General features: G+C 35.4%; 194 protein-coding genes, 12 tRNA genes and 1 rRNA gene (1 of these 207 cut by a window edge). 120 read left to right on the top strand and 87 right to left on the bottom strand.

Annotated features, from left to right (window positions below):
* Together rrf and C7D53_RS16095 are read left to right on the top strand one after the other, a co-directional pair.
* A 5S ribosomal RNA gene (gene rrf / locus C7D53_RS21295) occupies nt 1-69 on the top strand; the annotation flags it as partial.
* 446 nt (nt 70-515) lie between these two features.
* Entirely contained in the window at nt 516-710 is a 195-nt protein-coding gene (locus C7D53_RS16095; protein ID WP_106917426.1) for a hypothetical protein, read from the top strand.
* Between the two features lie 82 nt (nt 711-792).
* Here the strand turns inward: C7D53_RS16095 and C7D53_RS16090 are convergent, their stop codons facing one another.
* On the bottom strand, nt 793-2,421 hold the full coding sequence (locus tag C7D53_RS16090) for an acyl-CoA carboxylase subunit beta (protein ID WP_106917425.1): 1,629 nt from the start codon (nt 2,419-2,421) through the stop codon (nt 793-795).
* Nucleotides 2,422-2,699: 278 nt separating this feature from the next.
* Nucleotides 2,700-3,221 carry a GNAT family N-acetyltransferase gene (locus C7D53_RS16085; RefSeq protein ID WP_106917424.1) on the bottom strand — a complete coding sequence of 174 codons (522 nt, stop codon included), beginning with the start codon at nt 3,219-3,221 and terminating at the stop codon, nt 2,700-2,702.
* 201 nt (nt 3,222-3,422) lie between these two features.
* Between C7D53_RS16085 and C7D53_RS16080 the strand changes: the two genes are divergently transcribed.
* Genes C7D53_RS16080 through C7D53_RS16070 form a run of 3 tightly spaced genes read left to right on the top strand, consistent with a single transcriptional unit; the run spans nt 3,423 to nt 6,180 of the window.
* Nucleotides 3,423-4,298: a DMT family transporter gene (locus tag C7D53_RS16080; protein WP_106917423.1), complete on the top strand. Its 876-nt coding sequence runs from the start codon at nt 3,423-3,425 to the stop codon at nt 4,296-4,298.
* A 15-nt stretch (nt 4,299-4,313) separates the two neighbouring features.
* Nucleotides 4,314-5,396 (top strand): putative type IX sorting system protein PorV2, encoded by a 1,083-nt coding sequence (locus C7D53_RS16075; protein WP_076356084.1) that lies wholly within the window; start codon nt 4,314-4,316, stop codon nt 5,394-5,396.
* 10 nt (nt 5,397-5,406) lie between these two features.
* Nucleotides 5,407-6,180, top strand: coding sequence for a hypothetical protein (locus C7D53_RS16070; protein ID WP_228422386.1), 774 nt, complete (start codon nt 5,407-5,409; stop codon nt 6,178-6,180).
* Between the two features lie 447 nt (nt 6,181-6,627).
* Here the strand turns inward: C7D53_RS16070 and uvrC are convergent, their stop codons facing one another.
* Together uvrC and C7D53_RS16060 are read right to left on the bottom strand one after the other, a co-directional pair.
* Nucleotides 6,628-8,424: an excinuclease ABC subunit UvrC gene (uvrC, locus tag C7D53_RS16065; protein WP_106917421.1), complete on the bottom strand. Its 1,797-nt coding sequence runs from the start codon at nt 8,422-8,424 to the stop codon at nt 6,628-6,630.
* Nucleotides 8,425-8,510: 86 nt separating this feature from the next.
* A complete protein-coding gene (locus tag C7D53_RS16060; protein ID WP_106917420.1) occupies nt 8,511-9,272 on the bottom strand; it encodes a hypothetical protein in 762 nt (253 codons plus the stop codon).
* Nucleotides 9,273-9,402: 130 nt separating this feature from the next.
* On the opposite strand from C7D53_RS16060, the gene hutH reads away from it, so the two are divergent.
* From hutH to C7D53_RS16045, 3 genes are all read left to right on the top strand, one after another.
* Complete coding sequence (hutH, locus tag C7D53_RS16055) at nt 9,403-10,890, top strand: histidine ammonia-lyase (protein ID WP_106917419.1); 1,488 nt, start codon at nt 9,403-9,405, stop codon at nt 10,888-10,890.
* A gap of 72 nt (nt 10,891-10,962) precedes the next feature.
* Nucleotides 10,963-11,412: a GNAT family N-acetyltransferase gene (locus C7D53_RS16050; RefSeq protein WP_106917418.1), complete on the top strand. Its 450-nt coding sequence runs from the start codon at nt 10,963-10,965 to the stop codon at nt 11,410-11,412.
* Between the two features lie 270 nt (nt 11,413-11,682).
* Nucleotides 11,683-13,164 carry a S8 family peptidase gene (locus C7D53_RS16045; RefSeq protein WP_106917417.1) on the top strand — a complete coding sequence of 494 codons (1,482 nt, stop codon included), beginning with the start codon at nt 11,683-11,685 and terminating at the stop codon, nt 13,162-13,164.
* A gap of 85 nt (nt 13,165-13,249) precedes the next feature.
* Here C7D53_RS16045 and ygiD read toward each other — a convergent pair whose 3' ends face one another.
* Both ygiD and C7D53_RS16035 read right to left on the bottom strand, forming a co-directional pair.
* A complete protein-coding gene (gene ygiD / locus C7D53_RS16040) occupies nt 13,250-14,077 on the bottom strand; it encodes a 4,5-DOPA-extradiol-dioxygenase (protein WP_106917416.1) in 828 nt (275 codons plus the stop codon).
* 81 nt (nt 14,078-14,158) lie between these two features.
* Nucleotides 14,159-14,671 carry a YceI family protein gene (locus C7D53_RS16035; protein WP_106917415.1) on the bottom strand — a complete coding sequence of 171 codons (513 nt, stop codon included), beginning with the start codon at nt 14,669-14,671 and terminating at the stop codon, nt 14,159-14,161.
* Between the two features lie 323 nt (nt 14,672-14,994).
* Here C7D53_RS16035 and C7D53_RS16030 point away from each other — a divergent pair, with 323 nt between their 5' ends.
* Together C7D53_RS16030 and C7D53_RS16025 are read left to right on the top strand one after the other, a co-directional pair.
* On the top strand, nt 14,995-17,133 hold the full coding sequence (locus C7D53_RS16030) for a S9 family peptidase (RefSeq protein ID WP_106917414.1): 2,139 nt from the start codon (nt 14,995-14,997) through the stop codon (nt 17,131-17,133).
* 292 nt (nt 17,134-17,425) lie between these two features.
* Nucleotides 17,426-18,451 carry an LLM class flavin-dependent oxidoreductase gene (locus C7D53_RS16025; RefSeq protein WP_106917448.1) on the top strand — a complete coding sequence of 342 codons (1,026 nt, stop codon included), beginning with the start codon at nt 17,426-17,428 and terminating at the stop codon, nt 18,449-18,451.
* An 82-nt stretch (nt 18,452-18,533) separates the two neighbouring features.
* Here C7D53_RS16025 and C7D53_RS16020 read toward each other — a convergent pair whose 3' ends face one another.
* Genes C7D53_RS16020 through C7D53_RS21005 form a run of 3 tightly spaced genes read right to left on the bottom strand, consistent with a single transcriptional unit; the run spans nt 18,534 to nt 22,941 of the window.
* Nucleotides 18,534-21,569: an SbcC/MukB-like Walker B domain-containing protein gene (locus C7D53_RS16020; RefSeq protein WP_106917413.1), complete on the bottom strand. Its 3,036-nt coding sequence runs from the start codon at nt 21,567-21,569 to the stop codon at nt 18,534-18,536.
* Nucleotides 21,570-21,572: 3 nt separating this feature from the next.
* Complete coding sequence (locus C7D53_RS16015; protein ID WP_106917412.1) at nt 21,573-22,778, bottom strand: metallophosphoesterase family protein; 1,206 nt, start codon at nt 22,776-22,778, stop codon at nt 21,573-21,575.
* Nucleotides 22,779-22,788: 10 nt separating this feature from the next.
* On the bottom strand, nt 22,789-22,941 hold the full coding sequence (locus tag C7D53_RS21005; protein ID WP_162926203.1) for a hypothetical protein: 153 nt from the start codon (nt 22,939-22,941) through the stop codon (nt 22,789-22,791).
* 163 nt (nt 22,942-23,104) lie between these two features.
* Here C7D53_RS21005 and C7D53_RS16010 point away from each other — a divergent pair, with 163 nt between their 5' ends.
* The 3 genes from C7D53_RS16010 (at nt 23,105) to C7D53_RS16000 (ending at nt 24,845) form a co-directional block, all read left to right on the top strand.
* The gene (locus tag C7D53_RS16010) at nt 23,105-23,965 is read left to right on the top strand and encodes a hypothetical protein (RefSeq protein ID WP_185126708.1); all 861 of its coding nucleotides are present in this window, start codon (nt 23,105-23,107) and stop codon (nt 23,963-23,965) included.
* Between the two features lie 9 nt (nt 23,966-23,974).
* Nucleotides 23,975-24,220 (top strand): VF530 family protein, encoded by a 246-nt coding sequence (locus C7D53_RS16005; RefSeq protein ID WP_106917411.1) that lies wholly within the window; start codon nt 23,975-23,977, stop codon nt 24,218-24,220.
* Nucleotides 24,221-24,344: 124 nt separating this feature from the next.
* A complete protein-coding gene (locus C7D53_RS16000; RefSeq protein WP_106917410.1) occupies nt 24,345-24,845 on the top strand; it encodes an FKBP-type peptidyl-prolyl cis-trans isomerase in 501 nt (166 codons plus the stop codon).
* Nucleotides 24,846-24,993: 148 nt separating this feature from the next.
* On the opposite strand, the gene C7D53_RS15995 is transcribed toward C7D53_RS16000, so the two are convergent.
* From C7D53_RS15995 to C7D53_RS15985, 3 genes are all read right to left on the bottom strand, one after another.
* Nucleotides 24,994-25,587, bottom strand: coding sequence for a hypothetical protein (locus tag C7D53_RS15995; protein ID WP_162926202.1), 594 nt, complete (start codon nt 25,585-25,587; stop codon nt 24,994-24,996).
* Between the two features lie 4 nt (nt 25,588-25,591).
* The gene (locus tag C7D53_RS15990; protein ID WP_106917408.1) at nt 25,592-25,969 is read right to left on the bottom strand and encodes a YchJ family protein; all 378 of its coding nucleotides are present in this window, start codon (nt 25,967-25,969) and stop codon (nt 25,592-25,594) included.
* A 193-nt stretch (nt 25,970-26,162) separates the two neighbouring features.
* The gene (locus C7D53_RS15985; protein WP_106917407.1) at nt 26,163-28,304 is read right to left on the bottom strand and encodes a M3 family metallopeptidase; all 2,142 of its coding nucleotides are present in this window, start codon (nt 28,302-28,304) and stop codon (nt 26,163-26,165) included.
* Nucleotides 28,305-28,515: 211 nt separating this feature from the next.
* Here C7D53_RS15985 and C7D53_RS15980 point away from each other — a divergent pair, with 211 nt between their 5' ends.
* Complete coding sequence (locus C7D53_RS15980; protein WP_106917406.1) at nt 28,516-29,331, top strand: GIN domain-containing protein; 816 nt, start codon at nt 28,516-28,518, stop codon at nt 29,329-29,331.
* A gap of 1 nt (nt 29,332) precedes the next feature.
* On the opposite strand, the gene C7D53_RS15975 is transcribed toward C7D53_RS15980, so the two are convergent.
* From C7D53_RS15975 to C7D53_RS15955, 5 genes are all read right to left on the bottom strand, one after another.
* Nucleotides 29,333-31,216 (bottom strand): monovalent cation:proton antiporter-2 (CPA2) family protein, encoded by a 1,884-nt coding sequence (locus tag C7D53_RS15975; RefSeq protein ID WP_106917405.1) that lies wholly within the window; start codon nt 31,214-31,216, stop codon nt 29,333-29,335.
* 3 nt (nt 31,217-31,219) lie between these two features.
* Nucleotides 31,220-31,741: an NAD(P)H-dependent oxidoreductase gene (locus C7D53_RS15970; RefSeq protein WP_076356123.1), complete on the bottom strand. Its 522-nt coding sequence runs from the start codon at nt 31,739-31,741 to the stop codon at nt 31,220-31,222.
* A gap of 198 nt (nt 31,742-31,939) precedes the next feature.
* Nucleotides 31,940-32,761, bottom strand: coding sequence for a TPM domain-containing protein (locus C7D53_RS15965; RefSeq protein WP_106917404.1), 822 nt, complete (start codon nt 32,759-32,761; stop codon nt 31,940-31,942).
* Entirely contained in the window at nt 32,742-33,170 is a 429-nt protein-coding gene (locus C7D53_RS15960) for a TPM domain-containing protein (protein WP_185126707.1), read from the bottom strand. The genes C7D53_RS15965 and C7D53_RS15960 overlap by 20 nt, the downstream gene beginning before the upstream one ends.
* Nucleotides 33,170-33,775, bottom strand: a complete 606-nt coding sequence (locus tag C7D53_RS15955) for a LemA family protein (protein WP_076356129.1) — start codon at nt 33,773-33,775, stop codon at nt 33,170-33,172. The genes C7D53_RS15960 and C7D53_RS15955 overlap by 1 nt, the downstream gene beginning before the upstream one ends.
* Before the next feature lie 76 nt (nt 33,776-33,851).
* On the opposite strand from C7D53_RS15955, the gene C7D53_RS15950 reads away from it, so the two are divergent.
* On the top strand, nt 33,852-34,346 hold the full coding sequence (locus C7D53_RS15950; protein ID WP_106917402.1) for a dihydrofolate reductase: 495 nt from the start codon (nt 33,852-33,854) through the stop codon (nt 34,344-34,346).
* A 75-nt stretch (nt 34,347-34,421) separates the two neighbouring features.
* Nucleotides 34,422-34,988: a hypothetical protein gene (locus C7D53_RS15945; protein ID WP_076356133.1), complete on the top strand. Its 567-nt coding sequence runs from the start codon at nt 34,422-34,424 to the stop codon at nt 34,986-34,988.
* 179 nt (nt 34,989-35,167) lie between these two features.
* On the opposite strand, the gene C7D53_RS15940 is transcribed toward C7D53_RS15945, so the two are convergent.
* From C7D53_RS15940 to C7D53_RS15930, 3 genes are all read right to left on the bottom strand, one after another.
* A complete protein-coding gene (locus tag C7D53_RS15940; RefSeq protein WP_106917401.1) occupies nt 35,168-35,800 on the bottom strand; it encodes a trimeric intracellular cation channel family protein in 633 nt (210 codons plus the stop codon).
* A gap of 400 nt (nt 35,801-36,200) precedes the next feature.
* Nucleotides 36,201-36,665 (bottom strand): pantetheine-phosphate adenylyltransferase, encoded by a 465-nt coding sequence (gene coaD / locus C7D53_RS15935; RefSeq protein ID WP_076356137.1) that lies wholly within the window; start codon nt 36,663-36,665, stop codon nt 36,201-36,203.
* Between the two features lie 96 nt (nt 36,666-36,761).
* Nucleotides 36,762-37,751 carry a D-alanine--D-alanine ligase gene (locus C7D53_RS15930; RefSeq protein WP_106917447.1) on the bottom strand — a complete coding sequence of 330 codons (990 nt, stop codon included), beginning with the start codon at nt 37,749-37,751 and terminating at the stop codon, nt 36,762-36,764.
* Between the two features lie 156 nt (nt 37,752-37,907).
* Here C7D53_RS15930 and C7D53_RS15925 point away from each other — a divergent pair, with 156 nt between their 5' ends.
* From C7D53_RS15925 to murI, 5 genes are all read left to right on the top strand, one after another.
* Nucleotides 37,908-39,005, top strand: coding sequence for a PASTA domain-containing protein (locus C7D53_RS15925; protein ID WP_106917400.1), 1,098 nt, complete (start codon nt 37,908-37,910; stop codon nt 39,003-39,005).
* A 73-nt stretch (nt 39,006-39,078) separates the two neighbouring features.
* Entirely contained in the window at nt 39,079-40,152 is a 1,074-nt protein-coding gene (locus C7D53_RS15920) for an RluA family pseudouridine synthase (protein ID WP_185126706.1), read from the top strand.
* A 51-nt stretch (nt 40,153-40,203) separates the two neighbouring features.
* A complete protein-coding gene (locus C7D53_RS15915) occupies nt 40,204-41,154 on the top strand; it encodes a PorP/SprF family type IX secretion system membrane protein (protein ID WP_106917399.1) in 951 nt (316 codons plus the stop codon).
* Between the two features lie 50 nt (nt 41,155-41,204).
* Nucleotides 41,205-42,329 carry a radical SAM family heme chaperone HemW gene (hemW, locus tag C7D53_RS15910; protein ID WP_106917398.1) on the top strand — a complete coding sequence of 375 codons (1,125 nt, stop codon included), beginning with the start codon at nt 41,205-41,207 and terminating at the stop codon, nt 42,327-42,329.
* A 97-nt stretch (nt 42,330-42,426) separates the two neighbouring features.
* Nucleotides 42,427-43,257 carry a glutamate racemase gene (gene murI, locus C7D53_RS15905; RefSeq protein WP_106917445.1) on the top strand — a complete coding sequence of 277 codons (831 nt, stop codon included), beginning with the start codon at nt 42,427-42,429 and terminating at the stop codon, nt 43,255-43,257.
* Between the two features lie 71 nt (nt 43,258-43,328).
* On the opposite strand, the gene C7D53_RS15900 is transcribed toward murI, so the two are convergent.
* Nucleotides 43,329-43,928, bottom strand: a complete 600-nt coding sequence (locus C7D53_RS15900; protein WP_106917397.1) for a nitroreductase family protein — start codon at nt 43,926-43,928, stop codon at nt 43,329-43,331.
* An 83-nt stretch (nt 43,929-44,011) separates the two neighbouring features.
* Here C7D53_RS15900 and C7D53_RS15895 point away from each other — a divergent pair, with 83 nt between their 5' ends.
* A complete protein-coding gene (locus C7D53_RS15895; RefSeq protein WP_106917396.1) occupies nt 44,012-44,359 on the top strand; it encodes a winged helix-turn-helix transcriptional regulator in 348 nt (115 codons plus the stop codon).
* Here the strand turns inward: C7D53_RS15895 and C7D53_RS15890 are convergent.
* From C7D53_RS15890 to C7D53_RS15865, 6 genes are all read right to left on the bottom strand, one after another.
* The gene (locus tag C7D53_RS15890) at nt 44,356-44,928 is read right to left on the bottom strand and encodes an RsmD family RNA methyltransferase (protein ID WP_106917395.1); all 573 of its coding nucleotides are present in this window, start codon (nt 44,926-44,928) and stop codon (nt 44,356-44,358) included. The genes C7D53_RS15895 and C7D53_RS15890 overlap by 4 nt on opposite strands.
* Before the next feature lie 82 nt (nt 44,929-45,010).
* Nucleotides 45,011-45,727 (bottom strand): DUF3822 family protein, encoded by a 717-nt coding sequence (locus C7D53_RS15885; protein WP_076356153.1) that lies wholly within the window; start codon nt 45,725-45,727, stop codon nt 45,011-45,013.
* Between the two features lie 18 nt (nt 45,728-45,745).
* Complete coding sequence (locus C7D53_RS15880) at nt 45,746-46,240, bottom strand: Smr/MutS family protein (RefSeq protein WP_106917394.1); 495 nt, start codon at nt 46,238-46,240, stop codon at nt 45,746-45,748.
* A 106-nt stretch (nt 46,241-46,346) separates the two neighbouring features.
* Complete coding sequence (locus C7D53_RS15875) at nt 46,347-46,844, bottom strand: metallophosphoesterase family protein (protein WP_106917393.1); 498 nt, start codon at nt 46,842-46,844, stop codon at nt 46,347-46,349.
* Nucleotides 46,844-47,293 carry a hypothetical protein gene (locus tag C7D53_RS15870; protein ID WP_106917392.1) on the bottom strand — a complete coding sequence of 150 codons (450 nt, stop codon included), beginning with the start codon at nt 47,291-47,293 and terminating at the stop codon, nt 46,844-46,846. The genes C7D53_RS15875 and C7D53_RS15870 overlap by 1 nt, the downstream gene beginning before the upstream one ends.
* Before the next feature lie 88 nt (nt 47,294-47,381).
* Nucleotides 47,382-47,846, bottom strand: coding sequence for a hypothetical protein (locus C7D53_RS15865; RefSeq protein WP_106917391.1), 465 nt, complete (start codon nt 47,844-47,846; stop codon nt 47,382-47,384).
* Nucleotides 47,847-47,945: 99 nt separating this feature from the next.
* On the opposite strand from C7D53_RS15865, the gene C7D53_RS15860 reads away from it, so the two are divergent.
* On the top strand, nt 47,946-49,490 hold the full coding sequence (locus C7D53_RS15860; protein ID WP_106917390.1) for a serine hydrolase: 1,545 nt from the start codon (nt 47,946-47,948) through the stop codon (nt 49,488-49,490).
* 161 nt (nt 49,491-49,651) lie between these two features.
* Here C7D53_RS15860 and C7D53_RS15855 read toward each other — a convergent pair whose 3' ends face one another.
* Together C7D53_RS15855 and C7D53_RS15850 are read right to left on the bottom strand one after the other, a co-directional pair.
* Nucleotides 49,652-50,542 carry an archaemetzincin gene (locus C7D53_RS15855; RefSeq protein WP_106917389.1) on the bottom strand — a complete coding sequence of 297 codons (891 nt, stop codon included), beginning with the start codon at nt 50,540-50,542 and terminating at the stop codon, nt 49,652-49,654.
* Complete coding sequence (locus C7D53_RS15850; protein WP_106917388.1) at nt 50,523-50,999, bottom strand: SixA phosphatase family protein; 477 nt, start codon at nt 50,997-50,999, stop codon at nt 50,523-50,525. The genes C7D53_RS15855 and C7D53_RS15850 overlap by 20 nt, the downstream gene beginning before the upstream one ends.
* A 115-nt stretch (nt 51,000-51,114) precedes the next feature.
* On the opposite strand from C7D53_RS15850, the gene ruvX reads away from it, so the two are divergent.
* The 8 genes from ruvX to C7D53_RS15810 all read left to right on the top strand — a co-directional run bounded on the left by ruvX (nt 51,115) and on the right by C7D53_RS15810 (nt 57,312).
* A complete protein-coding gene (gene ruvX / locus C7D53_RS15845; RefSeq protein WP_106917387.1) occupies nt 51,115-51,531 on the top strand; it encodes a Holliday junction resolvase RuvX in 417 nt (138 codons plus the stop codon).
* Nucleotides 51,528-52,100, top strand: a complete 573-nt coding sequence (gene def / locus C7D53_RS15840; RefSeq protein WP_106917386.1) for a peptide deformylase — start codon at nt 51,528-51,530, stop codon at nt 52,098-52,100. Before ruvX ends, def begins: the two co-directional genes overlap by 4 nt.
* Before the next feature lie 78 nt (nt 52,101-52,178).
* Entirely contained in the window at nt 52,179-52,736 is a 558-nt protein-coding gene (locus tag C7D53_RS15835; protein ID WP_106917444.1) for a DUF5606 family protein, read from the top strand.
* Between the two features lie 240 nt (nt 52,737-52,976).
* A complete protein-coding gene (gene mazG / locus C7D53_RS15830; RefSeq protein ID WP_106917385.1) occupies nt 52,977-53,744 on the top strand; it encodes a nucleoside triphosphate pyrophosphohydrolase in 768 nt (255 codons plus the stop codon).
* 59 nt (nt 53,745-53,803) lie between these two features.
* The gene (locus C7D53_RS15825) at nt 53,804-54,682 is read left to right on the top strand and encodes an SdiA-regulated/phytase-like domain-containing protein (protein WP_106917384.1); all 879 of its coding nucleotides are present in this window, start codon (nt 53,804-53,806) and stop codon (nt 54,680-54,682) included.
* 32 nt (nt 54,683-54,714) lie between these two features.
* On the top strand, nt 54,715-55,503 hold the full coding sequence (locus C7D53_RS15820; protein ID WP_162926201.1) for a hypothetical protein: 789 nt from the start codon (nt 54,715-54,717) through the stop codon (nt 55,501-55,503).
* Nucleotides 55,504-55,636: 133 nt separating this feature from the next.
* Nucleotides 55,637-56,440 (top strand): hypothetical protein, encoded by an 804-nt coding sequence (locus tag C7D53_RS15815; protein ID WP_106917382.1) that lies wholly within the window; start codon nt 55,637-55,639, stop codon nt 56,438-56,440.
* A gap of 131 nt (nt 56,441-56,571) precedes the next feature.
* Nucleotides 56,572-57,312, top strand: coding sequence for a hypothetical protein (locus C7D53_RS15810; protein ID WP_106917381.1), 741 nt, complete (start codon nt 56,572-56,574; stop codon nt 57,310-57,312).
* 72 nt (nt 57,313-57,384) lie between these two features.
* On the opposite strand, the gene C7D53_RS15805 is transcribed toward C7D53_RS15810, so the two are convergent.
* Together C7D53_RS15805 and C7D53_RS15800 are read right to left on the bottom strand one after the other, a co-directional pair.
* Nucleotides 57,385-58,104: a hypothetical protein gene (locus tag C7D53_RS15805; protein WP_106917380.1), complete on the bottom strand. Its 720-nt coding sequence runs from the start codon at nt 58,102-58,104 to the stop codon at nt 57,385-57,387.
* Between the two features lie 332 nt (nt 58,105-58,436).
* Nucleotides 58,437-62,153, bottom strand: coding sequence for a metallophosphoesterase (locus C7D53_RS15800; protein WP_106917379.1), 3,717 nt, complete (start codon nt 62,151-62,153; stop codon nt 58,437-58,439).
* 26 nt (nt 62,154-62,179) lie between these two features.
* Between C7D53_RS15800 and C7D53_RS15795 the strand changes: the two genes are divergently transcribed.
* Complete coding sequence (locus C7D53_RS15795) at nt 62,180-63,343, top strand: Pycsar system effector family protein (RefSeq protein WP_106917378.1); 1,164 nt, start codon at nt 62,180-62,182, stop codon at nt 63,341-63,343.
* Nucleotides 63,344-63,359: 16 nt separating this feature from the next.
* Nucleotides 63,360-64,283: a bestrophin family protein gene (locus tag C7D53_RS15790; RefSeq protein ID WP_106917377.1), complete on the top strand. Its 924-nt coding sequence runs from the start codon at nt 63,360-63,362 to the stop codon at nt 64,281-64,283.
* Here the strand turns inward: C7D53_RS15790 and C7D53_RS15785 are convergent.
* The 18 genes from C7D53_RS15785 to C7D53_RS15705 all read right to left on the bottom strand — a co-directional run bounded on the left by C7D53_RS15785 (nt 64,268) and on the right by C7D53_RS15705 (nt 82,831).
* A complete protein-coding gene (locus C7D53_RS15785) occupies nt 64,268-66,586 on the bottom strand; it encodes a GAF domain-containing protein (RefSeq protein WP_106917376.1) in 2,319 nt (772 codons plus the stop codon). The two genes, C7D53_RS15790 and C7D53_RS15785, sit on opposite strands and share 16 nt — an antisense overlap.
* Before the next feature lie 243 nt (nt 66,587-66,829).
* Entirely contained in the window at nt 66,830-68,209 is a 1,380-nt protein-coding gene (locus C7D53_RS15780; protein WP_106917375.1) for an NADH-quinone oxidoreductase subunit N, read from the bottom strand.
* 159 nt (nt 68,210-68,368) lie between these two features.
* On the bottom strand, nt 68,369-69,862 hold the full coding sequence (locus C7D53_RS15775; protein WP_106917374.1) for a complex I subunit 4 family protein: 1,494 nt from the start codon (nt 69,860-69,862) through the stop codon (nt 68,369-68,371).
* 2 nt (nt 69,863-69,864) lie between these two features.
* Nucleotides 69,865-71,778 (bottom strand): NADH-quinone oxidoreductase subunit L, encoded by a 1,914-nt coding sequence (gene nuoL, locus C7D53_RS15770; RefSeq protein ID WP_106917373.1) that lies wholly within the window; start codon nt 71,776-71,778, stop codon nt 69,865-69,867.
* Between the two features lie 2 nt (nt 71,779-71,780).
* Complete coding sequence (nuoK, locus tag C7D53_RS15765) at nt 71,781-72,110, bottom strand: NADH-quinone oxidoreductase subunit NuoK (RefSeq protein ID WP_045492868.1); 330 nt, start codon at nt 72,108-72,110, stop codon at nt 71,781-71,783.
* Between the two features lie 4 nt (nt 72,111-72,114).
* Nucleotides 72,115-72,612, bottom strand: a complete 498-nt coding sequence (locus C7D53_RS15760) for an NADH-quinone oxidoreductase subunit J family protein (protein WP_106917372.1) — start codon at nt 72,610-72,612, stop codon at nt 72,115-72,117.
* The gene (locus C7D53_RS15755; RefSeq protein ID WP_040996950.1) at nt 72,612-73,169 is read right to left on the bottom strand and encodes a NuoI/complex I 23 kDa subunit family protein; all 558 of its coding nucleotides are present in this window, start codon (nt 73,167-73,169) and stop codon (nt 72,612-72,614) included. The genes C7D53_RS15760 and C7D53_RS15755 overlap by 1 nt, the downstream gene beginning before the upstream one ends.
* 152 nt (nt 73,170-73,321) lie before the next feature.
* Nucleotides 73,322-74,386 carry an NADH-quinone oxidoreductase subunit NuoH gene (gene nuoH / locus C7D53_RS15750; protein WP_106917371.1) on the bottom strand — a complete coding sequence of 355 codons (1,065 nt, stop codon included), beginning with the start codon at nt 74,384-74,386 and terminating at the stop codon, nt 73,322-73,324.
* An 86-nt stretch (nt 74,387-74,472) separates the two neighbouring features.
* Nucleotides 74,473-75,471 (bottom strand): 2Fe-2S iron-sulfur cluster-binding protein, encoded by a 999-nt coding sequence (locus C7D53_RS15745; protein WP_106917370.1) that lies wholly within the window; start codon nt 75,469-75,471, stop codon nt 74,473-74,475.
* 41 nt (nt 75,472-75,512) lie between these two features.
* Nucleotides 75,513-76,397 (bottom strand): hypothetical protein, encoded by an 885-nt coding sequence (locus tag C7D53_RS15740; protein WP_106917369.1) that lies wholly within the window; start codon nt 76,395-76,397, stop codon nt 75,513-75,515.
* 5 nt (nt 76,398-76,402) lie between these two features.
* Nucleotides 76,403-77,761 carry an NADH-quinone oxidoreductase subunit NuoF gene (nuoF, locus tag C7D53_RS15735; protein WP_089739361.1) on the bottom strand — a complete coding sequence of 453 codons (1,359 nt, stop codon included), beginning with the start codon at nt 77,759-77,761 and terminating at the stop codon, nt 76,403-76,405.
* Nucleotides 77,762-77,857: 96 nt separating this feature from the next.
* Nucleotides 77,858-78,367: an NADH-quinone oxidoreductase subunit NuoE family protein gene (locus tag C7D53_RS15730; RefSeq protein ID WP_047377758.1), complete on the bottom strand. Its 510-nt coding sequence runs from the start codon at nt 78,365-78,367 to the stop codon at nt 77,858-77,860.
* A gap of 103 nt (nt 78,368-78,470) precedes the next feature.
* Nucleotides 78,471-79,694 (bottom strand): NADH dehydrogenase (quinone) subunit D, encoded by a 1,224-nt coding sequence (nuoD, locus tag C7D53_RS15725; RefSeq protein WP_106917368.1) that lies wholly within the window; start codon nt 79,692-79,694, stop codon nt 78,471-78,473.
* Between the two features lie 61 nt (nt 79,695-79,755).
* Nucleotides 79,756-80,250, bottom strand: coding sequence for an NADH-quinone oxidoreductase subunit C (locus tag C7D53_RS15720; RefSeq protein WP_106917367.1), 495 nt, complete (start codon nt 80,248-80,250; stop codon nt 79,756-79,758).
* Between the two features lie 6 nt (nt 80,251-80,256).
* A complete protein-coding gene (locus C7D53_RS15715) occupies nt 80,257-80,817 on the bottom strand; it encodes an NADH-quinone oxidoreductase subunit B (RefSeq protein ID WP_002983540.1) in 561 nt (186 codons plus the stop codon).
* Between the two features lie 118 nt (nt 80,818-80,935).
* Nucleotides 80,936-81,307, bottom strand: a complete 372-nt coding sequence (locus C7D53_RS15710) for an NADH-quinone oxidoreductase subunit A (protein ID WP_076356209.1) — start codon at nt 81,305-81,307, stop codon at nt 80,936-80,938.
* Between the two features lie 122 nt (nt 81,308-81,429).
* The gene (locus tag C7D53_RS21000; RefSeq protein WP_162926200.1) at nt 81,430-81,606 is read right to left on the bottom strand and encodes a hypothetical protein; all 177 of its coding nucleotides are present in this window, start codon (nt 81,604-81,606) and stop codon (nt 81,430-81,432) included.
* 88 nt (nt 81,607-81,694) lie between these two features.
* Nucleotides 81,695-82,831 carry a GNAT family protein gene (locus C7D53_RS15705; protein ID WP_106917366.1) on the bottom strand — a complete coding sequence of 379 codons (1,137 nt, stop codon included), beginning with the start codon at nt 82,829-82,831 and terminating at the stop codon, nt 81,695-81,697.
* 104 nt (nt 82,832-82,935) lie between these two features.
* Between C7D53_RS15705 and C7D53_RS15700 the strand changes: the two genes are divergently transcribed.
* On the top strand, nt 82,936-83,646 hold the full coding sequence (locus C7D53_RS15700) for a zinc metallopeptidase (RefSeq protein ID WP_106917365.1): 711 nt from the start codon (nt 82,936-82,938) through the stop codon (nt 83,644-83,646).
* A gap of 155 nt (nt 83,647-83,801) precedes the next feature.
* On the opposite strand, the gene C7D53_RS15695 is transcribed toward C7D53_RS15700, so the two are convergent.
* The 8 genes from C7D53_RS15695 to rbfA form a co-directional block, all read right to left on the bottom strand.
* Entirely contained in the window at nt 83,802-84,404 is a 603-nt protein-coding gene (locus C7D53_RS15695; RefSeq protein WP_106917364.1) for an IMPACT family protein, read from the bottom strand.
* A 123-nt stretch (nt 84,405-84,527) separates the two neighbouring features.
* A complete protein-coding gene (locus C7D53_RS20995) occupies nt 84,528-84,692 on the bottom strand; it encodes a bacteriocin-like protein (protein ID WP_162926199.1) in 165 nt (54 codons plus the stop codon).
* Between the two features lie 62 nt (nt 84,693-84,754).
* Nucleotides 84,755-85,780: a bifunctional diaminohydroxyphosphoribosylaminopyrimidine deaminase/5-amino-6-(5-phosphoribosylamino)uracil reductase RibD gene (ribD, locus tag C7D53_RS15690; protein WP_106917363.1), complete on the bottom strand. Its 1,026-nt coding sequence runs from the start codon at nt 85,778-85,780 to the stop codon at nt 84,755-84,757.
* A 63-nt stretch (nt 85,781-85,843) separates the two neighbouring features.
* Nucleotides 85,844-87,646: a DUF349 domain-containing protein gene (locus C7D53_RS15685; RefSeq protein WP_106917362.1), complete on the bottom strand. Its 1,803-nt coding sequence runs from the start codon at nt 87,644-87,646 to the stop codon at nt 85,844-85,846.
* A gap of 74 nt (nt 87,647-87,720) precedes the next feature.
* On the bottom strand, nt 87,721-88,458 hold the full coding sequence (locus tag C7D53_RS15680; protein WP_106917361.1) for a shikimate dehydrogenase family protein: 738 nt from the start codon (nt 88,456-88,458) through the stop codon (nt 87,721-87,723).
* 63 nt (nt 88,459-88,521) lie between these two features.
* A complete protein-coding gene (locus C7D53_RS15675) occupies nt 88,522-90,318 on the bottom strand; it encodes an endonuclease (RefSeq protein ID WP_106917360.1) in 1,797 nt (598 codons plus the stop codon).
* Between the two features lie 80 nt (nt 90,319-90,398).
* Nucleotides 90,399-91,604: an ABC transporter permease gene (locus tag C7D53_RS15670; protein ID WP_106917359.1), complete on the bottom strand. Its 1,206-nt coding sequence runs from the start codon at nt 91,602-91,604 to the stop codon at nt 90,399-90,401.
* 3 nt (nt 91,605-91,607) lie between these two features.
* Complete coding sequence (gene rbfA / locus C7D53_RS15665; RefSeq protein WP_106917358.1) at nt 91,608-91,967, bottom strand: 30S ribosome-binding factor RbfA; 360 nt, start codon at nt 91,965-91,967, stop codon at nt 91,608-91,610.
* Between the two features lie 93 nt (nt 91,968-92,060).
* On the opposite strand from rbfA, the gene mce reads away from it, so the two are divergent.
* Nucleotides 92,061-92,459 (top strand): methylmalonyl-CoA epimerase, encoded by a 399-nt coding sequence (gene mce, locus C7D53_RS15660; protein ID WP_106917357.1) that lies wholly within the window; start codon nt 92,061-92,063, stop codon nt 92,457-92,459.
* A 62-nt stretch (nt 92,460-92,521) separates the two neighbouring features.
* A tRNA-Ile gene (locus tag C7D53_RS15655) sits at nt 92,522-92,595 on the top strand.
* A 47-nt stretch (nt 92,596-92,642) separates the two neighbouring features.
* Here the strand turns inward: C7D53_RS15655 and C7D53_RS15650 are convergent.
* Nucleotides 92,643-93,260 (bottom strand): hypothetical protein, encoded by a 618-nt coding sequence (locus tag C7D53_RS15650; protein ID WP_106917356.1) that lies wholly within the window; start codon nt 93,258-93,260, stop codon nt 92,643-92,645.
* A gap of 194 nt (nt 93,261-93,454) precedes the next feature.
* Here C7D53_RS15650 and C7D53_RS15645 point away from each other — a divergent pair, with 194 nt between their 5' ends.
* The 4 genes from C7D53_RS15645 (at nt 93,455) to C7D53_RS15630 (ending at nt 98,856) form a co-directional block, all read left to right on the top strand.
* Nucleotides 93,455-95,206, top strand: a complete 1,752-nt coding sequence (locus C7D53_RS15645; protein ID WP_106917355.1) for an alkaline phosphatase D family protein — start codon at nt 93,455-93,457, stop codon at nt 95,204-95,206.
* A gap of 96 nt (nt 95,207-95,302) precedes the next feature.
* Complete coding sequence (locus C7D53_RS15640) at nt 95,303-95,989, top strand: hypothetical protein (protein ID WP_106917354.1); 687 nt, start codon at nt 95,303-95,305, stop codon at nt 95,987-95,989.
* 227 nt (nt 95,990-96,216) lie between these two features.
* Nucleotides 96,217-97,797, top strand: a complete 1,581-nt coding sequence (locus tag C7D53_RS15635; RefSeq protein ID WP_106917353.1) for a Na+/H+ antiporter — start codon at nt 96,217-96,219, stop codon at nt 97,795-97,797.
* Nucleotides 97,798-97,809: 12 nt separating this feature from the next.
* Complete coding sequence (locus tag C7D53_RS15630) at nt 97,810-98,856, top strand: MBL fold metallo-hydrolase (RefSeq protein WP_106917352.1); 1,047 nt, start codon at nt 97,810-97,812, stop codon at nt 98,854-98,856.
* An 88-nt stretch (nt 98,857-98,944) separates the two neighbouring features.
* Here the strand turns inward: C7D53_RS15630 and C7D53_RS20990 are convergent, their stop codons facing one another.
* Together C7D53_RS20990 and C7D53_RS15620 are read right to left on the bottom strand one after the other, a co-directional pair.
* Nucleotides 98,945-99,805, bottom strand: coding sequence for a DUF4822 domain-containing protein (locus tag C7D53_RS20990; RefSeq protein WP_162926198.1), 861 nt, complete (start codon nt 99,803-99,805; stop codon nt 98,945-98,947).
* 117 nt (nt 99,806-99,922) lie between these two features.
* Nucleotides 99,923-100,792, bottom strand: coding sequence for a hypothetical protein (locus C7D53_RS15620; protein WP_228422384.1), 870 nt, complete (start codon nt 100,790-100,792; stop codon nt 99,923-99,925).
* Nucleotides 100,793-100,972: 180 nt separating this feature from the next.
* On the opposite strand from C7D53_RS15620, the gene C7D53_RS15615 reads away from it, so the two are divergent.
* The 4 genes from C7D53_RS15615 (at nt 100,973) to C7D53_RS15600 (ending at nt 104,339) form a co-directional block, all read left to right on the top strand.
* The gene (locus C7D53_RS15615) at nt 100,973-101,686 is read left to right on the top strand and encodes a DUF434 domain-containing protein (RefSeq protein WP_106917351.1); all 714 of its coding nucleotides are present in this window, start codon (nt 100,973-100,975) and stop codon (nt 101,684-101,686) included.
* Nucleotides 101,687-101,688: 2 nt separating this feature from the next.
* Nucleotides 101,689-102,339, top strand: a complete 651-nt coding sequence (locus C7D53_RS15610; RefSeq protein WP_106917350.1) for a hypothetical protein — start codon at nt 101,689-101,691, stop codon at nt 102,337-102,339.
* A 147-nt stretch (nt 102,340-102,486) separates the two neighbouring features.
* Complete coding sequence (locus C7D53_RS15605) at nt 102,487-103,530, top strand: hypothetical protein (RefSeq protein ID WP_106917349.1); 1,044 nt, start codon at nt 102,487-102,489, stop codon at nt 103,528-103,530.
* 23 nt (nt 103,531-103,553) lie between these two features.
* A complete protein-coding gene (locus C7D53_RS15600) occupies nt 103,554-104,339 on the top strand; it encodes a TatD family hydrolase (RefSeq protein WP_106917348.1) in 786 nt (261 codons plus the stop codon).
* A gap of 109 nt (nt 104,340-104,448) precedes the next feature.
* On the opposite strand, the gene deoD is transcribed toward C7D53_RS15600, so the two are convergent.
* A complete protein-coding gene (gene deoD / locus C7D53_RS15595; protein ID WP_106917347.1) occupies nt 104,449-105,159 on the bottom strand; it encodes a purine-nucleoside phosphorylase in 711 nt (236 codons plus the stop codon).
* Nucleotides 105,160-105,437: 278 nt separating this feature from the next.
* Between deoD and C7D53_RS15590 the strand changes: the two genes are divergently transcribed.
* From C7D53_RS15590 to C7D53_RS15470, 28 genes are all read left to right on the top strand, one after another.
* On the top strand, nt 105,438-105,827 hold the full coding sequence (locus tag C7D53_RS15590) for a VOC family protein (RefSeq protein ID WP_106917346.1): 390 nt from the start codon (nt 105,438-105,440) through the stop codon (nt 105,825-105,827).
* A 375-nt stretch (nt 105,828-106,202) separates the two neighbouring features.
* Nucleotides 106,203-106,850: a hypothetical protein gene (locus C7D53_RS15585; RefSeq protein ID WP_228422382.1), complete on the top strand. Its 648-nt coding sequence runs from the start codon at nt 106,203-106,205 to the stop codon at nt 106,848-106,850.
* Nucleotides 106,814-107,983 carry an AAA family ATPase gene (locus C7D53_RS15580; RefSeq protein ID WP_228422380.1) on the top strand — a complete coding sequence of 390 codons (1,170 nt, stop codon included), beginning with the start codon at nt 106,814-106,816 and terminating at the stop codon, nt 107,981-107,983. Before C7D53_RS15585 ends, C7D53_RS15580 begins: the two co-directional genes overlap by 37 nt.
* Nucleotides 107,956-108,699, top strand: coding sequence for a hypothetical protein (locus tag C7D53_RS15575; RefSeq protein ID WP_106917344.1), 744 nt, complete (start codon nt 107,956-107,958; stop codon nt 108,697-108,699). Before C7D53_RS15580 ends, C7D53_RS15575 begins: the two co-directional genes overlap by 28 nt.
* Nucleotides 108,690-111,068 (top strand): hypothetical protein, encoded by a 2,379-nt coding sequence (locus C7D53_RS15570; protein ID WP_106917343.1) that lies wholly within the window; start codon nt 108,690-108,692, stop codon nt 111,066-111,068. Before C7D53_RS15575 ends, C7D53_RS15570 begins: the two co-directional genes overlap by 10 nt.
* Nucleotides 111,058-112,758 carry a hypothetical protein gene (locus tag C7D53_RS15565; protein WP_106917342.1) on the top strand — a complete coding sequence of 567 codons (1,701 nt, stop codon included), beginning with the start codon at nt 111,058-111,060 and terminating at the stop codon, nt 112,756-112,758. Before C7D53_RS15570 ends, C7D53_RS15565 begins: the two co-directional genes overlap by 11 nt.
* Nucleotides 112,748-113,770, top strand: coding sequence for a tetratricopeptide repeat protein (locus tag C7D53_RS15560; protein WP_228422378.1), 1,023 nt, complete (start codon nt 112,748-112,750; stop codon nt 113,768-113,770). Before C7D53_RS15565 ends, C7D53_RS15560 begins: the two co-directional genes overlap by 11 nt.
* Before the next feature lie 151 nt (nt 113,771-113,921).
* A complete protein-coding gene (locus C7D53_RS15555; protein WP_076356269.1) occupies nt 113,922-114,050 on the top strand; it encodes a penicillin-binding protein in 129 nt (42 codons plus the stop codon).
* Nucleotides 114,051-114,619: 569 nt separating this feature from the next.
* Nucleotides 114,620-114,693 (top strand) — tRNA-Arg (locus C7D53_RS15550).
* 10 nt (nt 114,694-114,703) lie between these two features.
* Nucleotides 114,704-114,775: transfer RNA gene (locus C7D53_RS20985), tRNA-Asp, on the top strand.
* Between the two features lie 67 nt (nt 114,776-114,842).
* Nucleotides 114,843-114,914: transfer RNA gene (locus C7D53_RS20980), tRNA-Pro, on the top strand.
* A 249-nt stretch (nt 114,915-115,163) separates the two neighbouring features.
* A tRNA-Cys gene (locus tag C7D53_RS20975) sits at nt 115,164-115,245 on the top strand.
* A 146-nt stretch (nt 115,246-115,391) separates the two neighbouring features.
* Nucleotides 115,392-115,478 (top strand) — tRNA-Tyr (locus C7D53_RS15545).
* An 82-nt stretch (nt 115,479-115,560) separates the two neighbouring features.
* Nucleotides 115,561-115,632: transfer RNA gene (locus C7D53_RS15540), tRNA-Glu, on the top strand.
* 226 nt (nt 115,633-115,858) lie between these two features.
* Nucleotides 115,859-115,934, top strand: a tRNA-Leu gene (locus tag C7D53_RS15535).
* Between the two features lie 18 nt (nt 115,935-115,952).
* Nucleotides 115,953-116,025, top strand: a tRNA-Phe gene (locus C7D53_RS15530).
* Nucleotides 116,026-116,104: 79 nt separating this feature from the next.
* Nucleotides 116,105-116,590 (top strand): ribonuclease H-like YkuK family protein, encoded by a 486-nt coding sequence (locus C7D53_RS15525; protein ID WP_106917340.1) that lies wholly within the window; start codon nt 116,105-116,107, stop codon nt 116,588-116,590.
* Between the two features lie 71 nt (nt 116,591-116,661).
* Complete coding sequence (locus C7D53_RS15520) at nt 116,662-117,447, top strand: hypothetical protein (RefSeq protein WP_106917339.1); 786 nt, start codon at nt 116,662-116,664, stop codon at nt 117,445-117,447.
* 29 nt (nt 117,448-117,476) lie between these two features.
* Nucleotides 117,477-117,848 (top strand): cyclic-phosphate processing receiver domain-containing protein, encoded by a 372-nt coding sequence (locus C7D53_RS15515; protein WP_106917338.1) that lies wholly within the window; start codon nt 117,477-117,479, stop codon nt 117,846-117,848.
* Entirely contained in the window at nt 117,848-118,411 is a 564-nt protein-coding gene (locus C7D53_RS15510) for a DinB family protein (protein ID WP_106917337.1), read from the top strand. Before C7D53_RS15515 ends, C7D53_RS15510 begins: the two co-directional genes overlap by 1 nt.
* A 4-nt stretch (nt 118,412-118,415) precedes the next feature.
* A complete protein-coding gene (locus tag C7D53_RS15505; protein ID WP_162926197.1) occupies nt 118,416-119,429 on the top strand; it encodes an RNA ligase, Rnl2 family in 1,014 nt (337 codons plus the stop codon).
* Nucleotides 119,430-119,670: 241 nt separating this feature from the next.
* Complete coding sequence (locus C7D53_RS15500; protein WP_106917441.1) at nt 119,671-120,234, top strand: metallophosphoesterase family protein; 564 nt, start codon at nt 119,671-119,673, stop codon at nt 120,232-120,234.
* Nucleotides 120,235-120,324: 90 nt separating this feature from the next.
* A complete protein-coding gene (locus tag C7D53_RS15495; RefSeq protein ID WP_106917335.1) occupies nt 120,325-120,870 on the top strand; it encodes a 3'-5' exonuclease in 546 nt (181 codons plus the stop codon).
* A gap of 40 nt (nt 120,871-120,910) precedes the next feature.
* A complete protein-coding gene (locus tag C7D53_RS15490) occupies nt 120,911-121,462 on the top strand; it encodes a 3'-5' exonuclease (RefSeq protein WP_106917334.1) in 552 nt (183 codons plus the stop codon).
* A 124-nt stretch (nt 121,463-121,586) separates the two neighbouring features.
* A complete protein-coding gene (locus tag C7D53_RS15485; RefSeq protein WP_106917333.1) occupies nt 121,587-123,545 on the top strand; it encodes an AAA family ATPase in 1,959 nt (652 codons plus the stop codon).
* 274 nt (nt 123,546-123,819) lie between these two features.
* A complete protein-coding gene (locus C7D53_RS15480) occupies nt 123,820-126,351 on the top strand; it encodes a DUF6493 family protein (RefSeq protein ID WP_106917332.1) in 2,532 nt (843 codons plus the stop codon).
* Nucleotides 126,348-129,044 carry a DUF6493 family protein gene (locus C7D53_RS15475; RefSeq protein ID WP_106917331.1) on the top strand — a complete coding sequence of 899 codons (2,697 nt, stop codon included), beginning with the start codon at nt 126,348-126,350 and terminating at the stop codon, nt 129,042-129,044. The genes C7D53_RS15480 and C7D53_RS15475 overlap by 4 nt, the downstream gene beginning before the upstream one ends.
* 3 nt (nt 129,045-129,047) lie before the next feature.
* On the top strand, nt 129,048-130,391 hold the full coding sequence (locus C7D53_RS15470; RefSeq protein WP_106917330.1) for an SWIM zinc finger family protein: 1,344 nt from the start codon (nt 129,048-129,050) through the stop codon (nt 130,389-130,391).
* 106 nt (nt 130,392-130,497) lie between these two features.
* Here the strand turns inward: C7D53_RS15470 and C7D53_RS15465 are convergent, their stop codons facing one another.
* Nucleotides 130,498-130,950 (bottom strand): VOC family protein, encoded by a 453-nt coding sequence (locus tag C7D53_RS15465; protein ID WP_106917329.1) that lies wholly within the window; start codon nt 130,948-130,950, stop codon nt 130,498-130,500.
* Between the two features lie 251 nt (nt 130,951-131,201).
* Here C7D53_RS15465 and C7D53_RS15460 point away from each other — a divergent pair, with 251 nt between their 5' ends.
* Both C7D53_RS15460 and C7D53_RS15455 read left to right on the top strand, forming a co-directional pair.
* Entirely contained in the window at nt 131,202-132,719 is a 1,518-nt protein-coding gene (locus C7D53_RS15460; RefSeq protein WP_106917328.1) for a TROVE domain-containing protein, read from the top strand.
* A gap of 525 nt (nt 132,720-133,244) precedes the next feature.
* Nucleotides 133,245-134,084 carry an SMI1/KNR4 family protein gene (locus tag C7D53_RS15455; RefSeq protein WP_106917327.1) on the top strand — a complete coding sequence of 280 codons (840 nt, stop codon included), beginning with the start codon at nt 133,245-133,247 and terminating at the stop codon, nt 134,082-134,084.
* Nucleotides 134,085-134,653: 569 nt separating this feature from the next.
* On the opposite strand, the gene C7D53_RS15450 is transcribed toward C7D53_RS15455, so the two are convergent.
* Both C7D53_RS15450 and C7D53_RS15445 read right to left on the bottom strand, forming a co-directional pair.
* Entirely contained in the window at nt 134,654-134,971 is a 318-nt protein-coding gene (locus C7D53_RS15450) for a helix-turn-helix domain-containing protein (RefSeq protein ID WP_228422375.1), read from the bottom strand.
* Between the two features lie 44 nt (nt 134,972-135,015).
* Nucleotides 135,016-135,444 (bottom strand): transposase, encoded by a 429-nt coding sequence (locus C7D53_RS15445; RefSeq protein ID WP_106917325.1) that lies wholly within the window; start codon nt 135,442-135,444, stop codon nt 135,016-135,018.
* A gap of 644 nt (nt 135,445-136,088) precedes the next feature.
* Between C7D53_RS15445 and C7D53_RS15440 the strand changes: the two genes are divergently transcribed.
* The 10 genes from C7D53_RS15440 to C7D53_RS15395 all read left to right on the top strand — a co-directional run bounded on the left by C7D53_RS15440 (nt 136,089) and on the right by C7D53_RS15395 (nt 145,146).
* Nucleotides 136,089-137,627, top strand: a complete 1,539-nt coding sequence (locus tag C7D53_RS15440) for a SulP family inorganic anion transporter (RefSeq protein WP_106917324.1) — start codon at nt 136,089-136,091, stop codon at nt 137,625-137,627.
* 276 nt (nt 137,628-137,903) lie between these two features.
* Nucleotides 137,904-138,572 carry an HAD family hydrolase gene (locus C7D53_RS15435; protein WP_106917323.1) on the top strand — a complete coding sequence of 223 codons (669 nt, stop codon included), beginning with the start codon at nt 137,904-137,906 and terminating at the stop codon, nt 138,570-138,572.
* An 8-nt stretch (nt 138,573-138,580) separates the two neighbouring features.
* Nucleotides 138,581-139,405, top strand: coding sequence for a phosphoribosyltransferase family protein (locus C7D53_RS15430; RefSeq protein WP_106917322.1), 825 nt, complete (start codon nt 138,581-138,583; stop codon nt 139,403-139,405).
* A complete protein-coding gene (locus C7D53_RS15425; protein ID WP_076356307.1) occupies nt 139,395-139,952 on the top strand; it encodes a TerD family protein in 558 nt (185 codons plus the stop codon). Before C7D53_RS15430 ends, C7D53_RS15425 begins: the two co-directional genes overlap by 11 nt.
* A gap of 5 nt (nt 139,953-139,957) precedes the next feature.
* A complete protein-coding gene (locus C7D53_RS15420; protein WP_228422373.1) occupies nt 139,958-141,127 on the top strand; it encodes a toxic anion resistance protein in 1,170 nt (389 codons plus the stop codon).
* 16 nt (nt 141,128-141,143) lie between these two features.
* Entirely contained in the window at nt 141,144-142,091 is a 948-nt protein-coding gene (locus C7D53_RS15415) for a hypothetical protein (protein WP_106917321.1), read from the top strand.
* Between the two features lie 10 nt (nt 142,092-142,101).
* Nucleotides 142,102-142,710, top strand: a complete 609-nt coding sequence (locus C7D53_RS15410) for a TerD family protein (RefSeq protein WP_106917320.1) — start codon at nt 142,102-142,104, stop codon at nt 142,708-142,710.
* An 86-nt stretch (nt 142,711-142,796) separates the two neighbouring features.
* Nucleotides 142,797-143,840: a TerC/Alx family metal homeostasis membrane protein gene (locus C7D53_RS15405; protein WP_106917319.1), complete on the top strand. Its 1,044-nt coding sequence runs from the start codon at nt 142,797-142,799 to the stop codon at nt 143,838-143,840.
* Between the two features lie 361 nt (nt 143,841-144,201).
* Complete coding sequence (locus C7D53_RS15400; protein ID WP_106917318.1) at nt 144,202-144,729, top strand: TetR/AcrR family transcriptional regulator; 528 nt, start codon at nt 144,202-144,204, stop codon at nt 144,727-144,729.
* A 3-nt stretch (nt 144,730-144,732) separates the two neighbouring features.
* Entirely contained in the window at nt 144,733-145,146 is a 414-nt protein-coding gene (locus C7D53_RS15395) for a nuclear transport factor 2 family protein (protein WP_185126705.1), read from the top strand.
* A gap of 66 nt (nt 145,147-145,212) precedes the next feature.
* Here C7D53_RS15395 and C7D53_RS15390 read toward each other — a convergent pair whose 3' ends face one another.
* Entirely contained in the window at nt 145,213-146,226 is a 1,014-nt protein-coding gene (locus tag C7D53_RS15390; RefSeq protein ID WP_106917316.1) for a catalase family protein, read from the bottom strand.
* A 224-nt stretch (nt 146,227-146,450) separates the two neighbouring features.
* On the opposite strand from C7D53_RS15390, the gene C7D53_RS15385 reads away from it, so the two are divergent.
* From C7D53_RS15385 to C7D53_RS15365, 5 genes are all read left to right on the top strand, one after another.
* Nucleotides 146,451-146,885: an FKBP-type peptidyl-prolyl cis-trans isomerase gene (locus tag C7D53_RS15385; RefSeq protein WP_106917439.1), complete on the top strand. Its 435-nt coding sequence runs from the start codon at nt 146,451-146,453 to the stop codon at nt 146,883-146,885.
* Nucleotides 146,886-147,024: 139 nt separating this feature from the next.
* The gene (locus tag C7D53_RS15380; RefSeq protein ID WP_106917315.1) at nt 147,025-147,975 is read left to right on the top strand and encodes a hypothetical protein; all 951 of its coding nucleotides are present in this window, start codon (nt 147,025-147,027) and stop codon (nt 147,973-147,975) included.
* Between the two features lie 66 nt (nt 147,976-148,041).
* Nucleotides 148,042-148,452: an Rrf2 family transcriptional regulator gene (locus C7D53_RS15375; RefSeq protein WP_106917314.1), complete on the top strand. Its 411-nt coding sequence runs from the start codon at nt 148,042-148,044 to the stop codon at nt 148,450-148,452.
* Between the two features lie 60 nt (nt 148,453-148,512).
* Complete coding sequence (locus tag C7D53_RS15370) at nt 148,513-149,166, top strand: NAD(P)-dependent oxidoreductase (RefSeq protein WP_106917313.1); 654 nt, start codon at nt 148,513-148,515, stop codon at nt 149,164-149,166.
* A 15-nt stretch (nt 149,167-149,181) separates the two neighbouring features.
* Nucleotides 149,182-150,354 carry an MBL fold metallo-hydrolase gene (locus C7D53_RS15365; RefSeq protein WP_106917312.1) on the top strand — a complete coding sequence of 391 codons (1,173 nt, stop codon included), beginning with the start codon at nt 149,182-149,184 and terminating at the stop codon, nt 150,352-150,354.
* 70 nt (nt 150,355-150,424) lie between these two features.
* On the opposite strand, the gene C7D53_RS15360 is transcribed toward C7D53_RS15365, so the two are convergent.
* Complete coding sequence (locus C7D53_RS15360; RefSeq protein ID WP_106917311.1) at nt 150,425-151,459, bottom strand: M23 family metallopeptidase; 1,035 nt, start codon at nt 151,457-151,459, stop codon at nt 150,425-150,427.
* Nucleotides 151,460-151,684: 225 nt separating this feature from the next.
* Between C7D53_RS15360 and C7D53_RS15355 the strand changes: the two genes are divergently transcribed.
* Nucleotides 151,685-152,725 (top strand): NAD(P)H-dependent glycerol-3-phosphate dehydrogenase, encoded by a 1,041-nt coding sequence (locus C7D53_RS15355; RefSeq protein WP_106917310.1) that lies wholly within the window; start codon nt 151,685-151,687, stop codon nt 152,723-152,725.
* Nucleotides 152,726-152,806: 81 nt separating this feature from the next.
* Here the strand turns inward: C7D53_RS15355 and C7D53_RS15350 are convergent, their stop codons facing one another.
* From C7D53_RS15350 to C7D53_RS15340, 3 genes are read right to left on the bottom strand one after another with little or no spacing between them, the layout of a single operon-like run.
* The gene (locus C7D53_RS15350) at nt 152,807-153,583 is read right to left on the bottom strand and encodes a hypothetical protein (protein WP_162926196.1); all 777 of its coding nucleotides are present in this window, start codon (nt 153,581-153,583) and stop codon (nt 152,807-152,809) included.
* Nucleotides 153,584-153,594: 11 nt separating this feature from the next.
* Nucleotides 153,595-154,416 carry a hypothetical protein gene (locus C7D53_RS15345; RefSeq protein WP_162926195.1) on the bottom strand — a complete coding sequence of 274 codons (822 nt, stop codon included), beginning with the start codon at nt 154,414-154,416 and terminating at the stop codon, nt 153,595-153,597.
* 13 nt (nt 154,417-154,429) lie between these two features.
* Nucleotides 154,430-155,542, bottom strand: coding sequence for a hypothetical protein (locus C7D53_RS15340; protein ID WP_162926194.1), 1,113 nt, complete (start codon nt 155,540-155,542; stop codon nt 154,430-154,432).
* A gap of 508 nt (nt 155,543-156,050) precedes the next feature.
* On the opposite strand from C7D53_RS15340, the gene mqo reads away from it, so the two are divergent.
* The 3 genes from mqo to C7D53_RS15325 all read left to right on the top strand — a co-directional run bounded on the left by mqo (nt 156,051) and on the right by C7D53_RS15325 (nt 158,897).
* Nucleotides 156,051-157,556 carry a malate dehydrogenase (quinone) gene (mqo, locus tag C7D53_RS15335; RefSeq protein WP_106917306.1) on the top strand — a complete coding sequence of 502 codons (1,506 nt, stop codon included), beginning with the start codon at nt 156,051-156,053 and terminating at the stop codon, nt 157,554-157,556.
* Nucleotides 157,557-157,620: 64 nt separating this feature from the next.
* Nucleotides 157,621-158,022 (top strand): hypothetical protein, encoded by a 402-nt coding sequence (locus C7D53_RS15330; RefSeq protein ID WP_106917305.1) that lies wholly within the window; start codon nt 157,621-157,623, stop codon nt 158,020-158,022.
* A 2-nt stretch (nt 158,023-158,024) separates the two neighbouring features.
* Complete coding sequence (locus C7D53_RS15325) at nt 158,025-158,897, top strand: AadS family aminoglycoside 6-adenylyltransferase (protein ID WP_106917304.1); 873 nt, start codon at nt 158,025-158,027, stop codon at nt 158,895-158,897.
* Here C7D53_RS15325 and C7D53_RS15320 read toward each other — a convergent pair.
* Nucleotides 158,894-160,474 (bottom strand): GMC family oxidoreductase N-terminal domain-containing protein, encoded by a 1,581-nt coding sequence (locus C7D53_RS15320; protein WP_106917303.1) that lies wholly within the window; start codon nt 160,472-160,474, stop codon nt 158,894-158,896. The two genes, C7D53_RS15325 and C7D53_RS15320, sit on opposite strands and share 4 nt — an antisense overlap.
* 133 nt (nt 160,475-160,607) lie before the next feature.
* Here C7D53_RS15320 and C7D53_RS15315 point away from each other — a divergent pair, with 133 nt between their 5' ends.
* Together C7D53_RS15315 and C7D53_RS15310 are read left to right on the top strand one after the other, a co-directional pair.
* On the top strand, nt 160,608-161,225 hold the full coding sequence (locus C7D53_RS15315; protein ID WP_106917302.1) for a DUF1684 domain-containing protein: 618 nt from the start codon (nt 160,608-160,610) through the stop codon (nt 161,223-161,225).
* Nucleotides 161,226-161,227: 2 nt separating this feature from the next.
* A complete protein-coding gene (locus C7D53_RS15310) occupies nt 161,228-161,701 on the top strand; it encodes a GNAT family N-acetyltransferase (RefSeq protein ID WP_106917301.1) in 474 nt (157 codons plus the stop codon).
* Between the two features lie 33 nt (nt 161,702-161,734).
* Here the strand turns inward: C7D53_RS15310 and recO are convergent, their stop codons facing one another.
* From recO to C7D53_RS15290, 4 genes are read right to left on the bottom strand one after another with little or no spacing between them, the layout of a single operon-like run.
* The gene (gene recO / locus C7D53_RS15305; protein ID WP_106917300.1) at nt 161,735-162,421 is read right to left on the bottom strand and encodes a DNA repair protein RecO; all 687 of its coding nucleotides are present in this window, start codon (nt 162,419-162,421) and stop codon (nt 161,735-161,737) included.
* On the bottom strand, nt 162,421-164,679 hold the full coding sequence (porZ, locus tag C7D53_RS15300; protein ID WP_185126704.1) for a type IX secretion system anionic LPS delivery protein PorZ: 2,259 nt from the start codon (nt 164,677-164,679) through the stop codon (nt 162,421-162,423). The genes recO and porZ overlap by 1 nt, the downstream gene beginning before the upstream one ends.
* 1 nt (nt 164,680) lies before the next feature.
* The gene (locus C7D53_RS15295) at nt 164,681-165,631 is read right to left on the bottom strand and encodes a bifunctional metallophosphatase/5'-nucleotidase (RefSeq protein WP_106917299.1); all 951 of its coding nucleotides are present in this window, start codon (nt 165,629-165,631) and stop codon (nt 164,681-164,683) included.
* A complete protein-coding gene (locus C7D53_RS15290; RefSeq protein WP_106917298.1) occupies nt 165,631-166,389 on the bottom strand; it encodes a 5'-nucleotidase C-terminal domain-containing protein in 759 nt (252 codons plus the stop codon). The genes C7D53_RS15295 and C7D53_RS15290 overlap by 1 nt, the downstream gene beginning before the upstream one ends.
* Nucleotides 166,390-166,496: 107 nt before the next feature.
* Here C7D53_RS15290 and dapA point away from each other — a divergent pair, with 107 nt between their 5' ends.
* The 4 genes from dapA to C7D53_RS15270 all read left to right on the top strand — a co-directional run bounded on the left by dapA (nt 166,497) and on the right by C7D53_RS15270 (nt 169,401).
* Nucleotides 166,497-167,369, top strand: a complete 873-nt coding sequence (gene dapA, locus C7D53_RS15285) for a 4-hydroxy-tetrahydrodipicolinate synthase (protein WP_106917297.1) — start codon at nt 166,497-166,499, stop codon at nt 167,367-167,369.
* Nucleotides 167,370-167,582: 213 nt separating this feature from the next.
* A complete protein-coding gene (locus C7D53_RS15280) occupies nt 167,583-168,086 on the top strand; it encodes a GNAT family N-acetyltransferase (RefSeq protein WP_106917296.1) in 504 nt (167 codons plus the stop codon).
* A 294-nt stretch (nt 168,087-168,380) separates the two neighbouring features.
* Nucleotides 168,381-168,962, top strand: coding sequence for a helix-turn-helix domain-containing protein (locus C7D53_RS15275; RefSeq protein WP_106917295.1), 582 nt, complete (start codon nt 168,381-168,383; stop codon nt 168,960-168,962).
* The gene (locus tag C7D53_RS15270; RefSeq protein ID WP_106917294.1) at nt 168,955-169,401 is read left to right on the top strand and encodes a response regulator; all 447 of its coding nucleotides are present in this window, start codon (nt 168,955-168,957) and stop codon (nt 169,399-169,401) included. The genes C7D53_RS15275 and C7D53_RS15270 overlap by 8 nt, the downstream gene beginning before the upstream one ends.
* Nucleotides 169,402-170,014: 613 nt before the next feature.
* On the opposite strand, the gene recG is transcribed toward C7D53_RS15270, so the two are convergent.
* The 7 genes from recG to C7D53_RS15235 all read right to left on the bottom strand — a co-directional run bounded on the left by recG (nt 170,015) and on the right by C7D53_RS15235 (nt 180,801).
* On the bottom strand, nt 170,015-172,102 hold the full coding sequence (gene recG / locus C7D53_RS15265; RefSeq protein WP_106917293.1) for an ATP-dependent DNA helicase RecG: 2,088 nt from the start codon (nt 172,100-172,102) through the stop codon (nt 170,015-170,017).
* A 130-nt stretch (nt 172,103-172,232) separates the two neighbouring features.
* Nucleotides 172,233-172,766, bottom strand: coding sequence for a thioredoxin family protein (locus C7D53_RS15260; protein ID WP_106917292.1), 534 nt, complete (start codon nt 172,764-172,766; stop codon nt 172,233-172,235).
* A gap of 41 nt (nt 172,767-172,807) precedes the next feature.
* Nucleotides 172,808-174,283, bottom strand: a complete 1,476-nt coding sequence (locus C7D53_RS15255) for a peptide MFS transporter (protein WP_106917291.1) — start codon at nt 174,281-174,283, stop codon at nt 172,808-172,810.
* A gap of 388 nt (nt 174,284-174,671) precedes the next feature.
* Nucleotides 174,672-176,426 carry a peptide MFS transporter gene (locus C7D53_RS15250; protein WP_106917290.1) on the bottom strand — a complete coding sequence of 585 codons (1,755 nt, stop codon included), beginning with the start codon at nt 176,424-176,426 and terminating at the stop codon, nt 174,672-174,674.
* 132 nt (nt 176,427-176,558) lie between these two features.
* Nucleotides 176,559-178,214 (bottom strand): peptide MFS transporter, encoded by a 1,656-nt coding sequence (locus C7D53_RS15245; protein WP_106917289.1) that lies wholly within the window; start codon nt 178,212-178,214, stop codon nt 176,559-176,561.
* Between the two features lie 143 nt (nt 178,215-178,357).
* Nucleotides 178,358-180,487 (bottom strand): S9 family peptidase, encoded by a 2,130-nt coding sequence (locus tag C7D53_RS15240; RefSeq protein ID WP_106917288.1) that lies wholly within the window; start codon nt 180,485-180,487, stop codon nt 178,358-178,360.
* A gap of 89 nt (nt 180,488-180,576) precedes the next feature.
* Nucleotides 180,577-180,801 carry a bacteriocin-like protein gene (locus tag C7D53_RS15235; RefSeq protein WP_162926193.1) on the bottom strand — a complete coding sequence of 75 codons (225 nt, stop codon included), beginning with the start codon at nt 180,799-180,801 and terminating at the stop codon, nt 180,577-180,579.
* A 125-nt stretch (nt 180,802-180,926) separates the two neighbouring features.
* Between C7D53_RS15235 and C7D53_RS15230 the strand changes: the two genes are divergently transcribed.
* Nucleotides 180,927-181,400, top strand: a complete 474-nt coding sequence (locus C7D53_RS15230; protein ID WP_106917437.1) for a hypothetical protein — start codon at nt 180,927-180,929, stop codon at nt 181,398-181,400.
* 11 nt (nt 181,401-181,411) lie between these two features.
* A complete protein-coding gene (locus C7D53_RS15225) occupies nt 181,412-181,600 on the top strand; it encodes a DUF6496 domain-containing protein (RefSeq protein WP_106917286.1) in 189 nt (62 codons plus the stop codon).
* Nucleotides 181,601-181,705: 105 nt separating this feature from the next.
* Here the strand turns inward: C7D53_RS15225 and glgP are convergent, their stop codons facing one another.
* Entirely contained in the window at nt 181,706-183,370 is a 1,665-nt protein-coding gene (gene glgP, locus C7D53_RS15220; RefSeq protein ID WP_106917285.1) for an alpha-glucan family phosphorylase, read from the bottom strand.
* Between the two features lie 202 nt (nt 183,371-183,572).
* Between glgP and C7D53_RS15215 the strand changes: the two genes are divergently transcribed.
* From C7D53_RS15215 to C7D53_RS15195, 5 genes are all read left to right on the top strand, one after another.
* Nucleotides 183,573-184,370: a hypothetical protein gene (locus tag C7D53_RS15215; protein WP_106917284.1), complete on the top strand. Its 798-nt coding sequence runs from the start codon at nt 183,573-183,575 to the stop codon at nt 184,368-184,370.
* A gap of 160 nt (nt 184,371-184,530) precedes the next feature.
* On the top strand, nt 184,531-186,633 hold the full coding sequence (locus C7D53_RS15210) for a T9SS type B sorting domain-containing protein (protein ID WP_106917283.1): 2,103 nt from the start codon (nt 184,531-184,533) through the stop codon (nt 186,631-186,633).
* Nucleotides 186,634-186,728: 95 nt separating this feature from the next.
* Entirely contained in the window at nt 186,729-187,319 is a 591-nt protein-coding gene (locus C7D53_RS15205; protein ID WP_106917282.1) for a DUF1572 family protein, read from the top strand.
* A 66-nt stretch (nt 187,320-187,385) separates the two neighbouring features.
* The gene (mtaB, locus tag C7D53_RS15200; RefSeq protein ID WP_106917281.1) at nt 187,386-188,732 is read left to right on the top strand and encodes a tRNA (N(6)-L-threonylcarbamoyladenosine(37)-C(2))-methylthiotransferase MtaB; all 1,347 of its coding nucleotides are present in this window, start codon (nt 187,386-187,388) and stop codon (nt 188,730-188,732) included.
* A 52-nt stretch (nt 188,733-188,784) separates the two neighbouring features.
* Complete coding sequence (locus tag C7D53_RS15195; RefSeq protein ID WP_076356396.1) at nt 188,785-190,302, top strand: FMN-binding glutamate synthase family protein; 1,518 nt, start codon at nt 188,785-188,787, stop codon at nt 190,300-190,302.
* A gap of 265 nt (nt 190,303-190,567) precedes the next feature.
* On the opposite strand, the gene C7D53_RS15190 is transcribed toward C7D53_RS15195, so the two are convergent.
* Nucleotides 190,568-191,314, bottom strand: a complete 747-nt coding sequence (locus C7D53_RS15190; protein ID WP_106917280.1) for a hypothetical protein — start codon at nt 191,312-191,314, stop codon at nt 190,568-190,570.
* 55 nt (nt 191,315-191,369) lie between these two features.
* On the opposite strand from C7D53_RS15190, the gene C7D53_RS15185 reads away from it, so the two are divergent.
* Complete coding sequence (locus C7D53_RS15185; RefSeq protein ID WP_106917279.1) at nt 191,370-191,807, top strand: RNA-binding S4 domain-containing protein; 438 nt, start codon at nt 191,370-191,372, stop codon at nt 191,805-191,807.
* 19 nt (nt 191,808-191,826) lie between these two features.
* Here C7D53_RS15185 and C7D53_RS15180 read toward each other — a convergent pair whose 3' ends face one another.
* Nucleotides 191,827-192,342, bottom strand: coding sequence for a shikimate kinase (locus tag C7D53_RS15180; protein WP_106917278.1), 516 nt, complete (start codon nt 192,340-192,342; stop codon nt 191,827-191,829).
* Nucleotides 192,343-192,457: 115 nt separating this feature from the next.
* Between C7D53_RS15180 and C7D53_RS15175 the strand changes: the two genes are divergently transcribed.
* From C7D53_RS15175 to C7D53_RS15165, 3 genes are all read left to right on the top strand, one after another.
* Nucleotides 192,458-192,530, top strand: a tRNA-Lys gene (locus C7D53_RS15175).
* A 34-nt stretch (nt 192,531-192,564) separates the two neighbouring features.
* Nucleotides 192,565-192,647 (top strand) — tRNA-Leu (locus C7D53_RS15170).
* A gap of 54 nt (nt 192,648-192,701) precedes the next feature.
* Nucleotides 192,702-192,774: transfer RNA gene (locus C7D53_RS15165), tRNA-Lys, on the top strand.
* Between the two features lie 500 nt (nt 192,775-193,274).
* Here C7D53_RS15165 and panC read toward each other — a convergent pair.
* Nucleotides 193,275-194,123, bottom strand: a complete 849-nt coding sequence (panC, locus tag C7D53_RS15155) for a pantoate--beta-alanine ligase (RefSeq protein ID WP_106917276.1) — start codon at nt 194,121-194,123, stop codon at nt 193,275-193,277.
* Nucleotides 194,124-194,294: 171 nt separating this feature from the next.
* Here panC and C7D53_RS15150 point away from each other — a divergent pair, with 171 nt between their 5' ends.
* The 9 genes from C7D53_RS15150 (at nt 194,295) to C7D53_RS15110 (ending at nt 204,890) form a co-directional block, all read left to right on the top strand.
* On the top strand, nt 194,295-195,065 hold the full coding sequence (locus tag C7D53_RS15150; RefSeq protein WP_065396536.1) for a glycogen/starch synthase: 771 nt from the start codon (nt 194,295-194,297) through the stop codon (nt 195,063-195,065).
* A gap of 13 nt (nt 195,066-195,078) precedes the next feature.
* Complete coding sequence (locus C7D53_RS15145; RefSeq protein ID WP_106917275.1) at nt 195,079-196,728, top strand: DUF4270 family protein; 1,650 nt, start codon at nt 195,079-195,081, stop codon at nt 196,726-196,728.
* A 27-nt stretch (nt 196,729-196,755) separates the two neighbouring features.
* Entirely contained in the window at nt 196,756-198,609 is a 1,854-nt protein-coding gene (glmS, locus tag C7D53_RS15140) for a glutamine--fructose-6-phosphate transaminase (isomerizing) (protein WP_106917274.1), read from the top strand.
* 108 nt (nt 198,610-198,717) lie between these two features.
* Nucleotides 198,718-200,139: a T9SS ring complex lipoprotein PorK/GldK gene (gene porK, locus C7D53_RS15135; protein ID WP_106917273.1), complete on the top strand. Its 1,422-nt coding sequence runs from the start codon at nt 198,718-198,720 to the stop codon at nt 200,137-200,139.
* Nucleotides 200,140-200,198: 59 nt separating this feature from the next.
* On the top strand, nt 200,199-200,897 hold the full coding sequence (gene porL / locus C7D53_RS15130) for a type IX secretion system motor protein PorL/GldL (protein WP_106917272.1): 699 nt from the start codon (nt 200,199-200,201) through the stop codon (nt 200,895-200,897).
* 48 nt (nt 200,898-200,945) lie between these two features.
* Complete coding sequence (gene porM, locus C7D53_RS15125; RefSeq protein ID WP_106917271.1) at nt 200,946-202,535, top strand: type IX secretion system motor protein PorM/GldM; 1,590 nt, start codon at nt 200,946-200,948, stop codon at nt 202,533-202,535.
* Between the two features lie 20 nt (nt 202,536-202,555).
* Nucleotides 202,556-203,494 (top strand): type IX secretion system ring subunit PorN/GldN, encoded by a 939-nt coding sequence (gene porN / locus C7D53_RS15120; protein WP_106917270.1) that lies wholly within the window; start codon nt 202,556-202,558, stop codon nt 203,492-203,494.
* A 55-nt stretch (nt 203,495-203,549) separates the two neighbouring features.
* Entirely contained in the window at nt 203,550-204,584 is a 1,035-nt protein-coding gene (locus tag C7D53_RS15115; protein WP_106917269.1) for an NAD(P)/FAD-dependent oxidoreductase, read from the top strand.
* Nucleotides 204,585-204,629: 45 nt separating this feature from the next.
* The gene (locus C7D53_RS15110) at nt 204,630-204,890 is read left to right on the top strand and encodes a SemiSWEET transporter (RefSeq protein ID WP_106917268.1); all 261 of its coding nucleotides are present in this window, start codon (nt 204,630-204,632) and stop codon (nt 204,888-204,890) included.
* 73 nt (nt 204,891-204,963) lie between these two features.
* Here C7D53_RS15110 and C7D53_RS15105 read toward each other — a convergent pair whose 3' ends face one another.
* Nucleotides 204,964-205,398 carry an META domain-containing protein gene (locus C7D53_RS15105; RefSeq protein WP_106917267.1) on the bottom strand — a complete coding sequence of 145 codons (435 nt, stop codon included), beginning with the start codon at nt 205,396-205,398 and terminating at the stop codon, nt 204,964-204,966.
* 37 nt (nt 205,399-205,435) lie between these two features.
* Complete coding sequence (locus C7D53_RS15100) at nt 205,436-205,828, bottom strand: hypothetical protein (protein ID WP_106917266.1); 393 nt, start codon at nt 205,826-205,828, stop codon at nt 205,436-205,438.
* A gap of 751 nt (nt 205,829-206,579) precedes the next feature.
* Here C7D53_RS15100 and C7D53_RS15095 point away from each other — a divergent pair.
* A protein-coding gene (locus tag C7D53_RS15095) for a hypothetical protein (RefSeq protein WP_106917265.1) crosses the window boundary here: on the top strand, nt 206,580-206,864 show its 5' portion. Its footprint extends 102 nt past the window's final position; the window shows 285 of its 387 coding nt (coding positions 1-285); it begins with the start codon at nt 206,580-206,582; its stop codon lies off the right edge, out of view.

The raw sequence follows: 206,864 nt of genomic DNA, 5'->3' as shown, positions 1-206,864 counted from the left end.
CGAACACAGAAGTTAAGCCCACCAGCGCCGATGGTACTGCGAAAGCGGGAGAGTAGGCCGCCGCCAGTTTTTATTTTATTTTTAAAGTCTCATGCAAAAGCATGGGACTTTTTTTGTGCCCCATGGTGAACCCAAGAGGCACCACACACACCGTATGCCCCACCTGCACAGGGAAGGCAACACCAAGATCAATCAAGGTCAATCATTATCATTATATTCACTGCCTGTCACTAGCCCCGATAGCAACGGTTACCCCGCAGCAGGGAAAAGGCCCACAAGGACAAGGCTGTTGGAAGCCTAGGCGCGAGGAGTATGAGTGGATAGCGGGATTAGGCTCCTGATGATGCTTCTTTTCTAAATAGTGGTTGGACAGCTTATTGATTGTCACCCCATAACTTACCATATTGAATTTCTAAAAATTACTTCTCTTTACATTAAAAAAATCACTAATATTGGAAATAAAAGCGAAATCCGAAAAGCTTTGATAGAGTAGGAACATCTAAAACAAATTAACCATGAAAAATTTAGTAAAAATTTCAAGAGAGAATTTAAAATCACTTAAGGGAAGCGGAGGACCTGGCTGTCCGGATGATCCGGCATTTGGAATGTGTTATCCAACGGGATGGCCCAACGGAATTTGTATGACTAAATATCAGTGTTGTATTCAAATTGGTCACCCAAAAGACTTTTGTAGAGAAGAATATTTATAATTAGCCAATATCTAAATCAAACTAAAACGGCTATCTCAAAACTGAGATAGCCGTCTTTTTATTTATAAATTTATTAATCAAATCAGACTTGAATAACTCCCAAGTTGAATTTCTCTGTAATAGGAGCGTGGTTAGCGGCTTCTATTCCCATAGAGATCCACTTTCTGGTATCTGCAGGGTTGATAATGGCATCAGTCCATAATCTAGCTGCTGCATAGGTAGATTCAGTTTGTTTTTGGTATTTTTTTGTAATGGTATTCAGAATTTCGTTGTGTTCTTCTTCTGAAATTTCTTTGCCTTGTTTTTTTAGGGTTGATTCCTGGATTTGTGCCAGTACTTTTGCCGCCTGAGCTCCTCCCATTACTGCCAGATCAGCCCAAGGCCATGCAACAATAAGTCTAGGGTCATAGGCTTTTCCACACATCGCATAGTTTCCTGCCCCGTATGAGTTTCCTGTAATAATGGTGAATTTTGGAACAACAGAATTGGAAACTGCATTTACCATTTTAGCACCATCTTTAATGATCCCGCCATGTTCTGATTTTGAACCTACCATAAATCCGGTAACGTCCTGTAGGAAGATTAAAGGTATTTTTCTTTGATTACAGTTGGCAATGAATCGGGTTGCTTTATCAGCAGAATCGGAATAGATAACCCCGCCAAATTGCATTTCACCCTTACCACTTTTAACCAGTTTTCTCTGATTGGCTACAATTCCTACAGACCAGCCGTCAACTCTTGCAGTGGCACAGATGATACTCTTGCCATAGTCGGGTTTGTATTCTTCATATTCAGAGTTATCCACAATACATTTAATAATTTCGTAGGTATCATATTGCTCGGCTCTTGACACGGGCATAATTCCGAAAATATTATCCGGGCTTTCTTTAGGAGGGAAGCTTTCTATTCTATCAAAGCCTGCTTTTTCAGTACTTCCGATAGATTTCATGATATTCTTGATTCTGTTAAGGGCATCTTTATCATCTTTAGCCTTATAATCGGTAACTCCTGAGATAGAGCAGTGTGTGGTAGCTCCTCCAAGTGTCTCATTATCGATGCTTTCTCCGATTGCAGCCTTTACAAGATAGCTTCCGGCAAGGAAAATGGAACCTGTTTTATCCACAATCATAGCTTCATCACTCATAATAGGCAGATAGGCTCCTCCAGCTACACAGCTACCCATTACGGCTGAGATCTGGATAATTCCCATAGAACTCATCTTGGCATTATTTCTGAAGATTCTTCCAAAGTGTTCTTTGTCCGGAAAAATTTCATCCTGCATGGGAAGATAAACTCCTGCAGAATCTACCAGATAGATGATGGGTAACTTATTTTCCATAGCAATTTCCTGTGCTCTCAGGTTTTTCTTTCCTGTAATTGGAAACCACGCACCTGCTTTTACAGAGGCATCATTGGCAACCACAATACACTGTCTTCCGGAAACATATCCGATAACAATGACAACACCACCACTAGGACATCCTCCATGCTCTTCATACATTTCATAGCCTGCAAACGCTCCAATTTCTATGGAATCTGAACCTTTATCAAGAAGATAGTCTATTCTCTCTCTTGCAGTCATTTTTCCTTCATCACGAAGCTTTTGAAGCCTCTTTTCACCGCCTCCTTTTTTGATCTCGGCAAGCAAGCGATTTATCTCTGATAATTTTAATCTGTTCTGATCTTCTCGTTTGTTGAATTCGATGTCCATAGAATTTTCAATTTTTTACGCTTAAAGATACTATTTTTATGAGGAATATGAATTGGAAGTAAAACAAGTGTTTAATAGTTTGGTTATTAGTAAATTGTGAAATTTTTAACAAAAAAATATTTTCAAATAATTTATATTTTTTCTAACTTTACATAAGAGTAAGAGCGGAGATATTCTCTGCGAAATACTCTGTTCCTAGTTTATTTTTTTAATAGTTTATTATTTGAAGGCCCTGAAAGTTTAACCAATTTTCAGGGTTTTTTTATGATCCAGTATTCCTAGTAATATTTCCTATATTCTAATATAGTAAGATTGGTGACAGGATTTTTATACTTTGTATATCTCTTGAATAGAATAAATCCCAGTTTTTCCGGAATTTGTTTGCTGGCTATATTTTCTTCATCTACAGGATATAGAATATATTTAAAAGTAAAATTATTTTCTAGAAACTCAATGAGAGCTATTATGATTTCAGTTCCTAATCCATTTCCTTGAGAATTCTTTTTTAACCAAAGTCCCAGCTCAATAGATTCTTCTGTTATATTATGAATGCCACAGCATCCGGTAAAATCTCCATTTGAATCCAGAGCAACCATTACCAGATCTGTATTTTGTAATAAGTTTTTTTTTGATTCTTCAACAAAGCTTACAATATCATTTCTGCTACCTTGTGGGTTAAAGGGCATATATCGGGTGACATCACTCGTAAAATGCTCTAAAATATCATCTATATAGGAGTCTTCAACAGGCTGCAAAGTGAGACGCTCAGTTTTGATTTTTATATTTGGATTTAACATCATATTCTTAAAGGAAGAGTGTTGTTTTTCATTTCTTTTGAACTGTTTTTTCAGAAAATTAACAGAATAAGGTATCCATTAGAAAGAAAAACGATTAAAAAACTTTATTTATCACTTTTTTATTAATGTAAATTTATATTTTTTGTAAGATTTATAAAAGTCTATGTGTAAATTTGCATGTTAAAAAATTAAAGAAGATAGGACATGCAAAAATTAGCACTTTTCAGATTGCACTTAATAGTATTTTTATGGGGATTCACTGCAATTTTAGGAAAACTGATTCATGCCAATGCCCATATTCTGGTATTTTACAGAATGCTCTTTGCAGCTATTTTTCTTTTTGTATTTATCAGGGTGTATAAAAAGGAAAGCATTAAGGTTTCCAAAAAAATATTTTTTCAGCTGGCGGCCATAGGTCTTGCCATGGCGCTCCATTGGTATTGTTTCTTTTATTCTATTAAAGTTTCAAACGTTTCTATTGCATTAAGCTGTCTTTCTTTATCTACTCTTTTTGCCTCGATATTAGAACCTATTATTTTTAAAAGAAAGATCGATGTATCGGAAGTAGTAATGGGAACAGTGATTGTTGCCTGTATTTTATTGATTTTTAAAACAGAATTTCATTTTAAGGAAGGTATTATATATGGAATTCTCTGTGCTGTTTTTGGAACTATTTTTTCAGTTTTCAATGGTAAAATGTTTGGTAAGACAAGCTCAGGGAACATTATTTTTTACGAAATTTTCTGTGGTTGGTTCATTTTAATGTTGTTTTATCTGTTCTCAGGTCAAATTTTTCAAATGAATGAAATAAACTATAGGGATCTGGCGTTAATATGCTTGTTGGCCAGTGTTTTTACTGCTTTTCCGATGCTGGAATCAGTGAAATTGATGAAGTATATATCGCCTTTTACTCTAATTTTAACAGTTAATTTGGAACCTGTTTACGGAATTATACTAGCTTTTTTTATCTTTGGGGAATCAGAACATATGAGCCCGATATTTTATATTGCTTCAGCTGTTATGATACTGGCAATCATTGTAAATGGATTAATGAAAGCCAGGAAAACAAAAAAACTTTAACTAGCATCAATTTTTATGATGAAAAAATATTTTTTACTTGCATTTTCACTGCTCTTTGGGCTGTCTCAATCCCAGATTATCAGGAAATATTCCAATGAATTCTTAAATATCGGAGCCGGGGCACGAGGACTGGCAATGGGAGGAGCTGTTATTTCCAATCAGGATGATGTATACTCACCAATGTGGAACCCGGCAGGTTTAATGTCTATTGAAAAAGACTGGCAGGGAGCTGCAATGCACGCTGAATACTTTGAATCTATTGCTAAATATGATTATCTGGCGTACGCTAAGGTATTGGAAGAGGGTGTTTTTGGAGTTTCAGTGGTGAGACTTGGAGTAGATAATATTTTGAATACGACCCAGATGATTGATTCTGAAGGGAATATTGATTACGATAAGATTACAAAATTCTCCCAGTCCGACTATGCGGCTATACTTTCTTATGCATTCCGACCTGGTGGAAATCCTAACTTAGATGTAGGGGTAAATGCAAAAATTGTTTATAGAAATGTAGGGAAATTTGCAAACGGATATGGTTTCGGATTTGATGTAGGTGCCATCTATAAGGGGGAAAACGGATGGAAATTCGGGGGTATGGTAAGAGATATTACTACTACGGTTAACTTCTGGAGCATCAATCAAAAGGAATTATCAACAGTAGTGAATGGGGAAGAGTTTAACCCTGCGCCAAAGGATAAAATGGAACTTACAATGCCTAAGCTTAATGTGGGAGCAAGTAAGTTATTTGAAATCAATAGTAGTGTATATGTGTTACCAGAGGCAGGGATCAATGTAGATTTTGCAAAAACAGCTTCATTAATTTCTACAGATTTTGCAAGTATCAGTCCTTATGCAGGAGCAGAATTAGGGTATCAGAAAATGATCTTTGTGAGATTGGGGATCAACAGATTTCAGTCTATTACAGATATTGAAGATTTAAAGAGAAAAGTTTCCTTCCAGCCTAGCGCGGGTATTGGGATCAGGTATAGAGGACTTACACTGGACTATGCCATTACCAATTCAGGGATAGGCGGGTCTAATTTTTATTCTAATTTCTTCTCGCTTAAACTGGATATGGGAGCATTCAGAAATGATTAAAATGACGAAAATGAAAAAAATATCGATAATGTTGTTGGCGGTATGTTCAACAGCTATTTTTGGACAAAAAGTTTCAGACTATAAATATATATCTGTTCCGGAAAAATTCCAGACATTTAAGAATAATAGTTATGGTTTGGAAGCTTACTTATCAAAAGCTTTAAAAAGCAAAAGTTATGTGGTTCTGCCTGCAAATGTAGACCAATGGCCATCAGAGGCTAAGGATAATTCTTGCAATATTATTACTGCTGATGTTTTGAATGATAAAAGCCTATTTACAAATAAAGTAATAGTACAATTTAAGGATTGTAATAACAAAATTATTCTTGAATCTAAAGGACGTTCCGACATAAAAGAATTTGAAGAAGGTTTTCCTGATGCATTAAAGCAGGCATTGGTAAAAGTTGGTGTTTCCAGCCCAACAGAGATGCTTCCAGCTCAAACACAGGCTTCAAATGCTACCAATACTGTTCAGAGTTCAGCTGTTGAAAAAACGACTTCATCAGTTTCAACAGTAGCAGCAGTAGCAACAACTGCAAGCAATTATTCTAACGGTAAAACAGATTTGCAGAAAATACAAATTGATGCTAATCAGTTTATTTTGGCAAAATCAGGAAGTTCAGTACCATTTGCTGTTTTTAAAACAACATCCAGAAAAGATGTATTTATTGTAAAGCTGGCTGACGGAAATACTACCATAGGCTACTTTGAAAACGGGAATATTGTAATTGATATCCCACAGGCAGACGGAAGATATGTTAAAGAAATTTTTTCTGCGAAATAGATAATAATTCTTTACCCGATATAAATAAAATAAGCTCTTGAAAAAGAGCTTATTCGTTTTTAATATGTTGATGTGTTTTTTCTCTTTTTAAGACATGTACATTCGTATTTCAACGTTGTCATGTAATAATGCAGCCATTAGTAATAAAAAAATGTATTTAAAATAAAGGATATTACCAACGGGTATTATAAATGGTAAATTTACAAAATGAGAATTTTTTTCATGGTATTATTGCTTTTGATTAATAATACTAATTTACGAAAAAAATATAAATAACACTATTATTTAATATAAATTTTAAAATTATTTACATTTCATTGTTTTTTATGTGTTTTTTTAAGGGTTTTTAAGTATTTGTATCTCTTATTTGGGAAATAAGAGTGTGATGAATGATTGATGCTAAAAGTTCAAATATTTGTGAATAACTTACCCGTAAAATTTAAATGATCAGCCATTGGTATTGAAAAATTCCCAAATCACCTTAGCTTTACTTTTTCCTAAAATCTCTTCTAGGGTTTCCAAATTCGATTCTTTAATTCGTTTAACGGATTTAAGCTTGGATAGTAATAATTCAATGGTTTTTTCTCCTACACCTGGAATTTCTTCCAATTCAGATTTTATGGTAGAATTTTTTCTTCTTGTTCTGTGATGCTTTACCCCAAAACGGTGAGCTTCATCCCGCACTCTTTGCAAAATCTTTAAGGTTTCAGATTTTTTATCAAGATACAATGGAATAGGATCTTCCGGGAAGAAGATTTCTTCAAGCCTTTTGGCAATACCTACAATGGTTATTTTTCCATAAAGTCCTAATAACCTTAGGCTTTTTACAGCGGATGATAACTGTCCTTTTCCTCCATCAATAAGTATCAGCTGTGGAAGATTTTCACCCTCATCCAGCATTCTTTTGTAGCGGCGGTAGATAACTTCTTCCATTGTGGCAAAGTCATTAGGGCCTTCCACTGTTCTAGGATGGAAAATTCTGTAGTCAGCCTTGCTTGGTTTACCATCTTTAAAAACCACACAGGCAGAAACAGGATTCGTTCCCTGAATATTTGAGTTATCAAATCCTTCAATATGTCTTGGTTCTACAGGCATTCTGAGCAGTTTCTGCATTTCAGCCATGATTCGGTTGGTATGTCTTTCCGGATCAATAATCTGCACCTGCTTCAGTTTTTCAAGACGATATTCCTTTGCATTTTTTTCAGAAAGCTCCACAATTCGCTTTTTATCACCAACCTTAGGAACAATAAGCTTCACATTCGGAATTTCTACAGAGAGGTGGAAAGGGAGAAGAACCTCCTTTGAATCGGATGAAAATTTCTGTCGGATTTCAATAAGGGCTTCCTCCATGATATCTTCATCTGTTTCTTCCAGAATTTTTTTGATCTCTGTGGTAAAGCTCTGAATGATATTTCCGTTTCTTATCTTAAAGAAGTTAATGTAGGCGGCAGTTTCATCACTGGTCATTCCAAAGACATCTACATCATCAATATTGGGGTTTACAACGGTATTCTTGGCCTGATAGTCTTCTAGGATATCCAATCTCTCCTTAATGATCTGAGCTTCTTCAAACTGAAGATTAGAAGCCAGTTTCATCATTTGATTAACCAGATATTCCTTTGCTTTTCGGAAATCTCCCTTAATGATCCCACGGATGGAATCTATCTTTTCATCATATTCATCCTTGCTTTCAAGATCCTCACAAGGACCCTCACAGTTTTTGATATGATATTCCAGACAGACCTTATATTTTCCTTCGGCTATTTTGTTGGGAGCAAGATTCAGGTTGCAGGTTCTGAGTTTATAAATATGCTTAATGGTATCCAATAAAATCTTTGCAGGACGAACCTTTGCATAAGGACCATAATATTCAGAACCATCCTTGATTACATTTCTGGTCAGAAAAATTCTTGGAAAATCTTCATTTTTGATACAAATCCAGGGATAAGTTTTATCATCTTTCAACATCACGTTATAAAACGGCTGATGCTCCTTGATCAGATTATTTTCCAGTAAAAGGGCGTCGTATTCGCTGTTCACAATTGTTGTTTCCAGACGCTGGATCTTACCGACCATTATTTTAATTCTATACCCGGATAGATTTTTATTGAAGTAGGAGAGAACCCTCTTCTTTAAATTTTTTGCCTTTCCGACATACAGGAGCTGTTCGTTTTTATCATAATAACGATAAACGCCGGGTTCGGATGGTAAGGTTTTGAGCTGTAATTCTAAAGAAGGATTCATATAACAAAATTAAGGAAACTTTCCTTATTAAAAAGAAGAAAACCTGCAGGAAGATCTACAGGTTTTAATTCAAATATTTAAACAGATTATCCGTTTGTCATCGCAGTGTATTCGCTGATAAGAAAGCTGAAATAATCCCATTCAACGGAATTTTTAGGGTATTTTTTGACAAATTCAGAATTATCACCAAAAAGAAAATCATAATTGTCCTCGAAATCATCCTTGTGAAGCCAAATAATTTTATCTCCTTTTTTTACATAATAGGATTTGATAACGCCACCACCAAGCTGTGGAGATCCCATTACGGAAAAACCTGTTGTTTCTTTAGCCCTTGGATCATGGTATACAGAAATGATATCATCAAAACCAGGATTGATGACCTGCATTAGAAATTCCTTTTCGTCTTTTTTATTCTTTAAAGAAACCGTTTGGTTTACAAAATAAATTCTGTCGTTGTTGGTATTTTTCGTTAGTTTCTTGGTGCTGTAATTTCTGATGTTCCCCATGTACTTTGAAACCTTCATTATTTTTTCTCCGTTGCTTGGATAAACATACATTTCACTGATCTGATCAGCATTAAACTTTGCTGTCTTTTTAGTAATACTGTCTTTGATGGCCACCTCATAAATTTGCCCCTTTTTTGTTTCGATGCTGTTACAGAAGCCTTTGTGAGAACTCCCGTCTTTTAGAGTAATGGTTGATGTTTTTTTAGGAGAGGGTGTATTAAAGCCTTCGTTGAAGAGATACATCTCCATTTTTTTGATATCTTCTTTGGAGTATTTTACTTTCTGGGCGAAAGTTGTGGTACCTGCAACGCATAAAGCAAGCAGTAAAGTTTTCAGTCTCATGGATTATTGTTTTTAATTTCGGTGCTAAAAATAGTAAATTAAATTACTTCTTTTCATAAAAAGATAGAACGATGAAATTTAGTTTCTCCAGTTATGGTTAAATGCGTAATTTTAAGAAAATTTTTTAGAAATGATATACGGAGTAGATGTCTTTACTTTCCATGATGTTCTGGAAATATGTAAAAAGCCAAATAAAGCCAAGCTGAATAAAGCGGCCAAAGAACAAATTTTAAAATCTCAGAGAAACGTACAGAAAATAGTAGAATCCGATAGATGTGTATATGGGATTAATACAGGATTCGGACCATTGTGCGATACTAAAATATCAGCTGATGAAACAGCTCAGTTACAGTATAACCTTATTATTTCTCATGCAGTAGGAGTTGGAAAACCAATTGATAAGGAACTTTCCAAAATTATGATGATTGCTAAGGTTCATGCCCTGTCAAAAGGATTTTCAGGGGTTTCCTTAGAAGTGATTGAAAGAATGATCCTGATGCTTGAAAAAGATATCATTCCTGTAGTTCCTGAGCAGGGTTCTGTAGGTGCTTCCGGAGATTTGGCTCCTTTAGCACATCTTGTACTGCCTTTATTGGGATTAGGACAGGTTTGGGAAGGGGATAAAGTTTCCAATACGATGGAAGTATTGCAGAAAAATAATCTTGAAGCATTGACTTTAGGTCCAAAAGAAGGGTTAGGATTAATCAATGGAACACAGTTTATTCTGGCCCATGCGATAAAAGGACTTGAAAAATTTGAATATTTATTGGATCTTGCAGATGTAACTGCAGCAATGAGTATTGAAGCATACAGAGGTTCGGCAAGCCCGTTCAAAAAAGAACTTCATGAGATCAGACCTTTCGCAGGAAGTAAAAAAGTAGCTGCAAGAATGCTGAAATTTTTAAAAGGATCAGAAAATATGCAGGCTCATGAAGATTGTGAGAGAGTTCAGGATCCTTATTCCATGAGATGTGTACCACAGGTTCACGGGGCAAGTAGAAATTCTTTTGAACACCTGAAAGGAATGGCAGAAACAGAACTAAATTCTGTAACAGATAACCCAATTGTACTAAGTGCCGAAGAATCTATTTCCGGAGGAAACTTCCACGGACAGCTGATGGCTCTACCTTTAGATTACGCAACATTGGCTGCTGCAGAATTAGGAAATATTTCAGACAGAAGAAGCTATTTATTATTGGAAGGAAAATATGGTCTTCCAAGATTATTGACAGAAAGCTCAGGATTAAACTCAGGATTCATGATTCCTCAGTATACTTCCGCAGCTTTGGTTACTGAAAACAAAACATTATGTTTCCCTGCATCTGCAGACTCTATTCCAACCAGTTTAGGACAAGAGGATCATGTTTCCATGGGAAGTATCTCCGGAAGAAAATTCAATCAGGTTCTTGGAAATCTTGTCAATATTCTATCTGTTGAATTAATGTTTGCAGCACAAGGGCTTGAATTCAGAAGACCGGCTAAGTGCTCTAAATTGATTGAAGAAAACTACACTATTCTTCGTTCTAAGGTTGCTAAACTTGAAGACGACAGATTGATCGGACAGGATATGCTAGCCATTGCGGAGCTTATCAATGAAAGAAAGTTTGTTGTAAACTAATCAAAAATAAAATGAAAAGCTTCCGAAAGGAAGCTTTTTTGTTTACTGTCACCATTAAACTTTAATTAAAAAATGAATATACTTAGAACAGATTCTAATCATCCGGATTTTCAAAATCTTGTTAAGCACCTTGATGCAACTCTGGCAGAACATAATGGAGATGATCATGAGTTCTTTGATCAATTTAACAAAATTGATACAATTAAAAACTGTATCGTTGTATACATTGATGAAGCTCCGGCTGCTTGTGGGGCTTTCAAGGAGTTTTCAATGGATACTGTAGAGATTAAAAGGATGTTTACAAATCCGAAATTCAGGAAAAAAGGACTAGGAACCACCATTGTAAATGAATTGGAAGACTGGGCGAAGGCATTAGGTTATAAAAAAGCAGTACTGGAAACTTCCCAGGATCTGAAAAATGCGATTTCTGTTTATGAAAAATGTGGCTTCTACAAGATTCCTAATTATGGTCAATACATAGGTGTTGATAACAGTGTATGCTATGAAAAAAGAGTAGGATAGTAAACTTGAAATTTCAATATAAAAACCAACAAGAATTAAGAATACTTTTTAATTATAAAAATATTGCTATTTGGGTGAGTGATCGTTCCTATTCTCTGTAGGGAGCGGTTTTATCACATTATTCTTTTTCCTTTTCTTTAAAATAATATAAAGCATAAGAGTTTGGTTTCTAACAGGTAATTAATATTCATGTAATGCTAAATTCATTTTTTTTAAATTTGTAATTCCCGCTAAAGTGTTATATTGTGGCTCCAACCAAAATTATAACATATGAAAAAAAGTGTATTCTTCCTGGCATTATTTCTTGCCTTAAACTCTTGTACCACAGGGGAACTTCAAAATGAAAATCCAAATATTGAAGTAACTCAAAAAGGTCCATTGACAGAAAAACAGATCAATGAAAGAATTAACCAAGCCATTAAAACGGATGGAGCATTCAATTGGAAAAATGAATCAGATCATTTTCTTTGGAGTGCTGTTTTTCATGGAAATAGAATGGTATCTGTAGGGTTTGGTTCATCTAAGGATGATTTTGACAGAAGTAAGTCTCCGGATAATCAGGCAATGGAAAATGAAATTCTATCTGTCATCAAAAAATATGAAGGAGTAGAAACCGCAAGATTTCTCCTTACCACAGATAAGTATCTTAATCAGATGGATGTCATTATTGACAAGGAAGAAACTTTGACAGCTCTTCGTCAAATGAAGACCATCCGTTATGTGGAGCCGGCAGACTATCACTATTTTGAAAATGAAGCTAAGTTGAATACAGCAGGAAGATCTTCTGGCAGCGGTTCTTCCGGATGTGGTTTCTCATCAGCCACATTAAATGCGGTAGATTATACTTCTACCACTCCAAGTGCAAAAATTCCATGGGCATTTACAAAACATAATATTCCTGAAGCGTGGGGCTATAGTACCGGAGCGGGAGTAACAATAGGTCTTATTGATACCGGCGTTTCTCCAGAACAGACCTTATTGGGAGGAAGCTTTAATAATGGAGCTTCATCAGGAAGAACAATCAGTAAAGTAGGGGCTTATAATTCTGACGGCTCAGTGGATCAGTGCGGGCACGGAACAAAAATGGCTTCTGTAATGACCGCACCAAGAAATAATGCAGGATTGCCTGTAGGTGTAGCTTATAATGCTAATTTAATTGCCTACCGTGCTGCTGAGAATGTTGTACTAGAGACTTCCAGTGAGCAGAATGGAGTGAAAACTGCATTTACGGATCTTGGGAATAATACCAATGTAAAGATCATATCCATGTCAATGGGACATATTTTTTCCGTAGGGAAAATTGAAGATGGAGTGAAGTACGCCTATGCCAGAGGAAAATTGATTTTTTGTGCAGGGGGAACTTCTACCAGTTTTACAAATTTTGTAGGCGTTATTTTCCCGGCATCAATGTCCGAAACGCAGGCAATAACAGGAGTGAAAGAGGGTACTTCCAATCAGAAGTGTGATGTTTGCCACTCCGGAAGCCAAATTGACTTTACATTCCAGATGGAAAGAGCTTCAGGAAGTACGGTTCCGGTTTTAAGCTATTATAACGGACAGGCAGATTATGTAGGTGGATCTTCAGTAGCTACTGCAGCTACCGCAGGAATTGCGGCTTTGGTTTGGTCCAAAAATCCATCATGGACAAGAGATCAGGTCCTTAATAAAATGAGACAGGCAGCAACCTATTATCCAAATGTGAATTCAAGCTATGGGTACGGAAATATAAATGTTTTAAAAGCAGTACAATAAACATATTCTATATAAAAGAAAAGGAAATATCTCCACTGAGGTATTTCCTTTTTTTATTTTTTTGAAAAATATTTCTTTAGGTTTCTTAACCAATCCTTACACTTGTCATACTAAGAGAACCACCAATAAGTTCATCATTAAATAAGGTGAGTTCTTCGGACTGATCCTTCAATCCTAAAGTATAAAGTAATGGCAGATAATGATCCGGTGTAGGAATAGCATATTGCAAGGATGTTCCCTGTTTCTGATAATCAATAATATGCTGGAAATCACCATCCAAAAGCCAGTTGTTGGTTTTCTCTCTGGCTTCTATAGCCCAGTCCCAGCCAGCGCCTACCGTATTGATGTTTTTCCAGTCGATTAAACGTAGATTATGAACAATATTTCCACTTCCGATGATCAGAATACCCTTTTCACGAAGCTTGTTCAGTCTTTTTGCCAGATCATAATGATACTGCGAGGGCTTTGTATAATCAATGCTTAACTGGATTACCGGAATATCTGCATCTGGATACATATGTTTGATGACAGACCACGCTCCATGATCAAGGCCCCAGTTATGATCTTCTTCCACATCTATAGGAAGCAAAAGTTCAGCTGTTTCCCTGGCTAGTTCAGGATTTCCGGGAGCAGGATATTGCACATCAAACAATTCCTTAGGAAAACCATAAAAATCATGAATCGTTTTAGGCATTTCCATAGCTGTCACAAAAGTTCCCTCCGTATACCAATGTGCAGAAATACAAAGGATGACATTCGGTTTTGGAATTTCACTTGCTGCTTTTCGAAATCCCTGTACAAACTGATTTTCTTCAATGGCATTCATGGGAGAACCATGTCCAAGGAATAAAACCGGCATTCTTTGAGTATTTTTAAAGCTCTCGCTTATGTTTTGCAGATCGTTGAGATTCATAAATAGCTTTATTAATAAAAAAATAAAAGGTTCAAGGTTTTAGTAAAAAATCCCTGAACCTTTCAAAAAGTATGTTACAAATTATACTTGTTTTACAAACTGTAATTCGCCAGCAATTTTCACATCATCACTTACCATTACACCTCCTGCTTCAAGAGCTGCATTCCAGTTAAGCCCAAAGTCTTTTCTGCTAATTTTCCCTTCAAAAGAGAAACCTGCCTTTGTATTCCCCCATGGGTCTACATTAATTCCTCCGAAATCAACATCCAATGTTACTGGTTTTGTAATCCCGTTAATGGTAAGGTTTCCTACCACCTCATTGTTTAATTTCAGAGACTCAAAAGTGATTGTTGGGTGAGCTTCAGCATTGAAGAACTCTGCAGACTTTAAATGATTATCTCTGTCTGTATTATTAGTGAATACAGAATCTGTCTGAATGGTTGCAGTAGTTTTTGCATTTGCAAAAAATTCATCTTCAGCTTCAATTTCAGCAGTGAAAGTTCTGAAGCTTCCTTTTACATTAGAAATCATCATGTGTTTTACTTTGAATGTAATTTCACTATGCGTAGGGTCTAGGTTCCATTTTGTTGCCATTGTATTTTGTATTTTTTGTTATTATTAATGATGCAAATTTAGAACAGAGAGAGTATACAAGTCATTGATATAGGATAAGAAATGCATGTATGCTTCAAATTCCATCCAATTTTAAGCTTTTTATTCACTTTTTCCTGTTATCCATTGATCTTTTTAGGCCAATTTTGAATCTGTGTGTCCGTCTAATAATCCTCATAAATTCTAGTATTAAGGTAAGAAATAATTTTTATCAATACATTAATCCTATTTTATGAATGTTTTATTTTAACGTTTCTTAACGGATGATTTTTATTTCTTATTTTTGATGGATTCAATTTTATACAATGAAATTACATAAATTTTCTTTATTGATGCTTGTTGTGGGTAGTTCAGCATTTGCCCAAACACAGAAATTTACGATGGCGGAGGCTGTAAATGGAATGAGAACCAATCTTGCCGTGAAAAATATTTCACAATTTTCATGGTCTACAGACGGGAAATCTTACATCCAGGCAGTAAAAGGTGGATATCTGGCAACAGATTTAAAAACAAATAAACAGGACACTCTGGTATCCCTGACGCAACTGAACAGGCAGTTTACAAACGATAAACTGAAAGCTGTTCCATCTATCAGATTTACGGGAACATCCAATGGATATTTCAATACAGGCGGTAAAATGTTCTGGATAGAAAAATCAGGAACCGACTGGAAAGTAAAGAATTCTGTGGCTGTAGATCAGGACGCTGCCAATGTGAAAATGTTTGGTGACGGGCAGACTTTTGCCTTTACAGCAAAGAATAATTTATTTGTAAATAAAAACGGAAAAACCATTGCAGTAACCAATGAAACCAATGAGAATATAATCAGTGGTCAGGCCGTTCACAGAAATGAATTCGGAATTGATACAGGAATTTTCCCTGCTCCAAATTCTGAAAGTGTAGCGTTCTATAAAATGGATCAGACAATGGTTGCAGATTACCCAATTATTGACTGGTCTGTAACGCCAGCCGTTAACCATAACATGAAGTACCCAATGGCAGGGCAAGCTTCACATCAGGTAACATTAGGGGTTTTTAATATCAAAACTCAGGCAACAACTTTTCTGAAGGTTGAAGGGGAAAAAGATCAGTATTTAACAGCTATCACGTGGAGTCCTGATTCAAAGTACATCTTTGTAGGAGTATTAAACAGAGGTCAGAATCACATGAAGATGAATCAATATGATGCTGCTACCGGAACATTGGTGAAGACATTATTTGAAGAAACAGACAGTAAATATGTTGAGCCACAACACCCGCTTACATTCTTCCCAAATTCAAACACCGATTTCATCTGGCAGAGTCAGAGAACAGGGTACAATCATTTATTCCATTATAATCTTGATAAAGGATTGGTTGCTCAGATTACAAAAGGAGACTGGTTGGTAACCGATATCTTAGGATTTAATGATAAGAAAAAGGAAATTTTCTTTACTTCAACAAAAGAAACTCCTTTGGAAAGACATTTATATAAAATCAACTGGACGAATTTTAAAATGCAGAGGCTAGACAACAGTGAGGGTATGCATACAGGAGTTCTAAGCAGTGACGGAAACTATTTATATGATGCTTACAGTAATGCAAATTCTCCGAGAGTAGGGAATATCATTAATACAGCCAATTTAAAATCCACAAATATCCTTACCTCTGAAAATCCATTGAAGAACTATCAGAGACCTGAAATTAAAAATGTAGAATTAAAAGCTGACGATGGAACTCCATTATATGGTAAAGTGATTCTACCGACTAATTTTGATCCTAATAAAAAATATCCAACCATTGTTTATCTGTATAACGGGCCGCATTTACAGTTAATCACGAATAGCTTCCCGGCTTCTGGAAATCTTTGGTATGAATATATGGCTCAAAACGGATACATCATCTTTACAATGGATGGTAGAGGGTCTTCCAACCGTGGGATGAAATTTGAACAGGCTGTTTTCAGAAATCTGGGAACAACAGAAATGAACGACCAGATGAAAGGAGTAGACTACCTGAAATCTCTTCCATATGTAGATGCAGAAAGAATGGGAATCCACGGATGGAGTTTCGGAGGATTTATGACAACAAGCTTTATGCTTCGTAAGCCTGATGTATTTAAGGTAGGTGTTGCCGGTGGACCGGTAATTGACTGGAGCATGTACGAGATTATGTACGGAGAAAGATACATGGATACTCCACAGGAAAATCCTCAAGGATACGCTGCTGCTAATCTTTTGGATAAAGTTCAGAACCTGAAAGGTAAATTATTGATGATTCACGGTGCACAAGATGATGTAGTGGTATGGCAACATTCCATAAAATTCATCAAATCAGCAGTGGATAATGGTGTTCAATTGGATTACTTTGCATATCCTGGACATCCGCATAATGTAATTGGAAAAGACAGAGTTCATCTGATGCAGAAAATCACAGATTACTTTAATCTGTATCTGAAGAAATAATAATATAATCCAGTCTATTTTAGGCTGGATTTTTTGTTGTTGCTAATCTTTTTGGAAAAGGAAAAGACGTAAAATTATTAAATAGGTTATGTTGTAAGGATTATAAAAACCAATTCTTCCTGAAAATCTTCGACTTTCTTGCGCCTTAAAACAGTGTAAAGATAAAAAGCCTTGCGTCTTCGCGTTTTCCAACAAAAAGTATCATTTATATAAAACAGTATTTCCGATCTTAACAAACATCAATGTTTTTGATTTTTCATAGTGGTAATTTTGTATGACTAAAATCAACAATATGGAATTAGGAATAGGAATGTTCGGAGATTTGGCTTTAGACCAATCTACCGGAAAATATAGAGATGCAGGAACCAAGATTCATGAAATATTGGAACAGGTAAAATTAATGGATGAGGTGGGTATTGATGTTTTTGCGATGGGAGAACATCACCGTCCGGATTATGCAGTTTCATCCCCTGAAATGGTATTGGCAGCAGCAGCAAGCATTACAAAAAATATAAAACTGGCAAGCGGTGTTACAGTATTAAGTTCATCAGAACCTGTAAAAGTTTATGAAGATTTTTCAACACTGGATCTCATTTCCAACGGAAGAGCAGAAATATTTGTAGGACGTGGAAGCTTTATTGAATCATTTCCATTGTATGGTTATTCATTAAACGATTATGAAGCTCTTTTTGATGAAAAACTGGAGTTGTTATTAAAAATCAATACTGAAGAAAACGTAACCTGGTCAGGAAAACTTCGTGCACGCATGGAAAACCAAACTGTTTACCCAAGAGCAAAAAACAACGGTAAAATTTCTATTTGGAGAGCTGTTGGAGGAACTCCGCAATCGGTCCTAAGTGCAGCACAATTGGGAATGCCTTTAGTGGTAGCAATCATTGGTGGAATGCCAATTCAGTTTAAGAATCTAATTGAATTTTATAAACAGGAATATCAAAAAGCAGGGCATGATGTTTCCAAAATGCAAATTGCCATTCACTCCCATACCTTTGTGAGTAATGATCAAAATGTGGTAGACGGATATTTTAATAACTACAAATCCCAGATGGATAGGATAGGAGCTTCCAGAGGTTGGGCTCCTTACACCAAAGCGCAGTATGATGGAGGAAGAAGTAAAGATGGTGCTTTATTTATTGGTAGTCCGGCCGAAGTAGCAGATAAAATTGCTTATATGAAAGAAATTTTCGGGATCACAAGATTTATCGGGCATATGGACATTGGTGATCCTGCTCATGATATCATGATGAAATCAATTGAGTTATTTGGGGACGAAGTAAAACCGATGATACAGGAATTATAAGAGAACCTGATATATTTATCAAAAGTCACAAAAGTTTTTACATCAAAGACCTTTGTGACTTTTGTAGTTTTAAAATAGATGTTTATACACGCTCAATTAAGCTTCCTCTTTCCTCATCCTTCACGATATTCAGGGCAGCAGGAATCTTTTCTTTAAGCTCTTCAACGTGAGAAATAATTCCCACAATTCTGTTTTCCTTCATCAGATTTGTAAGGGTTTCAAATACAATATTAACTGATTCGGTATCCTGCGTTCCGAAGCCTTCATCTATAAAAAAGAAATTCTTATCAGCCTGTGCATTAGACTGAACACTTTCTGCCAACGCCAGTGCCAGACTTAATGAAACCTGAAAGGCCTGTCCGCCCGAAAGTGTTTTTACACTTCTGCTTCTGCCTTCGTTGAGGTAATCAATGATCTCAAAGTCATTATTTTCATTAAGCTGAAGACTCAGTTGATTTCTCGTCATCCTGTGGAACCGGACATTGGCATGATCACACAATTGTCTCAGATAAATAGACGAAACATATTGTACAAAACCGGCTCCCTTGAATAGATTCATCATCAGCTTCAGATTTTCGGAACGTTTTTGAAGTTTTGCAAGATCTTTCAGCAAGTCTTCTTTTTTCTTGAATTCCTTTTCCAGACGCTCTTTTTCAGCGGTCATGGTGACAACGGAATCATTGATTTTCTTCAATTCAGTTTGAGTTTCGCCAAACTGTTTTTCAACCAAAGAGAAATGCTCACCATCAAAAGACAATCCTTTAAGTTTCAATTCCAGGCTTTCAATCATTTTCTTCAAGGCTTCAAAATCAATTTTAAACTGTTGAATTTTAGCTCTCACTTCCTGAATATTAATTTCCTCCTGAAGAAGATGTTCAACTTCCTTAAAATCTGTAAAGTTTTGTTCATTTAAAGCTTTACCTATAGCATTCTGATTGGTAGAAACCTCTTTTTCAAGTTCTGTAATCTGTTTTTCTGATTGGCTGACAATGGCTTTTTGCTCTGCAAGTTTAGGAGCAAGATCTTTTTCCTGTTGAGAAGCCTTTTGATAATGTTGCTCCGTTTCAGTATTGGCTTGGGCCAACTTTTGATAAGCTTCTTCAATTTCCGCTACAGCTTTTTGTTCATAGGTATTCCATTCCAGAATTTTCAGATTAGAACGGCTGATATTAATCTGCTCTTGTTTTGTTACCTCCTCAAGCTTGAAAGTTTCTAAAGCGTTTTTATATTTTTCTAAAACCTTGTTCTCCTTTTCTAAAGTTTCACGTTCCAGGGCAATACTCTTGTCAATCTCTTCGATCTTTTTTTCCAGAGCAAATGAATCTGAACGTTTTTTCTCAAAATCATTCTCCTGATCCGGGCTGAATTGTTTCCAGATAAAACGCTGAATATGTTCTTCAATATCCTTTTGGATCTGATGTAGGCTTTTTTGTTCTGCCAAAAGCTGTTCCTCAAAAATCTTTCTCTTATCAAGAATTTTTTCAATTTCAGTTTCCTGCTGTTGAATTTTCAGGATTTCTTTTTCAATACCTAATATTTTCTCCTGAATTTCCTGTAGTTCAGTATTTACATCATGAAACTCCACAATATGAGGGTGTTCCTGAGAACCACAAAGCGGACAGGCCTCACCATCATGAAGTTCACTGGCAAAGCGGGAAAGTTCCTTTTGAATTTTTAAATGATCCAGCTTCTGAGAAAATTCCTTTTTATTGACCTCCAGTGTTTGTTTTCTCACATTGAAATCTTCCCTAAAGTTTTCATGAAGTGAAAAGGGTTTTAATTCTTCAGAAATCAATTGTATCTGTTTCTGATGCTTTTCAATCTTTTCAACCTGATCCTGTTGTGATTTTTTGAAGCCCTTTTGTTGGATAAACCAGCTTCCCACATTGGAAAGGAGAGCAGAGTCAAGCCTTTGCCCTTTTAAAACATCAATACTCTTAGAAAGCTCCGTAATCCTTTTTTGAATAACCTCCCTATGAGCATCTACTTCAGCAACTTTCTCAGAACCTTTTTGAGTTCTGTCATTAAGGATCTTAATTTCCTCAGAAAACTTCAAAATCTGTACGATAAGATTCAGATCGTTTTCCTGTATTCTGTACTGTTCCAATGCCTTGAACTTGGGTTCCAAAGCAGTAAGCTGTTCCTTTACAGTATTAAAGACAATTTCAGTCTCCTGTAAAGCTTTTATTTGAATTTCTCTTTCACTTCTTTTTTCAGTAATTCCTTTTGAAAGTCTGTTTTTCTCAATAATTAGAGGATTGAAAATTCTGAAAGTACGGTCATATAACTCAGCTTGGGCTTCCAAGGCATCTATTTGAGGTTTTTGCTCAGAGAGTTTATTGAATTTTTCTTTATTTTGGCTTAAACTTTCAAAGTCAGTTTTTAAGTTTTTTAACTGTTGATAAGTCTGGGAAACCTTTTCGAAATTTTCATTTATTTGATTCAGTTTTTTTTGTTCCTCTACCAAAAGTTCTTTCTGAAGCTGAATTTTCTCTTCATTTATTTCTTCAAAACCTTTTAACTGTCCTTCCAGCTGATCCAGCTCGGATCTGTTTCTTGCATGTAAAGCTGAAACATTATTCTGAAGATCAAATTTCTGAAGATTAAAGATCTCCTTCATCATATTGGTTCTGTCTGCAGCACCCAATTCAAGGAACTCTTTGAACTGACCTTGCGGGATAATAATGGTTCTTTTGAAGTTGGAATAGCTTAAACCAATTATAGTTTCCGCATTGGAATGATCCAGGGGAATCCATTTCCCATCAATATTCTCATAGAATGTAACCGAGTAAGGTTTTACATCCTCAAATTTTTTAGAATTTCTTCTAAAATCTCTGGTAGCGCGAAACAGCTTATTTTCATAATTAATAAAATCAAATTCGATATAAGAGCTGTTTGATTTTAAATTCATCATGTTGTAAGCCCTTTTATCACGCATATTCAGACGTTCAGTTTCACCATATAAAACAAACGAAATAGCTTCAAGGACCGATGATTTTCCGGAGCCCACCGCACCAAAAATACCGAATAGCCCAGCATCCGTAAGATTTCTGAAATCAATTGTCTGGCGTTCCTGATAAGAATACAGACCTTCAATCGTTAGTTGAATAGGAATCATGGCTTAGGTATTTAAAATTTCGTTAAACAAATTCATTAATTCTTCATTGGCTTCCTGACCATTATTTTTCGATTTAAAATAATCCCTGAACAATATTTCTATATCCTGATTTAAATTAATTTCATGGTTTTGCTCCTCACCAGATTCCTGATTTTTCACTTTTGGGATCAGATGAACAATTCCATTATGGGACTGATAGATCAATTTTCTTTCATCGGCAGTTAAGAAAGTCTCACTCTCTAGGGTAAGTTCAATAAATGTATTCGGGTTTTCCTGCAGCCATTGAAGGGTCTCTTCCACCGAGGTAAAGGTTTTTCTTATCAATGCTCTTCCATTTTTTAAGGCAATCTTCTCATAAGAAACTGCTTCTCCTGGTTCTGCATGGATTATAGAAATATATTTCGTCTGTCCGGCTTCACTAAAGCTGTAGCATAGGGGTGAGGATGAATAAATGACAGGCTTTTCCTTTGTACCGATATTTTGAAAGCCATGCAGATGTCCTAAAGCAGTATATTGAATCTGTTCGGGAATACTGTCTGAATAAATAAGATCGGCATTTCCAATTTTAATGGGTTTTTCACCCTCGGGTTCCTCCAGTATGGCACTTCCTTTCTTGTTCATGTAAAGATGTGCCATAAGAAGGTTGACTCCGGCTTCATCACAAAATTGATCTGCAAGGTTTTTCCAGGTTTGAGAAAGTACGTTGTTGATCTCCTCCTCCTTGTTTTCTCCAAAATATTCTTTTAAACGGATTTCATTAGCATAGGGAGTGTGAAGTATTCTTAAAGGAAAACCCATATTTTTGATCTCCATTTCTATAAACCCCTCTTTTGAATTTATAATTTTAAAATATTCAGTTCCAAAAGGAATAATCTCTGCCTTTGGATGTCCTATCAAAATAATTCCGCATTCCCTGGCCAAAGGATCAGGTGCATTGATGAGGTTGGGAGAATCATGATTTCCGGAAATAGCAATCACGGGACGTTGACCGTTTTTGGATAACCGTTTTAGGGTTTTATAAAAAAGCTCAACAGCTTCAACGGCCGGATTAAAATTATCAAAAAGATCGCCGGCAATAAGAATAAGGTCAACATTTTCTTCATCAGCAATCACAATAATCTCTTCCAGTACTGAAACCTGCTCTTCCAGTCGGGAAAAACGATCCAGTTTTTTTCCTAAATGCCAGTCGGCGGTATGCAGAATTTTCATAAAAAGTTGATCATTGTTTATTATCGCTTTCTTTTGCTTTAAAATCTTCCAGAATCTGTTTTAAACGTACTTTCCTTTCTGCTTCTGCATTTTGTATTTTACGTTTTTTCTGGTCAATTTGCTTCTTGTTTTTTTTTCTGTTTGCGTCGTTATTTTTGCTCATATTGGTTTGTAACGAATAATTTTTTACTAGTAAAAATAGCTTCATCAAAAATAAGAAACAAAAACACAAGGTTGAACATATATTAATCATTCAATTTATAACCAGAATAAATCTTTTCCAGGTAGAATTATTTTATTAGTATTTTTGATGAAAATTAATATCCATGAAATTTTTTTTAACATTTTTATTTGCACTGTTAGGTGTATGCATCAATGCTCAGAACCTTGAAAAACTATCAGAGAAAGTAACAGAAGAAGGTATTGCATTGTATCGTAGTGAAATGGCAAGTTGGTACGGAACGGATGTAGTAAGAGAAAATTATAAAAACATGGAAAATATAGGAGGGTATTTTTCATATTTAGACGATGTTCCTAAATGTATTTTCTTCTCCAAACAAAATAAAGTGATTGCAACAATTTCTTTTCCTACCAATTATGATCCTAAAAATGCAAAAGTAGATTTGTCAGAAAGAGATTTTACTCCCGTTGAGACGGATTATTTTACAATCAGACAGAATGCCCTTACCAGAATAAACAATGATACGATTTTTAATCGTTATAATAATACAAACTTTAATTTGGTACCTATTATTAAGAAGAACTCTAAAAAGGTATATGTTTTAACTGGAGCTTCTGTAAATAATGTAGTAATTTTTGGAAATGACTATCTATTGACTTTTAATAATAAGAATGAAGTAGAAAGTGTTGAAAAATTACATAAAGGAATAATTGTACATAATATAGGTGATGGTACTATGGGAGCAGATGCAGGTGGAGTACATTCACATGTTTTGGATAACTGGCAGCAAATTACTCCAACTGATATTTGTACACTTATGTTATATCAAAAACATACTGGATGGGAAACATATACCACGGTTTCTAAAAAATATGCGAGTATATGGAACAATAAATCTAATAAGGCATTTATAATGAAAACTAAAAACTTTAAGAAGATAGCAAATTATCAATTGGAGAAAAATAAAAAATCAGAAAATAAAGATACTCAAGATTCAAATAAATAAAGATTAATAATGGAACAACAGTCCAAAGATCCTCTACACGGAAAAAGACTCGATGCCATCCTTGAAGAATTGGTAGAATACTACGAAGGATTTGAGAAACTGGGCGAGCAAATTAATATCAAATGTTTCACAGACAACCCAAGTATCAATTCGTCATTGAAGTTTTTACGAAAAACAGACTGGGCAAGAGCGAAAGTTGAAAGTTTGTATCTGTATGTTTTAAGGCAGAAAAAACGAGATGAAAAAAAACATTAGAAATTAGAAATCAGGGTATTGCTTAATATTTTTCTTTTAGCTTTTTCCTTCTAATCAATAATTTCAAAAATCATTATATTTGTATCATTAATCGTAAAAAACATTACGACAAAAAAAAGAAAATATGACAATTGAAAACAATCACGTTGTAGCTGTAAAGTATATCCTTCACACAATTGAAGCAGATGGAAGTAAAGTTCTTGTAGAAGAAACAACAGCTGAAAATCCATTCACATTTTTATATGGTGTAGGAATGATGATTCCAAAGTTTGAACAAAATATCCATGGTTTGAAAACTGGTGATAAAGTAGATTTTATTATTCAACCTGAAGAAGCTTATGGTGAAAGACAACCAGATGCTATGACGCAATTGCCGATTGATATGTTTAAGGAATCAGGAATTCCTCCAATCGGAGCTATTTTACCTTTATCTGATAATGAGGGTAATAACTTCCAGGCATTTGTGGTAGAAGTAACTCCAGAATTTGTAGTAGCAGACTTCAATCACCCAATGGCAGGTAAAGTTTTAGACTTCCAGGTAGAAGTTTTAAACACACGTCCAGCGACAGAAGAAGAATTGTCACACGGTCATTCTCACGGAATTGACGGTACAGACGCTCACTAAAAAATAATATAAATGTCCGATTCTTTCGGACATTTTTTGTAATATCAATTGTTCTTATACATTTTAAGACAAAAAATAAACCACAGAAGTTCTGTGGTTTATTTTTTTATAAGGTTATCATAAAAATGCAGGAAGTGGTGTATACGTATTATTCCGCATCATATTCCGTAACGTCAATGAATGTAAGAAACCATTTTGCTCCAATCTTGGTCATAATAAAACGAAATCCGTTGATAGGCGCCTTTTCCTTACTATTTTCTGCAAGGGTTACTCCAACCACATTTTCAGGATTAGAATTGATCTTAAAAATTTCCTGATCCTTTATGGAATACTGAGATAAAAAATGGTCAGCATAATCATTCACTGCATTAGAGCTGAACTGAACAAATAATCCTTCTTTTATCCACTTTTTATTCTTCAGGTCATATGCAAAATTAGTATCAAACTGTATTGGAAATTGATTTCTGATGTTCCATGATTTTTGAATGTACCCCAAAGACATATTGAAGTCCATATCTTCATTTAAAACAAAGCCCAGATCACCACCACTTTTGTAAAGGACGCCTAAGCCATATGTTTTATCTACATATTTGTTGATAAGATCTCCGTTTTTAGTCTGGAAACCCTTTAAAATATCAGTAACAGCCTGAGAAATTTGTTTTTTGTCATCAGCAGTTTGTGCACTCACGAAACTAAAGCTGCAGAATAGCAGCAATAATGTATAAATAATGTTCTTTTTCATCATATTAATCTAAAAATTCACCTGAAACATAGTACCAGCGTTCATGCATTTTCTGGAAAATAGAAAATTCGTGGTGGAGCTGTGGATGCCCGTCCTGATCTGTATAATAAGCTTTAAATTCTACCTGGTTTAGGGCAGGGGTCCGGACGATTTCCAGTTTTGTCCATTCATTGATTTCTCCCCACTCCTGAAGATCGTGTTTATTGTGAAGTTTTCGTTTTCCGGGAAGCGTAGTTTCCATCAAATATTCACCATTGGGAATTGCAAAAGCAGAGAATCTGGAACGCATTAAGGCTTCTGCGGTGGGAGCGTGTTTTTCTCCTGTGTGGTAAGGCTTACAACATTCTTCGTAGGGTTTTCCTGAACAGCAGGGACAATTCATCTTTTTTATTTAAAATTTTGGTCCACAAAAATAGTGATTATCAATAGAAACAGGCTTTAACCTATTTGAAAATAAATAAAATTTTTAACCCAAACTTTTTCTTTGTAGATTTTTTTATTCAATCCACATTATCACGGAATTACCATGGATACATAAAAAAAGAAGCACCCTTAAAAGAATGCTTCTGATTGAATTATTTTATAAAACCTCTGTTTCTTAATAAAGGTTTGATATCCGGATCATGTCCTGTGAAATCTCTGAATGCCTGATTAAGGTCCACGGAATTTCCTACAGAAAGAATATATTTTCTGAAACGGTCACCATTTTCTCTTGTTAAACCACCGTTATTTTTAATCCATTCCCATGCATCATTATCCAATGTTTCAGACCATAGATAAGCGTAATATCCTGCAGAATATCCACCTCCCCAAATATGAGCAAAATAAGGAGTGTGATATCTTGGAGGAACTGTCGCTAGTGTGAATCCATGATTAGTCAAAGATTGTTTTTCAAAGTCCAAAACAGGAATCAATTGACTTTCATTCGTTACAGAATGCCAATCCATATCCAATGCTGCAGCAGAAATTAATTCTGTAGTCATATAACCTTGGTTAAAAGTTGCCGCTTTTTTAATTTTTTCTACTAAAGCTTGTGGAATAGGTTGTTTTGTTTCGTAATGAACTGCATAATTTTTCATAACCACAGGATCTAACGCCCAGTGCTCATTAATCTGAGATGGAAATTCCACAAAGTCTCTAGGTACATTAGTTCCTGAAAGGGATGGATATTTCTGGCTTGCAAACATTCCGTGGATGGAGTGACCAAATTCATGGAAAATGGTTGAAACGTCATCATAGCTAATTAAAGACGGTTTTCCAGGAGCTGGTTTCTGATAATTATAACAGTTTACAATTACAGGTTTTGTTCCCATTAGATAAGATTGCTCAACGAAGTTACTCATCCATGCCCCTCCGTTTTTAGAATCTCTTGTATAGAAATCCAGATAATAGATGGCAATAGATTTTCCATCATGATCGAAAACTTCATAGGTAACTACATCAGGATGGTAAACAGGAAGATCGGTTCTTTTCTTGAACGTCAGCCCATAGAATTTTTCAGCAGCGAAGAAAACTCCTTTTTCCAGAACGGTAGTAATTTCAAAGTAGGGTTTTATTTCGCTTTCATCTAGATCAAATTTTGCTTTTCTTACTTGCTCAGCATAGAAGTTCCAGTCCCAAGGCTCTACCTTGAAACCTCCTTTTTGTTGATCAATAAGATTCTGGATATCCTGTGCTTCACGTTTAGCGGTTTCCACTGCCGGAGTTGCTACCTGATTCATTAGTTTAGTAGCTGCTTCAGGAGTTTTTGCCATTTGGTCCTGAAGTTTCCATTCAGCAAAATTCTTTTTACCTAAGATCTGAGCTTTTTTAAGTCTAAGCTTAGCCAGTTTTTCGATGGTTTCTCTGGTATCGCTGGCATCTCCTTTTTCTGCTCTTGTCCATGAAGCTTTAAACAACTTTTCTCTGCTTGTTCTGTTTTTCAGGTTTTGTAAAAGAGGTTGTTGCGTCGTATTTTGTAGAGCAAGAAGATATTTTCCTGGTTGCCCTGCTGTTTTAGCGTCAGCTGCAGCCGCTGCAATTTCGTCTGCAGAAAGTCCGTCCAATTCTTTTGCATCAGAGAAGAATACGCCTCCTTGCTTTCTTGCTTCCAATAATTTATTGGCATATTGAGTAGAAAGGGAAGCCAGTTCCTGATTGAGCTGTTTTAGTTTTTCTTTATCTGCTGCAGAAAGATTAGCTCCTGCAATTTCAAAGTTTTGTTTATAGTATTGTACTAATCTTTTGCTTTCAGAATCAAGACCATCTTCTTTGATGGATTTAATTCTTTTATAAAGGTTTTCATTCAGGTACATTTTATCAGAATGACCTGCAAAAATAGGAGCATATTCTTCATCCAAGGCCTGTAAAGTAGGGTTGGTATTGGCACTTGTCAAATTAGAAAAGACAATTTGTGTTCTTCTCAATACTTCTCCACTTTTTTCCAATGCTACGATTGTGTTTTCAAAAGTAGGAGCTGCAGGATTGTTGGCAATTTTTTCAATTTCAGCAGAGTGCTGTTTTAAGCCAAAATCAAAAGCAGGTTTGAAGTGTTCGTTTTTAATTTTATCAAACTCCGGAGTTTCATACTGAAGCTTGCTTTTCTTCATAAAAGGATTTGAAGATAAAGATGGATCAGGGGCAGGAAGTTCCTGTTGAGTATCGGTCTGTTTCATTGTAGTACAAGATTGATTGAACGCCAAGGCAGAAATTAATAATACCGATGAAATATTCTTCATAAAATAGTTGTTATTAAAGTATAAAGATATTAAAAACTTGCTTCACAGAAGATATTTTGCCTGATGTATTTAAGAAAATGGAGTAATGGTCATCTATTCCTAAATTCAAATTGTACAGAATTATGGTATTTCTCATACTAATGTAATATTTTTCATAATTTAGTTGTTATTAAATTATATATTAAAAAAATAACCTATAAAAGAAATAAATATGAAAAAAAGGACTCTTTTTATTTTATCCGCCTTAGTGGTATTAGCCTCATGCAATGAAAAGCATGAGAAAAAGAACAGAGAAAAAAGCGGCTGGGTAGAGAAGGTAATCAATACGGAAAGTGGGCCAATACAACAGAAAGAAGTCAATGGGGATTTTGATGAAATTCAGGTTTCCCAAGCTATAGATGCAGAAATTATAAAATCTGAAACAGAGAAAGTAGTAATCTCAGCACCTCAAAATATTATCAATGAAATTCTTGTAGACAATAATGGTGGAAAGCTTCATATTCACTATAAATCAGGAATCAGGGTGATGAATGTTCATAAGGTAACCGCTAAAATTTATACCAGGGATTTTACAAAGCTGATCGCTGAGTCAGCAGCAAGCATTCGTGTAAAAGACAAGTTCACTCAAGAGAAGACTACAGTTGAAGTATCAAGTGCAGGGAGTATTTCTGGAGATATGGAAGCTAACGAGTTTACTATTAATGCAGACAGCAGCAGTAACTTTAGCGGAAAAGTATGGGCTGTAAACCTGGGCATTGAATCTTCATCAGGATCAAGTATTGATATTTCAGGAAAAACCAAGAATGCAGATGTCAACTCCTCTTCAGGCAGTAGTATCTCAGCAAGAGATGTGATTGCAGATAATGTGGAAGCTGAAGCATCCAGTGGTGCAAGCATTCAGATAAGTGCTGTTTCTTCCGTGAGAGCCGAAGCATCTTCAGGAGGAAGTGTAGATATCACCAAAAAAGGAGAACTTAAAAATATCACCAAGGATGAAAGCAGTGGCGGAAGTGTAAATATTCAATAAATTAATCTTGGGATTCTTCCTCATCTTCTTCATTAGATGGGGATTCTTCCCAATTTTTATTATCAAAATTAAGGTTATCATAAGCCAATAATTCCTCCTCACGCTGGAGGATTTCTTTTGTGGTAAATAAAGCAATATCATTATCTTCCTTTGTTTTTGCCAGCTTTCTGATAGATGCTCTGTCTATGGCCATAAATCTCTGCCCAAGTCGTCTTGCTGCATATTTTCTCATACCGGTCTCATGAAGCACATCCACGGCCATATCCACGGCAGTTCCTAACGTTTCTCTATAGATATGGTTGATGCCGTTGTTCAGGTATTCATAGGCATCAATTCTGTTTTTCGCTCTTACAAATATCTTTACATCAGGATAATGCTCACGAACAAGTTCTGCTATAAACATATTATCTCCGGAATCATCAAGACATAAAACCAAAATTTCTGCATCTTCAATCCCGGCAGCCCTTAAAATGGGGATTCTTGTGGCATCACCATAATAAACCTTAAAACCATAGCTTCTCAATAACTTCACACGATCCGAGTCTCTGTCCAAAACTGTAGCTGAAATTTTATTAGCTTTTAAAAGACGTCCTACAGTACTTCCAAAATGCCCAAAACCTACAATAATGATTTTCTTTTGGCTTACATCGCTATCCAGAATATTATAATCATTTTCTCCTTCAGGAATTTCCTTTATGAATTTTGAAGTAATAATTTTATCATTAATAATCAGAAGAATAGGAGTGACACACATCGTTATGGCAGTTACAGCCATCAGTTGTGCATTCAGTTCAGGGCCTAAAAGATAAAGGTCTGAAGCATAATTAATCAGTACAAAAGCAAATTCTCCTACCTGCGATAGGGCAAATGCATAGAACAGACTCTGCGGAGTATCTATTCTGAAAAATTTTCCGATAGCATATAAAACCACAAACTTTACAGCCAGCACTGCAAATACAGTACTAAAAATAAATAAGGGATCCTTTTGAATAATATTAAAATTAATAGTAGAACCAACACTGACGAAAAAAACAGCCAACAACAACCCCTTAAAAGGATTGATCTGCGCTTCAAGCTCATGTCTGAACTCGCTGTTGGCAAGCATTACCCCAGCAAGGAAAGCCCCTAATGCAGGAGATAAACCAATAACGATCATTAGTTCAGATACTCCAATAACTAAAAATAGGGAAGAAGCAGTGAGTAGTTCTGCCATCCCCGATTTTGAAACATAGCGCAGAAAAGGTACAAATACATACCTGCCCAGCAGGATCAATAAAGCAACTCCAAAAATGACGGTTCCGGCCTGAAGCCATTCCGGAAGTTTTTGTATCAGGATCTGAATTTCATTATCATGATGCTTCGCTTTGTAATTGGCAATAATGGGAAGTATAGCCAAAATAGGAATCACAGAAATATCCTGAAATAAAAGGGTAGAGAAAGAAGCTTCTCCAGCCGTTGTTTTAAAGTTATTTTTTTCCTGTAAAGTCTGTAATACAATTGCGGTGGAAGAAAGCGCGAAACACATCGCTACAGCAATAGCCTTGTCTAACCTCCATCCTACGCTAATGAATACTACAAATAATAATGATATCGTGAGAAGCATCTGAGTAAGTCCCAATCCCATTATTTTTTTTCGCATCTCCCAGAATTTCCGGGGCTCCAGTTCCAGTCCTACAATAAATAAAAGCATAATGACTCCAAACTCGCTGGCGTGCATAATGTCATTCACATTATTTCCTGTAAGCCTGAGTACATAAGGACCAATAATGATTCCTCCTAAAATATAACCAATTACAGAACTTAATCCCAATTTTCTGGCCAGTGGAACCATAATAATGGCTACACCCAGAAAAAGTAGTGTGTTCATCGCTAAGCTAGACTCCATATGCTATTGATTGAGTAGTTCTGTAAACTCTTTTTTATGTAAAATAATATCTTTTTTAGACAATTTATTGGCTTCGTACACAATCTTGATGTGTTTGATGTCTGCCTTGAAAACCTTTAATGAAACAATCAATCCACTTATCAATTCATCAACCGAATATTGATAGGTTCCGTCTTTACTAAATGACCTTTCCTTTCCTCCGGTTGTTACCAGAATGTAGACTTCCTTATTTTCCAGTGGATTTACTTTTCCGGGTTGCAGCCAATCACGGTCAAAAACTTCATCTATCCACAATCTTAATAGGGGAGGCATTCCAAACCATATTAATGGGAATTGAAAGACAAATCGCTCATAGTTGGCCAAACGTTTTCTTTCTCTGAAAGCAGCAATATGAAAATCAGGATATTCTTCATAAAGATCTCGTAAGGTATAATGCTGGTGACGAACGTAGAAATTGATAAGCTCTACATTAGAATTGGAGTGCTCCAGGTAAGGGTGTGCAAATACAACCAACGTCTTCTTCATAATCCTGTTTTCAGTAAATATACTGAAAAAATATTGAATAAAAGATAGGTTTTGTATGGATTTATTAATTTTTTAATATGTGAAAGTTGATTTAATATTAATTAAAATCAAAGAAATGGTATTATTTTAAGTTTTTAAATAAAAAATCAGGTCATTGAGACCTGATCTGTTTTATATATGATTATAATTCTTGTAAGATTACCATCCGCCGGAAGCACCGCCACCGCCGAAACTTCCACCGCCTCCAAAGCCTCCAAAACCGCCGCCTCCGCCTCCGGAACTTCCACCACCAAAGCCTCCGCCTCCAAAGCTGCCAGGGAATGGGAAGAAGCCACCAGGGTAGTTTCTGCGTCCTTTGCGTGTAATGATAACATCATCATCGTCATCATAATTTCCACCGCCGCCACGTCCGCCGCCACGGTTACCGAAAAGAATAGCAATAATGATAAAAATAACAAAGGCTATAATGACAATTTTAAGAGCGCCTCCATCGCCGGAAGGAGCTGTAGTAGCTTCTGGTTTGAATTTCCCCTGAACAGCCTCCATGATTGCTGAGGTGCCACGATTAATACCATCATACCAAAGCCCTCTTTTAAAATTAGGAGTCACAATATAATCCAGAATCTGGCCTGCTACTGATGCCGTAAGATATTGCTCTACGGCTCTTCCCTGCTGAATAGACATTGTCCTGTCTTCTGTGGCTACAAGGAAGACCACTCCGTTATCTACTCCCTTTTTTCCGATTTTCCATTGCTGACCAAACATTGTGGCTAGAAAATTAACATCTTCTCCTTTGGTAGATTTGATGATAATAACCTCAATCTCTGTTGAGGTGGAATCTGCAAACTTAATCAGTTTGTTGTTAAGCGCATCTTTTTCCTGTTGAGAAAGAAGACCTGCTTCATCAAAAACAGGGTATAAAACGGCTGGTTTTTCGGGAATGGTATATTGTGCTGATACAAAAGTGTAAAAGCAAATCAATAGAAATGAAAATACTATTTTAAGAGAATGTAATTTCATTCGGGAGTTGGTTTGGGTTTTCTCCTTCTACAGGAAAATATTTCTTTAGTTCAATGCCTGTTTCCAGAATGGCACTTTGTAATGCCTTATAATAATTACCCTTTGCAAATTCAGCAGTGATATAGTCATGCAGGTGGTTCCAATAGGACTGATTTACTTTTTCATGAATTCCGGAATCCCCGATGATAGTCAGGTATTTCTGTTCGAAATTGATATAAAAAAGTACAGCATTTCTATCGGTTGTTTTGTTCATACAGAGTTCCCGGAAAACTTCAAATGCAGTTTTTGCAAGATTGCTTTCAGTGTTAGAGTCAATATGTACCCTGATCTCTCCTGTAGAGTGATCTTCTGCTGACTGAATCGCTTCCACAAGGGAAGCGATCTGTTGATTTGTAAGGTGATTACCCATTATTTGAATACTTCAGGTGCCTTTTGAGCTCCCGCTTCAGCTTTGAAATAAGGTTTTTCTTTAAAGTTGGTGAAATTCGCCAAAATATTATTTGGGAAAGTCTTAATAGAGGTGTTGTAAGTCTTTGCTGCATCATTATAATAAACAGTCTCTGTTCTGATGCTGTTTTCAATGGCCGTGTACTCTCTTTGGAAGTTAATATACTGCTGATCAGCTTTCAGATTAGGATAAGACTCTACTACAGCCATCAATCTGCTTAATGCTCCGGATAATTCTCCCTGTGCAGCCTGGAACTTTGCAATATCAGCATCGGTCATATTGGTAGGATCTACATTGATGGAAGTTGCTTTGGAACGTGCTTCTACAACCTGAGTTAAAGTTTCCTGCTCAAATTTTGAATAAGATTTTACTGTTCTTTCCAAATTAGGAATAAGATTCGCTCTTTTCTGGTATACAGTCTCTACGTTCGACCATTTTGCGTTAACCGTCTGTTCTTTGTCTACAAAGCTATTATATCCGCTTTTTCCCCAAAAGAATAGAACTGCAACAATAATAAGGAGGGCTATACCAATTGTTCCGGCGCCCAAACATCCTTTATTTTTCATAGTTTATTTTTTTTTAATTTTTTGTGCTAATCAAATATACAAATTATGTGCTAATTTTGTAAAAAATTATATTTGAATGACAACAATAGTGGTTGCAATGGGAGAGAAGAACGAAATTGGTTTTGAGAACCAGTTGCTTTGGCATCTTCCTAAAGATTTAAAACATTTTAAAGACCTTACTTCGGGGCATCCGATTATTATGGGTAGAAAGACGTATGAGAGCATTGGGAAGCCACTGCCTAATCGTACGAATATTGTTGTTTCAAGAAAAAAAGACTGGTTTGAAGAGGGAATTCTTATTGTAGGAAGCCTTAAGGAAGCTATGAAATTTGCCAAAAAGATAGATGAAGAAGTTTTTGTCATTGGTGGTGGTAATATCTATGAGCAAACCATGGAAATGGTAGATAAACTTGAAGTTACCTTGGTAAAGGCAGATCTGAAAGCAGATACATTCTTTCCGAAAATAAATGAAAAGATCTGGAAAAAAACAAATGAAGTATGCCATGAAAAAGACGAAAAAAATGGATATGACTTCTGTTTCCAAACATTCGAAAAGATTAAGAGCGAATAGTTATGAGAATTCTAACCTCTAACTTCTAGCTTCTAACCTCTAATTTTTTTATCTTTGCACTTCTAAAATTTAATAATGAATAAATACATAAAAATTGCAGTAGCAGCACTTCTTATCCTTTTAGGACTTTACATGATGATTTTCACAAGAAATCTTGGTTGGGGAATTGTTATTTTCCTTTTGGCTGCATTTCCAATTTTACTTTTCTTTAAAAATGAGTATATCCTTTTGGCTTTCTGGCAATTGAGAAAGCAAAATATGGAGAAAGCTGCGGAATGGTTAACAAAAATCACTAATTATAAAACACAGCTTCACCAATCTCAATATGGGTACTTCCATTATTTATTAGGCTTAACACAAGCTCAGGATCACCCGACAAAAGTAGAACCTCTAATGAAAAAAGCCCTGGAATATGGTTTGAATATGAAGCACGACAGAGCGATGGCTACTTTAAATCTTGCAGCAGCAGCTATTTCTAAAGGAAGAAGACAGGAAGGACAAAAATTACTGGAAGAAGCAAAAAGATTGGATAGTGCTGGAATGATGACGGATCAGATCAAAATGATGAAAGATCAGCTGAAAATGCCAACAATGCAGAAGCATATGCACAATCCTAACATGAGACAAAGAGGAAGATTCTAAGAAATATCCTATACAATATAAAAGCCCTGAATTATTCAGGGCTTTCTTTTTTTCTTATTTGGAGTTGGTTGAGCCTGGAAAAAGAGTTTCTTGGATAAAGATTTTCTCTAAATATCAGTGATTGTTTCTCTTTTTTAATAGGCTTTAAGTCCATAGTTTACGAACATATCTTTTATGAACTACATTTCCGAATTCTGATCATAGCCATAAAATTTAGGCATCTGCCAGTGGTATTTCACAGCAAGTGTTCTGATAGCAACAATGAGCAGAATCGTAAAGATCTGTACAAAAGTATATGATAATGGAGTATATTTTGTCATTAATAAAAATGAAGCTCCTCCCACAATACATGCGGTAGCATAAATTTCCTTTCTGAAAATCAATGGAATTCTGTTAAGTAATATATCCCGAATAATTCCCCCAAAACATCCGGTAATGGTTCCCAATCCGATACAGATTAAAGGATGAATGCCGGCATTCAATCCTTTTTGTACACCAATAATGGTAAAGAGACCCAGTCCGAAACTGTCGAAAATAAATAAGGTTACCTTAAAATTCTTTTCAAGAGATTTGAATACCATGGAAAAGATACTGGTAACCAAAATCAGGATGCACATCAAAAGATCATGCATCCAGAACACAGGAATGTCCAGAAGAAGATCTCTTACAGTTCCTCCTCCTACAGAAGTTACAAAGGCAATAATGAGTACGCCGAACGGATCAAGACGCTTTTGCATGGCTGCAAAGCTACCTGACATGGAAAACGCAATGGTCCCAAGGACTTCTATGGCAAAATTGAACTGTTCATGCATATAATATGAGTAATAAATAACGAGCAATGAGTAATAAAAAGTATGCCACTTAAATTTGAAGTAATTTAAACTTATCGGTAGTCATAACTTTTACAAGCTCTTCACATTCTAATTTTAAATGTAAAAAAAAATTCCGGACTTATGTATTTCAGTTCATCAATTTCTTTAAAACAATATAAATTTTAGCAAATTTTTCCTTTTCAGATCTTACTTTTGAAACGGCTAGCAATTAGCAGCTACAGAAGTTGATGACCTGATAGTTTGTTTTCTTAATTATTGAAATATCATCAGAATAGGGCAGCAATGAAAGTGTTCTAATGATGACAATAGAAAAATTCTTAGCTCTTTCACTGAAGACCCGATTAAAATCCATACCTTAAAATTACTTATTGCTCATTACTTATTTTTCCACTCTCACAGAGTCCGGAACCATAAGTTCGTATTCTCCGCCATGGGTAATGATCTCCCTTACAATGCTGCTGCTGATAAAGGATTTTCCGGATGACGTTAATAAGAATACCGTTTCCAGTTTCTTGTGAGCAAGGGTTCTGTTGGTATGGGCAATCGCTTTTTCAAATTCAAAATCGGCAGGATTTCTTAGTCCTCTGATGATGTATTGAGCATTTTTTTCGAAGCAATAGTCAACGGTAAGTCCCTCAAATGAGTCTACTTCTACATTGGGGAATTCTGCCACCGAATTTTGAATAAACTCCATTCTTTTTTCAAGAGGAAACATATATTTCTTCTGGGAATTTTGTCCAATGGCAATAATTAATTTATCAAAAAGCGGGGCTGCTCTTTCTATAATATCGTAGTGTCCTAAAGTAATGGGGTCAAATGACCCTGGGAAAACAGCAATTTTCATGTTGTACGAGTTATAATTTTGAGTTATAAATTTTAGACTATGAATTATGACTTTATTCAGTTCTATTATCTAGTCTCTAATTTTAACGACTATTATCTATTTTCTTTTATTTAAGGCTTTTTCAACTTCGTTTCCGCAAAGATCCATGATGGAAATTCCATAATGTTTTGCCTGCTGAGGAAGAATACTGGCAGGAGAGAATCCTGGGTTGGTATTCATTTCAAGCATATAGGGAATTCCGTTCATCAAAATAAATTCACTTCTTGAGAAACCACTCATTCCAAGTGAGTTGTAAGCTCTTTTAGCAATTTCTTCAACTCTTTTTGTTGTCTCATCGTCAATTCTTGCAGGAGTTATTTCTTCAGAAGCTCCTTCATATTTAGCTTCATAATCGAAAAACTCATTGGTCGGAACAATTTCAGTTATTCCTAGAACAATAGTTTCCCCTTTGAAGTCGATAACACCTACGGAAACCTCCATACCATCTAGGAAACTTTCGATAAGAATCTCATTATCTTCCTTGAACGCTACTTCTGTAGCTGCAATTAGTTCCGACTTTTCCTTAACCTTGGAAATTCCCAATGAAGATCCTGACTGATTAGGCTTTACAAATAAAGGAAGTTTTAATTCTTCTACAATTTTATCAGCATCAATGTCTTCTCCTTTTCTTAAATAAATACTTTTTGCAGAAGGAATTCCATATTTTGATAATACAGCAAGAGTGTCTTTTTTATTGAAAGTAAGTGCGCTCTGATAAAAATCGCAACCTGTGTATTTTTGTCCTATTGCATCCCAGTACGCTTGTAGAATACCATTCTCTCCAGGTGTACCGTGGATGATATTAAAGCAAACATCAAACTTTAATGTTTCGCCATTATCTAGGGAAACAGAGAAATCTCCTTTATTGATCTGGTGTTTTTTATCATTTTCGCCTAAAAAATACCATTCGTCTTTAAGGACTACTACTTTATATACATCGTACAGATTTCTGTCTAAGGAATCATAAATCAACTGTCCGCTTTTTAAGGATACAACATATTCATCAGAATAGCCTCCCATTACTACGGCAACACTTTTTTTGTTCATAACCATATAGTATCAATTAAGGCAAATTTAAACATTTTATGTAATGCAGTATGGGAAATCCGCAAATTTTAAGTTCAAAAATGAATTGTGTTAAATAAAAAGCACATTCTAAAATTATTAGCTATATTTGCCGTTGTAATTAAAGTATTTTTAAGTATGCTTAAATCACTTTTCAGTTGGAAAGTTTTACTGAATTTAGTAGTAGCCATCGGTGTTTTCGTAGGGCTTGTATGGCTTACGTTTCGCTGGTTGGAGTACCATACTAATCACGGTCAGGAAATTCCTGTTCCTAATGTTGTTAATAAATCTGTACATGATGCTGTTAAAATATTAGACGATACAGGTTTGGAATATGAAGTAGATAGTGCGAATTATGATCCGAAATACAGGCCATTTCAGGTTCTTCAGATTTATCCTGCACCGGGTTCCCGTGTAAAGGACGGAAGAACGGTGCGTCTTAAGGTGAATCCTAGAACATGGGCACAAATTGCTGTACCTGATGTAATTAACAAGTATTCGGGGCTGGCATTCCAGAGATTGGATCAGGTAGGTCTTAAAATTGGAGATACCATTTATGAGCCAAGTATTCAGAAAGATGCTCTTCTACGAATTCTATATAAAGGAAACGCCGTAAATCCGGGTGCTCGTTTACCTAGATTCTCAGTAATTGATGTTGTAGTAGGATCCGGGCCAATGAGAAATATTTCAATTCCTAATGTTGTAGGACTTTCTGTAAAGGAAGCCAGAGCAGTCATTACGAAGAGTATGTTTGAAGTAGGATTGGTAGAACATGAAGATGGTGGTAAAGATGAATCTGATATCATTTATTACCAAGATCCTAGTTCAGGGGATGTTCGTGACCAAGGAATGCAGATTGACCTTTGGGCAAGTAAGAAGACTCCGGCAGAATTAAGAGCTAAAATAGAACAGCTAAACTCTATTTATCGTATGAAGGTAGATACTTCTTTGCCTCCGGTACGATATGAAGAAGTTCATAATGAACCAAGCTATGAAGCTCCGGTTATACCTCCTCCGGCACCAAGAAGAGAAACTCCAAAGCCAGAGGTGCAGAAAACAGAGACTCCTAAACCTCAGACGACAACTCCAAAGCCTGCTACAGGTTCAGGAACTGAGAAGCCAAAAACTTCTACAACTCCCTCGTCTACAGGAAGTACAACTAAACCTGCTGCTTCTACAACTACAGCTCAGCAACCTGCTCAAAAGCCAAAAGCTAAAAAGGTAGTAGTAGAATAATTTCAGATTAATATAAAAAATACAGGCTTCAACTGCAAAATGTTGAGGCCTTTTGTGTAAAAAAATAAAAACAATGTCAGAAGATAACGAAGATTTTTTAGATGAAGAATTGCTGGATTCCAATAGTATTGATAATATCGATATAGATGAGGAAAATAAAGGATTGTATGAACATCTTAACATCACTGTTGATCCTAAACAGGAGCCGTTAAGAATAGATAAATTCCTTTTGATATACAGACAGAATTCTTCAAGGAATAAAATTTCACAGACCTGTAGGGCTGGAAACGTTATAGTCAACGGAGCTGCAGTAAAGCAAAATTACCGTGTAAAACCCGGGGACCAAATCTCAGTATTACTTACCCACCCACCTAGAGAAAATGTTATTATTCCGCAGGATATCCCTGTTAATATCATCTATGAAGATGATGATTTAGTGGTGGTAGATAAAGAAGCGGGGATGGTGGTGCATCCAGGACACGGAAACTGGGATGGAACACTGGTGAATGCTTTGGCTTACCACTTCGAAAAAAATGGGGCAAAATCTGATCTTGACAGGGTAGGGCTTGTTCACAGGATTGATAAGGATACTTCCGGACTTTTGGTGATTGCTAAAAATGAATATGCATTAAGCTTTCTGGCCAAACAGTTCTTTAACAGAACCACCAAAAGACTATATTGGGCTTTTGTGTGGGGAAATCTTAATGATGAAGAAGGGACAATAAGAGGGCATATAGGGAGACATCCCAAAAATAGAATGCAGATGTCTGTTTACGAAGATGGAAGCCAAGGAAAGCATGCCGTTACCCACTACAAGGTGCTGGAAAGATTCAAGTATATGACATGGGTGGAATGTAAGCTGGAAACCGGAAGAACCCATCAGATCAGAGCGCATTTCAAGCATATCGGGCATACATTGTTTAATGATGAAAGATATGAAGGACATACGCCGTTAAGAGGAGTAAATATTCCAAAATATAAGCAGTTTATTAAAAATGTTTTTGAAATTTTACCAAGACATGCTTTGCACGCACATACCCTAGGATTTATACACCCAACAACAAAAAAGGAATTATATTTTGAAAGCCCAATGCCCAAAGATATGACGGATGCCGTAAAAAAATGGAGAAATTATTTAGAAAACTAAAAATATATTGAGATTTTTTTTATATTTGTTGAATTGAAATCAAGATTTGTTATGAGAAAACTATATGCTATCGTATGTTTAGCTCTTTTGTCAAATGCATACAAAGCACAAGAATCACTACCATATTATCAACAGTATCTTTTGGATGGTGATTTCCTGTTCAACCCAGCTCAGTACGGTAAAACAGACTACGTACAGCTCAATGCCATTTATCAAAAGCAATTTTCAAAATTCAGCGAATCCCCAAACGTACAATCAGTGGGAATCAATGCAAACATATTCGATAGAGTAGGTGCCGGTCTAACAGTATTCAGAGACAGTAATGGAGCAGAGTCTTCAGGAGGTGTTACAGCTGGTGCTTCATATTTTATTCCTCTAAGTAGTGAGGGAGATAGAAAAGATCAGTTCTCCTTTGGTACAAGTGTAAGTTTGTATAATAGAAATTTTGATTATTCTAAAATTAACGTTGAGGAGCAAGGTGACCCATTAGTAAGAGGTGATGAAAGTAATATCTTCATGGCTTATGCTAATTTCGGTTTGGCTGCTACTTATAAAAACCTTTTTGGGGGCGTGTCTGTGAATGATATCGCATTAGGGAACGATAAACCAATTGTAAACGGGTACGAGCCTTCTCCAATTAAATTCTTCTTAAATTTAGGGTATAACTGGCACATTGCCGATAATATCATGCTGACACCTGCAGCAATGATCAACCTGAATACCAACTCAACAAGAGTAATGGACTATAACCTAATGGCTACATTCTCAAACGAGATCAACGCGTTCTCTTTTGGGGTAAGCTATAGAGCCGCTCAGAATAGATTTGACAGTCAGCAATTAGAAATTGCTCCTATTGTTAAAGTAAGATTCAATAAATTTATGATTGGAGCTACTTATAACCTTGGATTGTCTGATATTCAGAAATATGGAGGAAACAGCTTCATGATTGGTCTTGGTTATAACTTCGATAACTTTATTAATGTTAGAGGATATAGATATTAATCAATTTAATTTAAATAAATTTGAGCTCTGAATTTTTCAGGGCTTTTTTTATGATATATATTCACATTCCTTTCTGTAAACAAAAATGCAGCTATTGTAATTTTCACTTTTCCACCTCCTTAAATTTTAAGGACGAAATGCTTCGTGCAATGAAAGCTGAAATAAAGCTTAGAAAGGATGAATTACAGAATAAGAGCTTAAAATCCTTATATTTTGGAGGCGGAACCCCTTCCATTCTTTCGGTGGATGAAATCAATTCCTTGATTGATGAGGCTTTACGTTATTTTAGTTTTGAAAAAGATATTGAGATTACGTTGGAAGCCAATCCTGATGATCTAGATAAGACATTTTTAAAACAATTGGCGGGAACACCGGTTAATCGTTTATCCATTGGAACCCAAAGCTTTTTTGAAGAAGATTTGAAACTGATGAATCGTGCCCATACAGCTTCAGAGGCAGAAGGTTCTATTAAGCGTGCCCAGGACTTTGGTTTTGAAAACTTAAGCATAGATTTAATTTACGGTTCACCTACTTCCAATCTGGAAATCTGGAAAGAAAATTTAAACAAAACTATTGCACTGGAAGTTCCTCATATCTCTTCTTATGCATTAACTGTTGAGCCTAAAACGGCCTTGGAAAACTGGATTTCAAAAGGAAAAGTTAAAAGTCCGCGGGAAGAAGAGCAAAACAGAGAATTTTATTACCTGTCAGACTTTTTAAAAGATAATGGTTTTGAACATTATGAAGTCTCCAACTTTGCAAAACCCGGTTTTTATTCCAGGCATAATTCTGCCTATTGGAAGTATCAGGAGTACTTAGGAATAGGCCCCTCGGCACATTCTTACAACGGATTTGATGTGAGAAGCTGGAATGTAGCCAATAATCAGCAATATATTAAAAAGCTTAATGCAAAACTTCTGGCCAAGGAAGAGGAAATTCTTTCTTTGGAAGATCAGTTTAATGAAATGATCATGATTGGCTTACGAACAATCTGGGGAGTTGATCTAAAAAGCCTAAAAGATAAGTTCAACGATAGATTTCTCGAGCATTTTCAAAATGAAATCAAACAAAAAAAGGAAGATGGTATTTTAATTGTTGAGGATGATCACCTAAAAATTCCTGAAAAGCATTGGTTTATGGCAGATGGAATTGCTTCTGATTTATTTATGGTTTAATGGAGTTGAAAAAGAGCCAATTTTAGGATAAATAAACTTATTAAACTCAAATTTTGAATCTAAAATCTTCGTATTTTTGTATAAAATTTCAGTTCATTTGAAAACTAAAAAACAAGATTACTCGCATCTTTCACCCAGCCAGCCTATCGGTATCTTTGATAGTGGAGTAGGAGGACTTACTGTAGCTAAAGAAATCAAAAGGCTTCTTCCTCACGAAGACCTTATTTATTTTGGTGATACAAAGCACCTTCCCTATGGTGAAAAATCGAAAGAAGCGATTATAGAATATTCTACAAAAATTACTAACTTCCTGCTGGAGCAGAATTGTAAGGCCATTGTAATTGCCTGTAATACAGCTACAGCAAATGCTTTAAACGAAGTGATGCAGTCTGTTGCGGGTAAGGTTCCGGTAATTGATGTTATTAATCCCGTTGCCGAAAAAGTATCCTACGAGATTCATAATAATGTTGGAGTTATTGCTACCAAGGCAACTGTGAATTCCGGTCTTTACAAAAAGAGTATTCGAAAACATAATAAATGGATTAAGGTTGATGAATTGGCAACTCCATTGCTGGTGCCTGCCATTGAAGAAGGTTTCAAAAATCATCCCATTACCCATGCTATTATTTACAATTATTTGAGTAACAGTAAGCTGAAGAATATTGAAACCCTGATTTTAGGGTGTACCCATTATCCGCTTTTAATAGATGAAATAAAACAATATTACGGAAACAGAGTTCGTGTTATCGATTCTCCTAACATTGTGGCTAATCATCTGAAGATTATTCTGGATAAGTATAATCTCCTTAATGATAATAACCAAACACCCAATTATCATTTTTACCTTTCTGACCTTACCAAGAACTTTGAAAAGATCTCCAAGAAATTCTTCGGTAAAACAATCGATTTAGAACTAAAAGTATTATAAATAAAAAGTCTGCCTCCTATAGAAGCAGACTTTTTTCTTGATAACTTGTGATTGCAAGCTATAATTATTGGTTAGGCTTCCAAAATCACTTTCTCAGCTTCTAGCCTTGTCTTTGGATTAAATTTCGGTTGATTGGCATCGGTTTCTGTTCTTTCTCCAATAGCTACAGCAAAAAGAGTTTCGTAGTTTTCATTTTTCAGAATATCATCATACTGATCCGGCTCAATACCTTCCATTGGAGTAGAGTCTATTCCCATATCAGCGCACGCAGAAAGCAATACTCCCAGTGATAAATAAACCTGATGACCCAGCCATGCCTTTATATCAGCTTCTCCTTTAGGTTTTACTCTATTTTTGTAATAGTTCACATTGCCCTCAGGAAGGCTCTCCTCAATTTGTTTTTCGAAATCTTCAGGGTTTTTAATAACCTGAAAAATAATCAAGTGGCTGCAATCCTGTACTTTCTCTTTGTTGATGTAAGAAACCTCTGCAAGTTTTGTCTTCAATTCTCCACGATTTACAAAAATAAAGTTCCATGGTTGGCTGTTGATGGAAGATGGACTCAGGTTAAGGATTTCTTTCAATTGGGAAATTTGTTCTTCATTGATATTTCCTTGTGGGTTATACTTTTTTACGGTATACCTTGTTTTCATTTTGTCTAAAAAACTCATAATTTTATACTATCATTTTTATAGTTACAAAATTAATTTAAGTTTATTAACTTTGCAATAACGGTAAAAAATGATAGTATAAAATGTATACAATAGACAATAAAAATTATCCTTGCTGTACCAGTGTTACCATGAGGTTTATTGGAGGGAAATGGAAAGCTGTAATTTTATATCACCTCATAGATGGGGCAAAGCGATATAATGAATTGAGAAAAGTAATTCCGACCATTACTGAGAGAACACTGAGTCTTCAGCTCAAACAGTTGGAAGAGGATAATGTGATAGATAGAAAAGTGTTTACAGAAAAGCCACCTTTAATGGTAGAATATACATTAACGGATTTTGGTAAGACTTTGTTGCCTGTTTTAGAAGAAATTACAAAATGGGGAAAGACAGCGCCTGAGAGGTCAAAAAAAATAATCAGGAATTAAAGTTCCTGATTATCTTCTTTATTTGGATTGAAAAAACTGAAACTCACGTTTCCGTATTTTCTTGTATCTACCAGATTGGGGTGTTCCAGTTTCATTCTGCTTTGATGCTCTACAATAAGAACTCCGTTTTCCTTTAGGTATTTATTGTTTAAAACCAGGGAAATCAGTTCGTAGTATTTCTTTTCTTCCATTTCAAAAGGAGCATCAGAAAACACAATTTCAAAAGACTTTTTGTTTCTGAATTTTTTCAGCCAGTCAAATACATCTCCTCTTTGTACGTTGATCTGAAGAGCCATATCCAGCTCAGAGGCGGTAGAGTTGATAAAGGCTGTATGCTTTGGATTCATTTCCACAGAAGTTACATTCTGACATCCTCTGGATGCAAATTCAAATGTAATAGAACCAATTCCTGCAAAAAGATCAAGTACAGAAATAGACTGCATGTCGTATTTATTTTCCAGAATGCTGAATAAAGCTTCCTTGGCAAAATCTGTGGTTGGCCTTACATCAAAGTTTTTTGGGGCGGCAATTTTTTTGGCTTTCCATTTGCCTGATATTATTCTGAACATGTTGTATTAGGGTTTAGGTAATAGATTATTGGCGGCAGAAGTTATATCCAGAATAGGAGTCCTTTTATCTGCGACCTGCAATCTAGTTAAGTATAAAATTCTTATTGGGAATATTGTCAAAAACAATCTTCAGATTTTTCACAAATTTCTGAAGCTCGGAAATAAAGGTCTCATTTTCCGTAGTTTCTCCATAGGCATAAAAGTTGGTTTCATTAATACCAAAGCCTATTTTGCTTAATGTAAACATAATGAAGTAAAGAAAGTCAACTTCAGAATTTACATCCAGATTATTGTAAAGTATAATCTTCTTATTGTCAATGGCGAAAAATTCACATTGATTATGATAAAGGTTGATATGAATCTCCTTGTTATTCTTATTATTAATAGAACTTAAAAACTTTTCTCCGGAGAAGTTAAAGTGTACCGGTATAGCCAGCTCCTTTATTTTTTTGTAATAATTCTTCGGAAAAGTATAATAAAACTGAATATTAAACTTTTTGTTGATGGAAAGCATCAGTTCTTCTTTTTCCTTATCAGTAGGAGCATTGAAAGAAATTAAATCAAATCCGGCATCATGATCAGAAAAACCTTCCGGCATAAGGGTAAAATGATTCCATGCAGAAATCACCTGTATTTCATCAAATCGCTGTTTGATAAGAACTTCATCCAGTTTTTCTTCAATAAGGTTGGCTGGGGTTTCTTCAGTAACAAAATAGGATTTTTCTTCCAGAATGCTTTTGTTTTTTACAATCTGGTAAATCAATCCGTCTTTGGTAAAAAGTAAATTAAGTACGTTCATATTTCAATTGCTGCAAATTTAGTGAAATTCTACCATTACCGCACCCGATTGATGGTGAAGTATTTCCTTATTATAAAAATCAATATTAACCTGGCTTTCCAAAACATCGCGAACCATCCTCTGTAGGGTTCCATCCCCAATTCCGTGTACAATCTCCAATCTCTTTAAGTTGTTTCTTCTGCAAAATTCCAGGACCTCGATCAATTTTTCCTTTTGAATAAACAATCTTTCAAAACTATCATAATCACTGGGATTCTTTACCAAATTATGAAAATGAAGGTCCAAAACCAAATGATTTTTCTGATGCTTTTTAGAAATAATCTTTCTAGGTTCAGCTTTTCTTATCACTCTGATATTTTCGTAAAGACCTTTATCCTTTGGAACCAGCTTTTCTTTGGGATATTGATGGGTAAAACCGTATTCATCCTTAAAAACCACAATATTTCCTTTCACGGAAGTAACAATCCCGCTTAAATCTTCGTCCACTACAGAAACGGTATCCCCAATTTTCATACTATTTAAAACCTATTCGCTCTTTTTAGCCAATGATAAACCAATTTCTGGTTCTATCAGAAGTAAGATGAGCCTGTTTAATCTTTCACTCTATATCAAGAAGTCTTTACACCCTTGGCCCCAATTCAATAATTTCCAGATCTTTAATTTCTTCACCATCTACTACAAAACGCATCATTGTCCTCATCTTATGCCAACCCTGTTTTCCACAGGCTCCGGGATTCAGATGAAGAAGAGTATTCTTTTCATCATACATGGCTTTTAAAATATGTGAATGCCCTGAAATAAATAATTTCGGAGCCTTCTCAGTGATTTCTTTTTTAGTAAGTGGAGTGTATTTTCCGGGATAGCCACCAATGTGGATCATCAGAACTTCCAATTTTTCACAGAAAAAACGATTTACTTCAGGAAACTCAGAGCGAATCTTAGCATTGTCAATATTTCCGTAGACCCCTTTTATAGGTTTTGTCTTTTCGAGCTGCTCAATAACGTCCATGCTTCCAAAGTCGCCACAATGCCATACTTCATCTGCTTGGGAGGCGTACTCTAAAATTCGATCGTCGATATAAGAGTGAGAATCGGAAAGAAGAAGAATCTTTGTCATTATCTTAACGTTCTTTCAGTGATATTTTCGTCGTATTTGTCTTTAAATACAGCAACTCGCTCAGAGTTCAGTTCTCCATCATGATTAATAACCCTTTCTTTTAATAGCCATCTTACCAGTTTTTCCATTCCTTTTTTAGAATTCATGAAGTTGGCAATTTTAGCCATATCTGTAGATTCTATTTTGATTTTTTCAGTCAGGAAATTGAGAATGAAATAATCATCATTTACATATCTTGGTGTTTCATTATCCATGTATTTGTATAGCAAAACTTCCTCATCACCTTTCATTGAAAAGAATGAGTACTGGGCTGCATTTATTTTTTCTGCTTTCAGGATCTGCTTTCCATCCAGGAGAACCTTGTCGTCTTTAATGGTTACATCCTGAGAAAAATATAAATTACAGCTTATCATCAATAAGACGAAAGCTAATAATCTGTTTATTGCCATTGTAATGTTTTAGACTGCAAATATAAAGAAGCTTTAGTTAAAAACTATTTTGATGGGTTCAGATAATTATTGGAAATATTTTGACAGTTTAGTAAGAAATGTCCTTGGTTCTGCGGATGGAGTCCAGCTTCTTTTCAATATCTGCGCTGAAAACTTTCTTTAATTTCAGTTCACTTCCGATAAGCCTTGAAATAGTAAAAGTACCATTCATACTATTATTGGAGGGAAATACAATGGCAATTGAAGAATCTGAAACTTTCTTCCAGTTTCCACTGTACCGTTCAAATTTTGAAGCTTTATTAGGAAAGTCTTCTGTAGCATCATATCCGTTGGCAGATTTGCTTAAATTTCCTATAACTTTTCCATTCTTATTGAATTTTAAACCGGGGCTTTTGGTATCAAAAACATCCTGTTTTTCATAGGTGTAAATATAAGTGTCGAGTTTCTTCAACTTCCAGGTCTGTAAAAGTAATGGATTTGAGGTCCTGTCCTGACTTTTAACGAAACTGATGGCAAAAAATGATAATAATAGGATACCAATAGATTTTTTCATGAATATATAACTGATTAATTGGAAATGTAAGTAAACTTTTAACATTGACAAAATTGACATCGTCTAATATTTACTAAATTTGGGAAAATTAAAAAAATAATGAAGCAGAAACTTTCTTTTTTTATTTTTCTTTTGACTGTAGGATTAGCCAATGCGCAGGTCGAAGAAAAAAAACTGGATGAACTGATCCAAAATACTCTGAAGACTTTTGACGTTCCGGGAATGTCAGTAGGAATTGTAAAAGATGGGAAAGTAACCTATTCCAAAGGATTTGGAGTACGTTCACTTACCACCAAACAACCGATGGATGATAATACACTTGTAGGGATTGCTTCTAACTCTAAAGGTTTTACCTGTGTGGCATTAGCAATTTTGGCAGACGAGGGAAAATTGAACTGGGATGATAAAGTTTCAAAATACATTCCTGAGTTTCAGATGTATGATCCGTATGTTTCCCAGAATGTAACAATAAAGGATTTGATTACCCATAGAGCCGGATTAGGACTGGGACAAGGTGACCTGATGTTTTTTCCTGAAGGAGGAAATTTAACCGTGAATGATATTGTTCACAATGTAAGATATTTAAAGCCTGAAAATCCTTTCAGAACCACATTGGATTATAACAATATCATGTTTGTTGTTGCAGGAGAAGTAATCCACAGAGTTTCGGGATTAAGCTGGGCAGAATTTATCGAGCAAAAAATTATGAAACCTGTAGGGATGAATTCCAGCTTTGGAAGTTACAACAGAGCGAAAGCTTCTGCCAATAAAATTGATGCTCATGCTCCCATAGACGGAAAAGCAATTGCAGTTCCCCACGACTGGAATGAAACAGCTAATGCTGCAGGAGGAATTATGAGTAACATTAAGGATATGGCAACCTGGGCAGAATGTCTTTTGAATAACTTTACAACTAAAGACGGTAAGAAACTGGTTTCAGACAAAAATAGTCAACAGCTTTGGAGCCTGCAGATTCCTGATAGAGTTGCCGCAAAGAATCCCTATGATACAAGTTTTTACGGATATGGTTTAGGATGGTTTTTAAGTGATGTGAAAGGACACAAGCAGGTACAGCATACAGGAGGTCTTATCGGAACAGTGACCCAGTTTACCCTGATTCCTGATCTTAAGCTGGGAATTGTTGTTTTGACTAATCAGCAGTCCGGAGCAGCTTTCAATACCATTACAAATACGGTAAAGGATTCTTACCTTGGAGTGGCAGACAGAAACTGGCTGAAAACATATGGTGAGAGGATGTCTAAAATGAATATGGAATTTGAAAAACAAAAGAAAGAAGCGTTTTCAAAATCAGAAGCATTCAAAAAAGAAAAAACACTTCAACCAAAGGCAGAGCAGTTTACAGGTACATATAATGATGTTTGGTTTGGTGATGTAGAAATTGTTCAGCAAGGAGGAGCCTACAGAATTTCATGTAAAAATTCACCAAGATTGAAAGGAGAATTGCTTCCATATTCCAATAATTCATTTATTATTAAATGGGATGACAGAAGCTATGACGCTGATGCTTATATCGTTTTTAGTTACGACGAGAATGGAAAAGCACAATCAGCAAAGTTGAAAGCTATTTCGGATGTGACGGATTTCAGCTTTGATTTTGATGATCTGGATCTGAAAAAGAAGTAAAATAACATTGCAAAGAATAATTAAAAATCTTTGTTATTGTAATTCAATAGGAACGGGCTTTAGCCTGTTCTTTTTATTTATAGCAAATAATGTCTTTAGCCGCAACTAACCACCTTGCCTTTCCAGGTTGAGGAATAGTAATCTGTAGAAAAAATATGGGTTTACTGAATCAAGTTTAGGTCTTGCCGTGTTAAAGAAAGTTCTGTATTCAGGTGTTGTCTTTCAAAGAAATCTTTTAGTTCAGATAATCGTTTTCTGTTGTTATATTGTATACTTGAATGCAGTTTCATCTGACAGAGTGAGCAGGCTCTTGCAAAGTGATAATCTGTTTCTGCGAGAGAATTTGTTCCGTTCATCACACAATTAGCGTTCAGACAGTGACTGATTCCAAACATATGGCCTATTTCATGAGAACTGATTTTCATTAATCTTAAAAGACTATCATTAAAATTAGAATCGGTTAAACCACCATTAGCAAACCGGTATATTGAGGTTACTCCTACACCATTTTCATATGAAGCTAATCCGAAAACATAGTTCCACTCAGATCTTGGGAAAAGATCTTTTTCTGTGATACCCATTAATACTACTGCATCCTTGGGTTTTCTTTTTATTAAAAAACTATCTAGTACATATCCTGCCAATACCTGTTCCTGTCCTTCCTTAGAAACTCTTTTTACAGATTTAGGAAAAATAGAGTTGGGTAGTATAGGTAATATTTTTGTTTCGAGCTGATAATATATTCTTAAATACTCTTTTGTAAGTGCTATTTCCTTTTTTTGAAGCTCATTAAATTCTCCGATAGGTTGTAGATAGATTATATTTTTTTCTGATTCAGGTGTTATCTTTTTAGATTTCTGAAAATCTCCGAATTGCTGAAATTTTTCGTCATGATTATATCTCCAGCTTCCGAATTTAGGAGTAGAAAGTTTGACATCATTGGTTGCTATAATCTCAAAGTAGGTCTTCTCCTTTTTCTGGCATGAAAAAAAGAAGGTAAATAGTATTGCATAGAAAGCAGTTGAGGTGAATTTATATTTTCCCGGGCTCATAAAAGAACACCAGTTTCTTTTTAGCTCCATCAAACTCGGACCAGGATTCACAATCTACTTCAAAACCAGCAACACCACAGGTGGGAAAGTGAAAAATATCTTCAGAAATAGAATTAGCAAAATTGGAAATTCCATTATTATGAGAGAATAGGGCAACCGTACTTAGATTATCATCCAGGTCATAAATTACAGATTCAAAATTTCGTTCTGATGGATTATACAGTTTTTCATCAGTAGAACAGTCTAGCTGATAGGCTTGATTAAAAATCTTACACGTATTCAGAGCACGAACTGCAGGGCTTGATACAAAATGATCAATAGAAATATTATTGTTTTTTAAGAATCTGGACATGTTCATAGCATCCTCCAAACCTTTGTCTGCCAAGGGTCTGTCAAAGTCCTCCGTTTCTTCCGGCCAGTCGCTTTTTGCATGTCTTACGAGGATGAGTCTCTTCATATATTTGTTTTTTGGAAGATTAAAATTATAAAAAAAATAATGGAATAAAACATGATTTATATAAAAAAACTGCGTTATGAATAAAATCAGTAAATTTTACTAAATTTGCAGACTTATGGGACAAATCCTTGCAATAGACTACGGAAAGGCTCGTTGTGGCATTGCTGTAACAGACGATATGCAGATTATAGCCAGTGGGCTGGAGACTGTAGAGAACCGTGTTTTAATGGAATTTTTGAAAAAATATTTCAATGAAAACAAGGTAGATGAGGTAGTGATTGGGCTTCCCATAGATTTGAGAGGGAATATTTCAGAAGTGGAAACCGATATTTTAAAATTCATTGAAGAATTTAAAAAGGAATTTTCGGATATTGCAGTTCACCGTTTTGACGAAAGATTTACTTCAAAGATGGCTTCATTCTTTATTTCCCAAAGTGGAAAAACAAAGAAGAAAAGACAGGAAAAAGGATTAATAGATAAAGTAAGTGCAACCATCATATTGCAGAATTTTTTAGAACAAAGATTAAGATGATTTTACCGATAAGAGCTTTTGGGGATCCTGTTTTGAGAAAAGTGGGAAAAGATATAGATAAAGATTATCCCGAATTACAGGAACTGATAGAGAATATGTTTGAAACGATGTACAGCGCCAATGGCATAGGTCTTGCAGCGCCTCAGATCGGTTTGGATATTCGTATGTTTGTAATAGATGTGACACCTCTTGCAGAAGATGAGGATTATGAAGACATCAAGGATGAGTTGGCACAATTCAAAAAGGTATTCATTAATGCTACAATTCTGGAAGAATCCGGTGAAGAGTGGAAATTTAATGAGGGCTGTCTTTCTATTCCTGATGTAAGAGAAGATGTGAAAAGAAAAGGAACAATCGTTATTGAATATTATGACGAAAATTTTGTAAAACATACAGAAACTTTTTCCGATATTAGAGCCCGCGTAATTCAACATGAATACGATCACATTGAAGGAGTTCTGTTTACCGATCACTTGAGTGCTTTGAAGAAAAAACTAGTAAAAGGAAAACTGGCAAAGATCTCTCAGGGTGATGTAAGCATTGGTTACAAAATGAGGTTTCCAAAATAACTTAAACAAGGATTAATAAAGAAATAATAATAAGCAATTGGCTATATGCTGATTGCAGAATTTACAAAAAATAAAATTATGCTGTTAGAAAAAATAATTTCAATTTCTGGAAAACCAGGACTTTACAAATTAGTTTCTCAATTAAGAAACGGATTCATCATTGAAGATGTTACCAACAAGAAAAAAGTAAGCATCGGTAACTCTAGCCAGGTAAGCTTATTGGATAATATTGCAATGTTTACATTTGATAAAGAAGTTCCTTTGTTTGAAGTTTTTGAAAATGTTGCTAAAAACAATGATTATAAGCAAACGATTTCTCACAAGGCTTCTGATGCAGAATTGAAAGACTTTATGTTGGCTTCTCTTCCTAATTATGATACTGAAAGAGTATATGCATCTGACATCAAGAAACTGGCTCAGTGGTATAATATTCTTCACAAAGCTGGATATATTACTCCGGAAAGTTTTGTGAAAGCAGAAGCTGAAACCCTTGATGGTGAGCCTGCAGAAGAGGTAAGCATTGAGAAAGAAGCTAAAAAAGCGGCTCCAAAGGCAGAAAAGCCGGCAACGCCAAAGGTAAAAGCTACTTCAGCTGCAAAAGCGGCTCCGAAAAGCACACATACTAAAAAAGGATAATTCATTTTTGAATTAAAAATACAAACCTTGTTAAGAAACCTCTTAACAAGGTTTTTTATTTATTAATAAGGGAATCAAAAAGCCAATAACCATGATAATACATCATAGGTGATCGCTATTATGAATCTGCAAATTCTTGCAGACTGGCTGTGTTCTTTAATATAAACTTTCAACTTCAAGGGTTGCAGTAGAGGCAAAATAACCCTTACATTTGTATAAGATTGAATTTGCAGCAACATTATGAATACGAAACAGGAGAAACTAGAAGCATTCGGAAGATTATTGGATATTATGGATGATCTGCGTGAGAAATGTCCGTGGGATCAAAAGCAGACTCTGCAATCCCTTCGTCATCTTACCCTTGAAGAAACCTATGAGCTTTCTGATGCCATTTTACAGGATGATTTACAGGAAATAAAGAAGGAATTGGGAGATGTTCTGCTTCACTTGGTTTTTTATTCTAAAATAGGTTCTGAAAAAGAAAGCTTTGATATTGCAGATGTGATTAATTCCCTTAATGAAAAGCTTATCTTCCGTCACCCTCATATCTACGGAGATACTGAGGTGAAAGATGAAGAAGAAGTAAAGCAGAACTGGGAAAAATTAAAGTTAAAGGAAGGAAATAAATCTATTTTAGGAGGAGTTCCGAAAAGCCTGCCAAGTTTAGTGAAAGCCTATAGAATTCAGGATAAGGTAAAGGGCATTGGCTTTGAATTTCATGATGCAGAGGATGCCTGGAAAAAAGTAGATGAGGAAATTCAGGAGTTTCATGCTGAAACAGACTTGGATAAAAAAGAACAAGAGTTGGGAGATGTATTTTTCTCTTTGATTAACTATGCAAGAATTTCAGGAATAAATCCGGACTCTGCTTTAGAAAGAACTAATCTGAAATTTATTTCAAGATTTCAAAAGATGGAAAATATTGCCCGTGAGCAAAATTTAAATCTTGCTGATATGTCTCTGGAAGAAATGGATGTTCTTTGGGAAAAGGCAAAACAGTTATCATAACCCACACGATTGGAACAATTAATGCTTCTTATTTTTAGTTTAAATAAAAAAACAACACAATGCTAAGACTTCTTATTTTACCAACCTTATTTCTTTTAAGCTGTAACCCTAAGGCCCAGAATTCACCCGCGAAAGGTGATGATTTGGCTCCTCAATTTTCTTTACCTAAAAAGTTAAAGGAAGTTTCCGGCATCACTTTATCAAAAGATAAAAAGACCATTTGGGTGATAGAGGACAGGGGGAATAAGAATGCTGTATATGGACTGAGTGATAAAGGAGAAATGCTTGCCAAGGTACCGGTAGAAAATGCTGAGAATACGGATTGGGAAGATATTATATCAGATGCTCAGGGAAATATTTATATTGGAGATTTTGGAAATAATGATAATGACAGACGTGATCTAGCCATTTTAAAAACAGATCTTAAAGACGCTGCTCAAAAAACGACGCAGGTTGTTCAGACAACAAAGTTTCATTATGAGGGACAGACAGAATTTCCACCAAAAAAATCAAACCTGTTGTATGATTGTGAGGCATTTGTAGAAATGGATGGTAACTTCTACCTTTTTACAAAAAACAGAAGCAAAGGCTTTGACGGAACGTTCCTTGTGTTTAAAGTCCCGAATAAAGAAGGAGATTTTGAGGCTAAATTGATTGGCAAATTAAAACTTCAGGGAGGTTATAATGATGCAGCTATTACATCAGCTACTATTAATACTACCAAAGACAAAATTGTATTATTAACGCATAAAAATGTTCATGTTCTTACAGGATTTACAGCTGAAGACTTCAGTGCGGCCAAAATTCAAAAGATTTCTTTAAACCATAATTCTCAGAAAGAAGCCATCGTTTTTCAAGATGACAAAACCTTAATGATTGCAGATGAAAAAGGTAAAAATGAGGGTGGAAATGTCTATCAGTTTTCTATTCAGCCATAAAATCTTATATTTGCCGCCATTACTAATTAAACATGAAAAAGATATTTTACGTACTATTGGGAATATGCATGCTTTCTTGCAGCAGCAATGATGATATTGTAGAAGAGGGACAAGATGTGTATACTGATAAGGCTTATAGGTCCCATCTTAGTGGAATATTTGTTACAGATCCTGTTACAGATCCCGGCTATTATCAATTTACTTATACAAACGGAAGTCTTACTGAGGTTTCCAATAAATTTCCACCCTCACCAGAATTTCCAAATTCAGCTTATCCCACAACCACGTTGTTTTATGAGAATAATCAAATCAAGGTATTAACGACTTCGATTGGTGATTCCAGATACACACTCTATACTATGGATGGTAAAAAACCTGTGAAATCTGAACAGTATACAATGGCCATTAACCAGCAATACTATCTTAATAATACAGCTTATTATACTTATGAAAAGGATAGGACAATAATTTACAGAGAATATAATGCAACTGATAAGACAATGGTTTCAACTTATTCCTTTGATAGTAAGCATAATCTTATTAAAAGTGAGGAGGTATCTAAATCTAAATATTCAGGAGAGTTTGTAAATATCATTGTTTATTCAGATTTTGATAATTCCAAAAATCCATATAAAAACTTATGGTTGCTTGATGGTGTTGCATATATTAAAAGTTTATCATCCAATAATTTCAGAAAAATGGAACATACGTATGGATATATAAATTCCGGAGTTTTTGAACCTGACTTTACGATGTCTTATACTTATAATAATTATAAATATGATTCAAACGGGCAACTTCTATTGTATTATCCGTTATAAGATCCATGTATTGACTAATAAAAAGTTTTCTAAAATCATTATTACTTTATGAAATAGATAAATATCCATAACATAGAATCTAGGGTGGTTATTTATCTATCTCATTTATCCTTTATTATCTTACTAATTAATTATGAAAAAAATATTTTGCATTTTATTAGGAATTAGCTTGCTTTCATGCAGTGGCAGTAACGATGATATTACAAATACTGCAGAGGAAGTTCAGGAAGCCAATTCGCAACCTGACAAAGGGTACGCTTTTTATGTTGACTCCCCCTTTACTCCTATTGGTCCTGATAACTACTATAAGTTTAATTATAATAACGGTAATTTGACAAGAATTTCCGGAAAGAATGGAACTATTGCGGGAACTTTCGTTGATACCTATACAGCTCTATCCTACCAAGGGAATCAGGTAACGGTTGAATACTCATGGGCTTCCAGTTTGAATCCTGAACATATCAATTATACAATGAAAGATGGCAGGCCCATAGAGGCAGAATATCGTAGAATAGAAAATAATATGCCCTATTATACTGTATATCAACGAAAATTTTATACCTATGAGAATAATACAATAAAAGTATCTATTTGGAGAAAGGGAGTAGTGGAAGAAGAGGAAGCTGTTGTAACTTATTCTTTTAATAATGATCAAAACCTTGCTAAAAGTGAAAAGTTAGAAAAAAGGAAAGGGAAACCTGTCTTTATGACTACTACAATCTATTCAGATTTTGATAAAGCTAAAAATCCATTTAAAAAATTTGGGTTGGTCAATGATATATTATATGAGAAAAGTTTGTCAGTTAATAATTTCAGAAAATCCGAATCAATCCAAACTATTTTCATGGAACCAACTAATCCTACTTATAAATCAACAGGTGTGAATTTTTACAAATATGACTCAAAAGGACAAGTACTATTGTACTATCCTCTATAAAAATAAAAGCTCCGCAGAAATAATTGTGGGGCTTTTTTAATTACACAATTTATTGATAAGAATTTAAGTTCAGTTATATACTTCCTGCTTTATTGATATATTATTATATTTGCGGTCATTACTAATTAACTATGAAAAAGATATTTTACGTACTATTGGGAATATGTATGCTTTCTTGCAGCAGCAATGATGAAGCGGTAGAAGATACCCGGGATTTGCAACCAGATAAAGCCTATGGATTTTATATAGATGCTCCCTATTCAAGTAGTACGCCTGTTAATAATACTCATTATCAATTTACCTATGAAAATGATAATCTAAAGACTGTTTTTCGTTCGGCTCAACCACCCTGGCTAATATTTTCTTTGTTGTATCAGGATAATCAAATAAAAGTTTTTAGTGGTAATATTAGCAGTAATGCCTATGTACTTCATAAAATAGAAAATAATAGGACTATAAAATCAGAATATTATAATTTCAGTTCTGAGCTTTTTAAAACAAAGTTATATTATTATGCAGAAAATATGATATCTACACATGAAAAAGAGGGAAATAGGGATGTTTATATAACTTATTATTTTAATTCCGCCAATAATCTTTTTAAACAAGAAATATTAGAGCAAAAAAATGGTTTAAATTTGGGAATAAAAACTATTATTTATTCAGATTATGACAAGGCTAAAAATCCATTTAAAAAATTAAGATTAATTAATGATATATGTTTTGTTAAAAGTTTATCAGCTAATAATTTTAGGAAGATAGAATCTTCTTACTATGATTTAGCTTCTGGATCTACTACGCAAACAGAGGTTTATAATTGTGACTATAAATATGATTCAAACGGGCAGGTTCTACTATACCACCCACTATAAATTAAAAATCCACAGATACTTTCTGTGGATTTTTTTTGAATAATATAGAAATGTAAGTGAGGTTTATATTTATTACGGAGTAAGATAGGAGATATGAATATTTCCACTAGATATCCTGAAGTTCTGCGTATAGCGGCAACGTATTCTGAAAGTATCTCCCGGATTAAAAAAATTGATGGAAGATAAATTATGATTCAGCCCTGTGGTACGTTCTCCGTGGCCGGTGGATATGCCAGCAAACGTAGTTTGACTGGGTGATACTCTTTGGATGTAGGAGTTTGCTGTTCCTGCTGTTTTCCCTGATGGATTTAGATTCAGGTCATAGGTAACATAAGGAACAATGTTGTAAAATCCGGCCTTAACTACTGTAAATAGCCCCGTTCCGGAATTGTAGGTCAAATAAGCAGTATCAATCTTATTGCTTACATTGAAGATATAGGTCTGTGAATAATTTTCATGAGTATTCACCGGAGTGGTATGAGTTCCTGTATAGCTTCCACTGGCAGGACTGATGTCTGTTTTATTCCCAACATAAATTACTTTTAAGAAATTTTCAGATTCTATACTTTTCCATACCGGTGCATTTCCCGTTCCGTTTGACATTAAGAACTCTCCTTTGCTCCCTGAATTTCCTTTGGTATTTGCATTTCCCCCCACATTAATGTCTTTTACAACCTGGAGAGAACCATTAACGTGTAATGAATGTTGTGGAGTTGGTGTATGTATCCCTACTTGTGCAATTGTGTTTATGGACACAGCGAATAACGCTATGTATAATAGCTTCTTTTTCATCGAGTTGTTAATTTTATCGAAATAATTTTAAACAAATATAATTTCTTTTTAAAACATCTGTTTTTCTTAAATCAATAAGTATATTGATGTATGAATGTGGCTGTTCTATAATGCAGAAAATATGGCCTTTATTTAAAAGCCATATTTGTGTTATTACTAAAAAATGTTGATTAAAAAGTGGATTTATTAAATTTTATTTAAATTCATTTTTATTTTAAATTCAAATATTTTAATCGTAATACGTTGATTTTTAAGTGTAAATTGATTGAAAATGAATTTTATTTTATGATGTAAAAATTGGAGTTAATTTATTTCTATTGAAAGTGTGTTTTCTAAAATTTCATACCTATTCCTGCAGAAACCCTTCCGCCATCTGCACCATAGAAATAGTTTAGTCTTGCAGACATCATTTCAACGATGCTCAGCCAAACTCCGGCTCCAACAGATTGATGCCATTTTCTTGAGTATTCATTATCATTCCATACGCGGCCAATGTCATAACCTACAAGGATTCCCATGTTGGCAGGAACAATATTGTTTCTGATTCTTCCAAAATCCCATCGTATTTCAGAGTTATTGATAAAGTATGATCTTCCGGAGAATCTTTCATTTCTGAATGCTCTCATACCGTTATTGCCACCAATAGCAGCGGCTTGATAGAATTCAAAGTTATGATTGTTGATCCACATCGCATTGCTGGAGTTGGCAAACACAAAGATTCCTTTTTTATCAATTCTGTGGTCAATCGCTAGTTTTCCCTTTACAGTAAGGAAATTTTTATTGAAATTAGAGAAAGTAGCTTTCCAGTCTGCATTTAACATGAATTCCATTCCAAGAGTAGGAAAGGCTACATTATCTGCATTTTTATAACTAAATGTATAATTGGCTCCTAAAAATTGCTGGCTGTTGAAGACTTCTGGTCGCACATCCGGAGATTGGTTAATAAAGCGGCCATCCTTTCTTTGTACTTTATTATCTTCAAAAGTAAGCTGAATCTGATGGCTGAAGTTCATCCAGTTTTTCTTGGTAATTGAGGGTGCTACACTGAACTTTGAAATCCTTGCTCTATTGTATTCTCTTTCCGTTTCTTCCTTATCATAGGGACTTTCATTGGAAAGACCAAAGAAATTCTGGGAAAACCTTGGAGTAGTATAAGATGCATCCAGATTGAAATCCCATCCGGAAATAGCTTTCTTGAAAACTCCTTTATAAGTAAGACTGAATCCCGCCGTGGCAGTATAAAAATTAGCTTTTAAACTATGCTTTTGGGTAAAAGGATCACGAAGAAAATTATTTACGGTATAGTTGGCCAGCATGCCTATGATCACTCCATCATCCGGGTTATAATCCGCATTGGGATAGCCTGCTACAGAATTGTACTTAGGGTGTTTATAATTATAGGTGTTTATTTCGTAATCGTTAGAAATATTTTTCGTTGCATTACCAGATTTATAGGTATTCTTTTGAGATAGGAAATCATAGATTTTTACCTTTCTTCCATCTTCTACCTTGTATACATCATGATTGTAGCCGCCAATCAGCCTGATAGTCATTCTAGGTCGTCCGGTTCCCACTACTTCATAGATATCATCATCTTCCAAACCATAAATCCACAGCTCCTTTGTTTTTGAATCATGATAGGTCTTTTCAAAAACCAGTTTATTTTTATCCTTGTTTTTGCCTAGTTCATATTGTTGTACCTGTACGGAGTGTCCGTTTTTGGTAATAACAAACTTGTCAGGATTTACAGTTCCTGCTAAAGAAACTTTTTCCTGCAATATATTGTAATATTCAGATGCGTAGCCCTGTAGTTTAGTCTTTCGTATCTTTAGTTTTCTTTCAATGTCAGCAATGGTATCATCCTGTACTTCCTTGGGGAGATTGTGGAAGGCATCATCAATATCTGCATCCGTTAAATGTTCCTGTATGTATTTTGCCTGCGTTTCCCACTCTTCCTGTGTTGACCCTTTTAAAAAGACAAGATCCATTGGATAAGGCTCCATATTTACCCATTTTACACTACTGATATCTTCTGTAAATGTTTTCATATGGCGGATTGCCGGAACATTCATGATAAGTTTGAATGCTGCTCCGTCATATTTACTGAAAGCCTGATCTCTGTCTTTTGGAATAGGTTTATAAATGATTTTATCTCCATCTTCATATTCTGCCCATTTCCATTGATCAGAATGCCTGTCCCAGTCCCCAATAAGCATATCAAAAAGTCTAGCTCTGATATAAGATTCTCTGTCCACAGAATATTTAGAGCTTTTGCTGAGGTTTTTTAATACATCGTCTGTAGAAAGTATATCCTTTGCATTATTAAGATAAGTCAATGTTTTTGGATCCGAAGAAAAACGTTCTTCAATCATATACATTTCATCACCGTAGTTGAGGTTGTATTTATCTAAACCCTGTTGTTTAGGAATATAATATAATTTTGGATTACTGTGTAAAATATTAAGCTTCTCAGCCATATTTCCTACAGAAAATGGAGTGAATGGATGATTTGTGGTATAGAAGTCCAATAAGAATTTCTCCGGAAAAGTATCTGTAAGCTCTTCACCAAAAGTACTCTTTGTAAAAGCCATATTATTGAGAAAGCGAACAGCACTTTTTTTCACACCCCGCATTACAAATTCCTGTCCATCCTTAGCTTTTAATCTTAAACTATTAGACTGATTTCCTCCACCTTCCCTAAATGGAATAAAACCACCATTGAGTTCAGAAAGATTGGCCGTTGGGGCCTCAATCGGAATTCCATAATACTTTCTGTAATGTTCTCCCCACAACCATCGGTAAAACTTCCCCTTTTGGGTAAGCTGTACAGGGTAAATGCTGGAAGAGAAAGTAGATGGAAATGTATTGGGAAAATTATTCACAAATACATCCGGCTTAGAAACTACAGAGATTTGGGTTAATTTTTTTAACTGATCATTTTGGGTAGAGAAATATTCGACGTCTGTACTTTGGTCTTTTCTGATATTTAAAACAGCAAAACCATTACCTCCATAAGAAAAATCAGTATGTTCCGTAATGGTAGACGGATCTACCTTAGAACCTGCACCACTTATGATCTGTCTGATGTTACCATCTTCATGATATTGTAAATTGTGATCATGTCCCGAAACGAAAATAATATTTTCCTTATCCTGTACAAGACTTTTTAATCGGTTAGCAAGGTCTGCATAATGCTGGTTGTTGAGGTCTGCAGGACTTATTCCGGAAGAACTTCGGAGTACATTGATAACACTGGTTATAACAGGTACAGGAACTTTACTTTTAAAAGGAAACAAATGGGACTTAGCAGAATTAAAGCCTGCATGAGTTCCACTGCTTATGACAGGGTGATGCAGCGCTACAATAATTCTTTTACCCTGATTTTTAATGATCAGATCCTTAAATTCTGTAAAGAAATCTTCACGGGTCTTGATATTGCAGTTTTTATTGATTCCAGGATAATTATCCCAATTGGCAATAACCCATTCTGTATCAATTGCTATCAATTTAATATCATTGGATATATTAATATCATCAATCGGGCAGCCATTTTTAGGAAGAAACGGCTTTTTATCATCAAAGTATTGTTTTACAAATGCTTCCTGAGCTTTTAAGCCGTCTAAACCGTTATACCAATCATGATTTCCGGGGATTACTAATGTTTTTCCCTTAAAATTTTTAGTGATGGCAAGCTGATTTTCCAGTTTTTGTTTGGCTATATCATAATCTTTATCCGTTTCCTTAGGCATTCCGTTAGGGTAGATATTATCACCCAGAAAGATCAGCATAGAGTTGCTGTTTGCCGAATCTAGTTTACCTTTAAGGAAGTTCAAGGTTTTTTGGGCCTGAGGTTCATCTGCATTTCCGGCATCTCCGATGAGGAAAACCTTAAAGTCATTTTCAGATTTTATCTCGGAATCTTTTACTTCAAATAAGTTTTTGCCTTTTTGTACGTTATAAGTTGCGCAGGAATATAACACTCCGGCGGACATTACTGTTCGTAAAACAATAGAAGTATTTTTTAGATGAGTTTTAAAGGATAAATTCATAAATTTACATTAACAAAAATTCAGGAATGAGCATTCTACACAAAGCTAAAAATTATGTTGAAATCTTATTCAAAGATAAGTTATCTTCGGTATATTTTTATCATAATTTTATCCATACTGCCTATACCGTTAATAAGGCAGAGGAAATCATGAAAAATACTCCTGTTTCTGAAGTGGATCAGGAAAAGGTACTCGTGGCTCTCTGGTTTCATGATACCGGCTATATAGAATGTGCCATGAATCATGAGGAAAGAAGCGTCGAGATCATGAAAAACTTTCTAAATCAGGAGAATTTTCCTGAAAGTTATATTGCCGATGTAGAAAAACTAATCTTAGCTACCAAGATTAATTATGAACCTCAGGGATTATTAGAGAAAATTGTAAAGGATGCTGACTTCAGTCATTTTGCAGGGCATGATTACAATGATATTTCTGATGCTTTAAGAAAAGAATGGGAGCTTACCAATGTAAGATGCTTTTCCAATGATGAATGGAATGCCGGAAACCTTGATATGCTGAAAAATAAGCATACCTTTTATACAGATTATGCCAAGGAAAACTGGGAACCTTTAAAAAAGAAAAATATCAAAAAAATTGAAAAGAAACTTGTAAAAGAGGAGGAGAAAAAAGATAATTCTGAGGGAAAGAAAGAAAAAGAGAAATCAGATAGAAGTGTAGATACTTTATTCCGCGTGACCCTTAACAACCATACGAGGCTGAGCGATATTGCAGACAGTAAAGCGAATATTCTTTTATCGGTAAATGCAATTATTATTTCGGTTTGTCTTTCCGTACTGGTTCCTAAATTGGATGCTCCGAAAAATTCACACCTTATTCTTCCGAGCTTTATACTATTATTATCCAGCGTCCTTACCATAATATTTGCTATCCTGTCTACAAAACCAAATGTAACGAAGACAACATTTACTAACCAGGATGTTACCAACAGAAAAGTGAACCTGCTGTTCTTTGGAAACTTTCAACAAATGCTTTTTGATGACTATCATAATGCAATGAGGGATTTGATTAAGGATAGAGATTATATTTATGACTCTATGGTGAAAGACTTGTATTATCTTGGAAAGGTTCTTGACAGAAAGTATAAGCTTTTATCCATTACGTATAAAATATTTATGGCCGGAATTATTATTTCGGTGTTATCATTTGGATTTGCTTTCCTTAGTCTTTAATAAAAAATAAAACACGATGATTGTCAGACAGCGTACAAATTGGCTGAAAATGTTATTTATATGGAGGGGTTCCGTATTAAAGAAAATTGTAGTTCAGCTTATTACGATTAGTCTGTTTTCTCTGGCAATCTATTATTTCAAAGGAAAAATCTTTGATTATAAAGTACACCTTAACCCTACCATCTTTACATTGATTGGGCTGGCACTGGCCATTTTCATGGGATTTTGCAATTCCGCGAGCTATGACCGTTTTTGGGAGGGCAGAAAACTTTGGGGTCTTCTTGTCATTGAAACAAGATCACTTACAAGACAGATTCTATCTCTGGTAAATGATTCGTCACCGGAGGCTAAAGAAGAAAAAGAGAAGATTATTAAGATGATTTCTGCTTTTTGCTGGTCTCTGAATTATCAGTTGAGAGATAAATCAGGAACAGAACATTTATCAAGACTATTATCTCCGGAGCAGGTAGTGCAGTTGAAAGATAAAAAGTTTATTCCAAGCATTATCCTGGGATTTATTGCCGATTGGCTGAATGAGCAAAATAAAAAAGGAAATATAGATACCATCGTAATGACCTCTATGGATCATCAACTTAACCAGTTTTCTAATATTTCGGGAGGATGTGAGAGGATTTATAATACACCGCTTCCATTTGCTTATAGTATTTTGCTGCACCGCACAGTTTATTTATACTGTTTTTGGCTTCCTTTCGGGCTGGTAGATTCTTTGGGCTGGATGATGCCCTTAATTGTTTTACTGATAAGCTATACCTTTATTGCACTGGATGCTATTATTCAGGAAATAGGGGAACCTTTTGGGGAAGAGGAAAATGATCTTGCTTTGAATAGTATTTGCCGTACCATAGAATTCTCTATTTTTGAACAGGCTGAAATCCCACAAGGAGAGTTGAAAAAAACAAATTCCTATTTTATAGATTGATCCTGGCAGATTGAAACTCTCAACGCCAGCAATCCTGTAATCCCCTGAAGATCTTCCACCTTTAGAAACTCTACATTATGCTGTAGAATATTTTTCTTTTGAAGTCTCGAAATGTAGTCCAGATATTCTTTCTGATTTTCCATTCCAAAGTAGACGATGGTGATTTTTCCGGGAGCAGTGATTCTTTCTGAAGAGTCCTTTACATGGGCTTTGTCCAGACGTTTTTTTATAATTTCATAATAAGAATTGTAGGCTCCGTCTACATCAAATCGTTTTTCATCCATTCTGAAACGGATGTCTATTTTCTCATTATAAACGAAAATCAAAGAAGCTATATCCAATGAAATAGGGAGATCCTGTTTAAAAGTCTGGAACTCTAGTTCCATTTTGCAGATAGTCTTCAGCTGCCAGTACCTTAATTTATGTACCACTTTTGAAGTATATTGCAGTTCCGGGGCAATATTATGACCAATGTACAGATTATGCTCTACACCATCAGACTTGAATCTTTCATAGTAATGGGGGAAAATCTGCTGGGCTTTGATTTGGTTTTCATCCAGCATATCTGCCAGTTTTCTATTGAGAAGCGTAATAGAATCGTCCAGTTTTTTTCTGTGATTATAGAATAGATCCGTTTGGGGACGTACCTGTAAAAAATAATCCTTGATCTTTGTCTTTACTTCACGGGATGATCTTACTTCCAGCTTGGCTTGTAAAAAAGGATGAATTTCTTCTCTCAATAATCTTTGAAAACGTTGTTCCGTATCCGCTTTGATCTCATTATTCAGTTCATTCTCGAAAACATCAAGAGCTAATGTGAATTTCTCTGAATCAGAATTGGTTAGGGCTAAAATATCAACTAACCACTCAATCTGTTGGTTGAGATCCTGAAGCATTAAGTTAAAACGTTTTTCAGAAGAAGAACGAATATCAGAGACACCAAATAAAGGAGTGAGATTTTTAAATGATATTTGCTTTAACGTATATATTTTTTTTCCAAGTGATGCCGTAAAATACTTTTCAGCTTCATTCCTGAACTTCCATACCACGCTATCGTGGATGGAGGTGTACTCACGCTGGATAATGGCTTCTATCTGGTAATTTTTTTCAAAATAGAACCTACTCAGAGAGAAGAGAATCATGTCTGAAAAAAACTCCATTTTTTTGAGCTTTAACCCATTAAAACTACCGGCAATAGAAGACGTAAATTCCATAATTGCAAGTAGATCATTATCTTTCATAATAGGAATGACCATGAAACTGTTGACATTATTATCCTTTAAAATATTGAAGGAAGGAAGCTGCCTTATATTTTCATCCAGGTTGTTCACATTGGAAACAACAATAGGCTTAGAATTATGACTGATATTATTGAATGTATTTATTCTGGTTTCTTCGTCAAAAGTGTTGATCCAGAAATCAAGAATATGATTGGTTAGTAAACTTTCATAAATAGGAAGTTTATCCAGTTTTTGTTCTTTCTTATTGAAAGTCATCAGCCCGAAGTTGAGGTCTGCTACATCAAAATAAGATTTAAAAATTTCGGTCAGATTTTCATTGGGGTTTAAGTCTTCAGGATCAATTTCAATCATGCTTGATTTCAGATCAGACAATGCCACTTCAGAAGTACAATCTACCAGTGAAATAATGGTGAACCCTTTTAGTATCCATGATTGTGATGGAAAATACTTTTTCCACAGTTTAAAATCATCAAGATTTTCCAAAAGCATATCCAGAATATCATCAGAAGGAATTTTTGCTAGTTCTGTAGGATAAATTTCAGTGAAATCTGAATTTACAGTAATCTTATAATGCTTCATGATCCCCTGTTTATTGGGGATGTCATAATAGAAAGGGATCGTACTTTTAATATCTTTCTTGAAATAAGTCTGAAGAATCAGACAGCAGCAGAATACATAAAACTCATTGTCATTAATGTTTCGGAGTTCTATCTCAAAGTCTTTTCCTGCATCTTTAAGAATTCCTTTAAATCTTTCGGTGTAATTAAAGGTGATATTAGAAAGAGGGATACTTGCGGCTTTTATTTCATTGTTGGTAAGCCCGGTAGGGAAGAGGTCAGCAAGAAGTAACCGGATGAGGTCTTCATATTTTTCCAAAAGAGTGATGTCCTGAAAACCATCTTTCAGCTCGGTGAAATTCTTTGTCCTGTCAATTAAGGATTCAGCATAATTAACCCTGTATTCCAGACGGTCATTATAGCGGATATGCTCCAGCACATCCAAATATTTTTTGAATGATATATAAACCTGAAAGGGAGAGTCTTTTTTGTAAAGATTGGCCAACTGCTGAAATTTAGAGTAAAGTTATGAAAAAAACACCATTTTCAAATGTAGTCTTTTACCGGAAGAATTAGCATTGTAAGGACATTTTATTTCATGTTTTTTATGTTTGGTTGAAGTATATATATCATTATTTAGGGTTTGCTCTTTTTTCTCTATTTATTGCTTTGTTTTTTATTAATATAGACTTCAAAAAAAACCTTCCAGATGAACTGAAAGGTTTTTTAATATAGTGTGGATAACTTTTTATAATCCGAATATCCCTGCAAATAGATCAGGGAAAACTCCCAATGCGATAATCGTTACGATGACAACTACTGCAACAATATTATAAGTAATTGTTACTTTTTCTGAAGACTTGAATGTAGATTCCTTAAAGAAAAACATTGCAATGATAAGTCTTAAATAGTAAGCGATAGATAGAGCAGATCCTAATACTGCTACCAATACCAAGAATGCAGCTCCGTTCATTGCCTGAGAGAATAAAGCAAATTTTCCCATGAAACCAGCTGTTAGCGGAACTCCTGCCATTGAAAGCATAGAGATTGTTGCTACTGTAGCCAATAGAGGTTCTGTTTTTGCTAATCCTTTGAAAGCACCGAAAGAGGTTTCTCTTTTTAATTTCTCTACCCAGATTAGACACATGAAAACTCCTACTGTAGATAGGGCATATGCAAATAAATAAAAGGCAAGGTTATAAGTAGAAAGGCTAGTCATTCCGAAGAATACCAATCCGATGTATCCTGCATGGGAAACTGAAGAGTAAGCCAACATTCTTTTTGCATTCGTTTGAGCAAGACCCATAACGTTTGCTAAAAGTAATGTAATGATTAAGAATACTCCTAAAACATTAATCCATTCGTGAGTAACTCCTGCAAACCCGATTGTCATTAATCTGAATAAAGCAAAGAATCCTGAGATTTTTACTACACTTGCCATGAAAGCTGTGATTAATGATGGAGAACCTGCGTATACATCAGGGCTCCACATATGGAAAGGAGCTAATGCTACTTTGAATGCTAATGCACAAAGAATCAATAATACACCTAAAATAAACATTACATTGGTAGCGTTTGCCACTCCAAAGTCATGAATTTTATAGAGATCAAAACTTCCAGCACTTCCGTAGATAAATGCAATCCCGAAAAGTAAGAAACCAGTCGCGAATGCACCCATTAAGAAATACTTGATTGAAGCTTCGTTTGATCTTAAATCAGTTTTGTTGGCACCTGCCATTACATATAATGGGATAGAAAGGATCTCAACACCTAAGAACATTGTTACCAAGTTCTGGTATCCGAAAAGAACAATTCCTCCAACTAATGCGAATAGCATCAATGCATATAATTCTGACTGGTGGCTTCTGTGGTTGCTGAATGCAAAACCTCCCAGAAAGAATAACAATAATGTGGTTACAATTGATATTTTGGTGAATAATGCCGTATTGGCACTGTATTCATACATATGCTTGTACTGATCGAAGAACGAACATTCAGGCATAAAGCTTACATACAATGCAATGATTAGTCCCAAAATCCCAATGTATCTTGCGAATTTTCCTTGTTCAAAAACTCCTGAAAATAACGCAATAACTGCCGTTAGGAAAACAATAATTAAAACACTCATAATATAGATTTGAGATGTGAGATTTGAAGTTTAAAGTACAAGGTTCAAAGTTTAGGATTTAAAGTCTCAGGTTAAATTTCCTGTCTTTAATTTCTTTGCCTTTTATCTTTTACTCTTCTCTAATCTCTTAATTTTTTAATTTTTAAATCTTTTAATTTTTTAGTTAGCCATCGCCATGTAGATAAACTTCACTGAACTACTCACCATGTCGATTACCGGTTGTGGGAAAATACCAAGTAAGATCACAAAAACCGCTAAACTTGCCAATACAGAAAATTCTACACCAGATAAATCTTTTGCTGTACTTAAAACTTCTGCATTTCCTTCTCCAAACATTGCTTTTCCGTAGAATCTCAATAAGTACACTGCACAAAGAATTACCGTAAGACCCGCAATTACTGCTGCTGTTCCGTTAAAATCATACACTGATTTCAACAAAATAAATTCCCCGATAAATCCATTTGTTAATGGAACTCCCATTGAACCTAATATAATAATCAAGAACAATACTGCAAACTTAGGAGCTACTTTAGCTAAACCACCCATTTGTCTAATATCTCTTGATTTAAATCTCTTGTATAAAATATCACAACAGTAGAATAATCCTACTACGTTGATACCGTGAGCAAACGTTTGTACCAAAGCTCCCTCAGCACCTTCAACATTGAAAGTTCCTCTTAAAGTAACTACTGCTGAAGCAAAGATTCCTGCTACCATCAATCCTACGTGAGAGAAAGATGAATAGGCAATGATTCTCTTCATGTCTGTCTGGATAATGGCAATCAATGCACCGTGAACAATTCCTACGATAGCAAGGATGATTACAATTTGTCCTGAAATTCCGGCAATAGGAAGTGGAGTAATTGGTAATAAATAGCGCATCAGACCATAAACTGCCATCTTAAGCATAATACCGGATAACAACATCGATCCCTGAGTAGGAGAGTAGGTATAGGTATCAGGCTGCCAGGTATGGAAAGGGAATACCGGTAACTTCACTGCAAATGCAAAGAAGATAAACCAGAATACCACTGTCTGCTGTGTTTCGTTCAGTTGTGCATTGTATAGATCCGTTAAAGCGAATGATGCAGAGTGGTTGTACACATAGATCAATCCGGCTAACATAAATAAAGATCCAACGAATGTATATACGAAGAATTTCGTAGTGAATTCAAACCTTTTATTTTCTTGTCCCCAAAGTCCGGCAATAAACCAAATTGGAATCAAAGTTACTTCCCAGAAAATATAGAACAACAATCCGTCTAAAGAAGTAAATACTCCTACAAGACCAAATTGCATCAACAGAATCAGACCGTAGAATGTATTTCTGTAGTTTACACTTTCATTGAAAGAAGATAAAATGATGATAGGCACCAAAATATTAGTCAGTAATAACAGAAGCATGCTCATCCCATCGATACCGAAGTGAAGAGAACTCTTCATAAATTGTGACCAGGGATAATTGATCTCATGCTGCAATACGCTGTCTACCGTCGGAGTAAAATCAAAATCCGATAATATATAGAACGTAAGGAGCATTTGTACCAATGCAATTCCCAGTGCCAAATATTTGCTGGAATTACTCTTCCATGCAAAAACTAATCCCGAACCTACTAGAGGTAAAAGTAATAATGTTAATAATAAACAAGACATTATTATTGTAATAAAAAGTTAACAATTAATATAATTCCCACCGCTAAAGACATGATAAGGATATATGTCTCTACATTTCCGTTCTGTACACGCTTCATAGCTTTTCCGCTGTCTTCAGCACCATCACCTACAAAGTTTACAAAACGGTCTAAGATACCCTTATCAAACATTTTTCCTCCGCGTCCTAATCCTTCAACAGTTTTTACAATCAATGCGTTGTAAAGTTCGTCAACGTATAATTTCTTAGCAGAAAGCTTTTCCCATCCGGTATAGCTTTCTTCTGCAATAGCCATTTTTTTCTTCTTCACGTAGGTATTTCTAACGATAAACCAAACAGAGAAGAACATCAGGATTGTTGCAGCTAATAAGATCATTTCAGTATTGAAAGGTACTCCTGAAAGAGTAGCTTCCATCTGGCTGTAGCTTTGTTCCGTAAGAACAGGCTTTAACCATTCCATCAGTTTGGCATAATGACCGTGACCGATGAAGTGTGGCAAGTTAATGAAACCTCCAATTACAGAAAGGATAGCCAATACGATCAATGGTAATGTCATATTCAGGGGACTTTCATGTAAGTGGTGTTTTTGTTCTTCAGTACCTCTGAATTCTCCGTGGAATGTCAGGTAGTAAAGTCTGAACATATACGTTGCAGTCATAGCCGCTAAAACAAATAAAATTACCCAGTAAACAGGGTTTTTAGCGAAAGCTGCTACTAAAATTTCGTCTTTAGAGATCATCCCTGAAAGTAGAGGGAAACCTGAAATTGCCAATGTTCCGATAAGGAATGTAGCGTGGGTAAGAGGAATATATTTTTTAAGACCTCCCATGAAACGCATATCCTGCTCGTTGCTCATGGCGTGGATTACAGAACCGGCACCTAAGAATAATAATGCTTTGAAGAAAGCGTGCGTCATTACGTGGAACATAGCCGTTGTATACGCTCCAAGACCTAAAGCAATGAACATAAACCCAAGTTGTGAAACAGTAGAGTAGGCCAATACTTTTTTGATATCGTTTTGACGAAGTGCATAGAATCCTGCTAAAGCAGCGGTTAAGAATCCAATTAATAGAATTCCTCCCTGTACTGTTGGAGCTAAAGTAAATAAGAAATTTGATCTTACTACCAAATAGATCCCAGCCGTTACCATTGTTGCAGCGTGAATTAACGCTGATACAGGAGTTGGTCCTGCCATTGCATCCGGTAACCATGTATATAATGGAACCTGAGCAGATTTACCGGTAGCACCGATGAATAAACTCGCTGTGATAAAGATGATCACTGTTCCGTCTAATTCAAATTTTGAAGCATTTTCAGCTACTGAAAGGTAATCTACAGCATTGGTTTGAGCGGCAATCATAAAGATACCGATCAATAATGCAAGGTCACCAATTCTGTTCATGATGAAAGCTTTTCTTGCTGCTTTACCATATTCTTCGTTGGTATACCAGAATCCGATCAATAGGTAAGAACAAAGACCTACTCCTTCCCATCCAATGAATAAGATAAGGTAGTTGCTTCCCATTACTAAAAGTAACATTGAGAAAATGAAAAGATTCAGGTAAGTAAAAAACTTATAGAATCCTTTGTCATGACTCATATATCCGATAGAGTATAAGTGGATCAGTGAACCGATACCCGTAATGATCATCACCATCATTAAAGAAAGCTGATCAATCTGGAATCCAAAATTAATTTGTACTCCATTTACTCTAAACCATTCAAAAGCTTTTACGATTACGGGCTGGCTTTCAGAATTAAAATTCATGAAAAGACTTACAGCGATACAGAAAGATCCGAATACTGCTGCCGTTGCCAGGGAACCTACCAATATTTTTGGAAGATTTTTCCCGAATAAACCGTTAATAAGAAACCCTAAAAGTGGTAAAAGTACTATTGCATATACTAAATTCTCCATTCTTATCCTCTTAATTTATTAAATATACTTACATCTACAGAACGGGTATTTCTATATAGCATAGCAATAATTGCCAAACCTACTGCTACTTCAGCAGCAGCCACTACCATAATGAAGAAAACTAAAAGTTGTCCGTCGCCGTTTCCTTTATATGCTGAAAATGCTGCCAACAAAAGGTTTACAGAATTCAGCATAAGCTCTACACAGCCCAGAATCACAATAGCATTTTTTCTAAGCAATACTCCCATCACTCCCAGACAGAATAATACTGAACAAAGAATGATAAAGTAGTTCAAAGGGATGCTTTGTATAAATGTATTTACTTCTCCCATAATTTTATAAATCTTTTTTACCGATTAATACCGCGCCTACAATACCTGCCAAAATTAGGATGGAAGCAAGCTCAAACGGTAAAACATATTCATTAAACAAAAGTCTACCCAGATTTTTAGTAAGACCCACACCTCTGTCTACATTCTCCACTACAATATGGTTGTCCTGTACGCCTCTGAACACCCCTAAAACTCCTACTAAAAGTAGACCTGCAGTAAAAACTCCAATAAGTTTTAAAGTATTACCTTTCTTACTTTCGTCTGCTTTATTAAGGTTAAGCATCATTAAGATGTAAAGGAAAAGTACCATAATGGCACCTGCGTACACTATAATCTGGATAATTGCAAGAAACTGTGCATTTAAAAGAATGTACATACCAGCAATTGAAAACATTGTAACAATCAATGACAAAATAGCATAGAGAGGATTTCTTGCGAATACAAAATAAATTGCACTAGCCACTGCTAAAAACGCCACCAAGAAAAATAAAAACTGATCCATTATTTTACCGCATTTTTTTGTTTCTCGGATTGTCTTGTCGTGATGTCAATCCTTTCATTTATTTTTTCAACTAATTTATCTTTTCCATAGATAAAAGAACCTCTGTTGGTTTCTACATCTACTAGTCTGTCTGTAAGATAGATGGCAGATTTAGGACAAGCTTCTTCACACATACCACAGAAAATACATCTTAGCATATTGATTTCATATACTGAAGCATATTTTTCTTCTCTGTAAAGACCTTTTTCTTCTTTAGTTCTTTCAGCAGCAGTCATCGTAATGGCTTCTGCCGGACAAGCTACCGCACAAAGTCCACAAGCTGTACATCTTTCTCTGCCTTCCTCGTCTCTTTTCAAAACGTGCTGACCTCTCCAGATGGTAGTTCTCGGCTTCTGTACTTCCGGATACGAATATACTGCGGGAGCACCCTTTATCACGGTTCTTACAGCATGCTTAAATGTAATCCCCATTCCTGTAAAAATAGCAGGAAGATAGATTTTTTCAGCAAGGGTCATTTCTTTATTGGAAACAACTTTTGATCTGTTTGTAAGTTTCATTTAATTATAGATATTAGATGTTAGACATTAGATTTTAGACTAATCTTGTCTGTTATCTTAATTATTTAATATTGATGATTGAATATGATAGGCTAAAGATAAAGCTTTGATTTCATTATCAAATTTTCAAATTAGCTCATTTTCAAATTTTCTTAGTTTCCAAACGCTAAGATTACAGCTCCTGTAATCAATAGGTTTACCAATGCCATAGGAATCAATGTTTTCCATCCTAAGTGCATTAACTGATCGTATCTGAATCTTGGAAGTGTCCATCTGATCCACATAAAGATCAAAATTCCGATAACGGTCTTCGTTAAGAATGCAACAACGCTCAAAATACCTGCCGTGTTTTCACCCCAGTTCTGAGTTACCCATTCTATACCAGGATAGTTGTATCCTCCAAAGAAAAGAACCACCATGAAAGCATTAGAGATAAACATGTTCACATATTCTCCAAACATATATAAACCTAACTTCATGGAAGAGTATTCTGTAGAGTATCCTGTTACCAATTCAGATTCACACTCAGGTAAATCGAAAGGGTGTCTGTTTGTTTCTGCCAGTGCAGCTACAAAGAAAACAAGGAATGCTATTGGCTGGTAGAAAATATTCCAGTTCATTCCTGAACCCCAAGGAATAACTCCCCATAATTTTCCGGTAGTCTGACTTTCAGTAATTTCTTTTAGGTCTAAACTTCCAGACATCATAATGATAGAAAGAAGTGCTAGTCCCATTGCCAATTCATAAGAAATCATCTGAGAAGAAGCACGGATAGCACCTAATAATGAATATTTGTTGTTCGAAGCCCAACCTCCGATCATAATTCCGTAAACCCCAATTGAAGCCATTCCGATGATGAAAAGTACACCAACGTCAATGTTAGCTACCTGAAGATCAAAAGAAGTACCTGCAATATTTAAACTTTTACCCCAAGGAATAACAGCTCCTGTAATTAATGAAATAAACATTACCAAGGCAGGTCCTAATACGAAAAGGAATTTTTCTGCATTGGCAGGGGTAAAGTCTTCTTTAAAGAAAAACTTTCCACCATCAGCAAGAGGCTGTAATAGTCCGAAAGGTCCGGCTCTGTTAGGACCAATTCTGTCTTGCATGATAGAAGCCACTTTTCTTTCTGCCCAAGTAGAGTAGGCTGCAATCGTTAACGATAGCAAGAAAAGTGCTAATACAAGTATAAGTTTAAATGTAAGTAAATCCATTTTTTATTTAGATATTAAGATGTCAGAGGCTAGGTATCAGATGGTCTGAAGTCTGAGGTCTGAAATCTGATGTCTTTTAATTAAAATTATTTTTCGTCTTTTTCACTGATTTCCTTAGCCATTGGATTGTCTAAAACTCTTAGCTCATCCTTAGGTTTTTCGTAGTGATTCAATGAAATTACAGAGTGTCTGTCGATATGTCTAGGACTTTCGATGTTCCAGTCTGATAATGCTTTTCTTTCGAAACGGCATGTATCACAGATGAATTCTTCAACTTCACCCCATTGGTCTTTTCTTGCAGTTACTCTTACAATTTCATCACCTTTCATCCAAACTACCGCTTTTCCTGAACACTTATCACATTTACAAGTAGCATTCATTGGTTTTGTAAACCATACTCTGCTTGCGAAACGAGATGTTCTGTCTGTTAATGCTCCTACAGGACAAACGTCGATAATGTTTCCGATGAAGTCATTGTCTAAAGCTTTATTTAAATAGGTTGAAATTTCAGCGTGATCTCCTCTGAAAAGAATACCGTGTTCTCTTGTTTCTGTAAGCTGGTTTGCAGTCAATACACATCTTGCACAAAGAATACAACGGTTCATGTTCAATTTGATGTTCGGTCCAAGATCATCAGCTTCGTAAGTATTTCTTTCGAATTCTGTTCTTGTCTCAAGATTTCCATGCTCATATCCAAGATCCTGAAGGTGGCATTCACCAGCCTGGTCACAAACCGGGCAGTCCAGCGGGTGGTTTACCAGTAAGAATTCGGTAACCGCTTTTCTTCCTTCCTGAGCTTTCTCAGAAGTAAGGTTTTTAACTTCCATACCGTCCATTACATTCGTTCTGCAACTTGCTACCAATTTTGGCATAGGACGCGGATCTGCTTCAGATCCTTTAGAAACTTCTACAAGACAAGTTCTACATCTCCCTCCACTGGTTTCTAACTTGCTGTAGTAGCACATAGCAGGAGGTACAGATTTACCACCGATTTGTCTTGCAGCTTCCAAAATGGAAGTACCAGGCATCACTTCGGTAGTCTGTCCGTCTATAGTTATTTTGAATTTTTTAACTTCTTCGCTCATATGATATGCTTTAAGCTTTATGCGTTAAGCAATAGGCTTTGTTATTTATATTTCTTTGTATTAAATGTATATCCAATTCCTGCTAGAACTTGTCCGAAAACAAAATCCTGGCGTGCTTTATCAGGTTTGTTATTTAATGTAGTTTTAATATCCCACATATTAATATAACCGGCTTTTCCTTCTACTCTAAGCATCCAGTTTTTCCAGAAAACTAAGTTAAGACTGGATCTGATATCAGTTCCCATACCTGCAACGTGAAAACGGTCACTTCTTTCATTACCAAAAAGTTTTACATTACTTTTAGGGAACATAAATCCGATTCCGGCTCCATAGGACCATACTAAATCTATATTTTTCTTATGAATAAGGTTTTTGTATTTCTCAAGACCTAGATTTTCATAATTTAATCCGTCTGTATGTTCAAAAGTAAGGAACTTCTCATCTGCAAGGTTTACCTGCCCGTTTTGTACCATTGCTGCATATTCAGGATCTGAAATATGCCCTTTAAAGTTAACGGTTTGATTTTGATCCATCACATATTTCATGTGATCAATCCCTAAAACAAGGGCTAAATTATCTTTAATAAAATATCCTATTCTGAAATTATACTGCGTTACGGTAAACCAACTTGGATCAAAATAAACGATTCCAAATTTTGTAGGCCTGTCTTGTGCTGTTACATTATTCAATTGAAAATCGTACCCGTTTCCAGTAAAATGGATGTCAGAATTGCTATAAGCAGCTCTGTTCCAGCCATAAAAAACGAAAACCTGACCTTTCTTACTTAATGGATTAGGCTTCTGTTTTTTTTCTACTTTATCAGTAGAAGCTACCTCCAGTTTATATTCTTTCTCTAATGTATCTTTTTTAACCTGCCCAAAAGCAAGTCCCGACATCATTAAACCAACAACTAATAACTTCTTCATTTTAACTAAGCATTTTTTTCAACAGCCGGAATAGGATCTGCATAATGTGCCAATCCATAGTTTTGAGTCTGAGATAACTCAGGGTTTTTCACGTGCCACTCAAATTCATCTCTAAAGTGACGAATTGCTGCTGCAACCGGCCAAGCTGCCGCATCACCTAATGGACAAATGGTGTTTCCTTCGATTTTTCTCTGGATATCCCAAAGTAGGTCGATATCTTCCATCTTTCCTTCTCCTTTCTCTATTTTCTTTAAGATCTTATGCATCCATCCCGTTCCTTCACGGCAAGGTGTACACTGCCCACAACTTTCATGGTGATAAAATCTCGCCAAAGTCATGGTGTGTTCTACGATACACTGGTCTTCATCCAAAACGATGAAACCTCCTGATCCCATCATAGTTCCGGTAGCAAAACCACCATCTGCCAATGATTCATAGTTCATATATCTTGGCTCTCCGTTTACGGTTCTCAGCAATAGATTAGCCGGAACAATAGGAACGGAACTTCCTCCAGGAATACAAGCCTTTAATTTTTTTCCATCTTTAATACCACCACAATATTCATCAGAGTAGATGAATTCTTCTACGGTAATCGTCATGTCAATTTCATACACCCCCGGTTTGTTGATGTTTCCACAAGCAGAAATTAATTTCGTTCCTGTAGATCTTCCAACTCCGATTTTAGCATACTCAGCTCCTGTTATATCAATGATAGGAACAATTGCTGCAATAGATTCAACATTATTTACAACCGTTGGTCTTTCCCAAAGTCCTTTTACAGCCGGGAAAGGTGGTTTTAATCTTGGGTTACCTCTTTTTCCTTCAAGGGATTCTAGCAATGCAGTTTCTTCACCGCAGATATATGCTCCACCTCCTCTTTGAACATAAATTTCACAATCGAAACCTGTTCCCAGGATATTTTTACCTAAAAATCCTGCTGCTTTGGCTTCTTCAATAGCTTCTTCAAGAATATCCGGAATCCAAGAGTACTCTCCACGGATGTAGATATAAGAAACATTTGAACCTAAACAGAATGATGAAATCAACATTCCCTCGATCAATAAGTGAGGAAGGAACTCCATTAGATATCTGTCCTTGAATGTTCCAGGCTCAGATTCATCCGCATTGACAACAAGGTGTCTTGGAACCCCTTCAGGCTTTGCCAAAAAGCTCCATTTCATCCCTGTTGGGAATCCGGCTCCACCACGTCCTCTTAGTCCTGAAGCTTTTACTTCTTCAAGAATTTCGTCAGGAGTCATCTTCAAGGCTTTTTCAGCTGCTGTGTAACCTCCCTGTTTACGGTATGTTTCAAAGTAGCGAATACCTTCTATATGTGCGTCTTTAAGTAAAAGTTTTTTACTCATTGTTTATTATGCTTTTAGCTATTGGTTTGTCGCCGTTAGCTTTTTATAATTATTTTAAAAATTAACTGATTTTAAATTCTGGATTCAAAATCTTTATTAGTCTAAAGCAAGTTGTCCCTGTCTGCAAAGCTCAAGGATTTCGTCTACTTTTTCTATCGTTAAATTTTCATGAAAGAATTTACCTAACTGCAACATTGGCGCATATCCGCATGCTCCAAGACATTCAGCAGGCTTTAATGTGAACATACCGTCTTCGGTAGTTTCTCCATCCTTAATATTCAGTTTGGTCCTGATATGGTCAAGAATTTTTTCGCTTCCACAAACCATACAAGGTCCTGTTCTGCAAACTTCCAAAACATATTTACCTACCGGCTTCATATTAAACATGGTATAGAAAGTAGCCACCTCATATACTTCAATTGGCTGGATACTTAATAGTTCTGCAACATAATCCATCACAGGAACATCTAACCATCCTCCGAATTCTTTCTGTGCTAAGTGAAGTACAGGAAGAAGGGCAGACTTTTGTCTTCCTTCAGGGTATCTTGCGATAATTTTGTGTACCTGTGCTAAACTTTCCGGTTTAAAAGCTATTGTTTCGCTCATTTTTTTAAATGTATTATTGTACAATGTACAATGTACTAATGACTTATTTATTCGATCATTGTAAAATCATAAATACATTTTACAATGGTACTTTTTACAATTGTTATGCGTCTAATTCTCCCGCAATAATATTCATACTACACATCGTTACAATGGCATCTGAAATTACAGAACCTGTAATCATTTCAGGATATGCCTGATAGTAGATGAAGCATGGTCTTCTGAAGTGAAGTCTGTAAGGGCTTCTTCCTCCGTCACTTACAAGATAAAATCCTAATTCTCCGTTTCCACCCTCTACAGCATGGTATACTTCTCCTTTTGGAACATCAGTTTCTCCCATTACAATTTTGAAGTGGTAGATCAATGCTTCCATTTTTTGATATACATCCGCCTTTTCAGGAAGATAGAAGTCAGGAACATCCGCGTGGAATGGTCCTTCCGGAAGATTTTCGTATGCTTGTTTGATAATTTTAAGTGATTCCCAGATTTCTTGTTGACGAACCATGAAACGGTCGTAAGTATCTCCTGAAGTTCCTACAGGAATAATAAAGTCGAAATCTTCGTATGATGAATAAGGTTCTGCAACTCTTACATCATAATCTACGCCTGCTGCACGTAGGTTGGGACCTGTGAAACCATAGCTTAATGCTCTTTCAGCAGAAATTGCTCCCGTACCAATGGTTCTGTCCATAAAGATTCTGTTTCTTTCTAATAAAGTACCGAATTCTTTAAATCTTGCAGGGAATGTTTTTAAGAAGTCTTGCAATAACTCATGGAATTTTGGAGTGAAATCTCTTTCAAATCCTCCGATTCTTCCCATATTGGTTGTCATCCTTGCTCCACAGATCTGCTCATACATATCATAAATACGTTCTCTTTCAATGAACATATAGGTAAGACCTGTAATTGCTCCTGAGTCCATTCCGGTTACCCCATTACAAATCAGGTGGTCTCCAATTCTGGCAAGTTCCATTAAGATAACACGCATATAGTCTACACGCTTTGGAACTTTAACGCCGATCAGCTTCTCAACTGTCATGTGCCAACCCAAATTGTTGATTGGTGCAGAACAGTAATTCATACGGTCAGTAAGAGTCGTAATCTGAGAATAGTTTCTTCTTTCAGAAATTTTCTCAAATGCTCTGTGGATGTATCCTACTGTCTGCTCTGCATGAAGAATTCTCTCTCCGTCCATCGTTAAGATATTCTGGAAAATCCCGTGAGTAGCAGGGTGGGTGGGTCCTAAATTGAGGGTGTATAATTGTCCGTCAATCTGTTCCTTACTTTCGTATTGGTTTAGTATATTAGATAATGAGTTATCTTTCATAATGATTGCTTTTAGCTATTTGCTTCCGGCTATTGGCTGGATACCATTGGCCATTCGCTTTTTATCTTCCGAACATATTATCATTCTTGTCGGTTCTTGTACCGTCTTCCAGTCGATATTCTTTCAACATTGGGTGGTATCCAAGATCTTCCATATTCAGGATAGGCCTAAGATCAGGATGTCCTTTAAACTTAATCCCGTAGAAATCATACGTTTCTCTTTCCATCCAGTTAGCTCCGGCATATAATTCAACAAGAGAATCTACTTCAATATTTTCTCTGGACATAAAGATTTTCAGACGTAATCTGAAATTAGCCATCATGTTATGTAAATGGTAGACTACACCTATTTCCTTTTCTGGAAACTCAGGGTAGTGAATTCCACATACATCGGTAAGGAAATTGATTTCCAAAGTTGAATCCTTAAGATAATGAATGATCTTCTTGATATCTTCTTTTTTCACTTCAATGGTCAGCATTCCATATGGCTCTGAACTTGAAATAACAGATTCCGGAAATTCTCTGGTAATTGCTTCTAATACAAATTCGTTTGTCATTTCCGTTTAGTTGCTTATGTTGTAAGAATCTAATAATTTCTGATATTCAGGCATATCTCTTCTTCTGATGCTTTCGCTTTCTGCAAGAGCCTGTACCTGCATTACCCCTTCAATAATTTGCTCTGGTCTTGGAGGACATCCAGGAACATAAACATCCACCGGAATTATCTTATCTATTCCCTGAAGAACAGAATATGTATCAAAAATACCACCACTGGAAGCACATGCTCCAACAGCTACTACCCATTTGGGTTCAGCCATTTGAGTATAAACTTCTTTAAGGACCGGTCCTAATTTTTTTGATATAGTTCCACAAACCATCAGCATGTCTGCTTGTCTTGGAGAGAAAGAGTTTCTTTCCATACCAAATCTTGAAGCATCATAAGTCGGGTTCAGGGTAGCCATAAACTCAATACCACAACAAGAGGTAGCAAAAGGTAACGGCCAAAGTGAAAACTTTCTTGCCATCCCGATTACACTGCTCAGTTTTGTTGCGAAAAACCCTTCTCCTTCATATCCTTCGGGAGCAGGTGCATCTGTTCTTATTACTGGTTTTTTATCTGACATCTTGTAGATGATTTTAAATTTTAGATTTTGAATTAAAATTTTGGATGATTTTTCTAAGAAATCTTCTTTTGAAGAATTGCGATCCAAAATCCATTATTCACAATTCATAATTTTACTTTTATTTATCCCAATCTAAGGCACCACGCTTCCAAACATAGAAAAACGCTACGAAGAATATCGCAACGAATGTAAGTACAGCCAGGAATCCTTCCATGCCGAATTCTCTGAAGTTTACCGCATATGGATAAAAGAATACGATTTCAATATCGAATAGTACGAACAATACCGCAGTCAGGAAGTACTTGATGGAAAACGGTGTTCTTGCATTTCCCTCGCTAGGAACTCCACATTCCCAGCTTTGGTTTTTTACAGAATCTCCTTTTTTCTGCTTTGGACCTAGGAAATGTGCTCCAAGTAAAGAAACAGCTACGAATGCTACTGCTACACCTGCCTGGATAAGGATTGGAATATAACTTTCAGGTAAATTCATTTTTGCATTATTATCTCAATTTGCAAATTTAGCGAATAAACAAGAAAGGGTGAAATTTATCAGCTTAAAAGTCGGCTGAAAATGGTGAAAAAATACAATTTAGAATCAATAAAAATAACGGATTATTTCTTCATTTTTTTTAGAAGCGAATATGCCATGAATGAGATGTATCCAAAAAGAAGACTGGCAAAAATGATGTTAATCACAGTATTGGTTCTGTCATCCTGGGATTGTAGGAAGAAATTGTAAATGATAAATCCTGCGATTAAAATAGCAAAGATGATAAGCTGTGGTTTCATAGAGTAAATTTAGAGAATTTAAAGATTGCAGGTCGTAAATAATGGTTGCCGGGTAATGAAAACGAAAGCATTACCCAAGGCTCCTTATTTATTGTTCATTATTTATCATCAATGAGTAGGTTCTTCTTCTTTTATGATTTACAGGATTGTAATCCTGCCATAGAACCTGTACACTTTTGTTTTCTTCAAGCTCAGGATTGGTTTCTGCAAAATTAATTCCCATACTTGTAAATCGTACAAATATTTCCTTGAAAATAATTGCCGTTACCCCGCGTCTTTGATATTCAGGATGAATTCCGATAAGGTAGAAATTGGCACGGTCATTCTTCTTGCTGGCCTGTAAAAAGTGCCACCATCCGAAAGGAAATAGTTTTCCTTTTGACTTTTGTAAAGCTTTCGAGTAGGAGGGCATGGTAATGGCAAAAGAAACCAGCTGCTGGTTTTCATCCACTACACATATGACATAGTTTTTATCAATAAGAGGGAAGTATTTCTCTTTGTAAGTTTTGATCTGTTCATCCGAAATTGGAGTATACGTAGAAAGATGTTTGTAGGTTTCATCCAATAGCTTGAACATAGGTTCTACATAAGGGAGAATTTCTTCCTTTGATTTGAATTTGAGAACACTTAGCTTATACTTCTGAGCAATCAGCCCGCTGAATTTTTCTACTTTTTCAGGAAGTACTTTTGGAAAATTCATTTCATATTCTACCCATTCTTTTTCTTTGGTTAATCCCAGTTTTTCAAGATGTTTTGGATAATAGGAATAGTTATAAATTCCAATCATTGTCGCCAGTTTGTCAAACCCCATAGTCAGCATACCCGCCTTATCAAGATTGGTAAAGCCCATTGGTCCTTCAATCTTGTCAATTTTATGTTCTTTGGCATAATCAATTGCGGTTTGAATTAAGGCTTTGGAAACTTCAATATCATCAATGAAATCTATCCAACCAAATCGTACTTTTTTGATGCCTAATTCCTTTTCTTCCTTATGATTAATAATGACAGCAATTCTTCCAATTACCTTATTGTCTTTGATAGCCAGAAATTGTTTTGATTCGGAGTAATCCAGGGCCGGATTTTCTTTTGCATCCCAGATTTTCATTTCATCTTTAATAAAGGATGGAACATAGTATGGATTATTTTTGTATAAATCCATCGGAAATCTTACGAATTGCTTGAGTTGACCAGCTGTTTTTACTTCAATAATTGAAATTGTAGACATGTTTTTTGAGGTAATTTAAGGACAAATATAAATAATAATATCGGATACTTTGGCACAGTTTTTATATCATTATGCTTAAAAATTGAACACAAAATCTATATAAAATGGCGGGTTATTATATCATTATTGGTATTTCAATGCTGGTGAGCTGGTGGGTTTCATCCAGGTTGAAATCAAAATTTGAATATTATTCCAATGTACATCTGCGAAACGGCCTTTCGGGGAAAGAAGTAGCAGAGAAAATGTTGAGAGATAACGGGATTAATGATGTTCAGGTAATATCAGTTCCCGGACAGTTAACGGATCACTATAATCCAGGAGATAAAACAGTAAACCTTTCCGAAGGAGTATATATGCAAAGAAATGCAGCTGCAGCAGCTGTGGCAGCCCATGAATGCGGGCATGCTGTACAACACGCAAGAGGGTATTCAATGTTGAACCTGCGCTCCAAGCTGGTTCCTATTGTAAACATAAGTTCCAATCTGATGCAGTTTGTGCTTATAGCGGGTATCGCAGTAATGGCAGCTTCAAGAACAATTGAAAATCCAAATGGTAATACAACTGTTTTAGCGATTGGAGTGGCAATGTTTGCAGTAACAACCCTTTTTGCCTTTGTAACGTTACCGGTAGAATATGATGCCAGCAACAGAGCTATGAAATGGCTTAAGGATACAGGAACTGTAACTGCTGAAGAATTTGTAGGGGTTCAGGATAGTTTAAAATGGGCAGCAAGAACATATGTGGTAGCAGCCCTGGGATCTTTAGCCCAACTTCTTTACTGGGGATCTTTACTTCTTGGAGGAAGAAGAGATTAATCATTAAGATCAAATGAAATATATAGCATCTCAGATAATTTTCTGAGATGTTTTTTTATGCTGTAAAATAAAAGGTTCTGCTAAAAGAATGTCAAATATAGAATTGGCCATAGATAAAATGTATGCCTTTTCTTTATTTTTGATTATAAAGGGTGCTATTCACTAAACTCGAATGATACATGTTGCATTTCAGATAATTTTTCTGAGATGCTTTCTCTTTGTGCAAGTTTTAATGAAGCCGTAAGGATGCAGTTTTCATTAGCATCGAAATTAATAACTTTCGCATCAAATTTTGAAAGGAGCGTGAAAATTGTATTCTGCTGATTAAAATTAAACTGGATTTCAATTTCTGTTTCCAGTTCTCTTGTGATAATGTTGGCTTCTTCAAGGGTAATCTTTGCTGATTCTTTGTAGGTTTTTACCAATCCGGAAACACCCAGCTTGGTTCCGCCATAGTAACGAACTACAATAACCAGTACATTGGTGACTTCGTTGGCTAGTAGTTGATTGTAAATAGGCAACCCTGCACTTCCTGATGGTTCTCCGTCATCATTGGCTCTGTAATTTTCACCACTTAATCCCATTCTGAAAGCATAACAATGATGGGTGGCCTTTGGATGCTCAGTCCTAACCTTTTCCAATGCTGCTTTTAATTCTTTTTCATTGTTAACAGGGTAGGCAAATCCAATGAACTTGCTTCCTTTTTCTTTTAACAGGGTGTCTTCTATGGGTTTTTCTATGGTTTTGTATTCAAACATTTCCTCTCAGCAGTTAGTTTTGCAAATTTAAAACTTTAGAATTCACTATCCATGTGTATTCGTGAAAAAGTATTTTAATAAAAAAAAGAGCGTTTCCGCTCTTTTGATTTGTATATAAATAGTCTAGCAAGGAAAACTTCCATCCACCCAAGGTGGTGGGCAGCTCATGCTGGATGGGGTAGGGCAGCAATGTTGCCATGCAGGTGGATAATATGAACAACATTTTGGGGCTATACCTCCTTGTACTTTTTTTAAGCCTTGTCTTGAAACTTTCTGTATGTTTTTCATGGTAATATGTTTTGGTATTACTAATATAAAGAAATTATTTCATGTACAGGTGATAAATTGCTTTATTTTGATTTAAAAAAAGAAATGGTATTATCCCTATAGTTTTCTATTTTGTAGGCTGTATTGTCAAATTTGGGGGCTTTTGTGCCGTTTTCTACTTTTAGATTTTCATTTTTAATGATAATAGCTTCATCCCAGAGATCAGCATCAATAAATTGTTGTAAGGTAAAACGGCCGCCTTCAATAATAACGGATTGTATCTGTTCTTTATATAAAGCTTCCATCAAGTTTGCCGGGAAATTTTCCCTTTCGATTTTAATGAATTGAATATGATCTTCAGTGCCTTCTTTGATGGTATTTAAAACCAGTGTTTTTGCTTCATTATTGTAGATCTTAAAATGCTGGGGAACTTTTAAGTCAAAATCAATTAAGATTCTGGTTGGGTTTGTTCCTTCCACATTCCTTACCGTTAAGCCTGGATTATCATTTAATGCAGTTTGTGTTCCTACTAAAATGGCATGTTCATCGGCTCTTAACTGGTGAACAAACTGATTAACCAAAGCGTTTGATATGAAAGTAGGCTTAAAATCTTTGTCTAAGAAACCGTCACCAGATTCTGCCCATTTTAAGATCATGTAAGGTCTTTTCTTTTCATGATAAGTGAAGAATCTTTTATTCAGTTCAATACATTCTTTTTCAAGAATCCCCGAAACAGCTTCAATCCCTGCATCCTGAATGATTTTTTTCCCTTTTCCATTAACCTTGTCATGGGAGTCCATAGCTCCAATGACAACTTTTTTAAAGCCAAGCTCTTTAATTTTTAAGGCGCAGGGTGGTGTTTTTCCGTAGTGGGCACAGGGTTCCAGTGAAACATAAATGGTAGATTCAGGAATCAAACTCTTGTTTTTAACAGAATTAATGGCATTGATCTCAGCATGTGGTTCTCCTGCTTTATGATGGTAGCCTTCGCCAATAATTTCTCCATTGTGTACAATTACACTTCCCACAAGTGGATTGGGGTAGGTTTTGCCTAGAGCCTTTTGAGCCAGCTCAATGCATCTTTTAATATATAATTCGTCGTTGTTCATGTTGGTAAAAAGAAAAAGCGAAGACAAATTGCTTTGCTCCGCCTTTATTTATTGTATTAAGGTTTATTCTCCGGCAATGATGCTGTGGAGATTCTGCTTTAATGTTTCCAGATGAGCTTTCTTTTCATCAATGGTGTTGTAAGTATCTCTTAAAAGAGGATTTTCCCTTGATGGTTTGTTGAAGAAAGATAGGTTGTTTTCCAGTTTTACAATTTCTCCTTCAAGATCGGATATTTGGTTTTTGATCTTTCTTGCCTTGTCAGTAAGTTGGTTTTCAGATAAACCTTCTTCTTTCAGTTCAAGTTCATTGATCTTATTGATCTTTAATTTTTCTCTTAAAGTCTTATTAAACTCTGTATTAATTGAAATTTTATCTCTAGGAACTTTCCCGATATTATTCCAGGATGTCTTGATTTGTTCAATTTTTTCAATGCTTCCTTCTTCGTTGGAAACTGTTTTTAATTCTTCAAGAAGAGCTTTTTTGTTTTTATAGTTCTCTTTCCAGTTATCTGTAGAAGTATTGCTCTTTTCTCTGTAATTGTTGAAGAAAGCGTTACATGCATCACGGAATTCATCCCAGATTTTATTCGTCATGCTTTTTGGAACGTGACCCACTTTTTTCCAGTCTTCCTGAAGCTTTTTGAATAATGGAACAGAAATATCCCACTCTTCATTGCTCTTATTGTCCTGAGCAGTTTGTATTAATTTAAGTTTTTCTTCCAGATTCGCTTGCTGAGAACCTTTTAAAGACTTATAATAGTTGTTTTTGGTTGTATTGAAACCTCTAAGTGTTGTTTTGAAATCATTCCAGTTTTGGTTGGAAAGTTTTCTTGGAACGCTTCCTGTTTTCAAAAATTCGGAACGTAGATCTTCCACCCTTTTAATGGCGTTTTGCCAGTAGTTGTGATTAGGTGTTTCAGCTGGTTCAGAAAGTTTCTTGATTTCAGCAATGATTTCGTTCTTTTTTTCAAGATTTGCACCTTGTTCCTTTTCGATGGATGCTGAAAGTTCAGATTTTCTTTCGTGGATTTTATTGGAAATTTCCTTGAACTCTTCCCAAGTTTTTTCACGGAACTCTTCTGCTACAGGTTCAGCTTCTTCTTTCCAAAGCTTATGAAGATATTGAAGTTCATTTAAAGCTTTCTGAATGACAGGTTCATTTTCAAGTTCCTGAGCACGGGCAATGATGTGCTGTCTTTTTTCCAGATTGTGGCTATATTCCTGCTCTAAAAATTCTTTATTCAGATCCAGCATCTGATAAAATTGATTCAGGTGGTGGAAATAATTATTGTTAAGGATTTTAAACTCAGATTTAGCAACCTGTCCGGCTTTAGACCACTCTTCTTTAATCTCACGAATGGATTTAAAAAGATTAGTTCCCGGTTCAGAGTTGGTATAAAGGTTTTTTAATCTTTCAATAATGTTTTGACGGTGTTCAAGATTTTTTTTCTGCTCTTCTTCCTGTCCTTTCTGGAAGTTGTCATGCTTTTCTCTGAAAATATTGACCAAAGCTGAGAATCTGGTTTGTGACGGGTGCTCATAACTAAAGTTTTCAGGAGCATTTCCGGCATCTACATATTCATGCTTTTTATCTTCCACTTCATCATGGATGTAATGACTTGCTTTTTCTTTTAACTGATTGAATCTTTTGAAGTTTTCACCAGCATTTTGAGTGTTGATGATTGTTTCCATTTCCTTTAAGGCATCAGTCAGGGAGATTTCAACTTCTTCATGTTCTTCCAGGTGTTCTGCATCATCTTCATGTGGGGGCGCATCATGAGAAACTATGTTCTCTGAGGTCTCCTGAGATACGTCATTAGGATTTTTCTTTTCTTCGTTTTCAGAAAGATTGTTTTCTGTAGTCATAGCAAATCTTTTATGTGAGTGGCGTTAATATCCTTTGAATATAGCTGTAAGGCCAATTAAAGTACTAATTTATGTTATTTTTTTTGAAAATTCCAAATTTCCCAAGCTTTTTCTGCTTGCTGCTCAAGCATATAATAACCGTTTACTGTTTTTGCTCCTTTTTCGGAGGCATTGATGATAAATTGGGTGTAGTTTGGGTTGTATATTAAATCTATAACTAAATGCTCGGAAGAAAGCCCTTCAAAAGGAAATTTCAGACAATCTTCAACATTCGGAAATGTGCCCACTGGTGTGCATTGGATAATGATTTTATGTTCCTGAACAGTTTCTGTATCAAGATTTTCAAAATTGATTTCAGAACTTCTTGTAACTGTTTTGGATGGAATATTGTGTTTGTCCAAAACATATTTTACCGCTTTTGCAGCTCCTCCATTACCAAGAATCAAAGCTTTGTCCTGTGAGTTTTTTTTATGGAGAAAAAGTGTTTTTTCAAAACCGAAAGCATCTGTATTATAACCTGTTTTTTTACCATTTTGGATCAAAACACAGTTTACAGCTCCTATTTTTTCAGCTTCATCGCTCAATTCGTCAAGATAACTAATGATTTGTTCTTTGTAGGGGATCGTAACATTGAATCCTAAAAGTTCCGGTGAAGAAAAAAGGTTTTCTACTTCATTAATTTCATTCAGGTCAAAAATATCATAGGAAAAGTCTTTAAGCATAAGCTTTTGAAACTTATTTTCGAAGAATTTTTTAGAAAAGGAATAGGAAATATTACGTCCTATTAATCCTAATTTTTTATTGGAATCCATATGATCAAAATTAAAAAAAAAGACCGGATAAATCCGGCCTTTGGTTTGAAATATTTTCAATAATTATTCTACAATGAATTTGGTAGAAGAATTATCTGTTTTTAGGATGTAAGTTCCTTTTACCAATCCTTTTAGATTGATCTTGTTTGAATTTTTGAAAGGATTTGCAATCACTTCAATTACTTTTCCCGAAAGATCATAGATTTCCGCTTTTGCAACTTTATTAAGATTTTCACCTTTTACAAACAGTTCATTATTTTTTACCGGGTTAGGGTAGATGGTGAAGTCTGATTTGTTTTTTCCTGTCTCAATGGTTCCTAATGATCCATTGTAGCAGTTCCACATTAAGTCATCCATTGCAGGTCTGTCTTCTGTAGAAGAATTGGTAAACTTAATTGTAAAGTTTCCACTTACATTAATGTTGTTGATTGTAGTCGTTTTTACAGTTGAATTATAAGGAATAATTCCTACATTCACATCATTAATAAAGACATTTAAACTTCCAGCATTTCCATTGAACTTTAACTGAGTTGTTAGCGTAAGGCTTTGGATTCCTCCTGAAATTAGGGAACTTGTTAAAGTACCATTTCTAATTGTTATTGCTTTCCCATTAATAGTCTGGTCAATTCTTGCATCAGTTGCAGTCCATGTTATGTTATTATTGGTCCATACTCTTGTATTGTAGGCTGGGTTGGTAGATGTAGGGATATTTGTAAAGTCTTCTGTTCCACAGCTTCCACCTCCTGTAGCAGGACCGTCAAGAGTTATTCCTGTAGCTGTATTACTTTGTGGAGAAGCATTTGCAAAAGCATCTCTTGCAATGACATAGAATGTATATGAAGTAAGTGGAGATAACCCCGTCACGGTAGCCGTTGTAGCTGTACCGGATACTGTAGTTTTAAATATACCATTTACATAGATATCATAAGCTGTTACGCCAATGTTATCTGTTGCTGCCGTCCAGCTTAGAGATATTGAGTTTGAAGTAGGGGTATTGGTTGCTAAATTGGTAGGAGCAGTTGGAGCCTGGTTGTCAACAATTGGGCTTCCCCAAATCATTTGAGCGTAGGCAGAGTTATCTATAAAAGGGTTTCTGTTTCCTTGAAATGTATAGGCTGCATTGTTTCTCGCTGTTTCTGCATCGGATACAGGATCCATAGCATTCCATGCTAAAAGCTGCTGAAGTTCCCAGTCCTGAAGACCCGGGAAAGCAGATCCTCCAAGCATATCCCCACTAGAGAAGCCGGCAAGTTGTGTTTCATATCTTGTTACAAAATAAAAGACCATTCTTGCAACATCTCCCTTGAATGCATCAATAGGTTCAAATACAATTCCTGAATATCCTGGAGAAACTGAATTTCCTACTTTAGAGCCATTCTGAGAATTATAAGAAACTGAATTGCCTACCTTTCCGAACGGGTAGTTGGATCTCATACCATTTACCTTACCATCTGTAGCACGGATAAAGTGGATGTCAGATTTCATAGGAAATGCTTCGTTGAATAAACTTTGAGGAACAATATGCTCTCTGTTGTAGCATTGCCCTTCAGTACTATACTGTCCACATTGGCTAGTACCTACAGTGAAATTATAAGGATCTGGTCCGTTGGGATTTTCGGAGTAGATATCTAATATTGTTCCGTCGTTTTCATACGTTGTATCACGATCAGTGGTGAAATAGGCTGTCCATAATCCAGAATAGCCTTTGTCCTGGTGTCCTTCTTTGATAATGGTTCTTAGAGCGGTTTTAAGATTTGCTCCCGTTAAACCCACTGCAGGATCATAATAACCGGGAGGAGCTTGTGCAATTGCGTTAAAGAATGCAAAGCTTAATAAGAAAAAAGATAAAATTCGTTTCATTTCTTTAAAATTGGGCCGTAAAGGTACAAAAAAACGAAACCGTAATGTATTAATTTAATGAAATGTATAAACGCTCTATGTTAATTTTTGGTAATATACTCTTTGCTAATCTTTGAAAAGAACCATGAAATAGCAAATCCGAATAGAGAGGCTGTAAGGGCTACTATCAAGTAATTCTTGCCTACTATTTTTACAGGGAATGGCAATACTTCATTTGCTCTGAAGAATTCTGTGTAGAGTTGGAAATAGCATAAGGCAGTTCCAAGGATTAATCCGGTAATTACTCCGGAAACAACAATAAGAAGTCCGGTATAGAAATAGGTCATTCTAAGATGACTTAAAGGAAAACCTAATGATATAAGTGATTTTGCCTGTTCTTTTTTATCAAGTTGTAAAATAATGATGGCTCCGGCAAGATTGAAAGTGGTAATGAAGATGACCAATGCAAAGATCAGGTAGATAAACATCTTTTCAGTATTAATCATCTTCCAGAAAGCGGCATTCTCTTCTTCCTTGGTTTTTATTTCAATACCTTTTCCAAGAGAAGAAAGCAGGCTTTGCTTTACTGCATCTGCATTTTCCGGAGTTTTTAATTTAATAACAATTTGATAGGCCGACTTTTTTGGAAGGCTTAATAATTCCTCGGTAAGTTCAATAGGAGAGATGATATAATTATCTAGTTGATCTTTCCCCGGGAACACCCCAGTTACCAGAATATCCCTTTTATTGTAAATGTCTTCTTCTTTATTGATGATTCCCGTTCCGGCCTTTGGCATAAAGATCGTCGCATAGTGGTTGGAGGAATCAACCGGAATTGATAATCTGTTGTCCAGACTATTTTCCATCAGGACTTCATTAGAATACTTAAAGCTTGGATAAGTTCCGTAGAATACATCTTTATTGATGGGGTTTACCTTGGTATAAGCAGAATCTACTCCTCTTAAATAGGCAATATCCCCTTTTCCGTTAAAATTGATGTATACCTTTTCTTCAATAATACGGGAGTAGTTACTGATTTCTTTATTGTTGCTTAAAACCTTACCAACCTGATCAAAGTTTTTAATGGTTTTTCCTGATGCACTTTTTAAGGTTAGATCTGCATGAAGATTAGAAATAAGATCTTTATTCAAGTCTTCAAGACCTGAGAAAACGGAAATGATCACGAACATTGCAGCCACAGCAACCGTCATGGCACCTACTGCCAGCCACGTAATGAACGTAACAGCGGTACTGCCTTTTTTTGCCAAAAGGTATCTGGATGCTATGTAAAATGCAATATTCTTCAAGATCTACAAAACAGGATTGTCACCTTCGCCTCTTAATTCTCTTTCCAGTTTTTCAACATCATCAAGAGCAGTGTCAAGATAAAAGTTAAGTTGTGGTATAATACGTACCTGTTTTGCCATTTTCTGACCAAGGAAATTTCTGTATTGAGGCTTGTTTTCCTCTATTTCTTTCATTACAGCAGTACGGAATTCCTGTGGGAAAATGCTTAAATAAATTTTAGCAATACCCAAATCTGCCGTTACCTTTACATCTGAAACGGATACTAATATACTTTGCTTACTCTCTGAAGCCTGTTTACGGAAAAGCTCTGCGAAGTCTTCCTGAATAATTTGTGCTACTTTTCTTTGTCTGTTACTTTCCATAATTTATGCAAATTTAGTACTTTTGTTTGAATTGATACTTTGAAATTAAGCCGGAGTATCAAATTTACGATTTAATTATATTGATTACTATTTATGAAGCTAGAACATATTGGTATTGCCGTAAAGTCTTTGGGGATCTCTGATGAGCTTTTTACCAAATTATTAGGAAAAGAATCCTACAAAAAAGAAACTGTAGAAAGAGAGGGGGTGGTAACATCTTTTTATGAAACAGGAGAAAGTAAAATTGAGTTATTGGAAGCCAGTAATTCTGAAAGTCCGATCTCAAAATTCATCGAAAAAAAGGGTGAAGGGATCCATCATTTGGCTTTTGGAGTAGAAAATATTGTAGAGGAAGTAAAAAGATTAAAAAAAGAAGGATTTCAATTTATCTCTGAAGAACCTAAAGAAGGTGCTGATAACAAATTAGTTGTATTCCTGCATCCGAAGTCTACAAACGGTGTGCTGGTAGAACTTTGCCAAGAAAAGCAATAAAAAATTTTGTAGTGAAATAATTTTTACTATTTTTGCAAACACAAAATTTAACCAAGTTTTGAGGTCCTATAGCTCAGTTGGTTAGAGCACCTGACTCATAATCAGGTGGTCCCTGGTTCGAGCCCAGGTGGGACCACATAAAATCAACCACTTACAGTAACGTGAGTGGTTTTTTTTATATTTCTATGCCTGATCAGTATGCGCCAGCATCCATAGAGTTCTGGTTTTCATACATAAAATCAAAAAAGTATCATCAATAATAAAATCAATGAACCAATTGTTCCATGCAGTACCGGAACTCCAGCAAATTATGGACTGATACGTATAATCTTCATCAAAAAGTTCATCACAAAATTTCTGAGCCAGCTTCTTGCTATCATAAGTAGACCCTTTAAATTTGGAACGATAGGCTCCTCCGTAATAAAGTAATGTGGCGAGTATACCATCAATACAAAGGCCGTTAACCCTAGAAAAATTTGGTTGTTTATCAATTGGAGATGCCTTGGTAATTCCGGTGACAGGATCAATATACACCTTAAACTCATTCAATACGGGTTCTGACAGCAGAAAATAATCGTTGAAATTCATTTCACGAAGTAATCCACGTCCAAAATACCAGTCGAAAACATCATTTTCTTCAAATTGAAATCCTTTAAATAGTATCTGCCCACCAATGCTTTTCTTAAGTAAAGAGATAAAATCAAATTCTTTATCAATTACTTTAAACTTTACATTTGACCAGAAAAAATCAAGATCAATCATTTCGGGAATAAAATTATTATGAGCTTCAATGGGTTTCATTTTTTTTATTATTGATTTCTTATACAAAGTAAAATCAATATTACGCAGTCTTTTTGCGTAGAAATTCGCTCTTGTAAATTTTTGAATTTTAAAGAAAACATTGCATTAAACAATTGTTTAAAAAAGTGTAAGAATTTATTAAAATACTGTTAACAGCATTCTACAATAGATACTGTTGTTTTGCAGAAAAAATAATGATGGAAAACAACAACCAGATCAACAGAAGAAGGTTTCTCAAAAATTCACTATTGGCAGCAGGAGGAATCTTCATTGCTCCTTTAATTGAAAGTTGCAGTGATGATTTTACAGAGAACAGTAACGTCCCGAATGATCTTAAAAACGCAGGATTTGAATCTGGAGTAGCAAGTTTCGATCCTACATCAACGGGAGTTATTATCTGGACAAGGTATTCGGTAGGTACAGATGCTGAAATTATCTGGGAAATAAGCAGAAACAGTAACTTTTCTGAGGTGGTAAGAAAGGGACAAGCCAATGCCTCATCAGTCAATGATTTTACGATAGCAGTGGATGTACAAAACATTCCATCCAATACAAAATATTACTATAGATTTTATAATTATAAAACCAAGGAAAGCAGTGTAATAGGAGAGACACTTACATTGCCCTCCAAAACAGATTCTGTAAACGAGGTGAAAATGGCTGTGGTATCATGTTCCAACTTTCCTGCAGGGCTTTTCAATGTTTATGGGGCCATTGCTCAATCTGAAGCAGATGTAGTGGTGCACCTTGGTGACTATATTTATGAATATGCTCCTGGGCAGTATGGAACAAACCCTTACACCAATCAACTTGGCAGGGCCCATAAACCAGCAAAAGAAATCCTTAATCTTAGTGATTACCGAGAAAGATACAGGCAGTACCGAAGTGATAAAAACCTTCAGCTTCTTCACCAGAAAAAGCCTTTCATTTGTGTATGGGACGATCATGAATTTGCCAATGATACCTATAAATCCGGTGCAGAGAACCATCAGCCGAATGAGGGAGATTTCCAGACACGAAAAATGGCTGCATTTCAGGCATACAGTGAATATATTCCCTTGAAAACAGGGAAGGATTTAAGGATTTACAGAAGTTTTACTTTCGGAAATATTGTGTCTCTTTACATGATGGATACCAGAGTGATTGCAAGAGATAAACAAATGGAATATTCAGATTATCTGGATAGTGCAGGCAACTTTAATCAGGTACAGTTTAAAGCAGATTTTTTAAGTACAAACAGAAAACTAATTGGAAGTGAGCAAATGGCTTGGTTGGGATCTCAGATCAATTCCGATACTGCAAAATGGAAAGTATTGGGACAACAAATTCTAATGACAAAAATGATGGTTCCGGCAGAACTTCTAATGCTATTGAATCAGATTCTTGCAGAAATAAAACAGCATGGAAGTGCACAGCCCGCAACGATGCAGGCTCTTCAAACTACAATTACCCAATTGATTGTTCTTAAAACAAGATATAAGCAGCAGGATCCAACACTTACTCCGCAGGAAATTGCAAGAATTACAACCACCTTACCTTATAATTTAGATGCATGGGATGGATACTTTATGGAAAGAGAACAATTATATTCCATTCTGGCTGGGAAGAAAGTGGTAGTACTGGCTGGGGATACCCATAATGCATGGCTGGGAACACTTACTAATGCTCAGGGTAATTTTATTGGAACCGAATTGGCTTGCAGCTCTGTTTCCTCTCCCGGACTTGAGGGGTATCTTGGTATCTCTTCTGATCCTACCAAGGCAATAGAATTGGCTCAGGCATTTTCATTGCTTATAGATGACCTGGATTATGCAAACCTATATAAAAGAGGATATCTGCATGTAAAGTTTACCTCTGGAAGCTCTATGGCAGAATGGAGGTTTGTAGATAATGTAATCTCTGAAACCTATAACGTAACAACCGAAAAAACATATACAATCTCATAGTTTCAAAAAAACATATCTTATTTTCAATTTTGTATAAGAGCTGCAGTTACCCCTGTAGCTCTTTTTATTTTAACAATTTTTTTGTATCTTGAACATATGCAAGAGGATAAAGGAAAAGAGTTTTTACCGTTAGTTTCAAAGCCATGGTTCTTCATGACATGGGTGATCAGATTTTTCGCAGTACTTTTATTATTGGTGATGTTTTTGGTGATCTTAGCGTTGCCAGCTATCATTGGTGGGCAGTTAATATGGTTTATTATAGTAGGTGTGCTATATTATCCTGTTTTAGGATTTTTGCTTTACCGTTTTTTTCTTTATCAAAAAAAAATCAGAAAGAGAATCATCAAAAGAATTGTGGTTGATGACAAAGGGGTTCATTATGAAAGAGCAGATGGAACAATAGATGAGGTTCTTTATTGCAATTTAAAAGAATATTCCTTTTCAGATCAATATGATGTAGGTGTCAGCCCAAGAAATAAACAGTATATGCTGAAAGTGAATGATGGTGGCCATATAGCAGATGTAGATTTTGATGGAATGGATGCCGGCTACAGTTATTACTTTACCAATCTGAGCGCCTTGCGCAGAAGATATATCCAGGGAATTGTGTACTTCAGACCAGACTTGCGTATAAATCCTTTTGTTTTTGATGTATACTATATCAATCCTGTGGATTTTACTTTCGATTGGAAAACCTATTGGTCTACCCTACTGAAGGTAGGGGGAGTATTGGCTCTTTTAACTTTAGGGAGTGCTTTTTTACTGTATAAATTAGTGAGCTAGTCTCTATCATAAACTAAAGAACAATTTTTTGTATAATAGAATAAGATGTATCATCTTTCTGTATTTTAAACATCTTTTTAAAGTAAAAGACATTCTGATTCGTTCTGAAAATTAAAATCATATCCTTATATTTATTTTTCTATTAAGACTTATTAACCAAATAGAAACAGAGAACATTTCTCAAAAAAAATATATAATTTGGTTTAGAAATTAATCGAAAAAAACAAATGGTAGAAAATTTTATTTATTACTTGGGGTTGGTACTGGTGATTATTGGTGCCATTATGCTGGCCAATCGTTTAAAAGTGGCCTATCCCATTATCTTGGTTATTGCGGGTTTGCTCATCAGCTTTATTCCCGGTTTACCTACTCTAAAAATAGACCCGGAACTTATTTTTATTATTTTCTTGCCACCACTTTTGTATGAAGCTGCCTTTGCCGTTTCATGGAAAGAAATCTGGAAACTGAGGCGGATTATTACAAGCTTTGCTTTTATTGTCGTTTTTCTTACCGCAATATCTGTGGCTTTTATAGCCAATTCATTTATTCCAGGGTTTTCATTGGCTTTAGGTTTTGTACTGGGCGGAATAGTTTCTCCACCGGATGCTGTGAGTGCAGGGGCCATTTTAAAATTTGTAAAAGTTCCAAAAAATGCATCTACCGTTTTGGAAGGAGAAAGTTTGTTCAACGATGCTTCTTCGTTAATTATATTTCGGTTTGCAATGGTTGCCGTAGCTACCGGACAATTTGTATGGCAGGAAGCAGCTTTAAGTTTTGGCTGGATGGTATTTGGAGGCTTGGGAATAGGGGTTGTATTGGCTTTCATCTTTTTAAAAATTGAAAAAATATTTCCTACCGATGTCAATATGGATGCTATTCTCAGCCTGGTAGCTCCCTATGTAATGTATATCACAGCAGAAGAGGTACATGCTTCAGGGGTATTGGCCGTTGTAAGTGGCGGGTTGTTTCTTTCTGTAAGAAGACATGAAATTTTCAGAACATCAGAATCCAGATTAAGAGGATCTAATGTCTGGGAAAGCTTTGTATTTCTGATTAACGGAATCGTTTTTTTATTAATAGGATTGGATCTTCCTGAAATTATGGTAGGTTTAGATAAAGAAGGAATAAGTTTATCCGAAGCGGTCAGTTATGGTTTGCTGGTTACAGCAGTACTCATTGTTGTTCGTTTTTTCGCTTCATTTGGAGCCGTTCTCGTTACATTAATTATGCGAAATTTTATAGATGTAGCAGATAGAGATCCTGGTATGAAAGCCCCCATACTGATGGGCTGGACAGGGATGCGTGGGGTAGTTTCTCTGGCGGCCGCGTTATCTATTCCCGTAATAATGGAAAACGGGCAGCCTTTTCCACATCGTGACCTGATTCTCTTTATAACTTTTGTTGTGATTTTGGTTACGCTTATCGTTCAGGGATTGACTTTACCGGCATTGATTCAAAAACTTAATTTGTCAGATTCCAGCGGAGGGTATATCTCAGAAGAAGAATCAGAAAATTTCCTGCGTAAAGGGATGCGCCGTATAGCCATCAGCTACCTTAATGAAAATTATAAAGAAAGGAGAAATGAAAATGAGTATTTCAATAGGTTGATGGATCGTTGGGAGCAGGAAGACAGGGATGATTCCGTTCATAAGGTTCCGGATGAGGCCAAGGAGATTTACTTTGAAACTTTGGAGCAACAACGCATCTGGCTTCGGGAAGAAAACAGACGCAACCCGAATATAGACGAAGAATACATAAGACATTATTTAACAAGGCTGGATCTGGAAGAAGAAAGACTCAGGATGTAAAAAATACAAGAAATGAATTTAGTAAAACAACTCGGGCAGTTTCCCGATGATAAAAGAAAAGACTATTTCAGTACGCTTTCCAACTATGTCAACGGAAAGTTTCAGAATATACTCATTACTCCTCCTTTATTAGAGGGAGAAAGCATGACAAAGGCATTGCTTCACAGTCTCTGTAAAGTAGAAAATACTTCACCAAGAACGGCACTTCCATTTGCTATAACAGATCTCAAGAATCTAGCTCCGGAAGAGAATGTACTCATATGGTTCGGGCACAGTTCCTATTTTATTCAGATAGATGGTAAGAAGTTTCTGGTAGATCCTGTTTTCAGTGGAAATGCATCTCCTATGCCTGGATCCATCAAGGCATTTCAGGGAGCAGATTACTATAAACCGGAACATATGCCCGAGATAGATTTTCTGCTTATCTCTCACGATCATTGGGATCATTTGGACTATAAAACCGTTCAGGCTTTAAAGGATAAAGTTAATACTGTAATTTGTGGACTGGGAACCGGCCAGCACTTTGAATATTGGGGCTGGGAACCAGAAAAGATCATTGAGAAAAACTGGTGGGATAGTATAGATATTGCTGATGGTTTTAAAATTACACTTACACCGGCAAGACACTTTTCCGGAAGACTATTGAACCGAAATATCTCACTTTGGACCTCCTTTGTTTTGAAAACTCCCACCAAGAATTTCTTTTTAGGGGGAGACAGTGGTTATGGAAACCATTTTACAGAAATAGGAGAGAAATATGGCCCTTTCGATTTAGCAGTAATGGAATGTGGTCAGTACAATGAAAAGTGGCCCTACATCCACACCTTACCCGATCAGCTTATCGGGGAAGTACAGGAATTAAAAGCGAAAAATTTTATTCCGGTGCATCATTCAAAATTCAAATTGGCTCAGCATGCATGGTTTGAACCTCTAGAACTGGCCGCCAAAAATGCAGAAGAAAGCCGGCAGCCGATTACATTACCCATCATAGGTGAAAAAGTAAATTTGGATCAATTAGGGAAAACAATCTGGAAGAAATGGTGGGAAGATTATAAATAAGAATAAAAAAATTGATTAATAAAGATTCACACAAAATAAAACCTGCTCAATAATGGGCAGGTTTTCCTTATTATAAAAAAAATAATCACTACTGAGGCTCGTTATGACTTACCTTAGTATGGATGATGTCGTAAAATACTGCCGGATTTGTTGCATCAGGAGTAATTCTGTAGGTAAACGTAGTTTCGTTCAGAAGAAGAATATCCACAACACGGGTGAAAGTAACATTCCCATTATTATCTAAACCAACAAGGGTTCTTTTCTTTCCATCAGGAGAAATAGACCATGTTCCCTGGGATCTCAATACATCGTTTAATCCGAAGATTTTAAAAGTACCATTGGCTTTAAAGTAAGAATATCCTACATAACCGGCCACACTGGCATCATTTAGAGCAACGCTATTTCCGCTTTTATCCTTAGCTCCCGTAGTCTCCCATGGAGTAGAAGCCAATGTAAGCTGCCCGTTACTTGGTTCAGCATGAGAAGTCTTCGTATGGATAATGTCATAATAAATAGACGGATCAGCGGCATTAGGACGAATTCTGTAAGTGAATTCATTTTTGTTTAAAACCAGAATCTCAACATCACGGCTGAAAATGGTAGATCCATCCGGATTCAACGCTGCAATGGTTCTTGTTTTTCCCTGAGGATCTACAGACCATGTTCCTCTGGACCTTAATACATCCGTTAGGCTGTAAATAGCAAACTTTCCGTCTGCTTTGAAGTAAGCAAAACCTACATAACCAGCTACACTGGCATCAGCTAATGCTACATTATTACCGTTTTTGTCCTTGGCTCCGGTAGTTTCCCATGGAGTAGAAGACAGAACCTGTGAGGGAGTCTGCTGTTCAACAACAATTTCAGTATCATCATCATTAGAGCATGATATGAAAGAAGCAGATAAAAGAACTGCTGCAGACAGATAACATAGTTTTTTCAGTGTATTCATAAGGGTATTTTTTAAGTCTTTGCAAACTTATCCCGAATAAATATAAATGCGTTGTACAAAATATCTCTTTTGTTGTAAAATATATAACAGACAGTAGACAATATAGATAAAATGATATTACCACCCCGTTATCAGTAGATTTCTAGCCGCTTTCTCACTGCATTTCTGATATTTGGAATAGGCCAATGCAGCCCTGCTTCTAATTTGTTCCGCCGATTCATTATGGACGTATCCGGCTAATGCATCATGAAGAATATAGGCTTCCGGAGCCATAAGGTGACTGGTCCATACCAATGGATTGGCTTTGGTTTCCTTTAACAAAGGAGAGAAGAATTTTTTACTGTAACAGGCCAGAATAATGCAGTCCCGTTTTTTTTCATCCGTATTTTTAAAAGATTCCGACAACTGAAAATCCATCAATCCATCATGTCCTATATAAGAAACCAGACTTGAATTTCCGTAAATGCCAATCCTTGTATTATTAATCCGAAGAACATCTTTCATTTGCCCCGAGCTGCTATAGAAAAAATCCTTTGTACAGTTTTCGATATACCGTCCGTCATAGGCATCAGCCACCAGATAATAGTTCTTTTGGGTGACATGTTGAAAAACAAGCCTTTCCATCCTTATTGAATCCTTTTTTTCAGATTTTAAAAATTTCCAGTCCTTACTTTTTTTGAAATAAGTACGAACTCCATAGCCTGCTCCCCAATACAAATTTTGATCGGGATCCTGGCCATTTCCTATTTTTTCAGGAACAGGAACAATTCCCTGATATTTATTGTCGCACAAAGCTACAAGAACATGAATCGTTTTTGTATCCTTATTAAAGTTGTTAATATTCTTTAGTTTTTCCTTTGCTGAATTTCCAGATAAGCCAGCCTTACTTGGAGATCTTTCTTTACCCTTGTTTTCACAACCCATACAACATAATCCGAAAGAAAGTAACAGTAAGAAAATCGAAACTTGATTTTGAATCTTCATCATTCTGTACATTTTTCTTAAAAGTACAATAAACGATCATTATTTATCGAAGTTTTGGATGAAAATTTTCCAAAATAGATACTATTCAAACCGAAAAGAAATAGATTTTAAATGAACTTCTTTAACTCGTATTTTTATGGCTAAAATTAATCTCCACTTCATAACAAAACTCTATTTTTGAGTATGAATAACAGAAACCGCGGAAAAAATACAGGTGACGACAATTTATTCGGTTCAGAAAAACAGATCAGCAAGCTGAAACTGGCAGTTCAGGATATGCAGTATTTGTTAACAAAGGGATATGCAGAAAAGGCATCTTCCGAGCTTGTAGGAAATAGGTATAGATTAAAAACAAGACAGATACAGGCTTTAAGGGGAGCCTCAGCTTCAGATATACAAATTAAGGACAGAAAACTCAAACAATTAAGAACTTCTGATCTAAAGGGTAAAACCATTTATCTTGATGGCTTCAATGTCCTGATTTTATTAGAAAGCTTATTGTCTGAGGCCTATATTTTTGAGGGTGCTGATGGGTGTTTTCGCGATCTTTCCGGAGTTCATGGTACTTATAAAAGGGTGAACCAAACTTTAAAAGCAATAGAATTTATTGCAGGATTCTTTCAAAAAAATCTAGTGCAGAAATTGGTTTGGGTTTTTGATCAGCCCGTTTCCAACAGTGGAAGAATTAAACAGATTATTCTTGATTTTGCCGTGGAAAATAATTTTAATTGGGAAGCTGAGTTACAATATAATCCAGACAAATTTCTGGCAGAAAGTTCAGAAACAATCATTTCATCAGACGCATGGATATTAGATCATTGCAAAGAATGGTTCAATTTGATTGAGTATTTGGTTGAAGAAGAAAAACTACCCGTTAATCTGATCAAAACCCTATAAAAATGAGTTTATTTAGAAAATATATTCCCTTGATTTCCGAATCGTGGAAAGAGAAATATCAGGGTATTTTAGAAGATGAACATCTGAAAAGCTTAGAAGATAACATAAGGAAGTATAAAAATGATGCTTTAGAATGGGACTTGCCCTATTTTAACGAAGAAATAAAAATAAACAGATCCGATAGCTTCAATAAGCTGATCAATATCCTCGGGAGTACAGATTCTGATGAAGTTAAAGCACAACACCTGCAAGCCATTCCGTTTGAAGACTGGCTTATTGTTTTGGGACAAAGGCTTACTTCAGCGAGCATTCGTGATGAAAATGCAATTCCTCCTCTTCATAATGTATTAATGGATGCCTGTAAGGAACCTTTTAACAATGAAATTACGATTGCCCAACGAGCATGGGAAAAACATCACGGAAGAATGGATGATCATTTCTGGGGTGAAGTCAAAGGAAATAATCAACAAAAGCAGGAGAAAGTAATGCAGAAAATCCATTATATTCTTGAAAATAAAACATGGTGGAACGTCTTCTTTCATTATAAACACGGTCTTGTTTTTGAAGTAAGGGAAAAGAAAGGACATGGAATCCGCTGGAGTCATGGAGGAAAAAAACTGATTGGCTTTCTGGAAAAATTTATCAATGAATAATTTTACTACGTAAAAAGATTGCGCGATTAGTCCATAACTTTGCGACCATTAAAAATTACTAAGATCAACAGGGCAAGATCCCTATAAATTCTTCAGCGTTAATTGAAAATAATTTAACTTACGCTTTATAAAACCCAATCACATCCTATGAAATATATTTTACTTTCCGCTTTGGTTCTGTTTTCATGTAAAGGAAAAGAAGATAAGAAAACCATTGATAAAAAGGATTCAATAGCAGTTGTAAAAACCGATGAGGTTACACCGCAAGAAAATTTTGATATTCTTAAAGTTCTGCTGGATGAAGAAGTGGGCAAAGAAAAGCCTGAAGAAATAGACTATAAAAATTACACCGTTTCTTTCAAAAATGATGATAATCCATATACGGTAGCCTATCAGAAAATAGCTTCCGATGATTTTAATAATGATGGGATCATGGATTATATTGTGGAAAGGAACTCAGAGGGCATGTTGGCAGGAAATGCTAATACCAACTCAGAAATTCTATATATCATCACCGGAAAAGATCATAAAATTATTCAAAGACATGAAATACAGGCATCTGCTCCCTTTTCATACAATGTTGTGGACGGATTATCCTATGAAGGCGGAAAGTTGAAAGCTTCAGCAATGCAAAACTACCGTTCCTATAATAAACCTATAGACAGTCTGGAATCTACAGAACTCTCCTTTGTCTACAAGGATGGAAACGTTTACGAAGAATCCTATCTCACGAGCTGTGCCCTGGCAAAATGGAAAAATAAAAAGATCTTCAATTCCGCTACTGAACATCGAAGAAGTATAGAAAGACATAATTACACGGAAACAGTTGAGGACAAATACACATCAGACGGTTTTGAAGCTTCTGCGGAGCTTTCGGGATGTGACAATCTGGAGATTATTTTTGAAGGAAACTATAAAATAAAAGATATAAACCAGAAATCTATTGAAGAAAAGAGAAAACAGTTTCTGAGCTTTTTGGTTAAAAATACAAGTGTTCAGAAAGATCTTTCGATAATTCAGAACTATTATCTTACGCATCAGCCCTCTGAAGAATCTACTACTTTAGGAAATCTTTCATTCTATATTTTTACTCATAAAAATAAAGGAGAACTCAGCTTTCGACTGGTCATGACTGAAAATAATAATCCAAAACAAGAAGAAAACTGGGATATTGTAACCAGGAAAAAATAATATTTATAAACAAATTAAAAACAATGAATACATACATTGATATTGGCATTAACCTGACCAATAAACAGTTCTATAATGAACACGAAGAAATTATCAACCGAGCCCTCGACAATGGGGTAGACCATATGATTCTTACAGGAACAAGTGTTCGTGGAAGTAAGGAGTCTGCTGAAATTGCAGAAGAATATCCTGATATCTTATTTTCAACAGCAGGAATTCATCCTCATGACGCCAAGTCTTTTCATCATGAAAGCATCAACGAGTTGAGAAAACTACTGAAACAAGATCATGTAATTTCTGTTGGAGAATGCGGGCTTGATTTTGATCGAGACTTTTCGCCAAGGCCCATACAGGAAAAATGTTATAAAGCACAGTTAGAATTAGCAATGGAAGTAGATAAGCCTCTTTTTCTTCATGAAAGATCAGCTTTTAAAAGATTTAATGACATTACCGATGAATATCTTTCTAGTCTTCCGAAAGCTGTTGTTCACTGCTTTACCGGAACATTGGATGAAGCAAAAATATACTTGGATAAAGGCTTTTACTTAGGATTTACCGGAGCCATCAGTGATGAAAAAAGATTTAAACATTTGGAAGATGTTATTAAATATGTCCCTCTAGACAGAATGATGATTGAGACAGATGCTCCTTTCATGCTCCCGAAGAACATGCCAAGAATGCAGAACAGACGGAATGAACCCTCATTTTTGCCCTATGTAGCACAAACCATTGCCCACCTGAAGAAAATGAGTATTTCTGAGGTTGCAGATGAGACCACAGAAGTGGCCAGAAATTTTTTCAAGCTATAAAAAAGAGCTCTACTGGTAAAGTAAAGCTCTTTTTTTATAGCAAAATGCTAACATATTATTGAAAAGTGAGAGGTCAATACGCAAATCGCTTTTTCTCCCTTTTATTTTCTTATAAACTCTTAATTGCTGATTCTAAAGCCAGTTCCATCATTGGTTTCAGGGCCGTTTCTCTCTCGTCAGCAGAGATTTTCTCATGAGTTGGGATAATGTCAGTTACCGTAAGGATAGTAGCTGCATTTTTACCTAAATGTTGAGCATTGGCAAATAATCCGAAAGCTTCCATTTCTACTGCAGGGCAGTTATATTTTGTAGCAATCTCAGGAGTGTTAGGATCTTTTCTGTAGAAAATATCACTACTGTGGATATTGATTGCCTTAGCATTTAATGATAGCTCATTGGAAGTTTCATTGATGGTATTGAAAATATTTCCCTGGTGAGGAAGAATTTCATCTTCAATTCCCCATGCATACTTAGCATAAGTACTTTCGCTGGCAGCGTTTTCAATATTTAAAATATCAAAAAGCTTAAGATCAGTATTGTACGCTCCACAAGTTCCGATTCTGATGATTGTATCTACTTCATACTCTGTAAATAACTCAAAAGAATAAATTCCGATACTTGGGAAACCCATTCCACTAGCACCTACAGTGATCTCCTTACCTTTGTAAAGTCCTGTATAATAAAATATTCCTCTGGTTTTGCTTACCAGTTTTGCATTTTCTAAATAATTTTCAGCAATATACTGTGCACGAAGCGGATCCCCCGGCTGCAATACTACTTTGGCAATTTCTCCTTTTTTTGCACTGATGTGAATACTCATAATTTTATTTTGACTGGCACAAATATAATAACTTTTATATTGATCATATCATTGCAGGGATGGAAACAACTGTGCAATTTCAGTTTGATGGAATGCATAAAATATTATCAATAAATGCTTTAAACGTGATTGTATATGAAGTATGTTGAAAATGTCATATTCTGTAAAGTCAAAACTGAATATAGCCAATACAGAACAAGAATAGAATAATACAGAGCAGGTATCACGCGATGTGACCAGCTAATTTTGCTGCATTCAATGTTATTAAAATAAAAAAAATGAAAATAGAACATATCGCTATTTGGGTGAAAGATCTTGAAGTTTCCAGAGAATTTTATCAAAAGTATTTTGGAGCCATTTCCAATGAAAAATACCATAATCCTGTTAAAAACTTTGAATCCTATTTTTTAAGCTTTGACAATAGCTGCAGAATAGAAATAATGACCAAACCAGACCTTAGAAAAAGTGAAAACTCCTACCAGTTCCAGCAGTTGGGAATCATACATCTGGCATTTTCCGCAGGCAGTAAAGAAAAAGTGAACGAGATTACAGAGACTTTAAGAAAAGACGGATATACAGTGGCAGGAGAACCACGTACCACAGGAGACGGCTACTACGAAAGCGTAATCCTGGATCCGGAAAATAACATCATTGAAATTGTTGCCTAAAACAATATAAAGAGACCCTTTCAAAACCTTAGAGACTTCTTGCTTTAAGGTTTTTTTATTTTAAAAGTCTGTTTAAACTTAACCTCAAAAGTCACAAAAGGTTTTATTTTTTTTAACACTTTAGAAAGTGTAAGGAAATACTGCACAATTAAGTTCACATAAGATGAAAATCTTTGATTTTCAACAAAACTTGAGTGTCCTTCCTTGTACACAAAGTATATCACTTAAATAGCTTAAGTGTTTAAAAAGCTTTTGTATATCCTTTGTGGTTTAATAAAAAAGTTTAAACGGCTTTTAAAACTAAGAGATTAAGTATTTAATATCAAACTCTAAATTAAAATTTTATTCTAAACGAAATAGTTTTATTTTTGTTAGATGATGGAACCCAAATCACCGTTTTTGGATACGATCTTTCTACTCAGAAAGAATGAATGTATTACCCTTTTCTCAACCTTGCAGGAGATCTCTCCAAAAGAAGAGACAGAGGCGGGTGATTATTTTGAAACAGAATTTGAAAAAGAAAGACTTGAGTTTTTATCTGATCAATTAGTTTGTGATAAAACAGCAGCAGTTTGGGCGGCGAAAGTGCTTTATCATAGCGCTCAGCTATACCTCATAAGAGAAAACACCGCAAGAAGTCTTGAAGACCTCATCCCTGGGTTCAAAGGGACAAGAGGCATTTCCTCCCTATTGTCAGCAGATTTATCATTAAGGTTTTTACCCGAAGTACTTATTGCTTTGAACTCTATAGATCCCGAAGATGCTCTGATTGCGCTTCTTGAAGATATCCTCACAGACTTCCATTACTCAGGAATAGGATATGATCTTGACCTGAAACGAGTGAACTGGGAAGAAGAATTAAAAGACAGCACCTACCGGAAATTATATCTGGAAAGAATTGTTGACAAAAAAGATTACAGACTGGCGGAAATTCCGTTTATCAATAAACTGCTTATTGCAGAATTCGGAATGCATAAAGATGCATTTTGGAGAGAATTAAAAATAATAACCGAAGAAAATTAATGACTCAGAATATCAATAAACTCAATACCGTTCTCAACTACGTAAAAAATACTTTCGTAGGTAAAAATGATGTAGTAGACCTATTGGGAATCTGTCTTTTGGCAAGAGAAAATGCCTTTTTGTATGGTCCTCCGGGAACTGCAAAATCAGCCATTGTAAGAACACTGTCAAAAACAGTAAAAGATGGAAGGAATTTTGAATATTTACTAACCCGTTTTACAGAACCCAATGAGATTTTTGGTCCGTTTGACATCAGAAAATTAAAAGAAGGAGAACTTCTGACCAATACGGAAGGTATGATGCCGGAAGCCTCCTTGGTTTTTCTGGATGAGATCTTCAACGCCAATTCTGCTATACTGAACTCCTTGCTGATGGCATTGAACGAAAAGATTTTCAAAAGAGGAAAAGAAACAAAACATCTGCCGGCTTTAATGTTTGTGGGAGCAAGTAATGTTCTTCCTGAAGATGAAGCATTGAATGCATTATTTGACCGTTTTCTCGTGAGAATTAATGTAGATTATGTTAATCCTGAATTATTACAGCAAGTTCTTTTAGCAGGAAGAAAAATAGAAAACGAGGAAGAAACAGAGATTCCTGAGATACATGCCAATGAAATAAGAGAACTGCAAAATCTATGCAGAACAGTAGATCTTAGACCCATCTATGAAGTTTACCTGAACACCATCATGAGTTTACGGAATACAGGAATTGCTATTTCAGACCGTAGAGCAGTGAAGCTTCAGAATATTATTGCTGCAAGTGCCCTAATCTGTGGAAGAAACGAAGCCGTTCTTTCTGACCTTTGGGTCTTAAAACATATCTGGGATACAGAAGAACAAATAGAAATTCTTGAAGGAATCATCAATAGAATCATAGAGAAAGACGATCACCCAAAGTCTCACCCTCAGGCCATGCAGAATAAAACACCTAATCCGGAAGAGGTAATGAAGGATGTGAAGATTCTTGTGGATAAATGGAATGGGGGATCATTGAGCTTTGAAGAGCAAAATGTGATCAAGGATAAACTAAGATACTTACAAACACGCTGCGACTGGATCAGAAATCCTGAACAAAAACAATATATTCAGCAGGAAATTGAAAGCTTATGGCAGAAAATTCTTCAAACAATATAAAGGAATTTTGGGCAGAAATTCCCCGGAAAGATGAAGACGCTCTTGGATCTGTAAGAGATTGGAAGAATGTTCAGATTGCGGTGGATGATGAAACGATATGGCTCAAAGGGTTTACCGATGAACAGGCGGTTTCCTCGGAAATACATCAATTACCAAATTTTCTGCTGTATGAGCTGCGCGATGGTCTTTTATTTAAAAAAGGAGCATTGGTTCCTAGCAGAAAAATGACAACGGCTTTGCTTTGGATGTCTATCAATAAAGCATTACGCCTCAATTTTCCGATTTCTAACAATAACTATTTCGGTATTAATGAAAAAGTTAAGATTAGATTAAAGGAAAGTGAAGAAGAACATCCGGTAGTTGCTTTGCTGTGTAACCTGTCAGATATTAAAGACCGCATTGCAACAGTACCCAAATTCAGACTGGAAAAAATAAAATGGATTGTGATAGGGGAGAAAGCTCTTTTTTTCGGAACACCCCTATTAAGCCTGCCAGGAAAAACCTATTGGCTAAAAGACAACCATTTATTGCCGTCCGGTCTTGATTTTGAATTTAAAAACCTGAGTATACCTTTACAGGAAAAATATAATAAAGAATCAGACGGGTGGCTTCTATGGGATGAAAAGGGAAATTATATTTCACTTAAAGAAACTTATTTTCGGGATTTGTCCGTAAGCTCATTCCGTCTCACCGAAAAATCAAGAGAATGGAACTAAAGGCCTATTTCCAGTCCTATGAAAACTATTTCTGGGAATGGAAAACCGATGAAGATATTCCCGGAGATTCCGGATATAACGATAACAATCTCATTTCCGTACCAGGAGTGGGAGCTATTGCCTATAGGCCATATATTATTGAGATTTTAAAAGAACTTCAACCTCAGGGATTACCTCCGTTTGGAGCTTTGATGATGGTTTTATATGCCATGCAGGATGGATATATCAACTTTGCAGATCCCTTAAGATATACCACAAAACTTTATAGTGTTGGAAACTTTGAATTCAATGCTGAAAAAGAAATTGAATTCCTAGAAAAAATAAAAGCTCTTCCTCCCATCTACAAACAAAAACAGAATAAGATTATTCTCTTGCAGACTTTGTTTAAAAATGTACACAACAGAACATCTTCCACAACTGCCGAGGCAATTTTGAAAGTTTATTATAAACGTCCACAAGAGCTCGCCTTTAGTGCAGATAAACAGCATGCAGGGCCTTCTATTCTGAATAAAGATTTGGCAGCCATGAATCTCAACGAAAGGTTTCCAACCATGCAATCTATTATTGATGCAATGAAAGGGTTTATGGAAGAACCGGAACTGGATGATGAGGTTGTACAGGAAGAAGCAAGTGCAGATACAAACAAAGATTTTATCAGGGAACTCATAGAAGAACCAAAGACATTTCAGGTAGGAAGTCTTATCAAAAGAATTTGGAGCGGACTGAAGATCCCGATGCGACACCTCTCTCCTGGAGAACAGCCTATAGGAGGAATTTCTGATATGACCAACAAAGGAGATTTTAACAGAATGCTTTTGTCGGAATTTGCCAATGAAGATGAGGTATTCATGAATAGGGTAGCCAATAATGAAGCATTGTACGTTCAAAGAGAGATACCCCCTGAAGAAAATATCTTCGAAAGAATAATTCTGATTGATACTTCCCTTAGAAACTGGGGAACACCAAAAGTATTAGCATTTGCATCAGCTATTGCCGTGATCAAGCATCCAAAAGCACATTCTGAATGCCGGGTTTTTGCATTGGGGCAGGCCGGGGTTTCCATTTCCCTGAATAAAGTAGAAGATGTTGTTGAGAACCTTAATCAGGTGAGTCCAATTCTGGAAGCCTCAGAAGCTTTGGAGAAATTTTTTATTGAAGAGCATACTGAGAAAGATATAGAAGTATTCTTCATTACCCATGAGGAAAATATAGCAGATGAGAAAGTTCAAAAAGTCATTCATCAGAACAGAGACAGACTTAAATTTGTGGTGACCACCAGCTCAGAGGGAGAAATCAATTTTTATAAACATCATAAAGGAACAAGAAAACATATTCAGAAAATAAAACTTCCTCTTCAGGAATTGTGGGCAAATCCGCCACAACAAAAAACAGCAGGAATTAATTTGGATGGGAAGAAAACAGAACTTCCATTGAATTACCCGATTTTGTACCCAACACCCGTTAAAAAAATTGCCCAGTTTCTATATGAAGGTGAGTTTTTTATACTAAGCTCAAAAAAACAATTGCTGAAAACCTACCTTTCAGATAATTATTATGACAGACACTATTACGAATATTATAAAACCTATCATGGTTGTGAAATTTTGTTTGAAAATATCTCTATAAAGCCCACTGGAAAGTTTGCTTTAGCGAAAAATAAGCAGCAACATTTTATACTTTGCCAGTACCAGCCGGCTAAAAAATTAGTATCTAAGCTCAATTTGAATACTAAAGAATATTCTGAGCAAAATGTTACCGGATTAAATATTCCGGATTCTTACGAACTGATCTATTTTGGGAAGAACTTTTATCTTCATCAATTTGCCAATCCGTTATTATACAAAATAAATATTGAGGGAAATATCTCCATTGAAACAATTTCCGGAAAAGATAAAGAAATAGAAAAAAACAATACAAAAGCAGAAGCAGAAGTCGCTAAGTTGAGCCAAACCGGACTGAAAATTATCAACAGTTTTAATAAAATAGGAATTAACAATCAAAGAAATCTTGTTTTTTCAGGTTGTGAAATAAGCAGTGTATATGATAATACTTTGAGCTTGTATAAAAACAGATTTCAAATAAAAATTTTTGCAGAGCAGAACAAAAATAAATTTACCTTTCCCGATGGCAGTGAAGTTATTGCAGATTTCAGGGGTATGCTAACTTTTAGGAGCAGCAACAAAGGAATAGAAGAATTTTATATGCCGGCTACTTCATATGGTTTTCTTTCCCTTGCTACCTATACAGAATTTAGTGGACCAGAATATTATCTTCCCGAACACACGTTGCTGAAAGTAAGAACGATGGAAGAAATGTATTCCCAATACTTAAGACCATTTATAGATCAGATTTTGGATTATGGAGCTTAGAATTAAACCTTTCCCAAAAAATAATTACCCTAAAAGAGGGCTTTTAATCAAAGGCTCTTCACCTGCGATATGGCTTCAGGAAATGGAAACGCTTGGCATCATTCTTGGGAATGTAAAATCCTATGCTGTTCCCGCAGATCTTCCCAATGTATTGTACGGATGCTTTCTTATTTTTAAGGACCATGCCCCACAGGAAATTGGTAAGAATACTTATTTTCAATGTGTGGATAATAAATTTTTTATTCCTGAAAACACCATATTTTACCCGAAAATAAATCCCGAAGACTGGGAGCAGATAACTTCAGATTTTCTTATTATGCATCCTGAGTTTGGATTGGTAAAACTATCAGAACAAATAGATTGGACTGCATTAATTCTGGAGCCGGGAAACACTAATGAAACCGTCAGAAAACCACAGAATGGGGTTGCAATTCCTCAGCAGATAGAAAGCTATACGGTTGAAATGGATGATGAGAAAATGCTTGAAGCATTACAAAAACCTCAAACCGAAGAAGAATGGATGAATAACCTGCCTTTTGATATGAAAAAAGTAATGGCAGGAAACAAAAAAGAGATTGAAAAATATTTAAAATACATTGAGAAATATCCCGAAAGAGCTGTAGAATTAGGAGTTCCTTTAGATATTATGGGGATCTCAAGAGGCGATGGATCTGGAAAATTTACCTGGTTGGAAGGATTGTTCGGTGGAAGCTCTGGCGATAAGCAGGAAAGTAGAGGTACCCGAAATTTCCGTAGAATATTCTGGGCTGTTATTGTAATCGCTATTGTCTTAAAAATAGCGCTCCCATCAGATAAAAAAGAATCTGAACAAGAAGAAAATGTTACGTCCTCAGGAAAAATTGTAACTGATGCTGTAAAAGCACCCTCAGATATGATAGCCTTTCAGTCGGGGATCACTGAAATAGATCAGAAAATTGATTCCATTTACCAACAGAAAAGAAAAGGGCTGTCCAACGAGCTTCTTAATGCAGGAATGCTGGAGGGGCAAACAGAAAAGGCAAAAGAGGAATATAAAAAGAAAGGAGGGAGAAATGTAAGTGAAATAGGACATGATATTCAAAAACTGAATAGTAAGGAACAACAAAGCAGGGATTCCCTCAAAACAATTTATAAAAAGAAAATAACCCAACATATTGAAAAAAGAAGCGAAAACCTGAAACGTAAAATTTCAGACTCTCTTAAACAATATACCAAAGGAAAACCTGTAAACGGGGATGTTGTAAAATACCTTTTAAAGAAAAAACAGGTATTGATGGAAGACTCTTTAGGAAAACTTTACGGAACTCTTGATCTTGCAGATATGCAGCCGCCATCACCCATAAAAGATTCAAAAGTAAAGGGAATTGAGTCAGGGGATAGTCAATTGAAGAAAGATACCCCTATTTCAGATATTCTGTACATGGTGATTCTGATGATTGCAGCAGTAGGACTATACTCTTTCCTATTTAAAAATAAATCTCTGAATCTTGGAGGAGATAATGTACCTACTTGGGTAAAATTCCTTTTGACAGCAATACTTGTAGCCATGCTGGTATATCTGTTCTATCCTTTAGTAAAGATGTTTGGATACAACTGGTTTGTATGGATTCTCGTATTTTGTGTGATCTTACTTCTCTACCGTTTATTTCGGGACGACAAAACCATTTTAAATTCCGAAGATGATGAATAAACAGAAATTTATAGACAAATTTATGGCTGCCTTTGTGCTGTTGGCCATGTTCAAGATCATCGGAATTGTTGCTCAGCTTTTCCATGAAAGCTTCTGGAGTGTTGTCGGAACTTTAATTATTTTTCTGATTGTAGCCTTTATAATTCTTATGGTAATTGTCACATTGAAAGATAAAGAACAAAACGAGCGGAAATCCGGAAAGAAAGGAGCCGCCGGAGGAAATTTCTACCTGGAAACTTCATTGTTTGACAGGATCAGAAGTAAATACGAAGAGCTTGCTGAAAAATACATAGCAGAAAAAGATTATAAAAAAGCAGCAAAAGTCTATATGAACCTGCTTCAGGACAATTACAGAGGTGCAAAAACATTAGAAAATGGAGGGTTTTATAACGAAGCAGCTGCAGTATACCTTAAAAAATTAAAAAATAAATCTGATGCCGCTACCTGCTATGAAAAAGCAAAGCAATACAAAAAAGCAATAGATCTTTACAAGGAAATGGAGCAGAAAGAAAAAGTAGGAGATCTTTATAAAGAAATCAATGATCCTAAAAATGCCCATGCCTATTACCAAATGGTTGCAGATGATTATACAACCAATAAACAGATGGTAAAGGCTTCCCTCGTCTATCGTAAAAAAATGGAAAAAACAGACGAAGCGCAAAAGATATTGCTAAAAGGTTGGGAAGAAGACAAAGATGTATTCAACTGCCTGAATAACTATTTTGCCAATATTTTTGATATCAAAAAACTGGAAACAGAAATACAGGATCTGTATGCAAAAACTCCGGCCTACAAAAAGATCATCTATCTTGATGCTCTAAAACATGAATTTAAAAAAGATCCGAAACTACATGCCACTACCAGAAATATAGCCTATGAGATCATAGCTGAAAAAGTAGGAACCCGCTCAGAAATTATAAATGAATTGAAATATTTTAATCCTGATGATGAGGTGATTCTGAAAGATATTTCGAGATTTAAAACAGGACGTAATAAAATGTTTAGAAATTAAAACTCAGAATTGTTGTTCAACCTTAAAATGAGAACGATTTGAATCTTCAGTTTCTGCTTTATCAAAGTAGTTTTAAAGGTAAACTATTCCCCTTGTTGGTGAAGAATAATTGAGTGAAAAACATTTTTTCATATCTTTGCGCCAGAAAATTATGACAATACAAAGAGCACATATCAATGCAGAACTATGCGAAAGCCCATCAAAACTGGGGTTATTCGGATATGATTTGATGATATGGAATGAGGCGAAATGTGCTGACTTTGGAAATTATTTACTGTAAACTCGTAAAAAATTAATCAAAATACTACAAAAACGCCTCGATTTTTCGAGGCGTTTTTTGTTTTTTAGGTCAGAAATTATTTAGAATGAAAAAAAATAACCATAAACATGAAAATTTTTTAATTAACAATGAAACTTTAATACGATAAAATAGAGTGATAAGCAACCCGATGAGAGACAGTCATTTAGGTATTTAAGATATCCGCAAAATATTGCGGACAGAAATTGTTTACTCTAAAAACTAGAAGTAACTATCTGATTTTCAATAATTTAATTTGATGATTTATTTGTGAGTTTCGAAAATTCATATTTACTTTGCAACCGAAAATTGAAAGCAACAGGTTTTCAGGATTCAACAAAAATAATTTAAAGACAAAACAAAAATAAAATGAAACAATTGCCTAACATATTTAATCAATACCCAGAACTATTCGGACAAGAGCCGGCAGGAGCTGTGTGTGTTTATGATAGCAGAATTGTGGATAGAAGGTGCTTATATACGTGGGTCAGTTAATGATCTTTCACGTCAAAATATACCAAGCGCCTCCCAAAAAGAGGCGCTTTTTTTATGGTTCCGTAGCTCAACCGGATAGAGCATGGGTTTTCTAAACCCAGGGTTAGAGGTTCGAATCCTCTCGGAATCACAACATATAAGGTCTATTGAGGTAATGGCTAACCTGCCCGACTGTCTCTTGGGCACTGCGAGTTCGATTCTCGCATAGACCGCAAAGATTCATGGAAATTTCAGCTCCGACTGTCTCTCGGAAAAGAATATTGAAGTGAATCTGCAAAACTGGAAAGATAACGGTGGTTGTTTACCCGTCTTGGACGCGGGAGGTCGCAAGTTCGAATCTTGCTTTCCAGACAAAATGCAAATGAATGAATAGTTAATTGTTTCAGGAGAAAAGTAAAAGTTTGTCGAGAGCAGAAGATCTTTACGCCAAAACACGAAAATACAGACAAGCTTTTTCTTATCTCAGTAAAGAACAATTAGAATTAAAAAATATCATTTATAAAATTTTAGGTAAAATAAAGTTTGTCGAGCGCAGAAGTTCTTATATCAAACAAAAAATTAGGACAGGCTTTATTTTTTTAATGAAAACTAAATAAAAATGATGGTTCGCCGAAGTGGAAGAGTCGGGGCGGTCTGCAAAACCGTTGCTTAAGCTGAGTGGGTTTGAATCCCATAGCCATCTCAAATAACTAAAATGAGATTAGTTCAGGAGAAAAAATAAAAGTTTGTCGAGCGTAGAAGTTCTTGTATCAAAAAATGAAGACAAACTTTATTTCCTCCAAAGAAAAATTAGGAAAAAGTATTCATTACTTATTATTCCTGAAAATTGGAAGTACGCCGAAGTTGGAGAGTCGGGGCAGACTGTAAATCTGTTGCTTCATTGCTGAGTAGGTTCGAATCCTACTACTTCCACCAAACCACTGATAATGTAATGGCAGCATGCAGGAAATATACTCTTGTTGTTTAGGTTCGATTCCTAGTCAGTTGGTTTTTAAAGGCTCTATTCGTCTAACGGTCAGGACGCCTGCCTTTCGAGCAGAAAATAAGGGTTCGATTCCCTTATAGAGTACAGGATGTGAATGAACTGGTCAATATTGAATTGATTATAACCATGAAAGTTCAAATTTGAAAATACATTGGCCAGTCATCATTCACAACAAAATAGGAAAAGAGAAAGATTTGTCGAGCGCAGAAGATCTTTACAAACAAAAGCAAGCATAGTTTATAGTAGACAGAGCTTTCTCAAACCTACTTTATCATAAAAATGAGTACAAGGTAAAATGACTCATAAAACTGCGGGAATGGTGGAATGGTATACACTCTTGATTTAGGATCAAGCTTTTGGGGGTTCGAATCCCTCTTCCCGTACCAAAGTATCAATTATAACAGGGAAGAGTGGTGTAGAAGGTCTGCACGCTAGTCTGAAAAACTAGAGGTACAGGTTCAATTCCTGTCTGTTCCGCTAAAAATAGAAAGTAGAAACGTAGAGGTTAGAAAATAACCACTTAGAAATCAATATCAATTATAAATATGTAGAAAAAATGGAAACGCAACAACAAACATGGCAGAATATGAATGGAAAAATTTTCCAACACTCTATCACACAGCTGGTAGAAGAAGCCATCATTCGCGAACAGGCAAACGGACACCGTCTGAAGGTATGTGTGGGATCAGACTCCCACGTATACGGGGAAGCCATCAATTATGCTACGGCAGTAGTGTTTATTCGTGAGGGAAAAGGAGCGTTTACCTTTATTAGAAAAGAAAGAGAAATACAGAGTATCAGTATCAAGGAGCGAATGCTGAATGAAGTCAACAAATCCGTTGAAATTGCATACGCCATCTGCTCTGTGTTGGATACCTATGGTGTGGAAATGGAGGTACACGCAGACATTAATACAGACCCAGACTTCAAGTCCAATGCAGCATTAGGAGATGCTATGGGATATATTTTGGGAATGGGATATGTGTTTAAGGCAAAACCCTTTGCTTTCGCCAGCTCCAACTGTGCTGATATGATGGTTTAATTTTCTAATTAATAACTATAAAAAGTAATTAAAATATTGAATATTTACTTTTTCAATTAAAAACTAACAGCATGACTCATAATAGAATAGCCGTTATCGGTTTACACGAACAGGAATATGAATATATAAGACAACATTACGAGGGGCTCATGATCTGGCATCAATCCATTCCCAAGATAAAAGTAATTGACGGAATACTATATGTCGAAAAAGCTCAGGGAGTAGGAATGCTTCCGGTTGATAAGCTCGTTTATCACGGGATTTTCGAGGATGATCTGGACTTTATTTCAGGATTAGCCTTATGGAATGGCCCATGTTTTCCAAACGCTTACGGAATGCTTGAATGCAGATTGAAAATTCCTTGTCTGGTTAAGGCAATGAAGTTCTCAAAATTTAACTCCCAAAGAGGATTTATCTCTGCAAATACTTATATAAATACAAACTATGAGCTGGTGGCCAAATGGGGAAACTGGCATTGTGGAGAAAACAAACATAAGTTTACAGGAAGCTGGGAAAGTACAGAAGATAGTGTTCTGGAACCTTATTTTGAGGGTGAAGCCATAAGAATTTTAAACATTGGTGAAAAATCCTGGCAGATTAAACTTGAAGGAGAAACATGGTTAAAATCCATTCATCCGGATAATGCCCAGTTTACAGAAATTGATGCAGAACTTTTACAGGATACCTTAATGTTGAAAGATAAAATTGGAATGGATGTCATTGCTAATGATTATATCGTTCAAAAAGATGGAACCAGGCATTTACTGGAAATTAATCACATCCCCAATATCACAAGATTTGAAGAAGTAAGATTACATTTTCTTGAAACTGTTGTGGAGTGGATCCATGAAAATTAGATAAAGCTTAATGATCAAAAAATAAGGCAATGGAAATAACGAAAAGATTATTGTTTCTGGATGATATACGATATCCGATTGAGGCTTATCATTATACCAAACAAGATGTTTTCCTAAAGAAGGATTGGCATATAGTTCGGAACTACGAGCAATTTGTCAACAGAATTTTGGAAAAAGGACTTCCTGAAATGATCTCTTTTGACCATGACCTTGCCGATATGCATTATCTAAAACCGGATTCTCAGGAATTTATTGAAAAAACAGGCTACGATTGTGCAAAATGGCTGGTAGAATACTGTATGGATAACTATTTAGACCTTCCAAAGTTCTACTGCCATTCCATGAACCCAGTAGGGAAAAAGAATATTGAAAGCCTTTTAAAAAACTTTAAAAAATTGTAATGGACATTTTTAGATTAATTCGAGATATTAAAAGCCATCTTAAGTTTAGTTTTGATGAAGTGGATAGGTGGTTTGAAAAAGATAGTGAAACGTTGAGTTTTCAGCCTTCAAACGGAGGCTGGACTATTCATCAGATTTTAGAGCACATTTATCTTACAAACTTTTACCTATTGATCCTGATTGAAAAAGGTACAAAAAAAGCAATGCGAAACTCCATGAATTCTGATTTGGAAGCTGAAATAAAGAATTACAGTTTTGATAAAGAAAATTTTGAAAAAATAGGAGAGTATGGTGCTTTTGAGTGGATCAGACCAGTCCATATGGAGCCAAAAGGACAGCTAAGTTTAGAAGAAATCAAAAACTTGATATCTCAGCAATATCATCAATGTATAAGCTATTTGGATTTGATGAAAAATGGGGAAGGAGTTCTTTATAAAACCACAATGACAGTAAATGAATTGGGGAAAATCAATGTATACGAATACATCTATTTTCTCTCACTTCATGCACTAAGACACCTTACTCAGATGAGGAACAATGAATCAGAAACAATTAAAAACTAAAAAAATGATTTTCAAAACATATAACTCTATAGAAAATGCTTACCAAGCCCGCATGATCGATCAGATCAGATTGCAGGGTTTTGGGGATGAGGTTTTCATCGTGCAGGAAAAAGTTCACGGGGCTAATTTCTCTTTCTTTACCGATGGAAAGGAAATTAAGATCGCGAAGAGAACGGCTTTTATTGGAAATGATGAAAGATTCTACAATGCACACCATATCTTGGAACGCTACAAGAAAAACGTAATTGATGTGTTTCAAAAAGTGAAAACAATGTACCCGAATGTAGAAACGGTAGTTATCTACGGTGAATTATTCGGTGGCGGCTACAACCACAAAGAAGTAGAACCGGTAAAAGGTGCTGTAAGAGTACAAAAGGGTATTGAATATGCCCCTTATAATGAATTCTACGCATTCGACATTAAGTTGAATGGAGTTACGTACTTGGATACAGATACCGTTAATGATATTTTCGAAAAAACTGGTTTTTTCTATGCTAAAACATTATTTCAAGGGACTTTAGAAGAAGCGTTGAGGTTTCCGAATGTTTTCAATTCCAAAATTCCGGCTTGGTTGGGGTTACCAGAATTGAATAATATGTGTGAAGGAACCATTATAAAGACTTTGAAAACCAAATATTTTGGGAACGGTGCAAGAGTCATTCTGAAAAATAAGAATGAAAAGTGGATCGAAAAATCTAAAATGGTTAGAAAACAAGGGAAAACAGTTCATAAACAGATTGTTTTTGGAGACAAAGCTCAAAATATTTGGGAAGAAATCCAAAAATATGCAACTGCAAACCGCTTAAATAATGTTGTAAGCAAAATTGGTGAATTCGAACCCAAAATGATTGGGAAGATTATTGGCCTTTTTGCACAGGATATTTTAGAGGATTTTGAAAAAGATTTTCCATCAGTTTTCACTACAATAGAAAAAGAAGAACAGAAAAGGATCAATAAAAAGTTGAATACTTTAGTTATAGATTTTACAAAAGAAGAGTTAATGACTCTTAAAGTTTAGTTTCGGTAATTCATTATCGAAACTTTTTTACGTGTAAATTCAACCATAAAATTCACCATGAAATGTTGACAGGGTGGTTTTAAAAACAGGAAAAATGAATGCAAGGTGAAAGAAGCGGTCCCTATCCACTTTTCAAGAAGATATTCAGAAAGTGATCAACAGGAAATTGAAACTGCTTTTTATAAAGCATTTCGAGAAAATTGATTTAAAATATTTTTTAAAAAAAACAACAATTAAAAAAATGAAACCCAATATATTTTTTACAGCAGACCATCATTTTGGTCATGAAAACATTATAAAATTCTCCGAAAGACCCTTTGAGTCTCCGGAACATATGAATGAGGAACTAATCAAAAGATGGAACGAGAAAGTAGGAGTCGGAGATACAGTCTATCACTTGGGTGATTTCAGCTTAGGAAAACCCGATTTTACAAAAGAAATTCTGGATCAGTTAAATGGGAATATTCATTTAATTAAAGGTAATCATGAGGGTTCAGCGTTAACTTACCCTAAACGATTTGCCTCCATCAGAGATTATCACGAATTGAAGATCGATGAGCCGGAAAACAATAACGGAAAACAGAAAATCATTCTTTTCCACTATTCAATGCGTACCTGGAACGGTTCACATCGTGGAGTCTGGCAGTTATACGGACATTCACACGGAACTTTACCGGATGACGAAATGGCGTTAAGCTTTGATGTTGGGGTAGATTGCCACAATTTTTACCCGATTTCCTACGAAGAAGTCAAGGAAATTATGAATAGGAAAAAATGGACGCCTCCATTTGGACCAAGAGAATAATAATACAGGAAAGTTGTAAAGAAGGAGAGAATTAGAACTTAAATTCTACCATCTAACCTCTCCTCTGTACAACATCCATTTTATAAAACCATGAAAACAACCGATGAAATATTAATTGTCGATTTGGAAGCTACCTGTTGGGAAAATGACAGGATTCCAATCGGACAAAAAGTTGATATTATAGAAATAGGGATTTGCAAACTGGATCTGATATCCAATGCTGTTTCCCAAAAGCAAAGCATCTACGTTATTCCTGAACGGTCAGAAATTAATCAATTCTGCACAAAACTCACAGGAATTACTCCAAAATTAATCGAAGAAAAAGGAATCTATTTTGAAGAAGCCTGCGAAAAGATCAGGGATGAATATCATTCTGCCTCACTTACATGGGCAGGATATGGAAATTTCGACAGAGAGCAGATTATTGAACAAAGTGACTGGCTTGGAATAGAAAGCCCCTTTTCAGAACAATACTTGAATGTGATGTATGAATTCAAAAGACATTTCAGACTGCATAAATCTATAGGGCTTAGAAGAGCACTGGATTATCTGAAGATGAATTTTGAAGGAAATCATCACAGTGGAGCAGATGATGCCTATAATACGGCTAAGGTCTTAAGTAAGATCTTAGCATAATTTGAAAATTAACAAATAGAATTATTAAAATTTTAAACAAGTGAAAACAACAGAAAATATATTAATTATAGACCTTGAAGCCACGTGTTGGGACAACCGGCCGCCAAGAGGTCAGGAAAGTGAGATCATTGAAATAGGGGTTTGCATCATGAATGCGAAAACCGGACAGATCTCCAAGAATGAGGGTATCCTAATAAAGCCTCAATATTCAAAGGTAAGTCCGTTTTGTACAGAACTTACAACGCTTACACAGAGTTTGCTGGATAATGAAGGCATCATGCTGGAGGATGCATTTGATATTCTGAGAGCAGAATATGATTCCGAGGAATTAACCTGGGCAAGTTACGGAAATTATGACCTGAATATGCTTAAGGATCAAGCCAGAAGATTTTATACAGACTATCCGATGGGTGATGACCACATCAATGTGAAAACATTATTTGGAGAGGTGCATCCCACAATAAGGAAAAGTGTAGGAATGCAGAGAGCCCTGAACGAGCTGGGCTTTAAGCTGGATGGTACTCATCACAGAGGAGTAGATGATGCCAGAAATATTGCAAAGATTTTGCACTGGTGCCTGAAGAATTACTAAATGATAAAGTAAACTTAATGCTATCACTATGATGGACTCCCTGCAAAGGGAGTCTTTTTTTATTTTGATACTGACAGTTACTTTTCATTTTTTATGATTTAAATTTGATAAAACTTTTTATTCATTGGAGACACTCGTTGAATTACTTGAACATACCAACAGAAGCGTTTTTTTGACAGGGAAAGCAGGAACCGGAAAGACTACTTTCCTAAATGATTTTGTGAAAAAGACCCGCAAAAAACACATCATTGTTGCGCCTACAGGTATTGCAGCTATTAATGCAGGTGGGGTAACCATTCATTCGTTATTTGGAATTCCGTTCCGAACTTTTGTGCCTACCACAGAGCTTATTGATCCTAATCTAGCCATGAATATTAATGAACTCTTCCCTCATTTTAAATATCGAAAAGATAAGCTGGACCTGTTTCGTGAGATTGAACTCATTATTATAGATGAGGTTTCTATGCTAAGAGCTGATCTGCTGGATATTTTGGACCATTCCTTGAGGCGTGTAAGGAGGAATCAATTTCCGTTTGGAGGAGCACAGTTGCTATTGATTGGAGATTTATACCAGCTGCCACCCGTTGTAAAAGATGATTCGGAAAAGATCTTATCAAAATATTATCAGACTCCATTTTTCTTTTCTTCCCAGGCATTACAAAAGGTTCCATTCATAACAGTAGAATTAACGAAAGTTTACCGACAGCAGAACAAAGAATTTCTCGAAATTCTTGATGCAGTTAGGCATGCAGATATCCATAATATCGATTTTGAAAAATTAAACTCCCGATATCAACCAGAATTTGAGCCTGAAAATGAAACTTATATCCACCTTTGTTCCCATAATCGTATTGCAGATCATATCAATCAGAAAAAATTGAATGCTTTACAGGAAATCTCTCAATTTTATAAAGCCACCATTATTGGAGAGTTTAAAGAAACCCAATATCCCAATGATGAAACCATTGAATTGAAAATAGGTTCCCAAATCATGTTCATTAGAAATGATTCATCTCCTGAGAAGAAATTTTACAACGGTAAACTGGCAAAAATTTCCTGCTTGGAAGAAGATTCGATAAAAGCCGTATTCGAAGAATCTGGAATAGAATTTACCCTGACAAAGGAGGTTTGGGAACAAAAAAAATATACTCTGGATGCGGACAAAAATATAAAAACAGAAGTATTGGGAAGCTTTGAACAATATCCGATACGGCTGGCGTGGGCGGTTACCATTCATAAAAGTCAGGGACTTACGTTTGACCGTGTTATCATTGACGCCGGAAGATCCTTTGCCAGTGGACAGGTATATGTAGCTTTAAGCCGTTGCAGAACCTTGGAGGGGATTGTCCTGAAATCTAAAATTAGACTGGAAGCCATATTTTGTGATCCCAGAATTGAAAAATTTCAGGAGTCAACCAATGCTAATGATAGGTTAGAACAACTCCTGGAGAAAGATAAATATAGTTTTACGCTTCATAAAGTTCAAATGACAGCAGATGCAGGCTGGGTAAAGGATTCCGTTATAAAGTGGATGGCCGAAGAAGTACTGGATGAAAAAATAAAAAAACAGGCAGAAAAATTTAAAATAGAAAGCGAAAAACTGTTCCTCATATCCGAGAAATTCAAGAAGATCATTCAACAGAAAACCCTGAGCTTTATGAACGGAACAATGCCATGGACTGAGATTGAAGATAAATGTAAAGGTGCTGTAGATTTCTTTTATAAAAAAGTGGCCGAAGATTTTTTATTGCCTTTAAAAAATCTTTATTCAGAAACGATAAGCACCAAAGGGCTGAAAAACTTCAACGAAGAAACTAAAATATTTCTCTATGATCTTGGAGATTATCTTGAAAAACTAAAACAATGTTATCTTTTAGATGTACCTATATTTGATAAAACATTAGAAATAGATACTTCCGTCGTCGTGGTAAAAAAGCCTACCCATTTAATTACCTTTCAACTATTTGAAGAAGGAATGCCTCCTTTTGAAATTGCAGAAAAAAGAAATCTTACCCTATCAACAGTATACAGACATCTGGCAAAAATGGGTTTGACTGAAGTTGAAAGAACTTTTAAAATGTAAACAACGAGTATGTTGTTGGTTGTCAATACTGTTTTCCTGTTTAAATGCTTTTATTGTTTATAAATATAACAAAGAATAATAGTATCTTTAAAAATATTAAATAAGAACATAATTTGACACGTATATCTTTAAACAGGGAATTTTTGTTATGGGCTCAAAATTAGATATAGAAGCACTTTCAATACCTTAATTTTTTGTTAAAAAATTCACATTTTGGGGATAATTTGCTGTCTGTCAATCAATTTTTGTTATTTTAGCCGGCAAGAATAAATTTATGCTTATTGGTGAAGAGTTTAGAGCAATATATTTAAACTATAAAATAAAAGAAATTGTTCCGTTTCTTAAAAAGCTTACACAAAAAGATAAAAAAGAAGTAGCTGCCATTTTAAAAAAGAATATTAATAAAGAATGGGGGCACAACAATATTTCAGTGTTAGCTACTTTGGTATGCTCTAAAACGAAGAATGAATATGAAAAAATAGGTCCCGTATATTATTCTATGCCGGTTCATTTTGTTGATGAACTTTTCGAAACCTATGTTCCGGAATGGATTGGTGAAAGCCATTTATTTTTAAACGAATTTGAATATGTTAAAGTTCTGGAATGGGAACAGAAAGGTTATTTAAAGCTCAAAGATGAGATAAGCGCCTTATTGCTTTCCTCTTCATTGGCCTCAGGTCATACATTGGAAGAAATTTTTTATACCCATCCCATTACCATAAATTCCCATATCTGGCTTTTATTCGAGCATGAATCTGATATTACTTATCATTCCCATGACAGGAACTGGAAACAAATAGTAAAAAACCTTGTTCAGGATCATAAAATTGAACGTAATAGAGTTTTAAAGTCTAGCCTTCAAGCCATTAATCTCAATTTTTCCAAAGATCATAACATCTGGTTTCTGGAACTTTTTACCTATCTTGAACCCACGGACAGTGAAATTATAGCACTTCAGGAAGAGTTGTTTGTCATTTTTCATTCCATCCAATATTCACTGTTTCCCGGAATATTAAAAATAGTAGCTTCGGTCCTTACACATGAAGATTTTAAAACTGAAGAATTTCTACAAGCCACAGCTTCTTTAATGACCCTTACTACGAAGAATGTTGTGAATGCACAGCTTCAGACTTTGGAAAAAATAGCCAAAAGCAGTACACAGTTTCATGAAGAGGTCTGCAATCTCCTGATGCCTGTTTTTTTGAATAAAGACAAGACTCTTCAGACCAAGGGAGCAAAGATTCTTGCCCAATATGGTAATCCGAATTCCAAGAAAATACAGAAAGAGCTGATGTTGTATACAGGATCTATTCTTTCTGATGCACGAACATTACTGGAGCATTTCTTCAAAGAAAATAAAAGTACTCATGAAAATGCAAACTCAGGTTATGAAAAAGCTTCATGGCATTTATCACAACCTATTCTCCCTATTGAAACAGTAGATGACTTTATATTTTTAGCCTCTCAGATATTCAATAACAATGAAACTTATCATTTTGATTTGTTCTTAGAGGGGTTAGTTAGATTTAATGATGTCTTTAAAGAAGAACATTTCAATAAACTTGAACCTGTCTTTAAAGCAGCACTCAAAAGGAAAGATGCTGGAGGACTTCATCATTTATGGGCCACATTTATTATTAATTATGGACTATTAAAACAGGAAAAAAAATCACAGGTTTTACTGGATGTCCATCTAGGATTTCCAGCACTTGAAAATTGGAGTGAAAAGAAAACTCCTTTTGTTTTAAAGGCCTATCATCAGTTTTTGCTGGGTATTTTTGAATTATTAAAACAAAACAAAAAACTTCCGGTTCTTTCAGTTCCGGATCATACACCGTGCTGGATTACAGTTTATTCTCTTGTTGATAAGCTGAAAATCTATCAGCAATACAATGAACAGCCTATCCCTTTTGATTGGCAAATAGCCATGCTTCGGGCCAAAAAAGAAAACTTAGAACAGGCCGAACAATATGCAAAAAAACAGCTTAATGAAAAATATTTTGAGCTTGTAAGACCTATTTTCGATCAAAACTATTTCAAAGATCAATACAGGAAAGAATTTTTGGAAGGAAACTTTGATTGGGAGCTAGGCTACAGGAAAGTATACAAGTGGAATAATACAGAAGAAATACCCGAAGTATTGATATCGGTAGAAAACCAAAAAGAACTTTCTCAGAATGCAAATTTTTTAGATCATTTATTCAACTCTTATCAAGGTGTTTATGATAATGACCTGATTTATATTTTGTATTTTGCTCCTTATTTTTCTGGACTTTTTGTGGCGGGAAAATATAATAAAGATTTGTCGAGTGCTGTTTATCAATATGATATAAAGGGTAATGTGAGGTTTTTTGATGCATGGATGCAACTGAATTTGTCTTTTCAGCCTGTACATTATTTATTCCTCTCAGCGGGACTGTTTAATAAAGATAAGACCTTCTCTGGTATGGCTTTTGAAGTCTTAATAAACAAGGCAGTTTCAGAGGACTTCGGAGTACAGGAACTGGGAATGTTGATTGGTAAAAAGATCAATTTTGAATGGGCACCCGTGAAACGATTTACAGATGGTTTGTCAGGGTTTATCAATTTGAGTACCAGTCATAACCAAGCTTTTGAGAAATTGCTGATTTCCATTCTTTCAGCGATTGAAAAACCAGTTTTTAACCTTAAAAAGCTTTTAGAGCTTTACTATGAACTGCTCAACCAAAATCAAACCAAGGTCGATAAAACGATTAACAGTTTGCTTACAGAATGGGAAAAAGAGAATAACCTGAAAAAAATTATACATCAAATTAAAAACCAATGAAAGAAAGACTCTATGAAATTCTTAATGAGGAAGAAATACATGAGATTATCCCATTTTTGAAGAAACTTACGCCAGACGAGAAGAAAACATTAGTTCCGACAATAAAGAAAATGGACCGAGAGATCAATAAGATCGTCATGACCAAAAATTCTTATCATACTGCCGGTTCTGTAAATCAGCACTCCATTATTGATCTTGCATCATTTGTATGTATGGATCAGAAAAACTTTGGTAAAAATTACTGGAGTCTTTTCCAAAATATTGAACAAACAGAACAGATATTGGAATGGGGATGCCCGGATTGGTTCTCAGATTTTATCAATAGTTCCATAGATGCTGAATTTACAGCCTTTAATTATCAGCATATTTTAGAATGGACAGAAAAAGGATATGTGCAACCGAAACCTGAATTGCTAGGACACCATCTGAGCAATTATCCATTTGATCTGGACCATCATCCTGAAACACTTAATACTCACTTTTGGTATTTATGTGAATATCCATCTAAATCGTTGCCGTTCCGTAAAGAATGGTTTCCTTTGATACAAAAACTTATTGCAGAGCAAAAGATAGAAAGAATAAGGTTTCTAAAAGAATGTCTTTTGGCATCTAACAGAAACTTTAATAAGAATGTAACCGGATGGTTTATGGATGCATTTACAGCATTGAAACCCACTGAAGAAGAATTGGTGGAGCTTCAGGATGAACTGCTTGCAGGCTTAACATCCACACAGTCTAAGGCAGTCAATACCATTCTTGTACATTTGAAAATGTTAGTAGAATTACCGGCTTTTAAAAGTGATGAATTTTCACACTATCTTCCTAACCTATTAAGCTCTGAAATTAAAACAGTAGTTATTTCCGGTCTGGCCTTAACGGAAAAAATATTCCAGCACAAAAAGCTTGATCCTGAAATGTTGGGAATAGCCTTAAGTACTGCCTTTGTCAGCAAAGACGATGGTATACAGTCGAAAGCGGCCAAAATTTTTCTGAAATATATCCCTGCCTCTGAAAATATAAAGGAAGCACTTTCTCATTATTCAGACAATATACTAAGTAATGTACGTCCTGTTTTATCAAAATATATTGAAGACAAGCAACAAGAGCTTGAAGCTATAGCCTCAGAAAGGATCTTACTGATAGCCAATGAAAACAAGATCAAAGAGCTCAAAAGCTTTGAGGATTTAATGTTTTTCCTTCCTTTGGCAATAGAGGACCCCTACAGCTACCACTGTGATATCGCCTTGGATGGATTGATGCGGTTTGCTAATGAAACCAATGCAGAGTCTGTTAAGTTAATAGAGCCAGTATTCTTAAAAGCCTGTAAAACAATTGCAAAATGGGAAGTTCCATATTTGAATGTTCTTCTGTGCAATCTGATTATCAATTACGGATTAGGTTTATTGGAAAAATATCCAATTCAACTTAAAAACCTGGAAAAAATATATCATAAAACCTCTGAAGATGAAGCTTCAAGAGAGATCTATTCAAATTATCATAAAAAACTGGGCCCAATAGAAAAGGTGGGAGTAAAGGATCCTGTTACAAAAGCTTTCAAGGAGATGGCGGTATATATTTCTCAAAAGATAAAAACCGGCGAAAATATTCCCCTGTTATTTACAGTAACTCATACCCCTTGTTGGATTTCTCCTATTAGTTTGGTAGAAAGATTAGAGGCCTATCAAAATAGAAATATTGAACCCAATCATCTGGACATGCAGTTGGCATTGCAGCGTTGTGCCCTTGATAATACTGAAGAAGCTTTGCAGTGGGTTGAAAAACGATTAAAAGGTGAGTATAAAGAACTGTTACTTTTCTTCTTTGGTAAAAATGAAAAACCAAAAGGAGAACTTAGCCATCCTTCATGGTGGATGACAGCCGGAATTACACGTTCACCAGAAACCGTTTTTGAAGAGTTTAGCAACTTCGGATACGATAATATTCCGGTAGAATTCCTTACGGGAGCTTACCAATGGAAAACCATTGACAGCAAGAAAAATTCGTACTATCCTGTTGAATTGAATATTGTTATTCCAAAATACCATCTTGAAAAAAGAAAAGAACCTTTGTTCCTGGAATTTTTTATTGCGGAACAAAAAGAGCTTTCCGAAATTCCTGCCATGATGTGGTGTTTCCCAAATACACCGGCAAATACCTTAGCAAAAGTCATCAGAAATTGTCTTTTCTATTCAGGTATTGCTGAAGTTTATGAAAGAAATCTGGTTTTAAATACAGCACAGGCTTTTTATCAGATCAAAAGACCTCTGGATGATATGGGATATTTGTTTTTAGGAACAATCTTTTTGGATGGAGATAAAACAATCAGAGGAACTGCCGCTGAAATCTGGTTAGAACATGTTTCTCATCAAATGATTGACAATGCGCAGCTAGGTAAGGTAATTGGACTTCACGAAAAACTGGAGTGGGCGCCTGTCAAAAGATTAACAGATCTTATCCAACATCATATGCTGAACGTCAGCAAAAATCACAATGTTGCTCTGGAAGAGTTGATATCCGGTATATTGCTTCAGATGGAAGATCCGGTGACCAATTTGAAAAAATTACTAGAAATTTATCATGAGGTATTGGCTTTAAATCAATCGGAAGCGAAAGAACATATAATAGAAAAACTGAATAGCTGGAAAGAAAATTCGAGCCTGAAAAAAATCTGCAATCTTCTTCTAAAGAAATAAATTATGGAAGATATGCTTACTTATAATTATTCTAGATCATCTGCACTGGTAAAGAAAGATGATTTGGAAGAACTGTTTCTCTCCAAATATAGCGAGATACAGAAAACAACCGACGTTCCCTGTTTTTTCTGGGGAAATGTAGGACAACCTTTTATTTTGGCCCGTTGCCTCATTACACTTTCCAATATTGTAAAGTCAAGCTTTAATCTGTCACCATTTCAGATGGCATTGCTCAAAGACCCGATTGTAACCGCCGGAAATGAGAGATTACGATTTGAAGGATTCTCTCATTGTGCAGGGGTGTATGCAAGAGTAGATGTGCTTCCGGATGGTTTGGATGGTGAGTTTTTGGAAAATGGAACCACAAATGTAGATTTTAACCAACCTATGATAACTGCCCTTGGGAGTATTCGTCCCAATGAAAAAATTATGCTTTCTGTTGGCGATAAAGAATTTGGGCTCTATAAAGAAGAAAAAAAAGTTGTAGAAAGAAAGGTTCCATTACCTACAAAATGGATTAAAGGCCTGGGAACAGTGCAGATATATCTTTCTGAATCCGAAAAACAGCATAGTTTTAATAAGATACAAACTCAGCAGCTATTCAGAGGAATGCCGAAAGGGATCATAAAGTCAGACTACTATCTTATTGTGAGAGGAAACAAACCCATGTTTTCTCCGGTAAAATCAACTGATGCTGTTTGTATCGGAGGGCTTCACAGGTTGAGACTACTGGAGCCTTTACTTCCCTATATAGATCATATGCAGGTTTTTTCGCAGCCTAATATGCAGTCTACCACCTGGCAGCTTTATATGGGAAATATAAAACTTAGTTTTTCTCTGTCAAGAGAAAGCTGGAGAGGATTTTCAGGAGAGGGAGCAGTGCTGGATAGCCTTACAACAGAAGTCTCAGATGAATTGATTGATGCATTGGACAAATATGCTTACGCTAACCAATCATTCAATTCAACGGTTTTGGCATTGGATGAAAATCTCAGCGTGAATAAAGCGGATAATATAACAGGAAGGTTAGCGGCCATGGGATTATTGGGGTATGATCTTGATGACAATGAGTTTTTCTATCGCAGATTACCTTTTAAGCTAAGCAGAATCTTAGAATTAAATCCGCGCATGAAGAATGCCGAAAAACTGATTGAAGATGGGAAAGTCGAGATTTTAAGTGATCATAAAGAAAGAACAGAAGCCAGGGTACAAGGTACAGGAGTACATCATACCATAATTATTGAAGGAGAAAAAGAACGATGTACCTGCGAATGGTTCAGTAAATATCAGGGTGAAAGAGGACCTTGCAAGCATGTGCTTGCAGTGAAGAAACTGATAAATAATTAATAATAAAAATGTTGATAAACGCAGAGACGTAAAGAAAATACTTGTGATTCTTAAAACCTATTGCGTCTTTGCGATTACCAACACATTATATTAGCCCTGTTCTTTATCAGTTCACGGATTGCTTTATCCATTCCTCATAAGTTAGTACACCCATTTCAGGTTTTCCATCTCCCTCCAGAATAGAAATGAACTCAAGCTGGTTACCATCCGGATCATTGAAATAGATGGCTAGGGCAGGCATCCATGCAAATACCATAGGCTCAACACTGCCGTTTTTTAGAAAGTTATAGGGCTTCAGGTTTTTGTTTTCCAAAAATTTTACAGACAAGTTTAAAATATCTTCTTTACTGCTCGAAAAAGCAAAATGTCTCGGCTGAAGATTCTCTTTCTGCTCCCACAATCCTAACATAAATTCTTTCTCTTCCCCAATCCATAAAAATGCGATAGGTCTCGTTTCATCCCTATGAGCCAGTCTCAATCCCAATACTTCCGTATAAAACTGAATGGCTTTTTCCAAATCGCTTACTTGTACATGAGTTTCATATAATCCTTTAATCATAGCTTTAATTTTAATGAATACAAAGCTAGAGAACAGATGTGTGAATACCTATGAATACCCATTTCTTTATTTGAAATGAATGATAGAAGCTTTAAATGAATGATGTTGCTATTATCCAGGATCAGATACTTTTTAGATTTTTTTATTAAAAACTAACTACGCAAAATGATTACGTAATACTGTTTTTACTTTGCATCAGAAATCAGAGAGGAAGTATATCCTTTTCAATGTTTAACAAAAAACAGTAACTCATGAAATTTAATTTTTTGAAAAAAGAAAATAAAGTAGTCTTGAACTATGAGGGAGCAAAAGCATATGTGATGACCCCTGCAGAAGAATTGTATAGTGCTGTGGTTACAACAGGGCTATCTAATATTACCTATGAACAAGGGAATGAAAGATTGGAGAGAATACAGTCTCTGATAAAAAAAAATGACCCTGAATTTGTAGCAAAACTCGCTGTATATGCACGAAAAGAAATGCACCTACGTTCTGTTCCGTTGGTTTTGGCTACGGAGTTGGCAAGAGAAACCTCGGGTTCAGACCTGGTAAGCAAAACAGTGGATGGAGTTGTTCAGAGGGCAGATGAAATCACAGAATTGCTGGCGTATTACCAATTTGCTAACAAAAGAACAGAAACAAAAAAACTGAACAGGCTATCTAAGCAGATTCAGAAAGGATTGGTAAAGTCATTCAATAAGTTTGATGAATACCAGTTTGCAAAATATAACAGGAAAGGAGAAGTGACATTGAAAGATGCCTTATTCCTGGTACACCCAAAAGCTAAGGATGAGAGCCAGCAAACCATTTTTAATAAAATTGCAGGTGATGTGTTAGAAGTTCCTTACACGTGGGAAGTTGAGCTTTCAGTGCTGGGACAGAAAAAATATACGGATCATACAGAAAGAGAAGAGGCTTTCAAAATCAAATGGGAAGAACTGATTTTCAGTAACAAGCTGGGATACATGGCAACCCTCCGAAACTTAAGAAATATCCTGGAAGCAGGAGTGTCGGCTGATGCAATGAACAAAATTTGTCGTTATCTGTCTGATGAAAAAGCTGTAAGACATTCAAAACAATTGCCATTCCGATTTCTGGCGGCCTACAGAGAATTGAAAACCATTGATTCTCCTTATTTGTCTTCTGTATTGGAAGCACTGGAAAATGCCATTTTGGTAAGTGCTCAGAATATCAAAGGTTTTGGTTTTAATACTTCAGTGGTTATTGCGGCTGATGTCTCAGGTTCAATGCAGAAAAGGGTTTCTTCAAAAAGTAAGGTCTTGCTGTATGACATTGGTTTATTGATGTCAATGATCTTGCAGTCACAATGTAAAAATGTAGTAACAGGAATCTTCGGTGATCGTTGGTTGAGAGTACCAATGCCTAAAAATGGTATTTTAAGAAATGTAGATGCATTCTATAAGCGCGAAGGTGAAGTGGGATATTCTACAAACGGTTATCTGGTCATCGAAGATTTGATTAAAAGACAGGAAAAAGTGGAAAAAGTAATGCTTTTCACAGATACCCAAATGTGGGATAGCTCTGGAAACAAACAGTCATTTGAAGACTCCTGGAGTAGATACAAGACTATAGCTCCTGATGCGAAATTGTATATTTTTGACTTGGCTGGCTATGGAAGACAACCTATTGATATCAAAAGAAATGATGTATACCTTATTGCAGGTTGGTCAGACAAAATATTCGATGTACTGAATGCTTTGGAAGATCAGAAATCTGCCATAGAAATGATCCGAAAAGTAGTGCTGTAAAAGGCATTGCTTTTAATTTAAGCAGAATGTTGTTAATTGGTTTTAATAAAAAAATAACTGCGTAAAAAGAATGCGTAGTAAGTATGTAAATTTGTAAAATATAAAACTAATAATCATAAAAGCAGATGCCGTAAAACAGAGTTACTTCTTTAAGTAACGGTAGTACAGGTTCAAATCCTGTTCTGCGGAAGCAGGTGGTGTAAAGATAGCACACCGTTTATAGATCTCTGTTTGATTTATTGCTTTGCTTTATCAAGTGTCGTTTTGGAATCATACTTCGATTATAAGCCATCAGGCCGTAGGTTCAATCCCTGTCATTCTTGTTGTAAACGGAATGTAGCTCAGAAGATAGAGCAGATGGAAAAGAAAGATTCCTACATTTTTACCTTGATAATTTATAAAAGAGTGTCGTAGAAAAGGCTTACTTCGGTAAATCTTATGATATTGGTTCAACTCCAAAACAGATCATGAAAATGATCTGGCGAGTCTTTTTAATCTTTTGCCTCTTTTTAAAAAAATAATACAATGAATATACCAAGTAACCTTACTGAATTTTTATACTGGGTCAAAGAACGTACAGAAAAACTTTGGTCTATGGATGATGAAAATTGTCCTAAAGGATTTTATGGTGCCAAATGGCAAGGGCTTTCTAAAGAACAGATTGATCAAATTGAGAAAAAATATAAAATCAGTTTTATTCCTGAGCATAAAGAATTTTTAAAGATTCTTCATACGATTGACAAAAAAGAAATTATTGAATATGAGGATGATGGAGAACTGATTATTGAAGAACGTAATTTCTTTTATAATTGGCTTGCCGATGAAAAAGAAGTCTTAGAAATAATAGAGGGTTTCTATAGCTGGATGAAGCACGATGTGAATGAGGAAAGTCAGGTTTGGCTTAATTCATGGGGGGTAAAACCTATATCTTTGGAAAAGAGAATAGAAGTTTTTGAAGAATGGTTTTCTCATCTTCCGGCTCTTTTACCTTTAAGAGGTCTCCGATATATTATAAGTGATGAAAATCTTGAATGGAAGCCTATTATTTCTTTAGGATCTTCTGATATTATTGTTATGGGTTGGGATTTAAGAACTTATTTATTAAATGAATTAAGTAACTATCTTGATATTTATATTGATGTATATGATGAAGAAGACCAAATGTTTTATCCTGAACTTATTGATGAGGTAAAGAATATATTTGATGAAAATTTTAAGTATGACCAAACCAAAGATATTCCTTATCTGAAAGAAAGAATTCTCTATTGGTCCAGCGGATGGAGTAGTTTCGGTTTAAGTTATTATCCGGAAAATGCCATCATTCATCCTGTTATTAAAACTGATATTGCTGAAGAAGAAAAATAAATGATAATCAGGTGTCGTCTTAGAATCATACTTCGAGATTGAGTAAACATTGGGTCGCAGGTTCGAATCCTGCCTTTTCCCTCGAAAAGGAGAGGTAGCTCAGCAGGTAGAGCAAATGCACGGAAGATTCTGAAAATATTACCTTGATTTTGACAAAGAGTGCCGTAAAAAAGACCTACTTCGGTTTAATTTGGTTCGACTCCAGAAAGTCATGAAAATGATTTTGTAAAAGTCTTTTTGAACTTAGCCTCTTTTTTATTTGAAAACAAAACAAGTGCTGTAGAAAAGTGTTACTTCGATCATCACGACGGGGACACGGGTTCGAGCCCCGTCTCTTCCACAAAAAAAGCACAATTATTATAGGAAGAGTAGCTCAGCTGGTAGAGCACGACATCACTTTTTGCTTGTTGCCTTGTTTTATTATAAGTGTCGTTAGAAAAAGCTCCATCGTCACGCAATTTGGGGAGGAATAGCGAAGTCTGTAACTTCGACAAGGTTATCCGGTTCGACTCCGGCAAGTGTAGCCCCGCGCTTTTTCTGATAGTTACCTTTACAAAAAAGCCGATATGTTATTTATCGGCTTTTTTTATTGGATCTTTAAGCTCTTCCTCAAACATTAATTTCCATTTTGTAAGAGTAGTTCGGCTTATTTTATATTTTTTAGACATGTAACTGGTAGAATGGCCATGCTTCTTTTGATACTGAAGAAGCTTGAGCATGGTTTTCTTGTCATAAGTTTTAAGCTTTTGATTATTTTTCTGGCCCTCTCTGGATGGCTTGAAAAGTCTGTCATTGAACTTAAGAACATCTTCAGTAGTATCCAGTTTGCCAAGAAGTTCCTTGATCTTTGGATCTTTTAATTTGTCCGGATATTCTAACTTAAGCATATCCTGGTAAATCTTTTTGTAATTAGGACGCATTTTTTACCAATTTATCCGTTCGTATTATCACTTTTCTGAAGCCATCTGTGAAGAGTACTTTTAGGAATAGAGTATTCTTTAATAACTTCGCTTTGTGTCATTTCACCGGAAAGAATTCTTTTCATAATAAATTCTTTAATTTCCTGAGTATAAATATTTTTTCTGAAATATGGAATTTTATCCGATTTCTGCTGATTTTTGTTCACCGCTGCAGGTGGCGCATATAGAATAAGATGTGAACTGTAGAGCCTGAAGAAATCATATTCCAATAATTTACTCCATCTTAGAAGAAGATCTGTATCTATTGATCTAGTATTGTACATGTCTTCCACAGCACTTTCATCTTTCCCCAGAAATTTACATATTCTCTCTACTGTTATTTCGCTTTCATCAACCCTCTCTTTAATAAACTTTCCAATATGGATCTCTTTGTATAACATTTTTATTTAATATTATCTATATTGTTAAAACTTATGCATAAGAAAACGCAAAATAGGTAGTATATATTACTTATGAACTATAAAATATAATTCACTCAATTTTGAAATCGAAAAAATTAATGGATTATTTAAGGGGGTTAGGACACCATAAATAAGACCATGAAATCTTTAAAAACGGATCAGGATAGCTTAATATCTAAAAAAGGACGTGCTTGTTGTCACTTTGAAGCACTTTTAGGCATATTGCTTATTCTCAATGGGTTTATAACTCTTCTTCTTTTTCAAACTTCTTTTTTCTACCATTTGTGTAAATAATATATAACCTATTAAAGCTTCTTGATGCAATTTTATTTACATTCAGCTTTTATTTATTGTATGATTGTATATGTGTTGACAACCAGTTTTTTATGCTTAGAATATTGTGTTTAGTACCTAATAATCTGCTTAATTGTTTTCAAATTTAAACAAAAATAAGAACCTATAACCAAGAGAAATATAAAAAAGTTTGTTTATGTAGTAATTTTAATTAAAATTAACATAGTATTTGAACAGATGTGTGAATTATTCCAATGGGTGAAATTGCGATGTGAGAAACAGAATAAAAAATTGCTTACCATTCGCCAAGTATATACCTTTGCAGCTCAATGAAAAATACCATAAGCTTATTCGATTTCTCGAAGAAAATTAATTATAAAAACGAATTGCTGGCAGGCTTTACCGTTGCAATGACCATGATTCCGGAATCTCTTTCATTTGCAATACTGGCAGGACTTTCTCCGCTCACAGGACTTTATGCTGCCTGTCTGATGGGGTTGATAACAGCTATTTTGGGTGGACGCCCGGGAATGGTGTCAGGAGGAGCAGGAGCTACCATTGTTGTACTCATTGCCCTGATAAAATCCCACGGAATAGACTACCTTTTTGCTACTGTAGCATTGGCGGGAATTCTTCAGATGCTGGTAGGTATTTTTAAATTAGGAAAATTTGTTAGGCTTATTCCGCAACCGGTTATGTACGGCTTTTTAAATGGTTTGGCGATCATCATTTTTATGGCGCAGGTCGAACAATTTAAAATTACAGACAGCAATGGAGTAGTAAGCTGGCTGCAGGGGGCTCCATTATATATTATGGCGGGTTTAACGGCCCTTACCATTGCGGTCGTATATTTTTTTCCTAAACTCACCAAGGCAATTCCTGCGTCTTTAGCAGCAATTATTGTAATATTTGCAGTGGTTTTAGGCTTTAATATCCCAACCAAAACAGTGGCGGATATTGCCCATATCAGTGGCAATCTTCCAAGTTTTCATATTCCTCAGGTTCCTTTTTCTATTGATACCTTGCAGATTATTTTTCCTTATGCACTCATCATGGCAGGTGTAGGGCTTATTGAATCTCTTTTAACCCTATCTATGGTAGATGAAATTACCAATTCAAAAGGAAATGCAAATAAAGAATCAGTAGCTCAGGGATTGGCGAATATTACCAACGGTTTTTTCGGTGGAATGGGTGGTTGTGCTATGGTTGCGCAAACCTTGGTGAATCTTAATGCGGGTTCCCGAGCAAGGCTGTCAGGGATTATAGCCTCCCTTATGATTTTAATGATCATTCTTTTCGGAGCTCCAATTATTGAAAAAATTCCTATGGCAGCATTGGTGGGAGTAATGATGATGGTTGCCATAAGTACCTTTCAGTGGGTTTCCATCAGAATTGTAAATAAAATGCCGAAGTCGGATATATTTGTTGGCGTTACAGTAGCCCTTATCACTGTTGTTTTACATAATCTGGCCTTGGCAGTACTGGTAGGAGTAATTATCGCAGCCTTGGTTTTTGCCTGGGATAACGCCAAAAGAATCCGAGCCAAAAAATACGAGGATGAGCATGGAGTAAAGCATTACGAAATATATGGTCCCTTGTTTTTTGGTTCAGCTACAGCTTTTGCAGACAAGTTCGATCCCATGAATGACCCTGATGAAGTGGTTATAGACTTTAAAGAAAGCCGTATTGTGGATATGAGTGCCATTGATGCTTTGGATAAATTGTCAAAACGCTACAAGCAGCAAGGAAAAACAGTCTTTCTTCGCCATCTCAGCGAAGATTGCCGCAAAATGCTGAAAAATGCAGAAGCCGTTGTAGAAGTTAATATACAGGAAGATCCTACATACAAGGTAATGCCGGAAAAATAGAAGATAAAAATTAACAAGCAGTGTGAAATAAGGGTGAACGATTCACAATAAAAAATCTACAATAATTAAACAAGGATCATAATTTATTTTATGGTCCTTGTTTTTGCTTCAGGCTTCCTCAAATCATAAAATATCTTAAAACAGAAAACTAAAGGTATGCATTTATGATAAAAATTTTATCTTTGGGAAGAATAGAAAACTAAACACTTGTTGATGATTAAAAAATTTTAAATCTTTTTCAAGAAAGCTAAATAAAAACTTTTAACTTAAAACATATTGAAAACAGATATCGACATTCACAACCACTGTCATTTTTCTTTTGACCTGTGGCTTACCCTAATAAAATCTCATCCTGAATTTAAAACAAAAAGAGTTGAGCTGTTCTCCTCATTTTTTAAAGTAGATAAACCGATAGATGAAGTTGCAAAAACCGTAAAATATTATGACGATCTCTGCAATACCATTAATGAGGTTACAGGAGGGAATATAGATACTTTTGAGATTTATCTTATGATTTTGGGGGCATTGGATGTAGATGTAAAGCTTTTAAATAAAGAGAAACTGAATGAGTTTTATGTAAAAAGTGAAGACCTGTTCTTAGAATATAAACCGGTTGTCATATTTGAGAATATTCATGATTTTTTTGATAAAATTAAAAATCAGGGAAAGACAATTAATATCCTAAGCAATACCGGGTTTATTAAAGGAAAAACAATGCGAAAGTTTCTGGTTCATGAAAATTTGGATCAGTATATAGATTTTCACATTTATTCTGATGAGATGAACTGTTCCAAACCGAACCCACTTATTTTTCAGGAAGTGAAAAATAACATTAAAGATCAGGAGTTACCAATGAGTCAGATTTTACACATCGGAGACAATCCGGTTGCTGATTATAAAGGAGCAAGAGACTTTGGTTTCAGTGCACATTTACTTAAACACTAAAAATAAACATGAATAAAAGATACAGCTTACACCGCATTCATTCAGCAGATGAGTTTACATTCTCACCTGCAGAATACAGCTATTTTAAGTATGGCGATAAGTCGTATGCTGAAAAATTTGCAAAAGAATTATTCGAGGGATTTATTTCCGAAAATGAAGAACTTTTACACACGGGTAAAGAGATCGTAGTACTTCCAAGTCCGTATATGGCTATTCCTACTGCTTCTAACTTCTTATGTTTTTATTTTAAAAAACATTTGGATTTTTATCTTTTTCAGAAAGGACATAAGTCTAGTATTTTATCAAAAATCAACAGAAATCACACCTATATTACAGATTATGGAAACCTTAATTTTGAGGACCGCAAAAATCTGATATCCAATGATACTTATTATATTGACAAGGACTTTTTACGAGGAAAACTTTGTATTTTTATAGACGATATAAAAATTACGGGAAGTCATGAATATACGGTACACAAAATCCTGGATGAATATGATGTAAAGGCAGATTTTGTCTTTCTATACTATGCTGAGCTGATGAATTTTGAGCTTGATCCTAAAATTGAAAACTTTTTCAATTACTATGCTGTTAAAAATATACACCACATTGCAGAAGTAATGAATAAGCCAAGTTTTGAATTCAATACAAGAATTGTAAAATATATTTTAGGCCTGGATTCAAGTAATTTTGACTATCTTACGTCTAAAGTAAAGAAGGGACAGATGGACCTCCTTTTGGAGCTTGCCATCAGTAACAATTATCATTTAATAAAAGAATATAAAAATAACATCAATACTTTAACACAAACGGAATTATATTATGGCTATTAACTTACAAAAAGGACAAAGAGAAAATATTAACGCACCTAAATTTACTGTAGGTTTAGGATGGGATATCAATAATACTTCTACAGGAACTGGGTTCGATCTTGATGCATCTTTATTTTTGTTGGGCGACGACAAAAAATTAGTTTCAGATAATCACTTTATTTTTTATAATAACCTTGAATCTCCGGACAAATCAGTAATTCATACAGGAGATAATCTTACAGGTGAAGGAGCTGGAGATGATGAGCAAATCAAAATTGATCTTACAAAAATTGATGATGCTATCAAGGAAATTACCGTAGTGGTAACCATCCATGAAGCAGATGCAAGAAAACAGAACTTTGGGCAGGTAAGAAATTCTTTTATCAGAATCTTCAATACCGATACGAATGAAGAAATCTTAAAATATGAATTAGATGAAGATTTCTCAATCGAAACTGCAGTAGAATTCGGAAGAATCTACAACAGAAACGGAGAATGGAAATTTGAAGCTGTTGGGGCAGGACAAAGAGACGGCCTTGACAAATTTGTATCAATTTATCAGAAGTAATCATCATGGATAATCAAGAAAATCAACCAATGGATCCTCTTGGATCAATTGAACCCCTTAAAACATTTGAGCCCGCTCCAATGGCTACCCCGAACATGCCTGTTCAAAATACAGCACCAGCGGTTCTGGTAGACAGAGACGGAAATGTAAACCTGGCTCAGATGCAGTCAGAAGAACGTCAGAAATATGAAGTTCTTGCCAACTCTATTGATGAAGCTAATCCGGGGTCAATTGTAAATTTCGGAGCAGAACTTCAGAAAACTTTAACCAACCAGAGTGATAGCTTCTTAGGAAATGTAAGAAGATCAAACTCAGGAGAAGTAGGTGGACTTATTAATGACTTATTGGTAGAGCTTAACTATGTAGATGTAGATGAGCTTCACGGAAATAAAGTTAAAAGCTTCCTGAGCAAATTGCCATTCATGAAGAAAGTAATTACTCAGGTGGAAAATTTGTTTGCAAAATATGATAAAATTATCAATAATATTGAGCAAATCTCTTATAAAGTAAATGCAGGAATCATTACTTCTACAAAGGATAATGCTGTTTTGCAGACAATCTTTGAAAGTAATGTAAACTCCATTAAGCAGATCGAAGATCTTGTGATTGCAGGAAACATAAGAATGGAAAGAGCAGCGGTGGAACTTGCAGAAATGGAAGCCAACCCTCAAAGTTTCCAGGATTATCAGATTGCAGATAAAAGAGATTTTATTGCAAGATTAGACAGAAGAATGGCTGATCTTAAGGTAGTACGTGTCATTATGATGCAGTCGCTTCCACAGATCAGACTGGTACAGAATAACAACGTTTCTATTGCAGAAAAAGCACAGACCATTCTTACCACAACTCTTCCTGTATGGAAAAACCAGCTTTCTCTTGCCGTTGCCATGTACAGACAGCAGCAGAATATTGAAATCCAGCAGAAAGTATCTGCTACTACAGAAGAGATCTTAAGAAAGAATGCAGAACGTCTTGGTCAGAACTCTGTAAATGTAGCCAGAGCCAATGAGCAAACGATTGTGTCTGTAGAAACATTGAGAGAAACAACTTCAATGTTAATCAATACTTTAAATGAAGTAAAACAGATCCAGAAACAAGGAGCTGATAACAGAAGAAAACTTGATCAGGATCTTCAGACATTGGAGCATGAATTAAAAGCGAATGTCAGAGGTTAATTTATAGGATACAAAGGTGGAGGGAGATGCAGCAACCATATTGTCACAAAGCAAAAGAAGATTAACAAGACTTAAGCTTCTGGCTAATTTTTTTGAACATATTGATATCATATCAATTTATATCAAAACAGATATTATCCACAATCTGTTTCAGGAAAATGCAGCCTTAGATTACAATAAGTTGGAACTTTTCCACCTCCAGTATACCGACAGCCTCATTGAATTGCTTACTAAAATTAAAAGACAGAAAGAAAATGATATGTTGACTGTCATTAATGAAATTGACATCAACAAAAAGTATATTGAAGGCTTTGAAGAAAGACGGGTAGATAGTTTTCAGACCGACAGGAAAATGTACAGCGGTGTATTTTCCCAACATTTGAAAGCTTTGTATAAAGACCTTACAGAAGATATTTTTACGGTCAATTGGGATAATGTACTGTATTTTCATAAGAAATATGCTCAGGAGTTTTATAGAACAGAAGCAGATGAATCACTGCTGAAGATTGGAAATTTTCCGGCCTATCAGTATAAAGATTATTCCATTGAAAGGAAGCTCTTGGGGAGACTAAATATACAAGGATTTAAAGTCCGTTTTGTTTGTGGTTACCTCATCGGAATCCATGAATATGAGCTTTTCAAAATCTTTCAGTCTGATGATTATTTTATTTTCGATATTGATGATAAAAAGCTTTATCTTTTCGACAAGGAACTGGATAAGCTTGATGTCTCTGAAAACCAGTCGAATCAGAGTGCTATTATCGATCAGCTTAAAACAAAGAATGAGCAGCTGGAAAATAGTATGAACGAAAGAAAACGAAACCTGCCCATAGAAGTAGAGGGAGTTTTGAAAGACTATATCAGAAATCTGGAAAATATAGATATTATGAGCAAAATATTCGCTTTTGATGAAGAAACAAATATTCTGCGTGCAATGCTTAATTTGAATTTGAATAACAACTAAACATAAAAAGATGGCTATCAACTTACAAAAAGGTCAGAGAATCAACCTTAAAAAAGAAAACGGAGCTGAGCTTTCCCAAGCTTGTGTAGGAATCAACTGGGGAGCAATTGAAAAAAAAGGCCTTTTCGGAACTAAAAAAGAAGCAGTAGACTTAGATGGAAGCTGTATTTTGTATGATTCCAACAAAAATGTTACAGAGGTAGTTTACTTTGGTAATCTGAAATCCAGAAACGGATCTGTAAGACACAGCGGAGACGACCTTACAGGTGATGTAAATGGTGATGATGGATTGGATAACGAAGTTATCACGGTAGACTTCAGTAACCTTGAGCCAAATGTAGACCATGTTGCATTGGTGCTAAACAGCTATCAAGGGCAGGATTTCGGAACTATTCCTTTTGCTTCTATCCGTATTTATGAGGGAACTCCTACCAATGTAAAAGAAGTTTTTGCTAAATATGACATCGCAAATGATGCCTCTTTCAAAGGACACGTTGCTATGGTAATGGGAGTTTTTTATAGAAGAAACGGAGAATGGAAATTCAATGCTATCGGAGATCCTACAGCGGACAGAAAGCTTGAGCAGACCATCCAAACGGTACAGATGAATTATTTATAATCATTTATAAATCAAAAAGGTAAATAAAATAGCAATATTTGTACTCTGTACATCTATTGCTTTTATCATATAATAACATAACTCAAGTGGAACATCAAAGTATTTTAGAACTGCACCCTGGCCTGGTGTGGGGATTTGCGATAACAGTGGTTATCATGCTACTCCTGGACTTAGGAGTCTTCAACAAAAAAAGTCATGAAGTATCTTCCAAGGAGGCAACCATCTGGTCTGTTGTATGGATCTCGCTTTCTATGGTATTCTCAGGAGTCGTGTATTGGGTATTCAATACAGACGGAACCCCTGAAAGCCACGCATTGGCAATAGAGAAATTTACACAGTATCAGGCTGCCTATTGGATTGAGAAAGCTCTTTCTGTGGATAACCTCTTCGTATTTATCCTTGTTTTCGGTTTCTTTAAGGTTCCGAAATTTCTCCATCATAAGGTTCTTTTTTGGGGAATCATTGGTGCGTTGATCTTCAGAGCAATATTTATTTTTGCCGGTGTAGGATTAATTAACCTTACTTATCTTCCTGATATGACTATCTTCGGAGAAGTAGTTAAAATTAATGTGGTAATGACCCTGTTTGGTTTATTCCTTGTATATGCGGGAATCAAGTCATGGGGAGACGGTGGCGATGATGATGATGAAGATTACAGCAATACGGCCGGAGCAAGATTAATTAAAAGCTTCTGGAAAGTTTCTGATAACTATGATGGAGATAAATTCTTCACCATGCAGAACGGAATCAAAATGGCAACTCCTCTTTTGGTAGTAGTTGGGGTTATCGAATTTACAGACGTTCTTTTTGCAGTAGATTCTATCCCTGCTATTTTTGCAATTTCTAATGACCCGTTCATCCTTTATACATCGAATATCTTTGCTATTTTAGGACTTAGATCATTGTATTTCCTACTGGCTAACTTTATTCACATGTTCAGCAAACTTCCATACGGATTGGCTATTATCCTTTCCTTTATTGGAGTTAAAATGCTTATTGCCCCTTGGATCCATATTCCATCACCTATTTCCTTAGGAATTGTAGGAGGAGTATTGGTAATCTCGGTTCTTTTATCTGTTATCTTCCCTGAAAAAGAAGAAGATAAGAAAGAAGAGTTGGAAGAAAAATAATCATATTTAAAATATATAAAAAGCCTCCGGAATTAAATTCCGGAGGCTTTTTGGTTTACAAAGATTCTTGTTGGAAAATGCTGTGCACAAAGAGAATAAACATTTTGTTTTTTTAGACGCAGAAAGATCGAAGATTTTCAGCAGTATTCTTTCTTAACCGTCAGCTTTATCAAGAATGATAGTTTACAGTATTAATTTTATCGAAGATAAAATCCTTGCGCCCTTAATACTCAGTGTTTATAAAAGTTAGCGACTTTGCGTTATCCAATATTTTCAAACTAAATTATTTAAAAAATGAAACAGACAGATCAGTCTGTTCTTTGGTTTTTTTCATATATTTGTTCCAGAAAAGAAAAGCAATATGAAACCTCCAAGAGAAAGAATCATAGAAACCACATTCCAGCTATTTGCCAGACAGGGGTATAACTCTACCGGAATCAATCAGATCATTTCCGAAGCAGAAGTAGCCAGAGCAAGTTTCTATCAGCATTTTAAATCCAAGGAAGATCTGTGTGTAGAATTTCTGAATGTGAGACATGAATATTGGTTTAGTGAACTCAATAGCTTTTTAGAAAAAGAAAAAGATCCAAAATCTAAGATCATCAAAGCTTTTGATTTTCTCATTTATATGAATGAAAAAGAAAACTTCAGAGGTTGCAGTTTCCTAAATATTTTATCAGAAATCCCTGGAGATAACATTAAAATTCTAAATGTGATCCAATCTCATAAAGCTGACCTTAGAAGCTATTTTTTAGAAATATTGAAGGTTGAGCAGATTTCCGATCATATATACATGCTTTTTGAAAGTAGTATCATAGAAAGCCAGCTTTTTAAATCCAATGAATTAATTAAAAAATCAAGAAAAATAGCCACCAATTTAATACAATAAATTATGGAACAGAAACATCCGCTTCCTCCTTTTACCCTTGAAACGGCAAAGGAAAAGATCCAAATGGCAGAAGACGCCTGGAACAGCCAGGATCCTGAAAAGATCTCGAAAGCATATACCATCAATAGCGAATGGCGAAACAGAGATACATTCGTTAATGGAAGAGAAGAGATTGTAAGATTTCTTCAAAAAAAGTGGGAAAAGGAACTTCATTATAACCTTAAAAAAGAATATTGGGCACACACAGATAATCGCATTGCTGTTCGTTTTGAATATGAATATCAAACAAAAGACGGAAGATGGTTCAGGGCCTATGGAAATGAGAACTGGGAATTTGACGAAAATGGCTTAATGGCAAAAAGATATGCAAGCATCAATGATTTAGCCATAAAAGAAGAGGACCGAAAATTCAAATAAAAGTATCAAGGCTGTTGTAATGACGGTCTTTTTTATGCTTTTATTCAAGGACAACAGATTTAAAATTTACAATTCACTTTTTTTTCCATGCAAAAGTTTATTAATCTTCCGCCTTGTCTGTACAGATACTTTATAGGCTTCATCACGAAGTTTCTGTATTTTTCCTACCGGTTGAAAAATAGCCTTACTTTCAAAAGGATTAAATGAAAGTAGTTCATTGCTACAGTCACGAGGATCCAGTAAAGAACCTTTATTTATTTTTACTTCACCTATTTTAATGAAAGGCGAATTTTTCCACTCTACATTCAACTTGTTGATGGGCTGGTCTTTCAAATCATAGCAAAGCTGTATTAAAACATCAACTGTGAAATCATTGTCATGGAAAAAATCTTTTAAAGCATTTTTTGTATTTTCTTTTTTACCTATATTTTTATCTACAGACTTTGGACTTAGTTTTATCTTTATCATATGATCTCCCAAACGGTAAGTTCCTACAGAATGATAATCAAATGATAAGATAAAATCATTCTTTTTACTGATCAGCTTTATTCCATTTTTGATAAAAGAACCTGTTAAAACAGAGGGAAGTACTTTAAATATCTGGGTAATCAGAGGAAATAGACTGCTCCATTTTTTGATGTAAAAATGATTAATAGCTGTAAATAATTTTAAAAAAGTAGAAACGGAATTAACAGGGAATAATGGAAAATTGACCAACGGATAATTGGAAAGCAAATTATTATTCTCATCCCGGATCTGTACCGCAAATCCATAGGCCGGAAGATCCTTTTTGGAGTTTTTAATTTTCAATTGAGCATTGGAAAACCTGATAGTCAGATCAAACTTTTCCTTATCAAAAAAAGGAAGCAATGATTCCGGAATCCCCGGATCTATCCAAAAGGTTCCCTTTGCTACTGCATAGGTTTTCGCATGAGCATTTCTGGTAGCATAGTTAACGTCACTTATAGAAGAAGATTGTTCAACAAAATCTGCAATAGATTTTTTATTGATTTCCAGAAGCATTTTTTCCTCCTCATTAAGTTCATCGAACTTCTTGTTATATTTTAGTGGATTTGGCATTTAGTTTTTAAATTCAATTATAACACCAACTTTCGAAATTTGTGTTAAGAGATTATTACAATTATTTGAATTTTAATGAAAAGCATGAGTGAAATAACAAAATAAAACTCAGTATAGATACACGATATCAATTGAAGTATATTTTAAATAATTGATTTTTAATGCTTTCTGTTTCTTGTATTCTACTTCCGCTAACAAATCTTATCTTTGTAAAAAATTATAATATGGGAGTAGCAGATATGTTATTTAAACGTAAAAAAGAATTAGCAGAAAAGAACCTTAACGACGGTAAGGAATATATGGAGGAGTATGGTAAGAGAGAAAGCGTGGTACAATTACCTAGCGGCTTACAATACGAAATCATTACGGAAGGGGATGGTGCAAAACCAGGACCTAAATCTACCGTAAAATGCCACTATCACGGAACTACTATCTCAGGTAAGGTTTTTGATAGTTCTGTAAAAAGAGGAACACCTGCATCTTTTCCTTTAAACAGAGTAATTAGCGGATGGACTGAAGCTCTTCAGTTAATGTCTGTTGGGAGCAAATGGAGATTAATTATTCCTCCGCATTTGGCTTATGGAGATCAGGAGATCAGCAAGGAAATAGGCCCAAACAGTACGCTTGTTTTTGAAGTGGAATTGTTAGCAATTAAATAATCCGACTTAAAAATAGATTAAAAATTTACCTGAATTCAGGTAAATTTTTTTATTTGTATTATATTCGTATTGATAAATTGTAATGCAGCAGATTGACGATTTTAAATAATTCCCCAACTGATACACAAAAATAGATTGAATGAAAAAACTTTTTTATCTTTTTATTGTTCTCGGTCTGCTTACTTCTTGTGTTTCCAAGAAGAATCAGATGATTCAGCAGAATATATTAACCCTTAAGGATAGTTACTGTAAGGCCCCTTTTAAATATAATTACAGCAACAGGGTACCATCCCATAACTCAGATTCTATTTTACTCGCCAATAAAGAATTGAAAGCGATGTTCTCGGACCAAAGTATTCTCATCCTGAATGCCCTGGATAATTTGGATGAAGTTCATGACATCATGGAGCTTAAAAAAGATTCATCCTTAGCTTCCCAGGTTAAAGTTTTACAGTTAAAGACCAAAATAAATAGCAAAATAACCATTGCCCTGACAGAATTGGATGCCGTAGCTGCAGAATTTGATTGTGAGGGAGAAAGAGTTGCACAAATAGGAAATTACGTAGATAATCTTAATTCTTCAAGAAATAATAAGCTGATTTTATACTCAATTATTGCGGGAGCAGCAGCTTCCATAGCCGGTGGAATTGTAAAAGATGAGGGCTGGAGCAATACCATTGATATCAGCGGAGGGGTACTTGGTGCAGGTTTTGGTCTGGCAACACTTAATCCAAAAGGAAAAAAAGTGGAATTTATTCACCAAAGAAACCTCTTAAGAGATATCTGGAGAGAAAGACTGGAGTCTCCAAACTTTCCCCCATTTATCTGGTATATGTATACAGAGAAGAAGTTCTCCAATAGAGAAGAACGCTCCATTATTGGAAATATGAAAGAAAGATGGCTTCATTATCAATTTGATGATGATAAAAATAAGGCTGATCAGTCTGTCATTTTTAGTGATGGCGGCTTTTATAGGGCAGATGATCTTCACAATAGAGCTGCAATGCTTAATCAGATGCAGTCTGCAACAAGAACCATTAATCAAAACATCAATTATTTACTGCTGGATTTGGATAAATTAATCCTTTAAGAAAAAATTAATTGTAATAATACTTGTTACAATTAAAAAATTGTTTACCTTTGCAATGTAATTACAATGAATAATACAAGATTTGCTACGGCAATACATATAATGACCTTATTGGCGAAAAGTCCTCAGGAATGGCTCACTTCTGAATGGATTGCCGGTAGTATCAACGTAAACGCGGTTATCGTTCGTAAAGAGATCAGTGTATTGAGAGAAGCAGGGATGATTACGAGCAGACAAGGTAAAGTAGGGGGAACTCAACTGGCGAAGAATGCAGATGCAATCACCATTTCCGAGATTTATGGAGCCGTGAAGAATACAGAGGTTTTGGGAAAGAAAAATCAAAATCCTAACCCTGCCTGCAGCGTTGGAAAGGAAATTAATATTCATTTAAATACATTATTTGATGAAACAGATCAATTGGTTATTAAATTTTTAGGAAATAAGTCATTGCAGGAATTTGCAGACCAGTTCGAGTAAAATTTTTTAGCTATAAATGTAACAATATTTATTACAATTTAATTTTAAAAATAAAACATTATGAAAAAAGTAGCAGTAATCGGTGCAACAGGATTTGTAGGATCGCACATTGTAAAAGAATTAGCAGACAGAGGATATGCTGTAGAAGCTTTAGTAAGAGATGCATCTAAGGTGCAGACACAGGAAAATGTAACCGCAAAAAGCGTTGATGTAAACAATGTAACAGAACTGGCAGATGCTTTGAAAGGAAGTGATGCTGTCATCAGTGCTTTCAATGCAGGATGGACGAACCCTAATCTTTACAATGATTTTTTGAACGGCTCTGAAAATATTGAAAAAGCAGTGGAAACATCAGGGGTAAAAAGACTAATCGTAGTAGGAGGGGCAGGAAGCCTTTATACACCCGATAATGTACAAATTGTAGACACACCGGACTTCCCGGATGCTTACAAGCCTGGAGCAACTGCAGCAAGAGATTATTTAAACAAGATCAAAGAAAATAATACACTGGACTGGACGTTCTTTAGCCCTGCTGTGGAGATGAACCAAGCTAACGTAGGGGCAAGAACTGCACAATACAGAACTTCATTAGAAACACCCGTATTTGATGAAAACGGAAGAAGCCGCCTTTCAGTAGAAGATGTAGCAGTAGTTTTGGTTGACGAATTGGAGCAGAACAACCATATCCGTGAACGTTTTACAGCAGCTTATTAATCTAAAAGAACAAAAATGTTAAAAAGAAAATTATTATCAGTTATTGCCATTCTAGGGTTCATCAGCATATTTGCGGGTAACCTTAAGGTGAAAGTCTATAATCCCGGAACCAAGGCTATTTTTCCAATTACTTCTACCATTATTTATGGAGATAAAGATGCCATGCTTATTGACGCCCAGTTTCAGAAGCAATATGCAGAACAGCTGGTAAAAGAAATAAAAGCAACAGGAAAAAACCTGAAAACTGTTTTTATTTCTCACAGTGATCCTGATTTCTATTTTGGACTGGATGTGATTAAGAAAGCATTTCCAAACGTAAGAATCATTTCTACAGCACAAACAGCCTATCTTATTTCTGCTTCAAAGGACGATAAGCTTGCGGTTTGGAAATCACAGTTGAGAACAGACGCTCCATCAGAAATTATAATTCCGGAAGCAGTAACTTCTATTCCTGATCTTGAAGGAAACAAAATTGAAATAAAACAGAATTCTGATGATCCGGCACATAGCTTTCTTTGGATTCCGTCTATCAAAACAGTAGCAGGAGGAATTTCGGTTTCTGTTGACTCACATCTTTGGATGGCCGATACCCAGAATGTAAAGGCAATTGACCAATGGATTGGACAAATTGATGCAATGAAGATCCTGAAACCTGAACAGGTAGTTCCTTCACATTTTGCCAAACAATCTCTGTCTCCCAAATCTTTAGATTTTGTAAAAGGTTATCTTGAAAACTATAAAAAAGCAGTTACAGAAAATAAAACCTCATCTGCAATCGTAGACTTTATGGTGAAACAATATCCAAATCTTCCTGGAAAAGATGAACTGGGAATGGGTGCGAAAGTATTTCTGGGAGAAATGGATTGGGATCTAAAATCACCTTATCCTGCAATTGGTAAAAAATTGGAAGTTGATTTTGGAGCAGTAAAATTCCTTTTGGATTTTAAAGATAACAAAACAATGACCTTTACCGGAACGGCAGGAAGTTCAAAAAATAGCACAGATACAGTAGAGTATACAGCAGTGGAAGTGGCAAAAAATGTGTTTATGGTGTATTGGCACGAACCACACTTAGGCTTCAATGTTACTCATATTCAGGATTACAACAAGAATATAGTGTATTCCAATATTGCAGGTCCTGATGGTACATTTACACACCCGAAAGGAACAATCAGGATTTTAAAGTAAAAAATATTTTAAAATAAATCTGTAAGAGAATAAAATAGGCTGTCTTAGCAATAAGACAGCCTATTTTATGTTATAGATTCATAAACAACCTCGGATTCACCGGAGTATTGTTCTTATGTACTTCATAATGGAGGTGAGGGCCTGTAGAACGGCCGGAATTTCCGGATTTTGCGATCACCTGACCTACTTTTACCTTATCATTCACTTTGGAAACAAGTTGTGATAAATGTCCATAAAGAGTGGCTAATCCATTTCCGTGGGAAACAATTACACAATTTCCGTAGCCTCCTTTTTGTCCGGAAAAAATGATTGTTCCGGCAGCAGCTGCTCTTACATCAGAGCCAAAAGCTACAGCAATATCCAATCCTTTATGGAACTGCATCTGATCTGCTTCAGCAGGTGGATTATTTTTTTCAGCAGGAGCTGCTTTGGAAGTTGTAGTACCAGCCACTGTTTTCGAAGCAGAGCCAGAAGTACCGGATGTAGAAGCAACAGGAGCCGCTTTTGGAGTTACCATTACTTTTACCTCTCTTTTATTTCCATAGCTGTCTGTAAGTTCAACTATTTTTTCCACAGGTTCAGCTTTTACTTCAGGTTTAGCCGCCACGGGAGCCGCCGACTTGGTTTCTGTTGTAGTACCTGTTTTTACCGATGCGTACACCGTTCGGAATGGGATAGGATTTTTTCTTACTCCAAAATTAGAGGAAATATATCCGTCTGTTGGCATTCCCAAAGGAACCTGCATCAGTTTTTTTTGTAGATCCATCAGATACTGGCTGTATCTATTGGCTTGCTTGGAAAGATAGATAGAATTGGCAATGCTGTCCTGATCAAGCATCATTAGCTTTTCATTCGAAATGTCCTTAGATTTAAGGAAAGAATTAAGTTGACCAACAGTTTGATCTACCAGGGTAAGATCTGTTTTCATCTTTAGATAATCTACACTGTCTTTTTCAGTGTTTATTTTTACAAGGTTTACTTCATAATTTTTGTCATCCCTTTCAGAGAAGAGCTTTGCAATAAAGACTCCTTGTGCAAAAACTACTAGCAAAAGTCCTCCCAGGAGAATGTTTACGTTCTTCTTGCTGTTTAGAAATTTTTTCATATTTCCTTTCTTAGAATTATTTAAAACGGTTTTGAAGCTGCAAATTTAATTAAAAATAAGTTTTGTGGGTTATTCTTAACTAAAATTCAGTTTTTTCTGTATCTAACGTTGAATTAGTTATTTAATTGTGTTGAGATGTTATTTTTTTCAGAAAATGGTTTTTGTCATGGCTTTAGGCACCTCGTTAAATCTTTGTTTAATATATTTGCAGTTCACAATCCAATTATGGCTAAAAAGAAAACAAATTCAGAATCTTCGAATCCAAAAAAGACGAAAAAAGACATTTCTGTAGGGGTAGTAGGAAGCGGAAGTTTTGCAACTGCTATCGTAAAAATGCTTGTTGAAAACTGTAAAGTAGTGCATTGGTGCGTAAGAAGTGAGTTCGTAAAAGGAGCAATTGAACTTCGTGGACATAATCCCACTTACCTTACCGCTGCTACTTTTAATCTTAAAAGTTTAAAGCTGACAACGGATATCAATGAATTGGTTTCTGCCTGTGATGTCATTGTTTTGGCAACACCATCCATCTATCTGTCTGATACAATGGATAAAATGACCTGCGATTATTCTGATAAAATATTTATTTCAGCAATTAAAGGAATTATCCCTAAGGTTAATGATGTGGTTGCCCATTATCTGCGTGATGAGTTTAAAATTGGTTTCAGAAATCAGGCTGTTATTGCAGGTCCGTGTCATGCAGAAGAAGTGGCTATGGAAAGACTTTCATACCTTACAATAGCTACTGTTGAAGATGAAGTTGCAGAAAAACTTGAGGAAGTCTTCAGTTCAGATTTTATCAAAGTGCAAACCAGTAAAGATATCCTGGGAAATGAATATAGTGCAATTCTTAAAAATATTTTTGCAATTGGAGCAGGAATAGCAAGTGGTTTAGGATATGGAGATAACTTTACAGCAGTCTTTGTTTCCAATGCAATCCGTGAGATGGAAACATTCCTGGAAGCAATCTATGAAGCACCAAGAGATGTAAATGAAAGTGCATATCTGGGAGATCTTTTAGTGACCGCTTACTCATTGTTCTCAAGAAACAGAAACCTTGGGAACCTCATCGGAAAAGGATATACTGTCAAATCTGCAATTCAGTCCATGAATATGGTGGCAGAGGGATATTATGCAGCAGATTCAATCTACAAAACGGCAAAGCAAAAGAACCTTAAACTACCAATTATTGATACAGTTTATGCCATTCTTTATGAAGGTAAAAGTGCTGAGAAGCAGTTTAAAAAATTAACAGCAAAACTGAACTAAAAAAAATAAGGTTTTAATCACTAAAACCTTATTTTCAAAATATTGTAAAATCAAACTTAAGCACTTGGTGCTTAAGTTTTTTTATTGGCTCATTTTAGTAATCAAAAGTGCTAGAGATGATCGTATGTTAAGATTACTTGCTGTAAATCCGTTTCCTGTATCAAATTCAAACTTTTGTTTTATGGTTGTAGGAGCCGTTAGTTTTATAAAATAACTTCCCTGGAAAAAAGTAAAAGAACTTGATAGCTGACACATTCTATTGACTTCAGTGATGGTAGTTCCCGTTGCTGCATTGGTAAGATAAGATCTTGTACACGTAAAGTTTTGAGAAAGGTACTGTGTATTAGCCGTTCCGTTATTGTTGTTCGCGTTACTGGAGTCTACAGAATAACGAATAATGTATGTACCAGCCGGTAACGTGATGGTAGAAGTATCTGTTCCCAAAGAAGCTCCGGTAATTTTATTGGAAGCTACAGTGAAGCTTGTTAAGGTATTATTGGTACTTCCGGTAGGTATAAGGACCCCTGAGTTAATAATCAATGACATATTTTGAGGCTCAGAACCGGAAATAATAATACGTTGCCACTGATCTCTGATCCAGATATAATACCCTTTCGGAAAAGTGGAAGCTCCTCCGTTGTTATAAATAATAAGTCCGTCTGTAGGATTAGATATCGGGGATGAAGTGCTGTTGAGGACTACCAGATCATATTGAGGAAAAAGAACCCCTTTATTTGATGAATTGATGTCCAGAACACTACTTGCATTAGGCGCGTTTGTATTAATGCCTACCTGTGCGTACATGTTTGTACAGAAAAGTAGGATAAAGATACAGGCAGTATAAATAGATGTTTTCATTTTTCAATTAATTATTGGTTAAGGGCTGATCTTTGAATGTCAATCTTAGCATTGGTGATAATAATCTCCCCATTATTAGGAGTAGTACCTCCAGCTCCCAATTGATATGTTCCACCTGCATCATGAGCAATAGCAGGTACTAAAATAATTGGCGTTGCAGAAGTAGCAACAAAAGAAAAACTCAGGTTTAAAGTATGGGTTTTATTGCTAGCTATTGATTGTGCATTGATGCTGATTGTTTTTCCATACTGGTTTCCATTGGATGGATCTATGAGCTTTACTAAATATTGATGCAAGTGAACAGACGTTCCACCAATTCCGGCTGTTGAACTTTCAATAGCTGTTTTTACGTTTAAACATACATTTACCAGATAGCCGCTGTTGCCCGGAAGAGTAATAATTCCGTTAGAGTTATTGTACAACGCACCAATGTCATTCGATACAACGGTAAAGGCCGCATCATTGAAGTTTTTAAATGTACCGTTGGCCAAACCTCCTAATATATTGTAATCAGTAGTTCTTTGAAGCATCATATAACTTACCAGATTATAAGTGTCAGCCAGTTGGGTCCATCTGTTATTCTTCCAAAGATAGAAACCGGGACTTATTGAATTTCCTTTATTGTATACCACTAGGCCTTCCGTAGGATTATTTACCGGTGATGTATTGTTCAATATATCTGTAATATCAACTCTCGGAAGAAGAACTCCTTTATTGGTAGATTGAGATACTTCCAGAACAGCTGAGCTATTAACAGTAGTTTTCCCAATAGCAACTTGTGCATATATGATTTGCGCTATGATTAATAATAGCAGGATATAACTTTTTTTCATATGTTCCATGTTTTTAAAGTTGGGATATTTTAATATAAGATCCTGTAGGAATTACATTTACTAGGTCATAGAAGGTGCTGTTTTGCATTCTTCCTAGCCTAAGTCGCAGACCTCCTATAATATTCGCATTGGCATTGGCTGGTACACTGTAATAATAGGACCATGTTGCCAGGTGATTGGTACTTACTTTAGAAACAATAGGGACCTCTTTTCTCGTATTGACTCCTGCAGTAAATGTACTGGTAGTGTTGTTATAGATATCATTGGTGAAATCTATAAAATACCCCATCAGATAATAAGTACTGCCTGTAAGAGGTGCCGTTCCTCCCTGTCCCGAGGGATTTTCCTGAGGTGAATTTAGATTAAGATTTACCTCTACCAGATAATTTCCCTGTGGTAGAACTAAAGAATAGCCTCCAAAAGAGGTGTTCTGAACTACTTTGAAGCCATTAATGTTGGAAACACCTGAAATTGAAGGAGGGTTCACAACAAGTAGAGTATTGGTTCCTGCTACAGCATTATCCAATGCAGATAATGATCCTGTAAAATCCAGATAAGCTACCTTAGGCGTATTTTCTGCATCAATGGTGCTTTGCCATTGGTTGGGGGTGGAGGTACCATTGAAAATATGCAGCGCCTTGTTGTTACTGTTACTGCCTCCATTATAGCCAATAAGACCATTCGCAGGAGAAGCCACAGGAGAAGTTGTACTGCTCAAGTTGGCTATGTTGAGGTTGGGGAACAATAAACCCTTATTGCCTCCGGAGATAGTGATAGTAGGAGCGGTAGTATATCCGCTTCCACCTGTATTGACAGTAATTCCTGTCACTGTTCCATTTGTAAGGGTTGCTGTGGCGCGGGCTTTAGAGCCTCCGTTGACTATTGATCCGCCTCCATAAAAATTAATGGTTGGTGCCGTTGTATAGCCACTTCCACCATTCGTGATGGTAACACCGGTTACGGCACCTCCTGATATAGTGGCGGTGGCAGTAGCCGGAACTCCATTAAAGTTCTCAATATGCAGAATTGCACTGGGGTCCGGTTTGGACGTGTTGATTCCTACACTTCCGCTTTGGGCTAATGCCATGGTAGCGAAAAATGTACTAACGAAGTTAATAATTTTCATCTGTACTATGTTTATGAAATAATTTTAATTAAATACTATTGGAATATGTATTAATTTAATTGAAAGGTAAGTAAAAAAAACGACTGTTTTATGTTTTTAATGTAGAATTATATCTATAAAATTATCTATTTTTCAATAAAAAGTGATATTCAATGAGTATAATGTAATCTTTTTTCACTTATTGTTGATAAAATATATTAACGTAAATGGTTATGGTTAAAGTGTTTATTGTCATAAACTTAAATAAACTTAAATTTTTATAAAATTCAGTTTTGAAAATTAAGCTTAATTATTTACCGTTCAGTGAATTAAAATAATGTAAATTTTTAATTTTTTTTTAAGAATGTCATTATGATCAATCATTTCAATGATACTTTATTGAAAATTTCGATGGTTTTTTGTTGTGTACTAAAGAAGTGTTTTTGACGGAAAAAATAACGTGTTAAAATCGTTAAACGCGTTCCTCTTTTTAAAACTTTTCCCGAAATTTGAAGTAAAATTTAAAATTATGTCACAATCGCTTACAAGCAGAACACCGAAACCTAAATACGACGTTGTACTGATAGGGGGCGGAATCATGAGTGCAACACTAGCAACGCTGCTCCATGAATTTGATCCAAATCTTGAAATTGCCATCTTCGAAAGGCTGGGAAGATTTGCTAAAGAAAGTACAGCTGCATGGAACAACGCCGGAACAGGACACTCCGCATTTTGTGAGCTAAATTATACGCCTGAAAAACCTGACGGAAGCATCGATATTAAAAAAGCAGAAAGCATTGCAGAACAGTTTGAAATTTCAAAACAGTTTTGGGCATATTTGCTGAGTAAGGGTTATATTCAGGAACCAAAGGATTTTATCAATTCTTGTCCGCATATGAGTTTGGTATTTGGAGAAAAAGATGCTGAATTTCTTAGAAAACGACATGATAAAATGACAGAGTCTGTTCTTTTTTCAGGAATGGAATTTTCTTCAGATCATGAAAAGCTGAGAGAATGGATTCCCTTGGTGATGAGTAAAAGAAACAAGTCTGAAGTAATGGCCGCTACCAAAATGGATATGGGAACGGACGTGAACTTCGGGACATTGACCAGGAAAATGGGCAGACACCTGCTGGAGGACTCTAATGTTGAGGTTTTCCTATACCATGAAGTGAAGGATATTGATCCAAAAGAAAATGGGAAATGGGAAATGAAAGTGAAAGACAGAATTAATAATCACAAACAAGAAGTTACCGCAGACTTTGTATTCATAGGAGCGGGAGGATATGCACTTCAGTTGTTGGATAGTTCAGATATTAAAGAGAGTGAAGGATATGGAGGGTTCCCTGTTTCCGGACAGTGGTTGGTAACTCATAACCAGGAGCTGGTAGAAAAGCATCAGGCTAAAGTTTATACACAGGCTACAGTGGATGCTCCGCCAATGTCGGTTCCACACCTTGACCTTAGAATCATTGATGGTAAAAAAGCGCTTCTTTTCGGACCTTTTGCAGGATTTTCCACAAAATTCCTGAAAGAAGGAAGTTATCTTGACTTACCTGAAAGTGTGAATACCAAAAACTTAAAATCTTTATTTGGCGCATGGTGGCACAACATTCCTTTGACTAAATATCTTATTCAGCAGGTTGCTATGACCAAGTCTCAAAGAATGCAGCATTTAAGAGAATTTATCAAGGATGCCAATGAAAATGACTGGGAATTGAAAGTGGCCGGACAGAGAGTTCAGGTCATCAAAAAAGATGAAAAAGAAGGAGGCAAGTTGGAATTCGGAACTGAAGTAGTTGTTAACAAAAGCGGTACTATCGCCTCTTTACTGGGAGCATCACCGGGTGCTTCAACAGCAGTATATGCTATGCTGGATGTTCTTGAAAAATGTTTCCCTGAAAAACTGAACGGAGAATGGAAAGATAAGCTGCTTGAAATGGTCCCATCATACGGACAGAAATTGGCAGAGAACCCCGAACTTACTGAAAAAGTAAGAAATTATACAAAAGAAAAATTAGAATTAGAATACTAACAACAGTAATGAGCAATGAATAGATATACTTATTTGTTGCTCATTATTTATTACTTATAAAAAGGTGGAAGAAGTTATAGTTAAGCCGATTATTGCAAAGGAACTTCTGGAGTCTCTTCAGGCAAAAACAGAGGAGGAGAAGCAGGTGATTGTACACTGTTGTTTTCCGGCATCGCCATTTTTAGGAAACCTGATCAGGATTTGGCATTCAACCTATCTTTTTGATAACCAGTCTGAGCATAGAAGCAAGCTGATTCATGCGGAAAATATTTCAATTTCTCCCTATTGGACAGCAGTTCCGTTTATGAAAGATTTTTGGTTTACTCTTATATTTTCGGGACTTCCTAATGATTGTAAAAGTTTTGATCTAAAAGAAGTTATTCAAGAAGAAGGAGGCTTTTTTGTGGAATCTATTAAAAGAAATTCCTCAGACGTTTATCGTGTGAAAATATCAGAATCCTATTAAATATGAAAGTGAGAGAAGAAAAGCTGAACCAGATTATCCAATGGGCAGATGAGAATCCTGATGTTCGTGCTGTTCTTCTGACAAGTTCATTGGTTAATCCGTATGCCCCTGTGGATGACTTTAGTGATCTTGACGTAGAGTTGGTCTTTGAGAATAGAAATGCTTATGAAGTGAATAATGAATGGATCAGGCTTTTTGGAGAACCTATTTCCATGATAGAGGAAAAAGATACTGTCTTTGATGGAAAGCATGCCATGAAGATGGTGCTGTATAAAGATCATGTAAAGGTTGATTTTAAGCTTTATCAGGTATCAGAGTTTTGTGAAGAAGTTAAAGAGCCGGTACTTCCGGAAGATTGGGATCTTGGATATAAGGTTTTGGTTGATAAAGATAACTTAACTAAAGACTTGAAACTTCCAACCTATCAATCTGTCATGATTCATAAACCTACGGAACAGGATTTTAAGCAGTTGCTTAATGATTTTTGGTGGGATACAACCTATGTGGCTAAATGCCTTAAACGTGGGGATATTTTTTATGCTAAATTTATGTCTGAAAATATCTTACGGTCAGATTATTTGGTTCCTTTAATAGAATGGTACATTGCAAGTTCCCATGATTGGAATAACATCACTACCAATAAACACGGCAGATTATTTAAAAAATATCTTTCTGCTGATTTGTGGAATAGAATAGAGGTCACTTTTTCTGGAAGTGATATTAACGAAAATTGGACTGCCCTGTTTGCCTTTACAGATCTTGTGCATGAACTGGGTACCGACGTAGCCGAAAAACTCAATTTTACCTACCCAGCCCAACTTGAAAAAGATATCCGAAACTATCTTACCGAAGTGCAAGTAATGCCCCAGCCCTAGGCAAATTCATTCTGTTTAATCAGATTTTCAATACAATACTCTGCAATGGCAGTAATGGTTACAAATGGGTTGACTCCTATTGTTCCTGGAATAAGTGACCCATCCAAAACATACAGATGATCATGATCCTTTAGTTTTCCAAATTCATTGGTAGCTTCACCCAATACACATCCGCCAAGTGGATGATAACAAATATCTGCTCCAAAACCATTATTGAAAAGAAAGTGACTTCTGGTACCACCATTGGCCTTATTCATTTTTCTGACAAAGTATTTGGCATTTTCTCTCATTTTAACTGTATGACTCTTATCCCAATTCAATTTCAACATTTGGTTGGCTTTATCATAGGCGATTTCTCCCTTTTTATCCACTCTGTTAATTAGCAGATATAAGGCCGTTGCAACATCCATTCCCATTGGTAGAGGAGCTATTTCTGTGAAAAAAGGATGTTCCTTATCATCCCAATTGTCTATTCCGCCAACGGGTATTGTGGATTGTTTTGAGCCGGTTCCTCCGGATAAGGGTTTTACCCAGTTTCTTCCGGTCATGAAATTACCATTGTTCCCCCAGTTTTTTCCTATTTTCTCATGAATCGGAAAGTTATTTACAGCGTGGGACCGAAGAAGAAGCTCTAGGGTTCCCATGGTTCCTGCCGAAAGGACCAACTTTTTACAATGAAAAACTTTATCAGCAATTGCAGTTCCTGAGGTGTCAATTTGCTGGGCACTTAATGTATAGCTTTTATCATCATTAAGCTTAATATGGTCAACTTTATGCAGATCTAGGATTTCAAGATTTCCGGTGTCCAGTGCTTTTTTAAGGTAGGTTTTATCTAAACTGTTTTTGCCATGGTTGTTCCCATAGATTACTTCCGTATTCAGGGCAGAGCGGGGAACCTCATTACGGAATTCCTTTTCCATATACTTAAAATCATATACATTGGGAACCCGCATTGTTTTAAAGCCTGCTTTATGAGCCTCTTCTTCACCTACTCTTGTAAATTTATAATAAGGACAATCTTTTAAGAATTGTTCATCAATGACATTCACCTTAAGTTCTTCCCGAACTAAAGGAAAATAATGGTTGTAAAATCTTTCAGTATCCAGATTGGGGAAAACTTCCTTAAAGTAATCTTCCTTAGGAGTTACAGCCATGCCTCCATTTACCAATGATCCGCCGCCAACACCTCTTCCAACCCAGATATTGATATTATCAAAATCCAGACGGTCAAGCGTTCCGGTAAAGGGGGTTAAAGAAAAGATATTCATGAAAGGAGCAATGGTCTTCTTTTTTAGCCATGCTGAACTTTTTCCGGGTTTTAAAAGATTTGAAAACGGAATTCCTGCTTTCTCCCAATTAAGACCCATTTCCAATAAGACAACCTTTTTTCCTGCTTCACAAAGTCGTAAGGCAGAAACGGCACCTCCATAGCCGCTTCCAATGATAATGATGGGAGCTTCCAGGGTTTCTTTAATGGTATTTGTTCTTCGCTCAGCAGCCTGAAAAAAATTAGATTGAAGAAAATAAAAACCGGAAATAGCCAGTACACTTGTCTTGATGAATTCCTTTCTGTTCATGGGCTTTGGTTCTCAAAAAGTATGCTAGATCAATGGGAATTTATTTTATTTAAAACAGATTATACTTTTTTATTACAATTTTAACTTTTCATACCCTGAAAAATTCATAGTTTTACTTATAATTTTAAAGTTCATGAAAAAATATATATTGATCTTCTTACTTCTGCCTTTGTTGGCATTCTCTCAGAAAATGGTATCGCAGGAAGTAATGGATGTTAAGAAATTTCAGAAAGATCTGGATACTGAATATCTGGATCCTAAAACTACGCCTTTACGCGGAGAAAATTTCACAAACTTTAAAGGACACCCTTTCTTTCCATTTGAGCTGAAATACAGAGTGACTGCAAAGTTTGTTAAAACAAAAAGAGCTAAACCTTTTGAGCTGCCTACTTCTTCAGGTAAAACAAAATCCTATAAAGAGTATGGGAAAGCAACCTTTGAATTGGATGGGAAGCCTTATACTTTGACTTTATATCAAAGCCTGGATCTGATTAAACAGGAAAAATATAAAGATTATCTTTTTCTGCCATTTAGAGATGCTACGAATGAAAAAGAAACCTATGGAGGCGGAAAATATATGGATCTGAAAATCCCGAAAGGAAATACTATTCTTTTAGATTTTAATCAATCTTATCAGCCGTATTGTGCTTATAATGCTTATGATTATAACTGTCCTATTGTTCCGGAAGAGAATAAACTTCCTGTAGAAATACGAGCCGGAGTAATGTATGAAGATGTTTATCATCACTAATTATGATCAGGTTAGCATTCTTTAAGCAAGAAGACTTTTCGAAGATTAGCTATGGCTTGGATGAAAATCAGTCACGCTTTACCGCAACAGCAGAGCAGGCCTTGCAAAATATCGAAAAAAGAAATGATAATGATGCATTTCCCATTACAATTCTGGAGGATGAAATACCAGTAGGTTTTTTTGTTCTTGATTTTGGAGAAGATAAATTTGAACTTACAGATAACAAAAGCGCTGTTTTGATAAGATCTTTATCTGTGAATCCCGAAATGCAGGGAAAAGGAGTAGGGAAGATGGCTATGGCACAAGTGGATGACTTTGTAAGGGAACATTTTAAGGACTGTAATGAAATTGTTCTGGCCGTAAACCAGAAGAATGAATTAGCCTATCATATTTACCTTAAGGCAGGGTATATTTATGATGGAAAAACCAGAATGGGAAGAAGCGGTCCCCAATATCTGATGCATAAAAAAGTTTAAGGAAATAATACTCAGTTGATTATTCTCTTTAAACTATTCAAATATCTGCTGTATGACTTCTAACGATGTTGGGTTTTTAAAATCAGAGATGTGATAATGGTAATATACCAAAAGACTATCCAGAAAATCTTTTCTTAGGGAAGAATGAATCTTTGTTGCATAAAGATTTTCAGTACAAAGCACATTTTTCCATATCGCTGAAATCTCTTCACCAAACAATTGATGGGTGGGAGTAGTGGAGAATGTTCCTGTTTCCGGATCTAAAAAATTACCATCATTGATTAAAGGAGCAACACCCTGAATTTTTAATATCACCATTAAAAAAAGCAAATGTGACTGGTAATTTTTATTTTCCAGCTCTTCAATAAACCTTTCTATGCTTAGAAAAATAGTTGAATTTTTATTTTCAAGTTTAAGGATTTGATTCAGAAAGTCTGAAATAAAGAATATAACTGTGTTTGCTCTTATATCTGCATCAACATCACAGTTTTTTACCAGCTCAAATTTTGAGATAGAATGTATCCCGTTTCCTCTTACGGGATTGATAGAAAAGGTAAGTTTATTCAATGGTTGTAGGAGGGCTTTCTTTTTATTTCTTTTGGAATATATTCCTTTCAGAAAGTAAGTCTGAAAACCATCCTCTTCTGTAAAACAATGCAGTACAGCATCATTTTCTCCATATTTGATAAATGATAGTAAAAAACCGTTTTGTGAATTCATTAATTAACCACTCCTATTTTGGCTGTAGCCTTATCCGAGCCATCCTCATTGGTCATCAGTACAAAGTAAATTCCAGATGCAACTCTGGCTCCTTTATGATTATTAAGGTCCCATTCATAATATCCTCCTCGCGCCACGGCAGAGTGTACTACATTTCCTGCAGCATCAGTGATTCTTATGTTTGTTTTTTCTGCTAAACCTTTAATGGTAACTTTTCCTTTGAAATTAGAATAAACAACAGGGTTAGGATAAACAACAACGTCTCCGAAATTAGCATTCACATCAGAAACATCCCCCTGATAGGTTACAATACCACTATAAGTTACAAAATATACCTTACCGGTCTTTTTATCTACTTTTATATCTGTAACACTATTGGTAGGAAGAGGAGAATTTTCCATTGTAAAGTGTTTTATAGTCTTTTGACCGTCAGATGATAAATAATAAACACCACCTCCTTCTACGGAAACCCATTTGTAATCTCCTGCATCCACTTCAACCTGTAAAATTTGAGAATCTCTGAAAAGTTCTTCTCCCAAGCCGTTTTGCTCTATTATTATAGGATTAACCTTAGGCTCAGGAGTTTTAATTTCTGAGGCTGCATTAGATAATATCCTTAAGCCACTGTCTGTACCAATCCATGCATCACCAGATTTATCAATGGCAACAGATATAGTTCCATTGGAGTTTCCAGCAAATCCGTTTGATTCTTTTAAAATATAATCATTGTCATCAGAAATATTAAGGGCATCCTTATAGTCGCATACCCAGAAAGCGTTAGCTCTGGATAGGGGTACCCATAACATATTTTCGTAAACGATTGGCTTCTGTATTCCCAGGGTTTTAAAAGAAAGCTCCTTAGTAATGAAATCATCTTTAGCTTTGTCATAGATAGCAAGAATAGGCGCTCCACTTTCTACATAGGCAATCGATACAAAAATATTATTTTTAGAGTCAGTAGTAATACCCACAGCACGTCTGGCAAAGTCTGGAGCTTGAATATTATAGTACTTTACAAATTCAAAATCTTTATTACTTGCATTGTACTTCATTTTATAAACTCCCTGGTCGAAAATGGTATAATTAGTGAAAAGTACTTCATTATTATCAAGCGGGTTTATTATGGCATCTAATACATTTATTTTTCCGGTATACTTACTAAAATAGGATGAATAGATCCATTCAGAGCCATTAAAGTAGTAGAAACCAGGTCTTTTAGGATTCTCTACCGGGAAATTATATCTATCAGCTCTTGCTCCACTGGATACAAGAAGTTGATTATTATCGTAAAGATTTATCTTATGTGCAAAATTGAAATAAGGACCTGAGGGTTTATAAGTAGTATTCCCTTCGTCTTTTATTCCAGATAGGATCGTTCCACCGAATACTTTTCCGTTGGCAATAATGGATGTATTACATTTTTCACCAAAATCTACTGCATTAGAATAAGTTCCATTGATTCCAAAAGTATATACCCTGCTGTCAGTAACTACAATATTGTTAGAACTTACAACCACGTCATTGATGCTTCCGAAATTGGTAGGCAGCTGCATTGGAGTGCCATTATTATAGATGAAAGCCGCAGTAGCCGATGAAAATACCAATTCAGATTCAGAATCAATATGTTTAAATGCTCCGGGAATTTCTGTTGTCCATGTAGAAAATACAGGGAAAGTGGTATTCAGTTCGTGGCTTTTTAGACCTGTGTTTGTTACAGAGTATACTTTATTGCCAAATATGGTCGCCTCGTTACTAGCCTCATAAACACCTGAGCTTAAGAAAAATGAAGAATCTCCAAATTCTTTCTTTTTTATATTAAATATGGAAACCCCATAACCTACTGAAATAACAGCCTGGTCGCCTGTAATAGAAATATGGTTGATTTTTTTGTTTCCGTTATATCCTGCAGCAATAGGAATATCAACAATATATTTGATCTCATTAGGAGTAATAACATCCATAGAGCCGTTTTCATAGCCAATAACTCCTATTTTGCTTTTTGGATCATAATCAAATGCAGTGATTCCTACATTGTGAAGACCATTGACCTTAGATAACTTCGTAATTTCTCCTGTTGATATCGTATAATAGAAGATCCCGTTTTCGGTGGCAGCTATTATTTTTCCATTGTCTTCCTTCATGGCCAAGACATTGTTATAGGAAAAGAGATCTGCCCATTTTTTTGATGAAATGACCTGAGCTTTTGTAAACTGCAGGGATGCTAAAATACCAAGAGAAATTAAAGAGAGTTTTTTCATATTATGCTATTATGCTGCTGTCAATTGCCTGATTATTCCAGGAGATATGCTTTACGTTTTTGTTTGTATCAAAATAAAAATCAATTCTACCCAAAAGAAGACCTGCCCAACCTACCTGGTTTACAAGTACATTTTTGCCCTGTCTGTTGGTAAACGTTTGAGGCTCCGGTAGAAATGTATGAGTATGACCACCTAAGATAATATCAATATTTTCTGTACTGGCCGCTAAAATTTTATCACTTATTTTACTAGGTTCATCCTTATAATCATACCCAATGTGAGAAAGACAAATGACAAGATCGCATTTCTGTTCATTTTTCAAAAAGTTTGAATAATGCTGTGCAACATCAATCGGGTTAGAATAAACCGTTTCTCCATATTGTTTTTTACCTACAAGGCCGTCCAATTGAATTCCGACACCGAAGATTCCTACCTTTATTCCGTTTTTGTTGAAAATCTTATAGGGTGAGGTTTTCCCGTCCAAAATAGTGTTTTTAAAATCATAATTGGAACAGATAAATGGAAACTGTGCATTAGGAAGAACTTTTAAAAATCCATCAAGGCCATTATCAAAGTCATGATTTCCCATCGTAGAGGCATCATACTTCATCATGGACATTAATTTAAACTCCAGTTCTCCGCCAAAGAAATTGAAATAAGGAGTTCCCTGGAAAATATCTCCTGAATCAAGAAGCAAAACATTGCTTTCCTGATTTCTTATTTGCTGAATTAAGCTTGCCCTTCTTGCAAAACCTCCCTGATTGGGATTCTTTGTATAACTTGCATCAAAAGGTTCTATTCTGCTATGTTGATCATTAGTATGAAGAATGGTCAGTTTATTTGTGGACTTTAAGTCGAGAATGTTTAATTCTTCCGCCATCATCATATTGGGAGCCAAAGCCATTGCTAAAGATCCACCACCTATTGCTTTTAAAAAACTTTTTCTATCCATTACTTTTTACCGATAAAATTTAAACGAACATCTGTAGCAGGAACTATTTCAGGATTTTTTTTGAAATATTCAATGTATAAATCTCTAAGTTTCACACCTGTTGGGATGGCTTCTCCTTTCCCAAAGAACTTCATGTTATCCCCTCCCAGAGCAAGATAGTCTGAAGTGGCAATGTAGTAGTCTTTGTTTGGATCTATTGTTTTTCCGTTAACTAAAGATTGAGTTAACTGTCCGTTTTTTGTTTCAATATATAAGTGAGAAACGGGATTGTTTACCTGTGTTTTTGCATAATATTCAAAAAGTCCGGGTAAATCTGCTCCTTTCATTTTCACAATAATCAATTCATTTTCGAAAGGCATTACTTCAAAAACATTTTTCAGCATAATATCACCTTTCCCAATAGTAGTACGGATCCCTCCGATATTGATTAAAGCTGCATCTACATTTTGCTTAAGATTAGCCTTTGTCCACTGATCACCTCCTTCAAGGGTATAATCAGCTAAAAGATTTCCTAGGTTGCTGTTATCTCCCTGTTTTGTAAGGTCTACACTGGTATGAGAAATTTTTTGATTCATCTCCTTATCCAGTTTTTGCTTATAGGGTTCAATAAACTTTACAAACTCCTCATCATTCTTTAGCTCATTATTAATAGAAATATTTTTCTCAGGCTTTACATTTGCAAGCTGCGGTGTAGAAGCCGTTTTGCATGCAGTAAGCGTTGCCAGAGCAATTCCTAGTAACAAGAATTTATTTTTCATAATATCTTTTAGTATATGCAAATATAACTATATGTATAATAAAACATTATTATTTATTACAAATTCTTAGTGTAAATGATTAAATTTGACGAAAATAATTTGAACAGATGAGCATTTTAAAAGGAGTAGGTGTTGCGTTGGTAACACCCTTTAATGAAGATTTATCCGTTGATTTCGATAGTTTAACAAAACTTATCGAATACAATATTGAAAACGGAACCAATTATTTGGTAGTATTAGGAACAACAGCTGAGGCTGCAACGCTTTCTGATGATGAGAAGAAACAGGTAATTGAGCATATCATTAAGGTGAATAATAAACGTCTTCCTCTCGTATTGGGAATAGGCGGTAACAATACTCTTGAGGTCAAGAAACAGATAGAAGAAGCAGATCTTTCCGCATTTGATGCCGTACTTTCTGTATCTCCATATTATAATAAACCTAATCAGGAAGGTCTTTACCAGCACTATAAGGCATTGGCTTCTACAGGAAAAAATATTATTATTTACAATGTTCCGTCCAGAACAGGACAAAATATTGATGCAGACACTACCATTCGTCTTGCAAAAGAATTCCCGAATCTATTGATGATTAAGGAAGCTGCTCCGAATATCTTACAATATTTTGATATCCTTAGAAAGAAGCCTGAAGGTTTCTCATTGGTTTCAGGAGATGATGAATATACACTTCCTGTAACTCTAGCAGGAGGAAATGGGGTAATCTCCGTAATCGGGCAGGGGTATCCTAAGGAATTTTCTACCATGGTACAATTGGCATTTGAAGGAAAAGTAAAAGAGGCTTATGAGATTCACAACAAATTGGTTGAGATCACGCGTCTTATTTTTGCAGAAGGAAATCCTTGCGGTATCAAAGTGGTATTGGCAGAAAAAGGAATTATTAAGAATTATCTGAGACTTCCATTAGTAAAGGCTTCAGAGGGGCTTCATGCAAAAATTAAAGCTGAAATGGCAAACATTTAAGAACAATTGAAAAAATGGTCTGGGAATGAATTGTCATTTTCCAGTAACATTTTAAGAGTACAATAAACTTATTAAGGTGAAAGGCTAATGCTTTTCACCTTTTTTGTTTTTCTTTTTGATGATAGAAAAACTTTTCAAACATTAAAAAATAATATATTTCGATAAGAATTTTTTGTAAACTTTGTATTTGAAAATAAAAACAAATTTAAAATAATGAAATTAATAGAAGCTAAAGAAAAGGATATTCCTTTGATTCAGGATTTGGCAAGGAGATCGTGGGAAAGTGCTTATGTGGGAATTATTTCCAATGACCAGATCAATTATATGTTGGAAGAAATGTATTCTAAAGAAGAGATTTCAAAACATCTAGAAAGTCCAAGCTACCATTATTATTTAATTTTTGATGAAAATAATGACTCTTTTGAGGGTTTTATCGGTTATGAGCACGGGTACGAAGAAGGGACTACAAAACTGCACAGAATTTATCTTGTTCCTGAAAGTAAGGGAAAGGGCTTCGGTAAAGGAGCGCTTGACTTCCTGAAGAAAAAGCTTTCTGAAAGCAATGACAGAAGAATCATTTTGAATGTAAATAAAGAAAACAACGCCAAAAAATTCTATGAATCTCAGGATTTTAAAGTATATGATGAGATGGTTTTAGATATCGGGAATGGGTTTGTGATGGATGATTTTTTAATGGAATTTCTAATTCACGATTAATTGACTTAAAATTTTGTAACTTTATCCTGTAATTCTATAACAAGTGATTTCTTTTTTTGAATCATCTTTGTCTCAGAACCAAATCACTTATAACAATACATTCATATGCTTGGTTTTGAGCTTATTTAGCTTTTTATCAGTATATTTTTTTCATCCTTAGTGTTTAAATTCCTGTATTCTTTGATACAGGAGTTTTTTGTTGTATATGAAAAAAAATAAAAATGTCCCGCTATTTCACTTTTACTTGAAATAAATTATTATATTTACTAAAAAAATAGGCTTACTAATACTAGGATGAAAATGTACGTTAAATTTGATTTCAATGCCCTTTGTAAAAAGGTATTGGACGAAAAACTGAAAGAGCATGGGTTGAAATACCGCTTGCTTAATTTCGGTGAGGTAGAGTTCTACGAACCCTTTACGCAGGAACAACATAATCTTTTTAAGAAAAATCTTGGAGACTATGGTATTGAAATCATTGAAAGCCAAAAAACGGCTTTAGTACAGAAAATAAAAGATGTAATAGTAGAACTTGTCTTTTCTGAGGAGATTATTCCGGTAAAGGCATCTATTTATATTTCTGAAAAACTGAATCACAGCTATGGATATCTCTCCAACTTATTTTCTGAGGTAGCTTATACATCCATAGAGAACTTTATTATTCTCCAGAAGATCGAACATGCCAAGGCATTGATTATAAGAAATAAGCAAAGTCTTACAGAAATTGCCCATAAACTGAATTACTCCAGTGTAGCCCATCTCAGTACCCAGTTTAAAAATACAACAGGAATTACCCCCTCTCAGTTTCAAAAAATTATAGGAAAAAGAAGGAAAGCCCAAAGTGTGGAAACAAACCCTAAAATGCAGTATGAATAAAGAATTTCTGAACGTAATAGTAACAGATAACGATGAAAACACCTTAATTTTTTTTAAAAACATATTTAAAGAGCTGAAAATCTCAATAAAAATTCAATGTTTTTGTAATGGAGAAGATTTGATGGAGTATTTAAATAACGAGGATGCTGTTGTTCCTGAGATTGTTTTTATGAATTACAATATTCCTGAAAAGAGTAGTCTGGAATGTATAGATGAAATGAAGAGACGAGAGAAGTTCAGTAATATGGTAACTACAATTTACTATGATCAGATTACTGAAAATGAAATAGAAGATATTTTCGTAAAAGGAGCTAATATCTGCATGAAAAAACCTTCGGATTTTGAAAGCTTGAAAAAGGTACTTACAGATGTTGTTACTATCAATTGGCAGTATCATACTTCAGGATTGAACAAAGAAAATTTTATTCTTAAAGTATGATGAATAAGTAGTTTCAGTATATTCTTTTTGAACAATTGAAATGATATTTAGTGCATACTATTCACAAATAAGTGATAATTTTATAATTAATAATTGAAATAATATAAAAGAGGATTCAGTTAATATCCTGACATTTGTAAATGTAAACTTAGTGACACAAATTTGATTATATACGTGAAGATACAGATGAATGAAGAGCAATTGTTTCTACAGAGAATATATAAATCACGATGTTAGTTAACAAAATGAATTATATTAATTTCCAATTTTAAAGCATAGAAGATCTTTAAACAAAACGGTACAATCATGAAAACTTGAAGTAGTTGGAGATATTTTTATTCGTTTCATTCCCTCATCTCCAGCTAAACACAGTTAGTTTTTATAATAAGCAAGTTGGAAAAATAATTCATTTTGTTTTTTATAATTTATTTTAATAGTTGTGGCTTAATCTTTATCTTATTCAAATAATATATAGATATTTTCACACCACACCACATCACAAAATATTAAGGCCTAAACTATTAAAATAAATTTTTTAAGCAGATCAAAAGTAATTTCTTCTAAATAACAGTTTTATAAGGGGACCGCAGGAAAATATTTTCTGCGGTTTTTTTTATGAAATCTTACTCCATTTATTTTTCCCTTTGTAGTACCTGATATAATAATTCTTAATAATCAGGTTGTCTGGTCTTGCCAACATAGGATCAGCCTCCAGAATTTTATCAACAGTATTCTTTGTTGTCTTAATAATGGCAGAATCTTTTACAAGATCTAACCTTTTGAAATCTACAACACCACTTTGCTGTGTTCCCAGGATATCTCCCGGACCGCGAAGCTGCATATCAACCTCAGAAATTTTAAAACCATCATTGGTCTCCGTCATTGTTTTGATACGGGTTCTGCTTTCCTTGGATAGTTTATCTGAGGTCATCAAAATACAATAGCTTTGCTCTGCACCTCTTCCTACACGGCCTCTAAGCTGGTGAAGCTGTGAAAGACCAAACCTTTCGGAGCTTTCAATAACCATTACAGAAGCATTGGGAACATTTACTCCTACTTCAATAACGGTAGTGGCTACCATAATTTCTGCCTTTCCTGAAGCAAAATAAGCCATGGCGGCATCTTTCTCATCCGGTTTCATTTTTCCATGCAGCATAGTAACGTTGTAATCTGAGAAATAATCCATGACATGCTCAAGCCCTTCCATCAGATTTTTATAATCCAATGTTTCAGATTCCTCAATCAGTGGATATACAAAGTAAATCTGCCTTCCTTTCTTTATTTCATCCTTACAGAAGTTATAAACATACAGCCTGTCTTTTTCACGTCTGTGAGCCGTGATAATAGGTTTTCTTCCTACCGGCATCTCATCAATAACGGAAACATCAAGGTCGGAATAAAAACTCATGGCCAATGTTCTGGGAATAGGGGTTGCCGTCATTACCAAAATATGAGGCGGAATACTATTCTTAGCCCAAAGTTTTGCTCTTTGTGCCACACCAAACCTATGTTGCTCATCGATGATTGCCAGTCCAAGATTCTTAAACTTAACTTTATCTTCCAAAACAGCGTGGGTTCCTACAAGAATGGAAAGGGTACCATTTTCAAGCTCCTCATGAATAATTCTTCTCTCGGCAGCCTTGGTAGATCCCGTTAAAAGTCGAATATTAATCCCTGTTTTTTCCAGTAAATCTTTAATTCCATTGTAATGCTGCTGGGCAAGAATTTCTGTAGGGGCCATCATACAGCTCTGGAAACCATTATCCATGGCAATAAGCATTGTTAATAACGCTACCATTGTTTTTCCGGAACCTACATCGCCCTGCAAAAGCCTGTTCATCTGAATCGGCCTTTTCATATCCATTCGAATCTCCTTTAAAACCCTCTTCTGTGCATTGGTTAGCTCAAAAGGAAGATGATGTTCATAAAAATCATTAAAATGATCTCCTATAACAGGGAAAGGATTACCGAATGACTGGGTTTTATGATGAAGTTTTTTCAAGCCATATCCTAATTGAAAAAAGAATGATTCTTCAAATTTAAGCCTGAAATCTGCCTTGTCAAAATGTTCCACATCCTTAGGAAAATGCACATTCAGAAAAGCATGCTGCCTTGATATAAACTTGAATGTTTTCATTAAGTATTCTGGGAAATTTTCCTCAATAAGACTAGGGATTTCCTTGCAGATATTCCGCAGTGCATTTTGAAAAAAGCGTTGTCCTAGTCCTCTTTTGGTAAGTTTCTCGGAACTCGGATAAATAGGCTTCAGGCGTACATCCCCATCTTTATCTTCCTCTGCTTCTATTTCAGGATGTGGCATTGAAAACTGATGATTAAAGACATTAATTTTCCCAAAGATATACACCTCACGGTTAATGGGAAGCTGTTCCTTTAGCCATTTTGAATACTGGAACCATACAAGATCCATACTTCCTGTATCATCATTGAATTTAGCAGAGAGTCTTTTGGTTTTTCCGGTCTGAATTTCCTGAACCTGAGTGATTCTTCCTTTCAACTGGATTTCCTGGCTGGTCTCTTCCTGTAGCTGAGAAACTTTATAGACTTTACTTTTATCCAGATAACGGAGAGGGTAGAAGTTAAGCATATCTTCTACGGTGGATAATCCTAACACACTTTTGATGAGTTTGGCTCTTTCCGGACCTATTCCTTTTACGTATTCTATGGAAGTATCTAAAGTCATTTCTTATCTGAGACTCAAATTTTGAATGAGAAAAATAAAGCCTCGAATTTCGGTAAAATAAAAAAGACTTCCAAAAAAAATTGAAAGTCTTAAGTTTGTTTATAAGTGTCAATCCTCAATGGGATGTCCGTTAATCTTTAATTTTAGATTTGAATTTTTTCTGATAATCTTCCCATTGTTCCCTGGTACGAATCTTTTTAAAGAGATCCTTTGATATCAGTTCCAAATAAGGCTCCAGCTCCTTGGCAGATAATTCTCCTTGAAGAATAGTGATCGGGTCACCATGCTCATCCAGAAATACTGTACTTGGGACCGCTCCTACATTCATATACTGAGTGAACTCATGCAGGGAGTTTCTTCCTTTTCTCTGTTCTGTATTAGGATTGGAAAATTTTCTTCCAAAAATTTCAACACTCTGTTTTTCTTCGGCATTGAATTTTACTGGATAATAACTCTCATTTAAAGTTTGGGCAATAACAGGGTGTCCATATGTTTTTTTGTCCATGATTTTACATGGTCCGCACCAGTCTGCATAAAAATCAATAAGAATTTTCTTAGGATTTTCTTTTTGGGCTTTTAAAGCTTCCTCAATAGTCATCCATTTTACCTGTGCAAAGCTAAAATTTAATAGAAGTAAGAGAACTATGCTTAAAATTTTCTTCATAATTTAATATTTACATAAAAATAAGCATAATTACTTATTATTTACTTTACCTCCTGCATTAATTTTTTCACGAGTGAAGAAAGCAAAATCAATACCACTCCGGCAACTAATGCATAAATTCCCAGTGTTTTATATCCATCAGTGTAAGCTAATAATTTACTCATATTGGTATTTCCTGTGTTGGCTTCAGATAAGCTTGCCCCAATTTTTCCGGCAGCAAATTGTCCAAAAGCACTTGCTAAAAACCATAATCCCATCATCATTCCAAACATCTTCTTAGGAGATAATTTTGTAATGATTGACATCCCGATTGGGCCTAGGCATAGTTCTCCAAAAGTAATAACCAGCCATGTAAAAGTAAATAGGTTAAGGGAAGATTTTCCATCCGCACCTGCAAAATATCTTAGGCTATAGAACAAGAAGAATCCGGCTGCCAGAAACAAGAACCCAATTCCAAATTTATTGATTGTATTCGGTTCCAGCTTTTTTTTGCTTAATCCTACCCAAGCCAAGCCAATAAGTGGGCTAAAAATAATAATGAAAAAAGAATTTGCACTGTTATTAATGACATTAGGATCCATCCCAAATCCAAGTAAATTATGAACAAGGTTGTCCTTTGCAAATAAAGATAATGACCCACCACTTTGTTCATAAATAGAATTAAAAAGGAAGTACATGAATATAAATATAAATGCAGCAATCAATTTCTTTTGGTAAGATGAAGATTGTTTTAAGGTTTCTACAATAAAATAACCTACCGCTGCAATACCAATCAGATACATAAAGTAGTCTGTATAATCGGTATTTTTAACCATAATGAAAATAAGAGGCATGCTTAATAAAGCACCAATATATACTAAAACTTCACGTAAAGTTCTCTTAGATTGCGGAAGAACCTGTAGCGGAGAATCTCCAATAGGACCCAATGATTTTTTTGTGGCAAAAAAAGTAATTAAGCCCAAAACCATAACTATTGCTGCTGCCAAAAAGCACCAAGACCATGAGTGATATTTTCCAAGGTATACACAAAGTGCCCCTCCTAGAAGCCCACCAATATTAATTCCGGCATAAAAAAGACCATATCCGGCATCTCTTCTTGGATCATCTTCTTTATAGAGCTCACCTACCATTGAGGAAATATTTGGTTTGAAAAATCCTGTTCCGATAATAGAGCAGGTAATCCCCAGATAAAAGAAGTCATGAGGAGAAAGAGCAATAATCAGATTCCCGATTGCCATAATAACTCCTCCAAAAACCAGAGACTTTTTGAATCCTAAAATTTTATCAGCAAAAATACCTCCTATAAAAGTAAAAGCATAGATAAAAGCCTGTATGGCGCCATATTGTAAATTTGCTTTGTCTTCCAACAGACCCAATTGATCTACCATGAAAATGGTAAGAACTCCACGCATTCCGTAAAAACAGAAACGTTCCCACATTTCTACGGTAAATAAGGTCCAAAGCTGTTTTGGATACTTTCCTTTAAAGTCTTGTATTTCTTCTAGAGTTAAGCTCATAACGATATATGATTGTTTTGATTAGGGTTTTTATTTTCATGGTCCAGTTCAAAACGGATTTTGTCCTGATCAATGATTTGTTTAAGTTCTTATTCTTGTGGGAGGGTACAGCAGATATTTGCTGGTAAATAAATTTCTTTTATCATTTAGGACAGAATATTCATCTTTTTCAGAACATAATAGAATTCTGTCTTTCTCTGAGTTTCATATTATCCCGAGTTGAAAGCAATCAATAATGAGTCATCTGCAATCTGAAAAATCTTTTCACGCAATTGCCTAATAATTTCCTTTACGGATTGGAATAAAGAATCTTGGGGAATTTTCATCATACGAAAATAAAGAAAACCTCTGACTTAGCAGAGGTTTTATTCATATTTTGTTAATGCAATTAGTTCACACCGTGCATCATTTTCTTTAAGATCGGAGAAAGTAAGCCTAAGATTACAGAAGCGATACCACAAAGTACAACGAATACCATGAAGAATTCAAATAAATTGTGAATCTCAAATCCTACAAAAGTAGGGTTATGTAATGGCAGCTGAGCTTTTTCAAATGCAGCAACCTGTTCAGTAGTTAAAGTTACTTTTTTGTCCAAAACATCCTGAAGGTTTACTCCAATTTCCTGTGCTTTTTTAAATTTATCACCTGTTGCAGGGATAAGTGCTCCTAATGAACCTGCCAAGGCATATCCTGCAGCATTAGAGATAAAGAAAACACCATATAATAATGAAGCGAATCTTTTTGGAGCTAATTTACCAACCAATGATAATCCGATTGGAGATAAACAAAGCTCACCACAAGTTTGGATGAAGTATAGAAGCATTAGCCATTTGATTGCTAATAAACCTGAATTTCCTAAATCCTTTACATTGTGTGCAATGATAAAATAAGAAAGAGCAATTAATGCCAATCCCATTGCTTGCTTGAATGGAGATACTGGCTCTTTTCCTTTAGCTCTTAGCTTATCCCAACATAAACTGAAAGGAACAGCTAATAGAACAACGAAAATACCGTTGAAGATCTGAACCATTGACGGAGGCATATTCCACCCGAAAATGTTTCTGTCTGTTTGATTATCTGCAATGAAAGTTAATGAAGATCCTGCCTGTTCGAAAGCTGCCCAGAAGAAGATAATGAAGAAAGAAACAATATAGATTACCCAGATTCTTTGTCTTTCAATTTTATTTTCTGCAGAAGACATAATCAGGAATGCCAAGGAAATACCGGCTGCATAAATGAACGGATAGATGATTCCTTTGATCATTTGCCCCATTTCCACTGAGTTAAACCCAAGTTCTCCTACCAATAAATATCTGAATACAAAGAATAGAACAACAAATATACCTACTGTAGCTGCCAAGAAACCACCTGAGAATTTTGCTGTTTGAGATTCTCCCTCTTCAAAATCTGCTGTTGAGTTATTTTTTGGAAGTCCACCAATAGGTCTTCCTTCCGGTGTTACTACATATTTGTTTTTAAGGATAAAGAATGTTACAGTTCCAATTACCATAGCAATTGAAGCTGCCAAGAATCCCCATTTGAATGCGAAAATATCTCTTACCCCAGTGGTAGCATCTTTTACATCTCCTACGTAAGGGCAAATGAATTGACCCAGAAATGCTCCGATGTTGATCCCCATATAGAAAATAGTGAAAGCAGAATCCAGTTTAGATTTCTCTTGTTTTGGATAAAGGCTTCCCACCATTGAGGAAATATTGGGTTTAAAGAATCCGTTACCAAAAATAATAACGAATAAAGCCAGCCACATAATAAGTTTAGCACTACTAATGTCTGCAGAGAATGTAGAGGCGCTAATAAATAATAAAAACTGACCAATTGCCATTAAAGATCCTCCAACGATGATCGCAAATCTGTTTCCAATATATTTATCAGCAATAAATCCTCCCAAAAGAGGTGTTAAATAACATAACGCTAGAAATCCACCATAGATGATCGCCGCATCAGCTTCTTTTATTAATAAGGAATTTACCATAAAGAGCGTTAGAAGTGCTCTCATTCCATAAAAGTTGAAACGCTCCCACATTTCCGTTCCGAATAGAACCCACAATCCTTTCGGATGTCTGGAATTCTTATTCTCTACAAATTCATCCGGTTTCGGACTCAATGCTTCAATATTATCCATTTCTATTGTTAATTTTTGTTAAGACTGACAAATATAGTTTATTTTGGGTTTTTGGCAAGGTTTTAATTTTATTTTTAAATAAAAAAGCTGCGGAACCATTCCGCAGCTTGTTATTCGTTATAATAGTAAGGATTAGTGTCCTTTTTCTTTCATAATCTTATTTAATCTTTTTAACATTGAAAGGCCTAATAATGTAGCAAATATTAACAAACCGAAATTTACAAGGAAATAATTCGTTTTATTTTCATAGCTATACCATGTACTTGCCAGGATCCCCGAAAGTTTGTTACCTACAGAGTTTGCAAGGAAAAACCCACCCATCATCAAGGCTGTAATTCTAGCAGGAGAAAGCTTGGAAACAAAAGAAAGTCCCATTGGAGAAAGACATAATTCCCCGATTGTAATCACTCCATAACTGGCTACCAGCCATAAAGGGGAAACTTTTACAGCTCCGTTTTCTCCGGCCATTACCGCTAAAACCATAACAAGACAGGATAATCCTGAAATAAAGAGTCCTAAAACGATCTTCGTTGGTGTTAAAGGTTCCTTTCCTTTTCTTCTTAGCAGAGCCCAGAATCCAACAATAACAGGAGTCAGCGCAATTACCCAGAATGGGTTAATGGATTGGAATAATTCTGTATTGTATAGATAGACTTTATTTTCAGGATTTTTCTCTAAAGTTGCACGTTGCTCAGGAGAAATATTTTTAAAATAAACATCTTTTCCGGTTTCTTTTTTAGTCTCTCCTTTGTCATCCTTTTGAGATCGGAATTGGTCATCATAAACAGGAGTTTCTTTATCCTCATAGCTTTTACCATCAACCATGTAGATTCCTTCCAATGGCTTTTCAAGAGAAGCAGGAACACTTCTGTCAGTATAATAGTTGGCCCATCTCGTTAAAGCAGTACCATTCTGTTTGAAAACTGCCCAGAAAAACATACTGATTAGGAATACGGAAAGTAATGCCCCAATTGATGCTTTTTCATCAGGCTTAGCTTTAAAGTAAAGTGAAGCATAAAAATAAATAACAGGAACACACGCAAAAATAAAGGCATCTGTACTGTCGCTTCCAAAGATATTATTGGGAATAAACCAACCAATTCCTCCGGCTATGATGGCAGGAACAAATACTTTAAGCATAATTTCAGAAAGTTTTGTATCTCCCTCCTGTACAGGCTTCATTTGTGCTGCATGGATATAGTGCTTTCTTCCGATGGTAAAAATAACCATCCCGATAAGCATCCCAACTCCGGCAGTGATGAAAGCTTCACCCCAACCGAATTTATTACGCATAAATGCAGCAATAATGTTACATATAAAGGCCCCAATGTTGATTCCCATATAGAAAATATTGTATCCGGAATCTTTGTTGGCTTTATAAGGTTCTTCAGAATAAAGGTTTCCTAAAAGGGTAGAAATAGTAGGTTTAAAGAAACCATTTCCAATGATAATTAATGCCAAAGAAGCATAAAATAAAGGTAAATCTTTGAAAACTCCCATTCCTATATATCCGGCAGCCATTAAAAAGCCTCCGAGATAAATAGATTTGATGTATCCAAGAACTCTGTCTGCCAAGAACCCTCCAATAAACGGAGTAAGGTATGTTAGTGCAATATAAGTTCCGAAAATATCATCAGCAGTTTTGTCAGGTAATCCCAGACCACCTTTCATACCGGTAGGCTCTATTACATACAAAACAAAGATTCCAAGAATCAGGTAGTACCCGAAACGCTCCCACATTTCTGTAAAAAAGAGATAGGGTAGCCCTTTAGGATGTTTAGTCTTCATATATTCAAATTTCAATTCCCCCAAAAATAAGTTTTTAATTTCAATTGATAAAATAAATAATCCTTAGACAAATGATTAATGAAATAAATAAAAATCCCTCTCAAAAACTTGAAAGGGATGTATCGTTTTAATCTGTAATGTGATTATAAATTACTCAGAATAAAATCTGTCATTTTCTGGTATAGCTGTGGTCTTGTCTGCCCACCATAGATTCCGTGGTTTTTATCCGGGTACGCCATGAAGTCAAACTGTTTTTTATTTTGAATCAAGGCTTCAGATAATTCCATTGAATTTTGGAAGTGTACATTATCATCAGCTGTTCCGTGTATTAACAGGAATTTCCCTTTCAATAAACCTGCGTATTCTGTAGGAGAGTTTTTGTCATATCCATCAGGATTTTCCTGAGGAGTTCTCATGAATCTCTCCGTATATACTGAATCATAATATCTCCAGTTGGTTACAGGAGCTACTGCAATACCCATTTTGAAAACATCTGCCCCTTTTGTCATTGCTAAACTGGTCATATAACCACCGAAGCTCCATCCAAACATTCCGATTCTGCCCTTATCAATATAAGATTGGTTTCCGAACCATTTTGCAGCGGTAATCTGATCTTCAATTTCATATTTTCCAAGGTTCATATAAGTGACTTTCTTGTATTTTGCCCCTTTATAACCTGTTCCACGTCCATCTACACAAGCAACAATATATCCTTTTTGTACAAGATGATTGAACCACATGGCATTCCCATTGTCCCAAGAATTAGCCACCTGCTGAGATCCCGGACCAGAATATTGGAACATAAACAATGGATATTTTTTATTAGGATCAAAGTTTTTAGGCTTCATTACCCATGCATTCATTTGATCACCTACTGCATTCGGAATTGTAATGAATTCCTTTTCAACAAAATTATCCGACTTTAGTTTCTGAAGCTGGTCATTGTTATTTTGAAGTTCTTTCACTGTTTTACCACTTCCGTCTTTCAAAACATACGAATATGGTTTTGCAGCAGTAGAAGATGTTTCAATGAAATAATTGTAGTTTTTGCTGAAGTTGGCAGAATTATTTCCCTCTGCATTAGAGATAAGCTGAGACTTGCCACTGTCGATATTTACTTTAGAAACAACTTTATTAATGCTTCCTTTTTCTGTAGTCTGAACATAGATCTCCTTGGATTTTGGATTAAAACCATAATAATCAGTTACCTCCCAGTTTCCTTTAGTAATCTGCTTCTTTAGCTTTCCATCTTTGTCATACCAATACAAATGACGATTTCCATCTCTTTCAGAAGCCCAAAGGAAAGAATCATCCTCTAGGAATTCCATTGTCGGACTGTCGGTATCAATCCATTTATCATCTGTTTCAGTAAATAATTTCTGAACAGCCCCTGTCTTGGTATTTACCTTTAATATATCTGATGCATTTTGAATTCTTTCAGAAGTAATTAGCACAACCTCATCAGGTTTTGCAGTCTGTAAAACATTCGGGATATAGTAATTTTTGAACGAACCAAGATTTAACTGCATTGTTTTTCCTGTATCAAGACGATATAGTTGTGCCGAAACAATAGAATTTTTTTCTCCTGCTTTAGGATATTTATAACGCATTTCTCCAGGGTAAAGATTTTTTCCGTAGATAGGAATGTAAATTTCCGGAACCTGGCTTTCATCAGACTTTACAAATACAATGGCATCAGAATTTTTAGTCCATTCATATTGTCTTGCATGTCCAAATTCTTCTTCATACACCCAATCAGCCAAACCATTGATGATTGAATTTTTCTTTCCGTCATTACTGATTTGGGTAATCTTTCCTGAATTAAGATCCTGAAAGAATAAATTATTATCCGAAATGAAAGCAATTTTTGTTGCATCAGGTGAGAATCTTGGCTCCTGTACAGGCTTTCCGTCATTTAGACTTATAACCTTTCCTGATTTTAAATCTTTTACCTCAAATTTTCCCAGAAAAGAATGTCTGTAGATAGGCTGGCTTTCTTTCAGCAGAAGAATCTTAGACTCATCATCAGAAAACTCATAGCTTTCGAAGTTTCCATCTACAATGTTTCCCTCCTTTTGAGACGTTTTATAAGAATACTTTGCAATTCCGGTGGGTTCAATGACCAAGTAGTTTTCACCGCTTTTCATGGACGTAATCCCTGCAATGCCCTTGCCACGGTAATATCCTGAATATATTTTGTCTAAAGTAATTTCCTGTGCTGACACATTATGAAACGCAGCAGCTATAGTAAGAGTTAAAAGTATTTTTTTCATTTCTAATTTTAATGATTCCAAATTTAATAATTCTTACTTACATAACAATATAAAACAAAAATCAGAACCTAATGTCCTGATCTTTTATGCTAATTTGCTACATGAATGGTTCCCGGATCTCCTGTCTCCGGTGGATAATATCCCTCGGGAGCACAGGTTGGATAAGAAGAATTACAAGGAACTTCCTCTAGTCCTCCAATCCACCAGATTCTTAGCTTACACGTTACACCATCTACACATCTTCTCATTCCCGGCAAAACTCCGCCATGTACTTCCTTTAATTGTACTCTTGAAACTTTTTTGAAATTTTTCATGGTAAATATTTTTTTATTAGTAGGTCTAAAGTAAGTAAAAAAATCATTGGATGGTGAAATTTTAAAAAAAAGATAATTTGGCAAAAAAATTGAATATATATAATTACAAATCAAAAAGAATAATTATGGAAACGAATGCATACAACCAGAAACTGAACCGCTATGTATTGAACGACCGAATTGTCTATACAGGTTTTTCCAGTTTTGATGATGCCACAGAATGTGCCCACAAAAAAGGTGGGGTATTAGTAGAAGTGGGGTTTAAGGACGGTAACGATAACCCTCAGATTATGGATGAAGCCGGGTTGATAGAAAAAAAACTTCATTACTATGTGTATGCAGGCGATGAATATAAGTTTATCCACTCATCTGATCCCGGATTTAGAAAATATGCAGAAGAACTGCAAAAAATTAAGGCAAAAAATGATAAAACAAGTCCGGATGAACGGTATTTTGCCAATTTTGAAATCGAAAATATAGAAGATCCAATCATTGTGATCAAAAATGACCACTTTGAATCGGTAACATCCAGAGAGCGTTCAAAGTATTTGAAGCATGCCAAAGTTTATGAACTAGGGGTATCCCTGCCAAAATCTTAAAAAATCTTATCATGAGCAAAACAAAATATTCAGATAAAGCTCAGGACAAAGTAGGAGAAGTAATGCACGAGTTCAAGGAAGGAAAATTAAAATCTTCTTCCGGAAAGAAAGTAACAAGCAGAAAACAAGCCATTGCTATCGGTATTTCTGAAGCAAGAGAAAAAGGTTTGAAAGTACCTCCAAAGAAAAAAAGTAAATAATTTCAATAAAAAAATGCCCGCAAAATTTTGCGGGCATTTTTTTATTGAAAAGCAAATAACCTAATTTCTATAAACTTAAAAAATAGGTATGAGCGAATTATTTTTCTATTCTGCCTGATTATAAAGTATTCTATAGTATTCATCAGCCATTCTATCACTATTGAACTGATCTTTTACATCGTTCATAGCATTCTGTTGAATTTTTCTCCATTGCTCAGGGTTGTCATAATAGGCTGGAAGAATTTCGTTTTCAAGAATTTCATATAATTTATTCAAATCATAGTTGTCCTGTTCATAAATGCTCATATTCAGATAATCTGCCTTTGGCACTACAAATGAGTTTTCCCCAGGCTTTGCAAACTCAGGAATCCAGCCATCATCCGTAGATAAGTTAACTGACCCATTCATGGCAGCAGTCATTCCTGAAGTCCCTGAAGCTTCTCTTGGAACTCTTGGGTTATTTAGCCATAAATCAGAACCTTGCTTTAATGATTTACTTAAAGAAAGCTCATAACCAGTAAGAACGGCCATGTTTTTGTGATTTTTACTCTCCTCAACTAAAGTATTGAAAGTAGAAATAGCAGAGTAATCCATTGGGTAAGGCTTTCCTGCCCATATAATTTGCACCGGATATTTTGGGTTATTCAGAAGTCTGTAGAATCTGTCTTTATCATGTAAAAGCAAGTCTGCACGCTTATAGCCTGTAAATCTTCTGGCCCAGACAATGGTGAAGACATTTGGATTAAACAGGTTTCCCGTCTGGTCTGCCACAATGCTGAATAATTTTTTCTTCAGATGCTTTTTACGATAGTCAAAAACGGTGTCGTCATTTTCATCCTTTGCATTATAGAGGGGTTTATCTGCCCAGTATTTAAATTCCTGAGCGTTGGTGATGGAGGTAATTTCACAAATTCCGGGGTATTTATTCCACATGGTCCGGGAAACTACTCCATGAAGCTTTGAAACTCCATTGGCAATTCTAGCCATTTTCAGGGCGCAAAGAGAGTGGTTGAAACGTTCATCATCAATTCCTTCAATGCTTTTTACCTCATCCATGCTATATCCGGAGAAATAAGACATGTCATAGCACAGTTTAAAGTTATGTTTTTCATTTCCGGCTTCTTCAGGAGTATGGGTGGTGAAAACCAGTTTTTCTTTAACCTTGTTCAGGTCTCCGTTATATTTTTTTAACAGATAAAATGCTGCCGGAAGTCCGTGAGCTTCATTCAGGTGGTAAACATCTCTTTCAATGTTCATTTCATCCAGTAATTTTGCTCCTCCTTTTCCTAACAAAATATATTGAGCCAGTTTTGTGGATTCATTGGCATCGTATAATTTATGACAGATGGTTTTGGAAACATGATCATTTTCCGGAACATCCGTAGAAAGGAAAAACATAGGTGCTGTATTGAAAATCTCAGGATCAAGGTACCATACCTTTACCCAAACAGGAGCACTGTGGATTTCGATTTGAAATTGTATTCCTGTATCTTCAAGAAAACTGTACATTTTCCTCGTCCATACCGGTTGTAGGGTCTGGTCATGATTTCTTGCCTGGTCATAGTATCCAAATTTCCAGAGAATACCAATTCCGATAAGATCCTGCTTCAGGTTATAGGCACTCCTCATATGAGATCCTGCCAGAAAACCAAGTCCTCCTGAGTATATTTTTAATACCTGCTCAAGGGCAAATTCCATCGAAAAATAGGCGGTTCTTTTTGAATATTGGGGATTGGTGTGGTAGGGTATTTTAAAATTCCTGAAATCCATAAATACTAATTTGTGTTAGAAGAAGCAAAGGTATTGATTATGAAAATAAACTTTACATTAATTAATCAATAAATTAATTTTAAAAGTAGGTGTTGAATAGTTTTTTTACCTATCTTTAAGAGTGTAAAATTTTGATTATCAAAAACTTTTAGCGGTGAAGGCCAATGGCTGCATGTGTTCTAATTAAATAAAAAAATCACACATGAAAAAGACATTTTCTGAGGAAGATTTGATTAAAAATCTGAGTTTGTATTACCTGAACAGGCATTTGAAAAAAAAGCCTATAGAAAAATATCACCGTACCATAGATGAGTCTCCGCTTCATGATCGTGAAAAATATCGAAAAAAATCAGAGATTCTTCTTCTTAACTCTTTTATGCATCATTTTCCCGAAGTAAAGTTTGAAAACTTTACCTGTGAGAGTCCCGACTTTATCGCAAAGCTAAACGATAAAAAAATCGGAATAGAATTGACCGAAGTAATCAATCATCTGGAAATGAAAAAAGTGGAAAGCACTTTGAATAAAATGTTCCGTCAGGCAGAAATATTATTAGAACAAGAAGACACCACGAAATACCGTGGTGTTTATTTTTTAGAATTTCATCCTAATATAAAGTTTGATCATATAGAGGAGCAGGAAGAAAATATTATAAGCATTTATAAAAGTATTAAAAGAAATAAGGGAATAGGGTGTGTAAAAAGTGTGAGAAAATCTTTTCACAGAAGAAATGTCTTTATTACCCATGAATACAGCATGAACCTTTTTGATGAATTATGTTCCGAGAAAATTCTGGAGCTTATCGAAAAGAAAAATGAAAAATTTCCATATTACGACACTTCTGTAGATGAATGTTGGTTGGTGATTGTTTCAGACATGAATTCCATTGCTTCCCGATATACTTTCATTCAGGATAAAGAGCATTTGAATGAAGTGAAAAGTCCCTTCCATAAAATCTTTCATCTTGAAAATCTTTGTGGAAATATAACAAGTATAAAATAAGGGGTATTTATTGTGTTATTAGTAAAAAATTAACGTATTGATTTAAAATATTTCAAAGTTATTGGAATTTTGTTGTTTGTGATTAAAATATAGGTATATTTGGTGTGAGTTGGGTATTTGTCTGACTACTAATTGATTCAACCATAAAAACTATATATCTATGAGAAAAATTTTACTTTTTATTCTTCTATGCATATCCCATACTTTTTATTCTCAGGCAGATTGTGCCTCGGCACTGGCTGTTTGTGGGAACTCAAATATTACCTACAGCCCGTCAGGTTATGGCACCATCAAGGAATTGGTAAATTCTGGAAGCTGCTTGGATGCAACGGGTGAGCATAATTCAATTTGGTATAAAATTACGATTGCTACAGGAGGAACCTTAACCTTTGATCTGGTGCCCACTAATCCGGATGCCGATTATGACTGGGCTATTTTTGGTCCCAATGTAAACTGTGGAAGTTTAGGAGCGCCAATACGTTGTAATGCAGCAACTGTTATAGGGCCCGGACCTGCTACAGGATTAAATATGACAAGTACAATCACAAATGCTCTGGGAGGCTCTGCTACCCCTTATTGCAGATATTTGGATGTTTTACCGGCGCAAACTTATTATTTGTTTATCGATAACTGGGTGAGCAGTTCAAGTAGTACAACGGCTCCATTCTCTTTGACGTGGGGAGGAACGGCAACACTGGCATCGCCCTTTACAGATCCGAATATTCAGACTTATCCTTTTATTCCTCCGGGTATTTCAGCAGCTAATCCTGCAGACCCAAGAGAAGTTATTATTTGTTCCAGCTCTGTTTTGTTTGATTTTCCTACATTATCACCGGGTATTATAAATGGAAATCAACACTTTAGTGTAAGCTATCATACTACCCAAAATGATGCTTTAACAGGGAATAACCCTATTACAACTCCAATCACGGTAAATACCACTACGGTTTTCTACTACAGTATAAGCTATACAGATGCCACTAACCCCAGTAATCCGCTCAATAAGTGTAAACAGGTTGGAAAATTCAAATTCAAAGACGGATCCATTACGGTTAAAAATGCAACTTTAACTGAGTGTAACAATAACAACGCCGGAACAGCATTATTTGACCTTACAACAGCAGATGTTATAGGTATTCCCAGTGTGACGAAGAAATATTATCACACGATGGCGGACCTCAATGCCGGAACCAATGAAATTCTGACACCTACCGCTTTTGTATCTGCTGAGGGAACCATCTATGTGAAAGTAACCTCTGAGTTTGGGTGCTCATCAGTGGCCAAGATTACCTTAAAATTTCATCCAGTAGTGGTTGTCAATGAAACTACCCTGAGATCATGTTTTATTGAAACTAATCCGGCTACAGCATCATTTAATCTTATAAATGCTTCAGTAACGGGTCCACAAAATACAGTGAAAAAATATTATCCGTCTCTGTCTGATGCAATTAATCAAACGAATGAAATTTCAACTCCTGCAGCTTATATTGCCCCGAATGGAGTAGTGTATGTCAGGGTTTTAAATAATCAAGGCTGTTATGCTGTAGCAAAGGTTACCTTGGTAGTAATTCCGCCGGTATACTCTGCTATTCTTAAAGATAAAATAATTTGTGCCGAAGATAAGACGATATTAGATGCCGGACCTGGTTTTAAAAGCTATGAATGGAGTACGGGAGCTACAACTCAGACCATTAATACAGGAATTGGAGTGTATTGGGTAAAACTGAAAACCGGAGAATGTGTCACTACACAAAAAGTAATGGTAAGCGCCTCCGAACAGCCGGTTGTTTCCGGTATTGATGTTACAAATAGTTCAGTAACAGTTTCGGTAATAGGAGGAAACCCGTCTTACAAATACTCTCTGGATAATATTGTTTGGCAGGATTCCAATATTTTCAACAATCTTCCAAGAGGAGACTATAAAATATTTGTAAAAGATGCCTATGATTGTGATCCGATTGTAGTTGAAATTGTTGTTCCAAATTTAATTAACGTAATTACTCCCAATGCAGACGGAATCAATGATGTTATAGATTATTCCGCATTGGCAGGAAAGCAAAACCTTACCATCAATGTTTTTGACAGATATGGAACAAAGATTCATCAGGCAGATAAGCTGAATGGCTATAAATGGGATGGAACCGTTGCTGGTAGGAGAGTCCCTACAGGAACGTATTGGTATTCCGTATTATGGAATGAAAATGATAAGAAAAATACACCTGTTAAATTTACAGGTTGGGTACTGGTTAAAAATAGAGAATAACCTTATACCATAAATATAATCCATAGATAAAACCACTTCGGAAGAGGTGGTTTTTATCTTTACTTTTTTTACATTGGTTCTTGAAAATAGAAAGAATGAAAGACCTTTTTGTAAAACGCTTTGAGTATTATAAATCTCTTGGTGATAAAACATTTAACCAGTTATCTGATGAACAGATTTTCTGGCAGTACAATGAAGAAAGTAATTCCATAGCAGTAATTGTAAAGCACATTGCCGGAAATATGCTGTCGAGATGGACCAACTTTTTAACTGAAGATGGTGAGAAATCCTGGCGCCATCGTGATGAAGAGTTTGTAAGTACATTTAAAACAAAGGCAGAAGTTATTGAATATTGGGAAAAAGGCTGGGCCTGTTTTTTTAATGCCTTAGATCAGATTAATGATGGAAATCTGTACTCAATAATCCAGATAAGAGGGGAATCTCATTCTGTGATTGATGCAGTTTTCCGACAATTGGCTCATTATCCTTACCATATTGGACAGATTATTTATATTGCCAAAATGATAAAAAATAATGAATGGAATACCCTTTCCATTGCCAGAAATAAGTCTCAGGAGTTTAATAATGAAATGAAAAGTAAATTTTCAGATAGAGAACCCAATAGCAATTCATCACCGGTTTGCTTTCAAAACAGCCCTGAAGTAAGGGATGAATATAAACAATAGATTGAATCAATCTTGGATTATTATTAAAATTACTATCTTTGCACCCATAAAATTCAGGAGTAACAAATGTCTACTTTTCACAGAACTGCCGCGTTTCATACACTTGGCTGCAAATTAAACTTTGCAGAAACATCTACTATTGCCCGTCAATTAACAGATGCAGGTTATGATAAGGTAAGCTTTGATGAAAGAGCAAATATCTACGTAATCAATACATGTTCGGTAACAGAAAATGCAGACCGTGAATGTAAGATGCATGTAAAAAGAGCAATGAAAGCTAATCCTGAGGGGCTGGTTGTTATTGTTGGATGCTATGCACAGTTGAAGCCTGAAGAAATTTCACAAATCGAGGGAGTTGATCTTGTTTTAGGAGCTAAAGAAAAATTCAATATTCTAAGCTACCTTGACGATTTAGAGAAAACTGACAATGAAGGAATTGTTCATTCATGCGAGATTGAAGAAACAGATTTCTTTATCGGAAGTTACTCTATAGGGGATAGAACAAGGGCTTTCCTAAAAGTTCAGGATGGATGTGACTATAAATGTACTTACTGTACCATTCCGCTAGCAAGAGGAATTTCTCGTTCAGATACCATTGAAAATGTTCTGAAAAATGCTACAGAAATTGCAGCTAAAGATATTAAGGAAATTGTACTTACCGGTGTAAATATTGGTGATTATGGTAAAGGTGAGTTCGGTAACAAAAGACACGAACATACTTTTCTTGATCTTATTTCTGAACTGAATAAAGTAGACGGAATTGAAAGAATCCGTATTTCTTCCATTGAACCTAATCTTTTAAAGGATGAAAGTATAGAGCTGGTTTCTAAAAGCAAAAGCTTTGTGCCACATTTTCATATTCCTTTACAGTCCGGATGCGATGATTTATTGAAAAAAATGAAGCGTCGTTACCTGACTAAGCTATATAATGATAGAGTAAACAAAATCCGTGAGGTGATGCCTGACGCAGCCATTGGAGTGGATGTGATTGTAGGATTCCCCGGAGAAACAGAAGAAAAATTTATGGAAACCTATAATTTCCTTAATGAACTTCCAATTACCTATCTTCACGTATTTACTTATTCTGAAAGAGAAAATACAGAAGCTGCAGCAATGGACGATATTGTTCCGATTGCTGAAAGAAAAAAACGTAATAAAATGCTTAGAATTCTTTCTGAAAAGAAAAAGATGGCATTTTATCAGACACAGCTTGGAAAAACGCTTCCTGTACTTTGGGAGCACGAAAATAAAGACGGGAAAATGTTCGGCTTCACAGAAAACTATGTGAGAGTTCAAAAAGACTTTGACCCTGCGTTCGTTAATCAAATCGAATTTCTAAATTTAGAAAAAATCCTGTCAGATGGCACGGTTTCTGTGCAATCTTCTTACCAAAACTTTTTAGCAAAAGCATAGGCTCTTTGCAAAATTTCCACTAAATTTATTTTTAACTTTAAATACTACATTCATGAGAGATAAGTTTTTATCTTGGGGAATTGTATTAGTACTTGCTACATGGGCTGTAGCATTACTAATCAGAGCGCATTATTGGATACCTACGCTGTTATCCGCCATCTATGCATTGGGTGTTTACAATGCTTACCAATCGAAACATGCTATTTTGAGGAACTTCCCTGTGCTGGGGTACTTCAGGTATTTTTTCGAAAGTATTTCACCAGAAATGCAGCAATATTTCATTGAAAGGGAGACCGATGGTAAGCCTTTTCCAAGAAATCAGCGTTCTGCAGTATACAGACGTGCTAAAAACTTAAGTGACACAGTTGCTTTTGGTACACAACTGGAGGTTAATCATAGAAAATATGAGGGAATTAAGCATTCTATCTATGCTAAATCACCCTCAGAAGAGCTTCCAAGAGTTTGGGTAGGAGGAGAACAATGTACACAGCCTTACCATGCATCCCTGTTCAATATTTCAGCGATGAGTTTTGGAGCTTTAAGTGACAGAGCACAGATTTCATTGAACCGAGGGGCCAAAAAAGGAAATTTTTATCATAATACAGGAGAGGGAGGAATTTCACCTTACCATATGGAAGGAGGAGACTTATGCTGGCAGATTGGAACAGGATACTTTGGATGTCGTGATGATGAAGGAAAATTTAATCCTGAATTATTTGCAAAATATTCTACACTTCCTAATGTGAAAATGGTAGAAATTAAATTATCACAAGGAGCAAAACCTGGGCACGGAGGAGTATTGCCCGGAGTTAAAAATACACCGGAAATTGCTGCGATTCGTCACGTAACCCCTGGTATGACTGTTATTTCACCACCATCACATACCTCTTTTTCTGATGCAGCCGGATTGTTGAGGTTTGTACAGGAACTAAGAGAACTTTCAGGAGGAAAACCAGTTGGATTTAAGCTTTGTATTGGTGATACAAAAGAATTTGAGGATATCTGTGTGCAAATGAATGTGCTGAAGATTTATCCTGACTTTATTACTATTGACGGAGCAGAAGGAGGTACAGGAGCCGCACCACCAGAATTCTCAGATGGAGTAGGGATGCCTTTGGAACCTGCATTGATATTTGTAAACAGAACATTGAACAATTATAACCTTAGACATAAATTGAGAGTTATTGCCAGTGGGAAAGTTCTTACAAGTTTAGATATTTTAAGAGCTGTTGCTATGGGAGCAGATATGTGTAACAACGCAAGAGGATTTATGTTCTCTCTGGGATGTATTCAGGCTTTAAGATGTAATTCCAACAACTGTCCTACGGGAGTGGCAACACAGGATAAAATGCTTATTAAAGGACTTGATGTGACGGACAAGGCAGAAAGAGTCTATCACTTTCACAAAAATACCCTTCATACCTGTAACGAGCTGATTGCAGCAGCCGGAAGAAGCTCTTATGAAGAAGTAGATGCAACCATGTTTATGAGAGGAGATGAATTCGATCATCTTGCAGACTTGTATTTCCCTGATATTTTAGGAAATGTAAAGCAGAAAGCAAGATCTTAACAGAATAAGATGAAGCTGTCTTAAACAGATGGTTTACAACATAAAAAAATCAGAATAGCGTATTGCCTATTCTGATTTTTTTTGCTTTACAAACAAGATCAGAAGAACCAAAGTTATGATATAATAATGATGAGGTTCTTGCAGATATTTCAGCTCATAAAGCCAGATTTTAATGCCTTAATCCAATCTCCGTATTTGATGATTAAAACTATTTATAAATAAAAAAACCGCCTGTGAAAGGCGGTTGATATAGTTTGTTTATCTTTTAGTCCTGATCTGGAGTTCTTACTTTGCTTCCATAGATTTGGAAATTGAAAACAAAAGATTTGTTTCTGTAAGTCTGCCCTAGGTATTGATAATGAGCATTTCTTGCAAAAGCTGCTTTGGATGGTACTATAATTACCCCTTGTAAATTGTAAGTAGTTTCACTTGGTAAATCATTGAAAGAGCTGAATTTTTGCAATGCTTCTTTGAAACCAGCTATTTCGTAGTAACCAGCTTGCTGTGCTGCTGAAGTGGTTGCTTTATCTAGTACACTCTTTTTAACGTGATAATACATTGGATCTATCAGTGGAAGAGTACTTCCGTCAATAGTATTTAAAAATGCAGATTTTGCTGTAAATACTACACTTCCATTGTTATCTGCAGCTAGGTAAGAATAACCTCTACCCATTATTTTAATAACACTTGTTTCTAAAATTGGCTGTGCATCCGCTGGAGCTGGCTGTGCCCCGTTTCTCATGATATAAATTGTTCCTGAAGGAAGTGTTTTAAAATCTAGTTGAGATAATTTTTTTTCATTGTCATCAGCAGTATCTGTAGCACTGAAAGGTTTTATATTTCCTTGTACATCGAGATAATTTTCATCCATAAATTTCTTAATGGCCTGTTCATCATAGCTATTCTGAACATTGATGTCTTCCGGCTCTACATAATAATCCAATTCATCATCTTTCTTACATGCAGAAAAACATAAAGATCCCGCAAGGATATATAAAAATATTTTTTTCATTTCAAAAAACTTTAATTACTTTACAAATAATATAACGGCAAAAGTATAAAAAATTATGAGAATAGATAAATTTTTGTGGAGCATTCGTTTTTATAAGACGAGAAATATTGCGTCAGAGGAGATTAAGAAGAATAGGGTTTCTATTGGAACCTCTGCCGTAAAGTCATCTAAGGAGGTAAAAGAAGGAGATGTTATCAAAATCCGCAAGAATCAAATTGATTATAAAATAAAAGTGATCCAGATCCCTAAAAGCAGAATTGGTGCAAAATTAGTACCTCTGCATATACAGGATGTAACAGATAAAGAACAATATGAGCTTCTGAAACTTCGCAAGATGTCACAGGATTATTATAGAAATAAAGGAGAAGGAAGACCAACAAAAAAGGACAGAAGAGACATGGATGATTATGTAGGTAACGATATTGCCTCAGACTTTACAGACTGGGATGATTTCTTCGGAGAAACTGCTGACGGTACCGAAGCTGAAGATTAAATTTTAAAATAAAAAAGCTCTAGAGATAGAGCTTTTCTATTATTTCTTTTACAATATCGTCCGGTTCTCGGGCATCTGTACCTATACTAAACTGTGCTTTACTGTAAAATTGATTTCTTTCAAATAGATGTTTGGCAATGAATTCTGGTAGATCTTCATCAGAAATATTGGCAATAATCGGCCTTTTTTCTTTCTGTTTGGAAAGCCTCTCCACCAGAGTTCCTACAGAAGCTCTTAAAAATATACTTTTAGAGTTGTGGTTGATGATCTCCATATTGTTATAATAAACAGGAGTTCCTCCGCCAAGGCTTAAAACTACATTTTCTTCAGAAGCCAATATTTCCTCAAGAGCTTCTCTTTCAAGCTTTCTAAAGTGAATTTCTCCCTTTTTTTCAAAGATTTCAGGAATGGTTAATTTATTCTTTCTGGAAATCTCTTTATCAAGATCTATCAGTTTAAAATCTATTTTTTCGCTTAATATTTTGGAAATGTGAGATTTGCCACACCCCATGTATCCAATCAGTGAAATTATCATGAATTTTTTTTAAACAAATTTGCGAAAAAGTTTTGAGATAAAGAAAAAAGTCATATCTTTGCACCACTTAAAACAAGGGACATTACTTAAATGAAAACTTGTTAGGTAAGTGGCCGACTCGGTAGCTCAGCTGGTAGAGCAATACACTTTTAATGTATGGGTCCTGGGTTCGAATCCCAGCCGGGTCACTAGCAATAAAATTACGATACTTGTAATTTTGTTGCCTGCGTGGTGAAATTGGTAGACACGCCATCTTGAGGGGGTGGTTTCCTAAGGATGTGCTGGTTCGAGTCCAGTCGCAGGCACTGCAAAGAAAATTTTATAATTATAGTGAAAGCAATTTCATTTTAATTGTGGCCGACTCGGTAGCTCAGCTGGTAGAGCAATACACTTTTAATGTATGGGTCCTGGGTTCGAATCCCAGCCGGGTCACAAGTTTACTGAAAAGTAAATTTTTTTCATATTAATATTTTGTGATTTGGTGTTTCAAAGGTCTCTTTCAAGAGGCCTTTGATTTTTGTATTAATAATCATTATTAAAAAAGTATGAGCGATATTAGCATTAGTGATGAAAACTTAGCCTGGGTGATTCTTTCTGCATTATTGTCTGCAGGAGTCTTTTATTTAATTTTTTTATATCACGTATTTTATGCCTATATAAAATCCAATAGAGAAAAAATAAAATTTAAAGATACCAGATCATATGGTTACATTATAGGAGGTGGAGTTATAATGGGGTTTGAACTCTTTTGCCTGCTGTTTCTTAAAGTGAAAAATGAAATTGTCTTAAATATTGTAACAGTAACATTCTTTGTTGTACTGTTTTTTTCTCCCGTAATTATTTGGTTGATTGGTTCTTATTATAATAAATCGAAAAAACTCTGACGTTGCCATCAGAGTTCCTGTTTTATAAAGAATATAGATGTTGCTATATTAATCCAGATGCATATTATCAATTAATCTTACACCATCCACAACCACTACAATAAAAGCTCTGAAATTTCTGTCCTTATAGAAGAAATCAGTTTCCTGTAATGTATTTTCATCTGCAATTAGGAAATATTCAAGCTTCATTCCTGCTTGTTCATCAAAAATATCTTCTACACGTTCCTTGATTTCAGGTATTGTAACGGTTCTGAACCAGTCGTTTACTTTGTTTAAAGTTTCATAAATGATTTTTGAAGCCTCTTTTCTGTCCTCATGAAGCCTTTGGTTTCTTGAGCTTAATGCCAGTCCGTTTTCTGCCCTGTAAATAGAAACTCCTTTTATTTTAACAGGAATATGCTTCTTGTCAACCATTTTTTTGATAATGGCAAGCTGCTGAAAGTCCTTTTCTCCAAAGTAAGCAGCATCAGGCTGTATTTGTCTGAAAAGCTCTTCTACAACAGTTCCTACACCGTCAAAATGTCCCGGTCTGGATTTTCCTTCCATTTCATTTTCCAATCCATCAAAGTCATAATGCTGGCTTTCTGCCTTTTCAGGGTAAATATCTGTTACCTCAGGGATGTAGACTGCATCTACAAGTCCGGAGTTTTCCAGGATTAAAATATCCCTGTTGATGTCTCTTGGGTATTTTTCAAGATCTTCAGGATTGTTGAATTGGGTAGGATTTACAAAAATTGAAGAAATAACAAGGTCATTCTCCTTTTTTGCTTCTTCATACAGGGAAAGATGTCCCTTGTGCAGAGCTCCCATCGTAGGGGCAAAGCCAATTCTTTTTCCCATTTCCTTCTGTCTTTCAATGAAATCCTGAAGGGTTTTCCTGTTTTTTATAACTTCCATAGTTTATTTTAATACTTATTCAAAAATACTAAAAATATCATATAATAAAGTGTGTTTTTAATAGTTTGGAAAAGGGAAATTTCGTAAAAAAATGTTAATTAAAATAATGTTGGATGTTTTTTTGTAATTTTGCACATTAAAGCATTTTTACAAAAACTAGATAGAAAATTTATGCCGAATCAAAAAATACTGTACATTACGACAGAGATGTATCCATACCAAGAAGATACGAATATGGCTGCTGTTGTAAACAAAATGGCACTTAAGATGCACAATGAAGGCAATGATGTAAGAGTTTTTATGCCAAGATTTGGACAAATAAGTGAGAGAAAATTCCAACTTCATGAGGTGATCCGTCTTTCAGGGATGAACATTATTATCAATGACCTGGATCAGCCTCTAATCATTAAAGTAGCGTCTCTTCCGGGGGAAAGACTGCAGGTTTACTTTATTGACAACGAAGAATACTTCAAAAGAAAGCAATATTATTTCGATGATGAAGGAACTCCTTTCGACGATAACGACGAAAGAGCTATTTTCTTTGCCAGAGGTGTTATTGAAACAATCAAGAAGCTGAATTGGGTTCCGGACGTTATTCATTTAAATGGATGGATGTCTTCTTTTGTTCCAATTTATCTTAAGACTTACTACGAATCAGATACTTACTTCAAGGATGCTAAAATTGTTCTTTCCCTATACAATGAGAAAGATGCAGATCTTGATAAAAAGATTGATGAAAAGCTGAAGTTCGATAATATTTCAGGATTAAAAGCGTTAGATAACCCAACAATCAAAAGTTTTGTTATCGAAAGTATGAACTATGTAGATGCTGTTGTAAAAGGAGATGAATTCCTGGATGAAGACCTTGATAAGGCTTTTAACGAAACGACGATCCAAAAGTCGGAGTATCTTGACGTAGATTCTATAAACCAACTTTATTAAAAACACATTTTTAATGACTCATAATCTTAAAAAGACTTTCGCCATACTTTCATTGGCGGTTTTCGGAAGTGCAATTCTTTATAATTGTGAACCAGATCCAGATTCTCTTGGTGAGCAACTCTTTAATAAAGATGCCGCAAAAGGTGAAGAAACTTCATATCCTATTATTGCTTATAATATTGACAATAATGACTCTATTAGAAGTGATGCTTCCAGGCTTATTACCGGATTAAGTGGAACAGGAGCTGCATTATCTACCGGAGTTCTTGGTTCTTTTACAGAGGGACAGTTTGGAATGCAGAAAGCATCTTATATTACCCAATTGAGAATGCCTACGGATAATTTTGACTTCAACGGGGATAATGCTAAAATAGACTCTGTGGTGCTGGTAGTAAGACCTCCGGCTAATACTATGGACGATACTTTCTATATTACCGATTCAATAAAGGCACCTGGAGCATACGATAAAAATGACTTTATGGTAGGTACTGAAACCGTTCCGGTTTCTATCGAAAAGAAATCTTATCCGGTTCGTAAGTATGGTAAAATAGGTGGGGCTTCTAAGTCTATGACGATCAATGTACATGAAGTTACTACATTCTTAGATACAAATAATGAATCATTTCAGCGTTCCAATGCGAATGTTAGTACTGGTGAATTGTTAGGATCTGGCGTTTTTGATGGAAATATAAGTACAGTTACGGTTACAAAAAAATCTGATAACTCTAACTTATTTACAGGAAACCTTGGATTTAGAATCAAGTTAAGCAATACGGATTTCTTTAAAACTCATATTATAGATAAAAAAGGAAAGCCTGAACTTCAGGATGCATCCAACTTTACAAGATACTTTAAAGGAATTAAGCTTTCTGTAGAGGAGGATGATAGATATCTTTTCCAGTTTTCACCAGATGATATGGAATTGATCATGTATTATAAATATGACAAGACTGAAAATGGTGCATTAACGAGACCACAAACAACACTTAAGTTTAGCCTAGGAAACCTGAATGCTCATATTGGTCATTATGTATATAACAGAACAGGATCTAAAGTGAAAGATGTATTGAATGCAATCAATAAGACTGACGGTGATCCAAAGCTTTATGTTCAGGGAATGGGAGGACCATCAATAGGATTCCAGATTCCTGATGGGACAATTAATAAGCTTAAAGAATTATTTGCAAAAGATAAAATAGGTATTGTAGGTGCTAAAATCAGAATGTATACAGATCCTTTAACCTGGAAAAATACACATTCTGTAGATGGAGACCGCAAATTTACATTGGTACCACTGGTACTTAAAGATGGTAAGCTTGATTATTCAAATTTAAGTTTTTCACCAGATGTAGTGGCTGGACTTAATATGTATATTTATGGTAAGAAAACAGATATTAAACCTGAATACTATGATTTCGTAGTGACAAAGACATTGAAGAATATTGTTGAAATGCCAGCTACAGCTACTGCTGCAGAGAAAGAAAATAGACCAATGCTTGTTAACTTGGGAACTTTTGTGAAAAATGCACAAGGAGCTGCTGCCGGAGCTAAATTTACAACAAGAGCTATCGATATGAACAGAGCTGTTTTTGTAGGAAGTGATGCATCGAACGCCAATAAAATTCAGTTGATGGTTACCTACGGAACAAAGAAAACAAATTAAAACACAATAAAACACTAGACAAAAAATATGTGCGGAATAGTAGGATATACAGGCTTCCAAGATGCTTATGAGATCGTAATCAATGGTCTTAGAAGATTGGAATACAGAGGATATGACAGTGCAGGAATTGTTTTGGAAGGTTCAAACAAAAAGTTTGAAGTACAAAAAACAAAAGGGAAAGTAGAGGATTTGGTGAATATTTCGAAAGAATTGAAAGGAACAGCCAAGATTGGTATGGGACACACCCGTTGGGCAACCCATGGAGTTCCTAGTGATAGAAACTCTCACCCGCATTTGTCAAATAATGGAAAAATAGCACTGGTACACAATGGTATTATTGAAAACTATGATACTATTAAAACAATGCTTACTGAAAAAGGATTCACTTTCAAATCTGAAACAGATACTGAAGTATTGGTAAACCTGGTTCAGTATTTTATGGATCTTAATCCTGAGATTGATTTCCCAACAGCAGTAAGATATGCCTTAAACGAAGTATATGGAGCATATGCCATTACAGTTCTTCATGAAGACTACCCTGGAGTTTTGGTTGTAGGAAGACTAGGTTCTCCTTTAGCAATCGGAATTGGAGATAAAGAATATTTTATTGCTTCTGATGCTTCTCCTTTTGTAGAATTTACAAAAGAAGCAATCTATCTTGAAGAAGGGCACATGGCCACTATATCTCTTGAAAATGGAGTAGATATCAGAACAATTAATGAAAACTCTAAAATTGAACCTGAAATTCAGGAGCTTAAGTTAAGCTTAGAGCAGATTGAAAAAGGAGGATATGAGCATTTCATGCTTAAGGAAATCTTTGAACAGCCTAAGTCTATCCATGATACTATGAGAGGAAGACTTCTTGTAGATGAGGGAGTTATCAAGATGGCTGGAATCTGGGATCATTTAGAAAGGTTCAAGAATGCCAACAGAATCATTATTATTGCATGTGGTACTTCATGGCATGCAGGACTTATCGGAGAATACCTAATTGAAGAGTATGCAAGAATTCCGGTTGAAGTAGAATATGCTTCAGAATTCAGATACAGAAACCCAATTATCACCGATAAAGATGTTGTTATTGCAATTTCTCAGTCAGGAGAAACAGCAGATACAATGGCTGCTTTAAAATTAGCAAAAGAAAAAGGGGCATTTATATATGGTATATGTAATGTAGTGGATTCTTCCATTGCAAGAATTACTGATGCCGGTTCATATACCCATGCTGGTCCTGAAATTGGAGTTGCTTCTACAAAAGCATTTACAGCACAGCTTACGATCCTTACCTTAATTGCTTTCAAGCTAGGTAAGCATAACGGAAATCTGGGTAACGCCGAGTTTATGAGCTTAATTGCTGAGCTGGATGCTATTCCTAAGAAAATAGAAGAAGTATTAGCTGCAACTCATGAATTAACTCAGGAAATTGCTAAAGATTTTGTGAAGGCAACAAACTTCCTTTATCTGGGAAGAGGATACAACTATCCTGCAGCATTAGAGGGAGCATTGAAATTAAAAGAAATTTCTTACATCCACGCTGAAGGATACCCTGCTGCAGAAATGAAGCATGGTCCTATTGCTCTAATTGATGAGAATATGCCAATTGTTATTATAGCACCTAAAAAAGGACACTATGATAAAATTGTGAGTAATGTTCAGGAAATTAAAGCAAGAAAAGGAAAAGTTATTGCTGTCGTTAACAAAGGTGACCGTCAGGTTAGTGAAATGGCAGATTATGTTATTGAAATTCCAGAAACATCAGAATGTTTCTCTCCTATCGTAGCGTCAGTACCTTTACAGTTGCTTGCTTATTATATAGCAGTATATAGAGGTGCAAACGTAGATCAACCGAGAAACCTAGCAAAATCTGTGACTGTGGAATAAAAAGTAGTTGTAAATAAAATAAATTTAGATTTCTTCCGTTATTTCAAAAAAAATCTTAAAAGTTTCTTAAAAAAATTATATATTTACGGCTTAATTATAAAAATTAACATGAAAAGGATATTTCTTTTATTATTGTCTGCGTCGGTAGCATCGGTATCTTGTTCTGGTGGTGGCAGCTCTTCTGTAGGGAAGCCTGGAACAAAAGGAGAATTGATACCAAGAGAAAAAACGAAATCATTTGTTGCGGAAAGACCATACGGAATGGTTGCAATTCCTGCAGGTTCATTTGTTGCTGGTCTAGCAGATCAGGATCCAACAAATACCCCTGAAAAAGCAGCATTGAAGACTGTTACTGTTTCTTCTTTCTTCATGGATGAAGCAGAAACTACCAATTCAGAATACAGGGTATTCATTAACTATGTAAGAGACTCTATTGCGAGAACTCTACTTGCTGAAGCTGCCGGAGAAGGTGGTGATGAAGGAGGGCGTAAAGGAGCTAGCATAGGAGACTATGCATACCTTGCTAAAAAAGAAGAAAACTTAACACCTTATCAAGAATATATGGAAGGCCAGGGAGGCCGAGAAGATGGAAGCTATGATGCAAGCAAAAGATTAGACTGGAAAATTCCTTTACACTGGAGCACATCAAAATATCCTGACGTAGAATACGCAGAAGTTTTAGAATCTCTGTATCTACCCGCTTCTTCAAGAATTGGAAACGAAAGGATTTTAGACGTAAGTAAACTTAAATATACTTACCGTTGGGGAGATATGGATGCTGCACTTGCAGATAATGAAAGAGGAGCCAATTACCTAAAGAGTCAAAGTATTGCGATTTATCCTGATACGACTGTTTGGGTAAAGGATTTCCACTTTGCTTACAATGAGCCATTATTTGAACAATATTTCTGGCACAAAGCTTACAAAAACTACCCTGTAGTTGGAGTAACTTGGGACCAGGCAAGAGCTTACTGTAACTTCAGATCTAAATTGAAAACTGATTACAACGAAAGTTTAAAAAGAAAAAAACAAAGACCATTGCAGTTCCGTCTTCCTACTGAGATTGAATGGGAATATGCTGCAAGAGGGGGAATGCAAAATGCTACTTACCCTTGGGGAGGTCCATACCTAATGGATGATAGAGGTTGCTACCTGGCAAACTTTAAACCTAAGAGAGGTAACTATATGGAAGACGAGAAAAAAGGTACTTATACATATACAGCTCCAGTTAAGAAATTTAAGAAAAATGGATTTGGGTTATTTGATATGGCTGGAAACGTTTCTGAGTGGACAGAATCTGCATACAACAATTCTTCATATGGATTCTCTTCTACATTAAATCCTTCTACTAAAGATAAAAAGGATACTAAGAAAACTGTAAGAGGTGGATCTTGGAAAGATATAGGATATGCACTAATGACGGGGGCCAGAGATTGGGAAAGAAAAGATTCAGCAAGAAGCTATATCGGATTTAGAACTGTTCAGGATATCCCTGAAGCAGCTGTTAAGCCAAGAAGAGTTAACAGATAATAAACCAGACAATTATTTTCAATAACAATTTTATTTAACATTAAAAAAACTAACTCAATATGTTTAAGACTAAAGATGCTTGGATGAATTTCTTCTATTCATTCGGTGCTGCAATTGTAATTCTTGGAGCTTGGCTTAAAATTACTCACATTACCCTGGGACCAATTAACGGTAATATCGCTCTTACAGTAGGGCTTATTACAGAGGCGATTATCTTTATTATTTTCGCATTTGACCCACCAAAATCTGAGGAGTCTTATGCTTGGGAAAATGTTTATCCTGAATTATTGGATAAGCATGCTAACCCAAACCCTTTACATTCTAATGTATCTTCTAGAAATAACAACGCTGCAGCTCAATTTGCTGAATTAGAAAACTCTCTTTCTACCAAATTAGATAAAATGCTTGAAGACGCTAGATTAGATGTTCAGTTATTCGAAAGATTAAGAACAGGAATCGATAAGTTTTCAAATTCTGTAGACCAAATTAATCAAACAGTAGACGTTTCTGCTTCTACTCATAAATATAATGATCAGTTGAACAAGGCTGCTCAGCATATGGAAAGCATGAATGCATTATACTCTATGCAATTGGAAAGCGGAAAGAAACAAGCAGAATTTGCAACTAAATATGTTACAGATATGCAAAAATCTGTAGAGCATTCTGAGAAATTCAATCAAGAGCTACAAGGTTTAACGTCTAATCTTAATAATTTAAATAGAGTTTATGGCGGTATGTTAACTGCTATGAAGTCTTAATTCCTAACCATTACTTAAACTACTTAATCAACAAACAAAGAAAAGAGAATGGCACAAGGAAAACAGACCCCTCGTCAGAAGATGATCAACCTAATGTATTTGGTGTTCATCGCGATGATGGCCCTAAATATTGATGCAGAGATCATTAGATCATATTATGATTCTACCAAAGCATTAAATGATACAAGAACTTTAACAGAAAAAAAGAACGAAAAGATTTTTGAAAGAACGCTGGAAGCTAAGGCTCAGCAGGTTCCGGATACTTATGCTCAACCTTGGGAACAATACAAAGTATTGAAGACTAAGATTGATGTATTGGTGAAATCTGCTCAGGATATCAAAGACTTGTTAAAGAAGCAATCTGAATTTCATGAAAAAGATGCTCAAGGAAAAGATATTGACGTAAGTGAAAACTTTGCTGCATTGAATAACAATGAAGCAACTACTGAATACTTCTTTAAGGAAGGTGATGAAAATGCACCATCAAAAAATGCTACAGACCTAAAAGCTAAAATTGATGATGTAAGAAATTATATTAATGCAACTTTTGGTAAAAACCCTCAACTTAATGACCTGGTTGAGAGAGCGAACAAGTCTCTTATTGCGGAATATCCTAAAGGGAAATCTCCAAATGACAAAACTTGGTTCCAAAATAAATTTTATCACCAACCATTAATTGCTGCAATTTCTAACCTGGAGATTATCCAAAATGATGCCAGAAATGTTCAATCTGATGCATTGGCGTTATTACTTCAGGAAAAAGTGGATGCAAGCATCAAATTTACAAGCTATGAAGCAATTGTTGCTGGTCCTGTAGATATTCAGGCTGGTAAGCAGGCAGAAATAAAAGTAATGCTAGGAAACTATTCTAACAGCAATAAAATCAGTATATCTGGTGTAAGCAAAGTAGAAAATGGAAAAGGTATTACTGCAATTTCAGGTTCTGGTATTGGTGAGCATAAATTAGGAGGTACAATTACTTTAACAGATGCTACAGGTAAAGCGCAAAGCTTCCCTTGGACGCATACGTATAATGTAATTGCAGGACCTAGAGAAGTAAAACTTGAAAAAGGATTATTACTTTCTGCTGATAAAATGAACGTAATGTATAGAGGACTTGAGAACCCTGTTTCAGGATCTATCTTAGGTGCAGACAATTCTAAACTTTCATTATCAGCTCCGGGAGCTTCTGTAAGAAATACAGGTCCTGGTAAATGGATTGTGAAGCCTTCAACAGGTACTACAGTGAAATTGACATTATCTGGAGTAGATCCACACGGTAAATCTGTTTCTCAGGTATTTGAATATAGAATTAAGAATGTTCCGCCACCTCAAGGTCAGATGAGAGGACAGAATGTATTGTCTATGCCGGCAACTTCTATTCCTAACCAATCTGTACAGGCAGCTATTCCTGATTTTGACTTCCCAGTTTCATTCAATGTAACTCAATTCATGGTAAGAGTACCTGGTAGAGCAGCATTATTGGTTCACGGAAATTCATTAAACGAGGCTGCAGGATTAATCAAGAACCTAAGATCTGGAGACGTAGTTTCTATCTTCGATATTAAAGCAACAGCTCAAGGTTTAGAAGGACAACAGATTAAAAACATTACTCCTATAATTATTAATGTTCAATAGGACTAAAATTGTAATTTATTATGAAAAAATATATTAGCACCCTTTTAGTATTAGTTTCGGGATTTGCATTTTCCCAGACTATTCTGAACGCTTCTTCTCCAGAAGAGTTTAGACAGATGAGAGCGGAGAATAAACAAAAAGTTGGTGATACTATTATTGATAAAACAGTAAAACCTCTTGAATATGGATTTGTTGAAGACAAAGACATCCTTAAGAGTATGTTTGTTTGGGAAATCATTGATATGAATGACAAGATTAATCAGCCATTCTATTATGACAATCCGGACGGTCTTCTTTCTACACCTACAAGATCTCTATATCAGTTACTGTTAGATGCAGCTTTAACTGGTAAAATTGAGCAGGTGTACGATGACGAAAACTTTACTGTGAAACTTTCACCTGAAGGAATACAGAAAAGGTTGGAGAATGTTAGAATCAACGATGCCGCAATCGATATCTTAAACTCAGGAAGACAACTTACTGAGCAAGAGAAAAAAGAATATACCGACGTATTTAAAACAACTACTGATAAAGTAAAAGTTCTTAAAATAATGGGTATGTGGTTCGTAGATAAGAGAGACGGGCAAATGAAATACAGACCTCTTGGTATCGCAGCTATGGGACCAGATCCAGCGGTACAAGGAGTTATAGGACCAGATGGTAAGCCAATTGCAAGCAATGATGAGCTTATTGACCTATTCTGGATTTTCTATCCGAATGCAAGAGATATTTTGGCAAACAATTATGTTTTCAATAGAAAAAATTCTTCTGCAGACCTTTCTTTCGATGATATTATCAATGCAAGAAGATTCTCTTCTATCATTTATAAATCTTCGGCCGGTTTAGGAGATGGTACTATTAAGGATTATATCCCTAAAGACGCTGATGATCAGCTAGAGGAAAGCAACAGAATCAAGTCGCAGATCCTTGAAATGGAAAATGATATGTGGAATTACTAGATTTCACTTGATATTTATATAAAACCTGAGTACTTTTACTCAGGTTTTTTTTATTATGAAAAATGTAGATTATATTATTGTAGGAGATGGGTATGCCGGACTTTTCTTTGCACACCAGTTAATTAAGAATAACAAGTCATTTGTGATCTATTCTGAAGAGAGAAAAAGTGCATCACAAGTATCAGCAGGAATTATTAATCCAGTTGTTCTTAAAAAGTTTACCACATTCTGGAAAGCTCAGGAGCAAATAGATTTTCTTAAAGATAGCCTTAAGGAAATCGAAGCATACACTGGGGAGAACTTTCTCATCGATGCTCCCATTCACAGAATTTTCCATGATGAAAATGAACAAAAGCTTTGGCTTAAAAAATCAGGGAATGAAGAATTATCAAACTTTTTGGACCAAAAATTTGAGTCTTTAAATGTAGTAAAAAACGATTTTCAGACAGGAAAGGTGAATCAGTCTGCCAGACTGAACGTAAGTGGATTTTTCGCAGGTTTATTCAATTATTTGGAAAAAAATGCCTTTTTGATAAAAGAAAAGTTTGAGTACGATAAAATTAATCCATCTGAATCTTCTTATAAAGACTTTAATTTCAAGAATATTATTTTTTGTGAAGGAATGGGCGTTAAAGACAATCCATACTTTTCTGAAATTTCTGTAAATGCAAACAAAGGGCATCATATAAAAGTTAAGCTTTCTCAGCCTATTCCTGAAAACAGAACAATTAAGAAGAAGCATTTTCTTTTCCCGACAGGAAACGGTCTCTATTTTTACGGCGGAACTTATGACAGAGAACAGCTTCATCATCATATTGATGATTCTGCGGTTGCTCAGTTGGTGAATGGGCTTTCAGAATTCTATCCCTATGATTTTGAAGTAGAGGAGGCTAATTTCGGTTTCAGGCCCACTGTAAAAGATAGAAGACCTATTATTGGAAGACACGAAACTTTTAATAACATGTATGTTTTTAATGGATTGGGAGCACGAGGAATATTGAACGGTTGCTATTTTTCAAGGGACTTGTTCCGTTTTGTAGAAGAAAATATCCCGTTGCATGAAGAAGTTTCATGGAATAGATTTAAGTAACTACAGCAGCTCTGATGAGATTCATATTTTCAAAATATATAACTTATGAATGAAAACTTACTGGGAATAATAGCAGGAGTACTTACCTCCGTATCAATGATTCCACAACTTGTAAAGGTAGTCAGAGAAAAAAATGTAGAAGAAATATCACTACTTATGCTTTTGGTGCTTATTTCCGGGTTATCATTGTGGGTTTGGTATGGCTTTATGAAAGATGAACTGCCTATTATTCTTTCCAATTCATTTGCTGTACTGGTTAATATAAGTCTCTTAGTTTGCTATTTCATATACAGTAAAAAAGCATAAAATATTTCATACCATAAAAAAAGACGCCCTATCAAAATAAGGCGTCTTTGTATTTTATTGTAAAAGGATACAATTATTCAAGAACAAATTTAGCTAAAGGAGCCATTCTTGCTTTGTTTAAAGTCAATGTATTCCCATTAACAGAATAGTTATCTGCTGCAAGTATTGCTCTTGTAAACTGGTTTTCAATATCCAGATCTTCACAAGCCATCATCGTAGACATTCCTTGGTTGAATTTAATTCTCATGATCTCCGGCTTGATTTCAAAAGTACCTCCCAAACCATTACATCCGGCATGACCTTCGTATCTCATTCCGTCCATATTAAGCTTGAACGAAGGATTATTTTTTGCATTTTTCAATTTGATCGGCTGGCCATTAAGCTCCGTTAATTTCCATGTTTTCCCTGTAATATCAGTGGTAGTTGGTTTTTGTGCAGTTTGAGTCTGACAAGAAACTAGAAATACAGCAAGGAAAAGAGCGGATAAATAATAATATAAGCTTTTCATAAATTTTTGATTTTTAATATTATGTTTTGTTCCAATGCTAATACGATGCCATTTTTGCAGGCCCTGATTCTTTTTTTGCCTGTTTAAGATGGAAGAGCACCATATCTACATTCTTCTTTAAAAAAGTTATATTGCCTTTAATTTCAGAGTATTGATACTCTTCATTGGAGGCTGTATACTCGGGTAAAGCATCACTTTTTTTAAGGTCATAAGTTTTACCGTTTAAATGTACGGTTGCTGTGTTTTTAGAACGATTGATGGTTACTTCTATTTTTTCTCCATAGCTGTCAACATATACATCTTTTGAAATGTCATCTGTATTTTCAGGAGTTGTGGAAGTAATCGTTTCTGCTTCTTTTCCGGGATGTTTACACGCTGTTGAGGAAAGAACTGCCAATCCCAAAAGGATTGTTGATAATAATTTTTTCATAGTGATAAGTGATTTTAAAGTGTTTCATGAATTATGGTGTTAATACTATATAAAAATACAAATATTTTTGCAAATTATATGTTAATTTTACATAAAGTAACATTGTGTTTAAATAAAAGAGGCTGTTCATCACCTTTTTTTAAACATTATTCAGAAAACGAAAAGTAATTATTAAGATAAAAAGTTTGAAATTGAAATAGTTAATTTGGAGTTTTTAACAGTTTTATTTTCAATAGGAAAAAGGATAATTTCTTCATTGTTCATTTGTTGTTTAAATTTTCGGCAAAAGTAATTTAAATATCACAGAATGCCAATAGACTTTTGTAAATAATTGAAAATCATGATAAAAATTAGCTTGACCTGTTTATTTTTTCCCATAACGAAGAGTTAATTTAGAATAAAATTTAGATATTCTTAAAAAAAATGGGTTGGATTATTCCGGGTTTTCTGGGGCTCCTGCCTGAAGTGATAGCAGAAAGTTGTACTTACATCATTATTCTTAATAAATGGATGTATTATTTGGGAAATATAATTGAAAAGTTTTTATCTAAGATTAAATTTCATTGTGGAAATTAGATTAAACTTACTTTCATAAATATCTTACCTACAGTTCATAAAATTGAAGAATGGTAAAGAAACAAGCCATTGAAAAATTGATAAAATTTTGATTTCAGGTTATTTAAAGAAGCGTTAAATTTTGTTAATCTATTATGATGATATCACAATCTAAGTGTACATTTGCCACTTCAAAATGAGAAACTTTATAGTATATTTTTTAACCGGTCTTTTTCTGCTCTTTGTGGTGGAAAGCAGACTTAACGTTAAGACTCTTCGAAATGACTACTCCGGTCATGTTTCTCATCATATGCCCAAAAGAGCCAACCGACTGAATCAGACTTATGAAAAACTTTCCGTTCAGCAGATGGCAGATAATGTAGACAATTCTACCCTGGAACTTGCTGAAAATGATTTTCAACTGTCTGATGTATGGCAGGCGATTGTGGTTTTTGCAGGTATTTTCAGCCTGGTTTACATT

Origin of the sequence: Chryseobacterium aurantiacum (assembly GCF_003020585.1) — a bacterium.
Taxonomy (GTDB): Bacteria; Bacteroidota; Bacteroidia; order Flavobacteriales; family Weeksellaceae; genus Chryseobacterium; species Chryseobacterium aurantiacum.
This window is presented reverse-complemented; position numbering and strand designations above follow the sequence as displayed.

Coding starts and splice junctions, on each gene's coding strand:
- C7D53_RS16095 (WP_106917426.1), top strand. CDS start 516: ATGAAAAATTTAGTAAAAATTTCAAGAGAGAATTTAAAATCACTTAAG.
- C7D53_RS16090 (WP_106917425.1), bottom strand. CDS start 2,421: ATGGACATCGAATTCAACAAACGAGAAGATCAGAACAGATTAAAATTA.
- C7D53_RS16085 (WP_106917424.1), bottom strand. CDS start 3,221: ATGATGTTAAATCCAAATATAAAAATCAAAACTGAGCGTCTCACTTTG.
- C7D53_RS16080 (WP_106917423.1), top strand. CDS start 3,423: ATGCAAAAATTAGCACTTTTCAGATTGCACTTAATAGTATTTTTATGG.
- C7D53_RS16075 (WP_076356084.1), top strand. CDS start 4,314: ATGATGAAAAAATATTTTTTACTTGCATTTTCACTGCTCTTTGGGCTG.
- C7D53_RS16070 (WP_228422386.1), top strand. CDS start 5,407: ATGAAAAAAATATCGATAATGTTGTTGGCGGTATGTTCAACAGCTATT.
- uvrC (WP_106917421.1), bottom strand. CDS start 8,424: ATGAATCCTTCTTTAGAATTACAGCTCAAAACCTTACCATCCGAACCC.
- C7D53_RS16060 (WP_106917420.1), bottom strand. CDS start 9,272: ATGAGACTGAAAACTTTACTGCTTGCTTTATGCGTTGCAGGTACCACA.
- hutH (WP_106917419.1), top strand. CDS start 9,403: ATGATATACGGAGTAGATGTCTTTACTTTCCATGATGTTCTGGAAATA.
- C7D53_RS16050 (WP_106917418.1), top strand. CDS start 10,963: ATGAATATACTTAGAACAGATTCTAATCATCCGGATTTTCAAAATCTT.
- C7D53_RS16045 (WP_106917417.1), top strand. CDS start 11,683: ATGAAAAAAAGTGTATTCTTCCTGGCATTATTTCTTGCCTTAAACTCT.
- ygiD (WP_106917416.1), bottom strand. CDS start 14,077: ATGAATCTCAACGATCTGCAAAACATAAGCGAGAGCTTTAAAAATACT.
- C7D53_RS16035 (WP_106917415.1), bottom strand. CDS start 14,671: ATGGCAACAAAATGGAACCTAGACCCTACGCATAGTGAAATTACATTC.
- C7D53_RS16030 (WP_106917414.1), top strand. CDS start 14,995: ATGAAATTACATAAATTTTCTTTATTGATGCTTGTTGTGGGTAGTTCA.
- C7D53_RS16025 (WP_106917448.1), top strand. CDS start 17,426: ATGGAATTAGGAATAGGAATGTTCGGAGATTTGGCTTTAGACCAATCT.
- C7D53_RS16020 (WP_106917413.1), bottom strand. CDS start 21,569: ATGATTCCTATTCAACTAACGATTGAAGGTCTGTATTCTTATCAGGAA.
- C7D53_RS16015 (WP_106917412.1), bottom strand. CDS start 22,778: ATGAAAATTCTGCATACCGCCGACTGGCATTTAGGAAAAAAACTGGAT.
- C7D53_RS21005 (WP_162926203.1), bottom strand. CDS start 22,941: ATGAGCAAAAATAACGACGCAAACAGAAAAAAAAACAAGAAGCAAATT.
- C7D53_RS16010 (WP_185126708.1), top strand. CDS start 23,105: ATGAAATTTTTTTTAACATTTTTATTTGCACTGTTAGGTGTATGCATC.
- C7D53_RS16005 (WP_106917411.1), top strand. CDS start 23,975: ATGGAACAACAGTCCAAAGATCCTCTACACGGAAAAAGACTCGATGCC.
- C7D53_RS16000 (WP_106917410.1), top strand. CDS start 24,345: ATGACAATTGAAAACAATCACGTTGTAGCTGTAAAGTATATCCTTCAC.
- C7D53_RS15995 (WP_162926202.1), bottom strand. CDS start 25,587: ATGAAAAAGAACATTATTTATACATTATTGCTGCTATTCTGCAGCTTT.
- C7D53_RS15990 (WP_106917408.1), bottom strand. CDS start 25,969: ATGAATTGTCCCTGCTGTTCAGGAAAACCCTACGAAGAATGTTGTAAG.
- C7D53_RS15985 (WP_106917407.1), bottom strand. CDS start 28,304: ATGAAGAATATTTCATCGGTATTATTAATTTCTGCCTTGGCGTTCAAT.
- C7D53_RS15980 (WP_106917406.1), top strand. CDS start 28,516: ATGAAAAAAAGGACTCTTTTTATTTTATCCGCCTTAGTGGTATTAGCC.
- C7D53_RS15975 (WP_106917405.1), bottom strand. CDS start 31,216: ATGGAGTCTAGCTTAGCGATGAACACACTACTTTTTCTGGGTGTAGCC.
- C7D53_RS15970 (WP_076356123.1), bottom strand. CDS start 31,741: ATGAAGAAGACGTTGGTTGTATTTGCACACCCTTACCTGGAGCACTCC.
- C7D53_RS15965 (WP_106917404.1), bottom strand. CDS start 32,761: ATGAAATTACATTCTCTTAAAATAGTATTTTCATTTCTATTGATTTGC.
- C7D53_RS15960 (WP_185126707.1), bottom strand. CDS start 33,170: ATGGGTAATCACCTTACAAATCAACAGATCGCTTCCCTTGTGGAAGCG.
- C7D53_RS15955 (WP_076356129.1), bottom strand. CDS start 33,775: ATGAAAAATAAAGGATGTTTGGGCGCCGGAACAATTGGTATAGCCCTC.
- C7D53_RS15950 (WP_106917402.1), top strand. CDS start 33,852: ATGACAACAATAGTGGTTGCAATGGGAGAGAAGAACGAAATTGGTTTT.
- C7D53_RS15945 (WP_076356133.1), top strand. CDS start 34,422: ATGAATAAATACATAAAAATTGCAGTAGCAGCACTTCTTATCCTTTTA.
- C7D53_RS15940 (WP_106917401.1), bottom strand. CDS start 35,800: ATGCATGAACAGTTCAATTTTGCCATAGAAGTCCTTGGGACCATTGCG.
- coaD (WP_076356137.1), bottom strand. CDS start 36,665: ATGAAAATTGCTGTTTTCCCAGGGTCATTTGACCCCATTACTTTAGGA.
- C7D53_RS15930 (WP_106917447.1), bottom strand. CDS start 37,751: ATGAACAAAAAAAGTGTTGCCGTAGTAATGGGAGGCTATTCTGATGAA.
- C7D53_RS15925 (WP_106917400.1), top strand. CDS start 37,908: ATGCTTAAATCACTTTTCAGTTGGAAAGTTTTACTGAATTTAGTAGTA.
- C7D53_RS15920 (WP_185126706.1), top strand. CDS start 39,079: ATGTCAGAAGATAACGAAGATTTTTTAGATGAAGAATTGCTGGATTCC.
- C7D53_RS15915 (WP_106917399.1), top strand. CDS start 40,204: ATGAGAAAACTATATGCTATCGTATGTTTAGCTCTTTTGTCAAATGCA.
- hemW (WP_106917398.1), top strand. CDS start 41,205: ATGATATATATTCACATTCCTTTCTGTAAACAAAAATGCAGCTATTGT.
- C7D53_RS15900 (WP_106917397.1), bottom strand. CDS start 43,928: ATGAGTTTTTTAGACAAAATGAAAACAAGGTATACCGTAAAAAAGTAT.
- C7D53_RS15895 (WP_106917396.1), top strand. CDS start 44,012: ATGTATACAATAGACAATAAAAATTATCCTTGCTGTACCAGTGTTACC.
- C7D53_RS15890 (WP_106917395.1), bottom strand. CDS start 44,928: ATGTTCAGAATAATATCAGGCAAATGGAAAGCCAAAAAAATTGCCGCC.
- C7D53_RS15885 (WP_076356153.1), bottom strand. CDS start 45,727: ATGAACGTACTTAATTTACTTTTTACCAAAGACGGATTGATTTACCAG.
- C7D53_RS15880 (WP_106917394.1), bottom strand. CDS start 46,240: ATGAAAATTGGGGATACCGTTTCTGTAGTGGACGAAGATTTAAGCGGG.
- C7D53_RS15875 (WP_106917393.1), bottom strand. CDS start 46,844: ATGACAAAGATTCTTCTTCTTTCCGATTCTCACTCTTATATCGACGAT.
- C7D53_RS15870 (WP_106917392.1), bottom strand. CDS start 47,293: ATGGCAATAAACAGATTATTAGCTTTCGTCTTATTGATGATAAGCTGT.
- C7D53_RS15865 (WP_106917391.1), bottom strand. CDS start 47,846: ATGAAAAAATCTATTGGTATCCTATTATTATCATTTTTTGCCATCAGT.
- C7D53_RS15860 (WP_106917390.1), top strand. CDS start 47,946: ATGAAGCAGAAACTTTCTTTTTTTATTTTTCTTTTGACTGTAGGATTA.
- C7D53_RS15855 (WP_106917389.1), bottom strand. CDS start 50,542: ATGAGCCCGGGAAAATATAAATTCACCTCAACTGCTTTCTATGCAATA.
- C7D53_RS15850 (WP_106917388.1), bottom strand. CDS start 50,999: ATGAAGAGACTCATCCTCGTAAGACATGCAAAAAGCGACTGGCCGGAA.
- ruvX (WP_106917387.1), top strand. CDS start 51,115: ATGGGACAAATCCTTGCAATAGACTACGGAAAGGCTCGTTGTGGCATT.
- def (WP_106917386.1), top strand. CDS start 51,528: ATGATTTTACCGATAAGAGCTTTTGGGGATCCTGTTTTGAGAAAAGTG.
- C7D53_RS15835 (WP_106917444.1), top strand. CDS start 52,179: ATGCTGTTAGAAAAAATAATTTCAATTTCTGGAAAACCAGGACTTTAC.
- mazG (WP_106917385.1), top strand. CDS start 52,977: ATGAATACGAAACAGGAGAAACTAGAAGCATTCGGAAGATTATTGGAT.
- C7D53_RS15825 (WP_106917384.1), top strand. CDS start 53,804: ATGCTAAGACTTCTTATTTTACCAACCTTATTTCTTTTAAGCTGTAAC.
- C7D53_RS15820 (WP_162926201.1), top strand. CDS start 54,715: ATGAAAAAGATATTTTACGTACTATTGGGAATATGCATGCTTTCTTGC.
- C7D53_RS15815 (WP_106917382.1), top strand. CDS start 55,637: ATGAAAAAAATATTTTGCATTTTATTAGGAATTAGCTTGCTTTCATGC.
- C7D53_RS15810 (WP_106917381.1), top strand. CDS start 56,572: ATGAAAAAGATATTTTACGTACTATTGGGAATATGTATGCTTTCTTGC.
- C7D53_RS15805 (WP_106917380.1), bottom strand. CDS start 58,104: ATGAAAAAGAAGCTATTATACATAGCGTTATTCGCTGTGTCCATAAAC.
- C7D53_RS15800 (WP_106917379.1), bottom strand. CDS start 62,153: ATGAATTTATCCTTTAAAACTCATCTAAAAAATACTTCTATTGTTTTA.
- C7D53_RS15795 (WP_106917378.1), top strand. CDS start 62,180: ATGAGCATTCTACACAAAGCTAAAAATTATGTTGAAATCTTATTCAAA.
- C7D53_RS15790 (WP_106917377.1), top strand. CDS start 63,360: ATGATTGTCAGACAGCGTACAAATTGGCTGAAAATGTTATTTATATGG.
- C7D53_RS15780 (WP_106917375.1), bottom strand. CDS start 68,209: ATGAGTGTTTTAATTATTGTTTTCCTAACGGCAGTTATTGCGTTATTT.
- C7D53_RS15775 (WP_106917374.1), bottom strand. CDS start 69,862: ATGTCTTGTTTATTATTAACATTATTACTTTTACCTCTAGTAGGTTCG.
- nuoL (WP_106917373.1), bottom strand. CDS start 71,778: ATGGAGAATTTAGTATATGCAATAGTACTTTTACCACTTTTAGGGTTT.
- nuoK (WP_045492868.1), bottom strand. CDS start 72,110: ATGGGAGAAGTAAATACATTTATACAAAGCATCCCTTTGAACTACTTT.
- C7D53_RS15760 (WP_106917372.1), bottom strand. CDS start 72,612: ATGGATCAGTTTTTATTTTTCTTGGTGGCGTTTTTAGCAGTGGCTAGT.
- C7D53_RS15755 (WP_040996950.1), bottom strand. CDS start 73,169: ATGAAACTTACAAACAGATCAAAAGTTGTTTCCAATAAAGAAATGACC.
- nuoH (WP_106917371.1), bottom strand. CDS start 74,386: ATGGATTTACTTACATTTAAACTTATACTTGTATTAGCACTTTTCTTG.
- C7D53_RS15745 (WP_106917370.1), bottom strand. CDS start 75,471: ATGAGCGAAGAAGTTAAAAAATTCAAAATAACTATAGACGGACAGACT.
- C7D53_RS15740 (WP_106917369.1), bottom strand. CDS start 76,397: ATGAAGAAGTTATTAGTTGTTGGTTTAATGATGTCGGGACTTGCTTTT.
- nuoF (WP_089739361.1), bottom strand. CDS start 77,761: ATGAGTAAAAAACTTTTACTTAAAGACGCACATATAGAAGGTATTCGC.
- C7D53_RS15730 (WP_047377758.1), bottom strand. CDS start 78,367: ATGAGCGAAACAATAGCTTTTAAACCGGAAAGTTTAGCACAGGTACAC.
- nuoD (WP_106917368.1), bottom strand. CDS start 79,694: ATGAAAGATAACTCATTATCTAATATACTAAACCAATACGAAAGTAAG.
- C7D53_RS15720 (WP_106917367.1), bottom strand. CDS start 80,250: ATGACAAACGAATTTGTATTAGAAGCAATTACCAGAGAATTTCCGGAA.
- C7D53_RS15715 (WP_002983540.1), bottom strand. CDS start 80,817: ATGTCAGATAAAAAACCAGTAATAAGAACAGATGCACCTGCTCCCGAA.
- C7D53_RS15710 (WP_076356209.1), bottom strand. CDS start 81,307: ATGAATTTACCTGAAAGTTATATTCCAATCCTTATCCAGGCAGGTGTA.
- C7D53_RS21000 (WP_162926200.1), bottom strand. CDS start 81,606: ATGAAACCACAGCTTATCATCTTTGCTATTTTAATCGCAGGATTTATC.
- C7D53_RS15705 (WP_106917366.1), bottom strand. CDS start 82,831: ATGTCTACAATTTCAATTATTGAAGTAAAAACAGCTGGTCAACTCAAG.
- C7D53_RS15700 (WP_106917365.1), top strand. CDS start 82,936: ATGGCGGGTTATTATATCATTATTGGTATTTCAATGCTGGTGAGCTGG.
- C7D53_RS15695 (WP_106917364.1), bottom strand. CDS start 84,404: ATGTTTGAATACAAAACCATAGAAAAACCCATAGAAGACACCCTGTTA.
- C7D53_RS20995 (WP_162926199.1), bottom strand. CDS start 84,692: ATGAAAAACATACAGAAAGTTTCAAGACAAGGCTTAAAAAAAGTACAA.
- ribD (WP_106917363.1), bottom strand. CDS start 85,780: ATGAACAACGACGAATTATATATTAAAAGATGCATTGAGCTGGCTCAA.
- C7D53_RS15685 (WP_106917362.1), bottom strand. CDS start 87,646: ATGACTACAGAAAACAATCTTTCTGAAAACGAAGAAAAGAAAAATCCT.
- C7D53_RS15680 (WP_106917361.1), bottom strand. CDS start 88,458: ATGGATTCCAATAAAAAATTAGGATTAATAGGACGTAATATTTCCTAT.
- C7D53_RS15675 (WP_106917360.1), bottom strand. CDS start 90,318: ATGAAACGAATTTTATCTTTTTTCTTATTAAGCTTTGCATTCTTTAAC.
- rbfA (WP_106917358.1), bottom strand. CDS start 91,967: ATGGAAAGTAACAGACAAAGAAAAGTAGCACAAATTATTCAGGAAGAC.
- mce (WP_106917357.1), top strand. CDS start 92,061: ATGAAGCTAGAACATATTGGTATTGCCGTAAAGTCTTTGGGGATCTCT.
- C7D53_RS15650 (WP_106917356.1), bottom strand. CDS start 93,260: ATGAAACCCATTGAAGCTCATAATAATTTTATTCCCGAAATGATTGAT.
- C7D53_RS15645 (WP_106917355.1), top strand. CDS start 93,455: ATGATGGAAAACAACAACCAGATCAACAGAAGAAGGTTTCTCAAAAAT.
- C7D53_RS15640 (WP_106917354.1), top strand. CDS start 95,303: ATGCAAGAGGATAAAGGAAAAGAGTTTTTACCGTTAGTTTCAAAGCCA.
- C7D53_RS15635 (WP_106917353.1), top strand. CDS start 96,217: ATGGTAGAAAATTTTATTTATTACTTGGGGTTGGTACTGGTGATTATT.
- C7D53_RS15630 (WP_106917352.1), top strand. CDS start 97,810: ATGAATTTAGTAAAACAACTCGGGCAGTTTCCCGATGATAAAAGAAAA.
- C7D53_RS20990 (WP_162926198.1), bottom strand. CDS start 99,805: ATGAATACACTGAAAAAACTATGTTATCTGTCTGCAGCAGTTCTTTTA.
- C7D53_RS15620 (WP_228422384.1), bottom strand. CDS start 100,792: ATGATGAAGATTCAAAATCAAGTTTCGATTTTCTTACTGTTACTTTCT.
- C7D53_RS15615 (WP_106917351.1), top strand. CDS start 100,973: ATGAATAACAGAAACCGCGGAAAAAATACAGGTGACGACAATTTATTC.
- C7D53_RS15610 (WP_106917350.1), top strand. CDS start 101,689: ATGAGTTTATTTAGAAAATATATTCCCTTGATTTCCGAATCGTGGAAA.
- C7D53_RS15605 (WP_106917349.1), top strand. CDS start 102,487: ATGAAATATATTTTACTTTCCGCTTTGGTTCTGTTTTCATGTAAAGGA.
- C7D53_RS15600 (WP_106917348.1), top strand. CDS start 103,554: ATGAATACATACATTGATATTGGCATTAACCTGACCAATAAACAGTTC.
- deoD (WP_106917347.1), bottom strand. CDS start 105,159: ATGAGTATTCACATCAGTGCAAAAAAAGGAGAAATTGCCAAAGTAGTA.
- C7D53_RS15590 (WP_106917346.1), top strand. CDS start 105,438: ATGAAAATAGAACATATCGCTATTTGGGTGAAAGATCTTGAAGTTTCC.
- C7D53_RS15585 (WP_228422382.1), top strand. CDS start 106,203: ATGATGGAACCCAAATCACCGTTTTTGGATACGATCTTTCTACTCAGA.
- C7D53_RS15575 (WP_106917344.1), top strand. CDS start 107,956: ATGGCAGAAAATTCTTCAAACAATATAAAGGAATTTTGGGCAGAAATT.
- C7D53_RS15570 (WP_106917343.1), top strand. CDS start 108,690: ATGGAACTAAAGGCCTATTTCCAGTCCTATGAAAACTATTTCTGGGAA.
- C7D53_RS15565 (WP_106917342.1), top strand. CDS start 111,058: ATGGAGCTTAGAATTAAACCTTTCCCAAAAAATAATTACCCTAAAAGA.
- C7D53_RS15560 (WP_228422378.1), top strand. CDS start 112,748: ATGATGAATAAACAGAAATTTATAGACAAATTTATGGCTGCCTTTGTG.
- C7D53_RS15555 (WP_076356269.1), top strand. CDS start 113,922: ATGACAATACAAAGAGCACATATCAATGCAGAACTATGCGAAAGCCCA.
- C7D53_RS15525 (WP_106917340.1), top strand. CDS start 116,105: ATGGAAACGCAACAACAAACATGGCAGAATATGAATGGAAAAATTTTC.
- C7D53_RS15520 (WP_106917339.1), top strand. CDS start 116,662: ATGACTCATAATAGAATAGCCGTTATCGGTTTACACGAACAGGAATAT.
- C7D53_RS15515 (WP_106917338.1), top strand. CDS start 117,477: ATGGAAATAACGAAAAGATTATTGTTTCTGGATGATATACGATATCCG.
- C7D53_RS15510 (WP_106917337.1), top strand. CDS start 117,848: ATGGACATTTTTAGATTAATTCGAGATATTAAAAGCCATCTTAAGTTT.
- C7D53_RS15505 (WP_162926197.1), top strand. CDS start 118,416: ATGATTTTCAAAACATATAACTCTATAGAAAATGCTTACCAAGCCCGC.
- C7D53_RS15500 (WP_106917441.1), top strand. CDS start 119,671: ATGAAACCCAATATATTTTTTACAGCAGACCATCATTTTGGTCATGAA.
- C7D53_RS15495 (WP_106917335.1), top strand. CDS start 120,325: ATGAAAACAACCGATGAAATATTAATTGTCGATTTGGAAGCTACCTGT.
- C7D53_RS15480 (WP_106917332.1), top strand. CDS start 123,820: ATGCTTATTGGTGAAGAGTTTAGAGCAATATATTTAAACTATAAAATA.
- C7D53_RS15475 (WP_106917331.1), top strand. CDS start 126,348: ATGAAAGAAAGACTCTATGAAATTCTTAATGAGGAAGAAATACATGAG.
- C7D53_RS15470 (WP_106917330.1), top strand. CDS start 129,048: ATGGAAGATATGCTTACTTATAATTATTCTAGATCATCTGCACTGGTA.
- C7D53_RS15465 (WP_106917329.1), bottom strand. CDS start 130,950: ATGATTAAAGGATTATATGAAACTCATGTACAAGTAAGCGATTTGGAA.
- C7D53_RS15460 (WP_106917328.1), top strand. CDS start 131,202: ATGAAATTTAATTTTTTGAAAAAAGAAAATAAAGTAGTCTTGAACTAT.
- C7D53_RS15455 (WP_106917327.1), top strand. CDS start 133,245: ATGAATATACCAAGTAACCTTACTGAATTTTTATACTGGGTCAAAGAA.
- C7D53_RS15450 (WP_228422375.1), bottom strand. CDS start 134,971: ATGCTTAAGTTAGAATATCCGGACAAATTAAAAGATCCAAAGATCAAG.
- C7D53_RS15445 (WP_106917325.1), bottom strand. CDS start 135,444: ATGTTATACAAAGAGATCCATATTGGAAAGTTTATTAAAGAGAGGGTT.
- C7D53_RS15440 (WP_106917324.1), top strand. CDS start 136,089: ATGAAAAATACCATAAGCTTATTCGATTTCTCGAAGAAAATTAATTAT.
- C7D53_RS15430 (WP_106917322.1), top strand. CDS start 138,581: ATGAATAAAAGATACAGCTTACACCGCATTCATTCAGCAGATGAGTTT.
- C7D53_RS15425 (WP_076356307.1), top strand. CDS start 139,395: ATGGCTATTAACTTACAAAAAGGACAAAGAGAAAATATTAACGCACCT.
- C7D53_RS15420 (WP_228422373.1), top strand. CDS start 139,958: ATGGATAATCAAGAAAATCAACCAATGGATCCTCTTGGATCAATTGAA.
- C7D53_RS15410 (WP_106917320.1), top strand. CDS start 142,102: ATGGCTATCAACTTACAAAAAGGTCAGAGAATCAACCTTAAAAAAGAA.
- C7D53_RS15400 (WP_106917318.1), top strand. CDS start 144,202: ATGAAACCTCCAAGAGAAAGAATCATAGAAACCACATTCCAGCTATTT.
- C7D53_RS15395 (WP_185126705.1), top strand. CDS start 144,733: ATGGAACAGAAACATCCGCTTCCTCCTTTTACCCTTGAAACGGCAAAG.
- C7D53_RS15390 (WP_106917316.1), bottom strand. CDS start 146,226: ATGCCAAATCCACTAAAATATAACAAGAAGTTCGATGAACTTAATGAG.
- C7D53_RS15385 (WP_106917439.1), top strand. CDS start 146,451: ATGGGAGTAGCAGATATGTTATTTAAACGTAAAAAAGAATTAGCAGAA.
- C7D53_RS15380 (WP_106917315.1), top strand. CDS start 147,025: ATGAAAAAACTTTTTTATCTTTTTATTGTTCTCGGTCTGCTTACTTCT.
- C7D53_RS15375 (WP_106917314.1), top strand. CDS start 148,042: ATGAATAATACAAGATTTGCTACGGCAATACATATAATGACCTTATTG.
- C7D53_RS15370 (WP_106917313.1), top strand. CDS start 148,513: ATGAAAAAAGTAGCAGTAATCGGTGCAACAGGATTTGTAGGATCGCAC.
- C7D53_RS15365 (WP_106917312.1), top strand. CDS start 149,182: ATGTTAAAAAGAAAATTATTATCAGTTATTGCCATTCTAGGGTTCATC.
- C7D53_RS15360 (WP_106917311.1), bottom strand. CDS start 151,459: ATGAAAAAATTTCTAAACAGCAAGAAGAACGTAAACATTCTCCTGGGA.
- C7D53_RS15355 (WP_106917310.1), top strand. CDS start 151,685: ATGGCTAAAAAGAAAACAAATTCAGAATCTTCGAATCCAAAAAAGACG.
- C7D53_RS15350 (WP_162926196.1), bottom strand. CDS start 153,583: ATGAAAACATCTATTTATACTGCCTGTATCTTTATCCTACTTTTCTGT.
- C7D53_RS15345 (WP_162926195.1), bottom strand. CDS start 154,416: ATGAAAAAAAGTTATATCCTGCTATTATTAATCATAGCGCAAATCATA.
- C7D53_RS15340 (WP_162926194.1), bottom strand. CDS start 155,542: ATGAAAATTATTAACTTCGTTAGTACATTTTTCGCTACCATGGCATTA.
- mqo (WP_106917306.1), top strand. CDS start 156,051: ATGTCACAATCGCTTACAAGCAGAACACCGAAACCTAAATACGACGTT.
- C7D53_RS15325 (WP_106917304.1), top strand. CDS start 158,025: ATGAAAGTGAGAGAAGAAAAGCTGAACCAGATTATCCAATGGGCAGAT.
- C7D53_RS15320 (WP_106917303.1), bottom strand. CDS start 160,474: ATGAACAGAAAGGAATTCATCAAGACAAGTGTACTGGCTATTTCCGGT.
- C7D53_RS15315 (WP_106917302.1), top strand. CDS start 160,608: ATGAAAAAATATATATTGATCTTCTTACTTCTGCCTTTGTTGGCATTC.
- C7D53_RS15310 (WP_106917301.1), top strand. CDS start 161,228: ATGATCAGGTTAGCATTCTTTAAGCAAGAAGACTTTTCGAAGATTAGC.
- recO (WP_106917300.1), bottom strand. CDS start 162,421: ATGAATTCACAAAACGGTTTTTTACTATCATTTATCAAATATGGAGAA.
- porZ (WP_185126704.1), bottom strand. CDS start 164,679: ATGAAAAAACTCTCTTTAATTTCTCTTGGTATTTTAGCATCCCTGCAG.
- C7D53_RS15295 (WP_106917299.1), bottom strand. CDS start 165,631: ATGGATAGAAAAAGTTTTTTAAAAGCAATAGGTGGTGGATCTTTAGCA.
- C7D53_RS15290 (WP_106917298.1), bottom strand. CDS start 166,389: ATGAAAAATAAATTCTTGTTACTAGGAATTGCTCTGGCAACGCTTACT.
- dapA (WP_106917297.1), top strand. CDS start 166,497: ATGAGCATTTTAAAAGGAGTAGGTGTTGCGTTGGTAACACCCTTTAAT.
- C7D53_RS15280 (WP_106917296.1), top strand. CDS start 167,583: ATGAAATTAATAGAAGCTAAAGAAAAGGATATTCCTTTGATTCAGGAT.
- C7D53_RS15275 (WP_106917295.1), top strand. CDS start 168,381: ATGAAAATGTACGTTAAATTTGATTTCAATGCCCTTTGTAAAAAGGTA.
- C7D53_RS15270 (WP_106917294.1), top strand. CDS start 168,955: ATGAATAAAGAATTTCTGAACGTAATAGTAACAGATAACGATGAAAAC.
- recG (WP_106917293.1), bottom strand. CDS start 172,102: ATGACTTTAGATACTTCCATAGAATACGTAAAAGGAATAGGTCCGGAA.
- C7D53_RS15260 (WP_106917292.1), bottom strand. CDS start 172,766: ATGAAGAAAATTTTAAGCATAGTTCTCTTACTTCTATTAAATTTTAGC.
- C7D53_RS15255 (WP_106917291.1), bottom strand. CDS start 174,283: ATGAGCTTAACTCTAGAAGAAATACAAGACTTTAAAGGAAAGTATCCA.
- C7D53_RS15250 (WP_106917290.1), bottom strand. CDS start 176,426: ATGGATAATATTGAAGCATTGAGTCCGAAACCGGATGAATTTGTAGAG.
- C7D53_RS15245 (WP_106917289.1), bottom strand. CDS start 178,214: ATGAAGACTAAACATCCTAAAGGGCTACCCTATCTCTTTTTTACAGAA.
- C7D53_RS15240 (WP_106917288.1), bottom strand. CDS start 180,487: ATGAAAAAAATACTTTTAACTCTTACTATAGCTGCTGCGTTTCATAAT.
- C7D53_RS15235 (WP_162926193.1), bottom strand. CDS start 180,801: ATGAAAAATTTCAAAAAAGTTTCAAGAGTACAATTAAAGGAAGTACAT.
- C7D53_RS15230 (WP_106917437.1), top strand. CDS start 180,927: ATGGAAACGAATGCATACAACCAGAAACTGAACCGCTATGTATTGAAC.
- C7D53_RS15225 (WP_106917286.1), top strand. CDS start 181,412: ATGAGCAAAACAAAATATTCAGATAAAGCTCAGGACAAAGTAGGAGAA.
- glgP (WP_106917285.1), bottom strand. CDS start 183,370: ATGGATTTCAGGAATTTTAAAATACCCTACCACACCAATCCCCAATAT.
- C7D53_RS15215 (WP_106917284.1), top strand. CDS start 183,573: ATGAAAAAGACATTTTCTGAGGAAGATTTGATTAAAAATCTGAGTTTG.
- C7D53_RS15210 (WP_106917283.1), top strand. CDS start 184,531: ATGAGAAAAATTTTACTTTTTATTCTTCTATGCATATCCCATACTTTT.
- C7D53_RS15205 (WP_106917282.1), top strand. CDS start 186,729: ATGAAAGACCTTTTTGTAAAACGCTTTGAGTATTATAAATCTCTTGGT.
- mtaB (WP_106917281.1), top strand. CDS start 187,386: ATGTCTACTTTTCACAGAACTGCCGCGTTTCATACACTTGGCTGCAAA.
- C7D53_RS15195 (WP_076356396.1), top strand. CDS start 188,785: ATGAGAGATAAGTTTTTATCTTGGGGAATTGTATTAGTACTTGCTACA.
- C7D53_RS15190 (WP_106917280.1), bottom strand. CDS start 191,314: ATGAAAAAAATATTTTTATATATCCTTGCGGGATCTTTATGTTTTTCT.
- C7D53_RS15185 (WP_106917279.1), top strand. CDS start 191,370: ATGAGAATAGATAAATTTTTGTGGAGCATTCGTTTTTATAAGACGAGA.
- C7D53_RS15180 (WP_106917278.1), bottom strand. CDS start 192,342: ATGATAATTTCACTGATTGGATACATGGGGTGTGGCAAATCTCACATT.
- panC (WP_106917276.1), bottom strand. CDS start 194,123: ATGGAAGTTATAAAAAACAGGAAAACCCTTCAGGATTTCATTGAAAGA.
- C7D53_RS15150 (WP_065396536.1), top strand. CDS start 194,295: ATGCCGAATCAAAAAATACTGTACATTACGACAGAGATGTATCCATAC.
- C7D53_RS15145 (WP_106917275.1), top strand. CDS start 195,079: ATGACTCATAATCTTAAAAAGACTTTCGCCATACTTTCATTGGCGGTT.
- glmS (WP_106917274.1), top strand. CDS start 196,756: ATGTGCGGAATAGTAGGATATACAGGCTTCCAAGATGCTTATGAGATC.
- porK (WP_106917273.1), top strand. CDS start 198,718: ATGAAAAGGATATTTCTTTTATTATTGTCTGCGTCGGTAGCATCGGTA.
- porL (WP_106917272.1), top strand. CDS start 200,199: ATGTTTAAGACTAAAGATGCTTGGATGAATTTCTTCTATTCATTCGGT.
- porM (WP_106917271.1), top strand. CDS start 200,946: ATGGCACAAGGAAAACAGACCCCTCGTCAGAAGATGATCAACCTAATG.
- porN (WP_106917270.1), top strand. CDS start 202,556: ATGAAAAAATATATTAGCACCCTTTTAGTATTAGTTTCGGGATTTGCA.
- C7D53_RS15115 (WP_106917269.1), top strand. CDS start 203,550: ATGAAAAATGTAGATTATATTATTGTAGGAGATGGGTATGCCGGACTT.
- C7D53_RS15110 (WP_106917268.1), top strand. CDS start 204,630: ATGAATGAAAACTTACTGGGAATAATAGCAGGAGTACTTACCTCCGTA.
- C7D53_RS15105 (WP_106917267.1), bottom strand. CDS start 205,398: ATGAAAAGCTTATATTATTATTTATCCGCTCTTTTCCTTGCTGTATTT.
- C7D53_RS15100 (WP_106917266.1), bottom strand. CDS start 205,828: ATGAAAAAATTATTATCAACAATCCTTTTGGGATTGGCAGTTCTTTCC.